This window comes from Microbacterium testaceum, from assembly GCF_006539145.1.
Classification (GTDB): domain Bacteria; phylum Actinomycetota; class Actinomycetes; order Actinomycetales; family Microbacteriaceae; genus Microbacterium; species Microbacterium testaceum.
The window spans coordinates 279,669-506,233 of the sequence record NZ_BJML01000001.1 but is presented as its reverse complement, the minus strand read 5'-3'; the positions used below and the strand labels follow the sequence as shown (position 1 = coordinate 506,233).

The 226,565-nt window shown below is 70.2% G+C and carries 212 protein-coding genes, 1 tRNA gene, 1 pseudogene and 1 riboswitch (2 of these 215 cut by a window edge); of the genes and pseudogenes, 77 read left to right on the top strand and 137 right to left on the bottom strand.

Annotated elements, in window-relative coordinates:
* Both cysK and epsC read left to right on the top strand, forming a co-directional pair.
* On the top strand, window positions 1-18 hold the final stretch of the coding sequence (gene cysK / locus MTE01_RS02480) for a cysteine synthase A (RefSeq protein WP_141375522.1). The gene continues 921 nt to the left of window position 1, outside the view; only the last 18 of its 939 coding nucleotides appear in the window; its start codon lies off the left edge, out of view; it ends in the stop codon at window positions 16-18.
* A gap of 1 nt (window position 19) precedes the next feature.
* Window positions 20-589, top strand: coding sequence for a serine O-acetyltransferase EpsC (gene epsC / locus MTE01_RS02475; protein ID WP_141375520.1), 570 nt, complete (start codon window positions 20-22; stop codon window positions 587-589).
* A gap of 52 nt (window positions 590-641) precedes the next feature.
* On the opposite strand, the gene MTE01_RS17485 is transcribed toward epsC, so the two are convergent.
* Together MTE01_RS17485 and MTE01_RS17480 are read right to left on the bottom strand one after the other, a co-directional pair.
* Complete coding sequence (locus MTE01_RS17485) at window positions 642-1,505, bottom strand: acyl-CoA dehydrogenase family protein (protein WP_371861595.1); 864 nt, start codon at window positions 1,503-1,505, stop codon at window positions 642-644.
* 30 nt (window positions 1,506-1,535) lie between these two features.
* A pseudogene (locus tag MTE01_RS17480) lies at window positions 1,536-1,862 on the bottom strand (acyl-CoA dehydrogenase family protein); the annotation flags it as partial.
* A 38-nt stretch (window positions 1,863-1,900) separates the two neighbouring features.
* Between MTE01_RS17480 and MTE01_RS02465 the strand changes: the two are divergent.
* The gene (locus tag MTE01_RS02465) at window positions 1,901-2,551 is read left to right on the top strand and encodes a helix-turn-helix domain-containing protein (RefSeq protein WP_141375516.1); all 651 of its coding nucleotides are present in this window, start codon (window positions 1,901-1,903) and stop codon (window positions 2,549-2,551) included.
* Between the two features lie 110 nt (window positions 2,552-2,661).
* Entirely contained in the window at window positions 2,662-4,065 is a 1,404-nt protein-coding gene (locus MTE01_RS02460) for an amidase (RefSeq protein ID WP_141375514.1), read from the top strand.
* A gap of 123 nt (window positions 4,066-4,188) precedes the next feature.
* Here the strand turns inward: MTE01_RS02460 and MTE01_RS02455 are convergent, their stop codons facing one another.
* The 13 genes from MTE01_RS02455 to MTE01_RS02395 form a co-directional block, all read right to left on the bottom strand.
* Entirely contained in the window at window positions 4,189-4,782 is a 594-nt protein-coding gene (locus MTE01_RS02455; RefSeq protein WP_141375512.1) for a GrpB family protein, read from the bottom strand.
* Between the two features lie 9 nt (window positions 4,783-4,791).
* The gene (gene prfA / locus MTE01_RS02450; protein ID WP_141375510.1) at window positions 4,792-5,868 is read right to left on the bottom strand and encodes a peptide chain release factor 1; all 1,077 of its coding nucleotides are present in this window, start codon (window positions 5,866-5,868) and stop codon (window positions 4,792-4,794) included.
* Window positions 5,869-5,900: 32 nt separating this feature from the next.
* Complete coding sequence (rho, locus tag MTE01_RS02445; protein WP_174799628.1) at window positions 5,901-8,057, bottom strand: transcription termination factor Rho; 2,157 nt, start codon at window positions 8,055-8,057, stop codon at window positions 5,901-5,903.
* A gap of 153 nt (window positions 8,058-8,210) precedes the next feature.
* Window positions 8,211-9,143, bottom strand: a complete 933-nt coding sequence (gene thrB, locus MTE01_RS02440) for a homoserine kinase (protein WP_141375508.1) — start codon at window positions 9,141-9,143, stop codon at window positions 8,211-8,213.
* Window positions 9,140-10,222 (bottom strand): threonine synthase, encoded by a 1,083-nt coding sequence (gene thrC / locus MTE01_RS02435; RefSeq protein WP_103210227.1) that lies wholly within the window; start codon window positions 10,220-10,222, stop codon window positions 9,140-9,142. Before thrC ends, thrB begins: the two co-directional genes overlap by 4 nt.
* A 1-nt stretch (window position 10,223) precedes the next feature.
* Complete coding sequence (locus MTE01_RS02430; protein WP_103210225.1) at window positions 10,224-11,579, bottom strand: homoserine dehydrogenase; 1,356 nt, start codon at window positions 11,577-11,579, stop codon at window positions 10,224-10,226.
* Window positions 11,576-13,024 carry a diaminopimelate decarboxylase gene (lysA, locus tag MTE01_RS02425; protein ID WP_174799627.1) on the bottom strand — a complete coding sequence of 483 codons (1,449 nt, stop codon included), beginning with the start codon at window positions 13,022-13,024 and terminating at the stop codon, window positions 11,576-11,578. The genes MTE01_RS02430 and lysA overlap by 4 nt, the downstream gene beginning before the upstream one ends.
* A gap of 234 nt (window positions 13,025-13,258) precedes the next feature.
* Entirely contained in the window at window positions 13,259-14,029 is a 771-nt protein-coding gene (locus MTE01_RS02420) for an LmeA family phospholipid-binding protein (protein ID WP_141375504.1), read from the bottom strand.
* Window positions 14,030-14,032: 3 nt separating this feature from the next.
* The gene (argS, locus tag MTE01_RS02415) at window positions 14,033-15,697 is read right to left on the bottom strand and encodes an arginine--tRNA ligase (protein ID WP_141375502.1); all 1,665 of its coding nucleotides are present in this window, start codon (window positions 15,695-15,697) and stop codon (window positions 14,033-14,035) included.
* A gap of 39 nt (window positions 15,698-15,736) precedes the next feature.
* Window positions 15,737-16,540, bottom strand: coding sequence for a transglutaminase-like domain-containing protein (locus MTE01_RS02410; protein ID WP_141375500.1), 804 nt, complete (start codon window positions 16,538-16,540; stop codon window positions 15,737-15,739).
* A gap of 54 nt (window positions 16,541-16,594) precedes the next feature.
* Window positions 16,595-17,062: a hypothetical protein gene (locus MTE01_RS02405; protein WP_141375498.1), complete on the bottom strand. Its 468-nt coding sequence runs from the start codon at window positions 17,060-17,062 to the stop codon at window positions 16,595-16,597.
* On the bottom strand, window positions 17,059-18,213 hold the full coding sequence (locus MTE01_RS02400) for a serine/threonine-protein kinase (protein WP_141375497.1): 1,155 nt from the start codon (window positions 18,211-18,213) through the stop codon (window positions 17,059-17,061). Before MTE01_RS02400 ends, MTE01_RS02405 begins: the two co-directional genes overlap by 4 nt.
* 31 nt (window positions 18,214-18,244) lie before the next feature.
* Entirely contained in the window at window positions 18,245-18,499 is a 255-nt protein-coding gene (locus tag MTE01_RS02395) for a DUF6458 family protein (RefSeq protein ID WP_103210212.1), read from the bottom strand.
* A 120-nt stretch (window positions 18,500-18,619) separates the two neighbouring features.
* On the opposite strand from MTE01_RS02395, the gene MTE01_RS02390 reads away from it, so the two are divergent.
* Window positions 18,620-18,817 carry a DUF2188 domain-containing protein gene (locus MTE01_RS02390; protein ID WP_103210844.1) on the top strand — a complete coding sequence of 66 codons (198 nt, stop codon included), beginning with the start codon at window positions 18,620-18,622 and terminating at the stop codon, window positions 18,815-18,817.
* Window positions 18,818-18,867: 50 nt separating this feature from the next.
* Here the strand turns inward: MTE01_RS02390 and MTE01_RS02385 are convergent.
* The 9 genes from MTE01_RS02385 to MTE01_RS02355 all read right to left on the bottom strand — a co-directional run bounded on the left by MTE01_RS02385 (window position 18,868) and on the right by MTE01_RS02355 (window position 24,166).
* A tRNA-Arg gene (locus tag MTE01_RS02385) sits at window positions 18,868-18,940 on the bottom strand.
* Between the two features lie 90 nt (window positions 18,941-19,030).
* Entirely contained in the window at window positions 19,031-19,204 is a 174-nt protein-coding gene (locus MTE01_RS16935) for a hypothetical protein (RefSeq protein WP_170210592.1), read from the bottom strand.
* Window positions 19,205-19,286: 82 nt separating this feature from the next.
* Window positions 19,287-19,736, bottom strand: a complete 450-nt coding sequence (locus tag MTE01_RS02380; RefSeq protein WP_103210210.1) for a hypothetical protein — start codon at window positions 19,734-19,736, stop codon at window positions 19,287-19,289.
* Window positions 19,736-20,959, bottom strand: coding sequence for an exonuclease domain-containing protein (locus tag MTE01_RS02375; RefSeq protein ID WP_170210591.1), 1,224 nt, complete (start codon window positions 20,957-20,959; stop codon window positions 19,736-19,738). Before MTE01_RS02375 ends, MTE01_RS02380 begins: the two co-directional genes overlap by 1 nt.
* Before the next feature lie 74 nt (window positions 20,960-21,033).
* Window positions 21,034-21,342, bottom strand: coding sequence for a hypothetical protein (locus MTE01_RS02370; protein ID WP_141375495.1), 309 nt, complete (start codon window positions 21,340-21,342; stop codon window positions 21,034-21,036).
* A 158-nt stretch (window positions 21,343-21,500) separates the two neighbouring features.
* A complete protein-coding gene (locus tag MTE01_RS02365) occupies window positions 21,501-22,670 on the bottom strand; it encodes an RtcB family protein (RefSeq protein WP_141375494.1) in 1,170 nt (389 codons plus the stop codon).
* 342 nt (window positions 22,671-23,012) lie between these two features.
* Window positions 23,013-23,366, bottom strand: a complete 354-nt coding sequence (locus tag MTE01_RS02360; protein WP_246077945.1) for a hypothetical protein — start codon at window positions 23,364-23,366, stop codon at window positions 23,013-23,015.
* A gap of 69 nt (window positions 23,367-23,435) precedes the next feature.
* Window positions 23,436-23,573 carry a hypothetical protein gene (locus MTE01_RS16930; RefSeq protein WP_170210590.1) on the bottom strand — a complete coding sequence of 46 codons (138 nt, stop codon included), beginning with the start codon at window positions 23,571-23,573 and terminating at the stop codon, window positions 23,436-23,438.
* Between the two features lie 38 nt (window positions 23,574-23,611).
* Window positions 23,612-24,166, bottom strand: a complete 555-nt coding sequence (locus MTE01_RS02355; protein ID WP_103210201.1) for a MarR family winged helix-turn-helix transcriptional regulator — start codon at window positions 24,164-24,166, stop codon at window positions 23,612-23,614.
* 114 nt (window positions 24,167-24,280) lie between these two features.
* On the opposite strand from MTE01_RS02355, the gene MTE01_RS02350 reads away from it, so the two are divergent.
* The 3 genes from MTE01_RS02350 (at window position 24,281) to MTE01_RS16925 (ending at window position 25,322) form a co-directional block, all read left to right on the top strand.
* On the top strand, window positions 24,281-24,658 hold the full coding sequence (locus MTE01_RS02350; RefSeq protein WP_116238451.1) for a DUF7882 family protein: 378 nt from the start codon (window positions 24,281-24,283) through the stop codon (window positions 24,656-24,658).
* 1 nt (window position 24,659) lies between these two features.
* Window positions 24,660-25,001 (top strand): hypothetical protein, encoded by a 342-nt coding sequence (locus MTE01_RS02345; RefSeq protein ID WP_141375493.1) that lies wholly within the window; start codon window positions 24,660-24,662, stop codon window positions 24,999-25,001.
* Window positions 25,002-25,172: 171 nt separating this feature from the next.
* Window positions 25,173-25,322, top strand: a complete 150-nt coding sequence (locus MTE01_RS16925) for a hypothetical protein (protein ID WP_170210589.1) — start codon at window positions 25,173-25,175, stop codon at window positions 25,320-25,322.
* Window positions 25,323-25,325: 3 nt separating this feature from the next.
* On the opposite strand, the gene MTE01_RS02340 is transcribed toward MTE01_RS16925, so the two are convergent.
* From MTE01_RS02340 to MTE01_RS02320, 5 genes are all read right to left on the bottom strand, one after another.
* Complete coding sequence (locus tag MTE01_RS02340) at window positions 25,326-26,396, bottom strand: spore photoproduct lyase family protein (RefSeq protein WP_116238452.1); 1,071 nt, start codon at window positions 26,394-26,396, stop codon at window positions 25,326-25,328.
* A gap of 9 nt (window positions 26,397-26,405) precedes the next feature.
* Window positions 26,406-27,230, bottom strand: coding sequence for a DNA-formamidopyrimidine glycosylase family protein (locus tag MTE01_RS02335; RefSeq protein WP_141375492.1), 825 nt, complete (start codon window positions 27,228-27,230; stop codon window positions 26,406-26,408).
* Window positions 27,231-27,232: 2 nt separating this feature from the next.
* Window positions 27,233-28,714: a phytoene desaturase family protein gene (locus tag MTE01_RS02330; RefSeq protein ID WP_141375491.1), complete on the bottom strand. Its 1,482-nt coding sequence runs from the start codon at window positions 28,712-28,714 to the stop codon at window positions 27,233-27,235.
* Complete coding sequence (locus MTE01_RS02325; RefSeq protein ID WP_116238878.1) at window positions 28,711-29,214, bottom strand: SRPBCC family protein; 504 nt, start codon at window positions 29,212-29,214, stop codon at window positions 28,711-28,713. Before MTE01_RS02325 ends, MTE01_RS02330 begins: the two co-directional genes overlap by 4 nt.
* Before the next feature lie 128 nt (window positions 29,215-29,342).
* The gene (locus MTE01_RS02320) at window positions 29,343-30,500 is read right to left on the bottom strand and encodes a sensor histidine kinase (protein WP_246077944.1); all 1,158 of its coding nucleotides are present in this window, start codon (window positions 30,498-30,500) and stop codon (window positions 29,343-29,345) included.
* A 132-nt stretch (window positions 30,501-30,632) separates the two neighbouring features.
* Between MTE01_RS02320 and MTE01_RS16920 the strand changes: the two genes are divergently transcribed.
* The gene (locus tag MTE01_RS16920) at window positions 30,633-30,917 is read left to right on the top strand and encodes a hypothetical protein (RefSeq protein WP_170210588.1); all 285 of its coding nucleotides are present in this window, start codon (window positions 30,633-30,635) and stop codon (window positions 30,915-30,917) included.
* Between the two features lie 63 nt (window positions 30,918-30,980).
* Here the strand turns inward: MTE01_RS16920 and MTE01_RS02310 are convergent, their stop codons facing one another.
* The 5 genes from MTE01_RS02310 to MTE01_RS02290 form a co-directional block, all read right to left on the bottom strand.
* Entirely contained in the window at window positions 30,981-32,294 is a 1,314-nt protein-coding gene (locus tag MTE01_RS02310; RefSeq protein ID WP_103210184.1) for a glycosyltransferase family protein, read from the bottom strand.
* Window positions 32,295-32,423: 129 nt separating this feature from the next.
* Window positions 32,424-32,747, bottom strand: a complete 324-nt coding sequence (locus tag MTE01_RS02305) for a DMT family transporter (protein ID WP_103210182.1) — start codon at window positions 32,745-32,747, stop codon at window positions 32,424-32,426.
* Window positions 32,748-32,757: 10 nt separating this feature from the next.
* Window positions 32,758-32,822, bottom strand: a riboswitch (guanidine-III (ykkC-III) riboswitch).
* A gap of 243 nt (window positions 32,823-33,065) precedes the next feature.
* On the bottom strand, window positions 33,066-33,926 hold the full coding sequence (locus MTE01_RS02300; protein WP_174799626.1) for a CPBP family intramembrane glutamic endopeptidase: 861 nt from the start codon (window positions 33,924-33,926) through the stop codon (window positions 33,066-33,068).
* Complete coding sequence (trmB, locus tag MTE01_RS02295; RefSeq protein ID WP_141375489.1) at window positions 33,923-34,645, bottom strand: tRNA (guanosine(46)-N7)-methyltransferase TrmB; 723 nt, start codon at window positions 34,643-34,645, stop codon at window positions 33,923-33,925. The genes MTE01_RS02300 and trmB overlap by 4 nt, the downstream gene beginning before the upstream one ends.
* Before the next feature lie 59 nt (window positions 34,646-34,704).
* Window positions 34,705-35,538, bottom strand: a complete 834-nt coding sequence (locus MTE01_RS02290; RefSeq protein ID WP_141375488.1) for a DUF3097 domain-containing protein — start codon at window positions 35,536-35,538, stop codon at window positions 34,705-34,707.
* A 124-nt stretch (window positions 35,539-35,662) separates the two neighbouring features.
* On the opposite strand from MTE01_RS02290, the gene MTE01_RS02285 reads away from it, so the two are divergent.
* From MTE01_RS02285 to MTE01_RS02270, 4 genes are all read left to right on the top strand, one after another.
* Window positions 35,663-37,684: a TPM domain-containing protein gene (locus tag MTE01_RS02285; protein WP_141375487.1), complete on the top strand. Its 2,022-nt coding sequence runs from the start codon at window positions 35,663-35,665 to the stop codon at window positions 37,682-37,684.
* Between the two features lie 93 nt (window positions 37,685-37,777).
* A complete protein-coding gene (locus tag MTE01_RS02280; RefSeq protein ID WP_074694165.1) occupies window positions 37,778-38,533 on the top strand; it encodes a PspA/IM30 family protein in 756 nt (251 codons plus the stop codon).
* Between the two features lie 70 nt (window positions 38,534-38,603).
* Window positions 38,604-39,416 (top strand): arginase family protein, encoded by an 813-nt coding sequence (locus tag MTE01_RS02275; RefSeq protein WP_141375486.1) that lies wholly within the window; start codon window positions 38,604-38,606, stop codon window positions 39,414-39,416.
* A complete protein-coding gene (locus MTE01_RS02270; protein ID WP_141375485.1) occupies window positions 39,413-39,868 on the top strand; it encodes a Fe-S oxidoreductase in 456 nt (151 codons plus the stop codon). The genes MTE01_RS02275 and MTE01_RS02270 overlap by 4 nt, the downstream gene beginning before the upstream one ends.
* A 146-nt stretch (window positions 39,869-40,014) precedes the next feature.
* Here the strand turns inward: MTE01_RS02270 and MTE01_RS02265 are convergent, their stop codons facing one another.
* From MTE01_RS02265 to MTE01_RS02255, 3 genes are read right to left on the bottom strand one after another with little or no spacing between them, the layout of a single operon-like run.
* Window positions 40,015-40,479: an SIP domain-containing protein gene (locus tag MTE01_RS02265; RefSeq protein ID WP_141375484.1), complete on the bottom strand. Its 465-nt coding sequence runs from the start codon at window positions 40,477-40,479 to the stop codon at window positions 40,015-40,017.
* A 33-nt stretch (window positions 40,480-40,512) separates the two neighbouring features.
* Window positions 40,513-41,280 carry a tyrosine-protein phosphatase gene (locus tag MTE01_RS02260; protein WP_141375483.1) on the bottom strand — a complete coding sequence of 256 codons (768 nt, stop codon included), beginning with the start codon at window positions 41,278-41,280 and terminating at the stop codon, window positions 40,513-40,515.
* The gene (locus MTE01_RS02255) at window positions 41,277-41,822 is read right to left on the bottom strand and encodes a carboxymuconolactone decarboxylase family protein (RefSeq protein WP_246077943.1); all 546 of its coding nucleotides are present in this window, start codon (window positions 41,820-41,822) and stop codon (window positions 41,277-41,279) included. Before MTE01_RS02255 ends, MTE01_RS02260 begins: the two co-directional genes overlap by 4 nt.
* Before the next feature lie 104 nt (window positions 41,823-41,926).
* On the opposite strand from MTE01_RS02255, the gene MTE01_RS02250 reads away from it, so the two are divergent.
* From MTE01_RS02250 to MTE01_RS02215, 8 genes are all read left to right on the top strand, one after another.
* Entirely contained in the window at window positions 41,927-42,844 is a 918-nt protein-coding gene (locus tag MTE01_RS02250) for an alpha/beta fold hydrolase (protein ID WP_141375482.1), read from the top strand.
* Between the two features lie 144 nt (window positions 42,845-42,988).
* On the top strand, window positions 42,989-44,500 hold the full coding sequence (locus tag MTE01_RS02245; RefSeq protein ID WP_141375481.1) for an ABC transporter substrate-binding protein: 1,512 nt from the start codon (window positions 42,989-42,991) through the stop codon (window positions 44,498-44,500).
* Window positions 44,497-45,447, top strand: coding sequence for an ABC transporter permease (locus MTE01_RS02240; RefSeq protein ID WP_103210162.1), 951 nt, complete (start codon window positions 44,497-44,499; stop codon window positions 45,445-45,447). The genes MTE01_RS02245 and MTE01_RS02240 overlap by 4 nt, the downstream gene beginning before the upstream one ends.
* A complete protein-coding gene (locus tag MTE01_RS02235) occupies window positions 45,444-46,313 on the top strand; it encodes an ABC transporter permease (RefSeq protein WP_141375480.1) in 870 nt (289 codons plus the stop codon). Before MTE01_RS02240 ends, MTE01_RS02235 begins: the two co-directional genes overlap by 4 nt.
* Window positions 46,310-47,134, top strand: coding sequence for an ATP-binding cassette domain-containing protein (locus MTE01_RS02230; protein ID WP_141375479.1), 825 nt, complete (start codon window positions 46,310-46,312; stop codon window positions 47,132-47,134). The genes MTE01_RS02235 and MTE01_RS02230 overlap by 4 nt, the downstream gene beginning before the upstream one ends.
* Window positions 47,131-47,922, top strand: coding sequence for an ABC transporter ATP-binding protein (locus MTE01_RS02225; RefSeq protein WP_174799625.1), 792 nt, complete (start codon window positions 47,131-47,133; stop codon window positions 47,920-47,922). Before MTE01_RS02230 ends, MTE01_RS02225 begins: the two co-directional genes overlap by 4 nt.
* Window positions 47,923-48,046: 124 nt before the next feature.
* A complete protein-coding gene (locus MTE01_RS02220) occupies window positions 48,047-49,105 on the top strand; it encodes a M4 family metallopeptidase (RefSeq protein WP_103210157.1) in 1,059 nt (352 codons plus the stop codon).
* Window positions 49,092-49,412 carry a protealysin inhibitor emfourin gene (locus tag MTE01_RS02215; protein ID WP_103210155.1) on the top strand — a complete coding sequence of 107 codons (321 nt, stop codon included), beginning with the start codon at window positions 49,092-49,094 and terminating at the stop codon, window positions 49,410-49,412. Before MTE01_RS02220 ends, MTE01_RS02215 begins: the two co-directional genes overlap by 14 nt.
* Before the next feature lie 102 nt (window positions 49,413-49,514).
* On the opposite strand, the gene MTE01_RS02210 is transcribed toward MTE01_RS02215, so the two are convergent.
* The 4 genes from MTE01_RS02210 to MTE01_RS02195 all read right to left on the bottom strand — a co-directional run bounded on the left by MTE01_RS02210 (window position 49,515) and on the right by MTE01_RS02195 (window position 51,980).
* Window positions 49,515-50,126 carry a GNAT family N-acetyltransferase gene (locus MTE01_RS02210; protein WP_103210152.1) on the bottom strand — a complete coding sequence of 204 codons (612 nt, stop codon included), beginning with the start codon at window positions 50,124-50,126 and terminating at the stop codon, window positions 49,515-49,517.
* A 93-nt stretch (window positions 50,127-50,219) separates the two neighbouring features.
* The gene (locus tag MTE01_RS02205) at window positions 50,220-50,897 is read right to left on the bottom strand and encodes a uracil-DNA glycosylase (protein ID WP_141375851.1); all 678 of its coding nucleotides are present in this window, start codon (window positions 50,895-50,897) and stop codon (window positions 50,220-50,222) included.
* Window positions 50,898-50,902: 5 nt separating this feature from the next.
* Window positions 50,903-51,388, bottom strand: a complete 486-nt coding sequence (locus tag MTE01_RS02200; RefSeq protein WP_103210150.1) for a phosphoribosyltransferase — start codon at window positions 51,386-51,388, stop codon at window positions 50,903-50,905.
* A 58-nt stretch (window positions 51,389-51,446) separates the two neighbouring features.
* Entirely contained in the window at window positions 51,447-51,980 is a 534-nt protein-coding gene (locus MTE01_RS02195) for a hypothetical protein (protein WP_103210148.1), read from the bottom strand.
* Window positions 51,981-52,253: 273 nt separating this feature from the next.
* On the opposite strand from MTE01_RS02195, the gene MTE01_RS02190 reads away from it, so the two are divergent.
* Window positions 52,254-53,339, top strand: coding sequence for an AAA family ATPase (locus MTE01_RS02190; RefSeq protein ID WP_103210146.1), 1,086 nt, complete (start codon window positions 52,254-52,256; stop codon window positions 53,337-53,339).
* Here MTE01_RS02190 and MTE01_RS02185 read toward each other — a convergent pair.
* The 33 genes from MTE01_RS02185 to MTE01_RS02025 form a co-directional block, all read right to left on the bottom strand.
* Window positions 53,321-53,647, bottom strand: coding sequence for an HU family DNA-binding protein (locus MTE01_RS02185; protein ID WP_218026311.1), 327 nt, complete (start codon window positions 53,645-53,647; stop codon window positions 53,321-53,323). The genes MTE01_RS02190 and MTE01_RS02185 overlap by 19 nt on opposite strands.
* 322 nt (window positions 53,648-53,969) lie before the next feature.
* Window positions 53,970-54,359: a flagellar assembly protein FliW gene (fliW, locus tag MTE01_RS02180; RefSeq protein WP_103210142.1), complete on the bottom strand. Its 390-nt coding sequence runs from the start codon at window positions 54,357-54,359 to the stop codon at window positions 53,970-53,972.
* Entirely contained in the window at window positions 54,356-55,243 is an 888-nt protein-coding gene (locus MTE01_RS02175; protein ID WP_141375478.1) for a flagellin N-terminal helical domain-containing protein, read from the bottom strand. Before MTE01_RS02175 ends, fliW begins: the two co-directional genes overlap by 4 nt.
* A 13-nt stretch (window positions 55,244-55,256) precedes the next feature.
* On the bottom strand, window positions 55,257-56,663 hold the full coding sequence (gene flgK, locus MTE01_RS02170) for a flagellar hook-associated protein FlgK (RefSeq protein ID WP_103210139.1): 1,407 nt from the start codon (window positions 56,661-56,663) through the stop codon (window positions 55,257-55,259).
* Window positions 56,664-56,666: 3 nt separating this feature from the next.
* Window positions 56,667-57,149: a flagellar export chaperone FlgN gene (flgN, locus tag MTE01_RS02165; protein WP_246077942.1), complete on the bottom strand. Its 483-nt coding sequence runs from the start codon at window positions 57,147-57,149 to the stop codon at window positions 56,667-56,669.
* A gap of 88 nt (window positions 57,150-57,237) precedes the next feature.
* Window positions 57,238-57,495 carry a carbon storage regulator CsrA gene (gene csrA / locus MTE01_RS02160; RefSeq protein ID WP_103210137.1) on the bottom strand — a complete coding sequence of 86 codons (258 nt, stop codon included), beginning with the start codon at window positions 57,493-57,495 and terminating at the stop codon, window positions 57,238-57,240.
* Between the two features lie 93 nt (window positions 57,496-57,588).
* Complete coding sequence (locus MTE01_RS02155) at window positions 57,589-59,652, bottom strand: flagellar biosynthesis protein FlhA (protein ID WP_141375477.1); 2,064 nt, start codon at window positions 59,650-59,652, stop codon at window positions 57,589-57,591.
* A 36-nt stretch (window positions 59,653-59,688) separates the two neighbouring features.
* Complete coding sequence (locus MTE01_RS02150) at window positions 59,689-60,792, bottom strand: EscU/YscU/HrcU family type III secretion system export apparatus switch protein (protein WP_141375476.1); 1,104 nt, start codon at window positions 60,790-60,792, stop codon at window positions 59,689-59,691.
* On the bottom strand, window positions 60,789-61,550 hold the full coding sequence (locus MTE01_RS02145; protein ID WP_141375474.1) for a flagellar biosynthetic protein FliR: 762 nt from the start codon (window positions 61,548-61,550) through the stop codon (window positions 60,789-60,791). Before MTE01_RS02145 ends, MTE01_RS02150 begins: the two co-directional genes overlap by 4 nt.
* Window positions 61,547-61,825 (bottom strand): flagellar biosynthesis protein FliQ, encoded by a 279-nt coding sequence (gene fliQ, locus MTE01_RS02140; protein ID WP_141375472.1) that lies wholly within the window; start codon window positions 61,823-61,825, stop codon window positions 61,547-61,549. Before fliQ ends, MTE01_RS02145 begins: the two co-directional genes overlap by 4 nt.
* Window positions 61,822-62,574, bottom strand: coding sequence for a flagellar type III secretion system pore protein FliP (fliP, locus tag MTE01_RS02135; protein WP_371861594.1), 753 nt, complete (start codon window positions 62,572-62,574; stop codon window positions 61,822-61,824). Before fliP ends, fliQ begins: the two co-directional genes overlap by 4 nt.
* A gap of 172 nt (window positions 62,575-62,746) precedes the next feature.
* Entirely contained in the window at window positions 62,747-63,184 is a 438-nt protein-coding gene (locus tag MTE01_RS02130) for a flagellar biosynthetic protein FliO (protein ID WP_170210587.1), read from the bottom strand.
* Between the two features lie 2 nt (window positions 63,185-63,186).
* On the bottom strand, window positions 63,187-63,846 hold the full coding sequence (locus MTE01_RS02125) for a FliM/FliN family flagellar motor switch protein (RefSeq protein WP_103210124.1): 660 nt from the start codon (window positions 63,844-63,846) through the stop codon (window positions 63,187-63,189).
* Window positions 63,843-64,736 (bottom strand): flagellar motor switch protein FliM, encoded by an 894-nt coding sequence (locus MTE01_RS02120; RefSeq protein WP_141375466.1) that lies wholly within the window; start codon window positions 64,734-64,736, stop codon window positions 63,843-63,845. Before MTE01_RS02120 ends, MTE01_RS02125 begins: the two co-directional genes overlap by 4 nt.
* Before the next feature lie 32 nt (window positions 64,737-64,768).
* The gene (locus MTE01_RS02115) at window positions 64,769-65,581 is read right to left on the bottom strand and encodes an OmpA/MotB family protein (RefSeq protein WP_116238469.1); all 813 of its coding nucleotides are present in this window, start codon (window positions 65,579-65,581) and stop codon (window positions 64,769-64,771) included.
* Window positions 65,578-66,381, bottom strand: coding sequence for a motility protein A (locus MTE01_RS02110; RefSeq protein WP_141375464.1), 804 nt, complete (start codon window positions 66,379-66,381; stop codon window positions 65,578-65,580). The genes MTE01_RS02115 and MTE01_RS02110 overlap by 4 nt, the downstream gene beginning before the upstream one ends.
* Window position 66,382: 1 nt before the next feature.
* Window positions 66,383-66,598, bottom strand: coding sequence for a flagellar FlbD family protein (locus tag MTE01_RS02105; protein ID WP_141375463.1), 216 nt, complete (start codon window positions 66,596-66,598; stop codon window positions 66,383-66,385).
* A 100-nt stretch (window positions 66,599-66,698) separates the two neighbouring features.
* On the bottom strand, window positions 66,699-67,862 hold the full coding sequence (locus tag MTE01_RS02100) for a flagellar hook protein FlgE (RefSeq protein WP_103210114.1): 1,164 nt from the start codon (window positions 67,860-67,862) through the stop codon (window positions 66,699-66,701).
* 23 nt (window positions 67,863-67,885) lie between these two features.
* Window positions 67,886-68,332, bottom strand: a complete 447-nt coding sequence (locus MTE01_RS02095) for a flagellar hook capping FlgD N-terminal domain-containing protein (RefSeq protein ID WP_141375461.1) — start codon at window positions 68,330-68,332, stop codon at window positions 67,886-67,888.
* A 10-nt stretch (window positions 68,333-68,342) separates the two neighbouring features.
* Complete coding sequence (locus tag MTE01_RS02090) at window positions 68,343-69,806, bottom strand: hypothetical protein (RefSeq protein ID WP_141375459.1); 1,464 nt, start codon at window positions 69,804-69,806, stop codon at window positions 68,343-68,345.
* Window positions 69,803-70,228, bottom strand: a complete 426-nt coding sequence (locus tag MTE01_RS02085; RefSeq protein WP_103210108.1) for a flagellar FliJ family protein — start codon at window positions 70,226-70,228, stop codon at window positions 69,803-69,805. Before MTE01_RS02085 ends, MTE01_RS02090 begins: the two co-directional genes overlap by 4 nt.
* Window positions 70,225-71,547 carry a FliI/YscN family ATPase gene (locus MTE01_RS02080; protein ID WP_141375457.1) on the bottom strand — a complete coding sequence of 441 codons (1,323 nt, stop codon included), beginning with the start codon at window positions 71,545-71,547 and terminating at the stop codon, window positions 70,225-70,227. The genes MTE01_RS02085 and MTE01_RS02080 overlap by 4 nt, the downstream gene beginning before the upstream one ends.
* On the bottom strand, window positions 71,544-72,176 hold the full coding sequence (locus MTE01_RS02075) for a FliH/SctL family protein (protein ID WP_170210586.1): 633 nt from the start codon (window positions 72,174-72,176) through the stop codon (window positions 71,544-71,546). The genes MTE01_RS02080 and MTE01_RS02075 overlap by 4 nt, the downstream gene beginning before the upstream one ends.
* Before the next feature lie 133 nt (window positions 72,177-72,309).
* Window positions 72,310-73,389: a flagellar motor switch protein FliG gene (gene fliG / locus MTE01_RS02070; protein ID WP_246077940.1), complete on the bottom strand. Its 1,080-nt coding sequence runs from the start codon at window positions 73,387-73,389 to the stop codon at window positions 72,310-72,312.
* Window positions 73,386-75,020: a flagellar basal-body MS-ring/collar protein FliF gene (fliF, locus tag MTE01_RS02065; RefSeq protein ID WP_141375453.1), complete on the bottom strand. Its 1,635-nt coding sequence runs from the start codon at window positions 75,018-75,020 to the stop codon at window positions 73,386-73,388. Before fliF ends, fliG begins: the two co-directional genes overlap by 4 nt.
* 2 nt (window positions 75,021-75,022) lie before the next feature.
* Window positions 75,023-75,349: a flagellar hook-basal body complex protein FliE gene (fliE, locus tag MTE01_RS02060; RefSeq protein WP_103210099.1), complete on the bottom strand. Its 327-nt coding sequence runs from the start codon at window positions 75,347-75,349 to the stop codon at window positions 75,023-75,025.
* Window positions 75,349-75,741, bottom strand: coding sequence for a flagellar basal body rod protein FlgC (gene flgC, locus MTE01_RS02055; RefSeq protein ID WP_103210097.1), 393 nt, complete (start codon window positions 75,739-75,741; stop codon window positions 75,349-75,351). The genes fliE and flgC overlap by 1 nt, the downstream gene beginning before the upstream one ends.
* A complete protein-coding gene (locus MTE01_RS02050) occupies window positions 75,738-76,085 on the bottom strand; it encodes a flagellar basal body rod protein FlgB (RefSeq protein ID WP_103210095.1) in 348 nt (115 codons plus the stop codon). Before MTE01_RS02050 ends, flgC begins: the two co-directional genes overlap by 4 nt.
* A 160-nt stretch (window positions 76,086-76,245) precedes the next feature.
* The gene (locus tag MTE01_RS02045) at window positions 76,246-76,518 is read right to left on the bottom strand and encodes a hypothetical protein (RefSeq protein WP_103210093.1); all 273 of its coding nucleotides are present in this window, start codon (window positions 76,516-76,518) and stop codon (window positions 76,246-76,248) included.
* A 7-nt stretch (window positions 76,519-76,525) separates the two neighbouring features.
* Complete coding sequence (fliS, locus tag MTE01_RS02040) at window positions 76,526-76,912, bottom strand: flagellar export chaperone FliS (RefSeq protein ID WP_103210091.1); 387 nt, start codon at window positions 76,910-76,912, stop codon at window positions 76,526-76,528.
* Window positions 76,913-76,933: 21 nt separating this feature from the next.
* Window positions 76,934-78,298: a flagellar filament capping protein FliD gene (gene fliD / locus MTE01_RS02035; RefSeq protein ID WP_141375451.1), complete on the bottom strand. Its 1,365-nt coding sequence runs from the start codon at window positions 78,296-78,298 to the stop codon at window positions 76,934-76,936.
* 100 nt (window positions 78,299-78,398) lie between these two features.
* Window positions 78,399-79,226 (bottom strand): flagellin N-terminal helical domain-containing protein, encoded by an 828-nt coding sequence (locus MTE01_RS02030; protein ID WP_103210087.1) that lies wholly within the window; start codon window positions 79,224-79,226, stop codon window positions 78,399-78,401.
* 112 nt (window positions 79,227-79,338) lie between these two features.
* Entirely contained in the window at window positions 79,339-80,172 is an 834-nt protein-coding gene (locus tag MTE01_RS02025) for a sigma-70 family RNA polymerase sigma factor (RefSeq protein WP_141375448.1), read from the bottom strand.
* Between the two features lie 591 nt (window positions 80,173-80,763).
* Here MTE01_RS02025 and MTE01_RS02020 point away from each other — a divergent pair.
* Window positions 80,764-82,257 carry an MFS transporter gene (locus MTE01_RS02020; protein WP_174799624.1) on the top strand — a complete coding sequence of 498 codons (1,494 nt, stop codon included), beginning with the start codon at window positions 80,764-80,766 and terminating at the stop codon, window positions 82,255-82,257.
* 33 nt (window positions 82,258-82,290) lie between these two features.
* Here the strand turns inward: MTE01_RS02020 and MTE01_RS02015 are convergent, their stop codons facing one another.
* Window positions 82,291-83,061, bottom strand: a complete 771-nt coding sequence (locus MTE01_RS02015; protein ID WP_174799623.1) for an SDR family oxidoreductase — start codon at window positions 83,059-83,061, stop codon at window positions 82,291-82,293.
* A 146-nt stretch (window positions 83,062-83,207) separates the two neighbouring features.
* Here MTE01_RS02015 and MTE01_RS02010 point away from each other — a divergent pair, with 146 nt between their 5' ends.
* Complete coding sequence (locus tag MTE01_RS02010; protein ID WP_116238473.1) at window positions 83,208-84,530, top strand: bifunctional o-acetylhomoserine/o-acetylserine sulfhydrylase; 1,323 nt, start codon at window positions 83,208-83,210, stop codon at window positions 84,528-84,530.
* A 261-nt stretch (window positions 84,531-84,791) separates the two neighbouring features.
* Here the strand turns inward: MTE01_RS02010 and MTE01_RS02005 are convergent, their stop codons facing one another.
* The gene (locus MTE01_RS02005) at window positions 84,792-85,490 is read right to left on the bottom strand and encodes an SDR family NAD(P)-dependent oxidoreductase (protein WP_141375446.1); all 699 of its coding nucleotides are present in this window, start codon (window positions 85,488-85,490) and stop codon (window positions 84,792-84,794) included.
* 145 nt (window positions 85,491-85,635) lie between these two features.
* Between MTE01_RS02005 and metX the strand changes: the two genes are divergently transcribed.
* Entirely contained in the window at window positions 85,636-86,841 is a 1,206-nt protein-coding gene (gene metX / locus MTE01_RS02000) for a homoserine O-acetyltransferase MetX (protein ID WP_116238474.1), read from the top strand.
* A 216-nt stretch (window positions 86,842-87,057) separates the two neighbouring features.
* Here the strand turns inward: metX and MTE01_RS01995 are convergent, their stop codons facing one another.
* The 4 genes from MTE01_RS01995 to MTE01_RS01980 form a co-directional block, all read right to left on the bottom strand.
* Window positions 87,058-88,305: an MFS transporter gene (locus MTE01_RS01995; protein ID WP_103210077.1), complete on the bottom strand. Its 1,248-nt coding sequence runs from the start codon at window positions 88,303-88,305 to the stop codon at window positions 87,058-87,060.
* A 124-nt stretch (window positions 88,306-88,429) separates the two neighbouring features.
* Window positions 88,430-88,756 carry a thiamine-binding protein gene (locus MTE01_RS01990; protein ID WP_103210075.1) on the bottom strand — a complete coding sequence of 109 codons (327 nt, stop codon included), beginning with the start codon at window positions 88,754-88,756 and terminating at the stop codon, window positions 88,430-88,432.
* Between the two features lie 48 nt (window positions 88,757-88,804).
* The gene (locus MTE01_RS01985) at window positions 88,805-90,112 is read right to left on the bottom strand and encodes a glycosyltransferase family protein (protein ID WP_141375444.1); all 1,308 of its coding nucleotides are present in this window, start codon (window positions 90,110-90,112) and stop codon (window positions 88,805-88,807) included.
* An 86-nt stretch (window positions 90,113-90,198) separates the two neighbouring features.
* Window positions 90,199-91,056, bottom strand: a complete 858-nt coding sequence (locus tag MTE01_RS01980) for an ADP-dependent NAD(P)H-hydrate dehydratase (protein ID WP_141375442.1) — start codon at window positions 91,054-91,056, stop codon at window positions 90,199-90,201.
* Window positions 91,057-91,084: 28 nt separating this feature from the next.
* On the opposite strand from MTE01_RS01980, the gene MTE01_RS01975 reads away from it, so the two are divergent.
* Entirely contained in the window at window positions 91,085-92,143 is a 1,059-nt protein-coding gene (locus tag MTE01_RS01975) for an NADH:flavin oxidoreductase/NADH oxidase (RefSeq protein ID WP_141375440.1), read from the top strand.
* Window positions 92,144-92,353: 210 nt separating this feature from the next.
* Here the strand turns inward: MTE01_RS01975 and MTE01_RS01970 are convergent, their stop codons facing one another.
* Window positions 92,354-93,409 (bottom strand): hemolysin family protein, encoded by a 1,056-nt coding sequence (locus MTE01_RS01970; protein ID WP_103210066.1) that lies wholly within the window; start codon window positions 93,407-93,409, stop codon window positions 92,354-92,356.
* Complete coding sequence (locus MTE01_RS01965; RefSeq protein ID WP_141375438.1) at window positions 93,406-94,749, bottom strand: hemolysin family protein; 1,344 nt, start codon at window positions 94,747-94,749, stop codon at window positions 93,406-93,408. The genes MTE01_RS01970 and MTE01_RS01965 overlap by 4 nt, the downstream gene beginning before the upstream one ends.
* A 157-nt stretch (window positions 94,750-94,906) precedes the next feature.
* Between MTE01_RS01965 and MTE01_RS01960 the strand changes: the two genes are divergently transcribed.
* On the top strand, window positions 94,907-95,944 hold the full coding sequence (locus MTE01_RS01960; protein ID WP_141375436.1) for a glycoside hydrolase family 76 protein: 1,038 nt from the start codon (window positions 94,907-94,909) through the stop codon (window positions 95,942-95,944).
* On the opposite strand, the gene guaB1 is transcribed toward MTE01_RS01960, so the two are convergent.
* Window positions 95,934-97,394 carry a GMP reductase gene (guaB1, locus tag MTE01_RS01955; RefSeq protein WP_141375434.1) on the bottom strand — a complete coding sequence of 487 codons (1,461 nt, stop codon included), beginning with the start codon at window positions 97,392-97,394 and terminating at the stop codon, window positions 95,934-95,936. The genes MTE01_RS01960 and guaB1 overlap by 11 nt on opposite strands.
* 137 nt (window positions 97,395-97,531) lie before the next feature.
* On the opposite strand from guaB1, the gene MTE01_RS01950 reads away from it, so the two are divergent.
* Window positions 97,532-101,221 carry a multifunctional oxoglutarate decarboxylase/oxoglutarate dehydrogenase thiamine pyrophosphate-binding subunit/dihydrolipoyllysine-residue succinyltransferase subunit gene (locus MTE01_RS01950; RefSeq protein WP_103210057.1) on the top strand — a complete coding sequence of 1,230 codons (3,690 nt, stop codon included), beginning with the start codon at window positions 97,532-97,534 and terminating at the stop codon, window positions 101,219-101,221.
* Between the two features lie 222 nt (window positions 101,222-101,443).
* Here MTE01_RS01950 and MTE01_RS01945 read toward each other — a convergent pair whose 3' ends face one another.
* Genes MTE01_RS01945 through MTE01_RS01925 form a run of 5 tightly spaced genes read right to left on the bottom strand, consistent with a single transcriptional unit; the run spans window position 101,444 to window position 107,508 of the window.
* Complete coding sequence (locus tag MTE01_RS01945) at window positions 101,444-102,745, bottom strand: alpha/beta hydrolase (RefSeq protein ID WP_141375432.1); 1,302 nt, start codon at window positions 102,743-102,745, stop codon at window positions 101,444-101,446.
* Complete coding sequence (locus tag MTE01_RS01940) at window positions 102,742-105,252, bottom strand: bifunctional lysylphosphatidylglycerol flippase/synthetase MprF (protein WP_141375430.1); 2,511 nt, start codon at window positions 105,250-105,252, stop codon at window positions 102,742-102,744. Before MTE01_RS01940 ends, MTE01_RS01945 begins: the two co-directional genes overlap by 4 nt.
* A 36-nt stretch (window positions 105,253-105,288) precedes the next feature.
* Window positions 105,289-106,590, bottom strand: coding sequence for a GNAT family N-acetyltransferase (locus MTE01_RS01935; RefSeq protein WP_141375428.1), 1,302 nt, complete (start codon window positions 106,588-106,590; stop codon window positions 105,289-105,291).
* 52 nt (window positions 106,591-106,642) lie between these two features.
* Window positions 106,643-106,885, bottom strand: coding sequence for a zf-HC2 domain-containing protein (locus tag MTE01_RS01930; protein ID WP_103210048.1), 243 nt, complete (start codon window positions 106,883-106,885; stop codon window positions 106,643-106,645).
* Complete coding sequence (locus MTE01_RS01925; RefSeq protein ID WP_103210834.1) at window positions 106,882-107,508, bottom strand: sigma-70 family RNA polymerase sigma factor; 627 nt, start codon at window positions 107,506-107,508, stop codon at window positions 106,882-106,884. The genes MTE01_RS01930 and MTE01_RS01925 overlap by 4 nt, the downstream gene beginning before the upstream one ends.
* A gap of 89 nt (window positions 107,509-107,597) precedes the next feature.
* Here MTE01_RS01925 and aroA point away from each other — a divergent pair, with 89 nt between their 5' ends.
* Genes aroA through bcp form a run of 3 tightly spaced genes read left to right on the top strand, consistent with a single transcriptional unit; the run spans window position 107,598 to window position 110,484 of the window.
* On the top strand, window positions 107,598-108,935 hold the full coding sequence (gene aroA / locus MTE01_RS01920; protein ID WP_141375426.1) for a 3-phosphoshikimate 1-carboxyvinyltransferase: 1,338 nt from the start codon (window positions 107,598-107,600) through the stop codon (window positions 108,933-108,935).
* A gap of 14 nt (window positions 108,936-108,949) precedes the next feature.
* Entirely contained in the window at window positions 108,950-110,014 is a 1,065-nt protein-coding gene (gene rsgA, locus MTE01_RS01915) for a ribosome small subunit-dependent GTPase A (RefSeq protein WP_116238483.1), read from the top strand.
* A complete protein-coding gene (gene bcp, locus MTE01_RS01910) occupies window positions 110,011-110,484 on the top strand; it encodes a thioredoxin-dependent thiol peroxidase (RefSeq protein ID WP_103210042.1) in 474 nt (157 codons plus the stop codon). Before rsgA ends, bcp begins: the two co-directional genes overlap by 4 nt.
* Window positions 110,485-110,549: 65 nt before the next feature.
* Here the strand turns inward: bcp and MTE01_RS01905 are convergent, their stop codons facing one another.
* On the bottom strand, window positions 110,550-110,930 hold the full coding sequence (locus tag MTE01_RS01905; RefSeq protein ID WP_116238484.1) for a histidine kinase: 381 nt from the start codon (window positions 110,928-110,930) through the stop codon (window positions 110,550-110,552).
* 213 nt (window positions 110,931-111,143) lie between these two features.
* Between MTE01_RS01905 and MTE01_RS01900 the strand changes: the two genes are divergently transcribed.
* Window positions 111,144-111,392: a WhiB family transcriptional regulator gene (locus MTE01_RS01900; protein ID WP_013583608.1), complete on the top strand. Its 249-nt coding sequence runs from the start codon at window positions 111,144-111,146 to the stop codon at window positions 111,390-111,392.
* 228 nt (window positions 111,393-111,620) lie between these two features.
* Here the strand turns inward: MTE01_RS01900 and MTE01_RS01895 are convergent, their stop codons facing one another.
* Window positions 111,621-113,117 (bottom strand): sensor histidine kinase, encoded by a 1,497-nt coding sequence (locus tag MTE01_RS01895; RefSeq protein ID WP_115915631.1) that lies wholly within the window; start codon window positions 113,115-113,117, stop codon window positions 111,621-111,623.
* 669 nt (window positions 113,118-113,786) lie between these two features.
* On the opposite strand from MTE01_RS01895, the gene MTE01_RS01885 reads away from it, so the two are divergent.
* A complete protein-coding gene (locus tag MTE01_RS01885; protein ID WP_220340830.1) occupies window positions 113,787-114,221 on the top strand; it encodes an Rv3235 family protein in 435 nt (144 codons plus the stop codon).
* A gap of 160 nt (window positions 114,222-114,381) precedes the next feature.
* Here MTE01_RS01885 and MTE01_RS01880 read toward each other — a convergent pair whose 3' ends face one another.
* Together MTE01_RS01880 and secA are read right to left on the bottom strand one after the other, a co-directional pair.
* Window positions 114,382-115,608: a pyridoxal phosphate-dependent aminotransferase gene (locus MTE01_RS01880; protein WP_116238485.1), complete on the bottom strand. Its 1,227-nt coding sequence runs from the start codon at window positions 115,606-115,608 to the stop codon at window positions 114,382-114,384.
* Between the two features lie 149 nt (window positions 115,609-115,757).
* Entirely contained in the window at window positions 115,758-118,553 is a 2,796-nt protein-coding gene (gene secA / locus MTE01_RS01875; protein WP_116238486.1) for a preprotein translocase subunit SecA, read from the bottom strand.
* Between the two features lie 184 nt (window positions 118,554-118,737).
* On the opposite strand from secA, the gene MTE01_RS01870 reads away from it, so the two are divergent.
* Entirely contained in the window at window positions 118,738-120,045 is a 1,308-nt protein-coding gene (locus tag MTE01_RS01870; protein ID WP_103211058.1) for a coiled-coil domain-containing protein, read from the top strand.
* 78 nt (window positions 120,046-120,123) lie between these two features.
* Here the strand turns inward: MTE01_RS01870 and hpf are convergent, their stop codons facing one another.
* The 5 genes from hpf to mtrA all read right to left on the bottom strand — a co-directional run bounded on the left by hpf (window position 120,124) and on the right by mtrA (window position 125,667).
* Entirely contained in the window at window positions 120,124-120,786 is a 663-nt protein-coding gene (hpf, locus tag MTE01_RS01865; RefSeq protein ID WP_103211060.1) for a ribosome hibernation-promoting factor, HPF/YfiA family, read from the bottom strand.
* 93 nt (window positions 120,787-120,879) lie between these two features.
* The gene (locus tag MTE01_RS01860; RefSeq protein ID WP_141375424.1) at window positions 120,880-121,548 is read right to left on the bottom strand and encodes a phosphoribosyltransferase family protein; all 669 of its coding nucleotides are present in this window, start codon (window positions 121,546-121,548) and stop codon (window positions 120,880-120,882) included.
* Window positions 121,549-121,638: 90 nt separating this feature from the next.
* Complete coding sequence (locus tag MTE01_RS01855; RefSeq protein WP_103211063.1) at window positions 121,639-123,297, bottom strand: LpqB family beta-propeller domain-containing protein; 1,659 nt, start codon at window positions 123,295-123,297, stop codon at window positions 121,639-121,641.
* Window positions 123,294-124,979: an MtrAB system histidine kinase MtrB gene (gene mtrB, locus MTE01_RS01850; protein ID WP_103211065.1), complete on the bottom strand. Its 1,686-nt coding sequence runs from the start codon at window positions 124,977-124,979 to the stop codon at window positions 123,294-123,296. The genes MTE01_RS01855 and mtrB overlap by 4 nt, the downstream gene beginning before the upstream one ends.
* Before the next feature lie 7 nt (window positions 124,980-124,986).
* Window positions 124,987-125,667, bottom strand: a complete 681-nt coding sequence (mtrA, locus tag MTE01_RS01845; RefSeq protein WP_103211067.1) for an MtrAB system response regulator MtrA — start codon at window positions 125,665-125,667, stop codon at window positions 124,987-124,989.
* 164 nt (window positions 125,668-125,831) lie between these two features.
* Here mtrA and MTE01_RS01840 point away from each other — a divergent pair, with 164 nt between their 5' ends.
* The 8 genes from MTE01_RS01840 (at window position 125,832) to MTE01_RS01805 (ending at window position 136,144) form a co-directional block, all read left to right on the top strand.
* A complete protein-coding gene (locus MTE01_RS01840) occupies window positions 125,832-127,223 on the top strand; it encodes a glycerophosphoryl diester phosphodiesterase membrane domain-containing protein (protein WP_141375421.1) in 1,392 nt (463 codons plus the stop codon).
* An 11-nt stretch (window positions 127,224-127,234) separates the two neighbouring features.
* The gene (locus MTE01_RS01835) at window positions 127,235-127,876 is read left to right on the top strand and encodes a DUF4129 domain-containing protein (protein ID WP_141375419.1); all 642 of its coding nucleotides are present in this window, start codon (window positions 127,235-127,237) and stop codon (window positions 127,874-127,876) included.
* Window positions 127,873-129,051 (top strand): DUF4350 domain-containing protein, encoded by a 1,179-nt coding sequence (locus tag MTE01_RS01830; protein WP_141375416.1) that lies wholly within the window; start codon window positions 127,873-127,875, stop codon window positions 129,049-129,051. The genes MTE01_RS01835 and MTE01_RS01830 overlap by 4 nt, the downstream gene beginning before the upstream one ends.
* Entirely contained in the window at window positions 129,048-130,055 is a 1,008-nt protein-coding gene (locus MTE01_RS01825) for an AAA family ATPase (RefSeq protein ID WP_116238492.1), read from the top strand. Before MTE01_RS01830 ends, MTE01_RS01825 begins: the two co-directional genes overlap by 4 nt.
* A complete protein-coding gene (locus MTE01_RS01820) occupies window positions 130,055-131,356 on the top strand; it encodes a DUF58 domain-containing protein (protein ID WP_141375414.1) in 1,302 nt (433 codons plus the stop codon). Before MTE01_RS01825 ends, MTE01_RS01820 begins: the two co-directional genes overlap by 1 nt.
* A gap of 125 nt (window positions 131,357-131,481) precedes the next feature.
* Complete coding sequence (locus tag MTE01_RS01815; RefSeq protein ID WP_141375412.1) at window positions 131,482-132,504, top strand: 3-oxoacyl-ACP synthase III; 1,023 nt, start codon at window positions 131,482-131,484, stop codon at window positions 132,502-132,504.
* A complete protein-coding gene (locus MTE01_RS01810) occupies window positions 132,501-135,188 on the top strand; it encodes an alpha/beta fold hydrolase (protein WP_141375410.1) in 2,688 nt (895 codons plus the stop codon). The genes MTE01_RS01815 and MTE01_RS01810 overlap by 4 nt, the downstream gene beginning before the upstream one ends.
* Window positions 135,185-136,144, top strand: a complete 960-nt coding sequence (locus MTE01_RS01805) for an NAD-dependent epimerase/dehydratase family protein (RefSeq protein WP_141375408.1) — start codon at window positions 135,185-135,187, stop codon at window positions 136,142-136,144. Before MTE01_RS01810 ends, MTE01_RS01805 begins: the two co-directional genes overlap by 4 nt.
* A 347-nt stretch (window positions 136,145-136,491) precedes the next feature.
* Here the strand turns inward: MTE01_RS01805 and katG are convergent, their stop codons facing one another.
* From katG to MTE01_RS01790, 3 genes are all read right to left on the bottom strand, one after another.
* The gene (gene katG, locus MTE01_RS01800; RefSeq protein ID WP_141375406.1) at window positions 136,492-138,744 is read right to left on the bottom strand and encodes a catalase/peroxidase HPI; all 2,253 of its coding nucleotides are present in this window, start codon (window positions 138,742-138,744) and stop codon (window positions 136,492-136,494) included.
* Complete coding sequence (locus MTE01_RS01795) at window positions 138,741-139,202, bottom strand: Fur family transcriptional regulator (RefSeq protein WP_116238498.1); 462 nt, start codon at window positions 139,200-139,202, stop codon at window positions 138,741-138,743. Before MTE01_RS01795 ends, katG begins: the two co-directional genes overlap by 4 nt.
* A 104-nt stretch (window positions 139,203-139,306) precedes the next feature.
* A complete protein-coding gene (locus MTE01_RS01790; protein WP_141375404.1) occupies window positions 139,307-140,302 on the bottom strand; it encodes a stage II sporulation protein M in 996 nt (331 codons plus the stop codon).
* A 16-nt stretch (window positions 140,303-140,318) separates the two neighbouring features.
* On the opposite strand from MTE01_RS01790, the gene MTE01_RS01785 reads away from it, so the two are divergent.
* Complete coding sequence (locus MTE01_RS01785) at window positions 140,319-141,149, top strand: RDD family protein (RefSeq protein ID WP_103206487.1); 831 nt, start codon at window positions 140,319-140,321, stop codon at window positions 141,147-141,149.
* A gap of 25 nt (window positions 141,150-141,174) precedes the next feature.
* On the opposite strand, the gene MTE01_RS01780 is transcribed toward MTE01_RS01785, so the two are convergent.
* Complete coding sequence (locus MTE01_RS01780; RefSeq protein ID WP_103206488.1) at window positions 141,175-141,381, bottom strand: DUF3499 family protein; 207 nt, start codon at window positions 141,379-141,381, stop codon at window positions 141,175-141,177.
* A 151-nt stretch (window positions 141,382-141,532) separates the two neighbouring features.
* Between MTE01_RS01780 and MTE01_RS01775 the strand changes: the two genes are divergently transcribed.
* Entirely contained in the window at window positions 141,533-141,964 is a 432-nt protein-coding gene (locus tag MTE01_RS01775) for a hypothetical protein (protein WP_371861593.1), read from the top strand.
* Between the two features lie 22 nt (window positions 141,965-141,986).
* Here MTE01_RS01775 and MTE01_RS01770 read toward each other — a convergent pair whose 3' ends face one another.
* The 4 genes from MTE01_RS01770 to manA form a co-directional block, all read right to left on the bottom strand.
* A complete protein-coding gene (locus MTE01_RS01770) occupies window positions 141,987-143,378 on the bottom strand; it encodes a DUF5719 family protein (protein ID WP_141375402.1) in 1,392 nt (463 codons plus the stop codon).
* On the bottom strand, window positions 143,375-146,218 hold the full coding sequence (locus MTE01_RS01765; protein ID WP_141375400.1) for a glycosyltransferase: 2,844 nt from the start codon (window positions 146,216-146,218) through the stop codon (window positions 143,375-143,377). The genes MTE01_RS01770 and MTE01_RS01765 overlap by 4 nt, the downstream gene beginning before the upstream one ends.
* A gap of 94 nt (window positions 146,219-146,312) precedes the next feature.
* The gene (locus tag MTE01_RS01760; protein ID WP_074694106.1) at window positions 146,313-146,636 is read right to left on the bottom strand and encodes a WhiB family transcriptional regulator; all 324 of its coding nucleotides are present in this window, start codon (window positions 146,634-146,636) and stop codon (window positions 146,313-146,315) included.
* A gap of 146 nt (window positions 146,637-146,782) precedes the next feature.
* Window positions 146,783-147,937, bottom strand: coding sequence for a mannose-6-phosphate isomerase, class I (gene manA / locus MTE01_RS01755; RefSeq protein WP_141375398.1), 1,155 nt, complete (start codon window positions 147,935-147,937; stop codon window positions 146,783-146,785).
* Between the two features lie 61 nt (window positions 147,938-147,998).
* On the opposite strand from manA, the gene MTE01_RS01750 reads away from it, so the two are divergent.
* From MTE01_RS01750 to MTE01_RS01740, 3 genes are all read left to right on the top strand, one after another.
* Window positions 147,999-149,393: an O-antigen ligase family protein gene (locus MTE01_RS01750; RefSeq protein WP_141375396.1), complete on the top strand. Its 1,395-nt coding sequence runs from the start codon at window positions 147,999-148,001 to the stop codon at window positions 149,391-149,393.
* Between the two features lie 103 nt (window positions 149,394-149,496).
* Window positions 149,497-151,410 (top strand): glycosyltransferase, encoded by a 1,914-nt coding sequence (locus tag MTE01_RS01745; protein WP_103206493.1) that lies wholly within the window; start codon window positions 149,497-149,499, stop codon window positions 151,408-151,410.
* Complete coding sequence (locus tag MTE01_RS01740; protein WP_141375394.1) at window positions 151,407-152,378, top strand: glycosyltransferase family 2 protein; 972 nt, start codon at window positions 151,407-151,409, stop codon at window positions 152,376-152,378. The genes MTE01_RS01745 and MTE01_RS01740 overlap by 4 nt, the downstream gene beginning before the upstream one ends.
* Before the next feature lie 44 nt (window positions 152,379-152,422).
* On the opposite strand, the gene MTE01_RS01735 is transcribed toward MTE01_RS01740, so the two are convergent.
* Window positions 152,423-154,465, bottom strand: a complete 2,043-nt coding sequence (locus MTE01_RS01735) for an acyltransferase family protein (protein ID WP_141375392.1) — start codon at window positions 154,463-154,465, stop codon at window positions 152,423-152,425.
* Between the two features lie 7 nt (window positions 154,466-154,472).
* Window positions 154,473-155,609 carry a UDP-galactopyranose mutase gene (gene glf, locus MTE01_RS01730; protein WP_103206496.1) on the bottom strand — a complete coding sequence of 379 codons (1,137 nt, stop codon included), beginning with the start codon at window positions 155,607-155,609 and terminating at the stop codon, window positions 154,473-154,475.
* Between the two features lie 167 nt (window positions 155,610-155,776).
* Between glf and MTE01_RS16915 the strand changes: the two genes are divergently transcribed.
* From MTE01_RS16915 to MTE01_RS01710, 5 genes are read left to right on the top strand one after another with little or no spacing between them, the layout of a single operon-like run.
* A complete protein-coding gene (locus MTE01_RS16915) occupies window positions 155,777-157,693 on the top strand; it encodes a DUF6541 family protein (RefSeq protein WP_170210585.1) in 1,917 nt (638 codons plus the stop codon).
* 1 nt (window position 157,694) lies between these two features.
* Window positions 157,695-158,891: a glycosyltransferase family 4 protein gene (locus MTE01_RS01725; RefSeq protein ID WP_170210584.1), complete on the top strand. Its 1,197-nt coding sequence runs from the start codon at window positions 157,695-157,697 to the stop codon at window positions 158,889-158,891.
* On the top strand, window positions 158,888-160,084 hold the full coding sequence (locus MTE01_RS01720; protein WP_141375388.1) for a glycosyltransferase family 2 protein: 1,197 nt from the start codon (window positions 158,888-158,890) through the stop codon (window positions 160,082-160,084). Before MTE01_RS01725 ends, MTE01_RS01720 begins: the two co-directional genes overlap by 4 nt.
* Window positions 160,084-161,211: a glycosyltransferase family 4 protein gene (locus tag MTE01_RS01715; RefSeq protein ID WP_141375386.1), complete on the top strand. Its 1,128-nt coding sequence runs from the start codon at window positions 160,084-160,086 to the stop codon at window positions 161,209-161,211. Before MTE01_RS01720 ends, MTE01_RS01715 begins: the two co-directional genes overlap by 1 nt.
* Window positions 161,208-162,440 carry a lipopolysaccharide biosynthesis protein gene (locus tag MTE01_RS01710; RefSeq protein ID WP_141375384.1) on the top strand — a complete coding sequence of 411 codons (1,233 nt, stop codon included), beginning with the start codon at window positions 161,208-161,210 and terminating at the stop codon, window positions 162,438-162,440. Before MTE01_RS01715 ends, MTE01_RS01710 begins: the two co-directional genes overlap by 4 nt.
* Window positions 162,441-162,477: 37 nt before the next feature.
* On the opposite strand, the gene MTE01_RS01705 is transcribed toward MTE01_RS01710, so the two are convergent.
* Window positions 162,478-163,476, bottom strand: a complete 999-nt coding sequence (locus MTE01_RS01705) for a glycosyltransferase (RefSeq protein ID WP_141375382.1) — start codon at window positions 163,474-163,476, stop codon at window positions 162,478-162,480.
* Between the two features lie 156 nt (window positions 163,477-163,632).
* Here MTE01_RS01705 and MTE01_RS01700 point away from each other — a divergent pair, with 156 nt between their 5' ends.
* Complete coding sequence (locus MTE01_RS01700; RefSeq protein WP_141375380.1) at window positions 163,633-164,595, top strand: glycosyltransferase family 2 protein; 963 nt, start codon at window positions 163,633-163,635, stop codon at window positions 164,593-164,595.
* Window positions 164,596-164,690: 95 nt separating this feature from the next.
* Here MTE01_RS01700 and MTE01_RS01695 read toward each other — a convergent pair whose 3' ends face one another.
* The 5 genes from MTE01_RS01695 to rfbA are packed head-to-tail and all read right to left on the bottom strand — an operon-like array spanning window position 164,691 to window position 171,610.
* A complete protein-coding gene (locus MTE01_RS01695; RefSeq protein ID WP_141375843.1) occupies window positions 164,691-165,899 on the bottom strand; it encodes an ABC transporter ATP-binding protein in 1,209 nt (402 codons plus the stop codon).
* Window positions 165,900-165,904: 5 nt separating this feature from the next.
* Window positions 165,905-166,825 (bottom strand): ABC transporter permease, encoded by a 921-nt coding sequence (locus MTE01_RS01690; protein WP_170210583.1) that lies wholly within the window; start codon window positions 166,823-166,825, stop codon window positions 165,905-165,907.
* Window positions 166,826-166,867: 42 nt separating this feature from the next.
* Complete coding sequence (locus MTE01_RS01685) at window positions 166,868-168,799, bottom strand: rhamnan synthesis F family protein (RefSeq protein WP_141375378.1); 1,932 nt, start codon at window positions 168,797-168,799, stop codon at window positions 166,868-166,870.
* Window positions 168,796-170,751, bottom strand: a complete 1,956-nt coding sequence (locus MTE01_RS01680; RefSeq protein WP_141375376.1) for a rhamnan synthesis F family protein — start codon at window positions 170,749-170,751, stop codon at window positions 168,796-168,798. Before MTE01_RS01680 ends, MTE01_RS01685 begins: the two co-directional genes overlap by 4 nt.
* Window positions 170,735-171,610 carry a glucose-1-phosphate thymidylyltransferase RfbA gene (gene rfbA, locus MTE01_RS01675; protein ID WP_141375373.1) on the bottom strand — a complete coding sequence of 292 codons (876 nt, stop codon included), beginning with the start codon at window positions 171,608-171,610 and terminating at the stop codon, window positions 170,735-170,737. Before rfbA ends, MTE01_RS01680 begins: the two co-directional genes overlap by 17 nt.
* An 84-nt stretch (window positions 171,611-171,694) precedes the next feature.
* On the opposite strand from rfbA, the gene rfbB reads away from it, so the two are divergent.
* The 3 genes from rfbB to MTE01_RS01660 are packed head-to-tail and all read left to right on the top strand — an operon-like array spanning window position 171,695 to window position 174,983.
* Window positions 171,695-172,693 (top strand): dTDP-glucose 4,6-dehydratase, encoded by a 999-nt coding sequence (gene rfbB, locus MTE01_RS01670; RefSeq protein WP_141375371.1) that lies wholly within the window; start codon window positions 171,695-171,697, stop codon window positions 172,691-172,693.
* 5 nt (window positions 172,694-172,698) lie between these two features.
* Window positions 172,699-174,108: a sugar nucleotide-binding protein gene (locus MTE01_RS01665; RefSeq protein WP_141375369.1), complete on the top strand. Its 1,410-nt coding sequence runs from the start codon at window positions 172,699-172,701 to the stop codon at window positions 174,106-174,108.
* Complete coding sequence (locus tag MTE01_RS01660; RefSeq protein WP_141375367.1) at window positions 174,105-174,983, top strand: glycosyltransferase family 2 protein; 879 nt, start codon at window positions 174,105-174,107, stop codon at window positions 174,981-174,983. Before MTE01_RS01665 ends, MTE01_RS01660 begins: the two co-directional genes overlap by 4 nt.
* A 23-nt stretch (window positions 174,984-175,006) precedes the next feature.
* Here the strand turns inward: MTE01_RS01660 and MTE01_RS01655 are convergent, their stop codons facing one another.
* A complete protein-coding gene (locus MTE01_RS01655; RefSeq protein ID WP_141375365.1) occupies window positions 175,007-176,248 on the bottom strand; it encodes a hypothetical protein in 1,242 nt (413 codons plus the stop codon).
* A gap of 72 nt (window positions 176,249-176,320) precedes the next feature.
* On the opposite strand from MTE01_RS01655, the gene MTE01_RS01650 reads away from it, so the two are divergent.
* Together MTE01_RS01650 and MTE01_RS01645 are read left to right on the top strand one after the other, a co-directional pair.
* Window positions 176,321-177,019 carry a glycosyltransferase family 2 protein gene (locus MTE01_RS01650; RefSeq protein ID WP_141375839.1) on the top strand — a complete coding sequence of 233 codons (699 nt, stop codon included), beginning with the start codon at window positions 176,321-176,323 and terminating at the stop codon, window positions 177,017-177,019.
* Window positions 177,016-177,423, top strand: a complete 408-nt coding sequence (locus MTE01_RS01645; RefSeq protein ID WP_141375363.1) for a DUF2304 domain-containing protein — start codon at window positions 177,016-177,018, stop codon at window positions 177,421-177,423. Before MTE01_RS01650 ends, MTE01_RS01645 begins: the two co-directional genes overlap by 4 nt.
* Before the next feature lie 111 nt (window positions 177,424-177,534).
* On the opposite strand, the gene MTE01_RS01640 is transcribed toward MTE01_RS01645, so the two are convergent.
* The 11 genes from MTE01_RS01640 to MTE01_RS01590 all read right to left on the bottom strand — a co-directional run bounded on the left by MTE01_RS01640 (window position 177,535) and on the right by MTE01_RS01590 (window position 190,785).
* Entirely contained in the window at window positions 177,535-179,082 is a 1,548-nt protein-coding gene (locus tag MTE01_RS01640; protein ID WP_141375361.1) for a DUF2142 domain-containing protein, read from the bottom strand.
* Complete coding sequence (locus MTE01_RS01635; protein WP_141375359.1) at window positions 179,079-180,995, bottom strand: hypothetical protein; 1,917 nt, start codon at window positions 180,993-180,995, stop codon at window positions 179,079-179,081. Before MTE01_RS01635 ends, MTE01_RS01640 begins: the two co-directional genes overlap by 4 nt.
* 191 nt (window positions 180,996-181,186) lie before the next feature.
* Entirely contained in the window at window positions 181,187-181,720 is a 534-nt protein-coding gene (locus MTE01_RS01630) for a hypothetical protein (RefSeq protein ID WP_141375357.1), read from the bottom strand.
* Between the two features lie 62 nt (window positions 181,721-181,782).
* Window positions 181,783-182,712: a glycosyltransferase family A protein gene (locus MTE01_RS01625; protein ID WP_141375355.1), complete on the bottom strand. Its 930-nt coding sequence runs from the start codon at window positions 182,710-182,712 to the stop codon at window positions 181,783-181,785.
* Between the two features lie 38 nt (window positions 182,713-182,750).
* Window positions 182,751-185,006: a glycosyltransferase family protein gene (locus tag MTE01_RS01620; protein WP_141375353.1), complete on the bottom strand. Its 2,256-nt coding sequence runs from the start codon at window positions 185,004-185,006 to the stop codon at window positions 182,751-182,753.
* Window positions 185,007-185,034: 28 nt separating this feature from the next.
* Entirely contained in the window at window positions 185,035-186,138 is a 1,104-nt protein-coding gene (locus tag MTE01_RS01615) for a glycosyltransferase family protein (RefSeq protein WP_141375351.1), read from the bottom strand.
* The gene (locus tag MTE01_RS01610) at window positions 186,135-187,598 is read right to left on the bottom strand and encodes an LCP family protein (protein WP_141375349.1); all 1,464 of its coding nucleotides are present in this window, start codon (window positions 187,596-187,598) and stop codon (window positions 186,135-186,137) included. The genes MTE01_RS01615 and MTE01_RS01610 overlap by 4 nt, the downstream gene beginning before the upstream one ends.
* Window positions 187,595-188,062 (bottom strand): 5-(carboxyamino)imidazole ribonucleotide mutase, encoded by a 468-nt coding sequence (purE, locus tag MTE01_RS01605; protein WP_141375837.1) that lies wholly within the window; start codon window positions 188,060-188,062, stop codon window positions 187,595-187,597. Before purE ends, MTE01_RS01610 begins: the two co-directional genes overlap by 4 nt.
* Before the next feature lie 107 nt (window positions 188,063-188,169).
* Complete coding sequence (locus MTE01_RS01600; protein ID WP_141375347.1) at window positions 188,170-189,303, bottom strand: 5-(carboxyamino)imidazole ribonucleotide synthase; 1,134 nt, start codon at window positions 189,301-189,303, stop codon at window positions 188,170-188,172.
* Between the two features lie 82 nt (window positions 189,304-189,385).
* Window positions 189,386-189,943 carry a PH domain-containing protein gene (locus MTE01_RS01595; protein WP_103206528.1) on the bottom strand — a complete coding sequence of 186 codons (558 nt, stop codon included), beginning with the start codon at window positions 189,941-189,943 and terminating at the stop codon, window positions 189,386-189,388.
* Window positions 189,944-190,002: 59 nt separating this feature from the next.
* Window positions 190,003-190,785: a biotin--[acetyl-CoA-carboxylase] ligase gene (locus tag MTE01_RS01590; RefSeq protein WP_116238888.1), complete on the bottom strand. Its 783-nt coding sequence runs from the start codon at window positions 190,783-190,785 to the stop codon at window positions 190,003-190,005.
* 158 nt (window positions 190,786-190,943) lie between these two features.
* Here MTE01_RS01590 and MTE01_RS01585 point away from each other — a divergent pair, with 158 nt between their 5' ends.
* Together MTE01_RS01585 and MTE01_RS01580 are read left to right on the top strand one after the other, a co-directional pair.
* Entirely contained in the window at window positions 190,944-192,533 is a 1,590-nt protein-coding gene (locus MTE01_RS01585) for an acyl-CoA carboxylase subunit beta (protein WP_371861583.1), read from the top strand.
* Complete coding sequence (locus MTE01_RS01580) at window positions 192,530-192,766, top strand: acyl-CoA carboxylase subunit epsilon (RefSeq protein WP_116238532.1); 237 nt, start codon at window positions 192,530-192,532, stop codon at window positions 192,764-192,766. Before MTE01_RS01585 ends, MTE01_RS01580 begins: the two co-directional genes overlap by 4 nt.
* Window positions 192,767-193,093: 327 nt before the next feature.
* Here the strand turns inward: MTE01_RS01580 and MTE01_RS01575 are convergent, their stop codons facing one another.
* The 4 genes from MTE01_RS01575 to MTE01_RS01560 are packed head-to-tail and all read right to left on the bottom strand — an operon-like array spanning window position 193,094 to window position 197,362.
* Entirely contained in the window at window positions 193,094-194,128 is a 1,035-nt protein-coding gene (locus tag MTE01_RS01575) for a hypothetical protein (protein WP_141375345.1), read from the bottom strand.
* Complete coding sequence (locus MTE01_RS01570) at window positions 194,125-195,381, bottom strand: ATP-binding protein (RefSeq protein ID WP_246077937.1); 1,257 nt, start codon at window positions 195,379-195,381, stop codon at window positions 194,125-194,127. The genes MTE01_RS01575 and MTE01_RS01570 overlap by 4 nt, the downstream gene beginning before the upstream one ends.
* Window positions 195,374-196,042 carry a response regulator transcription factor gene (locus MTE01_RS01565; RefSeq protein ID WP_103206532.1) on the bottom strand — a complete coding sequence of 223 codons (669 nt, stop codon included), beginning with the start codon at window positions 196,040-196,042 and terminating at the stop codon, window positions 195,374-195,376. The genes MTE01_RS01570 and MTE01_RS01565 overlap by 8 nt, the downstream gene beginning before the upstream one ends.
* A 60-nt stretch (window positions 196,043-196,102) precedes the next feature.
* Window positions 196,103-197,362: a class I SAM-dependent RNA methyltransferase gene (locus MTE01_RS01560; RefSeq protein WP_141375343.1), complete on the bottom strand. Its 1,260-nt coding sequence runs from the start codon at window positions 197,360-197,362 to the stop codon at window positions 196,103-196,105.
* Window positions 197,363-197,437: 75 nt separating this feature from the next.
* Here MTE01_RS01560 and MTE01_RS01555 point away from each other — a divergent pair, with 75 nt between their 5' ends.
* Complete coding sequence (locus MTE01_RS01555; RefSeq protein WP_141375341.1) at window positions 197,438-198,085, top strand: Maf family protein; 648 nt, start codon at window positions 197,438-197,440, stop codon at window positions 198,083-198,085.
* A gap of 77 nt (window positions 198,086-198,162) precedes the next feature.
* On the top strand, window positions 198,163-199,929 hold the full coding sequence (locus tag MTE01_RS01550; protein ID WP_103206535.1) for an ATP-binding protein: 1,767 nt from the start codon (window positions 198,163-198,165) through the stop codon (window positions 199,927-199,929).
* Between the two features lie 373 nt (window positions 199,930-200,302).
* On the opposite strand, the gene MTE01_RS01545 is transcribed toward MTE01_RS01550, so the two are convergent.
* On the bottom strand, window positions 200,303-201,763 hold the full coding sequence (locus tag MTE01_RS01545) for an NAD(P)H-quinone dehydrogenase (protein ID WP_174799621.1): 1,461 nt from the start codon (window positions 201,761-201,763) through the stop codon (window positions 200,303-200,305).
* A gap of 108 nt (window positions 201,764-201,871) precedes the next feature.
* Between MTE01_RS01545 and MTE01_RS01540 the strand changes: the two genes are divergently transcribed.
* Window positions 201,872-202,705, top strand: coding sequence for a purine-nucleoside phosphorylase (locus MTE01_RS01540; protein WP_141375339.1), 834 nt, complete (start codon window positions 201,872-201,874; stop codon window positions 202,703-202,705).
* Window positions 202,702-204,387 (top strand): phospho-sugar mutase, encoded by a 1,686-nt coding sequence (locus MTE01_RS01535; protein WP_141375337.1) that lies wholly within the window; start codon window positions 202,702-202,704, stop codon window positions 204,385-204,387. The genes MTE01_RS01540 and MTE01_RS01535 overlap by 4 nt, the downstream gene beginning before the upstream one ends.
* Window positions 204,388-204,428: 41 nt before the next feature.
* Here MTE01_RS01535 and MTE01_RS17270 read toward each other — a convergent pair whose 3' ends face one another.
* The gene (locus tag MTE01_RS17270; protein ID WP_170210582.1) at window positions 204,429-206,690 is read right to left on the bottom strand and encodes a helix-turn-helix transcriptional regulator; all 2,262 of its coding nucleotides are present in this window, start codon (window positions 206,688-206,690) and stop codon (window positions 204,429-204,431) included.
* A 446-nt stretch (window positions 206,691-207,136) separates the two neighbouring features.
* Between MTE01_RS17270 and MTE01_RS01525 the strand changes: the two genes are divergently transcribed.
* The 6 genes from MTE01_RS01525 (at window position 207,137) to MTE01_RS01500 (ending at window position 212,903) form a co-directional block, all read left to right on the top strand.
* Entirely contained in the window at window positions 207,137-208,420 is a 1,284-nt protein-coding gene (locus MTE01_RS01525; protein WP_170210581.1) for a PVV-CTERM domain-containing choice-of-anchor G protein, read from the top strand.
* 11 nt (window positions 208,421-208,431) lie between these two features.
* On the top strand, window positions 208,432-208,629 hold the full coding sequence (locus tag MTE01_RS01520) for a hypothetical protein (protein WP_103206541.1): 198 nt from the start codon (window positions 208,432-208,434) through the stop codon (window positions 208,627-208,629).
* On the top strand, window positions 208,626-209,993 hold the full coding sequence (locus MTE01_RS01515) for an XrtP-associated glycosyltransferase (protein ID WP_141375333.1): 1,368 nt from the start codon (window positions 208,626-208,628) through the stop codon (window positions 209,991-209,993). Before MTE01_RS01520 ends, MTE01_RS01515 begins: the two co-directional genes overlap by 4 nt.
* Window positions 209,990-210,604 carry an exosortase S gene (xrtS, locus tag MTE01_RS01510; RefSeq protein ID WP_141375331.1) on the top strand — a complete coding sequence of 205 codons (615 nt, stop codon included), beginning with the start codon at window positions 209,990-209,992 and terminating at the stop codon, window positions 210,602-210,604. The genes MTE01_RS01515 and xrtS overlap by 4 nt, the downstream gene beginning before the upstream one ends.
* Entirely contained in the window at window positions 210,601-211,767 is a 1,167-nt protein-coding gene (gene wecB, locus MTE01_RS01505) for a non-hydrolyzing UDP-N-acetylglucosamine 2-epimerase (RefSeq protein WP_103206544.1), read from the top strand. The genes xrtS and wecB overlap by 4 nt, the downstream gene beginning before the upstream one ends.
* A gap of 176 nt (window positions 211,768-211,943) precedes the next feature.
* Window positions 211,944-212,903, top strand: coding sequence for a hypothetical protein (locus MTE01_RS01500; RefSeq protein ID WP_141375329.1), 960 nt, complete (start codon window positions 211,944-211,946; stop codon window positions 212,901-212,903).
* A gap of 118 nt (window positions 212,904-213,021) precedes the next feature.
* On the opposite strand, the gene MTE01_RS01495 is transcribed toward MTE01_RS01500, so the two are convergent.
* On the bottom strand, window positions 213,022-214,950 hold the full coding sequence (locus MTE01_RS01495; RefSeq protein ID WP_174799620.1) for a BglG family transcription antiterminator: 1,929 nt from the start codon (window positions 214,948-214,950) through the stop codon (window positions 213,022-213,024).
* Between the two features lie 189 nt (window positions 214,951-215,139).
* Between MTE01_RS01495 and MTE01_RS01490 the strand changes: the two genes are divergently transcribed.
* The 7 genes from MTE01_RS01490 (at window position 215,140) to MTE01_RS01460 (ending at window position 221,768) form a co-directional block, all read left to right on the top strand.
* Complete coding sequence (locus MTE01_RS01490; protein WP_103206546.1) at window positions 215,140-215,466, top strand: PTS sugar transporter subunit IIB; 327 nt, start codon at window positions 215,140-215,142, stop codon at window positions 215,464-215,466.
* A gap of 19 nt (window positions 215,467-215,485) precedes the next feature.
* A complete protein-coding gene (locus MTE01_RS01485) occupies window positions 215,486-215,761 on the top strand; it encodes an HPr family phosphocarrier protein (protein ID WP_103206547.1) in 276 nt (91 codons plus the stop codon).
* 15 nt (window positions 215,762-215,776) lie between these two features.
* The gene (gene ptsP / locus MTE01_RS01480; protein ID WP_141375327.1) at window positions 215,777-217,459 is read left to right on the top strand and encodes a phosphoenolpyruvate--protein phosphotransferase; all 1,683 of its coding nucleotides are present in this window, start codon (window positions 215,777-215,779) and stop codon (window positions 217,457-217,459) included.
* Between the two features lie 52 nt (window positions 217,460-217,511).
* A complete protein-coding gene (locus MTE01_RS01475; protein ID WP_103206549.1) occupies window positions 217,512-219,179 on the top strand; it encodes a PTS mannitol transporter subunit IIBC in 1,668 nt (555 codons plus the stop codon).
* A gap of 103 nt (window positions 219,180-219,282) precedes the next feature.
* The gene (locus MTE01_RS01470) at window positions 219,283-219,720 is read left to right on the top strand and encodes a PTS mannitol transporter subunit IIA (RefSeq protein ID WP_103206550.1); all 438 of its coding nucleotides are present in this window, start codon (window positions 219,283-219,285) and stop codon (window positions 219,718-219,720) included.
* A complete protein-coding gene (locus MTE01_RS01465) occupies window positions 219,717-220,868 on the top strand; it encodes a mannitol-1-phosphate 5-dehydrogenase (RefSeq protein WP_141375325.1) in 1,152 nt (383 codons plus the stop codon). The genes MTE01_RS01470 and MTE01_RS01465 overlap by 4 nt, the downstream gene beginning before the upstream one ends.
* A 117-nt stretch (window positions 220,869-220,985) precedes the next feature.
* The gene (locus tag MTE01_RS01460; protein WP_141375323.1) at window positions 220,986-221,768 is read left to right on the top strand and encodes an alpha/beta hydrolase; all 783 of its coding nucleotides are present in this window, start codon (window positions 220,986-220,988) and stop codon (window positions 221,766-221,768) included.
* A 193-nt stretch (window positions 221,769-221,961) separates the two neighbouring features.
* Here the strand turns inward: MTE01_RS01460 and MTE01_RS01455 are convergent, their stop codons facing one another.
* The 5 genes in view from MTE01_RS01455 to MTE01_RS01435 are tightly spaced (at most 37 nt apart) and all read right to left on the bottom strand, a layout consistent with a single transcriptional unit that may run on beyond the window.
* A complete protein-coding gene (locus MTE01_RS01455) occupies window positions 221,962-223,092 on the bottom strand; it encodes an adenosine deaminase (RefSeq protein ID WP_246077966.1) in 1,131 nt (376 codons plus the stop codon).
* Window positions 223,092-224,381, bottom strand: a complete 1,290-nt coding sequence (locus MTE01_RS01450; protein ID WP_141375321.1) for a thymidine phosphorylase — start codon at window positions 224,379-224,381, stop codon at window positions 223,092-223,094. The genes MTE01_RS01455 and MTE01_RS01450 overlap by 1 nt, the downstream gene beginning before the upstream one ends.
* Window positions 224,378-224,779 carry a cytidine deaminase gene (locus MTE01_RS01445; protein WP_013583709.1) on the bottom strand — a complete coding sequence of 134 codons (402 nt, stop codon included), beginning with the start codon at window positions 224,777-224,779 and terminating at the stop codon, window positions 224,378-224,380. The genes MTE01_RS01450 and MTE01_RS01445 overlap by 4 nt, the downstream gene beginning before the upstream one ends.
* A 37-nt stretch (window positions 224,780-224,816) precedes the next feature.
* Window positions 224,817-226,094: an ABC transporter permease gene (locus MTE01_RS01440; RefSeq protein ID WP_141375319.1), complete on the bottom strand. Its 1,278-nt coding sequence runs from the start codon at window positions 226,092-226,094 to the stop codon at window positions 224,817-224,819.
* A protein-coding gene (locus tag MTE01_RS01435; RefSeq protein WP_103206554.1) for an ABC transporter permease crosses the window boundary here: on the bottom strand, window positions 226,091-226,565 show its end. It continues 854 nt past the right edge of the window; 475 of the gene's 1,329 nt are visible here — the last part of the coding sequence; its start codon lies off the right edge, out of view — the gene reads right to left on this strand; its stop codon occupies window positions 226,091-226,093. Before MTE01_RS01435 ends, MTE01_RS01440 begins: the two co-directional genes overlap by 4 nt.

Here is a 226,565-nt window from a genome sequence, read left to right as displayed (position 1 = left end):
CACCTGCGCGAAGACTGACGTGGGGGCCCTCTCCCACCTGCGCGACGACATCTCGGCCGCCAAACTCCGCGACCCCGCGGCGCGCGGCGGTCTTGAGATCGCCCTGCTCTATCCGGGCCTGCACGCCGTCTGGTCGTACCGGATCGCGAACCGCCTCTGGCGGCGCGGCCTGCGCTTCCCCGCGCGCGCCCTGTCGCAGGTGACGCGGTGGCTCACCGGGGTCGAGATCCACCCCGGTGCCACGATCGGACGCCGCTTCTTCATCGACCACGGCATGGGCGTCGTGATCGGCGAGACCGCCGAGGTCGGCGACGACGTCATGCTGTATCACGGCGTCACGCTCGGCGGTCGTCAGCGCGAGGGCGGGAAGCGCCACCCCACCCTGCACGACGGGGTCGCGGTCGGCGCGGGGGCGAAGATCCTCGGGCCGATCACTCTCGGGGCTCGCTCCGTCGTGGGGGCGAACGCCGTCGTCACGCGAGACGCACCGGCCGACAGCGTGCTCGTGGGCGTGCCCGCCACTGCGCGTCAGCGCCGCGCCGGCGAAGACACCCGTGCGGTGCTGACGACGCCCGAGTACTGGATCTGAACACTCCTGTGCGGACCCGCCATCGCCGCGGGCCCGCACAGAAGCGGCTCGATCAGACCGACAGGCGGTTCTCCGCCGCGGCCAGGGGGTCGTACCCGGGGGTACGCAGCATCTCGTGCAGATGCCGGCGACGCACGCCCATATTGCCCCCGTCATAGATGGGTAGGCAGAGCACATCCAGCATGATGTCGCCGAGTGGAGCGCGGTCGCCGTACGAGTCCACGCCCACGAGGCGCATCGCGTCGTAGACGGTCTGCACCGACAGCTCGGAGTTGTAGATCTTCGACATGTTCGACAGCTCGCGGTCGAGGCCCCCGGTCTTGTCGAAGTGGTCCGCGGCCTTCCAGGCGAAGTAGCGGCCCACCTCGATGCGGGTCTTGATGTCGGCGAGCATGTAGCCGGCGTTCTGGTGGTCGATGACCGGCACGCTGCCGGAGCGCTTCTCGGTCGAGACGAAGTCGTACGCGATCTCGAACGCGCGGCGCATCTTGCCGACCGCCGCCGCGGCGATGCTCGAGCACGTCCACGAGAACGACCCCTTCGTCAGCGCGAGCCCGTCGCCGGGGGCGCCGATCAGGTTCTCGACCGGCACGCGTACGTCGACGAAGTCCACGTACGGGGAGTTGGTGGCGAGGTGGCCGATCGTGTCGATGATGCCCGAGAACGTGACGCCCGGCGTGCCCTTCTCGACCACGATGATCGCGAGCGACTCGGCCGGCGGCTTCGTCTCGTCGATGCGGCAGACGACGCTGATGATGTCGGCTCCATCGTCGTCCCAGCCGGAGGCGTTGGTGGTGTATGCCTTGCGGCCGTTGATGACCCATTCGTCCCCGTCGCGGACGGCGAAGGTCTGCACCCCGTAACGGGGATCGGGGTGGTCGAAGTTGGCGCCCCCGGCGGCCTCGGTGAAAGCGATGGCCGCGAGAGCCGGGCTGCCGTCGACGAACGGCGCGAGGAAGCGCTCCTTCTGCTCGGGTGTGCCCGCCGTGATGATGGGGAACGTGCCGAGACCCGTACCGAGGACGATGGTCGGAGTGTTGATCTCGACGCGCGCGAGCTCCTCGCAGGCGAGCGCGAACTGCAGGTTGCTGAAGCGGTGCCCGCCGTTCTCGACGGGGATGAGGCCCTTGACGAAACCGGCATCCACCATCTGCTGATAGAAGGGCTTCAGGGCGCGGAACCGGTCGAGAGGGTCGGGGATCGGCGCGATGAGGTCGGGGACCTGGCTGAGGACGGTCTCGGCGAACTCGCGCGCCTGCAGGCGGAGACCGAGATGCTCTTCGGAGAGGGGGCCCCGGGACGTTCACGATCGTGGATGCCACCCGCTCGTTCACTCTGGACTACCTCGACCCGTGGCGCACCGTGTCGTTCCCCGTTCCCGTACGCGACGTACCCGAGAGCCTGCGGGCCGAGGCCACGGCCCGCACGTTCTCGACGGGCACAGGGCTCGGTGCCGTCCTCGCCGACACCCTGCGCTCGTCGTGGTCACAGGCGCCGCGAATGAGCGACAGCGAAGCGGATGCTGTGGGAGCAGCCGTGGCGTCCCTCAGTCGCGCGCTCTCCCCCTCGACGCGAACCGACGCCCTCCGCGAGGAGGCAGGCGGTGACGAGGTGCTGCGCCGGAGCATCGAGCACCATCTCGAACGGCACGTCCGGTTCGCCGACACCTCCCCCGCCGCGATGGCCCGCCACTTCGCCATCTCGGTGCGCAAGCTCCACCAACTGTACGAAAGCGCGCCCCTGACCTACGGACAGACGGTGATGCGCACGCGTGTCCTCGCGTGCGCCGAGGACCTGCGGGCCGAGCGCGGTCGGGCGACGATGACGCATCTGGCCGCGAAGTGGGGATTCAGCGATCTCTCGCACCTGCATCGTGCGTTCCGCCACCATCTCGGTCACTCTCCGCGCGAGGTGCTCGCGCAACTCGACGCGGACGTGGCCGCGTGGGAGCGCGCCGGCTGAGATCCGGTCGCGACATCGCCGAGCCCCGTCACCGGCGTGTTGCGACGGGGCTGCGGACGCGCAGACCGCCGGCCGGATGTCGCACGGTCCCGACACCGTAGGCTCGTGGCATGACGCGCCTGCACGATCTGACGTTGGTCGCGCAGCTCGCGGAGCTGACGAGCGGGACGGTGAGTCCGCGCGAGCTGACCGCACATTATCTCGACCGCATCGCCCGGTTCTCCGACCTGGGCGCCTTCGTCGAGACGACCCCGGACGCCGCCCTCCACCGCGCCGACGCAATCGGCGCCGGCACCCCGCACGGCGCCCTCTGGGGCGTCCCGCTGGCCGATAAGGATCTCGTGGCGCGCGCCGGCGTCGCCACCCGCTACGGGTCGAGGGCACGCGTGAGCCACGTGCCCGTGGCATCCGACCCTCTCGCCGACGCCCTCGACGCCGCCGGGGCCATCAACCTCGGCAAGACGAGCACATCGGAATTCGGTCTGACCGGCTTCACCGAGCCGCTCATCCACGCCCCGACCCGCGACCCCTGGCGCCCGTCCTCGGGAGCGGGCGGGTCGAGCGGGGGTGCCGCGGTCGCGGTTGCGGCAGGCCTTCTGCCCGCGGCCGTGGGGTCGGACGGTGGCGGGTCCATCCGCATCCCGTCCTCGACCGTCGGCGTCGTCGGGCTGAAGCCCTCGCGCGGGCGATTGCCCCTCGGTTCCGGCTTCGACTCCCCCGACGGCCTGTCCGTGACGGGGCCGATCGCGCGCTCGGCCGAGGACGCCGGGCTGCTGCTCGACGCGCTCGTCGGTCTCGCCCCGTTCCGCTACGCCACGGCCGCTCCGGGAACCGGGCCGTTCGTCGCAGCCGCGCGTCGCGAGCAGGTCGACCTCCGCATCGGTGCCACCACCGTCTCTCCGTGGGACGACGACGAAGACATCCGCCTCGACGTAGACGCCCGGCACGCCTTCGACACCGCCGCCGCCTGGCTCGCCGACGCGGGCCACGCGGTGACGGATGCCGACTGGTATCCGGTCGGATACGCGTCGCTGTTCCATGTGCTCTGGCGGGCGAGCGCGGCGCGGATTCCTCTCGGCGAAGCCGACATGGAACTCGTGGAACCGCTGACCGCGTGGCTCGTGCGGGAGGGACGCCGGCTCGACGCTCTCGACCTGCTCGACGGGCTCGCCGCCGCACGGGCGTTCGAGCGGCGGACGATCGCGGATTTCGCCGCCTTCGACGCCGTCCTCATGCCCGCTCTCGCGCAGGCTCCCCAACCGGTGGGCGCGTACGCGGGGCACAGCCCCGAGCGCACGTTCGCGATGCAGGTCGAATACGCGCCGTACTCGAGCTTCGTCAACGTCGCGGGGCTCCCCGCGATCACGCTCCCGGTCGTCGCCGACGGCACCGGCCACCCGGTCTCGGTCCAGCTGGTCGGGCGTCCCGGGGGCGAGGCGGTCCTGCTGTCGCTCGCCGCGCAGCTCGAAAGCCGTCGCGGTCCGCTCCCCCACCCGCCCGTATGGGGCTCCTGACCACTCAGCGATGGCGCGCGGGAGATCCGGCACGTCGCCGACCGCCGGGGCGTCCCGAACTGCGTCCGGGCCGGAGATCCCGCACCGTCATGGACGGACGGTCGCACGCCGGCACCGCGGACGTCAGGGCAAAAGCCCCGCGGCCACGAATGCTCGTGCGTAGATCTCACGGATCACGCCCTCTTTGCGGGCGTTGTACTCGCTCATCAAGCCGTCGGCCGCGACCTCGCGCTTGACCGCGGCGTACCGCTCCCGATCGGCCGCGTCTGTGCGAAGCCAGTCGCGGAAGATGCGGTGCCGCGCCGCCTCGGGGCTGTCGGGCGGCCACACGTGCAGGTTGGCGGCCGGCTCGGCCGAGACCAGGCAGCGGTGCCCGAGCCACCACGGCTCGCGCACGCGGAGCACGAACCCGAGCGACTCGAGGGCGGGCACGTAGGCGTCTTCGTCGTCGGTGTCGGCGACCATCAGGTCGATGTCGATGACGGGTTTGGCGGCCAGCCCCGGCACCGACGTCGAACCCACATGCTCGATCCGCAGCGCTCGCTCGCCGAGCGCCTCGACGATGCCCGCGCGGAGCGTGTCGAAGACCCCCGGCCAGTCGGCATCCGGTTCCACGATCTCGATGTGCCGCGCCTGCTCGGGCGAGCCGACCCACGGTGAGAGCCCGGGCGGGGGCGGAGTGTCGTCGAAGGTGACGATCTGGGCGGCGGTGAGCACCACCCGAGCTTAGGAGTCGGCGAGGGCCGCGAGACGCGCTTCCTCGTCGGCGGTGATGGCCGACTCGATGATCGGGCCGAGGGCGCCGTCCATGACCTGGTCGAGGTTGTACGCCTTGTAACCGGTGCGGTGGTCCGCGATGCGGTTCTCGGGGAAGTTGTACGTACGGATGCGCTCGGAGCGGTCCATGCCGCGGATCTGCGACTTGCGCGCGTCGGCGGCGACCGCGTCGCGCTCCTCCTGCTGCTTGGCGAGAAGGCGGGCGCGCAGCACGCGCATGCCCGCCTCGCGGTTCTGCAGCTGCGACTTCTCGTTCTGCATCGACACGACGATGCCCGTGGGCACGTGGGTGATGCGGACGGCCGAGTCGGTCGTGTTGACGGACTGTCCGCCGGGACCCGACGAGCGGAACACGTCGATCTTGAGATCGTTGGGGTCGATCGCGACCTCTTCGGGCTCGTCGACCTCCGGGAAGACCAGCACACCCGTGGTCGAAGTATGGATGCGCCCCTGCGACTCGGTCGCCGGTACGCGCTGCACGCGGTGCACACCACCCTCGTACTTCAGGTGGGCCCAGACGCCCTGCGCGGGGTCGCTCGACGATCCCTTGATCGCGACCTGCACGTCTTTGTAGCCGCCCAGGTCGGACTCGGTGCGCTCGAGGAGCTCGGTCTTCCAGCCCATGGACGCCGCGTACTGCAGGTACATCCGCAGCAGGTCGGCCGCGAAGAGAGCGCTCTCCGCTCCTCCTTCGCCGCCCTTGATCTCCATGATGACGTCGCGGGCGTCGTCGGGGTCGCGCGGGATGAGCAGACGCCGCAGACGCTCCTGCGTCTCGGCGACCCGCTCTTCGAGCCCTGGCACTTCGTCGGCGAACGCCTCGTCCTCTCGCGCGAGTTCGCGAGCGGCCTCGAGGTCGTCGGATGCCGCGACCCAGGCCTCGTGCGCCGTGACGATTCGCGACAGCTCGGCGTACCGCCGGTTGACGCGCTTGGCGCGCGCGGCGTCCGCGTGCACGGCCGGGTCGGAAAGCTCTTCCTGGACGGCCTTGTGCTCCTCGAGCAGTCCGCGGACCGACTCGAACATCGCGGGCTCCGACATCGCGCCTCCCGCCCCGATCAGCGGATGCTGTTGTCGTCACCGCCGCGCGCGGGCGCCGGGATCGACTTCTGCATCTGCACGAGGAACTCGACGTTGGACTGGGTCTCCTTGAGCTTGCCGAGCACGACCTCGAGGGCCTGCTGGGGCTCGAGACCGGCCAGCGCGCGACGGAGCTTCCAGGTGATCTTGACCTCGTCGCTCGACAGCAGCATCTCTTCGCGGCGGGTGCTCGACGCGTTGACGTCGACGGCCGGGAAGATGCGCTTGTCGGCGAGCTGACGGTTCAGGCGCAGTTCGCTGTTGCCGGTGCCCTTGAACTCCTCGAAGATCACGTCGTCCATCTTGGAGCCGGTCTCGACGAGAGCGGTGGCGAGGATCGTGAGCGATCCGCCGTTCTCGATGTTGCGCGCAGCGCCGAAGAAGCGCTTGGGCGGGTAGAGCGCCGAGGCATCGACGCCACCCGAGAGCACGCGGCCCGAGGTGGGGGCGGCGAGGTTGTACGCGCGGCCGAGGCGGGTGATCGAGTCGAGCAGCACGACGACGTCGCGGCCGAGCTCGACCAGGCGCTTGGCGCGCTCGATGGCCAGTTCGGCGACCGTGGTGTGGTCTTCGGCCGGGCGGTCGAACGTCGAGGCGATGACCTCGCCGCGCACCGTGCGCTGCATGTCGGTGACCTCTTCGGGGCGCTCGTCGACGAGCACGACCATGAGGTGGACCTCGGGGTTGTTCGTGGCGATCGCGTTGGCGATCTGCTGCAGAACGATGGTCTTACCGGCCTTGGGCGGGGCGACGATCAGGCCGCGCTGGCCCTTGCCGACCGGGGCGACCAGGTCGATGATGCGCTGCGTGAGCTTCTCGGGGCCGGTCTCCAGGCGCAGGCGCTCCTGGGGGTAGAGCGGCGTGAGGTTGTTGAACTCGACGCGAGCGGCGGCGTCGTCGACCGACAGGCCGTTGATCGAGTCGACCTGCACGAGGGCGTTGTACTTCTGACGGCCCTGCTGCTCGCCCTCGCGGGGCTGCTTGATGGCGCCGACGACGGCGTCGCCCTTGCGGAGGTTGTACTTCTTGACCTGACCGAGCGAGACGTAGACGTCGCTCGGGCCGGGCAGGTAACCGGTGGTGCGCACGAACGCGTAGTTGTCGAGCACGTCGAGGACGCCGGCGATGGGGACGAGCACGTCGTCCTCGCCGATCTCGGTCTCGAACTCGTCGCCCGTGGGGGTCTGGCCGCGGCGCTTGTTGCGCTGGCGGTTGCGGCTGTTGGTCGCCCCGCCCTGCTGCTGCTGGGCCTGCTGGCCGTTCTGGGCGTTGTCACGCTGGGCGTTGTCGCGCTGGCCGCCCTGCTGCTGCGGGGCCTCGGCCTCGTCGGCGGCGGGCTGGGCCGGAGCCTCGGCCTTGTCGGCATCGGCCTTGTTGCGGTTGCGGTTGCGCGAGCGGCTGCGGCCACGGCCGCGGGCCGGGGCCTCGTCGGCCTGCTCGGCGGCACCGTCGGCGGGCGCGGCGGCACCGTCGGCGGGCGCGGCGTCGGCCTGCTCGGCGTCGCCCTCGGCGGGCGCGGTGTCGGGGGCGGGCGCCTCGGCGGCGGACGCGTCAGCGGCGACCGCGGGGGTCTCTGTCTCGGCGTCGGCGGCCACGTCGGCGGCCGTGGTGACGGGGGTCGTCGCGGACTCGTCGGTCGCGGCCTCGGCGGCGGGCGCCTCGGCGGCGGCGGGCGCCTCGGCGGCGGCGGCGTCAGCGGCGGCCTTCTCTTCGGCGGCGGCGGCTTCGGCGGCGGCCGTCTCTTCGGCGGTCGCGCTCTTGGCGCGACGCGGGGCACGCTTGCGCGGGGCGCGTGCGGGCTTCTCGACCGGGGCCGCCTCTTCGGCGGCGGGCTCCGCGGCAGCAGCGGCGACAGGCGCCTCCGAGGCGGGAGCATCGGCCGCGGGTGCATCGGCGGCGGGCGCGTCCGCGACCGCCTCGGCCGGGGCCTGCGCGGCGAGGGCGTCGTCGGTGAACAGCGCCTCGGGCTGCGCGTCGGCGGCCGCCTCAGCGGGCTCCTCGGCCGCGGGGGCGTCGGCGCCCTCGGGGGTCTGTTCGGTGTCGGTGCCCTCCGCCGCAGCCGTGGGCTGCTCGTCGGCGGGGGTCTCGGCGCCCTCGGGCGCGTCGACGGGCTGGGTCTCGGAGATGGACTCCACGAGTGCTCCTCAGAAAATGAAACGTGATCAGATCGCGCTTCGCCGTGCAGAACGCAGACGAAGGACACCAGCGGTTCGGGAGACTGCAGCCGATACCGGGTTCGCGATGTGTTGCGGATTTCGCAGGTGGTGCAGAGGCTCAGATTCGCGAAGTTACGCGGAACCCTCTGCGTTTTTCACTGTACCACCCTTGACGTCGACGGCGAGCATGAGCGCCTGCCACGGGGTGTCGACCACGGATGCCATAAGATCCGCCGCCTCGAGTCGCTGCCCCGGCCCGTCGGCCAGCACCAGCACGCTGGGCCCGGCTCCCGACACGACCGCCGCGTACCCCTCCGCGCGGAGGGCCCGCACGAGCCGATCGGTCTCGGGCATGGCCTGCGCGCGATAGTTCTGGTGCAGCTTGTCTTCGGTCGCCGCCATCAACAGCTCGGGACTCTGCGTCATCGCCGCGATCAGCAGAGCCGAACGCGAGACGTTGAACACCGCATCCTCGCGCGGCACCTGCAGGGGCTGCAGGCTCCGCGCCACCGCGGTCGACATGGTGAAGCTCGGGACGAAGACCAGCGGAGAGACGCCGCGGTGGACGATGAGCTGCTTGTGCTGGGGGCCGGCGGCATCCATCCACGCGATGGTGAGTCCGCCGAACAGGCCGGGCGCGACGTTGTCGGGGTGGCCCTCCATCTCGGTGGCCAGGCGCAGCAGGTCGACGTCGCTGAAGGCGGCCTCTCCCTCGAGCAGGCCCTTGGCGGCCAGGATGCCGGCGACCACCGCGGCCCCCGACGACCCCATGCCGCGCCCGTGCGGGATCACGTTGTGCGCCGTCAGCCGGAGCCCCGGAAGGGAGCGACCGACCGAGGCGTAGGTGTGCGCCATCGCGCGCACCACGAGGTGCGAGGCGTCGCGGGGGACGTCGACCGTCCCCTCGCCCTCGACCTCGATCTCGAGGCGATCGCCGTCGAGCTGCTCGACGACGAGTTCGTCGTAGACGCTCAGGGCGAGGCCGAGGGTGTCGAAGCCGGGCCCGAGGTTCGCGCTGGTGGCGGGAACGCGGACGGCGACCCGACGACCGGGGCCTGAGCTCACGCGGTCACCGGCTGAAGGTCGAGCACGGAGGCGACCTCCGAGGTGGCGGCGTCGACGACAGTGGGCGAGACGTCGGTGCCGTCGGCGCGACGCAGGGCCCACTGGGGGTCCTTGAGCCCGTGGCCCGTGACGGTGAGGACGACCTTGGCGCCCGCGGGGACGACCCCGGCCTCGGCGCGTTCGAGCAGACCCGCGACGCTGATCGCGGAGGCGGGCTCGACGAAGATGCCCACCTCGCCGGCGAGGATCTTCTGCGCCTCGAGGATGCCGGCGTCGTCGATCGCGCCGAAGTAGCCGTCGGTGGCGTCGCGCGCCTCGAGAGCCAGCTCCCACGACGCGGGGTTGCCGATGCGGATCGCGCTCGCGATGGTCTCGGGCTGCTTGACGACCTCGCCGCGCACGAGGGGCGCGGAGCCGGCGGCCTGGAAGCCGAACATGCGCGGCACGCGGGTGGAGACACCGCGGGCGGCCTCTTCGCGGTAGCCGCGCGAGTAGGCGGTGTAGTTGCCGGCGTTGCCGACGGGGATGAAGTGGAAGTCGGGGGCGTCGCCCAGAACCTCGACGACCTCGTAGGCGGCGGTTTTCTGCCCCTCGATGCGGTCGGGGTTCACCGAGTTGACCAGGTGCACCGGGTAGTGGTCGGCGAGCTCGCGCGCGATCTCGAGGCAGTCGTCGAAGTTGCCGCGGATCTGGATGAGCCGGCCGTTGTGGGCCACGGCCTGGCTGAGCTTGCCCATGGCGATCTTGCCCTCGGGCACGAGCACCGCGGCGGTGATGCCGGCGTGCGCGGCGTACGCGGCGGCGGAGGCCGAGGTGTTGCCGGTCGAGGCGCAGATGACGGCCTTGGCGCCGTGCTCGACGGCACGCGAGAGAGCCACGGTCATGCCGCGATCCTTGAACGACCCGGTGGGATTCATCCCCTCGTACTTCACCCACACGTCGGCGCCGGTGCGGCGCGAGAGCGCCGGCGCCGGAAGCAGCGGCGTGCCGCCCTCGCCGAGGGTGACGACAGTGGAGGCGTCGGTGACACCCAGACGGTCGGCGTATTCGCGGAGGACTCCGCCCCAGAGGTGTGCCATGTCAATTCCCTTCCACGCGCAGCACGGAGACCACGCGCTCGACGACGCCGCTCGCGGCGAGACGCTCGACGGTCTCGCTCAAATCCTGCTCGCGTGCCTTGTGTGTTCCGATGACCAGGCGGGCGGATCCCGCTCCGGTCGCTGAGCCTGTCGCAGCGCCCGAGTCTCCGGCATCCGGAGTCGCCTCGATGACCGTCTGCTCGACCGTCGCGATCGAGACGCGCCCCTCACTGAGAATCCCGGCGACCGTCGCGAGGACGCCCGGCTGATCGTCGACCTCGAGGGTGATCTGGTAACGCGTGATGACGCGACCGATCGGCACGGCCGGGAGGTTCGCGCGCGTCGACTCGCCGACGCCCACACCACCCGCGATGTGGCGGCGCGCTGCCGAGACGACGTCGCCGAGGACCGCGGAGGCGGTCTGCACGCCACCGGCGCCGGCACCGTAGAACATCAGGTCGCCCGCGGCCTCGGCCTGCACGAAGACGGCGTTGTTCGCACCGTGCACACTCGCGAGAGGATGGGTGCGTTCGACGAGGGCCGGGTACACGCGCACGGAGATCGATTCGGTACCGCCGTCCTCGGCGGCCAGACGCTCGCACACCGCGAGCAGCTTGATCACGTACCCGGCGTGACGCGCCGACTCGATCATCGCGGCGTCGACCGAGGTGATGCCCTCGCGGTGGACGGCATCCAGCGGGACGGTCGTGTGGAACGCGAGGCTGGCGAGGATCGCGGCCTTCTGCGCGGCGTCGTAGCCCTCGACGTCGGCGGTGGGATCGGCCTCGGCGTACCCGAGGGCCTGCGCCTGGGCGAGGACGTCGGCGAAGTCGGCGCCCTCGGTGTCCATGCGATCGAGGATGTAGTTCGTCGTGCCGTTGACGATTCCCATGATGCGTACCACCCGGTCGCCGGCGAGCGAGTCGCGCAGCGGGCGGATGATCGGGATGGCACCGGCGGCGGCGGCCTCGTAGTACACCTCGGCACCCACCTGATCGGCGGCCTCGAAGACCTCGGAGCCGTGCGTGGCCAGCAGCGCCTTGTTGGCGGTGACGACGTCGGCGCCCGAGGCGATCGCGTGCAGCACCTGCGTGCGTGCGGGCTCGATGCCGCCCATCAGCTCGATGACGATGTCGCTTCCGACGATCAGGGTGTCTGCGTCGGTGGTGAACAACTCCTGAGGGAGATCGACGTCGCGCTTGGCGTCGAGATTGCGCACGGCGATGCCGGCGAGTTCGAGCTTCGCTCCGGCGCGGTCGGCGAGCTCGTCGCCGTGCTTGAGCAGCAGGTCGGCGACCTGCGAGCCGACGGCGCCGGCGCCGAGGAGCGCCACGCGAAGCGTGCGGTAGTCGGTCATTCGGTGTCTCCGTGGGGTGGTGAGGTCGTACCTCGGGGAAGGGGGGAATCGGATGCCGGGATCCCGGCGTCGCGCGCGAGCAGGTCGTCGATGCTCTCTCCGCGCACGATCACACGGGCCTGTCCGTCGCGCACCGCGACAACCGGCGGGCGCGGCGTGTAGTTGTAGTTGCTCGCGAGGGAGAAGCAGTACGCGCCGGTGGCGGGCACCGCGAGCAGATCGCCCGGTGCCACGTCGGCGGGAAGGTACTCGGCATCCACGACGATGTCGCCCGACTCGCAGTGACGTCCGACGACGCGCGAGAGGGCGGGAGTCTCGGAGCTCGCGCGAGAGACGAGGCGCGCCGAGAAATCGGCGCCGTACAGCGCGGGGCGGGCGTTGTCGCTCATGCCGCCGTCGACGCTGACGTAGGTGCGGTCGAGGTCCTCCCCCGCGGTCACGGTCTTGACCGTGCCCACCTCGTAGAGCGTGATGCCGGCCTGACCGACGATGACGCGCCCCGGTTCGGTGGCGACATCGGGCATCGGGATGCCGCGCACCGCGCACTCGTCGGCGATGGCATCGACGATGCCGTCGGCGATCTCTTCGATGGGCTTCGGGTCGTCGACCGAGGTGTAGGAGATGCCGAAGCCGCCGCCGACGTTGAGAAGGGGGATCTCTCCCCCGGCCAGCAGATCGGCGTGCAGGTCGACCAGGCGCGCGGCCGACTCGCGGAAACCGGAGGAGTCGAAGATCTGCGAGCCGATGTGCGCGTGCAGCCCCACGAACCGCAGGCTCGACAGCTCGCGGATGCGGGCGACGGCCTCGGCCGCGCCCTCGAGCGAGAAGCCGAACTTCTGGTCTTCGTGGGCCGTGGCCAGGAACGCGTGGGTCTCGGCGTGCACGCCCGTGCGCACCCGCACGAGCACCGGCTGCACGGCGCCGCGCCGCTCGGCGATCGCGGCGAGACGCTCGATCTCGATCGGGCTGTCGACCACGACCGAACCGATGCCGACCTCGACGGCGCGCTCGAGCTCGCTCACGCTCTTGTTGTTGCCGTGGAAGCCCAGGCGCGCGGGCTCGGCGCCCCCGGCGAGGGCGACCTCGAGCTCCCCGCGCGTGCAGACATCGACGGAGAGACCCTCGGCGACGACCCAGCGCACGACCTCGGCCGACAGGAAGGCCTTGCCGGCGTAGTACACGCGGGCCCGGATGCCGTGGCGTGCGGCCGCGGCATCGAAAGCGGAGCGCGCACGACGGGCATGGGCGCGCACCTCGTCCTCGTCGAGGACGTAGAGCGGCGTTCCGAAACGGTCACGGAGATCGAAGACCGAGACCCCGCCGACTTCGACCGACCCGTCGTCGACGCGGTGGGCCGAGGCGGGCCAGACGGAGGCGACGAGCTCGTTCGCTTCGGCCGGGGCGGTGAGCCAGGCGGGCACGAGCGCGGAGTGCGAGGCGGACACAGGGGGACCAATCGGGTTTTGCGGCGACGCGACGGCCGCGGATCACGGCTCCCACCCGCGCGGAGAGTCACGCGGCGGGCAGTCCTTGCAGTCTAGGGCACGACGCATGCCGCCCCTTTCCCACACGACCGCCCCTACTGTCTCGGTTCCGAAGGGGCGGGGGCTTCGCGGCACGCGACCGGGATGAACGCACACGCGGACGTCCGGGGCGATGCTCTTCGTCGGGCGGGACGGTCAGCCGCAGGTGCCGTCGCTCTGCAGGGAGGGATCGTTCAGGATGCCGCCGGCCACGTCGAAGGTCGCGACGAGGTCCTGCCCCTGGACGGTGGCCGACGTCAGGGTGAGCCCCTTCGGGAGACGGTCCGCGATGCAGAGGCTCGTCGTCTTCAGAACGGAATCGGCCACGCCGCCGAATTGGCCGCGCAGGGTGTCGGCGTCGATCGCGTTGCCGCCCACCTGGAACGACGACGGCGTGAGCGTCAGATCACCCGATGCGGCACCGGGGGTGACCCCGACGCCGACGGGGATCGCGATGCCGAAGAGCGAGAGAGAGGTCTCCAGCTTCACGTCGGGCGCGGCGACGGTGACGGTGCTGGCCGGAAGGTCGGGCACCTCGGCGAGCAGCGCCTTGAGCTGATCCTGGTCGAGACGCACCGAAGCCACTCCGCCGTCCGCCGCCGCGTCGCCCGAGACGGGGACGCCGCGCAGATCGACCCGGACGTCGCCGGTGATCGGCCCGAGGGTCACGTCGTTCGACGACACGGCGACCTCGTCGAGGCGTCCGCGCAGAAGCTGCGGCAGAACGAGGCCCGCCACCGACACGTCGACGTTCTGATCGTCGGGCAGACCGACGTTCTTCACCACGAGCGAGCGCACCGTGCTGGTGACGACCGAGCGAGCGATGAACTCCGCGGCCACGATCGCCCCGGCGAGCAGGACGACGACGACCACGAGGACGGCGATCCACCGACCGGTGCGGCGGCGGGGGGCCGTGGCATCCGTCATCGTCTACATCCGCTCCGGAGCGCTGACGCCGAGCAGGTCGAGGCCGTTTCGCAGCACCTGACCGGTCGCATCGTTCAGCCACAGACGCGTGCGGTGCACGGACTCGACCGGGGCGTCGCCGAGCGGGATGACGCGGCAGTTGTCGTACCACCGGTGATAGAGACCCGCGAGTTCTTCGAGGTAGCGCGCGACGCGATGCGGCTCGCGCACCTCGGCGGCGTACGCGACGATGCGCGGGTACTCCTGCAGCGCGCCGAGGAGGGCCGACTCGGTCTCGTGCCCGAGGAGTTCGGGGGCGAACTCGGAGCGGTCCACACCCGAATCGGCGGCATTGCGCGCGACGTTGTGCGTGCGCGCGTGGGCGTACTGCACGTAGAAGACGGGGTTGTCGTTGGTGCGCTTCTGCAGGATCTCGGGGTCGAGCGTCAGCGGCGAGTCGGCCGGGTAACGCGCGAGCGAGTAGCGCAGGGCGTCGGTTCCGAGCCACGCCTGCAGGTCGTCGAGCTCGACGATGTTGCCCGCCCGCTTGGACAGGCGCGCACCGTTGATCGAGACGAGCTGCCCGATGAGCACCTCGATGTCCTTCTCGGGGTCGTCGCCCGCGGCTCCGGCGAGCGCCTTGAGGCGGTGCACGTAGCCGTGGTGGTCGGCGCCGAGCAGGTAGATCTTGTGAGCGAACCCGCGGTCGCCCTTGTTGAGGTAGTAAGCGGCGTCGGCGGCGAAGTAGGTGTACTCGCCGTTCGAGCGACGGATGACGCGGTTCTTGTCGTCGCCGAAGTCGGTCGTGCGCACCCACACGGCGTCGTCCTCGTCGAAAACGTGGCCCTGCTCGCGCAGGCGGTCGACAGCCTCGTCGACGAGGCTCGGCTTGCCCTCGATGCGGGCGTGCAGGTCGCGCTCCGAGAACCAGACGTCGAAGTGCACGTTGAAGCGCGCGAGCGAGGCCTGGATCTCGCCGAGCTGGAAGCCGTAGGCGAGCTCGGTGGCGACCGAGACCTGCTCGGCGCGGTCGAGCTCGAGGATGTCGGTGCGGGCGGCCTGCACGCGCTCGGCGAGAGCGGCGATGTAGGCGCCGCCGTAGCCGTCTTCGGGTGTCGGCTCGCCGGCGATGGCGGCGACCACCGAGCGGCCGAATCGCTCCATCTGGGCACCGGCGTCGTTGATGTAGAACTCGCGCACCAGGGTTGCCCCGCTCGCGAGGAGCACGCGGGCGATCGCGTCGCCCAGGGCCGCCCAGCGGGTGTGGCCGATGTGCAAGGGACCGGTCGGATTGGCGCTGACGAACTCGAGATTGATCGTGTTGCCGCTCTGGCTGTCGTTCGAGCCGAACGCGGCGCCCTGCTCGACGATCGTGCGGGCCAGCGCACCGGCGGCCGCGGCGTCCAGCCGGATGTTGATGAATCCGGGGCCGGCGACCTCGACGCTCGCGATGCCGTCGACGGATTCGAGGCCGGCGGCGATCTCTGCCGCGAACTCACGGGGGTTGGCCCCGATGACCTTCGAGAGCTTCAGGGCGGCGTTGGACGCCCAGTCACCGTGATCGCGGTTCTTGGGCCGCTCGAGCGGCAGGTCGGCGGCCGTGATCCCGGCCGAGGAACCCTCTCGTCGCGCCTCGGCGAGCGGGGCGATGACAGCGAGCAGGGCGGCGGAGAGGGCTGCGGGATCCATAACCCGTCAAGTCTAGGGCGCGACGCCTGGGAGGCCGCGTCAGGCGATCCGCACCAGGGTCTCGTGGTCGTCGGGCTCCGCAGCGGGGGCGTCTTCGAGCACGGCATCCACGCGCATCCGCTCGAGCCCCACGTATCCGCCGTGGAAGCTGAGGAAGGCGCAGTCGGCCGCGTCGCGTCCCGTGGCGATCCGCACGAGCGAGCGGCGGTCGGCGAGGCGCGTGGCGTCGATGACGTACCAGGCCCCGTCGAGGTACGCCTCGGCGACGGCGTGGAAGTCCATCGGCTCCAGTCCCGGGGCGAAGCACGCCGCGTAGCGAGCCGGCACGTCCATCGCGCGCAGGAGGGCGATCACGACGTGGGCGTAGTCACGGCACACGCCCTGACCGGTCGACAGGGTCGTCACGGCGCTGTCGGTGCCCGTGCTGAGCCCGGGCGTGTAGGTGACGGTGGATGCCACGAAGCTCGACACCGCGGCCAGGAGCTCGCGTCCCGACAGCCCAAGGAACTGACGTCGCGCCTGGGCGAAGACCTCGTCGGACTGGCAGTACCGGCTCGGCCGGAGGTACCCGATGGTCTCGAGATCGCTCGTGCGCGGCCCGTGTGCGAGGCCCGTCACGAGCGCCTCGTACCGCACCGAGAGCGGCCCCTGATCGGCGGTGAGTCGGTGGAGCCGGCTCCCGGCCTGATCGACGAGCTCGGTCGGCGCGTAGTGACGATCGCCCTGCGAGAACGTCAGGTTCTCACTCGCGAGGGGTGCTCCCTGTGCGGCGGTGATCTGGAAGATGAGGTCGACGGAGGCCCCGAGATCGAGGTCGAGTTCAGCGGTCACGCGGCGCGGCACCGGGCAATCCTCGCACGCGTTCCGACCCCCTCGGCGCGACCCGGGCGAAGCGGCTCAGCCGTCTTTCTTGCCGGGGCCCTTGCCGTTGCCATTGCCGTTGCCCGGTCCCTTGTCGTCTTTTCCGCCGGGACTCTGGTCGTCCGGAGCCGGCTGGGCGGGCTCATCACCACCGTCGTCGACGACCGTGTCCGACGACTGTGTGGGCGCGGGATCCGTTGTGGGCGTCGGCGTCGGCGTCGGCACGAGAGAGGTCAGGTCGGCTCGGACGGTGGCGATCCGGCTCAGGATGCCGTCGGCTTCGTCCGCGGAGATTTCGCCGGCGTCACGGCGGGCGACCACGTCGGCCTCGAGAGCATCCAGGCTCGCGAGAGCCGAGGCGTAGTCGCCACCAGAGGCCTGATCGGCCACGGTCTGCACGTTCTGCTGCCAGGCCGTGGGGGTCGCAGCCGGCGGGGTGCACGCCGTGAGGACGATGGCCGCGGCGAGGAGGAGGCCCGCGGCGGGGGCGGCGCGGCGGATCACGGACCCACCTGCTTCCAGAGGTCGTCCATGTGCTGGTCGAGGGGCTGGGGAAGCGACGGCAGAGCGGGCTCGTCGGCCCCGCCCCCGGAACCGACAGCTGCGGCGATGCCGATGCCTCCGACGGCCAGGAGAACCGCAACGACGGCGCCGATGACGAGCGCGCGAGGCGAGGGCTTTGTCTCGGCCCGGCGCCGAGTCGGGTTCGCGGACGGCTCGAAGACGCGCGTGGGGCCGGTGCTGCCGGCAAGGGCGGCCGTCGGAAGAGGCGAGGCCGGCTTCGCCGGGGCCGATACGGGCACCGTCACCCCCGAGAGGGTGCCGAGCTCGGAGATGAGGCCCGTGGCATCCGGTCTCTCGTTCGGCTCGATCGCGGTCATCCGCTCGAGAACTTCACGCCACGCGGGCGGGATCTGCGCGGGGATCTCGGGAGCCGCGACGAGACGGGCGGCGAGGGCCTCGTGCGGGGTGCGGGATCCGAAGGGGCGGGAGCCGGTCAGCGCCTCGAGCAGGACGAGTCCGAGCGCGTAGACGTCGCTCGCGGGGCCGGCCGGCATCCCCCGGGCCTGCTCGGGACTGAGATACGCCGCGGTGCCGATCACCGTGTCGGCGCGCGTCACCCGCGTCGCTCCCACGAGCGAGGCGATGCCGAAGTCGGCGAGGGTCGCGCGCGGGCTCTCGCCGGCGTGGGCGGCGGGTCGGATGAGGATGTTCGAGGGCTTCACGTCGCGGTGGACGATGCCGCGACCGTGGATGACGGCGAACGCCTCGGCGATCTCGCGACCGATGCGGGCGACATCGGGCCCCGGAAGCGGTCCGCGCGCTATGCGGTCGGTCAGGGTCGGTCCGGCGATGAGTTCCATGGCCAGGTAGGCCGGCTGCGCGTCGAGCTTGGCGTCGTACAGCGTTACAAGCGAGGGGTGCGACAGGGACGCGAGCAGCCGGATCTCGGAGCGCACGCGGGCCACGTCGGAGGGGTCGGCGCCGTCGCCGTCGATCACCTTGAGGGCGAGGGTGCGTTCGAGAGCGGTGTCGACGGCTTCGTAGACACGCGCGTATCCGCCCTGGCCGAGGACGCGACCGAGGCGGTAGCGCCCGTCGAACAGATCGTCGACGGCCCGGTCGTAGGCGACGGTGGGGGTGGGTTCGGTCATTCTCGTTCTCCGGGGCGCGGCCCCGAGCTACTCAGACGAGGTCGTCGTTCGAGGAGCGCGTGGTCGAGCGCGTGACGTGGGCTGCCCCGGCTCCCTCGGTGCGGGTCACCGTATCGGTCTGGCGGCGACGCACGAGCAGCACGACACCGATGAGGAAGACGACGACGCCCGCGCCCATCATGATGTACCCGATCGTGGTCAGGTCGACGAACTCATTGGGGAGATTGACCGCGAAGGCGAGGATGGCGCCGATGACGAACAGCGCGATGCCGGCTCCGACACTCATGACAGACCCCTTTCGAAGGTACTGCCCAGCATGTCAGCCTTCGCCGGAAACGCGTGGTGGTCTTGACAACGCCTGTCAAGACGGGGGTGGAGGACACAGCCCGGGTGTGACATGGATGCCATGAGCCAGAACGACGTGACCACACGATCGAACCGAGGACAGTGGGAGAACGCGGTCGAGGGCCGCCCCGAGCTCTCGGCGAGCTTCTCCAGCCGCGAAGAGGCCGTGGACCAGGGACGGGCCGTCGCGGACGAGCTCGGTTCGCAGCACATCGTCGAAGACGCCGAGCCCACCGGGTCCGTCACCGACGAGGGCTGAACCCGGCAAGACCGAAGGCCGCGATCGTCATGATCGCGGCCTTCTCGATGTGCCCCCGACTGGAATCGAACCAGCGACCTTTGGTACCGGAAACCAACGCTCTATCCCCTGAGCTACGGAGGCGGACCGGTCAAGATTAGCACCGTGGAGCGGCGCGCCCCGACCCGCGGGGCGACCGCCGACGATCTCGACGCCCGCTCCGCGGCATCCGGATCACTCGTCGCCGATGACTCCGATTCCCGTCGCCCGGTGGTCGGCGCTCGGATCGTCCTTGGAGGGAGCCTTGGCTTCCTCGTCGACGTCGTTCTCCTGGCTCGGCTTGACCGTGGGGTCGTCGCCGAGGTCGGTGGCGTCGTCGGCGGGTGCGGAGTTCTGCGAGTCGCTCATGGGTTTCCCTTCGTCGCGTACCCCTCCAGCCTGGCAAGAGCGCGAGCGAGGAGCACCGGCTTGACCGGAGCGGCCGCCGGGCCTATCGGCCGAACAGACCGCGCACTCGGCGCCCGACGGACTGTGTCAACAGCACCTGCCGTCCGTTCACGTCGATCGCGAGCACCGAACCGCCGAGCCCACCGGCGCGCACCGGCACCGCCTCGCCGCGGACGTACGCCTCGGCCACGTCGACATGGACGGCGAGCAGTTGGGCGCTCTGATCCTTCGAGGTGTTGGCGTCGACGATCTGCAGGCGGTGGCCCGTGTCGGTCTCGACCGAGAACCACCGCGAGCCGGGCGTCGAGACGACGGCCCAGCGCTCTCCACGCGAGAAGCGCGCCCATGCGGCGCCGTCACGCAGCTCGGTCGTGACGGCGAGGTCGGCCTGGGCGACGACGAGCACCTCGAGCATCGCCAGTGCCTCCGCCGCGGTCACGTAGTCGCCGCGGTCGGCGCTGAGACCGCCCCATTCGAACCTGCGCTCGCCCATCAAACACTCGCCAGCAGGTCGCGCAGCCAGCCTTCTCCGACGACGGGGACGCCGTAGTCCCGCGCCTTGCGCGCTTTGCCCGACAGCGAGTCGGGGTCCGCGGCTACGAGAATCGCTGTTCGCTTGGTCACGGCGGGTTTCGGAACGAAGCCGGCTGAACGAAGATCCCGCTCCCACTCGGACCTCGAACGCGACATCTCGCCGGTGAGCACGATCTCGTCGCCGGGCGCGAGAAGGAACTCCTGGAGGACGACCGTCGGAGGTGACGTCAAACGCGTGGGCGGCGCGAGAAGAAGACGGGACACCATCTCGTCGTCGATGTCGAGCAGAGCGGCGACGAGCTCGACGTCCGCCCGTTCGACATCCGTGACGACACCGTCGGCCCAGACGACGTTGACCAACGCGGTGAAATAGTCGCGGTGCAACCGATGCGCGGTGTCCCGCCCGATCCCGGACCGATCAGCGAGAGCGACGAGGGCGTCCGTCTCGTGCTCGGAGAGGTAGCGATCGAGAAGGGCTCGCTCGACGAGTGCGAGATACTCCGCTTGCTCATGGGTCTCTGAGACATCCGGGATCCGCACCACTATGCGGTCGATGAAACCGGGGGTGACGGGGGGCACCTCGTCCCGGGCGAGCCACGCATCGCGCCCACCATCGAAGGGCGTCAGGTGCGGGGCTGACAGCAGAAGCGGATCCCACTGCTCGCTCCCCCCGCTTGCGATGAACGCTTCGAGGAGGCGGGCCGTGGCCAGCGCGTCAGCTGAAGCCCGATGCGCCCCCACGAGCGGGATACCGAAGGCATCGCAGCAATCCGCGAGGGCCAGGCCGCTGCCGAGATGTGTGCGGGCGAGGCGCATCGTGCATGCCGTGACGAAGTCGTCGGCTCGCCTGTAGTCGATCCGATCGAGCTCGGCGTTGAGGAATCGAAGGTCGAAAGACGCGTTGTGGGCGACGACCACGCGACCCGACAGCAGCTCCAGCAGCTCGGCGGCGACCCTCTCGAAAATAGGAGCCTTGATGATGTCGCGAGCGGAGATGTTGTGAATGCGTTGTGCACCCAGGTCTCTACGCGGATTTATCAGCGTCTCCCACTGCCCCGTGATCGTTCCGTCCGGGTCCGAGTGCACGACGGACACCTCTATCGCACGATCGTCACGTTCGGGGACGAGGCCCGTCGTCTCGAAGTCGATGGTCGCAAAGCCGCCCGCGGCGCCGGTCTTCATGCCCAGAGCGTAACCCCGCACAGAAGTCGAGTGGCCCCAGGGCGGGGACATCGACCGCGTCGAAACTACGCCCGTCAGGTGCGGGGCCGGAGCCGGTCGTCGGGATGCAGACTGCGCAGCGGCACCGAGCCGTCGACGATCGCCTGAATCGCACCGGTGCTCACCTCGAGCTCGGCGGAGATGCGGTCGAGGTCGGCTCCCGACGACACCGCGGAGCGCAGCGCGGTCACGGCCGCGTCCGAGGTCTCGTCGACGTCGTCTGCCGTGCTCTCCACGAAAGCCGCCAGGCGGGCCTGAGCGAGGCGAATGCACGTGCTCTGGCGTTCGCTCCGGCCGGAGGGGTCGGGATGATGGTCGAGGGTCTGGGCACGATCAGGGCTCATGAATCTTCACTCCGGGGGAAGTGTCCGCCCGCGCGGCTTCGCGAGCTCTTCCCCATCGTCGCGAAACGACGTCCGTCCGCGCATCCCCCGAGCGATGTATTTCACCCCGACCGAACGGCGGATGCCATGGCTGCGGCGTGGCAGCCATGGCATCCGTCTCAGTCGCCCTTCACATTGACGATCTGGCGCAGCGTGTGCCGCACCGTGACGAGGTCGGCGGCATCGGCCATGACCCGGTCGATCGGCTTGTAGGCCTGCGGGATCTCATCGATGAACGCGTCGGTGTCTCGGTACTCGATCCCCACCATCGCTTCGCGCAGCTGTTCGCGCGTGAAGGTCTTGCGGGCGGCCGATCGCGAGTACTCCCGACCCGCGCCGTGCGGAGAGGAGTTCAACGCGACGGGGTTGCCCCGGCCCTCGACGACGTACGAGGCCGTGCCCATCGACCCCGGGATGAGGCCCGGACGACCGGCGTCGGCCATGATCGCGCCCTTGCGCGACACCCACACCTGCTTGCCGAAGTGCCTTTCGGACTCGGTGAAGTTGTGATGGCAGTTGATCCGCTCGCGCTCTTCGACGGGGGCGTCGAGGAATCGCCCGAGCTGGTTCGCGACGCGGTCCATCATCTCTTCGCGGTTGAGCAGGGCGAAATGCTGCGCCCACCGGAGCTCGCTGATGTACCGAGTGAACTCCGGCGTGCCCTCGACGAGGTAGGCCAAATCGGGGTGCGGAAGCTCGATCCACCACTGCTTCGCGAGCCGCTGCGCCACCGTGATGTGGTGCTGCGCGATGCGGTTGCCGACGCCGCGCGAGCCGGAGTGCAGGAACATCCACACGTCGTCGTTCTCGTCGAGCGAGATCTCGATGAAGTGGTTGCCGCTGCCCAGCGACCCGAGCTGGTGCCGCCAGTGACCGGCGTACGACGCGGGGTCGAACCCGGCCTCGTCGGCGAGCGCCTCGAGCTCGGCCACCCGCGGCTCGGCGGTCGCGACGATCTTGCGGTTGTCACGACCGGCCGAGAGCGGGATGGCGCGCTCGATCTGCTGCCGCAGCTCTGCGAGATCGCGACCGGCGAGGTCGGCGGCACGGAACTGCGTCTTGACGGCGATCATTCCGCACCCGATGTCGACGCCGACGGCCGCCGGCATGATCGTCCCGAGCGTCGGGATGACCGACCCGACCGTTGCACCCAAGCCCAGGTGGGCATCGGGCATGAGGGCGAGGTGGGGGTAGATGAACGGCATGCGCGACGAGGTACGGGCCTGGTCGATGGTCTTGTCATCGATCAGGCTCGCCCACGACACGAGACGTTCGGTGAGCTTCTGCATGGGTCCTTTCCTTCGTGTGGTGCGCTGACGCGCGCGGAGTCGAGCCTCGGGACGAGGCACTCCCCCACCCGGTGGAAAGAGAAACGCCCCGACCTGACGGTGCGGGGCGTGGGAAGACGGATGTCTAGACGACCGGCGCCGGAGGGTACGACGAAAGCGGGAACAACAGGTACGTTCCCTGCTGCTCCGGACGCAGATCGCGGTTCGCGGTCATGGTCTCGTCTCTCCTCGGCTCACCGTGCCGATCGGCACGGATTTGAGAACCTAGCGGATGCCGAGCGTCGGCGGCAAGCCCTCCCGGGGCGTACACCCGCACGCGGGGACGATTTCACCCGTGTCGGCTCACGCCTGCGTCGGCTGATCGAAGTCGTAGTCGAAGGGTTCCTCGTCGGAGGTCGACGCGGGCTCGACCGCCCGAAGATTCGGACGCGGAAAGAGGCGGTGGTCCTTGAGCTCTGCGGCGGCGTGCGAGAAGTCCGGCTCTTCGTCGTGCCACTCCAGCGGGGCGGAAAGGACATCGTTGCCGACACCGATCACGAGCTCGGCCTGGGCGACCTTCTTGTCGTCGGTGACGATGGGGATGCTGACGGCTTCGGCCTGACCCTCTTTCGCCACCGCCGCGGTCAACTCGATCAACGACGCGGCAACGTCGTCGGTGGTGATCACGGTCTCGCCGGCATAGGTCACGCATCGCATAGGCCTACCTTCGCCGGTGCGGGGGAGGAACCGAGGCGGGTTGCCGGTCCGGCGTGAGTGAGATACGCCTCAGTCGCGCCGCTGCGGCGAGCGGAACATGGCCTCATCGAGTTCGAACCACACCGCACGGACGGTGTCGAACTCTCCGAAGGGTTCGGGCTGGGGATCACTGAGGGAGAGGCGGTAGCCGCGAGGCAGGTCATCCACGTGCTGTCCGTCGCGCGGCCCGCCGACGAGCACGTAGATCACGGGGAACCAACCGCCGGGTGCTCGACCGCCACGCCGTCCACGGCGTCGCTCATACGTCGGAGGAAAGCGACCACCGCGGCGGCTTCTTCGGGCGTCATGTCGATGACCGCCGCGAGCATGCGATCGTGCATGTTCCCGAGCGTCTGCCGCACTTCGGCGTGCGCGCGGGGGGTGGCCTGGATGAAGATGCTGCGCCGGTCGTCGGGGTTCGCTGCGCGCGTGACGTGCCCCGATCGTTCGAGACGGTCGAGGATCGCCGTCGTGGAGGCGGTGGACAGACCGAGATAGCGCGTGAGCTCCCCCGGTTTGACACGGCGGGCCGAGTCGCGCAGCAGGTACCGCAGAACGAGGAGCTCGTTCTCTCCCATCGACATCGAGTCGCGAGTACGGCGACGCATGGCGACCTCGGCCGCGCGGTAGATCCGCAGCGCTTCGAGGACGGCCTTGCTGCGCTGGCGGCGGTCCGACGGCTCGCCGCCGTACCAGTACGCCACCTCTTCGGTGGACTCGGCGGGCGCGGAGCGAAGAGACGTGGATCCGACATCGGTCATGGCACACTCCTCCCGCTCTTCCGAGAACTATACGTCGAAAATAATAGTTAGACAAACTAGTTACTAGTCGAGTATGTTCTAAGGACAGCTAATCGCTTTCGAAGGGAGTACCCCATGGGCCACCTGTTCTACGGCACCACGACCGAATCGATCCAGATTCCAGATCGTCTGCTCTCCCACATCAAGGTCGTCACGGCCACCAAGCTTCGACGGAGCGAGAGCTTCACGCTCAGCTGGACGCACGTAGACGGCACTCCGGGCCGCTCCACGCTGTGGCTGCAGCCCGCCATCCCTCTCCGCTTCGTCTTCGACTCCGCCGAGCCTGAGACCCTCAATTCCACCGTGCTGAAGACCATGGCCGATATGGCCAATTCTTCGGCCGGTCTCGTCGTCGACCTGAACGTCGAGATCCCTGCGATCGACAGTGCGCAGCGTCCGCAGACGGTCCGCACCACCGCCCCCGCCCGTCGCACCCTTTCCGCGGCGGCGTGACATGACGACCCCGACCTCCCTCTCCCCCGCTCCCCTGGCCGCGGCCCGCGTGCTGTGGGCGAAGGTCGACACCGGCTTCTGGGTCGCGCACCGCGGCGGCGAGTACTTCGGCTGCGTCGACCAGGTCGCGGGTGGGTTCGTCTCCCGTGATGCGCACGGCGTACCGGTCGGCCGATACGACACCCTCCACACGGCCAAGGCGTCGGTTCGTTCGACCACTCACCCGGCGAACGTCTCGCGCCGTAGCAGATTCGAGCGGGCGACCGTGCTCACCGCCACCGGCGTGGGTGGCACGACCCTCGCCCTCGCGTTGACCGCCGGCGCCTTGGCGCCGTACCTCTGATCGTCGTGGGCGACATCGAGCTTCGCGACGAAGCAGACGACTTCGAGGATGCCGCGAGCGCAGACTTCACCGAGCGCTTCGGCGTTCGTCCCCTGTGAGAGCGTCCACCCCCTGGACACGGACGGTGGTCCGTGACACCGTCGCTCCACAACGACGACGAAGAGGATGAACATGACGAATCGCGATGCACGCGCGGACGATGCCCCCGGTCACGACTCCCCGGGAGCGGGAAGCGAGTCTCCCGAAGAGGGCGCCGCGGCCCAGCAGGACGCCGACGAGGCGTCCACGACCGAGGGATCACCCACCGGCGAGATCAGCTGAGCCTCAGAACGCGTAACGCACCCGGCAGTACGGGAGCTTGAGCGCGATGAGGTCGCCCAGAGCGGCCACCGCCTGCGCCTTGAGCGGATGACGGTATCGCACGTTGACCGCCCCGTTCTGCGACCTCTTCTCCTCTTGGACGGCGGGAGTCCACAGCAGTTCTTCCCCCTTCGGATGCCACCCGAGGTTGACCTCGTGGAGACCCTCGTTGTGAGTGAGGAAGATCACCTCGCACGCCAATTGCGCCTTCGCCCGGGCGTGGAGGGCGGCGTCGAGCTGATCGAACAGTTCTGCCCAGTCGGCGAGCCACGTCGGGGTGAGGATGACCGGCGAGAAGTTGACGTGCACTTCATACCCGGCATCCACGAAATCGTTGATCGCCGCGATCCGATCGGCCATCGGCGAGGTGCGCAGATCGGTGACCCTCGCCGTCGTCGCCGGCATGAGCGAGAAGCGGATGCGCGTGCGCCCCGCCGGATCCCACTCGAGCAGGTCGCGGTTGACGAACTTCGTCGCGAACGATGCCTTGGCCGTGGGTGTCATGCGGAACAGATCGCAGACGTCGCGCACGTTCTCGCTGATCAACGCATCGACGGAGCAATCGCCGTTCTCGCCGATGTCGTACACCCATGCCTCGGGATCGCACTGGTTCGGCTCGGACTTGGGGCCGCGCGCCGCGACGTGCCGCGCGAGGTGCCTGGTGATCTGCTCGATGTTGGCGAAGACCGTGATCGGGTTGCTGTAGCCCTTGCGTCTCGGTACGTAGCAATAGCTGCAGGCCATCGCGCACCCATTGGAGAGCGAGGGCGCGATGAAGTCGGCGGAGCGCCCGTTGACCCGCGTCGCCACACTCTTCTTGAGGCCCAACACGAGCGCCTCGGTCTTGATGCGCACCCAGCGGGCGACGTTCGTCTCGTCGCCGTGCACCTCGGGGATCTGCCAGTGCGAGGCGATCCGGACGATGTCGGCCTCGGGCCAGCGCGCGATGATCTCGCGGCCGCGCTCGAGTTCGAGAGCGGCCTCCTCTGCGTAGATGCGGGTGACGCGCAAGAGGTTCTCGCGTTCGACGGCCATGGATCCGTTCTACCCGGGGGTCCCGACATCGGCGGTTCCGGGCAGGGGCTGGCACCGCGGACACCACCACGTCCGCCGCTGTTCGGGGTCGTTCTGCACCTCGTCGCGCACGCTCACGCGCGTTCCGCAGCGCAGGCACGGACGCCCCGCGCGTCCCGTCACCCAATGCGAGGAACCTTTCCGACGGTCACCGGTGGTGACCTGGTACATGCCGGGAACGGTCGCCGAGATCCGCAGACACCGTGCCGCGAGAGCCACGAGCGCCTCGAGGTCGGTCATCCCGATGGGCGCGAAAGGGTGGATGCCACGCAGGAAAGCGAGCTCGTTCACCCACAGGTTGCCGAGCCCGGCCACAGCGGTCTGGTCCAGCAGAGCCGCGACGAAGGGCCGGTCGGGCCGGATCGAGAGTCGACGCGCCGCCTCCGCGGCATCCCAGTCGTCGCGCAACGGGTCGGGGCCGAGATGTCCGATCGCCCGGCTCTCGAGCACGGTGGGGACGAGTTCCACGACGGGGAGATCGAGGCCCCACATCTCCCTCCCGTCATCGAGTCGCAGCCGCACGCGCGCCGTCTCGCGCACCGCGGAGGGGAGAGAACGCCCTGCTCGTGTGATCGTCCAACTCCCCTGCATGCGCAGATGAGTGTGCAGGGTGGACCCGTCGTCGAATCGGGTGAGAAGGTGCTTGCCATGGGTGTCGTAACCGTCGATGCGAACCCCCGCGAGCGAGCGTCCGGCCGCGTTGCCCGAGCGCAGCTCGCCGTCCCGCACCCGGGCACCGAGGGTCGCGGCCTCGAGGTGTCTCCGGAGTCGGTAGACGCTGTCGCCCTCGGGCACGGCTACCGGGTCGCCGTGGACAGCTGGTCGTCGCGGGGAGCGAGGTCGGGGCGCAGGCGCGTGCCGAACTCGTGCCGGAGCGCGCTGAGCGCAGCCTGCCACCCGGCGAGGCCGTGCACGCCCGGGCCGGGGCTGGTCGATGACGAGCACAGGTACACGCCCTTCATCGGCGTGCGCCACGGATCGGGACTGTAGACCGGGCGACCCAGGAGCTGAGTGAGGGTGGGGGCGCCCGCCGAGATGTCGCCGCCGGGGAAGTTGGGGTTCCATGCGGCGATGTCGACGGCCGTGCGCGACGACGACGCCAACACGGTGTCGCGGAACCCCGGGGCGAAACGCTCGATCTGACGCACGACGGCGTCTTCGCGGTCGGCGGGACTCCCCGACGGAACGTGCGTGTAGGCCCACAGCACGTGCTTGCCCTCGGGCGCACGCGTGGAGTCGAACAGCGTCGGTTGCGCCGCTAAGACGTAAGGGGCGTCGGGGAGGTCGCCCCGGGCCACCGCGTTCTCGGCCTCTGCGATCTCGGCGCGGGTGCCGCCGATGTGCACCGTGCCGGCGCGGGCGACGTCGGCATGGGCCCAGGGCACCGGGTCCGACAGGGCGAAATCGACCTTGGCGACGCCGCCCCCGTAGCGGAACCTCTCGAGAACGCGACGGTAGGAAGCCGGCATCCGATCTCCGGCGAGCCGAATGAGGGAGCGCGGGGTCGTGTCGAGGAGCACGGCGCGGGCCGGGGGCAGCTCGTCGAGGGAGGTCACCTCGACGCCGGCGTGCAGCACTCCCCCGTGGGCGTGGATATCGGCGATCATGGCGTCGGCGATCGACTGGCTGCCACCGATCGGGATCGGCCACCCGCGGCCGTGGCCGTAGGTGGCGAGCACCAGTCCCGCTCCCCCGGCGGCCAGGCTCGGCTGGTGCAGGATCGTGTGCGCCGAGACACCGGTGACGAGGCTGGGCGCGACCTCCTCACGAAAGCGCGTGTTCCACCAGGGCCCACCCTGTTCGAGAGCGCGGATGCCGAAGAAGAAGGCCGCGAGCGGGTCGCCGGGGACGCGCAGCAGGGCGTTGCCCGTGAAGTCGGCGACGCCCCGCAGATGGTCCACGAGGGGCCGCATGAGGCGCTCGTACGCCGGACCGTCGACGCCGAGTCCCTCGGCCGCACGCGTGAGATCACGAAATGCCAGTCCTGCGCGCCCGCCGTCGAGGGGGTGGGCGTAGGAGACCTCGGGGACGACGAGAGGGATACGGCGATCAAGGCCGAACTCTCGGAAGAACCACGACTCCAGCGCGAGCGGGTGCACCGCCGATCCGACATCGTGCCGGAACCCGGGGAGGGTGAGCTCGGCGGTCGAGGCGGCACCGCCGAAGGTGTCGGACTTCTCGTATACGGCGACCGCGAGCCCCGACCGGGCCAGGGTGACGGCCGCGGCGAGCCCGTTCGGACCGGAACCGACGATGATCGCGTCGTAGCTCTCGCTCATCGGTCGATCGGCTCCTTCTCGGCGGTGGATTCGTGGCCGAGCGCCGAAGACCCGCCCGTCGTTCCGGGCGCTCCCCCCTCGGCCAGGTAGGCCAGGCGGTGCAGGGTCTCGGCGTTGCGGTAGCGCGTGATCGCGTCGAACACCGTGTCGGGCAGGAGTCTCGTGGGGCCCGTGACGGGTTCTTCTTGGATGCGGACGACGCAGCGGTCACCGCGGGCTTTCACATCGATCGCGACGCGAGCGACGCCGATGGGGCCGCCGTGCGGCTCCAGCACGGCGCGCCGCGGCGGATCCCACTCGCGCATCACGGTGGTGTCGTCGATGACCGCAGGCCATGACCCGAAGGAGTGGTGCAGCGTCGCCCCCTCGGCGGGCCAGGATTCGTCGACGTCGCGCATGCGGGAGGTGCCGACCACCCACAGGGGGTACAGCCAGCCGTTCGCGAGCACCCGGAAGACATCGTCGGGCGTGCAGTGCATAAGGCGCACGTTGCGTGCCATGGCGCGTTCCTCCTCGCGGTCCGGGTGGGGGACGGAGACGAGACGAACCCCATCGACACCGCCCACGCTACGGCTCTTCCCGGATGCCCATCATGGAGGTTGCGTCCCGGTACGTCGCCCGGTAGCGATCAACCGGCTGTCGGGAGGACGAACCAGGCGCGCGTGCCCCCGGCCGGGGAGGCGTCCAGACCGATCGTGCCGCGGTGCGCCTCGACGATGCGTCGACACGTTGCGAGACCGATGCCGATTCCCGGAACCTCACCGCTGTGACCGCGCTGCATGGGTTCGAAAACGCGCTCGCGCAGGTCGGGATCGATCGCGTCCCCGTTGTCGTCGACGGTGACGCGCCACCCGTCCGGAAGAGTCTCGACGCTCACCGTGATACGGGGCACCTTCTCGGCGGCGACGGTGAACTTCACGGCGTTGGCGATGAGGTTCTGCAGGAGGACGCGCAGGAGGGTGTCGTCGGCGCGCACGAAGGTCGACGTCTCCACCGTCACCTCGGCCCCGGTGTCCACGAGCGCACCGTCGAGGTCTTCGAGCACGGCGTCGACGGTGTCGCCCACGTCGACCCGGGTCATGTACGGACGGGCTCCCCCCATACGGGCGAAGTCGAGCAGATCGGTGACCATCGACGTCATCCGCCCGGCCGCGGCCTCCGCCCGCGCGAGGGACCGCGCCGCGCGGGGGGCGTCGGCCATCTCGGGGCTGTCGGCCGCGAGCTCGAGGAAGCCGGTCAGGGCGGTGAGCGGGTTTCGCAGATCGTGGCTGACCTGCGCGGCGAAGCTTTCCAGCTGTGCGTTGGAGTCGAGCAGGTCGCGCTGGACACGACGCAGTTCGAGGACATCGATCACCTGGTGCGCGAGCAGGTCGAGGGCTCGGCTGCTGGCATCCGAGAGATCGCCGACCTCGGTGTCGAAGACGCAGAGCGTGCCGATCGCGATCCCCGAGGGGGTGATGAGGGGGCTGGAGGCGTAGAAGCGCGTGAGCGCGATCTCGCCGGTCACGAAGGCGTTCTCGGCGAAGCGGGGGTCGAGGCGGGCATCGGGTACCACGACGCGCGCCGGGGTACTGATGACGGCGGCGCACATGGAGTCCTCGCGGGCGCACGAAGCGGCCTGGATACCCACGGCGGCGACCTGGTGCTGCATGCGGTCGTCGATGATGTTGATGACGGCGGTGGGCACATTGCACACCGTCGCCGCGAGTTCGACGAGCCCCTGCAGGTCGGGTTCGGCGGGTCCGCCCAACAGCTGGTACTGCGCGATGGCGTCTCGCCGAGTCACGTCGTGTGCCGTGGACACATCGTCCCCTTGTCGTCGAAGCCCCGTCAAAAGCCTAACCCCGCTCAGGTACACCGAGGCGGCCGGTTGGGGAAGGGGCTCGCACAGGATGCGGGCGGCGCGGAGAGTCGAGGCATGAGCACGCCGACCTTCCCCCAGACCCCGTCCGACCCTTCGCGGCCCACGCCCTCGGAGCCGATGGCCCCGAACCCCGCCGAACCGACCGCACCGACGCCCGCGGAGCCCACCATCCCCCTCCCGCCCGAGACTGCGCCGGCGCCCGCCAGCGCCTCGGACTCCTCGACGGGCGCCCTCGACCGCACCGAGGAAGACGCCGCCGGATCGGCGGAGCTGGATGCCGACAACGCCGCCGAGCAGGATGTGGTCGACGCCGTCGAACCCGGCGGCGAGCCCGACTGACCCCGGAACGACGAGAGGGGCGGCGCCGTTCGGCGTCGCCCCTCTCGTCGTGTCACTCCCGGATCACGGGTTGCCGCGCGTCCACAGCAGCAGGATCGCGACGGCCTGGAGCACGAGGCATCCGATCAGGATCGCCGTGCGCCGACGCGGGGTCGACGACCACCGATCGTCACCGAGCAGGGGTGCCATCGGCATGAGCAGGCGGAACGTGCTCTGCTGCGGGAGGAACACCGCGAAGATGTAGACGCCGTAGCTGAATCCGTAGGCCACGACCATCAGGCCGAGCTTGCGGACGGGGCGCGACCACATCAGCGCCGCGAAGGCGACGATCAGCGCGAGGACGAGGATGATGCCGACGACGCCCAGGTGCGTACCCGCCTGGCGGAACCACGGGGTGAAGGGGGTGAACTCGTCGTTGCCGACGTAGTCGAGCCACCAGCCGAGTTCGGTGCGGATGTAGGCGTTGTGCGTACCCGTGACGTACTGCGCGATGTGGTTCCACGACAGACCCGCCACCGCGATGACGAGTCCGGATGCCATGAGAGAGAGCCACTCGCGCATCGGGAAGGGATCGACCTTGCGACGGAAGAAGCGCACGAGGAACACGATGCCGAGAGCCAGGCCCAGGGCCAGAACACCCGGACGGGTATAGGCCGTGATGAGGCCGATCGGCAGGATCCACAGGTACCGCCGTTTGATCGCGAGCAGCATGCCCGCGAACATCAACAGCATGAACAGTCCCTCGCTGTAGCCGATCACGAAGAGGAACGACATCGGGGCGAAGGAGAAGAAGACGACGGCCCACCACGCCGGCTGCGGCTTGGTGACCGTGCGCATCAGCACGAACAGCAGCCAGGTGGCGCCCAGGCTGGCCCCGAGGCTCAGCAGCACGGCGATCGGCTGCCAGCCGAGCCCGGTGGCGCCCGAGATCACGCGGACCAGGGTGGGGAACACCGGGAGGAAGGCCCAGTTGTTGGGAAGGATGTCGCCCGACACGTTCATCGGCAGCGACATCGGGTACCCCTGCGCGGCGATCTGACCGTAGCGGTCGGCATCCCACCCGGTGAGGTAGTCGAAGAACGTACCGAGTCGCTCGCTGTCGGGACCGAAGCCCCAGCGGGCGGCCTTGGCGATCGAATAGAAGCCCCACAGCATGCCGAAGTTGACCACGCGGGCGATGGCCCACAGGATCAGGACCTTGGTGAACGCGCCGCGCTCGATCGGGACGATGCCCTCGGGCTTGCGAAGGACGTCGTGACCGTACTGGCGCAAGGAGCGACCGAGGCGCGAATCGCGCAGACGGTCGAGACGACTCGGTCGTGCGATGACGCGCGACGGACGCGTCGGGGAGACAAGCTCGCTCGGCGGTGCGCTCACTCGGAACCTTTCACAGGGGAAGATGTGGGCGAGTGACGACGGTGTCTGGCCCGGACAAGTGCAGTTGGAGAGGATGGTACCGGATGAAACCGTGCGTTCCATCCGGTTGACTTTCGGAAAATGACCTGGTCAGTGACTGTCGCCCACGAGCTTCAGACCGACCACGCATCCCACCAGGCCCAGCACGAGCAGCACCTTGACCACCGAGACGGTCTCGGTCCCGCTGACCATCGCGACCACGATCGTCAGCGCTGCGCCGATCCCGACCCACACCGCGTAGGCGGTACCCGTGGGGATCTCGCGCATCGCGAAGGCGAGGCCGCCCATGGACGCCACGAGCGCGACGCCGAAGATCACGCTCGGCCAGAGCTTGGTGAAACCCTCGGTACGACCGAGGGCGGTGGCCCAGACGGCCTCGAGGATTCCGGACAGGATGAGGACGATCCACGACATGGCAGTGCTCCTTGGCCAGTCTTGTCGCAGTCCGGGTACTGATCCCTCGTCCGGGGACGCGGAGGGCGTCCGGTCCCCAGGATAGTGACCCGACCTGGGCAGGACCCGGGCACCGCGGCATCCCCTCGCTCGAGCCACGCATAAACGCTTTCCGCGCGCAGAAACACGCGCTGCTCGCGTTTATGCGCGCCGATCGCGTTTATGCGTGCGGGTCGGGTACCGGGGCGTGGGGCGGAGCGCCGGAGGGTTTGCGCGGGGTGGAGAGCCGGAGGGGTTTGCGTGGGGCGGAGCGGGGAGCCGGGGGGCCGGCGTCCGGGGTCAGATCAGGAAGATGGATGCCGACCCGGGATTGTGGGCGTGGACGAGGACGCCGAAGACCACGGCGTCGAAGAGCAGATGCACCGTCACGACGTACCAGAGCGAGCGCGTCTTCAGGAAGAGGAAGCCCTGCACGATCGCGAAGGGGATCGTCAGCAGCGGCCCCCACGCCTGATATCCGAGTTCCCAGAGGAACGACACGAACACGACCGCCTGCAACAGGTTGGCGGTGAGGTCGGGGAAATGCCGACGCAGCAGCACGAAGACCGTGCAGATGAAGAAGAGCTCGTCCCAGATGCCGACGGCGCCGACGCCCACGAACAGGCGTGCGATGAGCTCGGGGGTGACGACCTCAGGCCAGTTGCGATACACCCCCGAGGTGATGAAGTAGAACGGCAGGATGAGGTAGCCGAGCACGATGACTCCGCCGAGCCACGCCCACTGCCACCAGGTCCATCGCCCGCCGCCGCGCCAGGGGAAACGGATCGCGTTGTCGCGGTAGACGAAGCGCGAGATCACGTACGGCACCACGACCGCGCCGCCGAGAGCGAGCGTGAAGCGCACGAAGGCGGCGTTGTCGAGCTCGGCGTGCAGAGGAATCAGGCTGACGATGAACTGGCCGATCGCGACGAGCGAGACGTCGCGGGCGATGCTCGGTTCCCCGCCGCGCGAGACGGGAACGCCCAGGCGACGATCGACGAGAATCCCGGATGCCACGGCGAGGGCGAGCAGAACCCACCCGAGCCAGACGACCTGGACGACGAACAGCGCCGGCGCAGCGAGGCACACCAACAGCGCCGGGACGAGCTTGGGCGTCCAGGTGGAACGCTCGCGGACCGGCACCGCGGTGTGCGCGGTCACGGCGAGACCCGCGTGTAGCTCAGGTCGCGGATGTCGCGGCCGACGCGCAGCCCCTTGCGCTCGAAGGCGGTGAGCACGCGGCCGTCGAAGCGCTCTGCCCACTCCCCCGCGAACGCGCGCTCGAAGCCGGGCGCTGCGTCGAGAACGTCGCGCATCTGATCGGCGTAGTCCTGCCAGTCCGTCGCGAGGCGCAGGGTGCCCCCGGGACGCAGGGCCTGGGCGGCGATACGCGCGAAGTCGGGGGCGACGAGGCGACGCTTGGTGTGCTTGTTCTTGTGCCAGGGATCGGGGAAGAAGACCCAGAGCTCGTCGACGGATGCCGGCGGGAGCAGGTGCTCGAGAGCCTCGGGGGCGTTGGCCTCGACCAGGCGCAGGTTCTTCACGCCCTCGCGGTCGGCGTCGAGCATGGTGCGGGCGAGACCGGCGGTGAACACCTCGACGGCGAGGAAGTCGCTGTCGGAGTCGGCCGCTGCGGCAGAGACGATCTGGTGGCCCTGACCGGAGCCGATCTCGACCACGAGGCGGGCCGTGCGTCCGTAGACCTCGGCCGGGTCGATCGCGGTACCCGCCTTCACGCTGGTCGTGGCTGCGGCGCGCTCGACAGGGAGCAGATAGAACGGCGAGAGCTCGGCCCACGCGCGGTCCTGCGCCTCGGACATGCGGCCGCTGCGGCGGACGAAGGACACCGGCTTGTCACGGAAGACGGGGGTGGAGTCCATGGCATCCAGGTTATTCGGCTGCCCCTCGGGCGTGTGCCGCACGGGCACCTTGCGGCCGCTCACGGGACGGTCACGAAATCGATGAGTTCCTCGACGCGGCCGAGCAGGGCCGGCTCGAGGTCGCGGAACGTGGTGACCTTCGACAGGATGTGCTGCCAGGCGCGGGCGGTATCGGCCTGCTCATCGGCGGGCCAGCCGAGCGCCCGGCAGACGCCGACCTTCCATTCGATGCCGCGCGGCACCTCGGGCCACGCGGTGATCCCCAGAGCGCGGGGGGTGACGCACTGCCACACGTCGACGAAGGGGTGGCCGACGATGCGCACGTGCGCGCCATGACGGCCACGCGCGATCTTCTCGGCGATGCGCGACTCCTTGGAGTTCGGCACGAGATGGTCCACGAGCACCCCGTATCGGCGCTCGGCGGTGGGGGGCTCGGCATCCAGCGCCTGCTCGAGGAGGTCGACCCCCTCGAGGAACTCGACCACGACTCCCTCGGCGCGCAGGTCGGCGCCCCAGACCTTCTCGACGAGTTCGGCATCGTGCTTTCCCTCGACGAAGATGCGGCTGGCGCGGGCCGTGCGGGCGCGCTGGTCGGCGACGGCGAACGACCCGGATGCCGTGCGGGTGCGCCCCTTCGCTGCGGCGGCGGGGGCTTTCAGCACCACGGGCTTGCCGTCGACGAGGAATCCTCCGCCGAGCGGGAACAGGCGACGTCTGCCGAAGCGGTCCTCCAGCTCGACGTTCATGCCGTCGATGCGGGTCACCGCACCGACGAAGCCGTCGCCCGCGATCTCGACGACGAGATCAGCGGATGCCGCGACCTCGGCGGGCACGATGCGTCCGGCCTCGCGCCACCCGCGGGCGAGCACGTCCGTTCCGTAGCGGTCGTCCATGGTGTACCTCCGAGCGTCCGAGCCTAGGCGGCGCTCGCGTGCGCTCACAGCGGACGCGCCGCTCCTCCCCCGGTGTCGGCGGTCGTTTATAGGGTGGAGGCATCCGGCAACCGAAGGGGACTGCATGCGAAAGCCGACCGTGCTGCACACGATCGCGGTGCTGGTGCTCGCGTTCGTCGGAGTCCTGGTCGCCCCCCTCAGCGCTGCGGCGATCCCCCCGCCCACCCTCGGCTCGAGCTATGTCCTCGACCAGGCGAACGTGCTGACAGACGCGCAAGAGGCCGATGTCCAGAGGCGCCTGGTGACGCTGTCGGAGCAGACGGGACTGGATCTGTGGGTCGTCTACGTCGACGGCTTCGAAGAGCCCACCGGCGCCGACGACTGGGCGAACGAGACCGCCAACCGCAATCGGCTCGGGCCCAACCAATACCTGCTGGCGGTGGCCATCGAAGGCGACAGCTTCGAGTACTACCTCTCGGGCGACGTCGATGCGGGCGGCATCTCGGCGGCCCAGCTCAGCTCGATCGAGCAGGACCGGGTGCAACCGGCGCTCACGGCGGGCGACGACGCGGGCGCGGCGGTCGCCGCGGCCGACGGCCTGCGCACCGCGCATGCCAAGGCGGGCGGCAACATGCCGAACCCTCCCCCGACTCCCGCCACGCAGAGCGGTCCGCCCCTCGTGCCCATCGTGATCGTGGGCATCCTGCTGCTCGCGATCGCCGCCGCCCTCGTCTGGCTGGCCGTGCGTCGGCGTCGGCGCGCGGCGACGTCCGGAGCGGGCGATACCCCGTCGGAGAGCATCGACGACCTCTCCCGTCGCGCCGGTTCCTCTCTCGTGGCCACGGACGACGCCGTCAAGACGAGCGAGCAGGAGCTCGGTTTCGCCCGCGCGCAGTTCGGTGACGAGGCAGCGGCGCCCTTCGGCGAAGCGCTCGCCCAGGCCCAGGCCGACCTCGACCGCGCGTTCTCGATCCAGCAGCAACTCGACGACGGCACTCCCGAGACCCCCGAGCAGCAGCGCGCGGACTACATGGAGATCCTGCGGCTGTGCGCCGACGCCGACGAGGCTCTGGATGCCAAGGCCGCCGCCTTCGACGAGTTGCGCGCCCTCGAGGCCGATGCGCCGGGAGCCCTCGCCGCGACCCGCCGGCAGCACGCGACGATCGCCGAGGCCCTCAGCGCGGCGGAGGCCGGGCTCGCGCGCCTGACCGGGCGCTTCAGCGACGACGCACTCTCCACCGTCGCCGACAACCCGGCCCAGGCCCGAGCCCGCCTCGAGCTGGCGAGCACCCAAGAGGCGGCCGCCGAGGCGGCTCTCGCCGCGGGGCGCACCGGAGAAGCGGCGGTCGCGATCCGTGCCGCCCAGGCGGGCGTGGCCCAGGCCGACACCCTCGAGCGAGCGGTGAGTGCACTGGAATCGGCCCTGGCCGAGGCACAGCAGCGCGCCTCGGCTCTCGTCGCAGAGATCGAGGGCGACCTCGCCGCGGCTTCTCGATTGCCCGATCCCGAGGGACGCATCGCGGCCGCGGCGGCCTCCGCCCGGTCGCAGCTCGACGACGCGCGCGGCGCGCTCTCGACCCCGCGTCCCAACCCGATGCGGGCGGTCCAGACGCTGCAGCAGGCGAACGCCACGATCGACGCGGTGCTCGACGAGGCCCGCGACGCGGCCGAGCATCGTCGCCGCGCCGAAAGCCAGCTCGACACGACGCTGGTCCAGGCGCGCGCACAAGTGCGCGCGACCGAGGATTTCATCTCCGCACGCAGGGGAGCCGTCGGAGCGACGGCACGCACGCGTCTCGCCGAGGCGGGCGCGGCCCTCGTACAGGCCGAGCAGCTGCGTACCGCCGACCCCGCCGCAGCCCTCGCCGCCGCCCAGCGCGCGGCTCAGCTCGCGGCAGACGCCGACTCCGCCGCGCAGAGCGACGTCGGGGCCTTCGGCGGCGGAGCCGGCGGGGGCGGCGGCGACATGATGGGCGCGATCCTCGGCGGCATCGCCGTGAACGCCATCCTCGGCGGTGGGCGCTCGCGCGGCGGCGGGTTCGGCGGCGGGTTCTCCGGCGGCGGCCGCTCGCGCAGCGGGGGCGGCGGCGGCTTTTCGGGTGGCGGTCGCAGCCGCGCCGGCGGTGGACGGGGGTCGCGCCGCTAGTCCACCCCTCGCGGCCTCGCCGTGCCATCACAGACAATTCGTAGAATCCGCCACCAGACTCGACACCGTCGCCCTCAGGAAGGAACACCCCGCATGGCCAAGCAGTCCATCTTCGGTCGCATCCAGACCCTCGTCCGCGCGAACGTCAACGCGCTCCTCGACCAGGCCGAGGACCCGCAGAAGATGCTCGACCAGCTCGTCCGCGACTACTCGAACTCGATCGCCGATGCCGAGTCGGCCATCGCCGAGACGATCGGAAACCTCCGTCTGCTCGAGCGCGACCACCAGGAAGACGTCCAGGCGGCGGCCGAGTGGGGCAACAAGGCCCTCGCCGCCAGCCGCAAGGGCGACGAACTGCGCGCCGGCGGCAACCTGAGCGAAGCCGACAAGTTCGACAACCTCGCCAAGATCGCCCTCCAGCGTCAGATCACCGCCGAGGGAGAAGCCAAGGCCGCCGCTCCCACCATCGCCGCGCAGACCGAGGTCGTCGACAAGCTCAAAGACGGCCTGAACGGCATGAAGACCAAGCTGGAGCAGCTCAAGGCCAAGCGCAACGAGCTCACCGCTCGCGCCAAGGTCGCCGAGGCGCAGAACAAGGTGCACGACGCCGTCAAGTCGATCGACGTGCTCGACCCGACGAGCGAGCTCGGCCGCTTCGAAGACAAGATCCGCCGCCAGGAGGCCCTCGCCGCCGGCAAGCAGGAGCTCGCGGCCTCGAGCATCGATGCGCAGTTCAACGCCCTCGAAGACGTTGGAGAGCTCACCGAGGTCGAGGCCCGTCTCGCGGCCCTCAAGGTCGGCGGTCCGCAGCGCGCCGCGATCGACGCACCCAGCCCCGACCAGGTCTGACCCACGACCGCGAGTGCACCGCCCGATCGCTCGGGCGGTGCACTCGTATCTCTCGGTGAGGGGAACCGCCATGACCCGATTCATCGTCGCCCCGCAGTGGCAGGGCTCGTCCTCCGCTCGGGCGATGCAGCTCGTCGACGGCGCTGAAGCCATCGCCGGCGATCTGCCGCGTGCGTCGACGACCCTCCTCGACCCCCCGGCCGAAGCCGGCGACGCCCAGGGCACCCGCGTGCAGCGCCACAGCGCGCTCGTGCGCATGCGTGAACGCATCGAAGAAGCCGTGCGCGCGTCCGACGAGCCCGCCATCGTCGTGGGCGGCGACTGCGGAGTCGCGCTGGGAGCCGTCTCGGCGATCGCGGGAGACGACCTCGCCGTCGTGTGGATCGACGCGCACCCCGACCTGAACACCCCGGGGTCCTCCCCCAGCGGCGCCTTCGCGGGGATGGCGCTGAGGGCGATCGCCGGCGAGGGCGAGGCCCTCCTCCGTCTCGAACCCGGGATCGCGCCGTCGCGTCTCGTGCTCGTGGCGACGCGTGCCTGGGACCCCGAGGAAGAGGCGTTCGTCGTCGCTCACGGGATCACCGTGATCCGCGCCGACGAGCTCGCCTCCCCCGATACGCTCGCCGACGCCGTCGCCGCCACCGGAGCAACGCGCGCCCACGTGCACGTCGATCTCGATGCGCTCGACCCCGCCGACATCGGCGGCATCGCCCAGGCCGTGCCCTTCGGTGCGCGCACGACGGAGGTCGTGGCATCCATTCGCCGTCTGCGCGAGCGTCTCCCGCTCGCGGGAGCGACGCTGACCGAGTTCGCCCCCTCGAGCCCGGCCGCAGCCGTCGACGACCTCGGGACGATCCTGCGCGTGATCGGAGCCCTCGCATGAGCCCTCTTCCCCCGCCTCCGGCGGGCTGGCGTGAGCGTGCCGACAGGGCGGTGGCGCGGGGCCGACGCGTCGACCGATTCCTCCCCGCCGTGCTGCTCGACTCTCCGATCAGCCGCGTCGGTTACTGGTACGGCTGCACCGTGGGGTGGGTGTGGGGGGCACTGTGGAGCACGGGACGCATCGAGAAGCGTCAGGGCCTCTGGGTGTTCCGCGGGCTGCCATCGTGGGCGTTCCCCCGCGGAGGCGTGTGCGTGGGCGGTTGCTTCCTCACCGGTGACGACCGGCCGACCGACATCGTGCTCGGGCACGAGGCGATCCACCAACGGCAGTGGCGCCGGTACGGCTTCCTCATGCCGCTGCTCTACGCCCTGGCCGGACGCGATCCGCTGCGCAACCGGTTCGAAATCGAGGCGGGCCTGGTCGAGGGCAACTACCTGCGTCGAGGGGCCTGACTCTCCGCGGCAGCTCGCGGCACCGGTCGGAAAGCCAGCGGGCGGATCGAACCCTCGGCGATACGCGCGATCTCAGCAGAGCGGGCGGATCCCGACCGACAACGCGCCGCGCACAGCCTGCGTCCGCGCCGAGGAGCCGTGGCGCCTCAGCGCGCGGTGGCCAGCCCGAAGCGCTCGGGCGTGTGGATCGCCTGCGCGTCGACGCCGTGACGTGCGACGAGTTCGTCGACGATCTCGGCCGTGCCGAGGTAGCCGCCGAGCAGGATGACGCGCGTCGCGTCGTCGTCGCAGCACAGCATCTCACCGGCCCAGCCCGAGACGGCGCGGGCGAGCGCTTCACCGGCTGCGCAGCCGCGGCCGGTTCCGGGGGCTCCGCCGCGACGCGAGCGGTCGAGCCACGTGAGGGTCATACGGGCCGGAGCGGCGATCGACCCGATCCACGACGCGTCGGGAACCTCGACGAACACGCGGCCGGTCGAGCAGATCGGCAGCGTCGCGAGCAAGGCTTCGAGCTCGGCGAGCGAGGTCTCGTCAGCCGTCACGAGGTGCTGCACACGCGTGTGCCGCGACGCGCGGCACGCGGCGGCGTTGTGCTCCGTGGGGATCGACATGATGCCTCCACTATACCCTCGACATAGGTATGCCTAACCTGAGTTCCGGCTCCGTATCTCGACGTCGAAAGACGCCGCCGGGCGGCCCGGTCCGTCGATCAGCACCTGGCGCAACCGCTCGATCTCGGCCTCGGTCATCCCGTTCGCGAGAAGGTACCCCGCAGAAGAGCCGAAGTCCCGATCCACCCGATGCAGCAGCGCGCGCATGACCGGAGCGGGCGAGCGGGTCGCGAGGGCTTCGGCATGGACGTTATCGGGATGCACGGCGCGGATCGCCGCCAGCACCCGCGCGTTTCGCTCGGCGGGCAGGAACTCCTCGGTGCGGGCGTAGTCGGCGATCACCGCCTCGCGGTCGACCCCGGCCGCGGCGAGCGCGATCGCGACGGTGACCCCGGTGCGATCCTTTCCCACGGTGCAGTGCACGAGCACGGGCTGGGCCGCCAGGATGCCGCGGACCGCCGACACCACCCGGTCGGCGGAGTCCGTGATCAGGGCGGCGTACATGTCGTCGAGGCTCAAGTCGCGCGCGAAGAACGAGGCGACCGAACCGAGGAAGAGCGGTTCGTGCTGGATCTCGACGCCGTCGTCGAGACGGCTGGGCGCATGGGCGACCTCCGACTCGTCGCGCAGATCGATCACGCGCCGGATGCCGAGATCCCGGAGGTCCTGCACGCCCGCGTCGTCCACCGCGACGAGGTTGCCGGAGCGGTAGAGCACGCCCGAGCGTGTGCGATGCTCTCCCGCGGGGAGACCGCCGACGTCGCGGAAATTCACCGCCCCCGAGACGAGCGAGCCGGTCACGCGGTGCCGTCCGCGTGCACGTGGGGTCCCCCCGGAACGGCCGACGCCGCGGCATCCGGAATCGGGGTCTCGGGGGAGGAAGCGCGCGGCGGCACGGGGTATCGACCGGCGATCGCGACGCGATTGAAGGCGTTGATGGCCACGAGCACCCAGCTGAGCGCGACGTACTCGGCCTCGCTCAGGATGCCGCCCGCTTGGTCGTAGACCTCGTCGGGGATGCCGTCCTCGTGGATGAAGGTGAACGACTCCGTCAGCTCGAGGGCGGCTCTTTCGCGCTCATCGAAGACGCCCGACTCCCGCCACGTCGCGATCTGGGCGATCACATCGGCGTCGAGCCCGGCCTTCACCGCGCCATCCACGTGCACGCGCACGCAGTAGGCGCACCCGTTCAGCTGGGACGCATGGATCTGCACGATCTCGCGCAGCCGCGCATCGATGCCGGCCTCCACGGCGAGGCGCCCGACGGTGGTCGAGAACGCACGCAGCGCGGCGTACGCCTCGGGAGCCGACTTCGACAGGTGCACGCGCCGTTCTTCGCCCATGGCGACAGCCTACGGCGGCCCCGCCGGGGGTCGGCGGGGAGAATCGGCGACGCCCCGTGGCGCGGCGATGGCGACATCGGCGTCGACAGTGACAGGCTGATCGAATGCCCGAGCGCGACGAGTTCTCGTTCCTCCCCGCCCAGGCGGCCGATCTCGGCCGCGAACTCCCTCCCGTCGAACGGGTGCGGCTCACCCTGGCCGACGGCCGCACGCTCAGCGGTCTGCGCTGGGGGGCTGCTCCCCCGGCGGTCACTCTGCTGCACGGCGCCGGTCTGAACGCCCACACCTGGGACACGACGCTGCTGCACCTGGGGGTGCCCGCTCTGGCTCTCGACCTCCCCGGCCACGGCGATTCGTCGTGGCGCGACGACGCGGCATACGTGGCGCGCGTCCTCGCCCCCGACGTCATCACGGCCCTCGAGCAGTGGACGACGGGTCCGCAGGTGCTCGTGGGTCACTCGCTGGGCGGTCTCACGGCGGCCGCGGTCGCGGCATCCCGTCCCGATCTCGTCGCTCGCCTCGCGATCGTCGACATCACGCCGGGGGTCGACCCGAGCGCGGGTCCCGCGCAGATCCGCGCGTTCTTCGCCGGCCCCACGGACTGGTCGTCACGGGAAGAACTGGTGGAACGCGCCCTCTCGTTCGGCCTGGGCGGTTCGCCCGAGGCCGCGGCGCGCGGGGTCTTCCTCAACTCCCGGGTACGCCCCGACGGCCGGGTGGAGTGGAAGCATCACTTCGCGCACCTCGCCGCGGCCGCCGCGAACGCCGGGGCCGACCCCACGACCCCGGATGCCGTGAAGGCGGTGCTGTCGGCGACCGGATGGGACGACCTGGGCGAGGTCACCGCCCCCGTCACGCTCGTGCGCGGCGAGCGCGGTTTCGTCACGAAGACGGATGCCGAGGAGCTCGCGCGGCGTGTGCCCGGGGCCGACGTCCGGGTTCTGTCCACCGGGCACAACGCGCAGGAGGAAGATCCCGAGAGCCTCGCGCGTCTGATCCGCCCCCTCCTGACCACCCCCTGACCCGCCGACCCGAACCCGGTCATCCCGCGTCGCGCACCGTCACAGACGGCGTCGAGGGAATACGGGTGAAAGTAGGCTGTTGCCACCCCTGCTCGGCATCCACAGCACCCCGATGCCTCGGCCTGCGAAAGGACACACCCCGCAATGCTGCGCCGCACCGCTCTCGCCACGAGCATGCTCCTGATCGGAGCGCTCCTGCTCACCTCGTGCACCGGCTCGAACACGACGCCGAACCCCACCGGAGAAGCCGACCCGAACGCCACCCTCACGGTGCGTCTGTCGCTGGAGCCGTCGAACCTCGACATCCGCCGCACCAGCGGCGCCTCGCTCGAGCAGGCTCTCATCGACAACGTCTACCAGGGCCTGGTCACCCGCAACGGCGACGACTCCAACGCGATCGCCCCGGCACTCGCCACGGCGTGGACGGTGTCTCCCGACGGACTCACCTACACCTTCACCCTCCGCCAGGGCGTAACCTTCCACGACGGCAGCGCGCTCACGGCCGACGATGTCGTCACCTCGCTGCAGACGGCCAAGGACGACCCCACCATCCAGAACAGCTCCGACCTGGCGAACGTGTCCTCGATCGCCTCCCCCGACGCCTCGACGGTGGTCGTGACGCTCGCCAAGCCCAACATCGACTTCCTCTTCGCCATGACGGGCCGCGCGGGTCTCATCTTCAAGAGCGGCGACACGACGAACTTCCAGACCGCCGCGAACGGCACCGGCCCCTTCCGCGTCGAGAGCCGCAACGCCGGGCAGAGCCTGACCCTCTCGCGGTACGACGGGTACTGGGGCGACAAGGCCGGCGTCGCCGAGGTCGTGCTGGACTACATCCCCGACCAGAGCGCCGCGACCAACGCCGCCGTCGCCGGCGACGTCGACGTGGCGCTCGAGATCGACCCCGAGCTGCGCGGGCAGATCGAGGGCACGAACGCCTTCACCATCGAGTCCGGCCTGACCACCGACAAGGGCACGTTGGCCTTCAACAACCAGCGCGCTCCGCTGAACGACCAGCGCGTGCGCGAGGCGCTGCGCCTCGCGATCGATCACAAGGCCCTCATCGAGACGCTCGGCTCGGGCCAGGAGCTCTACGGCCCCATCGCCCCGCTCGATCCCGGATACGAAGACCTGTCGGGCAGCATCTCATACAACCCCGACCGCGCCCGTGAGCTGCTCGCCCAGGCCGGGGCCGAGAACCTCACCCTCACGCTGACGATCCCCAACGTCTATCCGACCACCATTCCGACCTTCCTGGTCTCGTCGTTCGCCGACGTCGGGGTCACGCTGAAGGTGAAGTCGGTCGACTTCAGCACCTGGCTGCAGGACGTCTACAAGAACCACGACTACGACCTCAGCTTCGTCCGCCACGTCGAAGCGCGCGACTTCGGCAACTGGGCGAACCCCTCGTACTACTTCGGCTACGACAACGCCGAGGTCCAGAGCCTCTACGGCCAGGCGCTGGCGACCACCGACCAGCAGCAGTCCTCCGACCTGCTCGCCGAGGCCGCCCGCATCGTGAGCGACGAGGATGCCGCCGACTGGCTGTTCCTGTCGACCCCGCTCACCGCGGTCGGCACGAACGTGGCGAACTTCCCGAAGAACTCCCTCAACGTGCGCCTGCCCCTGTCGGGCGTGACGGTCGCGGCGGAGTGATCCGCTACACGCTGACACGGCTGGGCCTGCTCGTGCTGGGCCTGGCCGTGGCCAGCGTGCTGATCTTCGTCTCGCTCCGGGTGCTCCCCGGCGACGTCGCGCAGCTCATCGCCGGCACGGAGGCGACCCCGCAGCAGGTCGCGGCGCTACGCGAGAGCCTCGGGCTCGATGCACCGCTGTGGACGCAGTACCTCGACTGGATCGGCGGGCTCGTTCGCGGTGATCTCGGCACCTCGCTCATCACCGGCTCCTCCGTGGCCTCGGAGCTGGCGGATAAGGCCCGCGTCACCGTGCCGCTCGCGGCGATGTCGCTCACGGTCGCTCTGATCGTCGGCATCCCGTTCGGTGTCCTCTCCGCTCTCGGGCGCCGACGAGCCGGCGGCACGGCGCTGAGCGTCGGGGCGCAGGCCCTGGCAGCGGTGCCCACGGTGTGGGCGGGCATGATGCTCGTCGTCGTGTTCGCGGTGTGGCTGGGGTGGCTTCCGCCCCAGGGCTTCCCCCGAGCCGGGTGGAACGATCCCGCGGCAGCGTTCCGAGCCCTCATCCTCCCCGCCCTCACCATCGGCGTGGTCGAGGGGGCGATGCTGCTGCGGTTCGTGCGCAGCGCGACCCTGCAGGCACTCGGCCAGGACTACGTGCGCACAGCAGCGGCCAAGGGCCTCACGCGCACCCGCGCCCTGCTGAGCCACGGCCTGCCCAACGTCGGACTGTCGGTCATCACGGTGCTGGGTCTGCAGATCGCCGGGATCATCGTGGGGGCCGTGGTCATCGAACAGCTCTTCACCCTCCCCGGGGTCGGCCGCATGCTCGTCACCGACGTCGCCGCGCGCGACCTGCCGAAGGTGCAGGGCGAACTGCTGGCTCTCACGGGATTCGTGCTGCTCGTCGGCTTCCTGGTCGACCTCGCCCACCGCCTCATCGACCCCCGCCAAAGGGAGGCCTCATGACCACCCTCCGGCGCCTCTGGAGTCTCGGCACCGGGCGATTCGGCATCCTGATCGTCGCCCTCGTGCTCGTCACGGCCGTCGTCTCTCTCTTCTGGACCCCCTTCGACCCGGCCGCGGTCGACGCTCGCGCGCGCTGGAGCGACCCCTCGTGGCCGCACGTGCTCGGCACCGACAACAGCGGTCGCGACATCGCGAGCCTGCTCATGGCCGGAGCGCGAACCACCGTCGTCGTCGCCGTCGGCGCGGGAGCGGTGGCCTCGCTGCTCGGCATCGTCCTCGCCGCCCTCGGTTCGCTCACCGCACGCTGGATCCGCGAGAGCGTCGCGGTCCTCGTGGACATCCTCATCGCGTTCCCGGTCCTCATCATCGCCATGATGATCTCGGCCGTGTGGGGCGGCTCCCTCGCGGTGGTGATCTGGTCGGTGGGAATCGGGTTCGGGGTGAACATCGCGCGCGTGACACGGCCCGAGCTGCGGCGCGTGCTGCGCAGCGACTTCGTGCTCGCGGGGCGGGCGAGCGGACTGTCGACCGGGCAGAACCTCACCCGGCACCTCCTCCCCAACGTCGCGCCGGTGTTCATCGTGCAGCTGTCGTGGGGTATGGCCGTGGCCGTGCTCGCCGAGGCGGGGCTGTCGTACCTGGGCTTCGGCGCTCCCGTGACCCAGCCCTCGTGGGGTGTTCTGCTGAGCGATCTGCAGGCGTACATCTCCGTGCATCCGCTCACGGTGGTGTGGCCGGGCCTGGCGATCACGCTGACGGTGCTGGGGTTGAATCTGCTGGGCGACGCGCTGCGCGAGGCAGCCGACCCCACCCTCGGCGAGCGCACCCCCGCGGCGCGCACGCACGTGCCGGGGGTGGTCGCGTGAGCCTGGTCGTGAAGAACCTGCGGATCGAGATCGGCGACCGCGCCGTCGTCGACGACGTCTCGTTCTCGGTGCCCGAGGGCGCCCGCGTGGGACTCATCGGCGAATCGGGGTCGGGCAAGTCGCTGACCGCCCTTGCCATCCTGGGGCTCTTGCCCGACGGAGCGCACGCCTCGGGCAGCATCCTCTGGGACGGCCGCGAGATCCTCGGGCTCCCCGACCGCGAGCTCGCCCGCCTGCGCGGCGACGACATCGGCATGGTCTTCCAGGAGCCGCGGACGGCCCTCAACCCCATCCGCGCGGTGGGGCGGCAGATCGGGGAGTCCGTGCGCATCCACGAGGGCGTCTCGCGCCGCGAAGCGCTGCGCCGCGCCGTGGCCGAGGCCGAGCGCGTCGCGCTCCCCGACCCCGAGCGCATCGTCTCGCGCTACCCGCACCAGCTCTCCGGCGGCCAGCGCCAGCGCGTCGCGATCGCGATGGCCCTCGCCTGCCGCCCGCGCCTGCTCATCGCCGACGAGCCGACCACGGCGCTCGACGTCACGATCCAGGCGGGGATCCTCTCGCTGCTGAGATCTCTCGTCCACGACGTCGGGATGTCCCTCGTCTTCATCACGCACGACCTCGCGGTGCTCGCGCAGGTCGCGACCCACGCCGTCGTGCTCGAACACGGCCGAGTGGTCGAAGAGGGCGCTGTCACCGACCTGCTGCGGGCGCCGTCCTCGCCCGTCACGCAGGCGCTGCTGCGGGATGCGACCGCCACGCTGTGGCATCCGGAGCTCCCCGCTCGCGGGGTCGCGACCGATGACGCCGAGGAGACCCCGTGACCGAGACGCTGTTGCGCGCGCGAGGTCTCTCGCGCACCTACCCGACGCCGCGGACGCGGGGCGTGGGCCGCGCCGAGCGGACCGTGGGTCTCGCCGACGTCGACCTCTCGGTGCTCGCGGGCAGCGCAGTGGGGATCATCGGCGAATCGGGGTCGGGCAAGTCCACCCTCGTGCGCCTGCTGCTGGGACTCGACGTGCCGAGCGCGGGGACAGTCGAGGTCGACGGACGCCCCGTCGATGCGCGGGGTTCGGCGCGGTCGCTGCACTGGCTGCGCCGGGCGACCGGCATCGTCTTCCAAGACCCGTACGCCTCGCTCGACCCGCGTATGAATGTCGACCGCATCGTGGGCGAACCGCTGTGGGCGCTCGGGATCGAGGGCGATCGCCGTGCGCGCGTGCGCGACGTGCTCGAACAGGTCGGTCTCGACGCCGATATGGCCACGCGGTTCCCGCACGAGTTCTCGGGCGGCCAGCGGCAGCGGATCGCCCTGGCGCGAGCGATCGTCCACCGCCCCCGCATCCTCGTCGGCGACGAACCGCTGTCGGCCCTCGACGTGACCGTGCGCGCGCAGATCCTGCACCTCCTCGCACGCCTGCGGGTCGAAGAAGACCTCACCCTCGTGCTCGTCTCGCACGACATCGGCGTGGTGCAGAACGTCTGCGACCAGGTCGTCGTGATGAAGGACGGCCGAATCGTCGAGCAGGGGCCCACCGAGAAGGTGCTGCTGCAGCCGCAGGCGGCGTACACGCGGCAGCTGCTGGCATCCATCCCGACTCTTCCCGCCTGAGGCGCGTGCGACCGCGCGTCCGGTGGTCGGGTGACGGATGCCGGCGCTCCGGCGTCGTGAGGACGTCGCGGCCGCGTCAAACAAGGGATGCCGCGATGTCGGTGGTCGGCGCTAGCCTCGGCGCATGAACCCCGGCATCGTTCCCCCGTTCCTGCTCGACCGACTGGCCGCCACCGACGACCCCCGCCTCGCCCGGGCCGCCGCCGCCGCGCGCAAGACCCTCGCCGCTCCCCGTCCGCCGCGCGCCACCCGCACGCGGCTGCGCCTGTCGATCGACGGCGACACGCTGGTCGCCGAGACCGCCCCGGCCCCCGACCGCATCATCTCCGATGCCGCGAACACCGAGAACCTGCCGGGCCGGCGTGTCCGCAGCGAGGACGACGCGCCGAGCGGCGACGCCGCCGTCGACGAGGCCTACGACGGACTCGGCGAGACCTACGACTTCTTCTGGGACGCCTTCGCGCGTGACGGCATCGACGGGGCGGGCGGGTCGCTTCTCGCGACCGTCCATTACGGCGACGATTACGACAACGCGTTCTGGAACGGCGAGCGCATGGTGTTCGGCGACGGCGACGGCGACGTCTTCGTCGGGTTCACCCGCTCGCTGAGCGTCATCGCGCACGAGCTGGGGCACGGAGTGACCGAGGCCGCCGGGGGCCTCGAGTACCAGGGGCAGTCCGGCGCGCTCAACGAGTCGCTGTCCGACGTGTTCGGGGCCCTCGCCGAGCAGCACCACCTCGGCCAGAGCGCCGACGACGCGTCCTGGCTCATCGGCGCCGGAATCTTCGCCGCAGACGTGCAGGGAGAAGCGCTGCGCTCGATGAAAGCGCCCGGCACGGCCTACGACGACGACGTGCTCGGCAAAGACCCGCAGCCCGGGCACATGCGCGACTACGTCGAGACCGACGACGATAACGGCGGCGTGCACATCAACTCCGGCATCCCCAACCGCGCGTTCTACCTGGCCGCGACCGCCCTCGGCGGCTTCGCCTGGGAGCGCGCCGGGCTCATCTGGTATCGCACGATCACCTCGGGCACCCTCTCGACCACGGCCGACTTCTCGACCTTCGCGACCGCGACCCTGCGCGCCGCGACCAGCGAGTACGGTGAGGAGTCGGAGGAGGTCGCCGCCGTCCGCGCCGCATGGGCCGGGGTCGGCGTCGAGGAGGATGCCCGAGCCTGACGACGAAGAACGCTGGAGCGTGCTGGTCGTGCGCTCGGGCGGCCTCGCGGGGCTCTCGAAGCAGTGGCGGGCCGAACCCGATCGCGACCGGCTCCCCCGGTGGCAGCAGCTCGTCGAGAGTTGTCCCTGGGATGCCGCTCCCCCCGCGGCCGCGGGTGCCGACCGCTACCAGTGGCGCATCGAGGTGCACCGGGGCGACACCGCCGTCCACCAGGTGCGTCTGGGCGATCAGCAGGTCGAGGGGCCGTGGCGCACGCTGGTCGACGAGGTGCGGCGCGCCGCTCCGGCGCCGTCGCGCGGGCGCTGACGGAGAGGAGCGGTGCGCCTCCGAGGACCGCGCCGCGTGCCCCGATGCACACCTCCAGCCTCCGGTTGCCGAGCCTGCGGGGATCCGCATCGCACGTGCGGCTCAGCCGAACAGCTTCCGCCGTTTCTTGGTGGACGGGATGCTCTTCTGCAGGTACACGACCCCGAGCCACCGTCCGAATTTGAACCCGACCCGGCCCATGCGGCCCACCTCGGTGAAGCCGAGCTTCTCGTGCAGGGCGATCGAGGCATCGGCGCCCTTGTCGCTGATGGCGGCGACCATCTCTCGGATGCCGAGTTCTTGGCAGGCCGCGATCAGCGCCTCGAGCAGCGCGCGCCCGAGGCCCTTCCCCGCCGCCGCCTGACCGAGGTAGATCGAATTCTCGACGGTGTACCGATAGGCCGACTTCGACTGCCAGGGCTGCACCAGCGCGTAACCGAGAATCTGTCCACTGGGTGACTCGGCCACGAGAAACGGCAGGCCGAGCTTGTGAAGGGTGGCGAACTTGTCACGCCACTTGGCGATCGACCAGGCCTTCTCGTCGAAGGTCACCACCGAGTTGCGGACGTAATAGTTGTAGATCTCGCGGATATCGGGGATGTCCGCCTCGGACGCCGGCCGGATCTCGAACGCGAAGGGCTGCTCCGGCTTCGGCGCCGGGCGCAGGTGGGCGGGCAGGCGCCGACGGCTCTTCTCGTACTCCTCTTCCAGCACCCCGCCACTCTACGGGCGTCACGGTTTCGCGCGTGTGACGACGCGGATGCCCATGGGCGGTCGCCGCACAGCGGCATCCGTCGTGCGAGGGTCTCAGTCGGGAATGCGCCAGTCCACGGGCGGGGCCCCCTGTTGCTCGAGCAGCGCGTTCACACGCGAGAACGGACGGGAACCGAAGAATCCGCGGCTGGCCGACAGGGGCGAGGGGTGCGGCGAGGCCACGACCGCCGTCTCGCCGAGCAGGGGGGCGAGGCCCTGAGCGTCCTTCCCCCAGAGCACGGCCACCAGCGGAGCCCGTCGGTCGACGAGACAGCGGATGGCGTGCTCCGTCACGCGCTCCCAGCCCCATCCGCGGTGGGATGCCGGGGCCCCCGGCGCCACGGTGAGCACCCTGTTGAGCAGCATGATGCCCTGAGCAGCCCACGCCGAGAGATCTCCGTGCGGCGAGGGCGCGATGTCGAGGTCTTCGGAGAGTTCGCGGTAGATGTTCGACAGGCTGCGGGGCAATGGACGCACGTGGGGGTCGACGGCGAACGACAAGCCGATCGGGTGGCCGGGGGTCGGGTACGGATCCTGTCCGACGATGAGCACGCGCACCTCGTCGAGCGGGGTGCGGAACGCCCGCAGCACGAGGTCGCCGGCGGGGAGGTACGGCGTGCCCTCGGCCCTCAGACGCTCCCCTACCGCGGCAATGTCGGCGGCCACCGGCCCGAGGGCCTCGACCCACGATCGGTCGATCAGACCCGCGTCCGCGAGCTCGGGGAGCGTCATCGCGCTCACGCGGCGTCTTCCTCCTGCACCGAGCCGAGGTGCGACCAGGGGAACTCGATCCACAGCGACGTGTCTCGCCACGAGTAGTCGGGAGCGATGATCGTCGTGGGCTTGGTGTAGATGACCGCGGAGCGCACGTCCGCGCCCTGTCGGTTCAGGAGTCTCACGGCGAGATCCAGGGTGCGGCCGCTGTCGGCGACGTCGTCGACGAGGAGCACCCGTCGTCCCGAGAGGTAGGAGAGGTCGAGCGCCGGAGGAAGCACCTCGGGGGCGTCGAGAACGGTGCCCACGCCCGTGTAGAACTCCACGTTCAGGGCCCCGCAGTTCTTCGCCCCGAGCCCGTACGCGATGGCCCCTCCCGGGAGCAGCCCGCCCCGGGCGATTGCCACGACCACCTCGGGGTGGAACCCATCGGCCACGATCGCCCGCGAGATGTCGCGTGTGGCGGCTCCGAAGTCGTCCCAACTCAGGCGTTCGCGTTCGTCCGTCACGGCGGATTCCTCTCCTCGATTGCTCTCACCCTAAGGGCGCGCGGCGGCGGCGGGCGTTCTAGGAGCGCGCGCCCACCGGGAGGATCATCGAGGTCGTCCCCGGGATGTCGACGAACCCGATCGCCGCCCAGTGCGCGCGGTCGGCCCAGAACCCGGTGGCGCCGTCGTTCCCCGTGCGTCGTGCGGTGAGCAACGCGATGGTGTCGCCGTCGAACACCCGCGCGATGCTGCGTACGAGCTCGTGGCTCAGCGACGGCCCCTGCCGGGCATCCTCGACGTGGATCGAGGCGATGACGCAGAGGTTGTCGGTGAACAACGAGGATTCGTCGAGCAAGGAGATGAGCTCGCGGTCGACGAATGCCGAGCTGATCGACGTGAGGTCCGCCTCGGCATCCTGGAGCTGTTCGGCCCAACGCGGATTCGCGTAGTGCACGCGGTACACGGTCGCCTCGGCCGCGCCGGTCTCGCCGCCGAAGCGGGTGACTCCACCGCTATGGATCGTCGCGCGCCAGACCTCGGGCTCGACGTCGTCGTCGACGGTGCGAAGCGTGAGCTGGAACGCGGTCGCACGCTGGTCGGAATCTTCGGACATGTGGCCCCCACGGCCTGTTGGAGTGTCGGGAGGCACTCGGCTTTTTCCCTGACCATAGCGAAATGCCGTCTCGCAGTTCTCATCTTCTTCGCTAGGAATGCGACGTGGTATGGGGTAGGCAACGACCGAAAAGGCCCGGAAATGCAGGGCTGTGTGACATTCTTGCGTCAAAATTCGGGCAATCCTCACACAAAGATGAGAAGACGCTAATGTAAATCTCAGACAGGGACAGGCCCCTCGACACGCCCTTTTCCCCCACAGGAGCCCGACACAGTGAGCAGTACCTACATCGAAACCGGCGGACAGGTTCGGGTCTACGACTCCGCCGTCCAGGCTCACGACTCGCTTCCCCTCGGCACGTATCGGGTGCGCTACAGCATCAAGGAGGGCTTCAGCCTCCAACGCACCGAGAACCTCGGCGTCGGGTCGGAAAAGGTCTACGGCCGCCGCGAGGCCAAGGTCGACAAGATCTTCCGCACGTACGCGCGCTTCGAACGCAACCTGGGCGTGATGCTCTCGGGCAACAAAGGGCAGGGAAAGTCCATGTTCCTGCGCATGCTGGCCGCGCGCGCGATCGAGAGCGGCATTCCGGTCGTGCTCGTCAGCGAGGACGCCGAGGGCATCGTCGACTTCCTCGACACCCTCGACGAATGTCTCGTCATCTTCGACGAGTTCGAGAAGACCTTCTCATCGGGCCGCGGTCCGCTCGACGGCCCCAACCGCCAGAACCAGTTCCTGACCCTGTTCGACGGGACGTCCTCGGTCAAACGGATCTACTGCCTCACGGTCAACGACGTGCAGGACGTCAGCCACTACATCGTCAACCGACCGGGTCGGTTCCACTACCACATGCGATTCGACTACCCGAGCCCCGACGATGTGCGAGAGTACCTCCTCGACCAGGCACCGCACGCCGCCGCGTCCGAGATCGAGAACGCCGCGCTGTTCTCACGTCGTGTCAACCTCACCTACGACCACCTGCGCGCGATCGCGTTCGAGATGAACCACCCCGACGCCACATTCGCCGACATCGTCGAGGACCTCAACATCAAGGCGGTCGAGCCGAGCACCTACCGGGTCGAAGCGACGTACCCCGACGGTTCCGTCCTCGCGGACGAATCGGTCCTGAACCTCCACGAGCGCAGCGACGCGAGCCGCACCATCGAGTTGCGCAGCACCCACCGTGTGCTGTTCTTCTCGTTCATTCCCCGGGACGTCGTCTTCGAAGACGATGGCACCCTCTCGGTCCCCGTGCAGAAGATCGAGGCGTTGGACGAAGACGAAGAGGTCCCGGAAGAACTCCCGGCCCGCATCAGCCTCACCCTCATCGGACAGGCCAGCTATTCGTTCGAGCGCTGACGCCGTGCCTCGCCCAGGTCGCGGGGCTGTGTCACCTTCTTGTTGACCTCACGAGTCGCCGAGAATTTCAGCACGCTGTAGTCGTCGACGCGACCCCGGCTCTCGGGATTGTCGCGAATGTTCAGCACGACATTGTGACCCTTGTGCGACTGCGCGTAGAACTTCCCGAACCCCGTCAACGTGACGCGGTTGCCGGCGTTCACGAGGTCGAGAATCTCCCCGAAGATCGCCTCGTATGCCACCTGCGTGACCTTCGGAGACAATCCGGCGCGCTGGGATACGCGCTGGATGAACTCTCTCTTGCTCACCTTGGGCTCATCGGTTCCTCTGACGGGCATTGCTCACCACCCCTTCTCTTGTGCTCGGTTACGAACGTATGCGTCGTCGTCGCCACAGGAAGAGGGGTTGCCTCGCCGGTCGCGATGCGCACGTCGTCGGCCGTGTCCTTCGGGTGGACCGAACCGGGATGGACGGACGGGTGCGGTGAAGCCTCGGCCGTCGGACGGGCGCCGCCACCGCGTTTCGGGTCGCGGGGGCGAATCGTCGTTTCTGCTCGTATTCGCGACGATCCTACTCGCTGTCTCGGCGCGCGATCGTCACGTGACGACGTACCCTCGCCGCCATGACGGATCACGCAGCCAGACGGGCGCGGATCGGATACGTCGTGTCGTCGAAGATGACCTGTGCAGCCGCCCCCGTCCGCGCGTTGATGAGGATCGGCGCTCGCAGATTGACGGAGACGCCGTCCTCTCCGGGGTTCGCGACGACGAACATCCGCGCCTCATCGGCCGCCGCCCCGATGTCGGCGAGAGCGGCCGCGGGAAGGCGCGGTCGGTAGTCCAGACCGCCGCTCACGGGGTCGAGGAGGAACAGGCGCAGGTCGTCGATCGTGGAGCGCAGGGCGTACAACCCCTCCGCTGCGTCGATCGACTCGAGACGGAAGGACGTTCGCGGCTCGAGACCGGGTAGCGACGCCGCGAAGTCGACGTCCAGGCTCACGAGGGGATGGGCGGTCGTCATCTCACGAACTCCAAGAGAGTGGTCTGCAGGGTCTTGGCGGTGACCTGCAGGGCGGACTGGTACACGAGCTCGGCGGACTGCAGCGCGATGTAGACCTCCAGGGTGTCGACGTTCTCGACCTCGGCACGACGCGCCTCGAGGTCGACACCCACGCTCGCGTTCGTGGCCTGCGCGCGCTCGATCTGCGCCTGCCGGGCACCCGTGACTCCCCGCGCTGTGACCAGCTGTTTCAGGTGAACGTCCACCTCGGCGAGGCGTGAGCCCACCTCGGTACCCGCCCGCAGATCTGCGGCGATCCCCTGCAGGGTCGCGAAGACGCTGGACCCCCCGACCCCGAATGCGTCCGCACCGTCGAGGTCGACCCGCACCGTCTCGTTCTCCGAGATACGACGATCGACCGTCGATCCCGGCACGCCGGTGAACGCGAAGGTGGCGGAATCGAAGGCTCGACCGCTGTCGTCGGTACCGGCGAACACCGTACGACCGAGCACGGTGGTGTTGGCGTGCGCGAGGAGCTCGCGGCTCACGCTCTCGAGTTCGGCGGCGATCGAGTCGCGTGCGGCGGGACTGAGTGCCCCGGAATTCGCGCCCTGGGCGGTGAGATCGCGCGCTCTGTTGAGAAGGTCGACGCTGGCGCCCAACGCGGTGTCGGCCGTCGTGACCCACGTCAGTGCGTCGCTGATGTTGCGAGCGTACTGCGACGCGCGCGCCTGCTCGCCGTGCACACCGAGGATCGCCGCTGCGACCGTCGGGTCTTCGCTGGGGGTACGGATCGCGAGTTGCGAGGTCGCCTTGTCCTGCAGGCGTGCGCGGTCGGCCAGGCCCGCCTGAAGAGTGCGCAGCGCTTGTTGGTTGACGGTGCTGCTGGTGATTCGTCCGATCACGATGGCTCCCGGATCAGCGGCCGACCAGGCCGACGCGGTTGATGAGGATGTCGAGCGCCTCGTCGACGGCGGTGAGCACCCGGGCCGCCGCCTGGTACGCCGTCTGATACGTGAGAAGGCTGATGGTCTCTTCGTCTCCGTCGACCGACGCGTGGGACTGCTGGCCCGAGACGGCGGCGATCGCGCTGCGGTCCGCCGTATCGGCGCGCTGCACATCGCCGGCGACGGAGACCCCGAAACCGGTCACGAAGCTCGCCCACCCCTTGCTGGGTCCCGTGGCCGCGGTGGCCAGGGTCGAGATGCGATCGGCCACCGAGGTGTCGAGGGCTCCCGCGCCGGGCGCAGCCAGAGCCAGCTGGTCGAGGGAGGTGGGGACCACGGACAGTCCGAGGGCTGCGGGCCCGTCCGCGGCGAGTGCGAAGAAGTCTCCCCCGGCGGCGCCCGTCCGGGTCTGCCCCGACCGATGGATCTCGTTGACCGCCTGCGCGAGCGCCGTGGCTGTCGCATTGTAGGCGTCGGCCACGCGCGCGAGAGTACCCCCGTCGGAAGCCGGCGCGAGCACGCCGATCGCCCCTCCCACGGACCCGCCCGTGACGGCGACGGGCACACCCGGACGATCCGACCATGCGAGGGTGATCCTCCCGGCATCCGCGAGAGCGCGCGGCCCCGCGATCGTCAAGGTGCGGCTCGAGTCCCCGCTGACGAGCGCGTTGCCGTCGATCCGCAGGGTGAGCGTGCCGTCGTCTTCGACCCGACCCGTCGCACCGATGGTCGTGGACAGCTGCTGGGCGAGGACGTTTCGCTGATCGATGAGCTCGTTCGCGGTGCGCCCGGACTGCAGGGCCGAGCGGATCTGCCCGTTCAGCGTGGCGACCTGGCTCGCGGTGACGTTCACGACCGCGAGGTCGCGATCCATCTGCGCACGCAGGTCGGACCACTGCCCGGCCGCGGCGTCATAGCCGGCGGCGATCTGCGCGGCGAGCACCCCGGCGTTGGTGAGGACCACCTGCGCGGCCGCCGGCTCGGGGGTGTTGGCGAGATCGGACCATCCGGACCAGAAGCGATTCAGGTGAGCGGCCAGACCGTCTTTCGTCGGCTCGGCCATCTGGGCTTCGGCCTTCTGGGCCGCAGAGGACCGGGCCGACCAGAATCCGGATGCCGAGAGGGCATCGCGGACGCGCGCGTCGAGAACCTCGTCGCCGAGGCGGGCGATGCCCTGCACGGAGACACCGCCGCCGACGGAGAACCCCGTGGCCCACAGTCCGGCCGCACCGGACGCGCTCACCGACGACTGCTCGAGGCGCTGGCGGGTGTAGCCCGGGGTGGTCTCATTGGCGATGTTCTGACCGGTGACGGTCATGCCTGCGCGCGCGGCGGCGAGACCGGTGGCGGCCACCTGGAGCCCTGCGAACGTCGACATCGTCTACACCTGCACGTCGAGCAGTCGGGACCCGGCGCCCGCGACGCGGGAACCGCTCGCTGCGTACTCGCCGGTGGGTTCGCCGAGGCCCGCGATCGTCTCCTGCGTGACCCGCAGGGCCGTACGCAGGTGCTGGTTGACCGACCCCTTCTTCTCCGCGATCTCCGCGGCGAGGCTCGACAGGGCTTCGTGATGCGATCCCAGGACCTCACGCCACGCGTCGGTGGGTGCCACATCGATGAGCTCGCGTAGGGAGGTCGCCTCGGGGACTCCCCATTCGGCGGCGACGTCGACGAAGAGGGTGTCGCGCTCGATGGTGCCCGCGGTGAGAGCCTTGGCCACGCGATCGACCTCGGCGGTGGCGTGCGCGATCCAGCGCGTGCGTCCCGTAGACAGGAGCATCTCGAGTTCTTCGAGCTTGAAGAGCATCAGCTCGAGCACCTCACGCTGACGCAGCAGCTGCATGCTCAGGTCGGTAGCGGACACGTGGGTCACCTCGTTCGGGTCGAGTCGTGGGGAGGGTACGCCCACCACGGGACCGACTATCGCGACGCGGCGACGCGCGAGTAACCCGTCAGTCCGATGCCTCGACGCGCGCTCCGCCGCGGAGGGCGTCGAGCACGGCCGTCTCGGCGTTCACGGATCGCGACGCGGAGATGGCATCCTGATTCTCATTCGACACCGCCACGACGATCTCGCTGCGGTGGATGCGCCTATCGCGGGGGGCGTCGATGCCGATGCGCACGCCGGTCGCCGTCACCCCGAGGACCGTCACCGTCACGTCGTCGCCGATCATGATGCTCTCGCCGGGGCGTCGAGTGAGTACGAGCATGTGCGTGTGGCCGCCTTCCGTGGCTGGTGCGCCCGCGGCGCCGTCCCCCGCCAGACTACCTTTTCTTCTCGGTTACGAGTGTTCTCGCTCCGCTTAGGACGACGGGAGGGCGGCCTGCACCGGGCGGACGACGCCGACCACGTCGGTCGCGAACCCGCCCGCGGCTGCTTCGTCGTACGACAGGATCGGCATGCCCGCCACCTGCCCGGCCAGAAGCGCCCGCACCCCCTGACGCAGTGACGGCGCGCACACGAGCACCGGTTCGCCACCCACGGGGTCGATGTCGGCGATCACGCGGCGGACACCCTCCATCAGCTGCATCGTCTGGTCGGCGTTCAACACGATCTGCGCGCGACCCTCCACGTGCCGCAGCCCCTCGAGCATCTGCTGCTCGAGGAGCGTGTCGAACATCACCACGCGCAGGCGCCCGTCCTGGGCGAAGCGCGCCGAGATCGCCGGTCCGAGAGCCGCGCGAGCGGCCTCGACGAGCGCGGGCACCTCTGTCGTCGACTTGGCGCGCAGAGCGAGCGACTCGTAGATGCGGCCGAGGTCGTTGATCGGAACGCGCTCGGCGAGCAGGCTGGCGAGGACGCGCTGGACGAGCGCGAGCGGGAGCAGCGCGGGCGTCAGCTCCTCCACGACGCTCGGCTGGGTCTGCTTCAGGTGGTCGGTGAGCTGACGGACGTCTTCGAGTGAGAGCAGGCGGTGCGCGTGCGCGTGGACGATATCGGACAGGTGCGTGATGATGACGCTGACCCGGTCGATGACGGTGGCTCCCGCCATGTCGGCGGCGTGCGACATCTCGGTCGGCACCCACTTGCCGTCCAGACCGAACACCGGATCGACGACGGCGGTGCCCGGGAGGTGCTGCAGCCCCGCGCCGATGGCGAGGACGTGTCCGCGAGGAACGACGCCGCGGCCCACCTCGATGCCGGCGACCAGAATCGCGTAGGTCTCGGCGGGAAGCCCCACGTTGTCACGCGTGCGCACGGGCGGCATGAGCGTTCCGAGCTCGAGGGCCACCTTCCGCCGCAGCGACTTCACCCGGGAGAGCAGGTCGCCGGCGCCGCCCGCCGCGAGGTCGACGATGTCCGGGGCGAGGGAGATCTCCAGGGCGTGCACGCGCATGGTGTCCATGAGGTCGTCGGGGCCCTCCGTCGCAGCCGCCTCCGCCCGTTCGCGCGCCTCGGCGTCGGCCACGTCGGCGGCCGCGCGGTCGGTGTTCGCCTTGACCCGTGAAGCGGCGAACAGCAAAGCCGCACCGATCGCCAGGAAGGCCAGGAACGGCATGCCGGGGATCAGACCCATCGCGATGGCCGCCATCGCCGTGATCAACAGGGCGGTGCGCGACTGAAGGAGCTGGCGGCCGGCCGCACGACCGAGCTCGGCCTCGGCGTTCTCGCGCGTGACGATCATGCCCGTGGACACCGCCATCAGCAGGGCGGGGATCTGGGTGACCAACCCGTCGCCGATCGTGAGAAGGCTGTAGGTCTCGAGGGCCTTGTCGATGGCCATGCCGTGCATGGTCATGCCGATGATGATGCCGCCCACGAAGTTGATGACGAGGATGACGATCCCGGCGATCGCGTCACCCTTGACGAACTTGCTCGCACCGTCCATCGCCCCGTAGAAATCGGCCTCCGCCGCCACCTCGGCGCGGCGCGCACGGGCCTGCTCATCGGTGATGAGCCCGGCGTTGAGGTCGGCGTCGATGGCCATCTGCTTGCCCGGCATGGCATCCAGGGTGAAGCGGGCGCCCACCTCGGCGACGCGTTCGGCGCCCTTGGTGACGACGACGAACTGGATGACGGCGAGGATCAGGAAGATGACGAAGCCGATCACCAGCGACCCGCTGATCGTGATCTGCCCGAACGCCTGGATCACCTGCCCCGCGTGCGCCTCGCTCAGGACCAGACGCGTCGAGGCGACGTTGAGGCCGAGACGGAACAGCGTCGCCACCAGCAGCAGGCTCGGGAAGACCGAGAAATCGAGCGGCTTCTTCACGAACATCGCGGTCAGCAGGATCAGCAGGGCGAAGGCGATGTTGGTCACGATGAGCAGATCGAGCAGTCCCACCGGGATGGGGACGATGAGCAGCAGGATGATTCCCACCACGCCGACCGGGACGGCGCCCTTCGACAACAACTGACCGATCATGCGGTGCGCTTCCTTCGTGTCATGGTTCTGGGGCGGCTACAGGCCGCGTCCGGTCAGGGCTGCCAGGGGCATCTCGAACGTCCCCGTACGCGAGCCCCTGTTCTTCAGGTGCTGGATGAAGGCGAGGACCTGCGCCACCGCCGTGTAGAGCTCTTCCGGGATCTCGCGGCCGACCTCCACGCTCGCGTGCAGAGCCCGCGCGAGCGGGACGTCGCGCACGAGAGGCACTCCGGCTTCCTGTGCGCGCTCGCGGATCTTCTGCGCGATGACGCCGGCGCCCTTGGCGACGACTCGGGGAGCCGACGTCCCCGGCACGTAGCGCAGAGCGACAGCGATATGCGTCGGGTTCACGAGCACCACGTCGCTGTCGGCCACCGCGGCGATCATGCGGTTGCGGCTCACCGCGAGCTGACGCGCTCGGCGCTGCGAGCGGATGAGCGGGTCGCCCTCGCTCTTCTTGTGCTCGTCGCGCGCCTCCTGCTTGGTCATGCGAGTGTGCTTGCGGTTGCGCGAGATCACGACGAAGACGTCGATCGCCGCCAGCAGCAGGCCCACGACCACCGCCACCTGGAGCAGCGTCGCCACCGCCTGGCCCGCCACCTCGAGCAGCCACGCGATGCGGTGGCGACCGCTGCCCATGAGGATCGGCACGAGACCGGCGACCACGCTCCACAGCGCGGCGCCGATCGCCGCGGTCTTCAGCAGCGCCTTGATCCCCTCCCAGAGGGCCGCGACGCCGACGGTGCGAGCGAGGCCCGCGATCAGGTCGAATTGCTCCACGCGCGCGGGGATGCCCCGCAGATGGATGCCGCCCTGGGCGATCGCCGTGAGGGTAGTGGCCCCGAGCACGACGACCAGGAGCGGCAGGAGCACCTGACCGACCGAGGCGATCGCCGCGCCCAGCGACTCGACGGCGGCATCCACCGTCGGGTGTTGCGCGACCGCTCCCACGCGCAGGGTCTGCTCCGTCAGCACCGCAGAGGCCGAGGACAACGTCGCGGGCATCATCACGGCGGCTGCACCGATCCCCACCCACGCGGTGAAGTCCTGACTGCGACCGATGCGTCCCTTCGCAATCGCCTTCTTCAGTCGCTCCGGAGTCGCCTTCTCGGTGCGCTCCCCGGCATCCGTCCCGCTCATTCGCTCACCCCGATCACGAGCCGGGCGGCCTCGTCGGCGATGGCGGACACCACCGAGGGCAAGGCTGCGAACACGAAGCCCACCAGCAGGAAGGTCAGCGCGATCTTGATGGGGAAGCCCAGGGCGAAGGCGTTGAGGGCGGGAGCCACGCGCGACACGAGACCGAGTCCGACGTCGGCGAGGAACAGCACGATCAGAAGCGGACCCGCGATCTGCACGGCGCTGAGCAGCATCTGCCCCACCGCGGAGGTCAGCACCTCGGCGGGCCGCGACAGATCGATCATGCCCGCGACGGAGACCGCATCGAAAGAGCGGAACAGGCCGCCGAGCACGAGCTGGTACGCATCCGACGTGAACAGCAACAGGATGGCCGTCATCTGGAACAGACGGGTGAACTGCGCGCCGTTGACGTTCATGCCCGGGTCGTAGGCCTGGGCGAGCTGGAACCCGCCGAAGGTGTCGACGAGGAATCCCGCGCCCTGGACCGCGCTGAAGAGCACCAGGACGAGGAAACCGAGCAGCGCCCCGACGAGCACCTGCCCCGCGGCCGCGAACAGGAAGCTCCCGGTGTCCAGGCGCTGATAGCCCGGAACGACGACGGGCGACACCGCCAGCCCGAGCCCCACCCCGAGCATCGCGCGCACTCGAGCGGGGATCGAGCCGTGGCTGAAAGGCGGCGCGATCACGAGGAACGCCGTGATGCGCACGATCGCGAGAGCCGTCGCCTCGAGCCACGTGAAGTCGATGGGGATGTTCATCCGCCGCCGTTCAGGAGCGAGGGGAGGCGCCCGAAGAGCTCGTGCGTGAAAGCGACGGTCTCGGCGATCATCCAATTCCCGCAGACCATGAGCGCGATCCCGACCGCCAGCAGCTTCGGCACGAACGACATCGTCATCTCCTGCACCTGCGTGATCGACTGCAGGAGCGAGATGGCGAATCCGACCACGAGGGCGGTGACGAGCAGCGGAGCGCTGAGCTTGGCCGCGAGCATGAGGGCGCTCGCACCGATGTCGATGACCGCCTCGGGGTTCACGTGCCACCTCGATACGACTGCACCAGCGAGGTGACCACCAGCCCCCACCCGTCGACGAGCAGGAACAGCAGGATCTTGAAGGGCAGCGAGATCATGACCGGCGGCAGCATCATCATGCCCATCGACATCAGCGCGCTCGAGACGACGAGATCGATCACGAGGAACGGGATGAACACGATGAACCCGATCACGAACGCGGCACGCAGTTCGCTCAGCATGAACGCCGGGATGAGCGTGTACAGGGGGATGACCTCGGGGGTGTCCGGGTTCGCCATCTGCGCGGCGCGGTGCATCAACGCGATGTCCTCTTCGCGCGTGAAGTGCAGCATCCACGTGCGCAGCGGAGCCTGCGCGGCGTCGAAGGCCTGCCCGAAGTCGAGCTGCCCCGCGGTGAACGGCGCGACGGCGAGCTGGTTGATCTCGGTCAGCACCGGCCACATGATGAACAGCGTCAAGAAGAGGCTGAGCCCCGCCAGCACCTGGTTCGGCGGGATCGACGGGAGCGAGAGCGCGTTCCGCGTCAGCGCGAGCACCACGAAGATCTTGGTGAAGCTCGTCATCATCAGCAGCAGGGCCGGCGCCACGCTGAGCACGGTGATCCCCAGCAGCGTCGTGACGCTGTCGGAGGGCGTCGCGTTGATGCCGTTGATGCTGACGCCGCCCGGCTCCCCCGTGGTCGCCGCGGCCGCGCCTGTCGTGACGACCTCACTGACGAACAGCACCGCCACGAGAGCGAGCAGACCCAGGATGCCGGCACCCCGATGCCCGTGGGAACGCCGAGGTCGGCGGGGCGCGGGGCGCGACGAGGGGACGGGCAAGACGGCACTCCGTGCGTGGGTGACGAGGCCGATCCGTAGCCAGGGGTCGAGCGATCCGTGCTCGCGACCGACTATCGCGACGTGGCCCGCGCGCGGTAACCGCTCAGGCCGCGTGAACCCCGGAGCTCTCGCCGTCCCGCGGGCTGCCGGCATCCGTCAGCGTCACGATGTTCTCTGCGTGAGCGTCGTGCTCGATCGGGACCTCCTGCGTGTCGACCACGTCGATGCCCTTCTCGCTCACGCCCAGCACGTACCGGATACCCCCGAACTCCGCCACGACGAGCTGGGCACGGCCGCCGAGACCGGTGCGGGCGACGACCGTGATCTTCTCCGCGCGCGGACGGGAGGGGGACGCCGTGTTCAGCCGGGAGGACAGACCCGGGAGGTTGCGCAGCCGGCCGAGTCGCCGGGGCACGAGCGCCGAGAACGGCCCGTCGCCCGCCGCCTGTCCCTTCTGCACGCGCTTGGCCAAGAAGAGCAGGAGCCCCACCACCGCGGCGAGCGAGACGACGGTGCGTGCCGCGAGGAGCAGCTCGTCCACGTTCAGTCGGTCCCGGCCTGGTCGATGATGCGCTCGACGCGCACCGCGAAGTCACCGTCGGCGACGACGACCGTACCGTGGCCGATGAGGCGCCCGTTGAGGGTGATGTCGGCGGGGGACCCCGCCGCGCGGTCCAACTCGACGACGTGACCCGGCTCGAGGCTCAGCACGTCTCGCACGGGGAGTCGGGTGCGTCCGATCTCGACCACCAGTTCCATCTCGACCCCGGCGATGCGGCTGAGCCGGACGGGGCCCGCCGTGGATGCCGCCGCGCGGGCATCGTCGATGCGGATGGCCGCGCGCGCGACGGTGCTGCCGTCTTCACGCACGAGATCGAACACCTGGACGCCGGCGTCGGAGAAGACGCTCGCGGCATCCGTCTCCTCCCCCTCGCCGAGCGTGCCGGCTCCGAGGACGGCCACGGCCGCTTCGAAAGCGGGGTGCAGACGGTCGGACAGCTGTCGGTCGCTCGAGCCGTCGTCGAGGGCCGCGGTGTCGGCGACCTGGATCGCGATGCTCGCGCCCGGGGCACCGCTGAACGCGACGACGACCGCGGTGCCGGTCGCCCCCGGGTCGGTGGAGGGCGTGGGCAGCACGGGGAAGCCGAAGGGGAGCTTCGCCGCGATCGCGGCGGCCATGGCGGCGGCGTGGAAGGTGCTCATCGGGTGGTCTCCTCGAGGATGGTGGTGATCGTGCACGCGAGCCGCGACCCCTGGGAACCGGGAACGGCGCGCGCGATCGGGGTGTCGCCGACGACGAGCTCGAAGGGCTTGGTCTCGGGGTGCGAGAAACGCAGCAGGTCGCCCGGGGCGAGGTTCAGGACCTCGCCGGCCCCGATGACCCGCGGCGCGACGCGCAGCGACACCTCCAGTGGGGCACCGAGGACCTGGTCCACTGTCGCACCCGCCCGGTGGGCCGAGGCGGCGTCGCGTTCGCTCTCGGCGAGTCGGTCGACGACGACGGTGGGCAGCATGACGGTCGCGGTCGAGTGCGACTCCCCCATCCGCATGTCGAACCGCGCGACGATGACGGCCTCGCCAGGCGAGATGACCTGCAGGTACTGCGGGTTGTCGTGCAGGCCGGCGTACGTGAGCGGATTCGAGAGCAGCATGCCCAGGCTCGTCGTCAGCAGCTCGAAGGTGCGGTCCATGAGCTGACGGATCAACGCCGACTCGATGGGGGTGAGGGAGCGCGGCTCGATCGGCGCGTTGCTCCTCCCGCCGAGCATCTGCACGACCCACGCCAGCGCCACGCCCAGATCGAACTGCACGACCCCGGGCTCGTCGCGCCCTGCGGTCGCACCGGTGACCATCGCGGTCGTCGTCGGGAGGGTGTCGGCGTACTCCTGGTACGACATCGACTCCACCCCCTCGAGCGTGAGATGGGTGCGCATGCGGACCTTGCCGGTCAACTGCGAGGCCCACTGGCGCGCGAACGCCTCGAAGGCCGCCTCGAGCCGACGCCGGTGCTCTCGCCCCAGCTGAGCGGGGCGACCGAAGTCGTAGGCGGGATAGCGGCGCAACGGGTCGTTTCGAACGGCGGTCGTCGACATGGCGGTCTCCTGGGGGCTGGTCGTCACGAGGGTCACCCCCGCGGAGCTGTCTGGACGAGTCCGGGGATGAGGGCACGCACCTGCTCCTCCTCGGTGGATTGCACGACGATGTCGACGCGGCGGTTCGCCGCCAGATCTTCCGCGGTGTCGCCCTCGACGAGCGGACGCTGATCGGAGTAGCCGACCGCCTGCACCCGGGAACCGGCGATGCCCTCGTGCTCGACGAGATAACGCGCGACCTTGGTGGCGCGTCCGCTGCTGAGCTCCCAGTTGCTCTCGTAGGGCGCGACCGCCGCGCGATGGTCGGCGTGACCCTCGATGCTGAGGGGGTTTCCCGCGGCGGCCAGCACGTCGCCGATCGCGTCGAGGACGGCATCCGCCTTGGCCGACAGGTCGGTGCGGTTGTCGGTGAAGAACGTCTCGGCGCCGACGAGGCCCACTTTCAGTCCGCGCTCGTCGATGACGAAGTCGACCGTCCCCGCCAGTCCCTGAGCGGCCAGCGCCGACGTGATCTGCTGCTTCATCTGCTCGAGGTCGTCGCGTTCGCGAGCAGCACGCGCCGCGACGTCTTCGACGCCCTCCTCGACCAGCAGCTCGGGCGGGATCACGAGACCCTCGGTGAAGTCGCCGCCGCCCGGCGTCTGGGATTGGCCGAACGCCTCGGCGAGACCGTTCTTGAGCTGCTCGTACTTGGTGTCGTCGACGATCGACACCGCGTACAACACGATGAACAGGCACATCAGCACCGTCACCATGTCGGAGTACGACACGGCCCAGCGCTCGTCGGGCTCGTCGTGCTCGCCCTCGTCGTGGCCGCGGCCGCGCGCGCGTCGGCTGCTGCTCACTCGGCATCCCCCGTCGCGGTGACCTTGTCGGGTCGGGGCTCCTTCTTCTTCTTCGGCTTGTAGGTGGTCAGCGCCAGCAGACGCTCCTCGACCAGGCGCGGCGCGCTCCCGGCCTGGATGGCCAGGATCCCTTCGCTCACGAGCGTCATGCGCTCCTGCTCGACGGCGGCCATGCGGTTCAGCCGCCCCGCGATGGGGTTCCAGATGAAGTTGGCCGACAACAGACCCCAGAGGGTCGCGACGAAGGCGGCGGCGATCATGTGTCCGAGCTCATCGGGCTTGTTGAGGTTCTCGAGCACGTGCGTGAGAGAGACGACCGTTCCGACGATGCCGATCGTGGGCGCGTACCCGCCGAGCGCGGAGAAGAAGCGCGCGGCCACGCGGTTGCGCGCCGCCTCGGTGACGATCTCGTCGTCCATCAGCGTGCGCAGCTCCTCGGCGTCGACGCCGTCGGCCACCGCCTGCACGGCGCGGCGGGTGTAGTCGTCGGGGGCGGCGTCGAGCTCGTCCTCGAGACGCAGCAGCCCCTCGGTCCGCGCCTTCTCGGCGTAGGCGACGAGGATCGGGATCACGGTGGCCGGGGTGGAGCGCGGTCCACGCGCCATCCGCCCCAGCGAGCCGAAAGCCGCGATCGCGTCGCGCAACGTGTGGCTGGCGATGCCGACGCCGATGGTCGAGCCGAGAACGAGGATCATCGGGGCCGGCAGCAGGAGCGCGCTCAGGTGAGCGCCCTCCATCGTGATCATGGCGTACAGGGCGCCGAAGGCGACGACGACACCGACGACGAAAGCGATGTCCATGTCAGCGCTCCGACGGGACCGAGAGGGCGGATGCCGCGGCGAGCACGCGCGCGCGGTAGGCGACGATGCGGTCGATGAGTTCGTCGAGGCTCTCTTCGACGTTGTAGACGCGACCGTCGACCATGTGCAGCGTGGTGTCGGGCGACTCGTGCACCCGCTCGATCAGATCGGGGTTCACCGCGAATCGCGTGTGGTCGAGACGGGTGAGCGTGATCATCGGGAGATCTCCGGTCGAGGGGTGAGGGGACGGCCCCGACTATCGCGACGCGGCCCACCGGGGGTAACTCGGGTGGGCCGCGCCGTCGAGGGGCGGAGGGTCAGCGCTTGAGGTTGGTGAGCTCCTGCAGCACCTCGTCGCTCGTGGTGATGATGCGTGCGCTCGCCTGGAACCCGCGCTGGGCGACGATGAGGTTGGTGAACTCCTGCGAGAGATCGACGTTGCTCATCTCGAGCGAGCCCGAGACGAGCTTGCCGAAGCCGGCTTGCCCGGCCTCGCCGATCTGCGCACCGCCGCTGTTGACGGTCGCGCGATACGCCGTCCCGCCGACCTTCTCGAGTCCTTCGGCATTGGCGAAGGTCACCATCGCGACCTTCGCCAGGGTCTCGGTGCGGCCGTTCGAGAAGGTGCCGACGATCGAGCCGTCCCCCGTGATCGAGTACGACTGCAGGGTGCCGGCCGCGGCACCGTCCTGCGAGGTGATCGCGACCGTGCTCATGTCGGCGAAGCCGGTGACCGCGGTGAGGTCGACGGCGACGCCGCCGGCGTTCAGAGTGAGTCCTGCGGTCTGGCGCCCGTCGGTGAACGACAGGGTGCCGGTCGCACCGCTCGCGGGTTCGGTGACGTCCCAGCCCGTCGCGGTCCGGGTGAAGGTGAGGCTGAGGGTCCTGGCGGCACCCTGGGCGTCGTGGACGTCGATATCGCGCACGAGCTGGTCGCCGACGGCCGCGGACGAGGGCAGGTTGCCCGTGACGGTCGCCGCCGTCGTCGCCCGCGCCGGCGAGACCGCCCCCTGCGGCAGAGAGATGGTGCCCGCGGCCTGGCCGGTGGCCACGACGCCGTTCTGGGCGGTCCATCCCTGCACGAACGCGCCGTCGGCGGTGACCATGTTGCCGGCGCCGTCGAAGCCGAAGCCACCGGCGCGCGTGTAGAGGGTCTCTCCGCCCGAGCGCACCGCGAAGAACCCGTCGCCCTGGATCATCAGGTCGCCGCCGCGGCCGGTGGTCTGCGCGGCGCCCTGGCTGAAGTTCGTGCGGATTCCGGCGACCTGCACGCCGAGTCCGACCTGAGCGGGGTTGCGGCCTCCGGCGTCGGCGCCCGGGATCGCGGCCCCACCGACCGCCTGGGACAGCGTGTCCTGGAAGAGCACCGAGGCCCCCTTGAAGCCCGCGGTGTTGACGTTGGCGATGTTATTGCCCGTGGTGTCGAGCATGGTCTGGTGCGCACGGAGTCCGGAGATGCCGGACGAGAGGGAACGGAGCATGGAGGTCTCTTTCGTGTGGGTGGTCAGGCGGACGTGCCGGTCCGGGCGGTGGCGAGGGAGGTGATCTCATCGAGCGCGACGGTCGCGTCGCCGATCGTGACCTGCGGGATGGGGCCGTCGAAGCTCACCTTCGTCACGATCCCGGTGACGGCGGCGCCCTTCGCGTCGAGGTAGCCGGCCTGCTGGCCGATGAGCGTCGAGGCGGCCTGGCGCATGTCGAGGGCGAAAGCCTCGGTGGAGGTGCGGCTCATCGCCGTCAGTTGCTCCATCATCGCCAGCTGCGTGGTCTGCGAGATCATCTGGTTGGTGTCCATCGGGGTGGACGGGTCCTGGTTCGTCAGCTGGGTGACGAGCAGCTTCATGAACACCTCGCTGTCGAGCCCCTTCTTCGCCGGGGCGGCGGTCGTCGTCGCGGTGGTCGTGTTCGCGGGGATCGGGGCGGGTGAGCCGGTGACGGCGGTGACGGGCATAGCGGTCCTCTCAGACGAGAATGTCGAGCCCGCCGCCGGGGACGACGTGCGAGAGCGCGGGCAGGAGACGGGCGGCAGGGCGGGTGGATGCCGACGGGGCGGTGTCGCCGGGTCGGGAGCCGCGCCCGGGGTCGGACGGGTCGGACCCGTTCTCGGAGGGGGCGCCGCGGTCGCCGGTTCCGGCGTCGGCGGAGAGGGGGGACCCCACGCTGAGATGAGCGTGGGGGTTGACGGCGGCCAGGTCGCGGCGGAGGTCGGCGACCATGGCGCGCAGGGCGTCGCGGCCCGCCTCGGTCGCACCCGCCAGGTCGATGCGCACCTCGCCCCCGGGCCCGATGTGGGCGCGCACGGTCACCGGTCCCGTCGCTTCGGGGGTGATGGTCAGCGTGATCCGGTGGGTGCCCGCCGGGCGCTGCGCGATGTGCACGATCGCGGGTGCGACCTGAGCGGCGATCGACCGCTGGGCCGAGGTCGGCGCGGCGGTCTCGGCCGGGGCGGGTGCGAGCGGAACGGATGTCGAGAGGGGCGGGGTCGCCGCGACGCCGGTCGGCCCGGCGGTCGCCGCCACCGACGGCGCCGCCTCATGTCGAGCCGGTGCGTCCTCCGGCGCGGCGGCGAGGGCGAGCCCGGTGACGACGACCCCGCCGGAGGGCGCCGCCTCGGGCATGACCGCCGGTCCCGCGGCGGCGGCCGGGAGAAGGGCACGGACCGGCGGGGCGGTGGATGCCGACGCGGCCCGCGGAGCCTCGAGCCCGGGAGGTGCCTCGAGGACGCTCGCGGTCGACGGCGGTACCGCCGTCGCGGTCTCGCGGGGGGAAGCGACGGCGGCACCGGGCCGCGCCGATGTCGGCAGGGCGGCGTTCGCGCGGGTGTCGGCCGTGACCGCTGCACACGTCGTCGGATCGGACGATCTCTCGGCGCCGTTCCCCGCGGCGAGCGCGACGAGCGCCGCGTCTTCGCGACCGTCGGCCGCGGGTCTCGCGCCGTCGGAGGCGATCCCGGCGAGGGGCACTCCGACGAGGGGTCGGGTCTCCGGCGCTCCGGCTGCCGCAGGAGGGGTCTGCGCGAACGGCTCCCCCGCAACGGCTGCCGCGATCGGCTCCGTCGCGGCGGTGTGCGACGCGGAGCTCCCGACCGCCGGAACGACGTCCGTCCGGACCGCCATGGAAGCGGGTATCGCCATACCGGTCACGGCTTCGGCCCCGAACGCCGTGGCCTCCGACCCCGACGACGGCGCCGGTTCGGCAGGACGATCATCGGAGCCGTCCGCGGAGGCGTCGAGGGTGTCTGCCGCGGCGGTCACCGGCTCGGCCGGGAGAACCGGACCGGCCGCATCATCCCGGCTCACCGCGGCGTGGGCCAGTGCGTCCGCGAAGATCGTGCGCGTGGCCGTGGTCGCCGCTCCTTCGCCCGTCGAGCGCGCACCCCGGGGCGAGGCGGGCATCGATCCCGCGGTCGCCAGCAGCATGCTCACGCGGCGCTCCCCGCGTCGCGCGCCGCACGTCCCACGGCGATCTCGTCGAGCACGCTCTGTTCGGCGCGCCGTTCCTGCGCGAGCTCGCTCGCGCGATGGGCGCTCTCGAGCCGCTCGAGTCCCTTGAGCTCGCGGCGGGCCTCGACGTGGGCGGCAGACGCGGCCTCCGCGGCATCCTGTCGCAACTGCGCGAGAGCACGCAGGTCGGCCAGCGCCGCCTGCCCCGAGGATCGGGCCGCGGCCATCGCCCGCAGCGTCGCGGGGTCGTGGATCTCGGTGGCGATGTCGCTCAGGCTCGATACCGCGTGCTCGACCGCCGTTTCGGCGGCGACGGCCTCGGCGCGAGCGTGTGACAGCGACTCGGCCGCGGCGCGCTCCTGCACGCCGCGCACACGCAGCAGTCCGGAGAGGGGGAACGTCATGAGAGTCCTCCGAAGGTGGTCGTCAGGGCGGTCAACCGCCGCCAGGAGTCGTCGGTCGGGGTCAGATCGTCCATGCGCTGGGTGAGGAACCCGTCGATGGCGCCCTGATGGGCGAGGGCGGCATCCACGAGCGGGTTCGCCCCCGCCTTGTACGCGCCGATGTCGATGAGGTCGTTCGCCTGCCGACGCGCGGCGAGCACGCGGCGCAGGGTCACCGCAGTCTCGCGTTGGTCGGGCGTGGTCACCTTCGACACGACGCGCGAGACCGACCCGAGAACGTCGATCGCCGGGAAGTGGCCGCGCACGGCGAGACCGCGGTCGAGCACCACGTGCCCGTCGAGGATCCCGCGCGCGGCGTCGGCGACCGGCTCGTTGTGATCGTCGCCGTCGACGAGCACGGTGTACAACCCCGTGATCGACCCGGTGGGCCCGGTGCCCGCGCGCTCGAGCAGACCCGCCAGCACCGAGAAGGTGGAAGGCGGGTAGCCGCGGGTCGCGGGCGGTTCTCCCGCAGACAGCCCGATCTCGCGCTGAGCCATCGCCACACGCGTGAGCGAGTCCATCATCAGCACCACGTCGAGGCCGTCGTCGCGGAACTGCTCGGCGATGCGCGTCGCGACGAACGCCGACCGCAGGCGCGCCATCGCCGGTTGGTCCGAGGTGGCCACCACGACCACCGCGCGCGCGAGGCCCTCGGGACCGAGGTCGTCCTCGAGGAACTCCCGTACCTCGCGACCGCGCTCGCCCACCAGCGCGATCACGGTGACGTCGGCGGTCGAGCCGCGCGCGATCATCGACATCAGCGACGACTTGCCGACCCCCGAGCCCGCGAACAGTCCGAGCCGCTGGCCCACGCCGACGGGGGTCATCGTGTCGAGCGCGCGCACCCCCAGCCCCAGTTGGCGGTCGATCCGCTGGCGTCCGATGACGCTGGGCGCGGTGTTGTCCAGGGCGACGACGGGGGCGCCGGCGAGCGGACCGAGACCATCGATCGGGCGACCGAGACCATCGAGAACGCGCCCCAGCAGGCCGCGACCGGTCGGCACCGTCAGCGCCGCAGCGGAGTGGTGCACCGCCGCGCCGACGCGCACACCGGTCATCGGGCCCATCGGCATGCAGCGCACGGCTTCGCCGTCGACCGCGACGACCTCGGCCTCGATCTCGACGGCGCCGGCGGCTTCGATGCGCACGCGGTCGCCGACGGCGGCGGGGATGCCGAGAGCCTCCACGCCGAGACCCACCACGGCCTTCACGACCCCCGAGCGGCGCGGACCGGTCGCCCTCAGTGCGCGCTCCCAGCGACGGGTGGCGACGCTCACGAGCCGGCCTCGCCGTCGTCGTCCAGAGCGAGTTCCGCGCGCGCCCGCTCGAGCGCCGCACCGATCCGCGTGTCCACGCTGCCGTGCACGATCCGGACGATCGCGCCGCCGGGATCCACGTCGGCGTCCGCCACGACCTCCACGCCCTCCGCGAGTTCCGCGGCGGCCGCATCGTGGAGCGTGCGCAGGTCGCGTTCGTTCAGGTGCACCCGCACCCATGCCGCGCGGGGCGTCTGAGCGGCGGCCCGCCGCATCGCGTGAGCGGCCGAGCGGGCGGCATCCGACATCTCCGTCCGCAAGATCTCGGCGGCCATCTCGATCGCGAGCTCCTCGAGACGTCGCACGTCGGATGCCACGAGAGCGGCGATCTCGGCGTCGAGCCGGGCCCTCGCTTCGCCGAGAGCCGAGAGGGCCGCTCGATGGGCCGCGTCGGCTGCGGCGTCGCGGGCGGCGACGCGCCGCTCGGCCGCGAGACGCTCGCTCTCGAGCTCGACCCGGGCGTCGCGGCGCCCCTCGGCGAACCCGTCGGCGTATCCCCGCGCCCGCGCTCTGTCGGCGACAGCCCGAACGTCCGGTTGCGCCTCGCCCACGCGCGGCAGAACCAGCGGAGTGAAGACGGAATCGGACACGGTGGTCACCCTGCGGTTGTGGCGAAGCCGATCCGTGGCCAAGTCGACGAGCGATCCGTGCTCTTCCCCGACTATCGCGACGGGCGCTGCCCGCCGTAACCGACCGCATCCGGGAGGGCGGTCGGCATCGCGATCACTCGATCAGTTCGTCGTCGTCCTCGCGTGCGAGCGTGATCTCCTCGGCGGCTTCGAGCTCGCGGATGACACGCACGACCTCGGCACGAGCCTCGTCGACCTGCCGCATGCGCACGGGTCCGAGCGCCCGCGTCTCCTCGTCGAGGTTCTCTCGGTTGCGCTCGGTCATGTTGCGGCGGATCACGTCGCCGATCTGCTCGTCGGCGCCCTTGAGCGCGAGGGCGAGCACGCGCAGGTCGATCCCCCGCAGCACGCGCTGGGCGTCGCGGTCCTCGAGCCGCGAGATGTCGGCGAAGGTCAGCATCCGGCTGCGGACCTCTTCGGCGAGCACCCGGTCGCGGTCGTCCAAACCGGCCAACAGCGCTTTCTCGAGGGCGGTGTCGGACCGGTTGATGATGTCGACCAGCGGCTGCACACCACCGATGGCCTCGTGCGCCTCACGCGTGCCGAACACCCCCGTCCGCGCGCGCAGCGACTCCGCGACCACGGTGATCGCCTCCTGCGAGGCGACCCCGAGCTCGGCGATCGCCTGCGCGACGTCGGTGCGCAGCGGATCCTGAAGCGCGGCGAGGACCGCGGCGGCGCGGTCCGCGCGGAGGTTCGCGAGCACGACGGCGACGGTGGTCGGCATCTCGCCGTCGAGGATCGTGGCCAGCTGGGTCGGGTCCGCCGCGTTGAGGAAGTCGAACGAGACCACGCCCTGCGACATCACACGCCCCACCATGCCCACGGCCTTCTCGCGCCCGAACGCCGTCTCGAGCAGTCCGGTCGCGAACTGCTCTCCGCCGCGGCTCAGGAGCGAACGGCCCGAGGCGATACGACGGAAGTCGGCGAGCGCTGCCGCGGTGGCGGCGGTGTCGATGCTGCCGAGCTGAGCGAGTTCTCCGGCCAGGAGCTCGGCGCGTTCCTCGCCGAGATGACGCAGCACCTCGGCGCTGGTCTCGCGGTCCATGTTGAGCATGACGATCGCGGCCTTGCGCAGACCCGACATCGTGACCGCCGGCGCGGCGAGCACCTCGGTCACAGCGGTGGCGGGGGCGTGCTCGGCATCCGTCGTCGGGGTGTTCACCAGGCTCATGCCATTGCCTCGTCCATGAGGTGGGCGAGAGCCTTCGCCGCGTTCTGCGGGTCGCTCTTGGCGAGCTGCTCCACCTCGCGCCGACGTTGCTCGACGAGAACCTGCGGCGACTCCGGCTCCTCCTCGATATCGAGCAGGGTGGGAATGACCTTGGTCGGCGGCACCGCGGGCAACGCGATGGGCTCGGCCAGCCCCTTGAGGGTCTTGAGCTTCTGCTCCTCGGTCTCGGTCATCGTCGCGAAGTACTCGATCGGTCCGTCCTCGGTGTAGAGCGTGCGTCGCTTCATGCGGCGACGGACCAGCAGCGCGATCACGAGGATGAGGGCCGCGAGCACGATCGAACCGCCGATGATGGCCGCGCGCGCGAGCTCGGACTGCGCCTGAGCTGCCTTCTCGGCCTCGGCCGCCTCGAGCGCCGCGGCGGCCGTGGCAGCCGCGCTCTGGCTGAAGTCGACGAACTCGACCGTGACCGTGTCGCCGCGGGCCGTGTCGATGCCCGCCGCGTTGGTGACCAGCGCCTGCACCTGTTCGGCCGTGACCCCCTGCACCGACCCGCGGTCGAGGGCGATGCTGACGGTCTGCCGGGTGACGTCGCCGGCCGGGGTCGTCGTCTTCTCGGTCGTTTTGTTGACGGCGTTGTTGCGCGTCGACTCCTCGGATTCGAACGACCCCGCTCCCCCGGTGTTCGGCACGGCGATGTTGTCGGGTCCCAGCACGCCCGTTCCCCCCGCCTGACCGCCGCTGGAGGTCTGGGTGCGGGTCTGCTCGTTGGTCATCACGCCGCCCTCGGGGGCGGTGTACGTCTCGTCCATGCGTTCGGAGGTCGAGGTGGCCACGTCGGCACTGACGCTGACGGTGGAGTTGCCCGGGCCGACGATGGTCTCGAGCATCTTCGTCACCGCCCCGGCGACCTTCGCCTCGTGCTCCGAGGCTTGCGTACTCGCGGAACCGGTGAGCCCCTGCCCCACCGCCGCGAGCACCCGCCCCGATTGGTCGGTCACCGCGACGTCTTCGGGGGTCATTCCGGGGATCGAGGCGCTGGTCAGATGCACGATCGCGGCGATCTGATCGTCGCTGAGGCTCGCACCGCCCTGGGTCTTGACGAAGACGGATGCCGTGGGGTGCTGCTTATCGGCCACGAAGACGCTTTGCTCGGGGATGGCCAACTGCACGGATGCCGCGGTGACCCCCGACATCGCCCCGATGGTCGCCGCCAGCTCGCCCTCGATGGCGCGTTTGTATGTCACCGACTGCTGGAACTCGCTCGCGGTCACGCCCATCTTGTCGAGGAGCGTGTACCCCCCGGTGTCGTTGGTGGGCAGGCCCGCTGCCGCGGCAGCCAGACGCTGCGGGTAGACCTGCGCATCGGGCACGAGGACCGTCGCTCCACCCTCGGTGAGCTCATAGCCCACCCCCGCCGACTTGAGCTGCTCCACGACGGCTGAGGCGTCGCTCGGGCTCAGACCCGTGAACAGCGGGCTCATCTGCGGTTTCGCCAGCCAGCTGCCGAGCGCGATGATGCCCATCACGACAAGGGCGGCGCCGATCACGGCGATCGTTCGCTGGGCGACGCTGAAGCCGGCGACGATCCGTTTGAGACGCTCGAGCGAAGACGCGAAAACGCGGGGCACGGCTAGGCCTGCATCCGCATGACGTCGTTGAATGCGGCGACACCGCGATCGCGCACGGCGACCATCAGGTCGAGCGTGACCCCGGCGCGCGTCGAGGCGAGCGTGGCCTTGTGGATGTCGTCGAGGTCTCCGGTGACGGCCTGCACGGCGAGGCCGTTCGAGGTCGACTGCAGCTGCTGCAGGTTCTCGACGGCGGCGGCGAGCGAACCGGCGAACGACTGTCCGCTCGCGGCACCCCCGATCCGGGGTGCCGCGGTGGTCTGCTCGAAGCTCAGGGGATTCAGGGGCGTCACGCCCGCGGCCGCGACGGGGTCGATGGGGATGCTCATCAGCTTCGTCCGATCTGCAGGGCCGCTTCGTAGCTCGTCTTGGCGCGGTCGATGACGGCGGCGTTGGCCTGATAGCCGCGCTGAGCGAGGATCAGCATGCTCATCTGATCGCCGAGGTCGACGTTGGGGTACTGCACGTAGCCGTTCTCGTCGGCGTACGGGTGCTCCGGCTCGTAGACCAGACGTCCCTCCGCCGTCGACTCGCGCACACCCGTGACGTAGACGCCGGGGGTCTCGGCCCCCTCGGCCACCGTGACGTACTTCTCGCGGAACATGTCCTGGCCCGCGGGGGTGGCGGTGTTGACGTTGGCGATGTTGTCGCTGATGGCGTCCAACCACTTGCGGTGAGCCGACAACCCGGTTCCCGCGATGCCGATCGCGTCGAAACTCATGCGGAGGCCTGCCCGATCGCCTTGGTGATGGAGGAGGCCTGCCCGCTGAGGGCCTGGGCGGCGAACTGATAGCGCAGCACCGTGTCGATGTTCGACATCGTCTCGGTGTCGAGGTTGACGTTGTTGCCGTTGAGCCGCGTGGGCTCGAGCGAGCGCTGGACGACCGCTTCGACGCTCCCGGACCCCCGTTCGACGGCGGTCGTGAGCTCCTTCTCGAACGACACGCGTTTGGCGTGATAGCCGGGCGTGTTGACGTTCGAGATGTTCTCGGCGATCGCGCGCTGTCGGATCGACAACGCGTCGAGGGCGCTGGACAGGGCTGTTGAGGTGACGGATTCGAGCACGCGGCACTCCGGTCGTGGGGCGAGCCGATCCGTGGCCAGTCGTTGAGCGATCCGTGCTCGGTACCGACTATCGCGACAGGGGCGCTCGGACGTAACCGCGCAGGGGGTGCGCAGACGGATGCCGGCCCGGAGCGATCACGGCACGCGCGGGGGGTTCCGGTTATCCGCGCACATCGAGGTAGACGGGTGCGCTCACCCGGGTAGGCGGGATCCGCCGTAGGGCCGCGATCTCGCGCGCGAGCTCGGCACGGGCGACGCCGAGCTCCTCGATCGCGCGGAGCTGCCTCTCGAGCACGTCCCGCGCGCGGGTGACGAGGTGCTGCGGCGGCGGTCCGGCAGGTCGCTCGAACGCCCCGGGATCGACCTCGTCCCCCGCGTCGAGGGCGCGCTCGAAGGCGTCCAGGAGGGCGGCCCACGCCGTGTCGTCGGTCATCGTTGCGTCACGAGACGGTGAGCGCGGCCGCGGCGGCGTGCCAGGCCTCGCGGAGCGGCGCGATGAGGGTTCCGCACTCCTCCGTAGCCGCCACGTCGCGACCGACGTTGGCGACGATGAGGCGGCCCGTGATGTAGGTGTAGAGCCCCCGCAACCCGTCCGAGCCCTCCCAGCCGCTGTCGAGCGAACCGCTCAGCTCCGCGATGATCGCCTGCGCGTGCGTGAGGTAGGTGCCCGCCGACGGCCAGTCGCCGTTCTGCTGCGCGACGCGTGCGCGCTCGACGTCGACGAGCAGCCGGTCGTAGAGCATCGTGACGAGCCGCTCGGGGGTGGCGGACGACACCTGCTGCTCGAGGTATTCCTGCTGGGCGCGGGCGAGGGTGGTGACGGGCATCGATCTGTCTCCTGTTCGCGGTTACTGCGACGGCGGGGTGAGGGCGGCCAGCTGAGAAGTGAGCCACGACGACTGCGACTGCAGCCCCGACAGCCGCACTTCCATCGCGGAGTAGGTGCGTTCGAGCGTGGCTCGACGCATGTCGAGGCGCAGGTCCATGCGTTCCACCTGCTGCTGCAGCGACGTGACCTCTTTCTGCTGGCCCGCGATGCGCTGGGTTAGCAGGCCGTCGTACTTGTCGGAGTAGCGCGCGGTGGTCGCGTGGACGCGTTCCGCGACGGCCGAGAACGTCGCTTGCGTGGCGACCGGATCGGCCTGCATCGCGGCGGCGAACTTCTCCTGGTCGAACGACAGCGCGCCGTACTTGTCGACGCTGATGCCGATCGTCGACGGCGAGACACCCTCGATCGGATCCTGGACGGCACCGGAGAGCGCGCCGCGGAGAGAACGCACCGTGCTGTCGCCGGTGAACACTCCGAGAGTGGTCGCCGAGCCCGGTGCGGCGACCGTGGCCTTCGAGCCGTTGTCGATACGCGTCATCAGGGCGGCGATCTCCTTCACGAAGGCCGCCGCGGTGTCGGATTGCGCCTTGCCGTCGGCAGCGACGGTGATCGTGATCGGCTGCGTCGACGTGGCGCGCACCGTGACGTCGATGCCCTCGCCGATTCCGACGAAGGTGTTGGAGGAGCTGGTGACCGTCTGCTCGGCGGTCGTTCCCGCGAACAGGCGGATCACGGCATCCGTTCCCCGTCCGACGATCGCCGCACCCGCCTGGCTCGCCACGTCGGTACCGGTTCCCGCGGCGACGTCGGCGGCGCTGCCGCGGTGCAGGACGAAGGAGGCGTCCGCGCCCGTCTGCGTCGCGGAGATCTGCACGCGCGAGAGGGGCTGACCGTCGGCGCCCCGCCCGCCCGGCACGACCGTGGCGATGACGCCCGCACCGGCGGCGTTGAGCGCGGCGACGAGGTCGCTCGGCGCGGCACCGGCCGGGGCGATCTCGGTGACCGTGCCGTCTCGGGCGACCAGGGTGAACGGACCCGCGAATGCATCCGCCCCTCCGGGTGCGGTCACGATGGTGTGCGCGACGGCGAGGGTGTCGACCACGACGGCGGTCGAGAACGCCCGCGCCTTCTCCCCCGCGGTGACGGTCACGGTCTCCGAGGAGCTCGCCGCCGAGAAGCGCGCGAGCGAGGTGGCGGTCGCCGCGGTCTTCGCCTTGTCGTCGAGGCTCTGCAGCGAGGTGTTGAGCGACTGGAGGTTGGTGATGATCGTCGTGTGATCGGTGATCTTGTTCTTGACCAGAGTCTTGGGGATCGCCGCGACGTTCATGAGCGCGTCGATGACATCTTTTGTCTTGATACCGGATGCCAGGCCGTCGATGTTCATCGTGTCTCCGCCTTCCGTCGGTGAAGCGAACCCGGGGCGAACGACGCCCGAGCGGGAGCAATCCCCCGCCCGGGCGTCGTCGGCGCGTCAGTGCTGCGGATCAGCGCAGGAGCTGCAGGACGCCCTGGCCCGACTGGTTGGCCTGGGCGAGCATCGCGGTTCCCGCCTGAGCGAGGATGTTCGAGGCCGTGTACTTGACCATCTGGGCCGCCATGTCGGTGTCGACGATGCGGCTCTTGGCGGCGGAGAGGTTCTCGGCCGAGACCTGCAGCGAGTTGATGGTCGACTCGAAGCGGTTCTGCGCGGCACCGATACCGGCACGCGCGGTCGACACGTTCGAGATCTGGGTGTCGATGGCCGCGATGGACGTCGCCGCGTTGGTCGCCGAGTCGACGGTCAGCGCACCGATGGTCGCGCCCAGCGTGCTGAAGTCCGTGAGCGTGACCGAGATCTGGTCCTCGGCGGCGACGGCACCGGCGCCGACCTGGAAGGTCAGCGAGGCGTTCTCGCCGTTCAGCAGCTTGATGCCGTTGAAGTTGGTGCTCGCGGCGACGCGTGTCAGCTCCTCGCCGAGAGTGTCGATCTCCGTCTTGATCGCGTCGCGCGACGCGGGGTTGTTGGAGTCGTTACCCGCCTGCACCGCGAGGTCGCGCACGCGCTGCAGGATCGAGTGGACCTGGGTCAGGGCGCCTTCCGCGGTCTGGATGACCGAGATGCCGTCCTGGGCGTTGCGCGCGGCCACGTTCAGGCCGTTGACCTGCGAGCGCAGACCCTCGGAGATGGCGAGGCCGGCGGCGTCGTCGGCCGCGCGGTTGATGCGCTGACCGCTCGAGAGCTTCTCGAGCGACTTCGACACGTCGTTCTGGTTCGCCGACAGGTTGCGGTACGCGTTGAGGGCACCGACGTTGGTTGCGATCTGAAGACCCATGTTGTTCCTCCGTGGATGGGGTTTGATGCGGCGCCGTCCGTGGCCCCGCATCCCCCACCATCGCGACGGATCCGCCGAGGTGTAACCGACCCGCCCGAGGAAACTTCTGCGCTCAGGCGGGGAGGGCCAGTCCCGTCAGGTCGACGCTCGAAGACACCGCATCTCTCGCTCCGCGGCCCGACGGCACGGCGACGGGGCCGAAGACGCCGTCGAAGAAGGCGGCCTTCGTGGCGGTCGATCGGTCGGGGACCGTGCCGTTCTCCCACGCGTCGAGGGCCTCGCGCATGAGCGTCAGGCCGACACGGCGGAGCTTGGACACATAGGCGTGGCTCACCTCGAGATCGGCCGCGACGTCTTTCACCATGCGTTCGTCGAGGTACACGCCGCGGATGACGCGACGCATCTGATCGGGCAGCGCTCCGATGATGCGATCGAGCATGCGCTGCTTCTCGGCCTGCTCGACGGCGTGCTCGGGGAGGATCACGCTGTCGGTGAGGTCGACCGGCTGACGGGAGTCATCGCCCTCGAACTGCACTTCGAAGCTCGTTCCGGTGCGGACCATCTCGTCGAGCACCTGCATCTTCACCACGACGTCCGCGTCGAGTCCCGATTCCGCCGCCAGCTCGGGGACGCTCGCCGCGCGGCCGGTGCGCGCGCGCACGATCTCGTCGGCGACGCGGACGCGCTCGATCTTCTCGCGACTGCGCTCACCCGCGGGATCGGCGGAGCGCATCTCGTTCAGGATGGCCCAGGTGATCTTGGTGCGCGCGTAGGCGCCGAAGGGGATGCCGCGTTCGGGCTCGTACTCCATCGACGCGGTCGCCAGGCCCAGATAGGCCGCCGACAGCAGGTCGTCGAGGTCGACGTGCTGGGCACTGCGCGCCTTCTCGACCGCGAGGTATTTCGCCAGGGGCAGGTTCTCGCGCGCGAGTCGCTCCGGCGACATCGGGGACGCGGGCTCTGAGGGTGCAGTGACGCTGCTCGACACGGTTGCTCCTGCTTTTTGCTTGTTTACAAGCAGAAACTAACACAATTGCCAGCCGATTCAGAGGCCCGCCCCAGGCGCCTCCCCCTACGGAACCCGCGTGCGCGGTCTTCGGCCAGGCCCGAGTGCGCGCGAAACCCGTGCCGGTGCGACACTGGCGAGAACCGCTCACGCTCGATCCGGCGCCGGTCGCCCGCGGGATGCAGATGCGCCCCGGCCTGCACTCGGGGAGGTCGCGGGGGCGAGAGCACGTAAAGTCGGAGTCGGCGAGAGAGCATCGTCGAGCTGCTCGGCAGGGCGGGCGACCGTCGGATCGTCGAGCCGCGCGAACCGGGTCACCCTCTCGGACGGCGTCATGTACCCTCGCAGTCCGACCCCCTCACTTGCCGCGGACCGCACGTCGCACCCCTCCAGACTGCCCCCTTTTTTTGCACGTTTACGAGTGAACGTAGCACGCCGAATCCGTGCGACGACATCCCGGCTCCGCGGGTCGGGCTCTGCCGCGTCCGGGGGTGCCATCGGCACGCGCGGCGACGGTGTTACTCTCGCGCCATGTCGCGCGTCTCCGGCGCGGTCGCACGGGTGCGCGCCTCCGCGCTCGGGGTGACCGCGGGCCTCATCGGTTGGTTCGTCCTGGTGGAATTCGCCAGCGGCATCCTGCAGGGGTTCTACGTGCCCCTCCTCCCCGACATCGTCACGCACCTCGGGATCCGCGACGCCGACGTCAACTGGTTCGAGGCCGCGCAGCTCCTGCTCTCGGCCCTCGTGCTCCCCGTGCTCGCCAAGCTCGGCGACATGTTCGGCCACAAGCGCGTCCTGCTGTTCTCGGCCCTGGCGTCCGCTGCGGCGAGTTGGTGGCTCGTGTTCGCGGACTCGTTCGGCGCCTTCCTCGCCGCCTGGGCGCTGCAGGGCTTCTATGTCGTCTGGCTCCCCCTCGAGATCGCCCTCATCTTCGACCGCGGCCGTCGAGAGCAGCACGGCGTGTCACGGACGCGGCGGGCGGCCGGCCTCCTGGTGGTCGGATTACAGATCGGCGCCATCGTCGGCGCTCTCGCAGCCGGACGCCTCTTCACCGCCACCGGAGGCGACCTGCGCCTCTCGCTCGCCGTCCCGGCGATCGTGGTCACCGTCGTCTGCCCCGTCATCTGGCTCGGGATCCCGGAGTCCGAGCGGCCGGACGGGCGGCGCCGTCTCGACGTGGGCGGCTTCGCGATCCTGGCCGGTGCACTGCTGTGCGTCACCGGCGCGCTGTCCTTCGTGCGGTTGCCCGACGGACCGGGACCCGTCGTCGTCGTCGGACTCCTCCTCGCGGGCGTCGTGCTGGGAGCGATGTTCGTCCGCTACGAGCTCGCCCAGCGAGACCCGGCGATCGACATCCGCGTCCTCCGACGCCCCGAGATGTGGCCGGTGCAGACCACGGCCTTCCTGGTGGGCATCAGCCTGCTGGGCGCGCAGGGTCCCCTCGCCACCTATGCCGGAACGGACCCCGCGCTCGGGTACGGACTCGGATTGGATGCCACCGACCGCTCGAACGTGATCGGGGTGTACCTCGTATCGGTCATCGTGGGCGCCGTCCTCTTCGCCGTCACCTCGCGGCGCGCGAGTCCGCGCCTCGTGCTGATCGGCGCTGCCGGGCTCGTCGGTGTCGGTTACGCGCTGTTCCTTCCGCTGCACACCACGCTCTGGCAGGTGCTGCTGTGCCTCGGCGTCGCCGGACTCGGATCGGGGGCGCTGGTCGCGGCGATGCCGGCGGCGGCCGCAGCGGCTGCTCCCCGCGGACAGACGGGAGTGGCGACCGCCCTCACCAACACGACCAAAACCGTGGGCGGCACGATGTCGTCCGCCGTCTTCGGCGTCGTCCTCGCGGGCGGTGCGGGGGCGGTGGTCGGCACGGCCGCCCCCTTCGCCGGGTACCTGACGGTCTGGATCATCTGCAGCGCCGGCGGGTTCCTCGCCGTGATCCTGCTCCTGTTCGTGCCGAAGGTCGCGTTCGCTGACACGGAGGCGAGCGCACGTCCGGCCGCCGCGAACGGAGAGATCGCCTGAGCCGCGCCCCCGGTCAGGGGGCGCGCCCTCGCGTCAGCGTGTCGTCAGAGGCCCCCGCGCCAGGAGGTGCTGCGCCGACTGCGCGACGGGGCGCAGGGTCACCAGGTCGAGGTTGACGTGGCCGGGCGCATCGAGCGCATAGACGATGACGTCGGCGACGTCGCCGGCGACGAGCGGCGACTCGACCCCCTCGTAGAGCTTGTCGGCGGCATCCTGATCACCGCCCAGGCGGTTGAGGGTGAACTCCTCCGTGCGCACCATGCCCGGGGCGATCTCGATGACGCGCAGCGGCTCGCCGTTGAGCTCCTGGCGCAGCGCGCGCACGAGCATGGCCTCGCCCGCCTTGGCCGCGTTGTACCCACCGCCGCCCGGATAGGCCACCTGCGCGGCGGTCGAGGTGACGAAGAGCAGGTCGGCGTGGCCGCTCGCGTCCGCGGCCCGGCGCAGGAGCGGCAGAAGGGATGCCACGAGCCGCTGCCCCGAGAGCACGTTCGCCTCGAACATCCAGCGCCAATCCTCGGCATCGCCGTCTTCGATCCGGTCGCTGCCGCGGGCCCCGCCCGCGATGTGCACGAGGGCGTCGACGCCCCCGGTCTCGCCCAGCCAGGTCTCAAGACCCGCGATGTCGTCGGCGTCGGTGAGGTCGGCCGCGTGCGCGACGACACCCGTCTCGGCCTCGAGGGCTTCGAGACGGTCGGCGCGGCGGGCGACGCCCACCACGTCCCACCCGCGCGAGCGCAAGAGCCTCGCCGTCGCCTCTCCGATACCCGAACTCGCCCCGGTCACCACTGCGCGTCGCGTCATGGCATCCACGCTATCGGTCCCTTCCGGCACCGGGACGGCCGAGGTGTTACGGCCCGTGTCCGGGGCGCTTGTCGCTGCCCGGGGCGATCCCTACGCTCGCAGCAGGCCAGGGCGTTCGCCCGGCCTCCCGAAGCTGAGGAGCAGTCATGTCGGCACCCGAGAACTGGCGTTTCGAGACCAAGCAGATCCACACGGGTGCCCAGCCCGACCCGGTGACCAAGGCGCGTGCCACCCCGATCTACCAGACCACCTCGTACGTGTTCGACAACGCCGACCACGCCGCGAACCTGTTCGCCCTGGCCGAGTTCGGCAACATCTACACGCGCATCCAGAACCCCACGCAGGACGTCGTCGAGCAGCGCGTCGCGGGCCTCGAGGGCGGCACGGGCGCCCTCCTCGTCGCCAGCGGCCAGGCGGCCGAAACCTTCGCCGTGCTCAACATCGCGCAGGCCGGCGACCACATCGTCTCGTCCAGCTCGATCTACGGCGGCACGTACAACCTGTTCAAGTACACGCTCGCCAAGCTCGGCATCGAGACCACGTTCGTGGAGAACCAGGACGACCCCGCCGAGTGGCGCGCCGCCGTCCGCCCGAACACCAAGCTGTTCTTCGCCGAGACCATCGGCAACCCCAAGATCAACGTGCTCGACATCCGCTCGGTCGCCGACGTGGCGCACGACGCGGGCGTGCCGCTCATCGTCGACAACACGATCGCGACCCCGTACCTGATCCGCCCCTTCGAGCACGGCGCCGACATCATCGTGCACTCGGCGACGAAGTTCCTCGGCGGACACGGCACCACGATCGGCGGCGTCATCGTCGACGGCGGAACGTTCAGCTGGTCCGAGCACTCCGACCGCTTCCCGGGCCTGACCACGCCCGACCCCTCGTACCACGGCGCCGTCTACACGCAGGCGGTCGGCGACGGTCTCGCGTACATCATCAAGGCGCGCGTGCAGCTGCTGCGCGACCTCGGCGCCTCGATCGCCCCCCAGAGCGCGTGGCAGCTCATCCAGGGCATCGAGACCCTGTCCCTGCGCATCGAGCGCCACGTCCAGAACGCACAGGAGATCGCGGAGTGGCTCGAGTCGCACCCCGACGTCGCCACGGTGAACTACTCCGGCCTCCCCACGTCGCCCTGGTACGCCGCCGCGAACAACTACGCCCCCAAGGGCGTGGGTGCGGTCCTGTCGTTCGAGCTCAAGGGCGGAGTCGAGGCGGGCCGCGAGTTCGTCAACTCGCTCGGCCTCTTCAGCCACCTGGCCAACATCGGCGACGTGCGCTCGCTCGTCATCCACCCGGCCTCGACCACGCACTCGCAGCTCACCCCCGAGCAGCAGCTGACCGCGGGGGTCACGCCGGGCCTCGTGCGACTGTCGGTGGGCCTCGAGAACATCGACGACCTCAAGGCCGACCTCGACCAGGCCCTCGCGTCGGCGCGTCGCCTGTCCGAGGCCGCGCGCGCCTGACGCGGTGTCGCGAACGCCCCGTCCCGGCTCTCCGGGCGGGGCGTTCGTGCGTCTCCGAATCTCGAGCATCTGGGGGGAAGCGATCGGTCCGACCACACCGCGCCTACCGCCTCGGATCGAGCCCGCGGGAGGAGATTCGGGGAGCGGAGGACCGACGTCGCCGCATTCCCCCTCCGCCGCCCGGATCCCCTCCGCCAAAGGGACCTCCCCCACCGGAACCGGGCCGCCCGGGCCGTGCCGGCGCACGAGCGGAACCCCGCGCTATACCTTCTGACGCGGCCGCAGACTCCCCAGCCCGCCGTCGACGCCGAGCACCTGTCCCGTCATCCAGGCGTTCTCAGGCGCGAGCAGGAACTCCACGGCGCGCGCCACGTCGTCGGGCTCGCCGAGCCGCCCGAGCGGGTGCATCGCCTCCGACACCGTGCGCGACATGTCGCTGGAGGTGAGCTTCTCGGTCAGCCGGGTCTGGACGAGACCCGGCGCGACGGCGTTCACGCGCAGTCCGTGCGCGGCGTAGCTCGCCGCCGCCGACAGGGTCAGTCCGACCACTCCGGCCTTCGCCGCGGCGATCCCGTCGTGGTTCGGAAGACCCGCGAGGGCGGCCGCCGACGACACGAGCACGACCGCACCGCCGTCGCGCATGTGCGAGCCCGCGGCGCGCACCGCAGCGAACGCCGTGGTGAGCGAGGCGGCGATGAGGTCGTCGTACTGCGCGCGCGAGGTCAGGTGCGCGGGCTTGAGCAACATGGAACCCGCGAACACCGCGATGCCGTCGAGCTCCCCCGCCTCGCCGACGACGCGGTCGACGGCGTCGAAATCGGTCGCATCCAGGAAGAAATCGGGCTCGATCCGCGAGGAGTCCCGCGCGGTGGTCACGACGCGGTGACCCGCGCCCTGCAGTCGTGTCGCCGTCGCCTGACCGATGTCGCTCGAGGCCGCGATGAGGAGGAAGTTCGCCATGCCGCGATCATGACGAGCCGACCCGTGCGTCGGCGGGGGCTGGACAACGGGGTCCACCGGTGGTCGGGGCACCGCGCAGACCCTTGTCGTCGCACCGGTCGTAACAGTTCGTGGCGATCCTCCCCACCTAGGGAGAATGGATGCCATGGACTGGCAGATCTCCGAAGACACGGTGCCCTCGGCCCCGGTGACGGAGGCGGACGCCCGCTCCCTCCTCGGCAGACCCCCCGCGACCGGCGCGTGGCGCGACGGCGACCCCGTCGGCGACCGACGCTTCGCCGCCTTCGGCGTCTTCGAGACCGAGAGCGGCGAGTCCCTCCCCGCGTTCCGCCTCGCGTTCGAGACCTGGGGGGAGCTCTCCCCCGCGCGCGACAACGCCGTGCTCATCCTGCACGCCCTCACCGGCGACAGCCACGTCCGCGGCTCCGCCGGTCCCGGGCACCCCACGGCCGGTTGGTGGAGCGACCTCGTGGGGCCGGGGGCCGCGATCGACACCGACCGGTACTTCGTCGTCGCCCCGAACATGCTGGGCGGCTGCCAGGGCTCCACGGGTCCCGCGAGCGTCGCCCCCGACGGCTACGAGTGGGCCTCGCGCTTCCCGTACCTCACGATCCGCGACCAGGTGCGAGCCCAGGCCCTCCTCGCCGACCAGCTCGGCATCGAGCGCTGGAACGCCGTCGTCGGCGGGTCGATGGGCGGAATGCACGCGCTCGAGTGGGCCGTCGGCTTCCCCGACCGCGTCGAGCGCGCGGCGATCCTCTCCGCACCCCCCGTCACCACGGCCGACCAGATCGCGTTGAACTCCGTGCAGCTCGACACCGTGCGCGTCGACCCGCGCTTCGCGGGTGGCGAGTACTACGACTCCGGCGACGGAGACGGCCCGCACCGCGGTCTCGCCCTCGCCCGGCGCATGGCGCTGCTCAACTACCGAAGCCCCACCGAACTGAACCAGCGTTTCCAGCGATCGTGGCAGTCGGGGGTGAGCCCACTCGGCCGCGGTGGTCGCTTCGCCGTCGAGTCGTACCTCGACTTCCACGGCAACAAGTTCACGCGGCGCTTCGACGCCAACAGCTACCTCGTCCTCGTCGAGGCGATGAACTCGCACGACGTCGGCCGCGACCGCGACGGCGTCGAAGACGCGCTGCGCCGCGTCACCGCCACGACCCTCGTCCTGGGCGTCGACAGCGACCGCCTGTTCCCCATCGACGGGCAGCACCGCATCGCCCGCGGCATCCCGAACACCCTCGACGCAGACAGCGCGATCGTCCTCTCGAGCGACTTCGGCCACGACGGCTTCCTCATCGAGACCGCCGCGGTCGCCGCGCACCTGCGCCGACTCCTCGCGACCTGACGATCGGCGGATGCCGCGAGCCCACGGCATCCGCCGATCCGCCCGACGGGGTTCCCGTCACCGCGCGAGCCCGCCCGAGCGCCGAGTGCGGGTCGCGGCGGGAGCGGCGGTGATGGCGACGACCGCTGCGCCTGGTCGAGTGTCCACGACACCCGGACAGTGCAGCGGAACGTCCGGGTGTTCTGGACACTCGCGGGAGGCGGCCGGCCGACCGCGTCAGCCCTGCGTCGGGATCGATCCGGTGATCGCGGTCTGCGCGGCCTCGGCCGCCGGCATCCGGTGATCGGGGTGGCGTCCGGTGCGGTCCTCGACCCGGTACGCCACGATCGCCACAACGAGCCCACCCGCGGCGAGCACCGCACCGACCCACGCCGGCGCCACGAGACCGAGCCCGGCGGCGATCGCGAGACCGCCCAAGAAGGCACCGAGGCTGTTGCCGATGTTCAGCGCCGAGTGGTTGAGGGCCGCGGCGATCGACTGGTTGTCTTCGGCCACGTCCATGAGGCGCGTCTGGATCGCGGGGCTCAGCGCCGAGCCGCAGAACGCCACGAGGAACGCGAACAGCACCAGGCTCACGATCCACCCCGCCGTCAGGGCCAGACCGACGGATGCCGCCCCCAGGGCGACGAGGCCCGTGAAGAGCCAGAACCGCAGGTCTTTGTCGGCGAGGGCGCCGCCGACGATGTTGCCGATCGTCATGCCGATGCCCACGAGCACCAGCACGAGCGAGACGGCCCACTCGGGCTGACCCGCGATCTCGGTGATCATGGGGGCGATGTAGCTGTACATCGCGAAAAACCCGCCGAAACCGATCGCCCCGATGCCGAGGGCGAGCCAGACCTGACCGATGCGGAACACTCGCAGCTCGTCGCGCAGCCGCCGCCCCGGTGAGCCGGGGTGCTTCGGCACGAACAGGGCGATGCAGATCGTCGCGAGCAGGAAGATGGCGGTGACCACGGCGAAGGCGGCGCGCCAGCCGACCTGTTGACCGAGGAGGGTACCGAGGGGAACGCCGACGACGTTGGCGATCGTCAGGCCCGTGAGGACGAACGCCACGCCCTTGGCGCGGTTGCCCGGGCCGAGAGCGTCGGCGGCGACGAGAGCACCGATGCCGAAGTACGCGCCGTGAGGGAGCCCGGCGAGGAAGCGGGATGCCGCGACGAGCTCGAACGTGGGGGCGATCACGGTCAGCAGGGTGAAGAACGCCAGGGCCGCGGCCAGCACGATCATCACGCGGTGCCGCGGGAAGCGGGCCACGGAGCCGGCGATCGTGGGAGCTCCGACGACGACGCCCAGGGCGTAGAGCGAGATGAGCCAGCCCGCCTGGGCGATCGCGTCGTCCGGGGACGCGGCCCACGCACCGGGGACGAGTTCGCGGGCGATGTTGGGCAGCAGACCCATCACCACGAACTCGGTCATGCCGATGCCGAAACTGCCGATGGCGAGAGAAAGGAGCGCCCGCATCGCCGCACCTCTCGAGATCGTCGAAGAGGTCACCAGGCGATGCTAGTCGGCGCGCGGGCTCGGGTCGAATCGTTTCGAGAGTCGGGAGTGGCGTGGTCGCCGAACGCTCCCCCCGCCCCGGGGGTCAGTCCGCGCGGCGCTCCAAAGCGTTCTCGAGGCGTTCGATCTTGCCGTCGAGCTCGCCGGTGCGCCCGGGGCGGATATCCGCCTTCAGCACCAGCGAGACACGCGATCCGTAGGGCATCACGGCATCCGTCGCCGCCTTCACCACGGCGAACACCTCGTCCCACTCCCCCTCGACCTCGGTGAACATCGAGGTCGTGCGGTGCGGTAAGCCCGAGGCGCGCACGACGGCGACAGCCGCGGCGACCGCGTCGTGAACGGATCCGTCGGGGTTCTCCGTGGCGGCGGTGCCGACACCGGACGGGGCGACCGAGAAAGCGATGAGCATGGATCGAGACTACGTCTCCGGCCCGCAGCACGGGACGGCTCGCCCCGATCAGCGCCCGGTCGGAACCCGGGCCGGGATCGGACGGCGCCCCGTCACGATCTCGCGAAGCCCCGCCGGCGGACGCACACGCCCCGTGGGAACGCGCACGACGCGCACGATCGCCCACACCAGCAGCACGAGGGCGAGCAGGTTGCGCGCCTCGAGCACCACCACGGGGAAGGGGTTCGGGTGCGTCGCCATGAGTCCGTCGTACAGCAGCGGGTACATCCACTGCGTGAGCGCGGCGATCACGAGCGTCATCCCGGCGAAGGCGTACCAGCGACGGCGGTCGATCATGAGTCCGAGCACGACAGGGGCGAACAGCCACACGTAGTACTGGGGGGAGCCGACCTTGTTCAGCGCGATGAACGCCGTCACCAGTGCCAGGGTCAGCGGTGGGAAGAGCAAGAGGAAGGTCGCCCCGCGGCGCATCTTCGCCACGCCGACGATCGCGACGGCGACCATCGTGAGCAGCATGATCGGTGTCATCGCGGCGATGAGGGGCTCGGCCCCGGGCCCGGTCACCTGGAAGGTGAGCACGCCGCCGTCGTAGTAGACCTCGCTCCCCGGCACGTAGAACGCGGCGAGGAACATGTACAGACCGCCGACGGGGGCCTCCATCTGGATGCCGCGCGAGGTCTGGTCGCCGACGAAGCCGAAGACGTAGGGCGCTCCGCCCAGGGCCACGACGGGGATGATCGTCGCGAGCGACACCGCGACGGCTCCCCACACGAGAGCGAGCCGGCGGCGAACGACGATGAGCCCGGCGGCGAGGATCGCGGCGGGCCACACCTTCATCCACACCGAGATCGAGAGCAGAAGGGAGGCCACGAACGGGCGCCGGAGCATCCAGATGCTGCCGAGGATCGCGAAGGGCACCGTGATGCCGTCGATGCGGTACAGCCCCACGGGGCCGATCAGCAGGATGGCGGCGAGCCAGAACCAGGCGGCGAGCACACGACCGGTCGAACGCCCCTTGCCGACCAGCACGACGAAGGCGACGAGGTTGAAGAGCGCGACGGTGATCGCCCACGCCGGGGTGTAGCCGACGGCCCAGGCGAAGACCCACGCGAACGTCATCGGCAGGAACGCGAGCTGCGGGTAGATCCACTTCTCGGTGATGCCCGGCCAGGCCCACGCGTCGCTCCGCGTGCACGAGGTCACATCGACGCCGCCGAAGAGGGCGCACCGCGACCAGGGTTCGTACACCAGGTACACATCGCCCATGGGTTCGTTGGGCTGCTGGTAGCCCAGGACCCCCACCACGACGTGCACGGCGACGAATGCGACCAACAGGGGAACGACACGCCTCAACACCGCCTCATCCTAAGCGGGCGACGCGCGGCGCCCCGGACCAGGGCGGGCCGGACCCCCGCCGTCGAGCGGCTCGGCGCGGAGAACCGTTACGCGATCGAGTCCCTCAGCACCGCGGCCACGACGCCCGGCAGGGCTTCGGCGACGTCGAGCGCCGCGATGGGGCCCCCGCCGTCGCCGCGGGCGAGGGATGCCACCCGCCCGGCCCTCCCGTGCAACCATGCGGCCGCGGCGGCTGCGGCGGCCAGATCCTCCACGCCGTCCCGCCCGGCGGCCACCGATCCCGCCAGCACGGCCCCGAGCACTCCGCCGAGCACGTCGCCGGTGCCCGCGGTCGCGAGCCACGGCGTCCCGGCCGAGACGCGTCGCGTCCAGCCCCCGGCCGCCGCGACGATCGTGACCGCGCCCTTCGAGAGCACGACTCCCCCGAAGGCCTCGGCCGTCTCTCGCGCCGCCGCCTCTCGCGCGTCGTCGTCGCGCGCATCGACCCTCGGCAACCCGAGACCGTCGCGCAACCGGTCGAGCTCCCGCGCGTGGGGCGTGACGATCACGGGGGCCGTCGCTCCCGCGACGAGATTCAGCGCCCCGGCATCGACGACCACGGGGATCTCACCCGACAGGATGCCGCGCAGCGCTGCGGTCTCGGCCGCGTCGCGCTCGGCGGCATCCGTACCCGATCCCATCACCCACGCCTGCACGCGCCCGTCGGCCGTCACGGTCTCGGGGCGACGCTGCAGCACGAAGTCCTGGGCACGTGCGGGGCCGAGGTAGCGGACCATCCCCGTCCCGGTGCGCCACGCGGCCTCGACGCCGAGCACCGCAGCGCCCGGGTACCGGGCCGAGCCGGTTCGCAGCCCGACCACCCCGCGGGAATACTTGTCGTCGTCCGCCGTTGGCTTCCGCAGTGCGCGGGCGACATCGTGCCCGCTGAAGTCCTTCGCCGTCATGGCGTCACCCTAGAACGCAAAGGTCCTCATGAGTGCCCTCTTCACACCCCTGTCCATCCGCGGTACCGAGGTGCGCAACCGCCTCTGGGTCTCCCCCATGTGTCAGTACAGCGCGATCGAGGGGGTCCCGAACGACTGGCACCACGTGCACCTCGCGCAGTTCGCCGCGGGCGGTGCCGGCATGGTGATCGCCGAGGCGACGGCCGTCTCGCCCGAGGGCCGCATCTCGCCCGAGGACGCCGGTATCTGGACCGACGAGCAGGCGGAGGCGTGGACCCCCATCGTCGCCGCGATCCGCTCGCGCGGTGCCGTCGCCGGGGTGCAGCTCGGCCACGCCGGCCGGAAGGCCTCGACCACCTCGCCCCTCACCGGGGGCCGCGGCACGATCGCTGCCGCCGAGGGGGGTTGGACCACCGTCGCTCCCTCGGCCCTGGCCTACGACAGCTTCGCCGCCCCCGTCGCTCTCGATGCCGGGGGGATCGAGAAGGTCGTCACCGACTTCGCGGATGCCACCCGCCGGGCCGTTCGCGCCGGTTTCGAGGTCGTCGAGGTGCACGCCGCCCACGGCTACCTGCTGCACCAGTTCCTCTCTCCCCTCACCAACCACCGCGACGACGCGTACGGCGGGTCGTTCGAGAACCGCGTGCGCCTGCTGGTCCGCGTGACCGAGGCGGTTCGCGCCGCCGCGGGGGACGCCGCCGTGTTCGTGCGCTTCTCGGCGACCGACGCGGCCGACGGCGGCTGGGACGTCGCCGACACCGTGGCCGCCGCCCGTCTCGTCGCCGACGCGGGCGCCGACCTCATCGATGTGTCCAGCGGAGGCCTCGTGCCCGAGCAGCGCATCGTCCCCGGCCCCGGCTACCAGGTCGACTATGCCGACACCGTGCGCCGCGAGACGGGGCTCCTGGTCAGCGCGGTCGGCATGATCGACGACCCCACGTTCGGCGAGCAGATCCTCGCCGACGGGCGCGCCGATGCGATCATGTCGGGTCGGGAGTGGCTCCGCGACCCGCACTACGCGCTGCGCGCCGCGGCCGCTCTCGGTGCGGACTCCCCCGCCCCCGCGCAGTACCTTCGCGCCTACTGACCACCGCCCCGATCCAGGTCACGTGATCTCGCGCCGTACCGCCCTCTTCAGGGGCCGGATCACGTGATCTCGCCCACAGCACGCGCCACGACGGGTGCTGTGGGCACGGTCACGTGATCTCGCGCCGCGCCGGCCGCTCGTACCCGCGCGACCTCACACGAAGACACCGGATGCCACGGAGCCCCGGCTCCGCGGCATCCGGTGTCGTGTTCAGACGAAGCGACGACGCTCGGTGGCGTCCTGCACTTCGCCGACCAGCTCTTCGATGACGTCCTCGAGGAAGAGGACCGACTGCACGTCGCCGCGCTCGTCGCGCACCTGTGCGAGGTGGCGACCGGACCGACGCATGAGAGCCAGAGCGTCCTCGAGGTCGGTGGTCTCGAGCATCGACACCATGTGGTGCACGCGCTTGCTCGGGATGGGCCGCGCCATGTCGGCATCCGATCCCTCCGCCGCGCGCAGCACGTCTTTGAGGTGCACGTACCCGGTGGGGTGCCCCGTCTCGTCGACGATCACGTAGCGCGAGTAGCCGTGCTGGGCGACGGCCCGCTCGATCTCTGCGGGGGTGGTCGTCTCGGGCAGGGTCACCAGCGCACTGACGGGCACCGCGATGTCGGCCGCCTTCTTCTCGGTGAACTCCACCACGGCGGTGACCGTCCCAGCCGAGTCGTCGAGGACGCCCTCGCGGCGCGACTGCGTGACGATCGTGGCGACCTCGTCGAGCGTGTAGGTCGAGGCGGCCTCGTCCTTCGGCTCGACACGAAACAGCCGCAGCACGTGGTTCGCGGTCCAGTTGAGCGCCACGATGATCGGGTGGAACGCCTTCGAGACGGCCACGAGCGGCGGGGCGAGCATCAGGACGGCGCGGTCCGGCAACGAGAACGCCAGGTTCTTCGGGACCATCTCGCCGAACACCACGTGCAGGTACGACACCACCAGCAGAGCGACGACGAAGCCGACGACGTCCACCGCCGCCTCGGGAATGCCGGTGAGCCCCAGCGGTCCCGCGAGCAGGTGATGGATCGCGGGCTCCGAGACGTTCAGGATCAGCAGCGAGCAGATCGTGATACCCAGCTGGCAGGTCGCCAGCATGAGGGTCGCGTGCTCCATCGCGTACAGCGCCGTCTTGGCGGCGCGCGATCCCCGGTCGGCGTGCGGCTCGATCTGCGAGCGTCGTGCCGAGATGACGGCGAACTCGGCGCCGACGAAGAAGGCGTTGGCGGCCAGGAGGACCACCAGCCAGGCGATTCCGGCCCAGTCGCTCATCGCTGGTCACCGCCCTTCGCCTCGCGGACGAGGTCGCCGACGTTCTGCTCGACCGGGGTCGGCGTGAACTGCACGCGATCGACGCGACGGCCGTCCATGCGCTGCACGGCGAGTCGTCCGTCCTCGAGATCGACGGTGTCGCCGACGGCGGGGATGCGCTCGAGCGCGGCCATGATGTATCCGCCCACCGTGTCGTAGACCTCGCCCTCGGGCACGCGCACCCCGGCACGGTCGAGGGCCTCGTCGGGGCGCAGATCGCCGGGGAAGGCGACGAAGGCGTTCGTGCGCACCACGCCGGCGCGTGAGCGGTCGTGCTCGTCGAGCACCTCGCCCACGATCTCCTCCACGAGGTCTTCGAGGGTGACGACTCCGGCCGTTCCGCCGTACTCGTCGATGACGATCGCCATCTGGTAGCCGCGCGAGCGCAGCTCCGAGACGAGGGCGTCGAGGTGCACGGTCTCGGGGACGCGCAGCGGCTCGGTCGACAGGGCGGCCACGGGCACCTCACTGCGCTTCTCGCGCGGCACGCCGATCGCGGCCTTGAGGTGCACGACGCCGACGATGTCGTCCATCGACTCGCCGTACACGGGGAAGCGACTGTGGCCGGTGCGCCGGGCGAGCTGCACCACGTCGTCGGCGGGGTCGCCCGCGGCGAGCGCGTGCACGCTCGGCCGCGGGGTCATCACATCGGCCGCGCTGAGGCGCGCGAAGGTGAGACTGCGGTCGAGGAGGGACGCCGTGTCTTTCTCGAGCATGCCCGCGCTGGCCGAGCGCTTGACAAGGCTCGACAGCTCTTCGGCGGAACGCGCTCCCGACAGCTCCTCCTTGGGCTCGACGCCCATGGCGCGCAAGACGCCGTTGGCGCTGCCGTTGAGCACGACGATCGCGGGCTTGAACACCGCCGTGAACGCGACCTGGAAGGGCATGACGAGCTTGCCCGTCTGCCGCGGAATCGCCAGCGCGAAGTTCTTGGGGACGAGCTCGCCGAGGATCATCGAGAGCACCGTGGCGAAGCCGACACCGATGATCGCGGCGAGCGACACCGTGATCGCCTCGGGCAGTCCCCAGGTCTGGAACACCGGCCGCAGCAGGTTCGAGATCGCCGGTTCCATCGTGTAACCGGTGAGCAGCGTGGTGAGGGTGATCCCGAGTTGCGCGCTCGACAGGTGCGTCGACGTGATGCGAAGAGCATCGATCGTCAACGACAGCCGGGTCTCCCCGGCGGCACGACGCGATTCGAGGTCGGCACGGTCGAGGTTGACGAGGGCGAACTCGCTCGCGACGAAGAGTCCGGTTCCCACGGTGAGCACGAGCCCCACAACCAGCATGACGTAATCCATCAGGCATCACCCCCGCTCGATCGCTCGGCGGAAGAGGGTCGTTGGGGCCTGGGTCTACAACTGGGAGGGTCGTCCATCGTGCGGACGATTCTATTGCAGCCCCGACCCCTCGGCATCCGTCTCGTGCAACTCCGCACCCGCTGGGGAGGATGGACGAATGGATGCCGACGCCACGGCGCAGCAGCGCGCCGCCACCGCGGAACGCGCGGTGCTCGATCGCTACCTCCGCCGTTACGGTCCGGTCGCCTGGGCGCACGCTGCGGTGCCCGGTCGCGAGAACCCCCGGACGTGGCATTACTGGTGGCACGCGCACCTGCTCCACGTTCTCGCCGACGCCGAGACGCATCGCCCCGATGCGCGTCGGCGGCGCCTCATCCGGCGCGTGGCGCGCGGGGTGACCCTGCGTACGCTCGGCCGGTGGACGACGCCCTTCTACGACGACATCGCGTGGATGGGGCTGGCCCTCGCGGAGAGCGGGCGGCATCCCCGCGCCCTGCGTAAGATCGCACGGACACTGGCCGATGCCGTGGACCCGACCGTCGGCGCCCTTCCCTGGCGCGTGGACAGCGCGCTGTACAACGCTCCGGCCAACGCCCCGGGCGGCATGGTGCTGGCCCTGACCGGACGACGCACCGAGGCCGCCGGCTTAGCCGGGTGGATGGCGTCCGTCCTCGACGATCCGTCCTCGCATCTCGTGCGCGACGGCATCGAGCACGGGGTGACCCGCCCCGAGCTCTGGACCTACAACCAGGGCGCCGTCATCGGCCTCGAACTGATGATCGGCGGGCCCGCTCTCGCGGATCCCGCGCACGATGAGTGGTCGCACATCGAACGCACTCGCGCCCTGGTACGGGCCGTCGAGCGGTGGTGCGCCGACGACGACGGTCTCTTCCCGGCGGCCGGAGGGGGCGACGGCGGCCTGTTCGCCGGCATCCTGGCCCGCTATCTGGCCCAGGCGGCCAGGGATCTCGCGAAGGGGCCGGATGCCGAGGGCGACGTCCTCGCGCGGACGGCTCGGCGCCTCGTGGAACGAAACGCCGACGCCCTCTGGGTCGGGGGCCGGGAGGGACTCTTCTCGGCGGACCCCCGTCGACCCGCGCGAGCGGAAGGGGACGACCTCGACCTCTCGGTGCAGCTGGGGGCATGGATCACGCTCGAGGCCGCGGTCGGCCTCGAGCGCGCGGTCACCAGCTGACCGGCAGCGCCTTTCCCTCGTCGTAGCCCGCGGCCGACTGCAGGCCCACACGAGCGCGCTCGTGGAACTCGGCGACGGTGGCCGCACCGGCGTAGGTGAACGACGAGCGCACACCCGAGGTGATCATGTCGAGCAGGTCTTCCAGGCCCGGACGCTGGGGATCGAGGTAGATGCGCGACGACGAGATGCCCTCGGCGAACAGCTCCTTGCGGGCGCGCTCGAACGGGTCGAGGCCGCCGAAGCGCCCCTGCACGGCCTTCGTCGAAGCCATGCCCCACGACTCTTTGTAGAGGCGGCCGCCGGCGTCGGTGAGCAGTTCGCCCGGAGCCTCGATCGTTCCCGCGAACCACGAGCCGACCATGACGGACGCGGCGCCCGCGGCGAGCGCCAGGGCGACATCGCGCGGGTAGCGCACCCCGCCGTCGGCCCAGACGTGGGCTCCGACGCTGCGCGCGGCCTCGGCGGTCTCGAGCACCGCCGAGAACTGGGGCCGGCCGACGGCCGTCATCATTCGGGTCGTGCACATCGCCCCCGGGCCCACGCCCACCTTGAGGATCGTCGCGCCCGCGTCGGTGAGATCGGCCACGCCGTCGGCGGTCACCACGTTGCCGGCTGCGATCGGGATGCCGAGGTCGAGTGCGGCCACCGCGCGCAGCGCGCGGAGCATCTGTCCCTGGTGACCGTGCGCGGTGTCGACGACGAGGACGTCGACACCGGCGTCGACGAGGGCGCGTGCCTTGGTGGCGACGTCGCCGTTCACCCCGACCGCGGCGGCGACGATGAGGCGGCCACGTGCGTCGACGCCCGGTCGGTAGACGGAGGCGCGCAGGGCGCTGCGCGCCGACAGCGTGCCGACGAGGCGGTCACCGTCGACGACCGGGACGATGTCGACGCCCGCGGCCTCGATCCGCGCGAAGACCTCGCGAGGGTCGTGCACGTCGGCCGCGTCGATGGGCTCGGCGTCACGACGGGCGATGTCGCCGAGCGTCGCATCGGGAAGAGCCGTGGCCAGGCGCCCCGCCGGCACGATGCCGCGAACCTCGGACAGGGCGACGACGCCGTCCTCGCGAGGAGTCGCCACGACGATGCCCCGGCCGGGCACAGCGGGAAGGATGCGCCGCGCGTCGGCGACGGTGGCCTCGGGCGGGAGGATCAGCGGGGTGTCCCACGCCGCGGGCTGTGACTTGACCCACGACACGGCCTCGACCAGATCGTGCAGCGCCATGTCCTGCGGCAGGACGCCGAGTCCGCCGCGACGCGCCAGGGTCGCCGCGAGTCGGGTTCCCGTGACCGAATTCATGTTCGCCGACACCAACGGGATGGTCGCCCCGCTGCCGTCGGCGGGGGCGAGATCCACGTCGAGGCGGCTGCGCACCTCGGAATGGCGGGGGACGAGAAAAACGTCCGAGTACGTCAGGTCGACATCGGGCTGCGCGCCGGAGAACTCCATGGCATCCACCTCACCACATCAGGGGAATGTAAAGACCCGAAGGGCGTCCAGATTCCTCGGCTAGGCTGGAAAGCACGCAGCGCGGCGACGTGCGCGTATCCACAGGAATCTTCATCGAGGAAAGCAGGCGATCGACTGTGTCGAGCCAGGTGACGGGCGTCGGTACTTCGAGCGAGGGCGAGTTCGGCGCGAACGAGTGGCTCGTAGACGAACTCTACGAACAGTTCAAAGTCGACAAGCACTCCGTAGACAAGGCCTGGTGGCCGATTCTGGAGGCGTACCACCCGGTCGTCGACGGATCCTCCGCCGCTCCCCCGCCCTCCGCGCCCCCGGCGTCGGCGGGGTCCGAGCCCAAGCCGGTGACGGCCCCGATCCCCGTGGTCGGACAGGCGCCCGTCGCCCGCACCACGGCGAAGCCGGCCAAGCCGCAGCCCATCCCGGCTCAGGCGCCGAACGCGGTTCCCTCCGCGGCTGCCGAGAGCACCGAGGAAGACCGCGTGACGGTGCTCAAGGGGATGCCGAAGGCCCTGGCATCCAACATGGACGACTCGCTCACGGTCCCCACCGCGACGAGCGTGCGCACGATCCCGGCGAAGCTGATGATCGACAACCGCATCGTCATCAACAACCACATGTCGCGCACGCGCGGTGGCAAGGTGAGCTTCACCCACCTGATCGGCTGGGCGCTGATCCAGGCGCTCAAGGAGTTCCCGAGCCAGAACGTCTACTACGCCGAAGTCGACGGCAAGCCCTCGGTCGTGGCCCCCGCGCACGTCAACCTGGGCATCGCGATCGACATGCCCAAGCCCGACGGCTCGCGCGCGCTGCTCGTTCCGAGCATCAAGCGCGCCGACACGCTCACGTTCGGCGAGTTCCTCGCCTCGTACGAAGACCTCGTCCGCCGCGCCCGCAACAACAAGCTGACGCCGGCCGACTTCCAGGGCACCACGGTCTCGCTGACCAACCCCGGCGGCATCGGTACGGTCCATTCGGTGCCGCGACTCATGCGCGGCCAGGGCGCCATCATCGGCGCCGGCGCCCTCGATTACCCCGCCGAATTCATGGGCGCGAGCGAGAAGACGCTCAACGAGCTCGCGATCGGCAAGACGATCACGCTCACCAGCACCTACGACCACCGCGTCATCCAGGGTGCCGGCTCCGGCGAGTTCCTCAAGAAGGTGCACGAGCTGCTCATCGGGCAGCGCGGCTTCTACGACGACATCTTCGCCGCGTTGCGCATCCCCTACGCCCCCATCCACTGGGCGGCCGACATCAGCGTCGACATCTCGGAGCGCATCGATAAGAGCGCCCGCGTCCAGGAGCTCATCAACTCCTTCCGCGTGCGCGGCCACCTCATGGCCGACATCGACCCGCTCGAGTACGTCCAGCGCACGCACCCCGACCTCGAGATCGAATCGCACGGGCTCACGTTCTGGGATCTCGACCGCGAATTCGTCACCGGCGGCCTCGGCAACAAGCGCGTCGCCAAGCTCCGCGACATCCTGGGCGTGCTGCGCGACTCGTACTGCCGCACCATGGGCGTCGAGTACATGCACATCCAGGACCCGGCGCAGCGTCAGTGGTTCCAGCGCAACGTCGAGGTCAAGTACACCAAGCCCGGCCACGACGAGCAGCTGCGCATCCTGTCGAAGCTGAACCAGGCCGAGGCGTTCGAGACCTTCCTGCAGACCAAGTACGTCGGCCAGAAGCGCTTCAGCCTCGAGGGCGGCGAGTCTCTCATCCCCCTGCTCGACCAGATCCTGCAGGGCGCGGCCTCCGCGGGCCTGGACGGCGCCGCGATCGGCATGGCCCACCGCGGTCGACTGAACGTGCTCACCAACATCGCCGGCAAGACCTACGGTCACGTGTTCCGCGAATTCGAGGGCGCCGTGGCGATCGGCAGCAAGCGCGGCTCGGGCGACGTGAAGTACCACCTCGGCACCGAGGGCACCTTCGTCGGCGACGCCGGCGACGAGCTCCCCGTGTACTTGGCCGCCAACCCCTCGCACCTCGAGACCGTCGACGGCGTGCTCGAGGGCATCGTCCGCGCCAAGCAGGACCGCAAGCCCATCGGCACGTTCTCGTGGCTGCCGATCCTCGTGCACGGCGATGCCGCGTTCGCGGGTCAGGGTGTCGTGGTCGAGACGCTGCAGATGTCGCAGCTGCGCGGCTACCGTACGGGCGGCACGATCCACGTCGTGGTCAACAACCAGGTCGGCTTCACCACCACCCCGACCGACGCCCGCACCTCGGTGTACGCCACCGATGTCGCGAAGACGATCCAGGCGCCGATCCTGCACGTGAACGGCGACGACCCCGAGGCCGTCGTCCGGGCGGCGGAGCTGGCGTTCATGTATCGCGAGGAGTTCCACCGCGACATCGTGATCGACCTGGTCTGCTACCGCCGCCGCGGTCACAACGAGGGCGACGACCCGTCGATGACCCAGCCCCTGATGACGAACCTCATCGAGGCGAAGCGATCGGTGCGCCGTCTGTACACCGAGTCGCTCGTCGGCCGCGGCGACATCACCGAAGACGAGTACGAGCAGGCGAAGCAGGACTTCCAGAACCGCCTCGAGGTCGCCTTCGCCGACACGCACGAGGCCGAGACCGGCACGAACCCCGTCGTCACCATGGACGCTGCCGAAGAACCGGCGGTCGGCGCTCCCGAGACCACCGGCGTCTCGCGCGAGGTCGTTCATCACATCGGCGACGCCTTCGTCAACAAGCCCGACGGCTTCACGGTGCACACGAAGCTCCAGCAGCTCCTCGAGAAGCGCCACGACATGAGCCGCAACGGCAACATCGACTGGGCCTTCGGCGAGCTGCTCGCCTTCGGCTCGGTGCTGATGGAGGGCACCCCGGTCCGACTCGCCGGCCAGGACTCCCGCCGCGGGACCTTCGTGCAGCGCCACTCCGTGCTCCACGATCGCGACAACGGTCAGGAATGGCTGCCCCTCGCGAACCTCAGCGAGAACCAGGGCCGATTCTGGGTCTACGACTCCCTGCTGAGCGAGTACGCCGCGATGGCGTTCGAGTACGGCTACTCGGTCGAGCGCTCCGACGCGCTCGTGCTGTGGGAGGCGCAATTCGGCGACTTCGCCAACGGCGCCCAGTCGGTGATCGACGAGTTCATCTCGTCGGCCGACCAGAAGTGGGCGCAGCAGTCGAGCGTCGTGCTTCTGCTTCCCCACGGCTACGAGGGCCAGGGTCCGGACCACTCATCGGCCCGCATCGAGCGCTACCTGCAGATGTGCGCGCAGGACAACATGATCGTCGCGCGCCCCTCGACCCCCGCGTCGTACTTCCACCTGCTGCGTCGCCAGGCCTACCAGCGTCCCCGTCGCCCCCTCGTGGTCTTCACCCCGAAGGCGATGCTGCGTTTGCGCGGAGCGACGAGCCCCGTCGAGGACTTCCTCGAGGGTCGCTTCGAGCCGGTGCTCGACGACGACCGCGGTGTCGACAAGAACGCCGTGACGCGCGTCCTGCTGCACGCGGGAAAGATCCACTGGGACCTGCGAGCCGAGCTCGACAAGAACCCGAACCCCGCGATCGCCCTCGTACGTCTCGAGCAGTACTACCCGGCGCCGATCGAGGAGCTGACCGCCGTGTTGGCGCAGTACCCGAACGCCGAGCTGGTGTGGGTTCAGGACGAGCCCGAGAACCAGGGCGCGTGGCCGTTCATCGCCCTCGAAGTCGCCGACCAGCTCGGTGGCCGAGCGATCCGTCGTATCTCGCGCGCGGCCGCGGCCTCGACCGCGACCGGTTCGCCGAAGGTGCACGCGAATGAACACGCCACGATCATGAAAGAAGCGCTCGCGCGCTGATCTTCCACGAAGGGCCCGGTCGACATTCCTGTCGGTCGGGCCCTTCGTGTACTCCGCCACACGGACCGGCACGCGTGCGGTCGCAGGACCGTCCGCGGTCGCGCAGACCCGAGACGGCGCGGGAACCGGTAATCCTGGAAGGTCGGGCGGCGCCGGGACCGGTGACCCTCGACGGTCGAGCGGCGCCGGGACCGGTGACCCTTGACGGTCGAGCGCCGGAGCTCAGGATGCCGGCGCGGCCAACCCCAGCGTGGGAGCCAGGGCCGGAATGGCATACGCCAGGCTGCCGTCGAGCGCTTCGCCGGTGTGACCGGCTCCCTCGACGATGTGCGTCAGAACGGTGAATCCCGCCGCTTCCGCCGCCTTCGAATTCGCGAGCTGCCCCGGGCCATACGTCTTGTCTTCGCTCCCCCACGTGAAGATGGCGGTGTGGCCGCTGTAGGTGCCGGGGGCCGCCGCCGCCATGACGACCGCGGGCTTGTTGGCTTGGAAGGCGCCCGCGTTTCCGTTGTAGACGTCCTTCACGGTCTGATCGACGTGCTCCGATCCCGGGAACTCATTGCCCATGACATCGAGCATCTGGCCCCACGTGTCGGGGTACTTCGCCCCGTAGAGAGCCGCGCACGACCCGCCGTTTGAGAAGCCGCCGATGGTCCAGTACTTGTGGTCGGTGACGATGTTCAGGTTCTTCTCGGCCCACTGCGGCACGAGCTGGTTGATGTAGGTCGCGACGGCGCCGTACTTCGCGGAATCCACGCAGGTGGGGTCGCGGTCCGGGGCGGTCAGCTGATCGACGACGATCGCGATGGGTGCGAGGCCCTTGTTCTTCGCGGCGAAGGCGTCGAGTGCCTTGGCCAGCGCCGTCGGGTCGGGCGACCCGGGCTGGCCCATCATGAACACCAGGAGCGGCAGAGCCGGAGGGTCGGCGACCTGGGCTGCCGGCGGCAGGTAGAGCGAGGCGTCGCGCGCCGCGTACTGACCGGTGGGGATCTTCGTGCTGCCGGTGAGAGCGCTGACCGATCCCTTCGACGGCATGTCCGCGGGAGGCTCCCACGTCTGGTAGAGCGTCGCCGGGTCTCCGGCGACGGCATCTTGCGGGGGCAGGGAGGCGGGGTCGAGCGCCTGTACGCCGAGGATCGCAGCCAGGTTGTGCGTGACGCCATACGAGGTGTTCACGCCCAGGATGCCGGCGAGGAGCGAGGCGATGACGGCGACGGCGCCGATCGCTCGACGCGGCCAGGGGCGGCGGAAGATCCCGACGATGCCGATGGCGACGGCCGCCACCGCTCCCGACGCCCACCAGATCGCAGCCCCCGGCAGCGGGCCTTGGAACGTGTTCATCGACTCGAGGATCTTCGCCACGATGAACATGACCACCCCGGCCGCGACACCGATCACGAGGGTGATGACGAGCCGACGAGGACGCCATACGGCGACAGCGACCACGCACAGCGCAGCGACGATGGCGCTGATGAGCAACATGGGGCTGTCGATCAGCTCGAACGACAGGATGAACTTGTTCACCGACGGCCCTCCCAGGCGGTCCGGGCCAAAGCGACCATCTCTCGACGTGAGGCGTCGGGCAGGTAGGCGCGACCCACCGCGGCGCCGATCACGGGCAGCTCGAGGGGATCGCGGTACGCCAACGCCAAGGGGCGGTACCGGGGCCGGAACTTGCCCTTGAAGCGGAAGAGCGACGCGAACCCGTACGCGGGTTCGAGCACCTCGGCGAGCCAGCGCAGCAACGCGCGAAGAGGGGCCGGATCATCATCGGCTGCCTCGTCGGGGTCGTCAGCGAGAGGTGCCCCCGACAGGCTGAGCACGGTCGCGCCCTCCTCCTGCAGCTCGAGAGCGGCCTTCGCGATCAGGAACTCCATCATGCCGTTGGGTCCGTCGGTGCGACGACGCATGAAATCGAGGGTCCATCCCGTGATCTCGCCCGCCGTCCAGGACGGCATCCAGCTCGTGACCGCCTCGATGCGTTCATCGGGACCCACGGCGAGCAGCAGGCGGACGTCACGGTCGCGCAGCTCGTCGAGAGAACCCAGCGTGAAGCCCATCTCGGGGAGCGCGCGGTCGGCGACCCACTCCTCGTCGATCGCGACCACCTGCGACGCCTGACCGACGCTCAGTTCGTGCCACCGCGACCAGACGGCGGTGTACCCCTCGCGCTCGGCGCGGGTGAGGGGTTGCCGCACCTTCTGCCAGGCCTTGCCGGCGAATGTCAGGCCGGGCAGGTCCATCACCGTTTCGACCCCGACGGGAACATACCGCCAGCCGAGGGCGATCAGATCGTCGAGAGTCTCACCGTGGATGCTGTAGAACGCCGGTGTCCACCCGTGCTCGACGCAATAGTCCGTGAAGCCGCGCAACGCCTCCGCGCGTCGCCCCTCGGGGGCGAGGGGGTCGCCGACGGCCAGGGCGACATCGCCGCTCAGCCGGTAGGCGACGGCGCACTCACGGTCCTCGGAATACCAGTGGCTGGTGCCCGCCCAGGTGCCGAGGAAACCGAGGGTGTCGCTTCCCCGCCGCAGAAGGTCGCGATAGTGACCGTCGTCGACGGTGTCCGGGCGACGCGAGCGGCGGTAGAGCCACAGGATCGCGGCGACCACGATCGCCCAGAACAGCACACCGATCCATTGGTACGCGAACAGCGCCGGTCCGCTGTGCGGGAACGCCGTCGATCCGCCCGGGTGGGTGAAGGCGGGGGGAAGGAAACGGCGCAGGGTCAGAGCGAGCAGATCGAAGATCGACACGTCTCGGTCGAAGGCGCGATGACCGATGGCCTCGACGACGAAGAGCGTCGTCGCGCAGGCGAGGAAGGCGAGCGAGACCACGGCCGCGACGACGCGCGCCGCGCGCCGGGTCGCACGGACCGAGAACCGGGCACGTGCGACGGCGAGCGCCGCAGCGAGCGCGAGGGGGATCATGATCGTCGCGATCGCCCACAGGACGTACTCCGCCCCGCTGCCATCGACCCAGGGGTCGATCCGCAGGCGCCCGTCGAGAAGAGAGACGACGGGCAGGACCGCGGACGCCACGAGCACGAACTCCGCGACGATCCACGCCGAGCGTCGTCCCTGCCGGAGGCCCCACGCGGCCACCAGCAGCAGGACCAGGGGCACGATCGCCAGGAGGGCGGGGCCTGCTCCACGGGTCATCAGGAGGGCGATCTGCTCATCGCACACCGACGAGGCGACCCTGCCGCACTGCGAGAGGAGTTCGTCGTCGTACTGCGTGTAGGCGTCCACCACGAGCGAGAGCGGCCCGCGGCCGCCGCCGCTGACGAGGGCGACGATCGGCCCGCTGCCCACGACCGCGACCAGAAGAGCGAGAAGGGTGCGCGTCTCACGCGTCGAGCTGCGGTGCCACGACCGCCGCTCCCGACCCCGCGCGAGCAGTGCGCCGACGACGAGACCGATGATCGCCGCCGAGAGCCGGTACCAGGAGTCGGCGTCACCGGCGTAGAGAGCGAAAAGAGCCAGAAGGGCGAAGCCCACCAGACGCAGACGGCGACGCCACAGCGTCGGCGCGAAGGCCGACCCCGCCATGACCGCTCCGGCGATCGCGGTGGTCGGGTCGAGCACCGGGACTTCGGCGGCGACGACCGGGCGGAGATCGGTGATCGTCCACGCCGCCGCGTGGAGGCCGATGCCCACGACCAGGCCGCTCAGCCCGATGACCACCAGGAAGACGCTCGTACGCCGCGATCCGACCAGCCGCTCGATCGCGGCCAGGGCGGTCAGGGCGAGCAGCACCGATGAGAGGGCGTCGATCGCCGAGTCCGGAATGACGAGTGCGGTCGCCAGCGTCCACCACCGACCGCTCCCGAAGGTGGCCAGCGGCCCCGCGCCCCAGATGAGCGCATCCTCTCCCCAGAGCGACCCCGTCGCCGCCGCGGACGCGACGACCAGCACGGCGACGATGATCGCCACGGGGTTGCGCGACACGTATCGGCGAAGCGCAGCGCCCACGGCCGTCAGACGCGACGGAGAGCGTTCGGCGGCCGGAGGAGCGGCGGATTCGGACATCGGCGACAGCGTATTGCCATTTCCTATGAGAAGCCGTCAGTACCAGATGTCGAGAAGCGGGGTGGCCTCCGGAACGAACGCACGGTCGAGGGATGCGAGCGTGCGGGCCTCGCCGCGCACGAGACCCGAGAGCGCGAGTTCGGCCGAGCGCACCCCACCGAGAAGGAGCGAGCTCAGGGCCCCGACGGTCAGGTCGATGTCGACGGGCCGGTCGATCGAGGGCGAGACCTGAGCCTCACCGTCCGCCCCGATCCGCAGACTCCACGTGCCCTCGGCGAACCCGAGCGGATCGGCGACACGCAAAATCACATCGAGCCCGGCCGCGTATCGACGAGAGCCCAGCGCCCCGGGCACGTCGAGGATGCGCAGCCAGTGGTGATCGGTGAGCGTCGCGGTCACGGCACGTCGGTCGGAGACCATCCACTGCACGGGCGGTGTGGAGGGCTGCAGCCACGCCTTCACCCGGCCGACGAGGTCGTGTTCGAGCGCGAAGCGCCAGAGGGCGGCCGAGGCCTCGCCGTCGACGGCGAAGATCGCGCGCACCTCGAGATCGTGAGCCGAGAAGTCGTCGCGCTCGTCGATCACGTAGACGAGGATCCCCGTCTCGTCGCCTTCGGCGGTGCGGTAGGCGACGGCGCGCACCTTCTCGCCCGATTTGTCACCGGGCGTGAGACCGGCCACGCCGCGCCACCGGCCGTCCCACCCGGGCACCGAGCCCGGACGCTGCACGCGCACGCGCTCGTGCACGGCCCGCAGACGGTCGACCACGGCCTCACGAGGGACGAAGTCGAGTCGCCCGGGTGCCGTCGGGCCGGTCCAGCGGGCTCGGCCGGTGTCGACCTCGACGTCGGAGGCCCACGCGGCGGGAGAGAACCCCCACCGGCCGTAGATGGTGGCCTCGGTGACCGTGAGGCCGGCGATGGCGAATCCCGCCGCCGCGGCCGTGCGGAGCTCCCCGCCGATCATGGCGCGGGCGATGCCCCGGCGGCGATGCGTCGCCGCCACCGTCACGGCGCTGATCGACCACAGCGGCGTGGTGCGCCCGGGCGAGGTCGTGAGCTCGGACGCCCACGAGTCGATCGTGCCGACGGGCACCTCGGGTTCGACGCCCTGACGGTCGTAGACCGCGGTGAGACGCCGGGTGCGCAGCGTCGTTCGCGCGTTCTCGGCCTCGTCGTCGGTCGATTCCGCACCCAGGAAGCCCCGGGCCACCGCTCGCTGGAAAGGACGGAACCCCTCTCCGTCGGCATCCACTCGCGCGTACTCGAGCCCTGAGGCGGCGAGGTCTGCGGCGGAGGTCTGGTCGAGGGGCAGCGTCAGAGTGTCGATGGATGCCATGACCCCAGCCTAGGGATCACCTCCGACACGCGCCGGGCCGGCGCGGGTGCCGTCAGTGCGTCGCCTGGATGGCGCGAAGGCGCGAGAGCACCTGATCGCGGAGTTCGTCGGGGGCCGTCTCTTTGCACGCACGGGCGACCACCTCGGTCAGCGTGCGCGCTACGAGAGCCTCGTCCTGGCATCCGGGGCAATTCTCGAGGTGCTCGCGGATGTCGTTCTGCTGGGTCTTGCACACCTCGTTGCGGAGGTATTCCTCAAGGTCGCGTCGCGCCTTGTCGCAGCCGCAGTCACTCATTTCGTCTCTCCCGTCGCGGCCTGGATGCCGCGCTCCTTGGCGTAATCCGACAGCAGGTCGCGCAGCAGCCGCCGGCCGCGGTGCAGACGGCTCATGACCGTGCCGATCGGGGTTTTCATGATGTCGGCGATCTCCTGGTAGGCGAATCCCTCGACGTCGGCGAGGTACACCGCCATCCGGAAATCCTCGGGGATCGACTGCAGCGCGTCCTTCACGACGGATGCGGGCATGTGGTCGATCGCTTCGGCCTCGGCCGAACGGGCGCTGCTCGCGGTGGTCGACTCGGCCCCGCCGAGCTGCCAGTCCTCGAGGTCGTCGATCGCACTCTGATACGGCTCGCGCTGCTTCTTGCGATACGTGTTGATGTACGTATTCGTGAGGATGCGGTAAAGCCACGCCTTGAGGTTGGTCCCCTGCGTGAACGTCGCCCACGAGCCGAAGGCCTTCACGAAGGTCTCCTGCACCAGGTCGGCCGCGTCGGCCGGATTGCGCGTCATGCGCATGGCTGCTGCGTACAGCTGGTCCATGAAGGGCAGGGCCTGCTCTTCGAACTGTGCGCGGGGCTCCGCCTGCGGGCCGGCGTCTGCGGTGTCGTTCATCGCGCGCCAGTCTACGTCGAGCATGTCGACGGCCCCCGGGGCAGCCCCCGGCAGACGGTCGCGTTCGAGAAGTGCGGTCACGTGTCGTTCCCCTTTCAGTAGGGTAGGAACCGATGTCTCCCCTCGGGTATTCCCCTTCCGCCGCCACCCCCCGCGGTGAGTGGAACGCGCCTGTCTTCGACGCTCCCCTGGATGCCACGGTCACCGTCCCGGGATCGAAGTCGCTGACCAATCGCGAGCTGATCCTCGCCGCCATCGCCGACGGCCCCGGCACGGTGCACGGCCCCCTGCACTCCGACGACTCCGCGCGCATGGTCGACGCGTTGCGCGTGCTCGGCGTCGGGATCGACGAGATCGACACCGGCTCCCCCTTCGGCCCCGACCTGCTGGTCACTCCCCCGGCCTCCTTTGCGGGCGACGGCACGATCGACTGCGGCCAGGCGGGAACCGTCATGCGATTCATCGCCCCGGTGGCCGGCTTCGCCCGGGGCGACGTGCACGTCACCGCCCACGAGAGCGCGCTGCACCGCCCGATGGGGGCGATGATCCGCGCCCTGCGCGACGTCGGCGTCGACATCGACGACGGGGGCCACTGGGCGCTCCCGTTCTCCGTCCGCGGGCACGGCCACGTGCGGGGCGGCGAGGTCGAGATCGACGCGAGCCAGTCGAGTCAGTTCGTCTCGGGCCTGTTGCTCGCGGCGGCGCGTTTCGACGTCGGACTCCACCTCCGCCACGTCGGGTCGCGCCTGCCGAGCATCCCGCACATCGATATGACGGTCGAGGCCCTCGCCCACCGTGCCGTGCACGTGGAGCGTCCTGCTCCGGGCGAGTGGGTCGTTCCGGCAGGACCCGTCCGCGCGAAAGACGTGGCGATCGAGCCCGATCTCTCCAACGCCTCCCCGTTCCTCGCGGCAGCAATGGTCACGGGCGGCTCCGTCACCGTCACGGGCTGGCCCCTGCACAGCACGCAGCCGGGAGCCCTCCTCGTCGACATCCTCGCCGAGATGGGGGCGCGCGTCAGCCGTCGCGCCGGCGCCCTCACCGTGGCCGCCGGTGACGACGGCATCCTGGGCGTCGACCTCGACCTGTCCGCGGCGGGCGAGCTGGCCCCCACTCTCTTCGGTCTCGCCGCCTTCGCGGACGGACCGACCACGCTGCACGGCATCGGTCACATCCGCGGGCACGAGACCGACCGCATCGCGGCCCTCGTCGGCAACCTGCGTTCGCTCGGCGGCGAGGCGCACGAGCTCGACGACGGCATCCGCATCGTCCCGCGGCCGCTCAGCGGCGGCGAGTGGAAGGCGCACCACGACCACCGCCTGGCCACCACCGGCGCCCTCATCGGTCTGCGCGTGCCCGGCGTGCGCATCGACGACATCGGCACGACCGCCAAGACCCTCCCCCAGTTCGCGGGCCTGTGGCAGACGATGCTCGACGACTCGCGCCCGTGAACGAGGACTGACGCGTGAGCTGGCTCGACAGTCCCGACGACGACGAAGACGACCTCCGGTACGACGAGTCGTCCATCCGGGTGCGTCCCAACCCGAAGGCCAACAGGCCCCGCACCAAGCGACGCCCCGCCCACGCCGACGCGCAGATCGCCCGGGTGCTCGGCGTCGATCGCGGCCGGTACACGGTCCTCGTCGACGAAGACGGACCCGAGGAGCGCCGGGTCCTGGCCACTCGCGCCCGCGAGCTCCGGAAGCAGCCCATCGTCAACGGCGACCGCGCCCGTGTGGTCGGCGACCTCTCGGGCGACGAAGGAACGCTCGGACGCATCATCGGCCTCGAGGAGCGCACCTCCCTGCTGCGCCGCAGCGCCGACGACACCGACCAGGTCGAACGCGTCATCGTCGCCAATGCCGACCAGATGCTCGTCGTGGTCGCTGCAGCCGACCCCGAACCCCGCGCCCGTCTCGTCGACCGCTATCTGGTCGCGGCGCTGGATGCCGGCATCCGTCCCCTGCTCGTCGTCACGAAGACCGACCTGGCCGACCCGACCGCGTTCCTCGCGCACTTCGTGGGGCTCGACCTGCGGGTGTTCACGAGCGCCCAGGGCGAGATGCCCCTCGACGAGATCGGCGAGGCGCTCATCGGCCACTCGACCGTGTTCGTCGGGCACTCCGGCGTCGGCAAGTCGACGCTGGTCAACGCGCTCACGGGCTCGGAGCGGGCGATCGGGCACGTCAACACCGTCACCGGTCGGGGCCGTCACACCTCGTCGTCGGCGGTCTCGCTGCGCTACCGTGGCCGCGGCGGCTCGGGCTGGGTCATCGACACCCCGGGCGTGAGATCGTTCGGACTGGGACACGTCGACCCCGCGCACGTGCTCGGCGCCTTCACCGATCTCGCCGAGGTCGCCGAAGAGTGCCCGCGGGGGTGCACGCACCTGCCCGATGCACCCGACTGCGCGATCATCGAGGCGGTGGAGGCCGGACGCCTGGGACCCGGAGCCGCCGCCCGGCTCGACTCGCTGCAGCGCCTGCTGACGACGTTCCAGGGCATCGAGCGTTCTAGGCTGGAGGGGTGACGAACCTCGAAAAGGGCGATAACGCCCCCGACTTCACCCTCCTCGACCAGGACGAACACCCCGTCTCTCTGGGCGACTTCCGCGGCCGCCGCGTGATCCTGTATTTCTACCCCGCGGCCCAGACGCCGGGATGCACCACCCAGGCCTGCGACTTCCGCGACAGCCTGGCCTCGCTGCAGGGCGCCGGCTACACGGTGCTCGGTATCTCGCGCGACCTGCCCGAGAAGCTGCGCGCTTTCCGCGACAGCGACGGACTGACCTTCCCGCTCCTCAGCGACGCCGACCACGCCGTCCACGAGGCCTACGGGGCGTGGGGCGAGAAGCAGAACTACGGCAAGACGGTCACCGGCGTGCTGCGCTCGACGTTCGTCGTCGACGAGGACGGCAAGATCGTCGAGGCGATGTACAACGTCAAGGCCACCGGCCACGTGGCGCGTCTGCGCAAGACCCTGGGTCTCGCCGCCGCCTGATCTCCGGATGCCACGACCCCGCCCCGCGACAGCGTCGGCGGGGTCTTCGCGATGGGGCGACGGGGTCAGTCGCCGTCGCGACGGCGCGGAGCCGACGCGCGTACCGCCAGCACGAGCAGGACGAGGCCGATGACCGCGGGGACCGCGATGAGCACGGCGATCCCGGGAGACGCCCACTCCCCCGTCACCGCTCCGATGGCCACCGACAGGATGAGCAGCTGCGTCACGATCCCGCCCGATCGTCCGGCCGAGACGTCCCGCGCGGTCGCGACACCGAACGCGCCGACGATGGCCGCGCCGATCACGGTGAGCACGATGAGGGCGATCGAGCTGACGGCGGAGTCGGTGTCTCCACCGATGAGGGCGACCGTCTGCCAGCCCGCCAGGGCCAGGATGCCGACGCTTTCGAGCCCCAGGAGTGCGGCGGCCGCAAGGCGAATCGGCATCCGGAAACCCTCCCCGACAGGCGCACCTGCGCCGTTACGATCTGGAAACCTGCCGGTTACCTCTTGATCAGGCGGAATCGCTATGGGAGCATGGAACAAGCCGTGTGCTCCCACAGCGAAGTGGGGCGAGCAATCGCTCGCGTTCCCACCAGGGTACCGGACCCGAATGCCGGTGCCGAATCGACCACTTTTTCTGTTACAAGGAGCACCCCCATGGATTGGCGCGACAAAGCAGCCTGCCTGACCGTCGACCCCGAACTGTTCTTCCCGGTCGGCAACACCGGCCCCGCGGTCGACCAGATCGAGAAGGCCAAGTCGGTCTGCGCTCGCTGCACCGTCACCGAGGTCTGCCTGCAGTACGCCCTCGAGTCCGGCCAGGACTCGGGCGTCTGGGGCGGTCTGAGCGAAGACGAGCGCCGCGCGCTCAAGCGTCGCGCCGCCCGCGCCCGCCGCGCCTCCTGACGACCGCCTTCGCGCGAGGAGCCCGCTCCCCTCGGGGGCGGGCTTCTTCCGTTCGCGGGGACTCCGCCGCCTCGTCGCGCAGTCGCTCGTGGATGTGCGCCGGCCCCGCCGAACGGCATCCGGTAGCTGCGAGGACCGCGTCGTTCCGCGGGGGTCGCGACCGCTGAGGCTCTCGCGCACGCGGCAGCGGAGATTCCGAACCGGCGGGTGCCGGACGGCGACCGCGTGTCAGGCCGCGGAGCCGCCGATGTAGCGCAGGGGGATCTCGATCGTGACCTCGGTGCCGCTGCCCATCAGCGTGTGCCAGTCGATCGTGCCACCGAGCTCGCCCTGGATGAGCGTGCGGACGATCTGCGTGCCCAGGCCCCGGCCCACCTGCCCCTCCGGCAGGCCCACGCCCGTGTCGCGGACGCTGACCTCGAGCATCTCGCCGCTGCGCTCGGCCGCGATCTCGACGTCTCCCTCTTGGCCGGCCAAACCGTGCTCGACGGCATTGGTCACGAGCTCGGTGAGGGCCAGGGCCAAAGGCGTGGCGAACTGGCTGGGCAGCGTTCCGAACTTGCCCGTGGTGCGTGTGCGCGCACGGGTGTTGGGGGCGGCGGCGACTTCCGCCACGAGCTTGAGCACGCGCGCGAAGACATCGTCGAAGTCGACGTTCTGCGCGAGCCCTTCGGAGAGGGTGTCGTGCACCACGGCGATCGCCGAGACACGGCGCATGGCTTGGGTGAGCGCGTCGCGCGCCTCGTCGGAGTGCGTGCGGCGGGCCTGGATGCGCAGCAGCGAGGCGACCGTCTGCAGGTTGTTCTTGACGCGGTGGTGGATCTCGCGGATCGTCGCGTCCTTCGTGATGAGTTCCTGCTCCTGGTGGCGGATCTCGGTCACGTCGCGACTCAGCACGATCGCGCCGATGCGCGTGCCGCGGTCGCGCAGCGGGATCGTGCGCAACGAGACCTGCACGCCGCGCGCCTCCATGTCGGCACGCCAGGGAGCGCGTCCGCTCACGACGACGGGAAGGGACTCGTCGACGTCCTGGCGCTTGGCCGGGAGGATGCGCGCGGTCACCTCGGCGAGCGACTCACCCTCGAGCTCGTCGTCGAAGCCCATGCGGTTGAACGCCGAGAGCGCGTTCGGGCTCGCGAAGGTGGTGATGCCGTCCACGTCGAGACGGATGAGTCCGTCAGAGGCGCGGGGAGCCCCGCGCCGGGGGGCGGTCGGGGCCGAGAGGTCGGGGAACTCGGCCGAGGCGATCATGCCGAAGACGTCGTCGGCGCAGTCGTTGAAGGTGATCTGTTGCCGCGAGGGGGTCCGCGTCTCGCCGAGATTGGTGTGGCGGGTCAGCACGCCCACGGTCGTCACCGCGTGGCCCTCGCGCGAGAGCTCGCGCACGATCGGCACCGCGCGCACGCGCGTGGGCGTCTCTTCGAACCAATCGGGGGATGCCGAGTCGACGATGCGGCCGCTCTGGAAGGCCTCTCGCACCTGGGTACGCCACTGCGGACGGACGCGGTCGCCGACGATGTCGCGGTAGAAGAGCGTCGCCGCTCCCCCGGGCCGCGTGTGGGCGACGGCGACGAACGAGTCGTCGGGAGTGGGGACCCAGATGACGATGTCGGCGAACGCAAGGTCGGCGAGCAGCTGCCCGTCGCCCGCGAGCCGGTGCAGCCACTCGACGTCCGCCTCGCTGGAGCGGCCCTGGGCGTAGACGAGTTCGCTGAGTGTCGACACCCCTCCACCCTAGGGGAGCCCCCGCGGTGAACCTCCGCGGGGGGTGCCGCCGTGGGCCGCCGCCGTGGGCGCGGTCAGGACGAAACGGGTGAGAGCACGGGTGAAATCCGACGCGGCTCAGAGGGTTAAGGGGATCCTCGGCGGTCCATTCGCGCCCAGACGCTGGGCACGTTCTCTGCCCCTCGGCCCCGCGACAGCGGTGGGGAGGTGAGTCGTCCCTGTCCCCAGGACGGTGGACATCGTGATCTCGTGGCGGAGAAGGACTCACCCAGAGGGCGATTCGCGAGTCCGGACGCCGTCGGACGGATGCTCGAGATCACACGACCGGACGTTCGCGCCCTGGTCCCGGGCGGGCGACTCCGGGGCGTTCCGATCGGCTCACCCCCGCGGTGGCGGATCGACCACGGCAGCGTCGACCGGTATCTCGACGAGCAGACCGAGCTCGTGCGCCGGGCGGCTCTGCGGCAGCAATCCCCCGAGGCCACCTTCCGGAGGGGTGGGGGCGCGGCGCGATCCGCCGCGACGCCTGATCACCCGCTCCTCCCGAGCCTCACCCCGCAGGCAAACAATCCACGGACACAGCGGATACCTCGGCGCGTGTGCGTGTGCCCGCCTACTGTCGGCGTCATCCCCGCCCCGCTGGACGAACGACCGACAGATTGAGGATCCATGCCCGACGCAGCCCGGCGACGCGAGATCGCACGACATGAGCAGCACACCGAGCGCTTTCCGAGCGCCTTCGAGAAGAATCCGTCCTCAGAGAGCCCCTCGCCCATCGAGGTGTTCGTCGGCAACATGGTGCGCGGCGTCCTCGAGGTGGTCGCCGGTGTTCGAGACCCGGAGCAGCTGGCCCGGTGGATGTCGGAAGAGGTGTACCGCACCCTTCTCACGCGCACGAGCCTCGCGGCGCGAGCGCGCAGCGCCCGACGCGTCCAGGTCTACCGGGTCATGCACGAGATCCGAAGCGTTCGCCTCTCCTCTCCGCGCGACGGCGCCATCGAAGCGACCGTCGTCGTATCGGGCCGCATGCGCACGCGAGCGGTGGCCCTGCGCCTCGAATCGATCGAACGACGCTGGCGCATCACGGCGCTCAGCCTGCTGTGACGGACATCAGCGTGAACGGCGTCCGCCGACGCGAGGTTCTCCGCCTCTCCCCCGACGGACGGGCGCACGTTGTCCACCCCGGTCGCGCGGCCGGGCGACCTCCTGATCGACGGCTTCTCCCGTCGCCGGAGGGAACCGTCGAGGCGGTCGGGCACGCGCCTCAGGGCCTCCAGGACACGAGGAAGTTACCCAGGCGCTCGATCGCATCGCTGATCACGCGGGCCTCGGGCAGCGTCACGATGCGCACGTGGTCGGTCGCGGGCCAGTTGAAACCCGACCCCTGTACGAGCAGCACGTGCTCGGCGAGCAGGAAGTCGCGCACGAACTTGCCGTCGTCGGGAATCTCGTACACCTCGGGGTCGAAGCGCGGGAACGCGTAGAGCGCACCCCTCGGCATGACGCACGAGACCCCGGGGATGGCTTCGAGGCCCTGCCAGGCGGCATCCCTCTGCTCGTGAAGACGACCCGTCGGGGCGATGAGCGCGTCGATCGACTGCACCCCCGAGAGCGCCGCCTGAACCGCGAACTGCGCCGGCACGTTCGGGCACAAGCGCGTGGATGCCAAGAGATTGATGCCGTGCAGGAAGCCCTGCGCGTGCTCTTTCGGACCGGTGATCGCCAACCAGCCGGAGCGGTAGCCGGCGACGCGATAGGTCTTCGAGAGGCCGTTGAAGGTCAGGCAGAGCAGGTCGGGGGCGACGGTGGCCATCGGGATGTGTACCGCGTCGTCGAAGAGGATGCGGTCGTAGATCTCGTCGGCCAGCAGCAGTAGCGAGTGCTCGCGGGCGATGTCGGCGATGCCCTCGAGGATCTCACGCGAGTACACCGCGCCCGTGGGGTTGTTCGGGTTGATGACGACGATCGCCTTGGTGCGGGGCGTGACCTTGGAGCGGATGTCTTCGAGGTCGGGCTGCCACTCGCGCTGCTCGTCGCAGAGGTAGTGAACGGGCGTGCCGCCGCCCAGGCTCGTCATCGCCGTCCACAGCGGGTAATCGGGAGCCGGGATGAGCACCTCGTCGCCCTCGTCGAGCAGGGCCTGCATCGTCATCGTGATCAGCTCGGACACACCGTTGCCCAGGAACACATGATCGGGGTCGAGGTGCGGGAAATCGGGCTCCTGCTCGTAGCGCGACACGACCGCGCGCCGAGCCGACAGGATGCCGCGGCTGTCGCTGTAGCCGTGGGCGCTCGGGACGGAGGCGATCATGTCGCGCACGATCTGGTGCGGCGCCTCGAAACCGAAGATCGCCGGGTTACCGGTGTTGAGCTTGAGGATCGCGTGTCCCTCGGCCTCGAGTCGATCGGCCTCGACGAGGGCCTCCCCGCGGATCTCGTACAGGACGTCCTTCAGCTTGGAAGACTGGTCGAGGGGGCGCAGCGGGCTCATCGGTTCAGGATATCCCCGCACGCGTCCGGCCAATCGACACCGCGTGGCCCCCTCGACGCCGCGTCTCGCGCCCCTCGGAACGCCGCGGAGCACCCCCGAAAGACCGGATGCCGCGCCCCCGACCTCGGGGCGCGGCATCCGGTCTGCGCTTACTTCTTCTTGGCGGCGCGACGGTCGGCGCGGTTGCTCGCGGCCGGCTCGTCGGCCGGGGCCACACGCTGACCGAAGGCTCCGCGGGCGGCGGGAGCCTGCTCTGCGGCGGGCTCGGCCTGCTGCTCGGCCTGACGGAGACGGTTGGTCGCCGCCTGCTGGACCTGGCCGCGGTCGTTGCGGACCTCGACCTCCCCCGCGTCGTTCGCGGCGGAGTACTCCAGGCGCTGGGTCTCGACGGGCGTCGGGGCCAACCCCTTGGCCTCGACCTGCGCCTCGTCGCCCTCGACCTTGCGCACCTCGACTTCGAGGTTGTACAGGAAGCCGACGGACTCCTCCTTGATCTGCCCCATCATCGACTGGAACATCTGGTAGCCCTCGCGCTGGTACTCGATGAGCGGGTCGCGCTGGGCCATGGCGCGCAGGCCGATGCCGTCCTTGAGGTAGTCCATCTCGTAGAGGTGCTCGCGCCAGCGGCGGTCGAGCACCTGCAGGACGACGCGACGCTCGAGTTCGCGCAGTGCCTGCTCACCGAGGGCCTTCTCGCGGTTCTCGTACGCGATGCGGGCGTCGGAGATGATCTCGCGCTTCAGTCCCTCGGGCGTGATGCGCCCCTTGTTGCCACCCGCCTCTGCCACGACCTCGTCGATCGTGACGCTGACGGGGTACATGGTCTTCAGCTCGGTCCACAGGGCGTCGAAGTCCCACGATTCGGTGTGACCCGAGCCGGTGTGGTCGTCGATGACGGCGGTGATCGCGTCTTCGATGAAGTGCTGGACGCGGTCGGCGATGTCGTCGCCCTGGAGCATGTGACGACGGTCGGCGTAGATCGCCTCGCGCTGACGGTTGAGGACGTCGTCGTACTTCAGGACGTTCTTGCGCATCTCGGCGTTGCGCGACTCGACCTGCGACTGCGCGCTCTTGATCGCGCGCGAGACCAGACCCGACTCGATCGCGACGTCGTCGGGGAAGTTCGTGCGGGCGAGGATCGCCTCGGCGGCGCCGGACTGGAACAGACGCATGAGGTCGTCGGTCAGCGACAGATAGAAGCGGCTCTCGCCGGGGTCGCCCTGACGGCCCGAACGACCGCGCAGCTGATTGTCGATGCGGCGCGACTCGTGGCGCTCGGTACCGAGCACGTACAGGCCACCCGCCTCGACGACCTTGGCGGCCTCTTCGGCCACGGTGTCGCGCATGCTCTGGTACACGCTGTCCCACTCGGACTCATAGGCCTCGGGGGTCTCGACCGGGTCGAGGTTCTTCGCCTTCATCTCCTGCACGGCGAGGAACTCGGCATTTCCGCCGAGCATGATGTCGGTGCCGCGACCGGCCATGTTGGTGGCGACGGTGACGGCGCCCAGGCGACCGGCGCGCGCGACGATCTCGGCCTCGCGAGCGTGGTTCTTGGCGTTGAGCACCTCGTGGCGGATGCCCTTCTTGGCCAGCAGACGCGAGAGGTACTCGCTCTTCTCGACGCTCGTGGTGCCGACGAGAACGGGCTGACCCTTCTCGTGCCGCTCGACGATGTCTTCGACGACCTGCGCGAACTTCGCCGTCTCGTTCTTGTAGACGAGGTCGGACTGGTCTTTGCGGATCATCGGCTTGTTCGTCGGGATGGGCACCACGCCGAGCTTGTACGTCGACATGAACTCGGCGGCCTCGGTCTCGGCGGTACCGGTCATGCCCGAGAGCTTGTCGTACAGGCGGAAGTAGTTCTGCAGCGTGACCGTGGCGAGCGTCTGGTTCTCGGCCTTGACCGGTACGCCCTCCTTGGCCTCGATCGCCTGGTGGATGCCCTCGTTGTAGCGGCGACCCACCAGGATGCGACCGGTGTGCTCGTCGACGATCATGACCTCGTCGTTCATGACGACGTAGTCGGTGTCGCGCTTGAACAGCGCGATCGCCTTGATCGAGTTGTTGAGGAACGAGATGAGCGGGGTGTTCGCCGACTCGTAGAGGTTGTCGATGCCGAGGTAGTCCTCGACCTTCTCGATACCGGGCTCGAGGACACCGATCGTGCGCTTCTTCTCGTCGACCTCGTAGTCGACGCCGGCCTCGAGGGTGCGGGCGAGCTTCGCGAACTCCGCGAACCAGCGGTTGGCTTCACCGGATGCCGGGCCCGAGATGATCAGCGGGGTGCGAGCCTCGTCGATGAGGATCGAGTCGACCTCGTCGACGATGGCGTAGAAGTGGCCGCGCTGCACGAGGTCTTCTTTGCGCCAGGCCATGTTGTCACGCAGGTAGTCGAAGCCGAACTCGTTGTTCGTTCCGTAGCTGATGTCGGCCTCGTACTGCTCGCGGCGCACCTCGGGGGTTTGACCTGCGACGACCGTTCCCGTCGTCATGCCGAGGGCGCGGTAGACGCGACCCATGAGCTCCGACTGGTAGCTCGCGAGGAAGTCGTTGACCGTGATGACGTGCACGCCCTGACCGGCGATCGCGTTGAGGTAGGCCGGAAGCGCCGCGGTGAGCGTCTTTCCCTCACCGGTCTTCATCTCGGCGATGTTGCCGAGGTGAAGTGCCGCGCCGCCCATGATCTGCACGTCGTAGGGGCGCTGACCGAGCGTACGCTTGGCGGCCTCGCGGACGGCCGCGAACGCCTCGGGCATGAGCTGGTCGAGCGTCTCGCCGGCTTCGTAGCGGGCACGCAGTTCGACGGTCTCGTTGCGCAGCTCGTCGTCGGTGAGCTGCTCGTAGTCCTCTTCGAGCGCTCCGGTCGCCTTCACGACGCCCTGCAGTCGGCGCAGGATGCGGCCCTCTCCGGCGCGCAGCAGTTTCTCGAGCGGATTGGCCACGAAGCATCTCCATCTGTCGGGTGCGGCGCCCGCATGGACGCCGGCCTGCGAACAGGCATACATCGCCCATGTTATCCGTGTTACCCGTTCGTGACCTGCGAGGAGGCCACAATCCGAAAGCGGCGGAGCGCGCCCCCAGCGAACACGCGGCGACGGGAGGGAAAGCGACGCCTAGGATCGAGCCATGGCCGGTTTCTGGGGCAAGAGGAAGCGCGAAGAACAGGACGCGGCGGATGCCGATCTGGCACGCCGGGCGGAGCTTGCGATCGTCGCCGCCGACGAGCGCGTCCGCTTGACCTCCGACGAGCTCGACTTCGCCCGCGCCGAGCTCGGCGACAAGGCTACGGAAGACCTCGCGGCGGCCCTCGAGTCCGTGCGCACCCACCTCGCAGAGGCGTTCCAGCTGCACCAGCTGAATCACGACGAGATCCCCGACACGAAAGAAGAGCTGCGCACGCGTAATGCGCGCATCATCCAGCTCTCGGAGTGGGCCGAAGACCTCCTCGAGGAGCGCACCCAGGTGCTGCAGCCCAAGATCGACGCCGTGCGCCGCGCCCCCGAGACACTGGCGCGCGTGCGGGCCGACCGCGACCGGCTCGCCCAGCGCATCCCCAACGCCCGTGAGGTCGTCGATCGACTCTCGCGCCGCTACAGCGATTCGGCCCTCTCGCAGATCGGCGGCAATCCCGAAGAGATCGAGCAGCTCCTCGACTTCGCGGTGCACACCGCGTCCGTCTCCGAGCGCCGCCGTGAGGCGGGCCAGCGCGAGCAGGCCTCCGTCGCCCTCGAGGCCGCCACCGAGGCGGTGCGCCGGGCGGAATCGCTTCTGGATGCCGTGGACACCTTCGAGATCGAAGCGCTTCGCGCCGAGTCGACTCTCGCCGCCGTCGTCGACGACTCGCGCAACGACCTCATCGAGGCGCGGATGGGTGCGCAGACACCGGCCGTGGTCCAGGCGATGGCCACACTGCAGCAGGCGTTGACCGCCCTCCCCGCTTCGGGATCCCGCAGCGATCCGTTCCAGGCGCTGTCGTCGCTGCGCCAGGCGAACGCGGATCTCGACCTCGCGCGCGAGCGAGCGGCCCGCCCCGTTCCCTCCCAGGATCAGGTGGAGCACGCGATCGACGACGCCGACCGTCAGCTCGCCGTCGCGCGCGGGCTCATCACCGGGCATCGCGGGTGGATCGGAGCCGATGCGCGCACGCGCTTCGTCGAAGCCGAGCGCCTGCGCGCGGGCCTGCCGCTGGGACCCGTACCCGAGGACCAGCGCGAGACGGCACTGGCCACCGCCCGACGCGCCGGTGCCCTGGCCTCCGAGGCCCTCCAGATCGCCCAGCGCGACATCGAGCAGTCCCGCCCGAACGACTGGGGCAACGATGGCCGGGGCGGCGGTTACGGCCGCGGAGGCGGTATGGGTGGCGGCAACATGGTCGGCGGCATGCTCGGGGGTCTGGTCATCGGTTCGCTGCTCGGCGACATCTTCGACGGCTGACCCGGCGCGTTCTCCCCCGCCCCACCCGCGTGACGAAGCCCTCGGCCATTCGGCCGAGGGCTTCGTGATGTTCTCAGGTCAGGATGCGATCTCCACGACCGGCGACGCCTGGGTCGCGAGAGCGATCACACCGTAGTCCCACCCCTTGCGGCGATAGACGACGCTCGGGTGATCGGTGCGGGCGTCGATGAAGAGGAAGAAGTCGTGACCGACGAGCTCCATGCGGTCGACGGCGTCTTCGACCGTCATCCATTCGGCGCCGAACTCCTTCTGTCGGATGACGACGGGGGTGTAGTCCTCTTCTTCGGCGGAAGTCTCTTGCACGGGGACCGACCCGGTGGCGACGGCGCGAAGCACCTCGACGGACGCGGGCTCCACGTCGATGCCCGAGAGTTCTCCGGTGCCCTTCTCGAACTTCGCCCCGCGAGGGTGGTTGCGCGCATCGATGCGCTTGTCCTTCGCGCGACGCACCTGCTCGGAGATCTTGTCGACCGCGAGGTCGAGGGCCGCGAACTTGTCGGTGTCGGTGGCCTCCGCGCGGACGACCGGACCCTTGCCGTCGAGCGTGAGCTCGACCGTGTCGTCCTCCAGACGACCGTTGCGGTAGGAGCGATGAGTCACCTTGACCTCGAGCGCTTGAGCGCGAGGCGCGAGGTGCTCGATGCGGCTGACCTTCTCTTCGACGACCGAGCGGAAACGATCGGTGATACCGACTCCCACTCCGACGATGTTGGTGTCCATCAGTGACCTCCTTGTTCCGGGTTCCGCCCGGTCTAAGGGCGGAACATCCGTCGCCTTCAGTCATCCCCACGCTAGTAGTCCGACACCGCCATGTCACGTCTCAATCACCCGGGATTCACCAGGGAAGTCCCTTAGTCGCGGCGTGTGCGCGAGCGCCACGGCGAGGACCTCGGCCGCTCCCGCCGCGCGCAGAGCGCGTGCCGCCTCGGCCAGGGTCGCCCCCGTCGTGACGACGTCGTCGACGACGACGACCGTGCCTCCCGCGACCGGTCGACTGACGAACGCTTCTCGCACGTTCTCGCGTCGCGCGCGCCGACCGAGCCCCCTCTGGTCGTGCGTCGCACGGACGACGCGCAGCAGCCGCCGGTGCCTCCACCCGGCACGCTGCATCAGCACGTCGAGCGGTCGGAACCCGCGGCGACGAAAGGCCGCGCGCGTGCCCGGGATCGTGGTGACGAGAGCGCCGGCGGGCACCGAGAGCCGCAGCACCTCGTCCAGCGCGGGAGCGAGGCCGCGCGCGAGGGAAGTGCGACCCTCCTCTTTGAGCGCGCGGACGACGCGGGCCGCGACACCGTCGAAGACGAGGGCGCTCGTCACCGCCAGCCCCGGCTCGATCGCACGACGGATCGGCTGCGGGGCCAGGGCGTCACGGCATCCGGAGCAGAGATCGGAGTCGACCACGCCGCATCCCGCGCACGAGACGGGCAGCCAGAACGTCACGGCATCGCGGAAGGAGGAGGAGAGAACGGCGCGGAACGACATGGACCCAGCGTGCCGGGGCCGACGAAGGCATGCCGGTTCGGCGGCCCCCTCCGGGGAGAGAAGACCGCCTCTCCCCGGTGGGGAGGAGTCTCAGGAGGTGGTGCCCTGCTGGGCGGCGAGCACGCGGATACCGGTGGCCACCAGAGTCCACGAGCTTCCACGACGGCTGTAGAGACGACCGGCGTCGTCGAGTACGCGCACGCTCGTGCTTCCGGCGGCGAGGGTGGTCGCGCCATCGGGGGCCGCGGCCTCGGTCCCTCGTCCGCCCACGTTGAGCTCGCGCAGACGGCTGGCGCCGTCGACGTCGGCCAGGACGCCCACCGTCGTGTCGTCGAGCCAAGCCAGGTCGAAGGCCCCCTGTTGCGAGAACGACAGCACGTGCGGAACGCCGAGATCGACCTCGCCGCCCTCGCGCTGGATGCCGGCGACCCACACCTCGCGTGTGCCCGAGACCGTGACGATCGCCGCCACCCGCGTCCCGTCGCGCGAGATCTGCATCGCGGTGATCTCGGAGGCGTCGGGCCAGGCATTGCCGACGTTGCGCGGCACGCCCTCGGCGGAGATCGTGCGCAGCTGCGTCGGCGCGGAAGCGGGCACGCTCCAGATCGCCCCCTCGGCGTCGATCGTGGGGGCGATCAATCCGGGACGATCGTCGAGCAGGAAGGTACGCCCATCCGCCAGCGCACTCGCCACGGCGCCCTGCTGCGTGCGGACCGCCGCGAGGCTCCGGTCGGCCTCGAGCTCGACCGCGGCCGGGGCGAGAGACTCGATCGCCTCGGACAGTCCGCCGAGCGATTCCACCGTGTCTCCGGCGAGCGCGCCGAACGCGCCGGCGGTGGTCAGCACGGCAGGAGAGGGATCGACCCGGGTGACACGCACCGACACCTCGGACGCGGGTACCGGGGTGCCCTCCACCGTCATCTGCACTTCGCTGATGCCGGCCGTGACCAGGCTCTTGGACAGTTGCGTCTGCATGCGGTCGAGCGTCGTGCGGTCCAGGCTCAGGGCGGTGCGCGGCAGCTGCACCTGGGCGACGCCGCTGGAGGACAGCGTCACCGAACGCCCCACGAGCGACAGCTCGTCGGGGAACGCCGTCTTGACCGCGCCGGCGAGCCACGCGCTGGGCTGCCCGTCCACCAGGGCGGTCGCCACGCGGCTCGCCACCAGCGCCCGCGGGAACCACCGCACATCGGGGACGATGAAGCTCCACGTGGGATCGAAGTACGCGATGGATGCCGACTGGTAGACGGTCGGGAACACCTCCTCGTACAGCACGACCCCGTCGGGTGCCGACGTGATGCGCCACTGATCGTCGACGCGCGCGAGGGTGAACGAGAGGGATTCCGCGGTGCCCGAGGCCGTCGGGGCATAGGCACCGTTGGCATCCACCCCCGCGACCGTGGTGAGCGCGACGGTCACTCCGGTGCCGTCGGCGTTCGCGGCGGCGCGGCGATCGGCGAGGCGGTCGATGGTGACGCGGGCGCGGGGATCCCACTGGGTCCCGGACGCCAGGAAGAGCTTCGCCGTGGCCCAGTCGTCGGCGGGGCCGGAACCGGCACGCAGGAACCCCTCCACGATCTCGGCGGGAGAGGCGTCGTCCTGCGGTCCGTCGGGGACGAAGGCGAAGGCCTGCGTGTCGTCGACCTGGGGGCCCCGCCCGGGATTGACGTAACCGGAGGTCGGAAGGCCCGTGCACGCGGTCAACGCGAGCACCAGGGCGAGACCGACGAGGGCGAGAGCGCGTCTCATGTCGTCTTCCTCACTCCGGGTCGGGTCGAGATGGGCTGTGTGAGGCCCAGGGCTTCGAGGGCCCCGCCCTGCTCGTCGTCGGGGACGAGGGGCAGGGGCGAGCTGCTGACCGGCTGACCGGCGCGCGGCAGGGTGAGCACGAAGTTCGAGCCGCGTCCGGGCTCGGACCAGACCGACAGGGTACCGCCGTGCAGCTTGGCGTCGCCGAGGGCGATGGACAAGCCGAGGCCCGTGCCGCCGATGGTGCGCACGCGCGAGGGGTCGGCGCGCCAGAAGCGGTCGAAGACGCGCTCCACGTCGTCGGGCTGCATGCCCAGGCCGAAGTCGCGGACGCCGAGGGCCACGGCATCCCGGTCGCTGTCGACCGACACCACGATCGGGCGTCCCTCACCGTGCTCGATCGCATTGCCGAGGAGGTTGCGGACGATCCGGCGGACGCGCCGGGCGTCCATGTCGACCGGGGTGTAGCCGCCCGGGGCGACGAGGCGCACGTCGGAGCCGTGGCCCTCGGCGAGCTGCTCCATGGAGAGGATGACGTCTTCGGCCAGATGGGCCAGGCTCGTCGCCTCGAGCTCGAGCTGGACCGAGCCCGCGTCGTAGCGGCTGATCTCGAGCAGGTCGGTGAGGAGCACCTCGAAGCGCTGCACCTGCGCGTGCAGCAGCTCCGCGGCGCGGCCGGTGGCGGGATCGAACTCCTCGCGCTGGTCGTTGATCATGTCGGCGGCGAGCTTGATCGTCGTCAACGGCGTGCGCAGCTCGTGCGAGACGTCCGAGACGAAGCGCTGCTGCACGAGCGAGAGGTCGGCGAGCTCCTTGATCTGCGACTCGATGCTGTCGGCCATCGCGTTGAAGGAGCGGTTCAGGGTCGCGAGCTCGTCCTCGCCGCGCACCGGGAGCCTGACGCCCAGATCCCCTGCCGCGAGCTTGGCGCTGGTCTCGGCGGCATCCGCGATCGGAGTCGTGACGGATCTGAGGACGAACCAGGCGATGGCGCCGATGAGCAGCACGAGGACCAGGCCCACGACCCACAGCAGCACCTGCACGAAGGCCAGGGTCTGCGAGGCACTGGTGAGGTCGTACCCCATGTACAGCTCGTACGAGTCGACCCCGTCCTCCGCGGGGAAGCGCAGTTGATGACCGACCAGGATGCCGGGAACCTCACGGCCGTCGTCGGCGGGAAGCGCCACGGACTGCCACCACTGCAGGTCGGGGCTCGACTGCACCTGCGTGCGCAGGGCGTCGGTGACCATACGGGACTCGAAAGCCGGGGAGATGAAGGGTTGCGGAGCCAGCGGGGAGGGCGGGCCGATGCGGTACAGGGCGATGAGATCGCTCGAGGACTGCTGCGACAGGCGCGTCGCGATACCGTTCATGAGCGTTTGCGCCGCGGCCGGGTCGGTCGAGTCGACGGCGGCGTCGAGGGTGGCCTGAGCCGCGGCGGTGGCGCGCTGCGCCTCGAGCAGCACCTGGTCCTTGCGGGCCGTGAACAGTTCGTTCTGGATGACGAGCGCCATGGCGATGCACGTGACGAGGATCGTCGCGGCCGTCAGCGTCACCGTGAGCACGATCGTGCGGAAGCGCAGCGAGCGGCGCCACAGCGTCGCGAGGCGATCGCGCACGACGCGCCAATCGCGCCATCCTCGAGCCCGCGGCCGCGGGAAGGTGCGCACCGCGCCCGTCATGAGGAGATCAGGCCACCGCGCCGGCGCGGTAGCCCACGCCGCGCACGGTGGTCACGATGCGCGGGTTGTCGGGGTCGGCCTCGATCTTCGCGCGCAGTCGCTGCACGTGCACGTTGACCAGGCGGGTGTCGGCCTTGTAGTGGTAGCCCCACACCTGCTCGAGCAGCATCTCGCGCGAGAACACCTGCTGCGGTTTCTCGGCCAGCGCGACGAGGAGCTCGAATTCCAGAGGGGTCAGGGCGATCGGGGCGTCGCCGCGACGGACCTCGTGCGCGGCGACATCGACGACGAGGTCGCCGATGCGCAGGGTCTCGTCGACCGGTACCTGCACCGGACGCAGGCGCGTTCGGATGCGCGCGACGAGTTCTTTCGGGTTGAACGGCTTCATGATGTAGTCGTCGGCGCCCGACTCGAGACCCTTGACCACGTCGGCCGTGTCGGTGCGCGCCGTGAGCATGATGATCGGCACGCCGGACTCCGCTCGCACGCGCGTGCAGATCTCGATGCCGTCCACGCCCGGGAGCATGAGATCGAGCAGGATCAGGTCGGGGCGCTCGGTGCGCCAGGCGTCCACCGCCTGCGCGCCGTCTGCGCAGAACACCGTTTCGAATCCCTCGGTGCGCAGCACGATGCCGATCATCTCGGCCAGCGCGGTGTCGTCATCGACAACCAGGATCCGTGAAGTCATTCGGGTGTACGTCTTCCGTCTCGAAACCCGCTCGGGGACGGGCACTACGCCCCGGGTGGGGGCACGTCCCATCGAGAGTAGTCGACCTGCCTGCACGACAGGCGTACGTGTCGGGGGTGTGTGACACGATGAGGGCACCGCCATGTGACGAGGAGGGGCCCCACATGACCGCGTACCCGTCTTGGACCCCGGCATCGCGCCCGGGGATCGTTCCGCTGCACCCGTACGGGTTCGGCACCATCTTGGGCCGTTCGTTCGTCGCCCTGCGTCACAACCCCAAGGTGCTGCTGGGTTTCGCCCTCGTCGTCCAGGCCGTGGCCTACATCGTCGTGACGGCGGCGATCGCCGGGGTGGCGATCGCGAGCTTCTCCCGGCTCGACACCGTCCCGTACGGCAGCGACGACTACGACGCGATCATCGCGGGCTCGATCGCCCTCACCGCCATCGCCGCCCTGGTGCTCGGCATCCTGTCCGGGGTTCTGGGCGTCGTCGTGCAGGGCATCGTGGTGGCCGAGGTGGCGCACGCGGTGGTCGCGGAGAAGCCCTCCCTCAGGGCCGTCTGGGCGCGGGTGCGTCCGGTGTTCTGGCGCCTGGTCGGCTACAGCGCGCTCACGGTCGGTGCGGTGGTGCTGCTCGTCGGGGTCCTCGCGGGGATCGTCGCGCTGCTGGTCATCGCCGCGACCTGGGTCGGCGCGCTCGTCGGCGTGCTGTTCTTCCTGGCGCTCATCCCGCTGTACCTCTGGTTGACGCCCAAGCTGTTCCTCGTCCCCTCCGTGATCATCCTCGAGCGCGCCCCCGTCTTCCGGGCGATCGCTCGATCGTGGCAGCTGACCCGCGGACGCTTCTGGTCGACGCTCGGGGTCGTCGTGATCATCTCGGTGGTCTTCGGGGTCGTAGCGCAGATCATCTCGCTGCCCCTGAGCCTGTTCGGGGGCTTCGTCCCGTCGATCATCGCGCCGACCGGCGAGAGCGGAGCCGGCGCGGTCGTCGGCCTCATCGTCGTGCAGGTCGTGGGGCAGTTCGGGATCCTGCTGGTTCAGTGCATCGCTCTCGTGGTGCAGTCCACCTCCGCCGTCCTCGTGTACGTCGACGCCCGCATGCGCGTCGAAGGTCTCGACCACGACCTGCAGTCCTACGTGGAGGCACGCGATTCCGGCGCAGCCGAGCTGAGCGACCCCTACCTCGTGGGTGTGGGCCGGGTCGTCGAGCGCCCCGCCCCGGTGCCCTACGGCGCTCCGCCGGCGTTCGCGGGCTACGGTCCCCCGGCGGGGAACGCGGGGTACGGCGCTCCCGCGACGGGAGGGTACGCCGCTGCACCGCGAGGGTATGCGGCCCCCCAGGGACGACCTGTTCCGGGCTACGCACCATCGGCTCCCGCAGCCGCCCCGACGCCTCCCCCGTACGCGGCGCCGGTCACTGCCCCCGCGCCGCAGGCCTACCCCGCTCCCCCCGTGCCCCCCGTCGCGCAGGACTCCCCCGCGGCCCCGCCCGCGCCGAGCGCCCCCGACCGCGCGCAGACGACATGGGCCGCCCCCGGCTCGAACGGCGACGCGTGATCCTCACGGCCATGGCAGCCGCCTTCCCGCTGCTTCCCGACCCCGACCAGGCCCGGGACTGGGCCGAGCAGGAGCTCGGCGACCCCGTGTACCAAGCGGCCGAGCCGAACGTCGTCGACCGTATCTCCCAGGCCATCGGGAAGTTCCTCGAAGATCTGCTGCGTGTCCCCGACAACGACGGGTGGGGTCCGTCCGCTCTCGTCGTGCTGGGCATCATCGTCGTCGCGCTGATCGTCGTCGCTCTTCTCATCTGGGGCCGACCGCGCCTGTCGACGCGCGCCTCGGAGCCGGCTCGCGCGCTCTTCGACGACGACGACGACGGCCGCTCCGCCGACGACCTCCGCGCCGACGCGACGGTCGCGGCCGACCGGGGCGAGTGGGACGACGCGATCGTGCTGCGATTCCGCGCATTCGCGCGCGGCCTCACCGAACGCGGGCTCGTCGATCCGCCTCCCGGCGCCACGGTCCGCGCCTTCGCGCGCGAGACGGCGACGGCGCTGCCCGCCCTCGTCCCGCTGCTCGATCCGGCCGCCACGACGTTCGACGACATCCGTTACCTGCGCCGCCCCGGCACCCGTGAGCGCTACCGACAGGTCGCCGACCTCGACGATGCCGCCGTCCGCGCGCGCGTCGTACCGGTGGCATCCCGGTGAGCGCGCCGACGGCCTCGGCCGCCCCGATCCGTTCGCGCCGGAGATCCGCCCTCGGCTGGGCAGCCCTGTGCGCGGGTCTCCTGCTCGCCGCTCTGATCGGCGGCACCCTCGTCTACGGCGGGTACACCCAGCGCGCGATCTTCGACCCCGACTCGGCCGGCCCGGATGGAACCCGCGCGGTCGTGCGAGTCCTCGAGAGGCAGGGTGTCACCGTCACGATCGCTCGCGACCGTGCCGCCGCCGAACGCGCCCTCGCCGACGGCGACGCCACCCTCGTCCTGCGCGATGCCCCGATGCTGTCGGACGACGCGCTGCGGGAGCTCACCGACCGCGCGCAGCACGTCGTCCTCGTCGAACCCCGGTCTCGCGCGCTGGAGGTGCTCCTCGACGGCTCCGCGCTCGGCGGCTTCTCCCCCGACGCGTCCGCGACCCCCGAGTGCACCGTCGCCGCGGCCTCGAACGCCGGAACGGCCCGCGTGGGCGAGCTCCTGCGCCCCGGAGACGGTGTCCAGGGCTGCTACCCGGTCGACGGCGAGTTCGGGCTTCTGCAGTCCGAAGGAACGGACGGCCGGACGGTGACCGCCCTCGACGGGCTCTCGGTTCTCACGAACACGGCCCTCCCCGTCGACGGGAATGCCGCTCTCGCCCTCGGCGTGCTCGGACAGACCGACAGGCTCGTCTGGTACGTGCCCGCCCTCTCCGACGCCGACCAGAATACGGCCGCCCCGACCCTCGGCGACCTCACTCCCGCGTGGGTGACTCCCGCCATGCTGCTGCTTCTGACCGCCGCTCTCGCCGCCGCGATCTGGCGAGGGCGCCGCTTCGGGCCGCTCGTGGCCGAGCGCCTTCCCGTCACCGTCCGCGCCACCGAGACCACCGAGGGCCGCGCGCGCCTCTACGCCTCGTCGAAGGACGCTGCGCACGCGCTCGACGAGCTCCGCCGTGCCGCCCGGGCGCGTCTGGGTCGCCTTCTCGGCCTCACCGCCCGGACCTCCCCGCACGAGGTCGCCGATGCCGTCGCCCAGAGACTCGGCGCGGACCGCGCGCGCGTGCGCGGCATCCTCGTCGACGACCTCCCCCGTACCGACCGCGAACTCGTCGCGGCGGCCGACCGCCTCCGCGATCTCGAAGAGAGCGTGCGCGCCGCCGTCCGAACCGAAGGGACCACACGATGACCGACAGCCCCGAGACCCCCGCAGCCGCGGCCTCCGTCGCGCCGAGCGACGACCACGCGCAGCTGCGCGACGCGATGCACCGCGTGCGTCTCGAGGTCGGCAAGGCCGTCGTCGGCCAGGACGGCACGATCACCGGCCTCCTCATCGCGCTCCTCTCCCGCGGGCACGTCCTGCTCGAGGGTGTCCCCGGCGTCGCCAAGACGCTGCTCGTGCGGTCCTTCAGCCGTGCGCTCGGACTCGACACCCGCCGCGTGCAGTTCACCCCCGACCTCATGCCGGGAGACGTCACCGGCTCCCTCGTCTACGACGCCCGCGCCGGCACCTTCGAGTTCCGGGCCGGCCCCGTCTTCACCCACGTGCTGCTGGCCGACGAGATCAACCGCACGCCCCCGAAGACGCAGGCGGCGCTGCTCGAAGCCATGGAAGAACGACAGGTGTCATCCGACGGAGAGAGCCGGGCACTCCCCGATCCGTTCCTCGTCGCCGCGACGCAGAACCCCATCGAACACGAGGGCACGTACACGCTGCCCGAGGCACAGCTCGACCGCTTCCTCCTCAAGCTCGTCGTGGATCTCCCCGGTCGCGATGCCGAGGTCGACGTTCTGCGTCGCCACGCCGCGGGATTCGACCCCCGCCGTCTCGACGACGCCGGTGTCGCGCCGGTCGTCACGGCGCCCCAGATCCTCGCGGCGCAACGCGCGGCGGCATCCGTCGCCGTCGACGACGACCTGCTCGGCTACGTCGTCGACCTCGCCCGCGCGACTCGGCAGAGCCCCTCCGTGCTCGTCGGGGTCAGTCCCCGCGCGTCCACCGGCCTGCTCGCCGCCGCCAAGGCGTGGGCGTGGCTGAGTGGGTATCCCGCGATCACGCCCGACCACGTGCAGACCATGCTCGTGCCGGTGTGGCGCCACCGCATCCGGCTGCGTCCCGAGGCGGAGATCGAGGGCGTATCGGTGGATGCCATCCTCACCTCCGTCCTGCAGCAGACCCGCGTTCCCATCTGATGTTCGTCACCGGCCGTCTCGCCCTGCTCGTCGCCCTCGGCGTCGTGCCCCTCGTGCTGTTGAGCACGGCGGGGCTCTCCGCGTGGGCGGTCGCCGGCGGGTGGGTGCTGCTGTGCCTGGTGCTGGCGGCCGTCGACACCCTGCTCGCCGCCGACCCGCGCCGGGTCGAGATCACCCGCACGCACCCCGAGCGGGCGCTGCGCGACGAAACCGTGGCCGGAGAGCTGCGCGTGCGCAATCTCGGCACCCGTCTGCTGCGCGCCCGCGTGCGCGACGCGTGGCAGCCGACCGCCGGGGCGCCGGCCGAGCGGCAGCGCTTCACCGTGCCGCCCGGAGAGAGACGCTCCGCGCCCCTGCCGTTGCGCCCTCGCCGTCGCGGCGAACTGCGCAGCGCCTTCGTCGCCGTTCGCGCGGCGGGACCCCTGGGGCTGGCCGGTCGCCAGGGCGTCATCGACGCCCCCGGCCGGATCCGCGTGCTCCCGCCGTTCACGTCGCGGCGGCACCTTCCGTCACGTCTGGCCCGGCTCCGCGAGCTCGACGGCAACACGAGCCTGCAGGTGCGCGGTCAGGGCACCGAGTTCGACAGCCTCCGCGAATACGTGCGCGGCGACGACGTGCGCTCGATCGACTGGCGCGCGACCGCCCGCGCCGGCACGACGATGCTCCGCACCTGGCGCCCCGAGCGCGACCGGCACGTCGTGATCGTCATCGACACCGGGCGCACGGCCGCGGCTCGCGTGGGCGACGGGGTGCGCCTCGACGCCGCGATGGAGGCGGCGCTGCTGCTGTCGGTGCTGGCCACCCGCGCGGGCGACCACGTGCACCTGCTGATGTTCGACAGACTGCCGCGGGCGCGCGTGACGCGGGTCGACGGAGGCCCCCTGCTCCCCGCCCTGGTCGACGCCATGGCGCCCGTCGATCCGCAGCTGATCGACACCGACTGGGATGCCGCGCTCGCGCACGTCCGCGGGTTCGCCGTCCGCCCGGCCCTCGTGGTGCTGCTCACGGCGGCCGACGATCCCGAGGCGGCCCGCGCCTTCCTCGCCTCGCTTCCCGCGATCGCCTCCCGCTCGCGCCTGCTGGTCGCCACGGCCACCGACGGGCCCGGGGAGACCCCCGCCCACCGGGATGCTTCCGACGTCTACGCCGCCGCCGCCGCCGAGCGCGCCCGGCACGACGCCGAGCGCGTCGCGGCGGCGATCGTGCGCGCCGGCGGCGATGCGGTGTCGGCGTCGGCAGACGACCTTCCCCCGCTCGTCGCCGACCGCTATCTCGCGTTGAAAGCGGCCGGTCGGCTGTAGCACACCCGCTCCCCATGCAGCCCGCGACATATCTCGCGGCTTATCCTGGGGGGTACCCTTCCAGCCGTCAACGCGTCCCCTCCGCGCCCGGCTGCGCCGTCTACGCACAGGATGCGGGAGATCTCTTGCCAGGTAACGCCACCACGCACTTCGACGATGTGGCTCTCGTTTCGGTGGCGAGCGTCTTGCCCAGCCGCGTCACGACGTCCGACGACATCGAGGAGCGCCTCGCCCCGGCGCTGCAGCGACTGAAGCTCAAGCCGGGTCTCCTGCGCCGCGTCGCGGGCGTCAACGAGCGTCGCAACTGGGCGGAGGGCGAGTCCTCCGACGAAGCCACCATCGCCGCGGGAAAGCAGGCGCTCGCCGAGGCAGGCGTCGACCCCAGCGAGATCGGGCTCATCATCAACACGTCGGTGACGCGAAAGCATCTCGAACCCTCGGTCGCCGTGCGGCTGCACCACGGTCTGGGCCTGCCGAGCTCCGCGATCAACTTCGACGTCGCCAACGCCTGCCTCGGCTTCATCAACGGCATGAGCCTGGCCGCCGGCATGATCCAGTCGGGCCAGGTCAAGTACGCCCTGATCGTCAACGGCGAGGATGCCGACGAGATCCAGGTCAACACCATCAACCGCCTCGTGCGCGAGGACCTCGACCGCGATGCCTTCATGCAGGAGTTCGCCTCCCTCACCCTGGGCTCGGGAGCCGCCGCCGCCGTCCTCGGCCGGGCGAGCGACCACCCCGAGGGTCACCGCATCGTGGGCGGCGTCACGCGCGCCGCGACCCAGTTCTACGACCTCTGCGTCGGCAGCGTCGACGGCATGTTCACCGACGCCAAGGCTCTGCTCAAGGGCGGCCTCGACCTCGTCGTCTCGGCGTGGAAAGAGGCGAAGGGCGAGTTCGCGTGGACCGGCATGGACCGCTACATCACGCACCAGGTCTCGTCGGTCCACACCTCGGCGATCGTCCGCGCCGCCAAGCTCGACCGCGACCGCGTGCCGGTGACCTACCCGAGCCTGGGCAATGTCGGTCCTGCCTCCATCCCGATCACCCTCGCCGCCGAGCAGAAGACGCTGCGCCGAGGTGATCGCGTCCTGCTGATGGGAGTGGGCTCCGGACTGAACACCGGGATGCTGGAGCTGGCCTGGTGAGCTTCCCGCGCGTCACGGGACCGCAGGCCGTTCTTCCCCCGGCGGGCCTGCCCGGGCTCGATCCGGCCCTGTCGCGCCTCGTGAGCGTCGACGGCGTGCTCGCCGACGCGGGAGCCACGCGCCGGTGGCACGTGCTCGACACCGGCGACGCCCTGGCCGAGCGCGGCTTCGAGCCGATCGGCACGATCGTCGCCGTGCACGGCAACCCCACGTGGTCGTACCTCTGGCGCGCTCTCGTGAACGCCTCGCTCGCGCGCGCCGAGGGGGGAGCGGCCGTCTGGCGCGTGGTGGCCGTCGACCAGCTCGAGATGGGCTTCTCGGAGCGCTCCTCGCTGCGACGCACCCTGGCTCAGCGCATCGCCGACCTCGACGCCCTCGTCGAGCAGCTCGGCATCCGGGGTCCTGTCGTCACCATCGGTCACGACTGGGGCGGACCCGTCTCGCTCGGCTGGGCCGTCGAGCACCGCGATCGCCTCGCCGCCGTCGTCGCGCTCAACACCGCCGTCCATCACCCCGATGGTGCGGCGCTCCCCTTCGCCCTGCGCGTCGCCACGGCCCGCGGCATGCTCGCTGCCGGGACGACGGGCACCACGGCGTTCCTCGACACCACCCTGGCCCTGGCCGAGCTCGATCCCGGGGTGAAGGCCGCCTTCCGCGCCCCGTACGCGACCGTCGCCCGGCGACGCGGCATCGGCGGTTTCGTCGCCGACATCCCCGCGACCCCCGACCACGAGAGCACCCCGGCCCTGCACCGCATGTCGTCGGGCCTGCGCGAACTCACCGTGCCCGCCCTGCTTCTGCGCGGCCCTAAAGACCCGGTGTTCGGCGAGGACCACCTCGACGATCTCACCGACCGACTGCCGCACGCCGACGTGCATCGTTTCGAGGGCGCCGGACACCTGATCGCCGAGGAGCGCCCCTACGCCGACGTCGTGCTCGACTGGCTCGATGAGAAGGTCGTGGATGCCGTGACGCCCGCGACCCGTTCGCGTCGCTCGGCCGCCGCGAGGCGTGCAGCCGCCGCGCCCGCGCCCGAGACTCCCCCCGCGCCCGGGGATGCGTCGGGTCACCTGTGGGACGCCCTCGACGCGCGCCGCGACGACGACGACACCGCCGTCATCGACATGACCACCGACGACGACGGAAACCCGTTGCGGGTGAGCTGGCGCCAGCTGTCCGCTCGCGTCGACGAGCTCGCCGCGGGCCTCGACGCCTTCGGCGTGCGCGCGGGCGACCGCGTCTCGCTGCTCGTGCAGCCCGGCCCCACCCTGACCGCCGCCCTCTACGCGTGCCTGCGCATCGGCGCCGTGGTGGTCGTGGCCGACCGGGGTCTCGGCATCGGCGGCCTCTCCCGGGCCGTACGCGGTGCGGTCCCCGACGTCGTGATCGGCGAGGTCGCGGGGCTCGCGGCCGCGCGCGCCCTGGGGTGGCAGGGGCGCCGCATTTCGTCTGCGGCTCTTCCGGCGGTCACCTCCCGCGCCCTGGGTGTCGAGGCGAGCCTGTCCGACCTCGCCCGCGCCGGACGCGGTCGTGCCGTGCCCGCTCCCCCCGCCCCGGAGGCCGAGGCCGCGGTGCTCTTCACCTCCGGCTCGACGGGACCGGCCAAGGGCGTCGTCTACACGCACGCCCAGCTCACGGCGCTCCGAGACACCCTCGCGGCGCATTTCGACGTCATCGCCGAGACGGGTCTCGTCACCGGTTTCGCCCCCTTCGCCCTCCTGGGGCCGGCCCTGGGCACGCGGTCGGCGACGCCCGACATGGACGTCTCCGCCCCGCGCACCCTGACGGCGGTCGCCGTGGCCGCGGCCGTGCGCGCCTCGGACGCGCGGATCGTCTTCCTCTCGCCCGCCGCCGTGTCGAACGTCGTCGCGACGGCGTCGGCCCTCACCGCCGACGATCGCGTCGCTCTTGAGGGCGTCGAGACGTTCCTGTCGACCGGGGCTCCCGTGAGCGTCGACCTGCTCCGCCGCGCGCAGGCGCTCATGCCGAACGCGACGGCCCACACCCCGTACGGCATGACCGAGTGCCTGCTCGTCGCCGACGTGACGCTGCCCGAGATCGAACAGGCGCAGGGCGACCGGGGCGTGTGCGTCGGTCGGCCGCTCGGCAGTGGTCAGGTGCGCATCTCGGCGATCGACGCCGATGGTCGCGCCTCGGGCGAACCCTCGACGGCGCCGCGAGTCACCGGCGAGGTCGTCGTCTCGGCGCCCCACCTCAAGCGCGGATATTTCCGCCTGTACCTCACCGATCGCGAGGCCCAGCGCGGCCTGCCCGACCGCTGGCACCGGACCGGAGACGTCGGCCACCTCGACGCCGAGGGTCGCCTGTGGATCGAGGGGCGCCTCCCGCACGTCATCACCACCGCCGAGGGCCCCGTCACTCCCGTGGGCATCGAGCAGGACGTCGAGACGGTCCCCGCGGTCGAGCGTGCCGCGGCCGTCGGCGTGGGCCCCCGGGGCAGGCAGGTCGTCGTCGCCGTGGTCGAGGCGGGCGTGCGGCGCCCGGGGCTGGCGTCGCCCGACCTGACCGATCAGGTGCGCGCGGCGACGGCGCAGCGCCTCGCGGCCGTGCTGGTCGTCCCGACCTTGCCGACCGACATCCGCCACAACTCCAAGATCGACCGCTCGCGTCTCTCGGCCTGGGCCGGGCGTGTGCTCGCCGGCGAGAAGCCGACGGCGCCGTGAGAGTCCTCGCCACCGGGTCGTCCGGGTTCCTCGGCCGCGCGGTCGTGCGCGCCCTGCAGGACGCCGGCCACGAGGTGCGCACCCTGCAGCGCCGACCCTCCGGCGTCGACGGTGCCGACGACAGGCGGGGGTCCGTCACGGATCCGGATGCCGTGGCCTCAGCGCTCGAGGGAATCGACGGAGTCGTGCATCTCGCGGCGAAGGTCTCCCTCGCGGGCGACCCCGCCCAGTTCCGCGCGGTCAACGTGGAGGGCACCCGCATCCTGCTCGATGCCGCCGCCGCCGCGGGCGTCTCACGCGTCGTGCACGTCTCCTCCCCCTCCGTCGCGCACGCCGGCCACGCCCTCGCGGGTGTGGGTGCCGAGCCCGCGGATCCGGATGCCGCGCGCGGCGAATACGCCCGTACGAAGGCCGAGGCCGAAGTTCTCGCTCTCTCGCGCGCCGGCGGAGACACCGCCCTCGTGGCGGTCCGCCCGCACATCGTGTGGGGCCCGGGCGACACGCAGCTCATCGAGCGCGTCGTCGCGCGTGCCCGGCGGGGCACCCTGCCCCTGCTCGACGGCGGCACGGCGCTCATCGACTCCACGTTCGTCGACAATGCGGCATCCGGCATCGTGGCCGCCCTTCATCGCGTCGATGAGGTCAGCGGCCGCGCGTACGTGCTCACGAACGGCGAACCCCGGCCGGTCGGCGACCTGCTCGCCGGGATCTGCCGCGCCTCGGGCGTCACCCCGCCGCGCTTCAGCGTGCCCGCGGGCGTGGCCAAGGCGGCGGGGTCGCTGATCGAGCGGGTGTGGGCCGTGCGCCCGGGACAGGACGAGCCGCCGATGACCCGATTCCTCGCCGAGCAACTCTCGACCGCGCACTGGTTCGATCAGACCGAGATCCGCCGCGACCTGCACTGGGCGCCCTCGGTGTCGATCGATGAGGGTCTTCGCCGCCTGTCGCGCGCCTGAGCCGCGGCATCCGGGGTCTCCCGTCGACCCCCGTGTCCCCTTTTTCGCAAAGCATGTCCCGAAAAGGGCCGCCTGAGGAGCACCCAGGCAGCCGTAAATGGGACATGGCCGGTGCGTCCCACTTCGCGCAGAGCATGTCCCGAAAAGGGCCGCCTGAGGAGCACTCAGGCAGCCGTAAATGGGACAAGGTCGGTGCGTCCCACTTCGCGCAGAGCATGTCCCGAAAAGGGCCGCCTGGCACGCACTCGCGCAGCCGGACACGTCACGCGCACCGACGACGGAAGGCCCGCCCCGCGAGGGGACGGGCCTTCCGCGTGCCGCGACGACCGAGCCGCAGCGAACCGTTCTCAGACCAGGTCGAACCGGTCGAGCTCGGTGACCTTGCGCCAGGCGGCGACGAAGTCGCGGACGAACTTCTCCTTGGCGTCGTCGGAGGCGTAGACCTCCGCGAGCGCGCGCAGCTCGGAGTTCGACGAGAACACCAGGTCGACGCGCGTGCCGATCCCGACCTTCTCGCCCGATCCGTCTTTCGTGCCCTCGAAGGCGTGCTTGCCGCTGTCCAGCGGCTTCCACGTCGTTCCGAGGTCGAGGAGGTTCGCGAACACGTCGTTCGTCAGGGCGCCGGGGGTGTCGGTGAAGACGCCCCAGTCGCTGCCGTCCCAGTTCGCGCCGATCGCGCGTAGGCCGCCGACGAGCACGGTCATCTCGGGCGCGGTGAGGGTGAGCAGGTTCGCCTTGTCGAGCAGCAGGAACTCCGCGGGCAGGCGCGCCTCGCGCGACGCGTAGTTGCGGAAGCCGTCGGCGATCGGCTCGAGCCAGCGGAACGACTCGATCTCGGTCTGCTCCTGCGAGGCGTCGGTACGCCCCGGGGTGAAGGGCACCTCGACCTCGACGCCACCGGCGCGGGCGGCCTGCTCGACACCGGCGTTGCCCGCCAGCACGAGCAGGTCGGCGATCGAGACCTTCTTGTCGCCCTGCGCGTCGAAGGCGGCCTTCACGTCCTCGAGGACGGAGAGCACGGATGCAAGCTGCTCGGGGTTGTTGACCGTCCAGCTCTTCTGCGGCTCGAGGCGGATGCGCGCCCCGTTCACGCCACCGCGCTTGTCGCTGCCGCGGAAGGTCGAAGCGGCGGCCCAGGTCGTGGTGACCAGCTGCTGCACCGATAGTCCGCTGTCGAGGATCTGCTGCTTGAGGGCAGCGGCATCCGCCTGATCGATCAGCTCGTGGTCGACGGCGGGCACAGGGTCCTGCCACACGAGCACCTCGGCGGGCACCTCGGAGCCGAGGTAGCGCTCACGCGGGCCCATGTCGCGGTGGGTCAGCTTGAACCAGGCGCGGGCGAAGGCATCCTGGAACGCGGCCGGGTCCTCGGCGAAACGGCGCGAGATCTTCTCATACGCCGGGTCGACGCGAAGCGCCAGGTCGCTGGTGAGCATGCGGGGCTCGCGACGGCCGTCGGAGTGCGCCTCGGGCACGAGACCTTCGCCCCCGCCGTTGACCGGACGCCACTGGTGCGCGCCCGCGGGGCTCTGGAAGAGTTCCCACTCGTAGGCGAAGAGGATGTGGAAGAACTCGTTGTCCCAGCGGGTGGGGTGGTAGGTCCAGGTGACCTCGAGGCCGCTGGTGATGGTGTCATCGCCCTTGCCGGTGCCGTGGCTGTTCTTCCAGCCCAGGCCCTGGTCGTTGATGTCGGCGGCTTCGGGGTTGGGGCCGACGTGCGAGTCGCTGGCCGCACCGTGGGTCTTGCCGAACGTGTGACCCCCGGCGATGAGCGCCACGGTCTCTTCGTCGTTCATGGCCATGCGCCCGAAGGTCTCGCGGATGTCGTTCGCCGAGAGCTGCGGGTCGGGGTTGCCGTTGGGTCCCTCGGGGTTGACGTAGATCAGACCCATCTGGACCGCGGCGAGCGGCTTCTCGAGCTCGCGGTTGCCCGTGTAGCGCTCGTCGCCGAGCCACGTGGTCTCGGGACCCCAGTACACGTCGTCGTCGGGCTCCCACACGTCGGTGCGGCCACCGGCGAAGCCGAAGGTCGGGAACCCCATGTCCTCGAGCGCGACGTTGCCGGCGAGGATCATCAGGTCGGCCCACGAGATGGACTGGCCGTACTTCTTCTTGACAGGCCAGAGCAGACGGCGCGCCTTGTCGAGGTTGACGTTGTCGGGCCAGCTGTTCAGCGGAGCGAAGCGCTGCATGCCCGCGCCCGAGCCGCCGCGACCGTCGGTCACGCGGTAGGTGCCGGCGCTGTGCCAGGCCATGCGGATCATGAGCGGCCCGTAGTGGCCGAAGTCGGCGGGCCACCAGTCCTGCGAAGTCGTCATGACCGCTTTGAGGTCCTGCTTGACGGCGTCGAGGTCGAGCGCCTCGAACGCGGCGCGGTAGTCGAAGCCCTCGTCGAGCGGGTCGCGCAGCGCGTTGTTCTTCGCGAGGATCTTGACGTTCAGCGCCTCGGGCCACCACACGCGGTTGGCGGACCCCTGGGTCGGGTGCGGCAGGGCGCCGGCGGGCTCGCTGTCGGCGGGGGCTTCGCCCACGGGCAGTCGGTTGTCGTCGGGGGCGGCTCCATCGTGGAAGACGGGGCACCCGTTCAGAGCGTCGCTCATCGGGATCCTCTCGGTTTTTCGGCTTCGGACGTCGCTCGACAATCGGAGCACACGCCCCAGAACGTCACTTCAGCGGTCTCTATGAGAAAGCCGCTGCCCTCCGGCATGTGCAGGCACGGCGCCGCACCGACGACGCAGTCCACGTCTTCGATGCGGCCGCACCCGGTGCAGACCACGTGGTGGTGGTTGTCCCCCACGCGCAGCTCGAACGTGCCGGCGTGACCGGCCGGCTCGATACGGCGCGCGAGTCCCGCGTCGGCGAAATCGCCGAGCGCGTTGTACACCGACTGCTTGCTGGTGCCGGGAAGGGCACCGCGGATCCCGTCGAAGACGTCGTCCGCGGTGGCGTGCGGCCGGGCACGCAGGGCCTCGAGGACGGCGACACGGGTCGCCGTCACCCGTAGACCCGCGTCGCGGATGAGGGCATCCGCGGGAGCGTCCGGTCGACTGTCGAGCATGCGATCAGCGTAGCGTCTTTTGACTTAATCAAAAATGACACGCCGGAGAACGATCGGAAACGTCGTCCGCAGCCGTCCGAGACGGTCTCGGGATCCGGATGCCGTCATCCCGCCGTCAGCGTAGGAGTCCCGGCCTCGTATTCGGTGAGGTCACCGGTCTCACCCGCGCGCGCCGCGCGGCGACCGACCCAGAGCATGTAGAAGAGGAAGACGCCGAGAGCGAGCGCTCCGATGGCGATCTTGATCGGCCACGGCCACTCGCGCGGGGTCACGAACCCCTCGACGAGTCCCGAGAGCGCGAGGGCGAAGACCAGCCCCACGGCCACCGTCGCAAGCGATCGCCCCGCCGCGGCGAGCGCCGCCGCCCGGGAGCGCCGCCCGGGAGCGACCCAGGCCCAGAAGATCTGCAGTCCCGCCGCGCCCGCGACGAAGATCGCGGTGAGCTCGAGCAGACCGTGCGGGAGGATGAACTGGAAGAACAGGTCGCCGCGGTCGAACGAGAACATGATCGCCGCGGAGGTTCCCACCCCGATGGCGTTCTGCATCATGACGGCGAGCGGCCACAGGCCCGTCACGCCGAACAGCACGCACTGCGCCGCGATCCAGGCGTTGTTCGTCCAGACGGACCCGGCGAAGATCGCATTCGGGTTCTCGCGGTAGTAGTTCACGAACTGCTCGTCGGCGTAGTTCTGCAGCTGACTCTTCTCGCCCAGGGCTGCGACGGCCGCGGGATCGCCCGAGATCCACAGGGCGACGAGGCTCGAGACCACGAGGAAACCGATCGTGACGGCGAGCGTGCTCCAGCGCACGCGGTAGAGGGCGGCCGGCAGCTGCAGCACGAAGAAGCGCGGCAGCTGTTTCAGGACGTTGTCGCGGACGCCCGTCAGGCGCAGGCGCGTGCGCGCGAGCAGGATCGAGACGTGGTCGCCCTCGGGAGTGCGTCCGGCGGAGGTCTTGATGTCGGCGAGATCGGCCGAGGCGGCGCGATAACGGGTGACCAGCTCGTCGACGTCGGGACCGCTGAGACGTTTGCGTCGGCCCAGTTCGTCGAGCCGCGCCCACTCGTCGCGGCGGGCGGCCGTGAGGGCATCGAGGTCCATGTGGTCAACTGTACGCATGGCTTCGTCGACGACCCCCTCCCCCGCGGTCGCCCTCGTGCACACGGACGCGGACGAGACGCTCACCGGAGAGGCCGTCGCCCTCGACGTCCAACCCGTCGGATTCTTCCTGCGCGCCCTCGGAGCGTTCATCGACTTCCTGATCGGCGCCGTGCTCCTGATCGGCGGAGCGCTCCTACTGACGACGATGGTCGCGGCCGGCACCCTGCCCGAGGCCGCGATCCGCATCGGCGTGATCTCGCTGCTCGTGCTCGTGACCGTCGTGATCCCCACCACCGTCGAAACCCTCTCGCGCGGGCGGAGCCTCGGGCGCCTCGCCGTGGGCGCGCGGATCGTGCGCACCGACGGCGGGGCCGCAGGGTTCCGCCAGGCCCTCATCCGATCCCTCACCGGGGTGCTCGAGGTGTGGTTCACCCTCGGCGCGATCGCGGCGGTCGTCGGCATGTTCACCCCGCGCGCTCAGCGGCTGGGCGACCTGCTCGCCGGCACCGCCAGCGAGCGCACCCGCACCCGCCGCCTTCCGCCCCCGGCACCGGGCCTGCCGCCCGGCTGGGAGTCGTGGGCAGAGATCGCCGACGTCTCGCGACTGCCCGACCGCCTCGCCGCTCGCGTCGCGCAGTTCGTGCGCGGGGCCGACGCCCTCGAGCCCGCCGCGCGCGCCCGGGTCGCGGCATCCCTCGCCGAGGCGGTCCGCCCCTTCGTGTCGCCGATCCCGCCGTCCGACGACGAAGGACTCGTCCGCGCTGTCTCGTCGGTGCGCCGGGATCGCGAGTACCGCGCGCTGCTGCTCGAGAACGAGCGCGCCGCTGCCCTGACCGAGCGCGCCTGAGCGCCCCGAGCGGGAGCGCCGCGCGTCAGGTGCGAAGCGTCTCGTGTCGCACGACGACCCAGCCCTTGGGCACCGACAGGCGGTCGGCGTGGATCGCGCAGAGGTCGTGCGCGTGCGGGTCGCCCGCGGGACCGAGGGGGCCGAGGGCCGCCATCTGGTCGCCGTAGTCGTAAGTGAGGGTGCTCATCGCCTCGCGGGCGCATCCCACCTTCGAGCAGAGTCTGTCGCGCATCGCGGGCCAGCCTAGCCAGCCCCTCCGACACCGCTTCGACGCCGCGCCGCCGGATCCGGGATGCCGCGCCCCCGCCGCCGCAGGGGACCCACGGTCCGCCTCGATGCACGGCACGACCGAGCCGGCCCCTCGAACGTAGGATGGGCGCATGATGCGTCGCCGATCCCGGGAAGCGCGGCCGGTGGCCCGCCCCTCGCGACACGGTCGCCACGGCCGCGAGAACCGCAGCCCCGTCGTGCGCCCCCCGCTGCCCCCGATCGACACGCGTGTCGAGCGCTTCGACATCGCCGTCGGGGCCGCAGCCGAGTTCCTGCGTTCAGCGTGGACCGACCTGCGCGAGGTGTCGTTCGAGATCGGGATCATGCCGCCCGCGGCTGCCGACGGCATCCCGCGGTGGACGGTCCTGCGCGAAGAGAAGCGCATCATCCTGTACCGGGTGCCCATCGAACGCCTGGGCCACCCTCACCACGACGACGACCTGCACCGCCGCATGATCATCGAGGGCGCGGTCTTCCGCGCCGCGGCCGAATACCTCGATCGCGACCCGTGGGACCTCGGTCCCGAACGGTTCCGCTTCTTCTGACCCGCGCCGGGCGAGCGGTTCGCTAGGGCAGGATCGTGAGCGCCGACGCGGCGGCATCCGCCGGCCACAGAGGGTAGGAGGCCAGGGCCCCCGTCCCCGCATACGAGACCGCCGCCCGGACCGGGGAACCCGATTCGAGGCGGTAGACGCCCGCGGCGACCGGCACGGCCACGCTGGCGCCGGCGGCCACGGCCGTGGTGACGGGCGCGCCTCCGTCGGACGGGGTGAGCGTGACGGTCGTGTCGCTCTCGGCGCCGGCGATCACGAGGTTCGCTCCCACCCCCGCGGCGACGGCGATCGTGCTCGGGGCCGAGATCTCGGGCGCCGGGACATACCAGGCGAAGTCCGACCCCTCCCCGAAACCGGTCGTCGACCACGTCGCCCCCACGATGGGCGCCGTGGCGGTGACATCGACCGTGTAGGCGCCGACGGCGAGACCCGACAGGTTGAGAGAGGTCGGAAGGCCCGTGGTCAGGGGGATGTCAGTGGGGGCGGGAGCGGCGACGGCGGGGTCGTTCGGAACCAGCGTCACCGTCGCGGTGGCGTCGGAGCCCGGCGAGAGCAGCCGGAGAACCGTGCCCGCCTGACCGGCGCCGGTGGCGAGCACCTGCACGCCCGGCATGACCAGCCGAGTGTCGGCCTGGGCGAGCGGTGCGACCTGATCGGCGCCACCGGGAAGCAGCAGACGCGTCAGCGTGGCCTGGAGCGAGGCGTGGACCGGGGCACCCGATGAGACGACGCGCACGACCGGGCTCTCTTCTCCCAGCAGCAATCCCGCGAGGGGGACGACGCGACGACCACCCGCGGGAACCACGAGGTTCTGACCGCTCGCCGGGGTCGAGACGCCCTGCGCCCCGTAGACCGACAGTTGGACGGTCGCCGGAACGTCGCCGGGGTTGGCCAGCACGACGAGGTCGTTCGATCCCGTCGTGGAGGCACCCCCGACCAGCCACGACTCCGCGAGCGGGGGGCGACAGGCGGATGCCGCGAATCCGATGAGATCGCTCGCGGCAGCCGTGGCCGACCCGGCGGCCGCGAGAGGAGTCTGAGCGCGGTCGCGGGGAGACGCGCGCAGAGCCTCGGCGTCGCCGGAGGAATCGGCCGTTGCCCCGGTCAGGGCGGTTGTCGTCGCGTTCGAGCCTGCGGGGCCGCTGACGACCTGCTGCGCCGCCGCCGCGCTCAGGGAGCTCGCGGAATCGGCACTGCGCCCGAGGGCCAGCAGGGGCCCGTCGCACGCGAGGAGGGTGTCGCCGGGGGCCGGGGTGGCCTGCACGCGCACGGGGGTCGCGGAGTACTGCGGCCAGGGGGCCGCGATCCCGACGACCGTGCCGACGACGGCGGCCGTGGCCACGGCCGCACCCGCGATGACGCGGGCGCTCGTGGCGGCGACCCGGACGAAGCGACGCTCGCTCATCGGGTTCCTCCCGGGTTCGGGCCGACGATGCGCGGCGTGCGGCGGGCGACCCGCCGCGATGCGGCGGTCGGTACGGCGAGCAGGAGGGCGATCAGCACGACTGCGAGGGATCCGGCGGCGACCAGGCGCTGCAGTCCGAGCCGGTGGTCGTCGAGGGGCGGGCGCGGGGTGACCGCGGTGTTCACGCGCCAGAGGTCGCCGCGCGAGGTGGCTCCCACGGGGTCGAGCAGGTCGCGCTGGTCCAGCGACGTGGCGGCTCCCAGCCGCGTTCCGCGGATCACGTCGTCCTCGCCGGCCGGGGCCGATTCGAGCAGCACGAACGAGATGCCGCGTTCGGCGAGTCGCGAGACCACGTCGTCGGCCGACGGGGTCACGAGATCCGCCGCGAGGGCCGCGAGCTCGACGTCGTCCTCGTCGGCCGAGGTGCGCGTGGCCTCGACGGTGCTCTGACCCGAGAGGGTGGCGCTGCCGCCCCAGACGACCTGAACCCGCAGACCGTCGGCGCGGGGGTCGAGGACGATCGTGCCGATGCCGAGCGATCCTCGCCCCTCGGCGGCGACGAACGCCGGGAGGGTCGAGACGGGACCGTTCGTCAGCACCGAGCGACCGCTGTCGGTCCCGGTCGTCTGGGCGGTGAGAGCGGGGGCGACCGAGACCGCGAGGGCCGCGAGAGCGATTAGCGCACCGACCGGTCGGAGGACGTGGACGCGCGCGGGGATCCCGGCGTCGAGGGCGATGACGGCCGCGCCGACGAGGCCGATCCACGCGAGACTCAGGCCCGCTCCCGGCCAGAGCGGCACGGGGATCGAGTGGTCGAACGACACGGCGATGCCCACCGCGGCGAAGGCGGTGGCCAGTCCCACCACCGTGAGGACGATGAGGGCGGATGCCGTGATCCACCGCGGGGTGAGGACCGCCAGCACGGCCAGGACGGCGAGGGGCGCGACGAGCAGCCCGACCCACCAGACCGGTCCCCCGGTCAGGCTCGCCCAGCCGCCCGGGTCGGACGTGGGGAATCCCGCGGCGAGCAGCGCGCGCCCGAGCGGCGTCGCGGAGGCCTCGGCGCCCGCGTAGGCGACGCCGGGGTCGGCGAGAAGGCCCCAGGGGTTGCCCGCGCGCACCTGCGTCCACACGAGCGGGGCGAACACGACGATGGAGGGGACGAGGAGCCAGACGACCCGGGCGACTCCGCGACCGGCCACCAGGGCGACGACCACCAGCGCTGCCGACCACAGCACCACGACGGCGGGAGCCAGAGAGGGAGCCGACGCGAGGACGGCGGCGAGGAGGAGGGATGCCGCTCCCGCCGGCGCCCACGACCGGTGGGCGACGCTCGCGGCGTAGAACAGCCACGGCAGGAGCAGGTGCACCAGCACACCCGCGGGTCGACCCTCGACGAGAGCCGCGAGGAAGGTCGGGGCGAGAGCCCAGGCGAAGCCGGCGACGATGCGCAGCATCGACGACTCCGTCACGCGGGTCGCCGCGAACCACCCGCCGAGGACGGCGAGCGGCAGGGCGAGCACCCAGAGCACCACGAACGCGCGCGAGGGCTCCCCCGGCGACAGGGAGCCGATCACCGCGACGAGCGCCGAGAACGGATCCGCCGGCCCGACGACATCCAGCCCGAGGGGGCGTGCACCCCAGGCGGCGTCCTGCCAGAGCTGGGCCACGTTCTGTCGTAGCGGCGCCAGGGCGCCTCCGCCGAGGACGGGCCACGCCAGCAGCGGGGCGAAGAGCGCGGCCGAGACAGCGAGGGCCCCGAGCACCGCCCAGGCTCCGCCGCCGACGAAGAAGCGCAGCTCCGAGCGCACCGGGGCATCGGGGTCGGCGACGTCGCTCTCCCACCGCAGGCGCATCTCGGCACGCGACACCCGCAGGGGCGACAGGCGCGACCACCCCACCCTCCGGGAAGAGCGGATGCGGCCGCGAGCACGGGCGACGGCGGCCGGCCGAGCCATCACCAGCAGCGTCGCTCCCCATTCGGGCAGCACCCGGTAGGGAACTTTCGCGACCAGGTGCAGGACCGTGCGCCACAGGGCCAGCGGCAGCAGCGAGAGCCAGTGCAGGGCGACCGCGGGGGCGGGCGCGTAGACGAGTCGGCGGTGCAGCTGCGCCGTGCGTGTCGCGAAGGCGCGGCGGCGCGCACGGCGACGACCGCGAGCCATGGCGGCCACGCCGTCTCCGGCGACGGCGACACGGGCGGCGGGCACGAGCGAGACGAGGTGACCCGCCAGGCGCGCGCGCACGCCGAGGTCGAGTCCCTCGTCGGCGCCGCCGAGGGCGGGATCGAGGCCTCCGAGGGCGGTCCACGCGTCGCGGCGCACGAGCAGGCCCCGCACGTCGGCGCCGAGCACGTCGGCATCCCCGTCGCGTTGTCCCTGGTCGAGTTCGCCGGCCGCGAGCTCGACGGTGCCGCCGTAGCGGTTCATGCTCACGCCCAGCGAGAGGATCGCGTCGCGGTCGTCCCACGCCACGAGCTTGGGGGCCGCGACGACGAGGGGCGGAGAGAGCTCGAGGGCGCCCGCGAGACGCACGAGGGCGTCGGGGTCGGGGGCGGTGTCCTGCGCGAGCAACCACACGGCGTCGCCGGTCAGACGGGGCGTGGCGAGCGCCGTGGCCGCGGCGAACGAGGTGCTGGCCGGTGCCGTGATGACGCCCTCGGCACCCGAGGACGCGGCGAGATTCCTCAGCCCGGCGTCGGCGCCGCACAGCACGATGGTGAGCGCATCCACGGGGCGCGTCTGCGCGGCGAGAGCCGCCAGCGTGCGCTCCAGATGGTTCGCTGCAGGAGTGCGTCCTTCGGGACGCACGACGAGGATGGCGTGAACACGGTCGGGCATGACGCGGATCAGCCTAAGTGCGCTCTCTCGCGATCACGGACGCCGCGCCGTCGGCGAACGGATCGCTCAGACGGACGGACCGCGGATGACGAGGTCAGGCGCGACGCTTGAGCTTGCGACGCTCGCGCTCGCTCAGGCCGCCCCAGATGCCGAAGCGCTCGTCGTTCTGGAGCGCGTACTCGAGGCACTCGGACTTCACATCGCACGAGGTGCAGATGCGCTTGGCATCCCGCGTCGATCCGCCCTTCTCGGGGAAAAAGGCCTCGGGATCGGTCTGCGAGCACAGAGCGTCGGTCTGCCAGGCGAGGGTGTTCTCTTCGGTGGAGTCGATGTCGCGACGGACTCCGGGAACACCGAGATCCACCGGATCGACGAACCAATTCTCCGGGACACCGGACCGGTACTGCGATGTCGCCATATCGTCCTCCGCCTCGCTCGAGCCCCCATGACGCGGTTCCGCGCCGTCATAATTACACCCGTGTCATTCCGCTGAGTCAAGTCGCGGATCGTAAACCCTCAAGGGCGAGGTGAACCTTTACCCGCCGCCCCGGCGTGTCGCGGACCTCAGGCGCCGGGCATGGCGACGAAGACCTCGCCCCCACCGTCGCTCGCCAGCGGCGACTCGTCGGGGGTGACGAGGGCCGCCTGGCCCGGTCGCACGGCGATGCGCGCGCCCGACGACCCGGTGAGCACGGTCTCGCCCGCCACCCCGAGCGCGATCGCGACGCCGCGCAGGTCCACTCGCCCCGGCGCGCCCGCCTCGAGGTGGCCGAGGGCGAAGTCGATGATCCCCGGCGCGAAGATCTCGGCGTTCTCTCCCGCGGCGACCGGGCGCAGGAACGGCGGCTCAGCCGGACGGAAATCGACGAGACCCAGCAGTTCCTCGACGTCGATGTGCTTGGGCGTCAGGCCGCCGCGCAGGACGTTGTCGCTCGCGGCCATGATCTCGACCCCGAGGCCGGCGACATAGGCGTGCAGCACGCCCGCGGGCACGAAGATCGCCTCCCCGCGCCGCAACTCGACGAGGTTCATCAGCAGCGCGACCACGATTCCCGGATCGGCCGGATAGGCGGAGTGCAGCGACCGCGTCAGGGCCAGCTCGGCGGCGAACTGCGGCGCCTCGGCCGAGGCCGCGGCATCCACGATCTCTTCGATCTCGGCGCGCTCCGCCCCGCCGAGCAGCCAACCGATCGCCGAGCGCAGAGCGTCGTCGCCCGAGAGGCGGTCACGCAGCGCCTGCACGGCGGGGGCGTCGCCGAGGGCGTCGACGAGGGTGCGCGTGCGTTCCAGGTCGCGCAGTCCCGCGAGCGCGGTGAACGTGTCGCTGAGGGCGACGATCACCTCGGGCTTGTGATTGTCGTCCTTGTAATTGCGCTCGCCCGCGTCGCGCGGGACGCCCGCCTTCTCTTCGCGCGCGAAGCCCTCGACCGCCTGCTCCTTCGAGGGGTGCACCTGGATAGACAGCGGCGCTCCGGCCGCGAGCAGCTTCAGAAGATAGGGCAGCTTCTCGGGAACGCCCTGCTCTGCCGCGGCGGCGGGCAACCACTCGTCGAGCGTGCGGTCGGATCCGTCGTGCACCTCGGCCGGCGAACCCGGGTGGTCGCCGAACCACACCTCGGCCTCGGGGGCTCCCGTGGGCTCGCGGCCCTCGAGATCGGCGATGAGGGTGGGGCTGCCCCAGGCGTAGTCGCGGGGGGTGTTCGAGATGGCGATCAGCACGGCGTCAGCCTAATGCGCGCACCCGACGACGACGGATGCCGACCGCTACCCTGAACACACCATGGCGATGCACACGAATCACCCCGTGTCGGCGCTGCCGACGGCGCCCGCGCGCGAGACCACCGGGCATCTGCTGCTGCGGGCCTGGTGCGTGCTGCTCCTCATCCTGGGCCTCGGCGGGGTGGGTCTGCTGAATGCGGTCGGTCCGACCGTCACCGCGGTCGTCGTCGCGGCCTCCACCGTCGTGTCCGCCGTCGTATGGCTCGTCGTGCGCCCGCCCGTCCCCGTCCGGCGCCTGCCGTGGATCGCCGCGGGATACCTCGTCTGGGCGACGGCGTCGGTGCTGTGGAGCGCCTGGCCCGCGGCATCCGTCCTGACTCTGCTTCTCCTGTGGATCACGACGTTCCAGGCGCTGTTCGTCGGGGCGGTGCTCACTTGGAGAGACGTCGTGCGCGCTATCGCGTCGGCGGCCAAATGGGTCGTCGGATTGTCGCTGGTCTTCGAGCTCGCGGTGTCCGTCATCGTGCGAGGACCGCTGCTGCCGGGATTCGTCGTCGCGACCGAACCGGGGCAGGTTCCCTGGTCTCGCGGCGCCCTGCTCACGGGCGGCCGGATCCAGGGCATCTTCGGCGACGCCGACCTGTTGGCCGCGGTGATGCTCGTCGCGGTCATCGTCTTCGGCGTGCGACTGGCCGTCGGTGCGCCGCGCCGCGCACTGCTGGTGGTGTGGATCGTCGTCGCCGGCTTCCTCTTTGTACGCGCGGAGTCGATCACGGGGGTCATCGCCGCGGCCTTCGTCGCGCTCGTGCTCGGCACGGTGCTGGTCATGCGCACCGCGCGCCGCCCCGGCGAGCGCACGCGCTGGTACCTCCTTTACGCGGCGATCGGCCTCGGCGGCGGCGCGACGCTGTGGTTCGGGCGCGACACGATCTTCGGCGTGCTGGGCCGCGGTGCCGACCTCATCGGCCGCGAGGGGATCTGGGCCGACGTGCTGGCCCGGGCGGATCAGCATCCGATCATCGGGTGGGGGTTCTCGACGCCGTGGATCACCTCGGAACCGCTCATCGGCGGCTGGATCGCCGACCACGGGCAGCCGGTGACGCAAGCGCACGGCATGTGGCTCGACGCCTACCTTCAGCTCGGCGGTGTGGGGGTGGCGCTGCTGGCGCTCGTGTACCTCGCATACCTGTGGCGCTCGTGGTTCTTCGCGATCGACCGCCCGCGCTGGGATCTGCGCGACGATCGACCGCACTCCCCGCTCACCCTGCTGCCGACCCTCGTCGGCGCGCTGCTCGTGGTGCAGGGTCTGACAGACTCGGGCCCCCTGCTGCTGTGGGGATGGATGTTCGTGATCCTTTTCGGCGCGAAGATCAAGCAGACCCCGCTGGTGGGCGTCGGCCCGAGCGAACAGAGCATCTCGATCGAGCGCGGCGAGCTGCAGCGCCCCGCGCTCTGAGCCGCGCACCGGGGCGTCGAACGCTCAGGGTCGCGGCACGTGCGCCCGGTAGACTGCCCGCTGGCCGTCCGCGGCCGCGGCTCCTCGACCGAAAGATCTCTTCGTGACGTACACCCTGCAGAACGCCGTGCTGCCGCTCGACCGCGACCCCGACCTCCTTCCGTTGTACGTCGACCCCGAGACGTGGTCGACCATCGACGAGGAGCCGGTGCGGGTCACCAACGTCGCCCAGCTCGGCAACATCCTCGATCGCCACCGCGCCCGCATCGTCGCCGGCCGACGCGTCTCTTTCGGCACCTACTTCAACGCCTTCCCCGCCTCGTACTGGCAGCACTGGACGGCCGTGCGCCACGTGCGCCTGACCGTGCACACCTCGGGGGATGCCACGGTGCTCGTGTACCGCTCGAACGGCGGCGGCACGAAGCAGCGCATCGAGACGCGCGAGGTGCGCGGCGACGCCGTCGCGACCTCGTTCGACCTCGTGCTCGATCAGTACAGCGACGGCGGGTGGATCTGGTTCGACGTGGCCGCCGACCAGGCGGACGCGATGTTCGAGGGCGCCGAGTGGACAACGGAGCAGGAGCCCGTCCGCGGCGGCAAGGCCAGCATCGGCGTCACGACCTACAACAAGCCCGACTACTGCGTCTCGACGCTCGAGGCCCTCGCCGACGCCCCTGACGTGCTCGACGTCGTCGACCGGGTGTTCATCATCGACCAGGGCACCGATCTGGTCGAGGCGCAAGAGGCCTACCCGGCGGTCGCCGAGCGTCTCGGCGACACCCTCCAGGTGCTGCGCCAGCCCAATCTGGGCGGTTCGGGCGGCTTCGCCCGCGCCATGGTCGAGACCCTCGCCCGGGAGGGCAGCGACTTCGTGCAGCTGCTCGACGACGACGTGCGGATCGAGCCGGAGTCGATCCGCCGCTCGGTGGTGTTCGGCCGGTACGCCTCGGTGCCGACGATCGTCGGCGCCCATATGTTCGACCTCCTCGACCGCCCGAAGCTCCACGCCTGGGCCGAGGTCGTCGACGATGCCCCCTTCATGTGGCGGGCTCTGTTCCAGGAGCGCCTCCCCCACGACTTCAGCGTCGCCAATCTGCGCCAGAGTCCGCTGCTGCACATGCGCCTCGACGCCGACTACAACGGCTGGTGGATGTGCCTCATCCCCACCAGCATCCTGCGCGAGATCGGCCTCTCCCTCCCCGCCTTCATCAAGTGGGACGACGCCGAGTTCTGCGTTCGGGCTCGGGATGCCGGCTACCCCACGGTCTCCATGCCCGGTGTCGCGCTCTGGCACGTCTCGTGGCTGGGCAAGGACGACTCGATCGACTGGCAGGCGTACTTCCACGCCCGCAATCGCATCGTCGCCGCGCTTCTGCACTCGCGTTCGCCGCAGGGCGGGACGCTCATCCGGCACAGCCGACGCGTCGACCTCAAGCACCTCATGATGATGCAGTACTACCCGGTCGAGCTGCGCCACCGCGCCTTGCGCGACGTGCTCTCCGGGCCGGACCACATGCGCGCGAATCTCGCCACGGCCATGCCCGACGCTCGCACGGTCGCGAAGAAACACGCCGAGACCGTCGTGCACAAAGATTCGGGCGTGCCGCTGCGCTCGCGTCACGGGCGCCAGGTGTTCAAGCGCCTGAAGAAGCACGAGTTCGACAGTCCCACGGGTCTGGCCCTGCGCACCTTCACCGCGCGCACCCTCGTGTCGCACTGGTTCCACACGCCCAGGCCCGAGAACATCAGCCAGCCCGAGGTCGAATTCGGCAAGGGCGACGCGCACTGGTGGCGCGTCCCGCTCTACGACAGCGCCCTCGTGAGCGCCGCCGACGGCTCCGGCAAGAACATCTACACGCGCGATCGCGCGATGTTCCGTCGCATGCTCGTTGATAGCTGGAAGCTGCACCGACGGCTCCAGCGCGAATGGCCCCGCCTGTCCCGTCAGTACCGCAGCGCCCTGCCCGAGCTCGTCTCCGAGGCCAACTGGCGCGCGACCTTCGAGGAGCGTCCGTGACCACGGCCCCGTTCGACCCGAAGACCGCGACCATCGTCGTCGTCACCTACAACCGCACGCACCTGCTGACGCGGCTCCTCGAGAGCATCGAACGCATGGACCCGGCACCCGGTCACCTCGTCGTGATCGACAACGCCTCGACCGACGACACCACCGCGGTGGTCGAATCGTTCCGCGATCGCCTGCCCACCGAGCTGGTCTATCGCCGTCTCGAGACGAACACCGGCGGCTCGGGCGGGTTCAGCGAGGGGGTGCGCACGGCCTACGAGCTCGGATCCGAATGGATCTGGCTGATGGACGACGACGTCGAAGTCGTGACGGACGGGCTCGCTCGCATGGGGCACTGGACGCCGCGCTTCCGCAGCATCCAGGGGCGGCGCTACGACTACGACGGCAGCGAGTTCTACTGGCAGTACCGCGTGGCCGAGTCGATGGCGATCCCGATCCCCTTCGCCCCCGCCGCCTTCGACGAGTCCGGCTTCAAGCCGATGAACTCGGGCTGCTTCGAGGGCATGTTCATCCACCGCGACATCGTGGCGAAGATCGGCCTGCCCGATCCCCGCTTCTTCATCTACTGGGACGACCAGTTGTACGGTTGGCTCGCTTCTCGCCAGACGCCCTCGGTGATCGTCAACGAGTTCGTGCTGCGCCGTACGCGCGAGATCAAGCAGTGGGACATGGGCATCCGGCACATGAACGCCTCGAGCGACGCGTACCGGTACTACATCATGCGCAACCGCGCCTACCTGCAGAAGTACTACCGCGCGCTCGGCGTCTACCGCACCCTGCCCTTCACGCTCGGGACGACGCTCACCTTCGTGAAGGAACTCATCCGCCTCGTCGTGGTCGAACGCAAGATCACCGGCACGAGCCACCTGTTCCGTGGGCTCCGCGACGGCCGACGCATCCTGCGCGACTCCTCGTGGAAGCCGATGCCGCCGCTGGAGCAGTCGCAGCCGGTCGGCTGAGTCGTCCGCGCTGACGCGACGCGGGACGCCTGTGCGTCCGCGGCTCAGCCGATCGTGGCCGGCAGCTGCTCGGCCAGGGACGGACTGAGCGTACGCGCATAGAGGCGGCTGAGGTGGTTGTCGTCGCGGTAGACCGCGACGTTCCCGATCTCGCCGACGCAGAGGTCGTCGGGGCAGATCCACGGCGTGAGGTCGACGAGGTGCAGACCCGGGCGGTCGAGGTCGTCGGCGGGGTTCCGATCGGCGAGCGATGCCGACCGCGGAACCGCGCAGTCGAGCGGATCGTCGGACCCGACCACGCAGTCGTACATGTTGAAGGCGAAACGCGGGTTGTCGCGGACGCCCAGCACCGGCACCCCCGCGCCGTCCATCCGGTCGAGGAAGCGTTCGATTCCCGGGCGCAGACGCTCGTCGTCCTCCCCGGCATCCGAGCGCGTCACGACCGTCAGCGCCGCATCGGGTCGCACTCGTTCGACGAGCTCGATGGCCGCCTCGCGCCACCCGTCGCAGCGCTCGTCCATACCCGGCTCGTCGAGACCCATCGAGCAGCCCCCCTTGATGAGGAAGACCACTCCCCACCCGTTGGCCTCGGCGACCGGGAGCAGGGCGCTCGTGATCTGCTGCGCGTGCGAGTCGCCGATCACGGCGATGGTGTGGCGGGCCCGCGGGGTGCCGGTGGTCTCGGAGCAGGTCCCGCGCAGCATCTCGACGTCGTTCGCCCACTCCCCCGAGCACTCGCGGTCCAGGTGGACCCACTCGTCGTCGATCAGGGTCGGAAGCGGCAGCAGCGGGGCGTCTGCCGGAGGTTTCGACAACGAAGGATCGCGCAGCACAGCGGCCCCGGGATTGGCCTGTAGCGCCCGCTCCTCGATCGCGCGCTCCTGCAGCCACGTCGACGCCTGCCAGGCTCCGACGGGAACGGCCACGACGGCGGCGGCGACCGCGAGAACCGTCACCGGCACCAGGGAGGAGGTGTCGGTCCTCCGCCAGGCACGCACGGGACGGTCGACGGCCCAGGTCAACAGTCGCGCGAGCAAGAGCGACAGCACGATGATCCCCGCCCCTCCCACCAGCCCCACCTCGGTCCGGCCGTTCACGACGAGGAAGGTCACGAGGATCGGCCAGTGCACGAGGTACAACGCATACGCATCCCGCCCCACGGCCTGCAGCGGGCGCGCAGAGAGCACCCTCGCCAGCGAGAACCGCCCGGTCTCACCCGATCCCGCCACCACGATGGCCGCCGCGCACAGCACCGGCCACAGCGCGAGGAACCCCGGGAACCCGCCCTGGACGTCGAGTACGGCACCCAGCACGAGGAGTCCGACCAGGCCCGCCCACCCGACGACGACGCGGGCGACCGCGCCGAGCCGGACACGGGGCAGCGCCACGACCAGCAAAGACCCGGCGGCGAACTCCCACAGCCGCGCCCCGGTATCGAAGTACGCCAGCTGTTGCGCCGACGCCGTGCGGACGACCGAATATACGAACGAGATCGCGAAGACCGCGCCGAAGACCACGCCCACCACGCGATCGGGGGACCACCCGCGACGGCGGACCGCGATCTGGCAGACCCACAAGAGGATCACCCACAGCACGAAGGCCTGACCCTGCACCGACATCGACCAGAAGTGCTGCAGCGGACTCGGCACGTCGGTGCGCGCGTAGTAGTCCACCGCGTCGGCGGCCAGGAGCCAATTCTGCACGTAGCCGAGAGACGCCCACGCCTGCTCGGCGATCGAGCGGTACATCGTCTCGGGATAGACCGACCACACCACGGCCAGGATGCCGACCAGGGTCACGGCAGCGGCCGGCAGCAAGCGACGGAACACACCGAGCAGGTGACGGACCGGGCGCACCGGGGCGGGGCCCGCCATGCGACGGACGAACCCACGGGTGAGGAAGAACGCCGAGAGCATGAGGAAGACGTCGACGCCGCCCGAGACCCGGCCGAACCAGACGTGGTACGACACGACCAGCAAGATGGCGACGGCGCGCAGCCCGTCGACGTCGCGACGATACGCCCAGCGCCCCTCCGTCCCCCGGTGCTCGGGCACAGAGCGGGTGGGCGACCCGAGGGTCAGATGCACGGGGACATCACGCGAGCTGGTTGTTCCACATCGACAGAGCGGAACCGATGGCCATGTGCATGTCGAGGTACTGGTAAGTGCCGAGGCGGCCGCCGAAGTGCACGTCGCGCTCTCCCTTGGTCAGCTCGCGGTAGGCGAGCAGACCGGCGCGGTCGTCGGCGGTGTTGACCGGGTAGTAGGGCTCGTCGGCGCGCGTGGCGAAGCGCGAGTACTCGCGCACGACGACCGTCTTGTCAGTCGGGTACCGGTCGGCGCGCTCGGGGTGGAAGTGCTTGAACTCGTGGATGCGCGTGTACGGCACGTCGGCGTCGGCGTAGTTCATCACGCTGGTGCCCTGGAAGTCGCCGATCGGCAGAACCTCCTGCTCGAAGTCGAGCGTGCGCCACGACAGCTCGCCCTCGGCGTAGTCGAAGTAGCGGTCGACCGGTCCGGTGTAGACCACCGGCACCTGGCCGACGGTCGCCTTCTTGTTCAGCGGCTGCGACTCGTCGAAGTAGTCGGTCGAGAGCTTGACGTCGATGTTCGGGTGATCAGCCATCCGCTCCAGCCACGCGGTGTAGCCGTCGACGGGCAGACCCTCCCACGTGTCGTTGAAATAGCGGTTGTCGTAGGTGTAGCGAACGGGCAGCCGCGAGATGACCTCCGCGGGCAGATCCTTCGGATCGGTCTGCCACTGCTTCGCGGTGTAGTCGCGGATGAACGCCTCGTACAGGGGACGACCGATCAGCGCGATCCCGCGTTCCTCGAGGTTTGCGGCATCCTTCGCATCGAACTCCCCGGCGAGCTCGTGCACGAGCGCGCGCGCCTGATCGGGCGTGTACGCCGCCTGGAAGAACTGATTGATCGTGCCGAGGTTGATCGGCAGGGGGAAGACCACGTTCTTGTGCGTCGTGTAGACGCGATGCACGTAATTCGTGAACCGCGTAAAGCGGTTGACGTACTCCCACACCGTCGGGTTGGAGGTGTGGAAGAGATGCGCGCCGTACTGATGCACCTCGATGCCCGTCTCGGGCTCGTCCGCCGAATAGGCGTTGCCGCCGATGTGATGACGACGATCGATGACCGTGACCTTGCGGCCCGCGGCGGCGGCGCGCTCGGCGATGGTGAGGCCGAAGAAGCCGGAGCCGACGATGAGAAGGTCCATGAAATGCTGCGTCTTTCGTGTCGAGAGTGGGGGCACGACCCCGCGGGAGACGTCCGGTCGATACTACCCGGGACGCATCCGTGCCCCCGCGGCCGCGCTCAGCGGCCCCGCAGAGACCGTCCGATACGATGGCGTGTCGTAACGGCCGCGGACGGAGACGGAATTGCATGGGTGACTGGGTCAGCGCGATTCCGGCGTACCTTGCCGTCGCTGCCGTTCTGATCATCCCCGGCGTCGCCGTGGTCGCCGTCGGCTGGGGCTGGCGAAGCCCCCAACGGCTGCTGCTCGCTCCCGCGATCTCGGTCACGATCGCCGCCGCCGCGGCGTCCGTCGCTCCCCTCGTGGGTCTGCGGTGGAACCTGATCCCCCTCGCCCTGGTCACGCTCCTGGTCATGGGCATCGCACTCGTCCTGCGCCGCGTCGCCGGGGTCGACACCGCGCCCGCCGGGCGCCGAACGGGACTGGTCGCGCTCCTGTCGCTGGTGGCGACGGCCCTCGTCAGCGCCGTCATGTTCGCCCGCGCCTTCGGTGCTCCCGGCAACATCGCGCAGCGCTTCGACAACATCGTCCACCTGAACGCGATCGCCCTGGGCCTGCAGAACGGCAGCGCTTCGCCGTTCCAGATCGGGTCCACCTCCGACATCGGCTTCTATCCGAACGCCTGGCACGCCCTCACCACCCTCGGCGCCGAGTTGACGGGCGCGAGCGTCCCCGTCGCGGTGAACGGGTCGAACCTGGCGATCGTGTCGATCCTCTGGCCCGCGTCGGTGATGGCTCTCGCCGGGGCCTTCTTCGCCCAGCGCCGCACCGCCTACGTCGTGTCCGCTGCGCTGTCGACGGGGTTCGGGGCCTTCCCCGCCCTGTTCTTCAACTGGGGCGTGCTGTACCCGAACCTCGTCGGGTACGCCATGCTCCCCGCGGCCCTCGCGGTCATCGTGACGATGCTGCCCGAGCGCCGTGCCCCCGCCCTGGTGCGCTCGGCTCTGCTGGTCGCCCTGCTGGCCGGGGGAACCTTTCTCGGCCACCCCAACGCGTTCCTCAGCCTGCTGTTCTTCGCCGCCGCCGTCGTCATCACCGCGTTCGCCGTGCGCGCGGTCACCGAACGCACGCGCGGATCCGTCCTCGGGCTCGGGATCGCCGTGGTCGCCTTCGCCGTGGCGTTGGCGGGTACCGTCGCGGTCTTCCGCACCGGGGCCGAGCACTCGGGCTGGGCACCGTGGCAGCAACTGTCGCAGTCCCTCGGCGAAGGGCTGTTCGCCGCACCGCGCGGGTTCACTCCAACCGTGGTCGCCTCTCTGCTGCTGATCGCGGGCTTCGCCGCCGTCGCGCGCCGCCCCCGCCTGCTCACGGTCCTCGCGCCCTTCGCCGTCGCGGTGGCGCTGTTCGCCGTGGCCTCGGGCCTGCGCATCGACAGCCCCCTGCGTCAGCTGCTCACCAACCCCTGGTACAACGACTCGAACCGGCTCGCCGCGCTGCTGCCGCTGGTGGCCATCCCCGTCGCCACCCTCGGCGCGCTGGCCATCGTCGATCTCGTCCGAGCGACTGTTGGCGAACGACGTGTTCCCGGGTGGCTCCGCGTCGGCGCGGTGGTGGTCGGTATCGCCGCCGTGTTCTCGGTGGCGATCGGTCCCAACGTCCGAATCGCGCTCGCCCAGGTGCACGAGGCCTACGCCTATACCGACAGCTCCCTCATCCTGTCGTCCGACGAAGAGGCGCTGCTCGAGCGTCTCGACGAGGAGACACCCCCCGACGCGCTCATCGCCGGGAGCCCCCGGACGGGTACCTCCCTCGCGCTCGCCTTCGCAGACCGCCAGGTGACCCAGAAGCACGTCTTCGGAAACCCCTCCCCCGAGGTGCTCTTCCTCAACGCGCATCTTCGCGACATCGACTCCGACCCGGCCGTGTGCCGCACCGTCGATCAGCTCGGCGTCGACTACGTGCTCGACTTCGGCACGCAGGACGTCATCGATCCCGCGGGCGCCGCGGCCTACAGCGGCATCCAGGACCTCACTCCCGGCACGCACCTCGTGCTCGTGGATTCGCAGGGCCCGGCCGCCAAGTTGTTCCGCATCGAGGGGTGCTGAGGTGTCGCGCGCTTCGACCGTGGCGGTCGCGTACGACTGCCTGTTCCCCTACTCCACCGGCGGTGGTGAGCGGCAGTACCGCGCTTTCGCCGACGAACTGGGACGCTCGGGTCTCGACGTCGACTATCTGACCGCCGTGCAGTGGGATGCCGCGACCCCGCCGGAAGACCATTTCCGTATCGTGCCGGTGACCGGGCGCCTGTCGCTGTATTCCGACGACGGTGTGCGCCGTATCCCTGCGGCCCTGCGCTACGCGGCGGGACTGTTCGGCGCGCTGGTGCGCCGGCGCCGTCGGTACGCGGCCGTCGTCGTCAGCGGTCTGCCGATCTTCAACGTCTTCGCCGCCCGCCTGGCACTGCTCGGATCGGGCACGCGCCTGGCGGTCGACTACCTCGAGGTGTGGCACCGCCGACAGTGGGTCGAGTACTCGGGCGTCGTCACCGGAACGATCGCCTGGGTCCTGCAGCGCGCGGCCATCGCGGTCACCCCGCTGGCCACGTGCCACTCGCAGCTCTCGGCCGCCCGTCTGCGCCGTGAGGGTCTGCGTGGCGCGCCCCTCGTGAGCCCCGGGCTCATCGACGGTGCCGTCGAGGTGGCTCCCCCCTCGGCGGCCGCGGCTCCGCCGTACGTGCTCTACGTCGGCCGGCACATCCCCGACAAGCGCGTCGAGGTTCTCCCGGCCGCCGTCGCGGCGGCGCGCAAGAGCCTGCCCGACCTCCGCCTGGTCGTGCTCGGCACCGGGCCCAGCTCCGAAGCCGTGCGCGCCGAGGTGCGACGCGTCGGCGGCGAGGAGTGGACAGACTTCCCGGGCTTCGTCTCGGATGCCGAACTCGACACACTGCTGCACGGAGCCCTCGCCCTGGCCAACCCGTCACGCCGCGAGGGGTACGGCCTCGTCGTCGTCGAGGCGAATGCCCACGGCACTCCGGTGGTGCTCGTCGCCGACGAGGGCAACGCCGCGACCGAACTCATCGACGACGGCGTCAACGGCGTCGTCTCCCCCACCACCCGCCCCGCCGATCTCGCCCGGGCCATCCGGGACATCGCCGAGGGCGGTGACGACCTGCGACGCACAGCGCGCGCCTGGTACGACACCGCCGTCGGCACTCGCACCATCCGCCGCACCGTGGACGGCATCATCTCGGCGCTGTCGCTGCCGAGCCCCGCCGCGGTGAAGACGAAAGAAGACACCCCGTGACCACTCCCGCACCGTCCGACGTCGAGCTGACGATCCTCATGCCGTGCCTCAACGAGGTCGAGACGCTCGAAGTCTGCATCCGCAAGGCGCAGGGCTTCCTCGAGCGCAGCGGCATCCGGGGCGAGATCCTCATCTCCGACAACGGCAGCACCGATGGCTCGCAGGCCCTCGCCGAGGGGCTCGGCGCCCGCGTCTCGCACGCCCCGCGTCGCGGCTACGGCGCTGCGCTCATCAACGGCATCGAGACGGCCCGCGGTCGGTACATCATCATGGCCGACGCCGACGACAGCTACGACTTCGAGAACCTCGAGCCCTTCGTCGAGCGCCTGCGGGCCGGAGCAGATCTGGTCATGGGCAACCGCTTCCGCGGCGGCATCGAGCCGGGCGCCATGCCCCCGCTGCACAAGTACCTCGGAAACCCGGTGCTGTCGTTCATCGGCGAGCTGTTCTTCAAGCCCGGCATCCGCGACTTCCACTGTGGCCTGCGCGGCTTCAACCGCGCCCGCATCCGCCAGCTCGACCTGCAGACCACCGGCATGGAGTTCGCCTCCGAGATGGTCGTGCGGGCATCTCTCGCCCGCTTCCGCATCGAAGAGGTCCCCACGACCCTCAAGAAAGACGGTCGCTCGCGCCCGCCGCACCTGCGCAGCTGGCATGACGGGTGGCGTCACCTGCGCTTCCTCCTGCTGTTCGCTCCGCGCTGGCTCTTCGTCTACCCGGGCCTCGTGGCCTTCTTCTTCGGCGCCATCGCGGTCGGCGTGCTGTCGTTCGGCGGTGTCCGCATCGGCGACGTGGGCTTCGACGTGACGACCATGGTCTACGCGAGCGCGCTGTGCGTGATCGGGTTCCAGTCCCTGCTGTTCTTCTGGTTGACCAAGCTCTACGCCACGCAGGAGGGGTTCCTCCCCACGAGCGAGAGATACCGGCGCATCGTGGCGAAGTGGTCGGCCGAGCGCGGTCTGCTCATCGGTGTGGGCCTGTTCTTCCTCGGCATCGTCATCGGCATCGTGCAGGTGGCGCTGTGGGGAAACCTCGACTTCGGGGCGCAGAACGCCGCCCAGGCCGTGCGCATCGCCGTCCCCAGCGCGCTGTTGATCATCCTTGGCTTCCAGACCGCGATGATGAGCTTCTTCTCGGGCGTGCTGACCACGCCCCGGCGCGAGCAGCGCCCCGAAGCCGTCATCGAGAGCTGATGGCCGAGCGCCGCATCCTCGTCGACCTCCTCGGGTTCACCGGCTCACGCGGGGGCACCGAGACCTACGTCCGCGAACTGCTGCCGCGTATCGCCGGTCTTCTGCCGGAGACGCGCTTCGCCGCGGTGACCGGTCGTGCCGGCACCGACCGCGTGTCGGCCTTCTTCCCCGGCCACGTGCAGACGGTGCCGTGGGTGGGCTCCGGCCCGGCGACGTGGGCCCTCGGCGCGGTCACGTCGACCGACCTGCTCGCGCGGCGGGGCCGGGCCGACCTGGTGTGGGCACCGGCCAACTTCGGGCCTGTCTTCCGCGGCGTCAAGCGCATGGTCACCGTGCACGACGCGATCTACGACGAGGTGCCCGGCGGCCTCGCCCAGCGCGCGCAGCGCGCGGTGACGTCGACCCTCATGCGTCGTTCGGCGCAGACCGCCGACCGCGTGATCACGGTGTCGCACGCGGCGGCTCACAGCATCGAGCGCTTTCTCGGCGTTCCCGCCGGTCTCATCTCGGTGGTGCACAACGGCAGCTCCGAACCGCGACCCGTCGCCGAGCCCCACGGCATCCTGTCGCCCTTCGCGCTGCCGGCGGGCCGACCCCTCGTGCTGAGCGTCGGCAACCGCATGCCGCACAAGAACTTCCCGGGGCTGCTCGCCGCTCTCGCGACCATCTCCCCCACCGATCGACCCGTGACGGTCATCGCGGGCAGCCGCTTGCCCGATCCGCTCGCCGGTGACGTGGCGCGACTGGGCCTCGAGCGCGACGTGATCCTGCCCGGCTGGGTCAGCGACGAGCAGCTCGAGGCTCTCTACCAGGCCGCCGCCCTCTACGTCTGCCCCTCCCTCGCCGAGGGCTTCGGCCTCCCCGTCGTCGACGCACTGCGCCGGCGGGTTCCCGTCCTCGCCCACGATGTCCCCGTCCTGCGGGAGGTCGGCGGCGACGCGGCTCACTACGCCGATGCGACGGATGCCAACGCCTTCGGCGCCGCGATCACAGCGGCGTTGCGGACTCCCGCCGACGACGCCGCGCGGTCCGAGGCCCAGCGGTGGGCGTCGCGCTTCACCTGGGACGCCGCGGCCGAGGCGACGGCGCGAGTGCTCGACAAGGTGCTATCGGAGCGCGGCCGGTGAAGGTCCTTCTCGCTCGTCTGATCGGCTTCGGCACCGCGCCGATGATCGTCGCCGTCGTGCCGCTGCTGGTGCTGCCCATTGCGGCGCGTATCCAGGGAGCCGACGGGTGGGCGGCGATCGGCACCGGCCAGGCGCTGGGAAGCCTCCTCGCGATGATCTCGAGCTACGGCTGGAACGTCGCCGGTGGAGCCCGTATCGCGATGGCGGAGCACGACGAGGCCCGGAGGGACGTCTACGCCCACAGCTTCTGGTCCCGCCTGACGGTGTTCGTCGTCGCGGGCGGGGTGGCCGCGTGGGCCGCGGCGGCACTCGTCGGCGGCGCGTTCGGAGGGGTCGCTGCGCTCGTCGTCCTCGCGACGGGTCTCACGGGACTGACGATGTCGTGGTACGCGGTCGGCACGGGACGCGCGCAGATGGTGCTCTGGTACGAGGCGATCCCCATGGCGGTGTTCACGGCCGGCAGCGCTCTGGTGATGCAGCTGTCGGGACAGTTGGTCGCCTACCCGCTGATGATGATCGCCGGAACACTCGTGGGACTCGCGGCCCTCCACCTCCATCTCTTCGGGCGGGTCGTCCCGCCGCTGCATCCCGCGGGCATCGCGGGGAGCTTCCGTCAGAACCTTCCCCTCGCGAGCGCCGACGGCCTCGGGGGCAGCTACACGACCGCGCCCGTCCCCATCACCCAGGGGGTGGTCGGCACCCAGGCCGCCGCCGAGCTCACCTCGGCCGACAAGCTGTATCGGGTGGGGCTCACGGCGATCCTGATCGTCGGCAACACCCTGCAGAAGTGGGTCCTCGAGGCCACCTGGGAACAGGGTCGGACGCGGCGCCACCTGGTCGCCCTCGCTCTGCATCTCGTCGTGGGAATCGTCGGTCTGCTGGTCCTGGTCCTGCTCGGACCCTGGCTGACCGCGGCGTTTTTGGGCTCCGCCGTCGCGCCTCCCCCCTCGATGTTCCCGGCCTACGGGGTGACGTATCTCATCATCTCGTTGACGACGCCGCTGATCCGCAACGTGCTGGTGCCCGCGAACCGCAATCGCATCGTGCTTCTGGCGATCATCTCGTCGGCGTGCGTCGGTCTTCCCGCGATGTTCCTGCTGGGGTCGACGCTCGGGGCGACCGCTGTCGTCTGGGGTCTCGCGGCATCGGAGGTGGTGGTGCTCACCATCGTCGGTATCGCCGCTACCCGGGAGATCCTGCGACAGCGTGCGATCGTCGCCAACGCCTGAGCGTGAGGCCCGTCGCGAGCCGTCGGCGAAACCGTTGCTACCCGCGGCGGTCACCACCGGTGAGCGTCCACAGAGCGCTACCGACGAGATACACGGCCGCGGAGCGCGCAGAGATCTCGCGACGGCGTGCGGCCCCGATCACCGTCTGGACAGTGCGCCCGCTACGCCGGTGTGAACCGAAGGCCGCGGCGAGCTGCTGAACGGGCGCGCGGACGACGCGTGTGCCGAGGGCATCGATCATGACCTCCGCCCACCCCGCATTGACGAGGTAGATCGAGCGCGCGACGGCCCGGGGTCCCGCTCCCTGCGTGTCGGTCCGGACGGCATCCCGACGACGGCGAAGCGTCTGGCGCCATCCCAGGCGCGCGGTGTCCGCTTCGCCGAGCACGTTCGCGGAGTGCTGCACGTAGTCCTGCACCACCGTGTCGACGACGGCGATTCCCCCCGTAGCGGCGGCGCAGACGGCGAGCCAGTGGTCGTGCACCTGCGCGGGTCCGGTGTAGCGAGGGAAAGGCAGCGCGGTGCGCAGCAGCGAGCCGCGGAAGACGCACAGAGCCCCGGAGAACTGGTTCTCGAGCACGAGGGCCGGTGCGGTCACCGCTCGTCGTTGGGTGGATGCCGAGACGACGACGCCCTCGGGGTAGGTCACGACGCGCGCTTGACCGCTGACCAACGCCGCCCGCTCGAGAGCGGGAACGAGAATCGCGAGCTTGTCGTGCCTCCACTCGTCGTCTTGATCGCTCAGCGCGACCCAGGGTGCGTCGGAGGGCACTTCCTCGAGACCACGTTCGAAGTTGGAGTAGAAGCCCACCCGCTCTTCGAAACCGACGACGCGGAACCTCTCGTCAGTTCCGACCGCGTCGACGACCTGTCCGCGAACCTCATCGACGCCGCCGTCAGCCACGATCACGCACTGGAACGCTGTCAGCGTCTGCGCCTGGATCGATCGGAGCTGGCGGGAGAAGAGTTCGGCGGGCGGCCGGTACGCCGCGAGAACGATGAAACCGGGGACGGAGGCGGGGTCTGTGGAGGTCATGGCGTCGGTGTCGAGGGGACCCGACCATGCTACCGACCGGGTTCCCCGACCGCGCGACGATAAACTGAACCCTCCGCCTCCGTCGGCTTCGCAATCGCCCACTGCACGATCTCGCTGACGGCCGGGCTCTCGCCCCCACTGGAAGGCAGGTCGCGAATGAACGCTGATCCCGAGGTCGATCTCGTCATCCCCGTCCACGGGGGTTGGGACTTCGTCCGTTCCTGCATCCGAGCGGCCCGTGCGCAAAGCGTCCCGGCCCGCGTCATCGTGGTCGACGATCTGTCCCCCGACGACACCGCCGATCGGATCGGCGACGAGTTCCCCGACGTCACGCTCATCCGCAACGAGGTCAACCTCGGGTTCGCCCGCACGTGCAACGTCGGGATGGCCGCGGGTCACGGCCGCCTCGTCATGCTGGTGAACAGCGATGTCGTCCTCGAACCCGATGCCGTCGCTGCAGCTCTCCGCGCCCTGCCCGACGACCCGGCATCCCGTGTCGGGAGCGCCGCGACCCTGCTTCTCGCTCCCGACGGCACCGTCGACTCCTACGGCATCGTGGCCGATGTGACGGGGGCGGGTTTCGTCCGTTTCCACGGCGCCGAGCTCTCGAGAGCCGATGCCGAGCGCCCACCCGTCCTCGGACCCTACGGTGCCGTAGCCGTCTATCGCCGCGCAGCCCTCGCGGAGGTGGGCCTATTCGACACGAACATCTTCATGTACGGCGAAGAACTCGATCTTGCCTTCCGTCTGCGGGCGGCCGGATGGTCGTGTGTCGCGATCCCCGAGCCCTCGGGAATGCATCTGGGCGGCGCGAGCGCAGGCAAGGAGTCCGTGCGGCAGCGCCGCCTTTCCGGGTTCGCGCGCGGCTACCTGCTGCGCAAGTACGGGGTGCTGCGCTCGCGGTGGGGCCTGCGTGCGCTCGTCGTCGAGGGGATCGTCACCGGCGCCCGCCTCGTGCTGCGTCGCGACGCCGTGTCGCTCGCCGGCCGGTGGGAGGGATGGCGCCGAGGCGCGCTGGCACCGCGGGTTGCCCTTCCCCTCGATGCTGTCGACCCCTCGATCGATCTCCGTCTGTCTTTGCGTATGCGCGGTGACGGGTACTGGGCCACTCGGGACTGAGGTGTTCGCGACGTGCGACCTGCGGACGGCTTCCTCGCGCACCGACCGCAGTCAGCCAGGGACCGGCGAAGCGAGACAGGTTCGGTGCGTCCAGCTCAGCGGAAGCGCACCTCTGCGGGAACTGAGCCGAGAGAGTCGGAGCGTCCGTGCACGGTGAACTCGGCCCCCTGCATGAGCGCGTGCGACGTCGACTCGCTGATGCCGTGGAGGTTGGCGTTGACCCAGTAGCTGCCCGGGTTGAAGTGCGCACTGTCGACGTCGATCTCGATCGTGACCGTCTCTCCCTCGCGCAGCGGGGGCACGGTCGCGCCCAGCATGCTCGTGTTCGAGGCGAGCGCCAACACACCCGAGGCAGTGTCGATGCTGAAGCCCAGAGCCCACTCGTCGAGCCGGCGCAGTCCGCGGACGGTCACTGCGACGCGGAACGACTCCCCCGTCTCGAGGTCGCCGACGCGTTTGCCATCGGCTCCGCGCACGTCGACGGAGACGATCTCGGCGGCACGCAGAACCTGCTCGGGACGTGCGGCGACCTTGCCCGAACCTTCCTCGAGGAGCTCCCGGAAGCGCTCGACCGCAGCGTCCGCGATTCCGTCGAACGCGACGCGTCCCTTGTCCATGAGGATGACCCGGTCGCAGAGTTCCTCAATCTGATCGAGCGCGTGCGACACGATGATGATCGTGCGGCCCTGACTTTGGAACTCCTTGATCTTGTTCAGACACTTCCGCTGGAACTGCTCGTCGCCGACGGCCAGGACCTCGTCGACGAGCAGGATGTCGGGGTCAGTGTGCACGGCGATCGCGAACGCGAGTCGTACGAACATCCCGGAGCTGTAGAACTTGACCTGTGTGTCGATGAAGTCGCCGACGCCCGAGAAATCGAGGATGTCGTCGAAGCTCGCCCGGGTCTCCTCGCGGCTGAGACCGAGTACCGAGGCGTTGAGGTAGACGTTCTCCCTGCCGGTGAGATCGGGATGGAATCCCGCACCGAGCTCGATGAGGGCTGCGACACGTCCCCTCTGCAGCACCTGACCCGAAGTGGGCTGGATGATGCCGCCGATGACCTTGAGGAGCGTGCTCTTTCCCGAGCCGTTATGCCCGATGAGCCCGATGGTGTTTCCCGCACGGATGTCGAGGCTGACGTCGCTCAGCGCCCAGAAATTCTGGCGGTGGCGGCGGCCCGCCCGACCGAGAGTGACGATGCGCTCCTTGATGGAGGTGTCTTTCCGCACGACGAAGCGCTTCGAGACGTCCGTCAGTCTGATGACTTCGGGGCGCGCGGGCGCGGGAGCGAGGTCGAAGGCCATAAGGGTCACAGTTCCTGGGCGAAGTTGCCCTGCAGGCGGACGAAGACGCGGTGACTCAACACCAGCAGCATCAGACCGATGAGAAGGGCGACGCCCATCCGCAGCACGAGGTGCGCAGGCTGGGCGAGCGTGTCACCCGCGACCCAGAAGGCGCGCTGGAAACCGAGCACCGCGAGCGTCAGAGGATTGTTCGTGTAGACCTCCAGCAGGACGGGGTTGCTGATGATCTGGCTCGCCATCTGCCAGGCATAGAGCACGGGTGACAGCCACATCAAGAGCATCGTCACCACTTCGACGAGGTACTGCACATCGCGAAGATAGACATTGACCGCAGAGAAGAACAGCGAGAATGCGACACCGTAGACGAGGATGATCGCCAGCGCTGGGATCGCGTACACGATCTCCCAGTGCAACGGTGGCTTCGCGGCGATTATTGTCGCGACGAGCAGGACGCCCAGTTGGATCGCGAAGTTGAAGATGGCCGATCCTGTCGCGGCAAGCGGGAAGATCTCTCGCGGCATGTAGACCTTCTTCACCACCCCGCCATTGGCGATGATCGAGCCCGTACCGCCGACAGCGATCTCCTGGAAGAGACTCATCGCGGTGAGGCCGGTGAAGATGAAGATGGCGAAATCGGGGATGCCCTTCGCCGCCCCGAGAAACTGTCCGAGCACGACGAAATAGATGCCGAGAAGGATGAGCGGTCGTACCAGCGCCCACACGAACCCCAGGGCGGAATCCTTGTAGCGCGCCTTGATGTCACGCTTGATGAGAAGGTCGAGCATCTCGCGGCGGGCGAAGATGTCGCGAAGAGTGGTCCATAGGGAGGCGAGCCCCAGGCCTGGAGTGACGCCGACGGAGCGCATCGGCATCTCTGCGAGACGTGCGAAGCGCGCGTTTTCCGCGGCGGGTGAAGGACTGGCCATGAGGTCCGATTCTACTGGTGCGTTCCTGCGCGACGTCTGGATTCAGCCACGCCGGATGCGACGGCGCGCGCGCCACAGCAGGCCGCGTGCGCGCTCGGTCCTCGCGAACACTCGCTCGACCTGGTCCGCCGCACTCGGGCGGTGCAAACGCACCCATATGTCGACGAAGTCGCGGAACCGTCCCCAGCCGACGTAGCCCGCGCTGCGGAGGAAGGTGATCTGATGCTGGGTGTCCTCCGGCATCGTTACTGACATCTGGTCGAGGTTGTAGTCGAACGCCGTGTAACTCTTCGCCAGGTAGTCGGTGGTCGCGATGGTCATCGAGTGGTACCCGAGCTCCCCCGCCGCGTACACCGGCATACGCTCGAGCACGTGCGCCAGGCTCCCGTCGATGTACGCCTCCGGACCGCCGAACTGGTCGTAAGTCCACTCCTGTGCCAAGAGAAGACGAAGGGCCTCCGGACGGGCGAAGAACATCGACCCGAACGGGGCGAGGGGCGATACCTCGTCCAGGGGGACGCGGATGCCCAGCTGCGCGCAGAGCTCTTCGACGCCGGGGCGGTTGGCCCACCATCCGTGACCCATCGTCGGGTGTCCGAGGTGCACCGTGGGCGGAAATGCGAGACCAAGCCCGGGCTGCTGTTGGAACAGCGCGACAACGTTCGCAGCTTCGTGGGGCCCGGCCAAGAGGTTCTCGAATTGATGCCGGCGGAAGTGGCGCCCTACATTGGCACCGTCCTGCGGTGTCTTCTTCGAGTGGATCTTGACGATCAGTTCATACCGCTCCGAGAGCAGAATGTCGCGACAGCCGATGAGGAACGCTGCTTGGTCGCGGCCGTTGTTCGAGGCGACGACGCGTACCTCCGTCAATCCCGGCAGCTCCCGGCGGGCGATGATCTCCTCGATGGCCCGGGCGCGCTCGGCATCCGGGGTTGTCACGATGAGATCGACGGGGCCGGGGAGGAACAGCGCACGATCGATGATCTCGTCCGTCATCTCGACGTAGAAGATGTGCGCCATGACCGCTGTCCGCAGCGGTCGCGACGGGTCGTAGCCGTCATCAGTCGCCGAGAGGACACGCAGCAGGGCGGCATCGGCATTCAGCACGCGTGGTTCGACGTTGCGCGCGAGATCGTCGAAGATCATCTTCACCGGATAGCCGTTTCGCTCGGCTGCCTCGAGGGTCCATTTCCCGATGACAGCGAGGCGGTCGAGGTACACAGGCCACTGGAAGAAGGGGCGACGCTTCAGCGTGGGACAGCCCGCATCGATGAGCTGCTCCGCATAGAGCACCGCGTGATTCTCGATCTTGTCCGTCAGCGTCGGGAAGGCGACCTCGCCCGAGAATCCGAGCTGGGTGAAGTGCTCGGTGAACACGCCCTCGTGCTTCGTGACGGCGTCGGAGTAGGTGGTCATGGCCGGCAGGTGACGCCAGTACGACTCCCACTCGGGCGACTCGAACATTCGACGGCGCACGGCCACCCAGTACGACTGCAGATGGTATGGAAGGTACTCCGCCTCCGAGGTGAAGGGGTGCGGCTCGACGCGGAGGTGATCCGTCATTCCCCAGAAGTGCAGGGGGTGGGCGTTCATGCGGTCGAAGATCGGGCCGAACGGCCGGATCGGACCGAACCACGTGTCGTTGACGAGCAGCAGCTCGTCGAACTGGGAGACGCGCTCCCCGACGGCATCCAGACCGTGCTTGTAGCCCCAGATGTCATAGCCCTCGTTGGGACGTTCCAGGACGAGATCTCCCACAGCCTCGAGGCGCTCGCGCCCCTGCGCGGTAAGCGGGCCGTTGGAGACGACGACGATCTCGTCGCAGAACGCTCGGAAGTGTTCCAGCGCGTAGACGACGAAATCGCCTACCTCGCCCCGACGGTCGAAGACGACGTAGATGAGCAGTCGCTTCCCGTTCTCGGGGAACATGTCGGCGGGACGCGTCCAATCGCCGATCAGTTCGGCTGTCTTCACGTGGCCACCTCCCTCTCTTCGTCGCGGCCCTCGGCACGAAGCCGTGAGGCCACGCGTCGCCCTGCAGACAGCATGCGGTGAGCGCGCAGAGCGACCCGGTACGCCGGCCGAAAGGCTTCGGCGACGCGCGGGTGGTTGGTGCGCACGTACATCCGCACGAGCGCCACCGTGCCGCCGTAGCCGGTGTAACCGGCTCGGTGCAGAAAGCCGATCTGCTCGACGGGCCACCCGCGTGTCGTAGAAAACATCTGGTCGACTTTGTATTCCAAGGCGGTGTAGCCGATTTCCGCGTGAGCGAAGTTCAGTACGGTCCGGCAGTAGTACCCGGCCTGCCCGATCGCAGCGCTCACCATCCGCTCCTGGAGGTGCGCGAGGTGGCCGTACCGGCGTTCCATTCGTCGGCCGTAATCGGAGAAGCTCCACCGGCGCTGCGTCAGCACGCGGAATGCGGCCGGGCGTCCGATCCACATCCCGCCATACGGCGCGAGAGGAGAAACCCTGTCCAGGGGAACCCGGATGCCGAGGGACTCGCTCAATCGAGCTGCCTGCCGTTCCAGCAACGCCCAGCCCCGACCCATCGTCGAGTAACCGACGTGGATCATCGGGGGGAAAACGACTCCGAGACGATCCTCCTTCTCGAAGAGGGCGAGGACGTTGCGAACGTACCCCGGACTGCTGAGAAGGTTATCGAACTGGTACCGACGGAAGTAGCGGAGCCGGTTCATCGTCTTCCAATGCGCCCGCCGCATGTGCAGCTTGATGACGACATCGAACCGGTCCGACTGGATCACGTCACGGCATCCGACGAAGAAATCGGCCATGTCGCGTCCGAGGCTGTGCGGGGTTACTCGAAGTTCGTAAGTGAAGGAGTTCGCGGACGCCCATGTCTCGAGCATGCGCTCGAGACGTGCCGCGGTGACCCCCTCAGTGGTCGTCACGAAGACGGAGGCATTCGGCGGAAGGAACTGCAACCGGCGTAGAAGTTCGTCGACCCCGTCCATGTCGCTGATGTGGACGACGGCAGCCACCGACAACGAGGAGCCCGCCCCCTCGTCGACAGCCACGTCCGAGAGCACCGAGAGCAACCCGAGGTTGGTGTTGAGAGCCTTTGGGGGAACACAGGACGACAGGCTCGAGTAAAGGACGTCGAGCGGGTATCCCCGGAGGCTCATCAGCCGCGCGATCTCCTGGCCGAGGATGGCGAATCGATCGAGGAAGGGCGGATAGCTGGTGAGCACAGCCCGGTCCACGAATGGGACCCCCATCTCGAGGAGATCCTCTGGAGCGAAGAGACCCGGATCGTGGGTATGGAGACGCTCCGTGTCATAGGCACGCTCGTGGACGAGGCCTGCTTCCGTGAGAAACGGCATGAGGTGTCGCTCGCGATCGCCCGCGTCGACAGGGAGTTTCCACCATTTGTTCCAGGTGTCGCTCTCGAAAACACGTCGGCGCAGGGCCGTGAAGAACCATGGGCGATCGACGACCGAGGGAAAGCCTTCGTTCGGGAACGCCTCGCGGGGAGGCGCAGGCGGGAGAAGATCCCACGCGTCGAGCGCGACGCCATCCATATGCGCCAGAAGGGGCGCCGGGTCGCCCACGGGCCCGAACCACGAGTCGCCGGTGAGGAGGATTTCGTCGACGTCGTGTCTACGGAGCACACGATCGACGCCTTCGCGGTACGACTCGGAGGAGAACTGCTCACCGTCGCTCTCGACGATCTCATCGACCAGGGGCTCGAGCGCGCCCCGCACCTCTTCGTCGAGGGGGCCTGGATGAACGAGGACGACAGTCGACGCCGCGGCACGAAGGAATCGCAGAGCGATCAGCGAGGTCTCTTCCACCCTTCCAGCCGCGCGCACAGCGAAGACGACCGCGCGATCCACCCGACGCTGGTCGCCGGAGACCACCTCGCCCGATCGGTCGGCCGCCGCGGGGTCAGCGGTCGCCGGCATTTTCGAGGGCGCTCAAGAGGTAGCGGCCGTACCCACTCTTCACCAGCGGCGCCGCGCGTTCGCGAAGCTCCTCGTCGGAGAGGAAACCCATCCGCCAGGCCACCTCCTCCGGGCAGCCGATCGAAAGACCCTGGCGCTTCTCGACGGTACGGATGAACTCCGTCGCCTCGCTGAGGGAGTCGAAGGTCCCGGTGTCGAGCCATGCGGTGCCTCTGGGCAGCAGCTCCACCCGAAGGCGCCCCTGCTCGAGATAGGTGCGGTTGACGTCCGTGATCTCCAGCTCGCCGCGCGGGGAGGGTTTGAGGTTGCGAGCGATCTCGATCACGTCGTTGTCGTAGAAGTAGAGCCCCGGAACGGCGTAGCTGCTCTTCGGGTGCTCGGGCTTCTCCTCGAGCGAGACGACCCGACCATCGGTGTCGAACTCGACCACACCGTAGGCCGTCGGGTCGGCCACGCGATATCCGAACACCACACCGCCGTCGAGCTCGGTGTACTGGCGCAAGCGCGTACCCATGCCCTGGCCGTAGAAGATGTTGTCGCCGAGGACGAGTGCCACCGACTCCGATCCGATGTGCTCCTCGCCCAGGATGAAAGCCTGCGCGAGACCGTCGGGCGATGGCTGCACTCGGTAGGTGAGGGAGATGCCGAAGCGAGAGCCGTCTCCGAGAAGCCGCTGGAACTGCTCCGAGTCCTGGGGGGTGGTGATGATGAGGATGTCTCGAATACCCGCGAGGATCAGGGTCGACAGCGGATAGTAGATCATCGGCTTGTCGTAGACGGGCACGAGCTGCTTGGAGATGCCCAAGGTGATGGGATGAAGTCGCGAGCCCGTGCCGCCCGCCAGAATGATTCCGCGCATGGGGTCAAGTTTCGCCTATGTTGCGCGACCGCCGCCAATCCGACCTCTCAGGGACACGGCGCCCACCCCGCTAACCTTGACCTCATGAGTCGTCTTCTCGTGACCGGTGGCGCCGGTTTCATCGGTTCCAACTTCGTGCACCACGTCATCGCGCACACCGACCACACGGTGACCGTGCTCGACAAGCTGACTTATGCCGGCAATCGCGCCTCGCTCGAGGGGCTGCCCTCCGATCGGGTCCACCTCGTCGTCGCCGACATCGCCGATGCGGCAGTCGTCGACCCGCTCGTGGCAGAAGCGGACGCCGTCGTGCACTACGCCGCCGAGTCGCACAACGACAACTCCCTGCACGACCCCCGCCCGTTCCTCGACACGAACATCATCGGCACCTATACGCTTCTCGAGGCCGCTCGCAAACACGACGTGCGCTTCCACCACATCTCCACCGACGAGGTCTATGGCGACCTCGAGCTCGATGACCCCGCACGCTTCACCGAGCAGACGCCGTACAACCCTTCATCGCCCTACTCGTCGACGAAGGCCGGATCCGATCTGCTCGTGCGGGCCTGGGTGCGCTCGTTCGGCGTGCGCGCCACCATCAGCAACTGCTCGAACAACTACGGGCCGTACCAGCATGTCGAGAAGTTCATCCCCCGGCAGATCACCAATGTGCTGCGCGGAATTCGCCCCAAGCTCTACGGAACCGGAGAGAACGTCCGCGACTGGATCCACGCCGACGATCACTCGTCCGCGGTCCTCACGATCCTCGACAAGGGTGAGATCGGCGAGACCTACCTCATCGGCGCGGACGGCGAGAAGGACAACAAGAGCGTCGTCGAGCTGATCCTGCAGATCACCGGTCAGCCGACGGACGCCTACGACCTCGTCACCGACCGCCCGGGACACGACATGCGGTACGCGATCGACTCGACGAAGCTCCGCACCGAACTCGGATGGACGCCGACCTACGGCGACTTCGAATCAGGGCTCGCCGCCACCATCGACTGGTACCGCGACAACGAGGCCTGGTGGGCACCCGCCAAGGACGGCGTGGAAGCGTTCTACGCAAGCAAGGGGCAGTGACCTCGATGTCGATCACCTTCGGCAAGGCTCTCGCCGTCCGCGAGACGCCCATCCCCGGTCTCATCGTCCTCGATCTGCCGGTACACGGAGATGCACGCGGGTGGTTCAAAGAGAACTGGCAGCGCGAGAAGATGACCGCAGCCGGCATTCACCTGCCCGACTTCGGCCCCGTGCAGAACAACATCTCGTTCAACGATGCAGTGGGCACCACTCGCGGCATCCACGCCGAGCCCTGGGACAAGTACGTCTCCGTGGCCACCGGTCGGATCTTCGGGGCATGGGTCGACCTCCGCGAGGGCGACACGTTCGGTGCCGTCTTCACGATTGAACTCGATCCGGCTACGGCGATCTTCGTTCCGCGCGGGGTCGGCAACTCCTACCAGACCCTCGAAGCCGACACCGCGTACACCTACCTCGTGAACGACCACTGGTCGCCTGACGCGACGTACACCTTCCTCAATCTCGCCGACGAGACGGCCGCCATCGAGTGGCCCATCCCACTCGCCGAGGTCGAGATCAGCGCGAAGGACAAGGCGCATCCCCGTCTCGCCGACGTGGTACCCATGCCGCGCAAGAAGATCCTCGTCACCGGAGCGAACGGGCAGCTGGGTCGCGCCCTGCGCGCGGAATTCGGCGAGCACCCCTGGATCGAGTACGCCACCCGCGGCGACCTCGACCTCACCTCATCCGATCTGGATGCCGCACGCCGCTGGCGCGACTATGACGTCGTCATCAACGCGGCCGCGTACACCAAGGTCGATGTCGCAGAGACCCCTGAAGGACGGGCGGACGCCTGGGCCGCCAACGTAACCGCGGTCGCGGGACTGGCCCGGGTCGCCCGTGAGAACGGGATCACCCTGGTGCACGTCTCCAGCGACTACGTCTTCGACGGCACGAAGGACGGCGCCTACTCGATCGACGACCCCGTGTCACCACTGGGCGTCTACGGTCAGACGAAGGCCGCGGGCGACGCGATCGTCGCGACCGTGCCCCGCCACTACATCCTTCGCACGAGCTGGGTGATCGGCGACGGGAACAATTTCGTGCGCACCATGGCCTCTCTTGCGGAGCGCGGCATCGAGCCGCGGGTCGTGGACGACCAGTTCGGACGCCTGTCCTTCACCAGTGACATCGCTGCGACCATCCGCCGTCTCCTCGAGGCGGAATCGCCCTCCGGGGTGTACAACGTGACGGGGCGAGGTGCACCGGTGAGCTGGTTCGACATCGCACGCGAGGTCTTCCGCCTTTCGGGGCACGACCCGGAGAGCGTATCCGGGGTCAGCACCGAGGCCTATTTCGCCGGCAGCAGTGCGCCGGTCGCACCGCGCCCGCGGAACAGTGTTCTCGAGGTGAGCGATGTCGCTGTCTCGGCGATGTCTCTGGAGAAGTACCTCGAGAGCTCCGCGACCTCGTGACCGTCGAGTTCATGATGCCGTTTTACGGCTCGTTCGCTCTTCTGCAGACCGCGGTCCGGTCCGTCCTCGCCCAAGACGACGACGACTGGATCCTGACGGTCCTCGACGACGCCTACCCGGACCCCGCGCCAGGGGAATGGGTTCAGTCGCTGGGTGACGATCGCATCCGCTACGAGCGCAACCCCGACAACCTGGGTGTCAGCGGAAACTTCCGGAAGTGCGCCGATCTTGCCCGTGAGCCGTTGGTCTGCATGATTGGCTGTGATGACGTCGCCCTCCCTGGCTACGTGCGGCGAATGAAGGCCCTTGCGGTTGCCCACCCTGAGGCGTCGTACCTGCAACCCGGGGTTGTGGTGATCTCCGACAACGGTCACGAGGTGCTTCCTCTCGCGGATCGCGTGAAGCGCTTCTACGCTCCCTCGCGGCGTCCGGCGGTGCTCACCGGGCCCGCCCTCGCGCGCTCGCTGTCCCGCGCGTGCTGGACGTACTTCCCGTCAATCTGCTGGCGCATCGAGACTCTTCGCTCTTTTCCCTTCGATGCGAGCCTGGACGTCGCCCTCGACCTGGACGTTCAACTACGCATCGCCGACGCGGGCGGTTCGCTGGTCGCGGACGACCTGGTCACGTTCCAGTACCGTCGCCACCGCGCGAGCGTGTCGTCGTGGAAAGCCGACGACGGCTCACGGTTCGCGGAAGAGCGCTCGGTCTTGGAGAGCGCCGCCGCCCGCGCGGAGGCACGGGGGTGGACGGGGGCAAGGAAAGCGGCGACGTTCCGGGTCTCGAGCAGGCTGAGCGCGATCACCCGTCTTCCCGCAGCGGTGCGAGCCCGGCACGGCCGCGGGATCGCCGCGCTCCTGCGGCACGCTCTGCGCTGATCGCCGCCTAGTCTCGAGGTCGATCAGACCCGTGATGACGAGCGGGCCCGCCAGATGGCTGTGACGTGGACGAGCAAACCGAGTGCGGGACCGAACGACAACGCGACCACCGAACGTGTGATCGTGTCTCCAGGACTGACAAACAGCAGGACCACCGCCGCGAGGGCCGCGAATACCCAGCCCCCCAGGTAAGCGGTGTGACGACGCAGCGCGATCGTCGCCGCCCCCGTCACGGAGAGGCCCGCGGTGAGTCCCGAGCTCGCCACCAGGAAGGCCAACGGAAGACCGGAGAGTCGATAACCGTCTCCGAAGAGCCCCCCGATCACCGTCGGACCCAGGATCCCGCAGACGATCGCCACCAACAGGGCGACGGCCACGGCGCCACCGGTCATGAGCAAGGTCGAACGCGCGACATGTGTCAGACGGTCGCGGAAGAAAACCACCAGCAGGGACTGGAAGGCCAGCGCTGGAATCACGATCGGCGCGCGTGTCAGCGTCAGGTTGAAGAGCAGGGCCCCCGTTTGCGTAGCGGAGATGTCCCGCGCTGCGGCACCGATGAACAGCGGCAGGGCGCTCACGAGCACAGCGGTGGCCGCCGCCCCGACGATGGCGCGGGAAATGTTGCCCACCAGATGCCTCGTCGTCGCGACATCGACGGTGACCCCCTGTCGGAGGCGCGGAATGACGAGGAGGAGGGCGCTGACGAACGTCACCGGAATCGGCGCGACGATCGCCGTCGGCAGCCATTCGGCATGTCCCGCAACAAGGCTCCCTCCGACCATGAGAAACCGTAAGGCGGGATCGAGAGAGATCACCAGCGCCACACGACGCCAATCGTGGAGCCCGTAGAGCACCCCTGCGATTCCGGCGACCGCCCCGGAGAAGAGGACGGCGACCGAGAGGAGCGCGAGGGACGCGCCGCCGTCGTCCGCGAACACCACTCCAGCCCACAACGCTCCGCTCGCGACGACGAGTGCGGCCGCCGTCACGGCGACCGCCAGGACGCCGATGAGAAGTCGACGCCCCGCTTCGCCTCCCTGCGCCCCGGGGCGGGCGGCCCTGGTCACCTCCTGCTGCACGCCACTCATCGATCCGACCGCGAGGAACACAGCGGCCCAGAACACGCTGAAGTGCGCGTAAGCGCTCGCCTCCAGGCCGGCGCCAGCGACGGTCTGGATCGCATAGCCGAACAGTCCCGCCACGCCCGTCGACGCAACGACCAGGGTCGAACCACTGAGACGTGTCGGCAGGCGAGGAGTTTTCACCGACACAACTCTAATTGGTGGGATTGGTAGGGTTGTGGGGTGACGGATCGTTCGAATCGGGCTCTTATCGTGATGCCCGCCTTCAACGAAGCCGAAAGCGTGGCTGCTGTCGTCGCGGAGGTTCTCGCCGAGACGAGCGACTTCGCCGATTGTCTTGTCATCGATGACGGTTCGCGCGACGAGACAAGTGAGAAGGCCCGCCTCGCAGGTGCGATGGTCGCGCGTCTCCCCCACAATCTCGGAGTCGGCGGTGCACTGCGCACGGGATTTGTCTACGCCCGGGACCAGGGCTACGGAGCCGTCGTTCAAGTGGACGCCGACGGACAACACGATCCCCGTTACGTTCCGCAGTTGCTGGCTGCGCTCGCCGACAGCGATCTGGTCATCGGGGCTCGCTTCGCCGGGGACGGCGAATATGAGGTTGCCGGGCCCCGCAAATGGGCCATGCAGTTTCTCGCCACGACCATCCGCGCTATGACGGGTGTCCGCCTCACGGATACGACGTCGGGATTCAAGGCCGCGGGCCCACGTGCGATCCGGCTGTTCGCGGACAACATGCCGGCTGAGTATCTCGGTGACACCGTCGAAGCGCTGGTCATCGCCGCGAGAGCTGGATGCCGCATCTCGCAGCTTCCCGTCGCGATGAGGACCCGACTCGGAGGACAGCCGTCCTCGGGACCGCTGCGCTCGACCAAATACCTCGCTCGCGCCGTGATGGCCATTACGATCGCCGCCATTCGCCCCGTCGAGAAACAGGGGGCGACCCCATGAGCATCGCGTCTTACATCCTGGGCATCGCGGTGGCGTCCGGCACGCTTCTGGCCGTCATCGACATGCTTCGTCGAGGGCGTCTGCGCGAACGGCACGCAGTGTGGTGGCTCGTCGGCGCGACGCTCGGACTGGTCGTCGGCATCTTCCCCGCGTTGCTCGAGGGGGCGGCTCATCTACTCGGCATAGACGTCCCGACCAACCTCGTTTTCTTCGTCTCGATCGCCGTTCTCTTCCTCGTCAGCATCCAGCACAGCACCGAGCTCACTCGGGCGGAGGAGCGCAACCGCCGGCTCGCCGAGACGGTCGCGATCATGGACATGCGCCTCACCACCCTGGAGCGACGCGACCCCCCGGGCTCGGCACAGCCGGGCTCGCATGTATCGCCACTCGGCCCCGAGGCCTAGCCGGTTCCCCGAGAGGCTGAAGAGCGTGGGGACCGTCGAGACGCATAGCGCGAGATGTTCCGATGGCATGCCGGATGAGATGTTCGGCAGTATCAGCGCGTGCGGATCCGCTCAGGTGCGGTAGGTCGACACCCCGTGAGACGCGTCCTCCGCGGCGGCGAGAGTTCTGGCATCGTTCGCCCCGCCGACCTCGGCGCGGCGATTACGGAGTGCGAGGAGAGCAAGCAATCCCGCAAGCGCGAGGGATCCGACCACCCAGACGGCGAACGGCGACGGCGCTCCGACCCACCACCATTCCGCGTCTCGACCCGGGTCGAGCGCAGCGTCGTCGACGCCCGTCGTGTATCGGCGGAGGTTGACGTGGAGCGACACGCACATGACGAAGACGACGACGATGGAGAGAATCCACTGACGCGGCCCCCGCCATTCTCCGGCTGCTGAGCTCGTCGCCGCGGTCAGGCCGAAGAAGATGATGAGCAAGGGGAGGAGGTAGCGCGGCTGGACCTGCGTTCCGACCAGAGCATGGGTCTGGGCGAGCAGATAGAGCGGCATCACGCACAGCGCGACAGCCACGAGGATCAGTGCGGTCGCCCGCCGCCAATGCACGCGCCTCAGCCCGATGGTCGTCACCGCTCCCATGACGGCGATGACCGCGACCCAAACGCTGGCGGGCAGGTTGGTGTCGAGCCACCCAAGGCCCCAGCCGGGGTTGACGCCGCTGAAGAGCGAGGGCAGCTGAAGGACGTTCTCGACGAGCTGCCGTGTCGTCAGCGGCGGGGTCGCGGACACGAGACCGTCGGACAGGGCGTCCCCCTGCTGAGCTGTCCGATACAGAAGGAGCGCGATGATCGCTGAGAGCCCCATCGCTGCCAGAGGTATGACCGAGGGCCGCAGGGCTCGGAAGCCCATGACGATCCCCACCCCCATTCCGGCGACGGCGAAAAGAGCCGCGTCGGCTCGGGCACCGGCACCTATCGCGGTGGCCACGATGATCAGAACGCTCAAGCCGATACGCCGCGCACCCTCGGACCGGAGGGCAGCCCACGCAGCGAACCAGATCACCGGCGCCACGGCTATCGCCCAAGAGGACGGGTTCGTGGACGCGATCAGGAACGTGCCCAGCGGCACGCACGTCGCGACTACGGACACGATGAGCGCGGGACGGTCCGAGCGCCGGACGAGGAAGAAAGCGACGCTCCACAGGACGCACGCCAGGGCGGCGTTGAACAGACGCATGACGAGCACGGAGGTCTGGACGTCCGTCGTTGCGAACGTCCCCATCACCGCGTAGAAGACAGGCGGGTACGCGCCCTTCACGTCCACGCGGTCGGTCGAGGTGAGGCCGGATTCGGATGCATCGAAGCACGCAGCGCTCTCATCGGGACGGAACGTATAGCAACGCGCATCGGTGAACTGTCGCGGTACCGCCCGCTCGGCATCCGACGCACCGGGTTCGCACAGCCCCGGGCGCTCCCCGAGTCCGCACCAGATGGATGCCAGATGGTAGTCGTCATCGGGGCTGGAACCGATGGGCGAGGAGAAGCCCCACGCCGCCAGGGCCAGGAAGGTGAGGGCGATCGAAAGCGCGCCGATCCAGCTGCGGGAGAACAGATCCCGCGCCCGGTGCTTCGCTCCTCCGAGTTCGAGGTCGGAGCTCATGGAGTAACGGTGACCTCTCGGCAGCTGAGCAGAGTGTTGTCTCCCACCCCGTCGTTGATCGCGTAGACACACACCTGGTTCTGTCCCACCGGCGCGGGAAGAGTCGCGTCAAACCCGTGCGAGGCACCCTTCCCGAAGGCGGCTGCCACGTCCGGACGCGTGAGGTCGGCCGTCTGAGCAACGCCGTTCCGCCCGATGTACACGTGTACGCGAATGGGTTGGTCGGTGTCGGGATCGAGCGCCCACCCACCCACGTGGACCGAACCGCTCCGGCCCTCGATCACCTCGACGTTGCCGAAGGGCGGTGCGCTCCGAGGCGGCGGTGTGACCGTGACGGACTTGCATCCGAGAAGGAGGTTTGCGCCGGGCTTCGTGTTGAGAGCGTAAGCGCAAACATTTGAGGTGCCGTACGGCAGATCGACATTCTCCGAGAAACCGTGGTTTGGTCCGTAACTGGGCCACGCTCGTCCGACATCTGCTCGAGCGAGATCCGCGGTGTAGGCCTTGCCGACGGAGCCGACATAGATGTGGACCGGGATCGGCAGGTGGGTGTCCGGATCGAGCGCCCATCCCGCGACGTTAGCCGTCGTGCCGGTGACGGCGACCTGTTCCAGAACGCCGATCGGCGTGCGTCCACGCTCAGGCAACGGTGCGACGGTGACACTCTTGCATCCCATCGCCACGTTCGCGCCGGCTCCGACGTTCAGGGCATAGGTGCAGGCTTGATAAGTGCCGGGGGTCGCACCGAAGGTCCGATCGAAGCCGTGGGCCGTACCCAGGCTCTGCAACGGTCCAGCCAGATCCGGACGGTTCGCATCCGCGGTCAGCGCGTTTCCCAGGTCACCGATGTAGGCGTGAACCGTGATGGGCGACGCGGTGTCGGGATCAGCGGCCCACCCGGTGAAACGCACCCCACCTTCGACCGCGGTCGCGGTATCGAACGAGCCGACCGGCGTACCCGAGACTGGCGCGAGCTGCTGACAGCCGAGAAGGGTATTACTTCCGTTCCCCACCCCAGCCGCGTTGATCGCATACGCGCACACGTTGACGCTCTGCCCCGGAGGGGACGGAACGGTCAAATCGAACCCGTGATTCGGGCCGGCGTCCGGGTACACGCCCGCGACATCGGGGCGCGAGATATTGGCGGTCGTGGGCGTTCCGCTCGCACCGGCATATACGTGAACGTCGATCGGGTTGGACGTGTCCGGGTCGATAGCCCAGCCCGCGACACGGAAACCGCCGACCACGGGCTGAATGGCCTCGATGTTGCCGAACGGGTTGCCCTGCACACGCGTGGACCCGAACCAATCCGTGAACGTCCGCCAGAAGTTGCGGTTCCCATACGCGGAGCAACCGTCACCCGTGCCGTAGAGGTTGTTGAGCGCCGCCTGGTTCGGCACGTACGGGGTGTAGATGTAGAGCCCGGCCGTGGCCTGGTTCTCGATGTAGACGCGCTGGGTCCCGCAACCGCCGTTGGGGTTGTAAAGGATGTTGTTCCAGCGCCCCGCCTGATAGCCCCACCACGTGGGGTTCAGCCGGTAGACCTCGAACTGTCGAGCCCCATAGTAAACCTGGTAGAAGAAGCCCTGCGTCGAGGCGTCGCACGGCGCCGTGTCCGGGCAGCCCTGCCCCGTCGCCGCGGAGTAGTTCCATGCCGAGGGAGCGGTCGAGGTGACCAGGCCCTGTTCCTTCTGGAGGAGCACCAACAGCGACTTCTGGCTGATGCCGCAGGAGCGGGCGACCTTGTCGATGATCGTCGCGGCGCTTTCGTTGGCCGCGCCGGAGTAGCCGTTGCAGTACTTGTCCGCCGGCCTGTTGTCGGTATTCTGCCGGTAGTCCTTGAGACAGGTGTAGCCCGACTGGCAGTTGCGCACCTTGTCGTTCAGGAACCCCTGGATCTCGCCGCCGCTCATCGCGTTACCGTCGTAGAAGACGGCGTCGTCGATGATGTTGCCCGCGTTCCAATCGGAGGCGTTCGCCGCAGAGGCTGCGGGAGCAGGAGCGACGGTCGCCGGGAGGGCGATCGGCGCCGCGACCAGCAGCGCGAGACCGCATGCCCACGCCGCGACGACCGCGGCGATGCCTCGTCGTCGGGTGCGACCGATCACGAGGTCGGCTCGACCGTCGTCACCGCGGACTTCGCCGACGTGGTGCTCGACGCGTACGAGACCTGGAACGCGGGTTCGCCAGACCCGCCCGCAACCGCGATGGACATCAGACCGCAGTACGTGACGTCTTTGCCTTCGTTCGCCGCGGTCTGCACGCTCGCGCCCGTGGACGTGAGGGTCAGGGTGCAGGTGCCACCCGACTCCGACACCCCCGGCACCATGGCCGACACCTGTAGAGATCCGTCACGGACCTCGGACGTGATGATGAGGATCTCGCCGTTATAGGGCGTCGCGGTCGCTTGCGCATTGCTCGACGCGGAGGGGGAAGGTGTCTCGCTCGGCTGCGGCGACGAAGAGGGGGTGGTCGTCGGGGATGCCGTAGCATCCGACGCGGTGGGCGACGGGGTCGTGGACTCGGGGGTCGTCGCGCAGGCGGAGAACGCGAGGACCCCGGCGACGAGGAGGACGGGCAGCAGGCCGCGCATGCGCCGGAGGGGAGACGGGACGGTTGCGTCGGTGGCGTGCTTCACGCAAACATTATGCGTGGGATACCCTTCCTGCGCACCCACCCACGCCGCGCGACATCAGGTCGTCATCGCCGGCGGAGTCCTCGGCGCAGTCGCCGCAATCGTGACCAGAACGGCTGATGTGCGTCGAGTTCGCTCCGCAGATCGTCGCGAAGTCGGGCCGCAGTCTCTTCGAGACGCGCGTCGATGTGCGAGGTCAACTTCTCGTGCAGGGCGGCCATGTACAGCGGAAGGCCCTCTCCTTCGCGGCCCACCCACTCCGCGAGCGCGCGGTCGCGAACGCGTGCGTCATCGACGGCGTGTTCCTCGGTGAGCGCGAACATGCTGTTGGCGTCGAGGCCCGTGGCATCCGGTCTCTGCGTCCAGAAGGCCAGCGCCTCGCCGGGGAGGAAACCGATCTCGCCGGCGCGGAGGATGCGGAGGTACAGGTCCCAGTCCTCGACCGCGTCGAGGGATTCGTCGTACCAGCCGACCTCGTCGTGGATCGAGCGGCGGTACAGCACCGAGATCGGGACCGCCCGGTTGACGCTCATCATCTCGCCGAGCGAGATGCGCTGCATCCCCGCCCAGAAGGGGGCCCGGCCGACCTCGGTCCAGGTGCCGCCGCGCCGCTCCTCGTAGACGATCTCGGTCGGAACGGCGACGGCGGGGGCTCCGGGATGACCTTCGAGCCACGCCGAGGTGCGCGAAAGGAATTCCGGATGCCAGCGGTCGTCGTCGTCGTGGAGCACGACGAGATCCGTCCCGGCGTCGCGCACGCCGGCGTTCGCGGCGATGCACCGGCCGCCCTCACCCTCCGCGATGTGGCGGACCTGCACGGCGTCTCGTACGTCGGAGGCAGCGACTATTGCTTCGACCTCGTCGGGGACTCCCCCGTCGTTCACGACCACGACGCGGTAGTCGCGGAACGTCTGCGCCGAGATGTCCGCAAGGGCCCGCCGAAGAAAGTCGGGGCGCCTGCGAGTGCGGACGACGATTCCCACGCGAGAAGGCATGGGTCCGAGCATAGGGGTGCGGCCGAGTCCCGCCCGTGTCAGCGGCCGCGAGCGGCGATCTCGCGCGCCGCTCGGTCGAGAACGACGGCTCGTGCATCGAAGGAATGCTCTTCACGCACGCGCGCGGCGATCCTCCGAAGCCGATCGGCGTCGGGGAAGAGATCGTCGGCCGGGCCCGAGAGCATCTCGACGAGGTGCGCGGTGTCGCGATACGTGACGACCGCTCCCTCGAAGAGGTCCTCGAGACCCTCGACGGGCTCGGACACGAGGCGCCCCTCCACCGCGACGACGTCGAACGGACGCAGGGTCATGAACCCCTCCCGCTGCATGTCGGGCCACTGGTCGTTCAGGACGATGGATGCCGTTTCGTAGCGCTCCGCGAGACGCTCGTGAGGAATGGACTTGGCAGCGATCGACGAAGCGGGCACGAAATGCGCCCAGTCGGGCCCGTAGACGCGCACGGGGATCCCTGCCTTCACGGGCTCGACCACGCTCGGGCGGGCCGCCCCGCGAGTCTTGCCGACGAAAACGATGTCCTCGTCGCGCGGCAGCCCGCGGGGGTGGAAGACGTCGGTGTCGGTGCACGGCAGCAGCGTCTCGATCTCGAGGCCCCATCGACGCCCCGCCCGCTCAGCCCAGCCGTGCGACGCGGCGAAGACGCGGTCGAATCCCGCCACTTCATCGCGGGTGAGGGAGTCGGGGTGGCTGATGATCCATTCGAGGTTCACGCCCGTCGACGTCGCCTCGAACGCGTACGGGCCGCGGATCGCGACCGAGACGTCGTCGACCACGGTCGTCGAACGCGCCCGCGCGTCGTAGGCGTCGACGACGACGGTGTGGCCGAGTCGGCGCAGCGCGTTGGCAAGACCCCGTGCGAAGTGGGCATCGCCCCAGACCGCGCCCTGCTTGCCGGCCGGAGCACACATCTTGACCGCCCAACGACGCGCGTCGGGGTGGGGCCTGATCCAGCTGAGGACCGGCTCGACGCGGCCTTGCCCCGCCTCGACCCAGCGCTCGACGCGGAACCCTGCTTCCTCGAGCACGGCCTCCGCTCGCGAGCGATCGCGCTCGTCGGCTCCGCGCGCGGGGCGATGCGCGGCCCGCTTCGGGGCGAAGGCGAACGCGGGTTCGTCCAGCACCGGAGACACCCGCGGCAGCGCGCGAAGGGGTAGTTCGTCCCGCACCGTCCGCGACATCGCCGAGAGGGCGTCGGGTTCTGCGTCATCGACGTCGTCGAGAGCGCGCCGCAGCACCGCAGAGGGCATCGCGAATGTGCGGCCGGAGAGAAGAGGGACGTCGACCGATTCGGGCAGTCCCGTCAGATCGTCGCCCGGCAGGCCGGACAACAGGGCGTACGGTCTCGCACCGCCGACGTCGGCGGCCCCGACCGCGTCGATCGTGCCATCGGCCGCGCGGTGGGCCGCGCACACGGCCGCTCCCGCGGACGCCTGCGAGATCAGCGCGTCGAGCTGCGAGTCGTCGAACTCCGCGCGGGGATCGAGAACGACAACGGTGGATGCCGATAGGCCCCGAACCGCCGCCGCGAGGACCGACCGCCAGCTCGTTCCCCGACGGTGACCGCTCACGCGCACCCCGGGCACGAGATCGGCGAGCAGAGCCGTCGACACCCACTGACTGGCATCCACGTCGACGAGAGGGACGAGGACGTCGCACTCGTCGGCGCGACGCGCGACCTGGACGAGCTTGCGCACGTAGCGACGATCGTGCGCCTGGACGATGCGGACGAGAGCGGTGTCGCGGGGCGGGGCGGTCTGACGTGTTCGCGCTACTCGACGCCACTGGCGCGCGGCCGAAATCGCACGGCGACGCACCTCGGCGACGGTCAGAGTCCACTCGTGACCGGCAGCACTCACCTGCAGCTGCTCCTTCGGCTTCGCCCACGCCGCCTCGAGCCCCGGCCCACCGCGCTCTGCCCCGTAGGTGACGGCATCCCACCACGGGTGGATCGAGATGGTCTCGCGCTCGTTCACCAGGTACGCGTACAGGGCGGGAACGCGCGTGACTTCGGGCAGCTCCCACCCGGCGACGACGTCGTCGAACAGCGGGTTCAGGCTCATGCCGCGGCGGAATCCCCGCGAGACGTAGTGGGCGATGGCGAGGGATGCCGGCACCCGGCCCAGCCCCAGCTGCGCGGCGTAGTACTCGGTGTCGACGAGAGACGAGGCCGAGATGACGCGGTACCACCACAGGCGGTCGGCGGCGCGCACGATCGCACCTGCCCCTCGGGCTTCGCGGAGGCGCCGGATCAGACCTCGAAGGCGCGAACGCTGCATGGCTCCATAGTAGAAGCCGCCGTCCGCGTCACAGCTCTGCGTGCAGCGCCCACACCCGCTCGGCCGAGGCCCGCCACGCGAATCCCTTCGCCCGGTCGCCGGCCAGCACGCGCAGGCGCTCGGCGTCCTCACCCACGGCGCGGGAGAGAGCGGCACCGAGCCCGTCGGAGGGAGCGAGAGCGGCGGCATCGGCCAGCACCTCGCGCAGCACGGGGGTGTCGACGGCGGCGATGGGGACACCCACCGTGAGGGCGTCGACCGCCCGCCACGGCCAATCGGCCCGGGTGCACGCCGTCACGAATGCCGTCGCGTGCGAGAGCACCGCCGCACGGTCCCAGCGGTCGAGGGAGCCGCGGGCGTGGACGCGTCCCTCGGCGAGGCCGGCGGCGGAGGCGAGGTCGGCGATGGCCCGTTCGTCCCCCTCGGGAACGTCGAGGACGACGACGTCGCCCTCCCAGCCCGAGTCGACCACGGCGGAGAAGGCGACGTCGAGGGCGTCGGAGGCCGCGCTCCCTCCGGCGGCGACGACGAAGGTCTGCGGCAGATCGAGGGCGCGCAGGCGCCCCACCGCGTCCGACGGCACGCGCAGCCCCGCGGCGGGGGCACCGCCGATCACGCGAACCTTCTTCACGAGCTTGGATTTCGCGACCTCCGCGAGGCGCTCCGCCATCGCATGAGTGGGGACGATGACCGCGTCGGCGTGCTTACCCACCCGCGACAGCAGCGCGCGAGCGGCGAGGACCTCGGCCTTGGGCAGCTCCTCGGGGCTCTCCCACGCCCGGAGATCCCACAGGGTCACCACGATCTGGTGCGTCTCGTTCACGCGATCGTGTCGGACGAGAGGCGCCAGCGGGGTCGGCGAGTGGATGAGTCCCTTGCCGATGCCGGGAGCCACCCCGAGCTGCCAGGATGCCGCGAGCTCGCGGCGGCGCATCGACAGACGCGTCTCGGAGCTGAGACCCGCGATGGCCTCATCGTCGGCGATACCCGGCGAGGGCACGATGGCACCCACGTCGCAGCCCCGGGGGGCGGTGGCGATGAGGGCCTCGGTCAGCGAGGCCGAGGCCTCGGCGAGGTCGCGGGAGGTCGGGGCGACGAGCTGGTCCAGCACGACGCGCAGGGTCACGGTCACGAGGAGGGCGCCTCCGTCTCGGTCGGCGGGTGCAGCTTGTCGTGCACCATCTTCTGCACCTGGGCATAGTCCGGGTCGAACTCGTCGACGCCGCCCGCCGGCGTCAGCTCGAGCGTTCCGACCGGCTGGTCCTTGGCCTTGAGAGCCAGGTTCACCAGGGTCGGGGCGATGAGCCCCTGGGGCAGGTCGGTCTGGACGATGTTGGTGCCCGCGGCAGCGACATCCTGGAAGTGCGTGAGCACGTTCTGCGGGGTGGTCTGCGCGAGGATGGCCTCCTGCAGCTCGCGCTGGCGGCGCATGCGGTCGAAGTCGCTCGTCGTGTAGCGCGAGCGGGCGTACCACTGCGCGGTGTCGCCGTTCATGTGCTGCTGGCCGGGCTCGACCCAGCCGAAGGCCCAGTCGTCGACCGGCTGGCCGTCGTAGGCGGGACCGCCCTTGGGGAGACGCTCCTTGACGTCGATGTCGACGCCGCCCAGCGCGTCGACGAGGTCGGCGAAGCCCTTCATGTCGATCAGCACGTAGTACGGGATCTGGATGCCCATGATCCCCTCGGCGGCATCCTTCGTCGCCTCGATGCCAGGCTCGGACCCCTGGGACACCGCGTTCGGGTAGAGCGTGTTGCCGTCCTGGCACACCTCGACCTCGGTGCGGAGCTGATTGATTCCGCTCCCCCAGCCGCAGGTCGCGTTCGCATGGCCGGTGTGACCGTCCGGGTACTTGTCCTGCATGGGTCCCGGCGCGAACGGGAAGTGCGGCATGTCGCGCGGAATGCCGGTGATGGTGGTCGCGCCGGTGTCGGCGTTGATCGAGACGACCGAGATGCTGTCGAAGCGCATCGAGTCCCGTCCCTCACCGGAGTCGGCGCCGAGCAAGAGGATGTTGTAATAACCGTCGGATGGCGGCACGACGGGTGCCGATTCCGCGAAGAGCTCCGAGAAGGCGTCGCGCGTCGTCCCGGCCGCCTGGGCCGCCCACGCCGCCCCCGATCCGGAGAGCACGAGGAGGGCCACGGAGAGGATCGCCATGGCCACGCGAGACAGGGGCCCGACCTTCACGAGTCGAACGAGTCGCAGCGTGTCGATGGTCAGCACGACCCACAGCACGACATAGCCGACGAGGGCGATCTGCACGAGGGTCAGCGGCAGGGGGCGGAACCACGACAGGAAATCGGGGATGAACGACCCGGTGGCCAGCGCGAACAGGCCGCTGGGCATGAGAAGCGCCCCGAGGCCCGTGAGCACGAGGATCGTCCACATCGCCAGGGTCGCTCCGAGACCGAACCGGCCCAGCCGCCTGTTGCCGGCCAGCACCTGGGCGGATCCGGGAAGCAGGAAGTTCAGTGCCACGAGCCACCACCCGCGGCGCGTCATCACGGGCAACGACGTGGCATCGGGGTGGCGCATCGGACGCTGCTCGACGACGTGCGCCCTCGAGCGGGGGCGGGCGGCCGCGAGCGTCATAGGGAATCCTTCAGACGTCGGTTCTTCTCCTCGACCTGCGCCTCGAGGTCACGTGCATACGCCTCGACGCGCTCAGCGAGGTCGGCGTCGGCGCTGCCCAGGATCCGGGCCGCCAAGAGGCCCGCGTTCTTGGCCCCGTTGATCGAGACGGTCGCGACGGGGATCCCCGCGGGCATTTGCACGATCGAGAGCAGCGAGTCGAGGCCGTCGAGCGTCGCCAGCTGCACGGGGACGCCGATGACGGGGAGGGCGGTGACGGAGGCCAACATGCCCGGGAGGTGCGCGGCACCGCCGGCCCCGGCGATGATGGCGCGCACACCGCGCGCACGCGCTTCACGGCCGTAGCGGACGAGCTTGTCGGGAGTGCGATGGGCCGAGACCACCTCGACCTCGTGCGGGATGCCGAACTCGGTCAGCACCTCGCTGGCGGCGTTCATCACGCGCCAGTCGGAGTCGGAGCCCATGACGACGCCGACCACGGGCGTCTCGGAAGAATGCAGCGGCCGGGTCACCGGTCCAGGGTAGGTCGACTCGCTGGAAGATCTCGGAACGGCGCGCTCACTGGCCGCGCTCAGTCGAAGAACGCGGCGGCGGCGCGACCCTCGTAGACGACGTCGTCGAGGTCGCTGCCTGCGACGTTGACGTGCCCGACCTTGCGGCCCGGGCGCGGGGCCTTGCCGTAGGTGTGGATCTTCGCGGAGGGGTGCGCGGCCATGGCCGCGGCGAAGCGCTCGTCGAGCGTTCCCTCGGTCGGACCGCCCAAGACGTTGATCATGACCGACCACGGGGCCACGGCATCCGTCGATCCGAGGGGCAGATCCAGCACCGCGCGCAGGTGCTGCTCGAACTGGCTGGTGACGGCGCCGTCCTGTGTCCAGTGGCCGCTGTTGTGCGGGCGCATGGCGAGCTCGTTGATGAGGATGCGCTCATCGCTCGTCTCGAAGAGCTCGACGGCGAGCATGCCCGTGACACCGAGCCCCTCGGCGACGGCGACGCCGATCTCGGCGGCCACGCGCTGTACGCGCGCGTCCGCGCGAGGAGCGGGGGCGACGACCTCGGCGCACACGCCGTCGCGCTGCACGGTCTCGACCACGGGGTAGGCGCGGACCTCGCCCGAGGGACGCCGGGCCACCTGCTGGGCGAGTTCACGCGTGAAGTCGACGAGCTCCTCGACCAGCAGCGAACCCCCGTTGCCGTCCTCGGAGAGAGCGGCGAACCAGTCATCGGCTTCGGTCGCCGCCGAGACCACGCGCACGCCCTTGCCGTCGTATCCGCCCCGCGGCGTCTTCACGACGGCACGACCGCCATGAGCGTCGAGGAAGTCCTGCAGCTCGGATGCCGTCGAGACCGCCGCCCAGTCGGGCTGCGGGAGTCCGAGTTCGGCCATCTTCGCGCGCATGACCAGCTTGTCCTGCGCGACGCCGAGGGGTGCGGGACCGGGGTGCACCGCAACGCCGGCATCGACGAGGGCGGCCAGCACGTCCTGCGGAACGTGCTCGTGGTCGAAGGTGATGACGTCCACGTCGCGGGCGAAGGCCAGCACCGTCTCGGCGTCGCGGTAGTCGCCGACGGCCGTGGCGGCGAGCGCCGCCGACATGCCCTCGTCCTCCGCGAGGACACGGATCTCGATCCCGAGCTCCACGGCGGGCGCGATCATCATCCGCGCCAGCTGTCCGCCACCGACCACTCCGACTCGCAGCGCCATGCCGCTCCTTCCGTCGGCATCCATTCTGTCTGGACACCCGCGGGGACGCGAGCCGGGTACCGGGGTGACGCGAGGTCGGTGCTCAGACCCCGCCGACGGCCCCCGAGCCGAAGGTCTGCGCGTCGCGGTGCGCGAGGATCTGGTTCACCTCGACCTGATCGACGAGCGTCTCGTGCACGAGGACCGCGTGCGGGATGTTCTTCATACGCAGCGCCGGCTCCACGCCGTTCGACAGCGAGAGGGTCCCTGCCCCCCACAGCCGCTGCAGGATGCCGCGGCGCATCTGGATCGCGTACCCGCGCACGTGCGAGATCTCGCGGCGGTTCGCCCCGAAGGGTCCCGAGCGCTCGATCACGCGGCGCGTGGTGATGGTCCACGTGTGCGACAGCCACACCGCATACGGGATCACCACCAGCAGCAGCACGAGCACGCCCGCGGCCGTCAGCAGCATCCAGTTCTCGTACGGCGCCGGCAGGTTGTCGTAGAAGTACGCGGTCGCCCCCGCGACGCCGATGAGCACGAGGGCCGACCAGAAGAGTCGCCGCGCGTGCGAGCGCAGGCGCGCGATGCGCAGTTCGGGCGCGGCCGTGCCCGGCGCCGGCGTGCGCGGGCGCCCGATCGAGTTCGACGGCTGGGTCACGCTCTCATTGTGCGACGCGCGGGCCCGGTCGCCCCGGTGCCACGCGGAGCGCGGCACCGTCAGCGCACGTGGACCACGTCACCGGCCGAGACGACGGTCTCGATGGTTCCGGACTCGACGACGAGCCGACCGTCGCGGTCGAGACGCGCGGCGGTGCCGTGGAGCGCCGAACCGTCGGGCATGGCCACGGTCACCTCTTTGCCGACCGTGGCGCACAGCTTCTCGATCTCGTGGTGCACGCGCTCGACGTCGTCGTGCACGAGGCGCGCGAGGGTCTTGCCGAAATCGTCCAGATAGTCGGCGAGCAGCCGGTCATCGTCGCAGTCCGCGCCGATCGCCGCGAACGAGGTCGCGGTCGTCACCGGGAGATCGGCTCGGCTCATGCGGGTGTTCACCCCGGCCCCCACGACGACGGTGTCGGGGGCACCGGGGACGACCTCGGCCAGGATGCCGCAGATCTTGCCGCCGTCGACGAGCACGTCGTTCGGCCACTTCAGCTCGGCCGTCCCACCGTGGCCCGTGAGCTGGGCGCCCACGGCGCGGGTCATCGCCGCTCCCGCAGCGAGCGGGATCCAGCCGCGCTGCTCCGCGGGGATCATCGTGGCGTCGACGACCACCGAGACCGCGAGGGCCGTCCCGGCCGGGGCGGTCCAGGTGCGGTCGAGGCGCCCGCGCCCGGCGCGCTGATCGTCGGTCACCAGCAGCGAGAGGTGCGGCCAGCCGGCCGGGTCGGCCGTGACCGCGGCGATCACGTCGGCGTTGGTGGAGTCGGTCGTCTCGACGACCTGCACGCGGGGGCTGTGGGCGGCGGCTCGGGGGTATCCGGCGGCGGGGATGGGCATGAGCACACCCTAGGGAACGGGTCCGCTCCACGGCATCCACTTGCGTCCATCGCTGCCGGGATGCACGCGGAGGGATAGGCGGATGCCACAGCGCCCCGCGCATTCGCTTGTGCGCACCCTCCAACGCGGGCGGCGATGCGATCGCTAGGGTGGAAAGCGTGACCGACCAGCCCGATCTCTTCACCACCGCCGGCAAGATCGCAGACCTCCGCAGCAGGTTCCAGGAGGCGGTCGTCGATGCCGAAGCCGCCGCACGCGACAAGCAGCACGCGAAGGGCAAGCTCACCGCCCGCGAGCGCCTCGAGATGCTGGTCGACCCCGGCTCCTTCGTCGAGCTCGACGAGTACGTGCGCCACCGCACCACTGCCTTCGGCATGGACAAGTCCCGTCCCTACGGCGACTCCGTCGTGACCGGAACCGGTACGATCCACGGCCGCACCGTCGCGGTCTACGCGCAGGACTTCTCCACGTTCGGCGGTTCTCTCGGCGAGGTGGCCGGCGACAAGATCATCAAGGTGATGGAGCTGGCTCTGCGCAGCGGCATCCCGATCATCGGCATCCTGGACTCGGGCGGCGCCCGCATCCAGGAGGGCGTCGTGGCGCTCGGCAAGTACGGCGAGATCTTCCGGCTGAACACCGCCGCCTCGGGAGTCATCCCGCAGATCTCGATCATCATGGGCCCGGCCGCCGGAGGAGCGGTGTACTCCCCCGCCCTCACCGACTTCGTCATCATGGTCGACAAGACCAGCCAGATGTTCGTCACCGGCCCCGACGTGATCAAGACCGTCACCGGCGAAGACGTCGGCATGGAAGAACTCGGCGGAGCCCACACCCACAACACCCGATCGGGCGTCGCGCACTATCTGGCCGACGACGAGGACGACGCGATCGACTACGCGCGGGGCCTCATCAGCTACCTCCCCGACAACAATCTCGCCGAGATCCCCGTCTACGACACTCCCTTCGAGTTCGAGACGACGGATGCCGACCGCTCGCTGAACACGGTCATCCCCGACTCCCCCAACCAGCCGTACGACATCCACACCGTGATCGACGGGATCGTGGATGCCGCGGAGTTCCTCGAGGTGCAGCCGCTGTTCGCGCCGAACATCGTGATCGGCTTCGGCCGCATCGAGGGGCGTACCGTCGGCGTCATCGCCAACCAGCCCTCGCAGATGGCCGGCACGCTCAACATCGACGCGGGCGAGAAGGCGAGCCGGTTCGTGCGGTTCTGCGACGCGTTCTCGGTGCCGATCGTCACGCTCGTCGACGTGCCCGGGTACCTCCCCGGCACCGACCAGGAGTGGACCGGCGTCATCCGCCGCGGCGCCAAGCTGCTCTACGCGTATGCCGAGGCCACCGTGCCGCTGGTCACCGTGATTTTGCGCAAGGCCTACGGCGGCGCGTACATCGTGATGGGCTCCAAGCAGCTCGGGGCCGACATCAACCTCGCGTGGCCCACCGCCGAGATCGCCGTCATGGGCGGTCAGGGTGCGGTGAACATCCTCTACCGCGGCGAGATCAAGCGCGCCGAGGAGGCCGGCGAAGACGTCGCCGCCGTCCGCACGCGCCTCGCGAACGAGTACACGTACAACGTGGCATCCCCGTTCCTGGCCGCCGAGCGCGGCGAGCTCGACGGGATCATCGAGCCGGCGCAGACCCGCGTCTCGATCGCCAAGGCACTGCGGGCCCTGCGCAACAAACGCGCCAGCCTGCCCGCGAAGAAGCACGGGAACATCCCGCTGTGAGCGACGCCCTCGACGCCGACGCCCCCCGCCCATTCGTGGCGGAGGTCGTCCGCGGCACGCCCACCGAGGAGGAGTTGGCTGCAGCGATCGTCGTGGTCGGTGAAGCGTACGTGCGCGAGGTGGCCGACGCCACCGTTCCGGACGACGTTCCGCGCTCACGCTGGGAGCTGTCGGCGCGGGGTCTGCGGACCCCGCTGAACCGCACCGCGGGGTGGCACGGTTTCACCGGCTGACATCCGTACGGAATGTCCCCCGAAATACCTACAGACGACTCGGGGACACTGCCGAATACTGGAGGAGCTGGAACGCATCACGCGTTCGGCCGGACCGCTCCTTAGAGCCGGATTCGGCCGCGCGGACGGTTTTCGGGTAACCGTTCGCACGGGTGAGGGGCAGGCGCATTCGCCGCCCCTCACCCTCATCTCTTCCCCCGCGGAGGGCATGGCAGCGTCGACGGACCCCCCTCACGTCGTCGCCGCCGGCCGCGCGCACGGTGCCGCATCGACCGCCGGGTCGGCGAGTCGTCCGTTGTCGGCGAAGGGGCGCGCCTCGGATGGCGGTCAGCGAGGGCGACGGATCTCGCGCCAGAGATCGACCTGGTCGTCGTCTCCCCCGGCGCTGCCGGCGGCGGAGCGACCCACGATCGTGACGGCGATCTCGTGGTGCGGCGAGGTGCGGATGATCACGCGTTCCGACAACGCCTCGCGCAGGATCTCGGCCAGCTCGGCGCGGATGCCGTTCAAGTCGGCGGCGCCGAGCCCCTCGAGGCCGCCCTCGTCGAAGAGGCTCACCGCGGAGCCGCGGCGGCGTGCGGCGTCGATCTCGGCGCGGACGCCGTCGTCGAGGAGCCGGTTCCCGCGCAGTTCGTCGCGCAGGCTCGCCTCGGCGCGCCGGGCGGCCTGCTTGTCCGCGGGGCGCAGGTTGCCGCCGTTCTCGATCGTGCGGGCCAGGATCGGCCCCGCCGCCTGGAGCGCCCGCTGGACGTGGAGTCGACGCTCGCGCTGACGGCCGCTCTGCGAGGCCTGCCACGCGGATGCCGCCTGCTGGAGCTCGGCGAGGCGCTCGGCGTCACGGGCCGCACGGTCGAGGGCGATGGTCACCAGCTGCGCCGCCGTGACCCAGACGATCGAGCCCACAAGACCGAGGCTGAGCGCCTGGAGCGGCCCGAGCCAGAACGAGGTGGAGACCGCCAGGATGAGCATTCCGATCCACGCGACGATGGGGCGTCGCCGCACCATGACGATGGTCATGAGTGCACCGATCCCGCCGATCACCCAGGTGACGAACGGCTGCGTACGACCGGCTTCGGTCACGGCGAGGAACGACGCGTTCGAGACGACCACCGCGACGATGAGGGCGAGGGCGACGCCCCACGCGGGAAGCCGTGCCCGCGTCCCGGACGAGGACTGTCCGCGCCGGTCGCGCGCGCCGATCGCGAAGATCCACAACCACGTCACGGGCAGATAGATCACCAGGGCCGCGACGATCAGCCATCCGCGCACGACGGTCTCCGGCGAGGTCCAGATGAGGCCGCGCGCGGCGAGATAGGCGGTGAAGGCGAGACCGATGACCGACAGGATGGAGCGAACGGTCACCAGCGGTCACCGCTCTCCCACTCGAGGGTCACGGTGGTTCCGCCAGCGTGCGAGTCGATCTCGCTGCGACCGCCGACGGCTGCGAGACGGGCGTTGATCGAACCGCGGATGCCGAGACGGTCGGCCGGTATCGAGGCGATGTCGAAGCCGGGTCCGGTATCGCGCACGCGCACCGAGACGCTTCCCGGAGAGGCGTAGCCGGTCAACTGCACGGTGAGCCCCTGAGCGTCGGCGTGCTGGACCGCGTTGGCGACCGCCTGCATCGCCGCGAGCACGAGAGCACGCGCGATGCGGCCCGGCACGTGCGGGGTGCCCTCGTCGACGTGGCGGATCACGGTCAGATCGACACCGAGGTCCTCGGCGGCCGCTTCGATGTCGTCGGCCAGTCGCAGGGCGGACACGGGTTCGTCGCTGCCCTCGAGCGAATCCTTCTCGGCGTTGGCCAGTCGCGTGAGCGCCTCGCGCGCCATGCTGACCGCGAGGGTGCGCTCGCGAGGGGTGGTCGCGCGGTCCGCCGCGAGCAGAGCCCCCAGCACGCTGTCGTGCATGAGGGCCGCCACGGCGACGCGCTCGTGCTCCGTCGCGGCGGTCGCGGCAGCCGCCGCGTAGCTCGACACCGCCGAAGCGCGGGCCTGGTCCACGTTCGCGGCGATGGAGCGGTACATCCAGCCGAGGGTCACCAGGACGCTGCCCAGGATGAGGGCGAACGAGACGTCGAGGGCGATCGGAACGAAGAACTCGCTGCGGCCACCGGCCTGCAGCAGGCGGACCACGCCGAACAGGAGTGGGGCCGCGACCGTCCACGCGATCTGCAAAGAGAGGGGAAAAGCGACCACGGTCGCCACGGTGGCGACGTTGATGAGGTAGAAGATCCAGGGATTCTCGGTGGGCACCGGTGTCGGGCCGCCGGATGTCGCGATCGGCCAGAGCGCCAGGGCGAGCAGGAAGACCACCGCGAAAACGCCCGAGAACACCCGCGCGAACCGGCCCACGGTACAGGCCACGATCATGGCCATCAGGGGGACGAAGACCGCGAGGACGAGGGGCGTGTGCCATCCCGCGGCCTCGTCGCCGAGGCCGAACGCGGCGACGAACGCCTGAAGGCCCAGCACGAGCGAACCCGGCCCCACGATGAGCGTGATGACGCGCTCGATGCGCGTCTGAGTGAACGCCCCCTGCTCCGCCTGCCCCTCACGCGTGTGCGGGATGCGTCCCCACGCCTCGTCGAGCACGGACCGGCGGGTGTCAGCCATGGCCGGGAGCGCCATCGGGTGCGTCCTGCAGGATGCCGTCTTCCATGGCACGGCGCAGCAGATCGACCTTGGTCGGTGCCGGGCGCCCCACCTCGACGTACTTCACGCGGACGCGGGTGATGTTCTCTTTGGCGGTGGAGTAGGCGACACCCAGTCTGTCGGCCACCGCCTTCAACGGGAGGCCGGCGGCGTACAGGCGAAGAACCTCTCGTTCGCGGGTCGAGAGCTGCGCGTCGGCGAACTCGCGATCGCCCTCGACGGCGCTGGCCCACTCCACGTTGTCGAGCACCTCGCCGCGGGCGACGGTACTGATGGCACCGAGCACCTCGTGCGTCGGCGACGACTTGCTGACGATCCCCGCGGCACCGGCGGCGAGCGCCTCGCGCACCGCGGCGGCGCGGTCGGCGACGCTGTGGATGATCACGCTCGAACCGTCGCGGACGACGCGGTCGACGTTCTCCGAGACCGTCGTCCCGTCGCCGAGCGTCAGATCGAGCACGACGACGTCGGCGGGAGTCGCCGCCGCAGCCCGGCGCCACGACAGGTACGAGGCCACGTTCGCACCCGAGAAGACGACCTCGGTGGCTTCGGTGCGCGCGAGCGCGGCCTCCAACCCGAGTCGGACCGACTCGTGGTCATCGATCAGGGCGACGCGCGTCATTGTCACATCGTATCGGCGCGGGGGCGTGCGGAGCCGGAAGCGATGTCGCGGTCCGGCGCGTCAGCGGCGCAGGACCGTGACGGCCTCGACATGATGCGAGTTCGGGAAGAGATCCACGCCCCGGATGCCGCGCTCCGCCCGATAGCCGAGTTCGGCGAACAGCGCGAGATCACGGGCGAGGGCGACGGGATCGCACGCGACATAGACGACCGCCGAAGGAGACAGGGCCGCGATACCCTCCACGGCCGCGCGCCCTGCACCCGCACGCGGCGGATCCAGCAGCACGACACCGCGCGTGAGGCGTTCGCGTTCGCGCTCGGAGGCACCGGCGGCGAGGTTCTGCACATACCGATCGACCCGGGACGTCTCGGCGCGCGCGCCGACCCACTCGGCGAGGTTCTCTCCGGCGTGCTCCGTCGCGCGGGGATCCGACTCCACGCTGACGACGCGCGTGGACGCCCCGCCCAGCTCGCCGAGGGACGCGGCGAAGAGGCCGACTCCGCCATAGAGGTCGAGGTGCGTCGCCTCGGGGTCGAGTTCGCCCAGGGACGCGGTGAGTTCCGCCTTCACGAAAGTGGTCAGGGTCTGGGCGGCGAGGCGGTGCACCTGCCAGAAGCCCCCGGCGTCGACGCGGAAGACGCGCTCGCCCACGATTTCGTCGACGACCTCGGGCGCGGCGCTCGAGCGCTCGCCGTCGGGCCGCGCGAGGACCCGGACGCGTCCGTCGGCGGGCTGGACGAGGTCGATGCGCCCGGGTCGTGCCGCCGCGCGCACCTCGGCGGCCGCACGGGCGACCGCCTCGGTCGCGAGCGGCAGGTCGGGCGTCTCCACGACGTGGTGCGAGCGTGCGGCATACGCACCGACACGGCCCTGACCGTCGACGTGCAGGCTCACACGGGTGCGCCATCCCGTTCCGTCGGCGGTCTCGGGGTGATCCGCATCCCCGGCGGGACGCACATCGATGGGCAGCTCGAGGCGCCCCACGCGCTCCATCGCCTCGCGCACGACGCGCTCCTTCAACGAGCGCTGGTGCGACAGCTCGATGTGGCCGAACTCGGCACCGCCCACGCGCTCCGCGGGATCCACGTCGATGTCGGCCGAACGCCACACGTGCGGGCGTCGCTCGGGCGCGGCATCCACGACCTCGACGGCCTCGGCGCGCCAGAAGGCCTTCTTGCGCGTATCGGTCAGCCGCGCGCGGACGCGTTCGCCCGGCAGGGTGTCGGAGACGAAGACAACGCGCCCCTCGTGCCGGCCGACGAACACACCGCCGTGGGCGATACCGGTGATGTCGAGTTCGATGAGGTCGCCGTCGTGCATGCTCCGAGCCTGTCACATGCGACCGGGAGCGAGCCGGGCGCCATGACCGGGCCCGCGCGTCGGTAGCGTTGTCGCATGCGCGTGTGTCTGGCATCCACCTCTCCGGCCCGTCTGATGCTGCTGCGGCAGGCGGGGATCGAGCCCGAAGCGCGCGCGCCTCAGGTTGACGAAGAGGCCGCGGTCGCCGCGGTCGAGGCCGCCGAGGGGCGGCGGCTTCCCGCGGCGGAGCACGTGCTGCTGCTCGCTCGCCGCAAGGCCGAAGACGTCGCGCGCCGACTGCACGCGGAGGAGCCGGACTTCGACGGATTCGTCATCGGGGGCGACTCGATGTTCGCGCTCGGCGACGAGATCCTCGGCAAGCCCTACACGCCGGAAGCCGCCACCGCCCGCTGGCTCGACATGCGCGGGCGCACGGGCGTGCTGCACTCCGGTCACAGCGTGTTCCGCCTGTCCCCCGGCAGCGCACCGCGCGAGGCGCACGCCGTGGCGGAGGCCTCGGTGACCTTCGCCGGCGACGTCGACGAGCACGAGATCGCCGCCTACGTCGCCAGCGGCGAACCGCTGCTCGTGGCGGGGGCCTTCACCGTCGACAGCCTCGGGGGCGCCTTTATCGAGCGTGTCGAGGGCGACCCCTCCACGGTGGTCGGGATGTCGCTGTCGACCGTCCGGGGCCTCGTCCGCGAGCTCGGCGGTTCGTGGACCGCACTGTGGAACCGTTCGTAGACTCCCCCACACGTTTTTCGGCGTTTCTTGTCGAGGAGGGTCAAAAGCCGGGGGTGCCCCCTCGATAGGCTGGGAGGATGCCGAAGATCGCCAAGGTCCTTGTCGCCAACCGCGGCGAGATCGCCGTCCGAGTCATCCGCGCCGCCCGTGATTCGGGGAAGGCTTCCGTCGCCGTCTACGCCGATCAGGACCGTGACGCCCTGCACACCCGTCTCGCTGACGAGGCGTACGCCCTCGACGGGTCGACGAGTGCCGACACCTACCTGTCGATCGAGAAGATCCTCTCGGTCGCCCGCCGCTCCGGCGCCGACGCCGTCCACCCCGGCTACGGCTTCCTCGCCGAGAACGCCGACTTCGCCCGCGCCGTGATCGGTGCCGGTCTCGTGTGGATCGGCCCCTCGCCCGATGCCATCGAGGCCCTCGGCGACAAGGTGACCGCTCGCCACGTCGCCGAGAAGGTCGGTGCACCGCTGGCCCCCGGAACCCCCGGGCCCGTGTCGGGAGCCGACGAGGTCATCGCGTTCGCCGAGCAGGTGGGCCTGCCCATCGCCATCAAGGCCGCCTACGGCGGTGGCGGACGCGGCCTCAAGGTCGCCCGCGAGCTCGACGAGGTCGCCGAGATGTTCGAGTCGGCCACGCGCGAGGCCGTGGCCGCCTTCGGGCGCGGCGAGTGCTTCGTCGAGAAGTACCTCGACAAACCGCGCCACGTCGAGACCCAGTGCCTCGCCGATGCCGCGGGAAACGTCGTCGTCGTCTCGACCCGCGACTGCTCGCTGCAGCGCCGCCACCAGAAGCTCGTCGAGGAAGCCCCCGCCCCGTTCCTCACCGACGACCAGAACGCCGTGCTCTATGCGGCATCCAAGGCCATCCTCACAGAGGTCGGCTACGTCGGTGCGGGCACCTGCGAGTTCCTCATCGGCGCCGATGGAACCATCTCCTTCCTCGAGGTCAACACGCGTCTGCAGGTCGAGCACCCGGTGTCCGAAGAGGTCACGGGCATCGACCTCGTGCGCGAGCAGTTCCGCATCGCCGAGGGCGAGGAGCTCGGCTACGACGACCCCGCCCCCGTCGGTCACTCGATCGAGTTCCGCATCAACGGCGAGGACCCGGGCCGCAACTTCCTCCCCCAGCCCGGCCCCATCCACGTCTTCAAGACGTTCGGCGGCCCCGGCATCCGCCTCGACTCCGGCGTGACCGCCGGTGACAGCGTCTCGGGCGCCTTCGACTCGCTGTTGGCGAAGATCATCGTCACCGGTCGTGATCGCGCAGAGGCCCTCGAGCGTGCGCGCCGCGCCCTCGACGAGTTCGAGGTGGCCGGCATGCCGACCGTGCTGCCCTTCCACCGCAAGGTCGTTCGCGACCCCGCCTTCACCGCCGAGACCGGCGAGTTCGGCGTCTTCACCCGCTGGATCGAGACCGAGTTCGTTAACGACATCCCCGCGTGGGACGGCGAGCTCGAGGCTCCCGCCGCTGCCGCCGGCCGCCACACCGTGGTCGTCGAGGTGGCCGGCAAGCGTCTCGAGGTGAGCCTGCCCGACCGGATCACGGCCGCGGCTCCCCAGGTCGGTCGCCCGGCCGCCGCTCCCCCGACGCGCCGTTCGCACGGGGCCTCGCCCGCCGCCGGCGCCACCGGCGACGCGGTCAAGTCCCCCATGCAGGCCACGATCGTCAAGGTGGCCGTCGAAGAGGGTCAGCAGGTCGTCAAGGGCGACCTGGTGGTCGTGCTCGAGGCCATGAAGATGGAGCAGCCGATCCAGGCCCACAAGGACGGCACCGTCGCGAGCATCGATGCGTCGGCCGGCACCACCGTCGCCGCCGGTCATCAGTTGCTGCTGATCAGCTGACGTCGCGTTCCGATCGACCGGCGCCGCGCTCCCTCGGGGGCGCGGCGCCGTCGTTCGTCTCCGCCGTCCTCCCCGCGCGCCCCACCCACGCATAAACGCGATCCACACGCGTAAACGCGAGTAGCACGCGTTTCCACGCGCAGAAAGCGTTTATGCGTCGACCACACCCCGCGGGACGAAACCCGGGCGACGGATGCCGCGAGCCCACGGCATCCGGAACGCCGAGTCCTCCCCGCGCGCCCCACCCACGCATAAACGCGATCCACACGCGTAAACGCGAGTAGCACGCGTTTCCACGCGCAGAAAGCGTTTATGCGTCACCGAAACCCGCGCGACAGCGACCGGGCGACGGATGCCGCGGCATCCGGAACGCTCAGTCCTCGCCGGGGTCGTCGCGGTCGACGATGTGCATGGCGCGGGCGGCGTCGGTGATGCTCGAGGTGAGCGAGGGGTACACCGCGAACACGCGCGCGACCTGGTCGACCGTGAGACGACGCTCGACGGCGATCGCGATCGGGTAGATGAGCTCCGACGCCTTGGGCCCGACGATCACGCCGCCCATCACGGTGCCGCTGCCCTCGCGCGCGATGAGCTTGACGAAGCCATCGGTGATGCCCTGCATCTTCGCGCGCGGGTTCGCCGACAGCGGGAGCTTGCGCACCACGCCGGCGATACGGCCCTCGGTGACGTCTTGCTCGCTGAAGCCCACCGTGGCGATCTCGGGCGCCGTGAAGATGTTGGCCGTGATGCGGCGGGTCTCGAGCGGGATGACGATGTCGCCCAGCGCGTGGAAGATCGCCTGGCGCCCCTGCATCGACGCGACGGATGCCAGGGGGTAGAAGTTCGTGCAGTCGCCCGCGGCGTAGATGTTGGGCACCGAGGTGCGCGCGACGCGGTTGACGCGGATGTGACCCGACGGGGTCATCTGCACGCCCGCCTGCTCCAGACCGAGGCCGGCGGTGTTGGGGATCGAGCCGACCGCCATGAGGCAGTGGCTGCCCTCGATCGTGCGTCCGTCGGCGAGGGTGACGACCACCCCGTCGCCGGTGTTCACGACCGAATCGGCCCGCGCCTTCGACAGCAGCGTCATGCCGCCGCGCTGGAAGACGCGTTCGAGGACGGCCGCGGCATCCTGATCCTCACCGGGGAGCACCTGGTCGCGGCTCGACACGAGCGTGACCTTGGCGCCCAGGTTCATGTAAGCGGAGGCGAACTCCGCCCCCGTGACACCCGAGCCGACCACGATGAGGTGCGACGGAACCGACTTCATGTTGTAGAGCTGCGTCCACGTGAGGACGCGCTCGCCGTCGGGCTGGGCCGAGGGAAGCTCCCGGGGCGAGGCACCGACCGAGACGACGAGGGTCTCGGCCTCGATGCGATCGAAATCCGTGCCGCCGGCCTCGGTCGAGACGACGACGGCGCCGTTGCCATCGAGTCGGCCGTGGCCCGAGATGATGCGGACGCCCGCTTCGAGGAGCGAGGCGCGCATGTCGTCGGACTGCTGCCGGGCGAGGGACAGCAGACGCTGATTGACGGCGGCGAGGTTGATCGCGACCTCGGGGGTCAGGGGCTTGCCCCGGTCGTCCTTGGCGAACAGCTGCACGCCGAGGCTGCTGGCGTTGCGGATGGCGACGGCCGCGTCGGCCGTGGCGATGAGGGTCTTCGACGGCACGACGTCGGTGATGACGGCCGAGCCGCCCACACCGGCGCGCTCGACGAGTGTCACGTCGGCGCCGAGCTGAGCCGCCGACAGAGCGGCCTCGTACCCGCCGGGGCCTCCGCCGACGATAGCGACGGACTGCTTGCGCTCGAAGCTCTGCACCATGGCATCCATTCTGTCAGCGCTGGGCGGATGCCGATGCGCCGCTCAGGCTCACCCGACACGCTGAACACGGGCGTGTGCCGTCTGGCCCGCGGGCTCCGCAGTTTCTAGAGTGGGGGAATGTCCAACAGCACTTCTCACCCGCTCGACGACCCGGCGGTCGACCCGTTCGAGGTCGCCACGGCCGCAGCGGCCGACATCGCCCGCCTCTCGGGCGTCGAGCACCACGACATCGCCGTGACCCTCGGGTCGGGCTGGGGCCGCGCCGCCGAACTCATCGGCGACGAGACGGCGTCGTTCCCGGCCACCGAGGTCACCGGCTTCAGCAAGCCCGCTCTCGAGGGGCACGTCGGCACGCTCCGCAGCGTCCGCACCCCGGGCGGGAAGAACGTCCTCGTCATCGGCGCTCGCACGCACTACTACGAGGGCCACGGCGTCCGACGGGTCGTGCACAGCGTGCGCACCGCGGCAGCGACGGGCGCGACCACGATGATCCTGACGAACGGCGCCGGCGGCATCCGCGAGACGTGGAAGCCGGGCCAGCCCGTGCTCATCAGCGACCACATCAACCTCACCGCCGACTCGCCGCTCGAGGGCGCGACCTTCATCGATCTGACCGACCTGTACTCGAAGCGCCTGCGGGATGTCGCTCGCTCGATCGACCCGACCCTCGATGAGGGCGTGTATACCCAGTTCCGCGGGCCCCACTACGAGACCCCCGCCGAGGTGCAGATGGCCAAGACCATCGGCGGACACATCGTGGGGATGTCGACCGCCCTCGAGGCCATCGCCGCGCGCCAGGCAGGCATGGAGATCCTCGGCTTCTCGCTCATCACGAACCTCGCCGCCGGCATCCAGCAGACGCCGCTCAGCCACGAAGAGGTGCTCGAAGCCGGCCGCGAGGCCGAACCCGTCATCTCGGCGCTCCTCGCCCGCGTGATCGGCGCCTTGTGAGCTCCGTTCTCGACGCGGCCCGCGCCTGGCTCGCCCAGGACCCGGATGCCGAGACCCGCGGTGAGCTCACCGACCTCATCTCGCGGGTCGAGACGGGGGATGCCGAGGCCTCGGCCGACCTGGACGACCGCTTCTCCACGCGCCTGGCGTTCGGCACGGCGGGGCTCCGGGGAACGCTCGGCGCCGGCTCCAACCGGATGAACCGCGTGCTCGTGGCACAGGCCGCCGCGGGCTTCGCGGCGTACCTGATCGAACGCTCCTCCGGCGCGACGCCGACCGTCGTGGTGGGTTACGACGGACGCCGCAATTCCGACGTCTTCGCGCGCGACTCGGTCGAGATCTTCGCCGGAGCGGGACTGAATGCGATCCTGCTCCCCCGCCTGCTGCCGACGCCGGTGCTGGCCTTCGCGGTGCGCCACCTGGGCGCCGACGCCGGTGTCATGGTCACCGCGAGCCACAACCCGCCCGACGACAACGGCTACAAGGTCTACCTCGGCGGCGACGACCAGGGGGCGCAGATCGTCGCGCCGGCGGATGCCGAGATCGCGGCGCACATTCAGCGGATCGCCGACGAGGGGAACATCACGACCCTCCCCCGATCGGTGGGGTACGCCAACGCCCCGGAGTCCGTCGTCGAGGCCTACGTCGCCGCGACGGCGGCGGTGGCTCCCGCCCCGGCCGGAGCCGAAGGCCTGAACTGGGTGTACACCGCCATGCACGGCGTGGGATGGGAGACCCTCTCTCGGGTGCTGACCGAGGCCGGTTACCCCGCACCCACCGTCGTCGAGGCGCAGATCCACCCCGACGGGCGGTTCCCGACGGTGGCGTTCCCCAACCCCGAAGAGCCCGGCGCCATGGACCTCTCGTTCGAGACGGCGCGCGCCGTCGACGCCGAGCTGATCATCGCGAACGACCCGGATGCCGATCGCCTCGCCGTCGCGATTCCCGACGCCGACGCCGAGGGCGGATGGCGCCGGTTGACCGGCAACGAGATCGGTCTGCTGCTGGGGTGGCGCGCAGCCGGTGCTGCGGCGGCGGCGCCCGACGCCTCGGCCGGGGTGCCGGCATCCCTCGCCTGCTCTCTGGTGTCGTCACCGGGGCTCCAGGCGGTCGCCGAGCACTACGGTCTCGACTTCCACTCGACCCTCACGGGGTTCAAGTGGATCTCGCGGGCTCCGGGAATGGTGTTCGGCTTCGAGGAGGCTCTGGGGTACCTCGTGAACCCGGGTACGGTGCGCGACAAGGACGGCATCTCGGCCGCCGTCGCGCTGCTCGAGATGGCGGCGGACGCACGCGGCCAGGGGCGCACGATCGCCGACCTGCTGCAGGAGTTTCGTGAGACGTTCGGCGCGTTCGCCAGCGACCAGATCTCGGTGCGCGTGACCGATGTGAGCGAGATCGCCGGGATCATGGCGTCCCTTCGCGCCCAGCCGCCCGCCGTCGTCGGCGAGATCGCGGTGTCGCACGTCGACGACCTGCTCCGCGGGGTCGACGGGTTCCCCCCCGGCGACGTACTGCGCCTGTGGCTCGACGACGGGTCGCGGCTCATCGTGCGCCCGAGCGGCACCGAGCCGAAGCTCAAGCTGTACCTCGACGTTCGCGGGTCGTCGGCGAAGAAGGCGCGCCGTCGGCTCGAGGCGCTGCGCGCCGGTGCCGACGAGCTGCTCGCGTCACGACGGTGACCCTCTCTGATCCCGCGCCCGTCGAGGAACGGTGCGCGGGATCAGACCGCGAAGACTCGCCGCGGAGCCACTCTGGTCACGACCTCGAACCGCTCGGAGCGACTCATGCCCAGCCTCGTCCGCGCGTGATGCAGGTGCGACTCGACCGTGCGGATCGACAGGTGCAGGCGTTCGGCGATCACCGCGTTCGTGTGACCCGACGCCGCCAGGAGCACGACCTCGCGCTCGCGCGCCGTGAGCCTGTCGAGTGACCGGACCGAGGGTTCGCCGAGCGTCTCGCGAACCTGTTCGATCAGGGCCGTGAGCGCGGGAAGATCGAATCGCCGCGCGTACCCGGTGGCGCGCGAGAGCAGGTCCGACGGCCGCATTCCCGCGCGAAGAGCGAGCTCGAGCATCGTGGGGAGGAACACCGGCGCATGGCGCTCGGCGAGAGGAAGCTCCAGGCCGATCCGGTGCAACGCCAGGTGGGAGCGGCCGGCGATGACATCGATCAGGACGTGGGTGACCGTGCGCGCCAGCCCGTACGCCCGCCCGGCCCACGTGCTCGGCACGGCTTCGGCGCGCGCGAGGGCAGCGCTGGCGTTGATGACATCACCGACCATCGCGTACCCCACGGCGAGCAACAGATCGGTCCACACGCGGGTGTTCGCCGAGGGGGCGAGCCTCAGGCAGCTCAGGCTCCCGAAGATGCCGTCGGCATCGCCGAGGCGGGCGTGGAGCGCCGCGTCGAGGATGGCCAGCACCGTCAGGTCGTCCTGGCGGTCCACGCAGCGAGCAGTGAGCATGCGACGACGAAGCGACGCCCGCACCGCCGGCAGATCGTGCTGCAGCATGATCGACGTGAGGACGTGGCGCTGGTAGATGTCGAGGCGCGGTTCCGCGTCGAGCCCATGGCGTTGTCGCCGAGGCTCCATCAGAGCGATGGCCGCGCCCCCGTTTCCCCGCAGGGCCGACAGGACCGCGACATTGGCATCCCGATACGCGACGGCGTCCGCGTCCGCACCGGGCCGGGCGGCCGGGATCTGCATCTCGAGCGGTTCGACGGTCGGATCGCTCAAGATGCGGAACATCGTCATCGCGCTCTCGGCGATGGTTCCCCAGGAGGGATCGTCGCCGAGCCACTCGGAGATGACGCTCAGACGCTCACGAGCCTGTGCTCCTCCGTCCTCGATCGCGACGAGCCTGTTCACCAGTGCGCGGACGAGGAGGGTCGCCTCCTCCGGGTCGGCGGGCGGGGGAACATCGGCGAGGAGGACATCGGCATCCGCACCGCGTCCCACGGCGTCGTATGCCAGGGCGAGCGCCACGCGCGAACGCACCGGGACCGGCCCGGGACGGTCGAGCACCAACCCGGCCATACGGATCGCATCGGCGGGTCGCGATGATCGGGCCACCGCCAGCGCCGCCGAGTCACGCAGCTGCTGAAGCGTCGCGATTCCACACTCGTCACCGGGTTCGGGCGCATATCGGGCGCAGAAGGTGACGGCTCGGATACCGAGACGAGTTCCCGACGTGGCCAGCCCGAGCAGGCCCGCCGCCACCCGCCCCCGGCATCCCTCGATCTCCGCCCGTCCCAGGCGGTCAGCCGCCACGCGGGCCGCGATCTCGCACGCGGCGATGTTGAACGTGTCGGTGGACGCGGAGAGCAGACCACAATCCCGCAGGGTCGCCAACGTGCCCGCCGTCACGGCCACGCGAAGATACCGCAACGGCGTCGGTCCGAGTTCGCGGATCACGCTCAGCACGCACAACTCGTCGCTCGTGAGGGAAGCGATCATGTCCTGTGCGATGTCCACGATCCGGCCCGTGAGCGGATCGCACGCCGGGTCCAGCGGCATCAGGGCGTCCAGTCGATGCGCGGCGGCAGCGAACTCCACAGTTTTCTCGATCAACGCGGGGTTGCCGCCGGTGAGCCGGTGCAGAGCGGAGTTCCACACGTCATCGCCGGGCTCGCTCCCGAAATGTCGCGTGCGCAGCGAGTCGCTCAGACGCGTCGAATCCGCCAGGCTGAGCGGCTCGATCATCACGCTCACCGTGCGCGGGTGTTCGCACAGCGTCTTCAGCGCGGCAGCCAGCCGCCGATCGACGGCGGAGGCGACGACCGCGGGGCACGTGATGGCGACGAATGTCGCTCCGTGATGCAGAACCGCACCGATGAGCGTCTCGATGAGGCCGGCGGGAAAGCGATCCAGGTCATCGACGAGGATCGTCGTCTCGTCGGCGACCAGGTCCGCCACCATCGCGGGAACACGGGCCTCCTCTACCACGGCGGCGGCGCCCGCGCTGTCGAAGACGGAGATCATCCCGCCCGGACGCTGGCGTACACGCACCGACGGTGTGGACATGGTCGTCGTCAGCGCACTCAGAATCCGCGTTCTGCCCGCACCGCGTCCTCCGGTGATGAGGACGTTCCGCCGGTGATCCAGCGCCCACATCGCGCGACACAGGGGCTCATCCCGCCCCCAGATCAACTCCTTGTTCATGACTGCTCCCCCTCACAATCCGCCGGTCCTCCATTGGTTCCCCGGTGTTTCCTAGGTCTCATTCTTCTCACACTGATTGCGTTAGTTGTCCACGCTTACGTACTCGTATCCGTACATTTCTCGTGGATTCCGCGTCCCATCTGCACCGAATTCCGTGTCGGGTACGGATGCCGCGTACCGCCCCCACTCATAGGTTGCTCTGCGTCCGCACGCCGTCACCGACGCCCTCTTCGCGGACCCGACCCGAGAGAGAAACAGGTACGCAATTGCACAGCACACATCCGCACACCCGCACCGCGCGCGTGGCGCGCTTCGCGGCCGTGGGCGCCCTGGCCACTGCCCTCGTCATCCCCGCCACGGCGGCCCACGCCGCCGACGTCGTCTCGCAGGCCAACGGACGTCTCGTCGACGTGAGCATCGCGGGAACGAACGTCACCGACGCCGTCCTCGCCCTGCGCGGGGCGACGGCCGTGAATCCCGACGGCAGCGGCGACGTCACGACCGATCAGCCCCTGGACGCCGAAGCCCTCGCCGGGCTGTTGCAGCTCAGCAGCGGGTCGAACACCCTCTTCGGCGACAACGGCATCCTGCGCCTCGGTGCGGTGGGCCAGTATGCGCAAGCACGCGACGACGGGAGCTCCTCCGCCTTCTCGGGCGCGGTGTCCGCGGCACCGAGCCTCATCGGCGTCGGCACCGTCACCCCGTCGAACGTCGGGTCGCCGAGTGCGAACGACACGGCTACCCTCACCGTCGGCGGGGCCAACCAGCTCGTGGGTCTGACCGCCCACTTCGGGACACTCGCCGCCTCTGCGCAGCAGGCCGCCGACGGGACGCAGACGGGCCAGTACGTGCTGGCCGACACGACCTTCGAGGTCGACGGCACGCTCGTGAACACCGCTGTGGGCGTCATCAGCCCGGCGATCGACACGCTGCTCGCCGTGGCGGGCGGTTTCGGCGTGAGCCTGTCGAACCCGTTCGCCGGGGGCACGGTCGAAGTCACGCTCGACGACGTGCTGGCCGCGGCCGGCGTCGCCGACGTCAACGATCTGCCGCCGGGGACCGACCTCGTGTCGTACATCCCGACCGCCGTCGCGAAGAAGATCACCGATCAGGTGGCGAGCATTCTCGACGCCGTCCGGACCAGAGCCGGTCAGCTCGGGTTCGTCGGAGCTCCCCTCAGCGCCGCCCTCAGCGTCGCCGAGGGGGTCATCAACCCGGTGCTGAACGGTCTCACGAACAACGTGGTCGCCCCCTTGGCAACCGCGCTCACCGCGCTGATTCAGCTGCCGGTCAACGTTCAGGAGCACAACGCGGACGGGTCGTTCACTCAGACGGCGCTGCGCATCGGCTATCTCCCCGGTGGATCGCTCGCGCGCATCGATCTCGCCAGCGCCACCGTCGGCCCCAACGCCGGCAGACTCGCCGTTCCCGTCGCCGGCGCCGAGTCGCTGTCGATCGCGGGGGGCATGCTGGGTGTCGCAGCCTTGCTGGTGGCCGCGGTCGTCATCCGGCGCCGCACCCTGCGCGCCGTCGCCACGGCACGCAGCTGAAGAGCGTCCCGATGTACGTGAATCGTGGAGTCGGCGGCGGCGCCGCCGGGGTTCTCGCCGTCACCGGTCTCACCGTGCCCCTGGCAGCGCTCGTGATCGTCGCGGCGATCATGATCGCCGTCGGAGTGCTCGTGCTGTGGCGCGCTTACCGTCTGCGCGTCCAGACGCCGTCACCTCACCGTTTCGGGGAAGCCCGTGGCCGGCGATGACACCCCTCGACATCCTCTACGCCCTCTCCTTCGTGTTCCTGGTGATGTTCCTCACCTACACGACGCTGATCGTGGTCCCGTTCCTGCGACGACCGCGCGCGGCGGAGGGAGACACCGCCCCTTTCGAATGGCACGCCTTCCTCCCCTGCCGGGACGAAGCGGCCGTCGTCGAGGCGACGATGACGAGGACGCGCGAGCGGTTTCCGCAGATCCATCTGTGGATGATCGACGACGCCAGCACCGACGGCACGGGTGAGCTCATCGCCCGTGCCGCCGGGGCGGACTCGTTCATCCATCCCGTCCTCCGCACGCTCCCCGATGCCCGGTCCGGCAAAGGGGCGGCGTTGAACGCCGCCTTCGTGCAGCTCGACGCCTGGCGCTCCCGGGAGCGGGCACGGGCCGCCGACGACGACGACCGGACGATCGTGGTCGTCGTCGATGCCGACGGAGACCTCGCCCCTGATGCCCTGCGTCAAGCGGCCGGCCCTGCCGCTTTCGGAGACCCCCTCGTCGGGGCTCTGCAGGTCGCGGTGCGGATGAACAACAGGGACGACCCCTCCCCCTCGCCCGGGCGGGGTCGTCTCGCCTCGGCGTGGGCGCGCTCCCTCATCCGCATGCAGGACATCGAGTTCCGCACGACGATCGCAGCGATGCAGATCCTCCGGATGCGTACCGTGTCGGTCGGGCTCGGGGGCAACGGCCAATTCACCCGGTTGAGCGCGCTGCGCGCGGCGTCCCTCGACACCGGCGAACCGTGGGGAGACGCCCTGCTCGAGGATTACGAGGTGGGCTTGCGCATCATGCTCGCCGGCTACCGCACCGTCTACGTCCACGACACGTACGTGTCGCAAGAGGCCCTTCCCTCCGCACGCCGCCTGCTCACGCAGCGCACGCGCTGGTGTCAGGGCGGGATGCAATGCGGACGCTACATTCCGCACATCTTCGGTTCGCGTTCCTTCACGAACGCGGGCGCCTTCGAAGCCGCCTATTTCCTCGCCATCCCCTACATCCAGCTCCTGGGGCTGATCGTGTGGCCGTCGGTCGCCATCGCGATGATCGTGACGGGGGCACTGGCTCCCGGCGGCTTCCTGTCATGGGCGTGGCAATCCGCGTGGATCCTGCCGCTCTGGGTGGCCACCGGCATCCTGCCCTTCGCCCTGTGGCCGATCGTGTACACCCGACGAGAAGAGCGACACCCGCTGTGGAAGGGACTGCTCTGGGGCCTCGGGTATTGGCTGTACATGTACCAGAGCTATGTCTGCGTCGCGCGGGCGCTGGGGCGCCTGCTCACCCGGCGAAACGGCTGGACGAAGACCCGGCGCAACGCAGACGCAGATCGACTGCTGCGGGCGGTGGAGGTATGAGCACCACCTCGCTCGGGCGCTTCGGCGCCTCGTTCATGACCACCCGGGCGGCTCTCGCGCTGCCACTCTTGCTCGCCGCGGTCCTCCTTGTCGCGAACGAGACCCGCGTACGAACGACGGAGGCGGCCCTGACCCGCTGGGCGCTCGACCCGATCACACCCGGTCGGGCGGCGGCCGCGGGCCCCGTCGTCTACTTCGGCATCGGGACGCCCGAGCTCGTCGGCCTCGACATCACCACCCTCTGTTCGACGATGGTGCTCATCGTTCCGCTGCTCGTCCTGGCCGCCGCGGCGGTCGTGATCACCCGCGCGCGCATCGGTCGCGTCCTCGTCGGCCTCACCGCCGCCGCGTCGCTCGCCTCGACGTGCAACATCGTCCGCTTCGTCTCCGCCGCGTGGGCCTACACGCAGTACGGGCGCGAGGGCTTCGACCTCGTGCACCGCTACATCGGTTCGGTGTTCGTGCTCCTCGGGTTCGGGGCAGCGATCTCTCTGCTGTTGATCATCGCGCTGCGGCAGCCCCGCGCGTACACCGCGACGCCGATCACCCCCTCTCCCGCTGTCCTGCGCAGGGATCTGCGCACGCGCCGCTCCCGGAAGGTCCGCCGATGACACCGCCCCACGTCGAGATCGTCTATGGAACCCGCCCGGAGGCGGTCAAATGCGCCCCACTCGTGGCGGAACTGCGCGCACGCGACTCGCTGCGGACCACCGTCGCGGTGACGGGGCAGCACCGGGAGATGACCGATCAGATCAACGCCTCCTTCGGCATCCGTCCCGACGCCGACCTCGATGTCTTCCGCCGCGGCAGCACGCTCGCGCAGACCTCTTCGGCGATCTTCTCCGCACTCGCGGCGCGGTGGGAGCAACACGCTCCGGATGCCGTCATCGTGCAGGGAGACACCGCCAGTGCCGCGCTCGCAGCGGTCGCCGCGTATTACGCCGGAGCACGCGTCATCCACCTCGAGGCGGGGCTGCGCTCGGGTGACCTGCGCTCCCCGTTCCCGGAGGAGGGCAATCGTCGCCTCATCGCGCCGCTGGCCTCCCTCCACCTCGCGCCCACGGAGAGCGCCGCAGCCCATCTCCGCGCCGAGGGGATCGCGAACGACGCCATCGTCGTCACCGGGAACACCGGTATCGACGCGCTGCACCGGCAGAAGACCCACCCGCAACGCTTCGACGACCCCGCGATGGAGGGCCTCGTCGACGGGGGGAACCGCATCGTGCTCGTCACCGTGCACCGACGCGAGTCGTGGGGCGGGCCGCTCGCCCGCGTCGTGGCTGCCGTCGCCGAGACCGTGGCGGCGCGGTCAGACGTGGTCGCCGTGCTGCCGCTCCACCCCAACCCGCGTGTGCGGGACGAGGTGCGCGCGGCCGCCGGCGACACCGATCGCGTCGTGCTGTGCGAGCCCCTGCCGTACGCCCAGTTCGGTCGGTTGCTGGCGCGCGCGCACTGCGTCGTCACCGACTCGGGCGGCGTGCAGGAGGAGGCGCCCGCGCTCGGCATCCCCGCTCTCGTCGTGCGCGACACGACCGAACGCGCCGAGGGCGTGGATGCCGGAGCCGCCCGTCTCATCGGCACTCGACGCGAGAGGGTCGTGGTGGAGCTGTCGGCCCTGCTCGACGACCCCGCTCGGCATCGTGAGATGTCCCGCGCTCAGCTTCTCTACGGCGACGGCCGGGCCGCCCCTCGAGCCGCCGATGCGATCGAGCGCCTGCTCGGCGTGGCCGCCCCCACGATCACCGCCCCCGAGTTCGCCGCGATCGGCATGTGAACCGGGGTCCCGGGGCGCAGAATGTGCATCGGGGCGACTTTCGACCGCCCCGGTGCACATCTCCCGCCCCGGTAGCGGTGTCGGGGCGATCCTCCCGTACGGCGATCGAGCTCAATCTGTCCACAACGGGGGCTCGAGCGGCGGCGGTGTGACGTGCGATCCATCATCGTGGGCGGATGACAACGGAGCTCACGGTGCCGCTCGTCCGTCGCACGCAGCTCGACGAGCTGGGGTGGGGTTCCCGGCGAGTGCGGCGCGAACTCGAATCGGGCTCCCTCGCCGCCGTCCGCCGCGGCGTGTATGCCCGGGCGGCCGACATCGCTCACCTCACCCGCCCGGAACAGAGAATCGTGCTTCGGGCGAGGGCGCTCGCGCTCGTGTCTCGCTCGCGGCCGACGTTCTGCGGCGTGACCGCCGCCGCCATCCAGGGGCTTCCCTGCCTGCGAGACGACGGCAAGATCCACCTCCTGACCGCCGACGATCGACCCGGCGCGTCCGCGGACGTCGTCCGGCACCGTGACCTCCACGAGGCGAGCTCCGTCGACGTGAACGGCTTGCGGTGCACGCCGCTCGCGCGCACCGTCGCCGATGTCGCGCGGAGCGAGACGCGTGACGTCGCGCTGAGTGTCGCCGACGCGGCGCTGCGACGACGCGCCTTCCACCCGCCGGGCTCGTACGACGAGACCGCGGCGACGCTCTTTCGGGAGGACGCCCTCGGGTGGGCCGCCCGTGTCACACGCAACCGGCGTACGGCCGAGCGTCTTCTTCGCCTCGCGGACGGCCGTGCCCAGCTCCCGGGCGAAAGCGTCAGTCGACTGCGACTGCTCGATCTCGGCTTCGCGCCCCCGGCGCTCCAGGTCCCCGTGCCCGGGCCGCACGGGGGCACCTTCTGGGTCGATTTCGGTCTCGACGACGTCGACGCCTGGGGCGAGTTCGACGGGAAGACGAAATATCGAGAACTCGCCGCGGCGGAGGGACGGTCGCCGTTCGAGGTCGTCGACCGTGAGAAGCAGAGGGAGGACTGGATCCGAGGCAGCACGAACAGACGCTTCGCCCGGTGGGGGTGGGATGACATCCGAGACGCCGCGACACTGGGCCGACGCCTCCGCGCCTTCGGGATCACGCCCCCACGCTGAGCGCCCGCATCGGGGCGCGACATGTGCACTGGGGCGGCCGAGAATCGCCCCGGTGCACATTTCCCGCCCCGGTAAGGGCGGCCGCACCGCTTCGACCCCAGCCGCGCCGCGCGCGCGGTCAGCCGTCGATCACCGCGACCAGTTCGTCCAGGAACGCAGCGAAGTCCGTGCCGCGGCGAACGATGCGCTGCACGCTGTCGCGCTCGCTGAAGACCTCGACGAACTGCTCGAACACCGTCTGGAACGCCTCGCGATCGGTCTCGCTGAAGGCCACGAGCGCCACCACCTGCACGCGGCCCTCGCCCCACGCGATCGAGGGGTCGGCGATGCCGATCGCGATGCGGGTCCGGGTCGCGGTCATGCCCATCGCGTGCGGCACGGCGAGGGCGTCGGTGAACGCCGTCGACGAGATCGCCTCGCGTTCCACCGCCCGGGCGACGTAGGCGTCGTCGATGACGCCCTGCTCCACCAGCATCCGACCGAGGCGTCGGATGACGCCGGCCTCGCCCTCGGCGGCATCCAGCCCCCGCACGAAGGCCTCGGGCGCGAAGTACCCCTCGAGCTCGGCCCGCAGTCGGGCGAGACGACGACCGCGACGGATGCGCCCGGCCGCGGCCTGGACCCGCTCCACGTCGGCGCCGGTGAGGAACGGCTGGATGCGCACGAACCGATCCCCCGGCCGCGGCGGATCGATGGTCGTGAGCACGAGATCGGTGTCGATCGCGTCCCAGGCCGGGTCGATGCGCGTCTCGACGCCCACGACTTCGATGGCCTGACCGAGCGAGCGGTCGACGCTCGAGCGCAGCAGCTCGTGCAGCTCGTAGTACCCGGGGCAGACGATCGTCGCCGTCAGCAGCTGGTCGGCCCGGCGACTGCGCTCGAGCCGGCCGCCGACGTGCATGGCGATGTAGGCGATCTCGTCGTCGAGGATCGGGATGCCGAGACCGTCCTGCAGCCCCTTCGCGATGTACACCGCGACCTCGAAGATCATCGGGTACGTCGACTTCAGCGACCGCGTCAGCGGATTGCGCGACCAGGCTTGCTCACGCGCGCGATGCAGCAGATTCTGCACGTGCAGGGCCAGGCGCAGGATGAAGTCGTCGTGAGCGATGTCGACGAGGAATTCGGATGCCGCGTTCTCGACGACCCGCCGCACGGCCGCCTCGACCGACGGGTCGAGGCGGGAGCGCACGTCGTCGCCGCCCGGCGATCCCGGGGCGACGATGCGCGTCAGCACGAGCGTCGCGAGGTGCCGCAGATCGCCCGAGCCGAGCTGGACGCCGATGTGCTTTCGAGTGAGCCGGTCGAGCACGTCGACCACCGCGGCCGCCGCGTCCGAGGAGTCGCCGCCCGGCGAGCCGAGGGCGCGGTCGCGGGTCGTGCGGTCGGCGGCGATCGCGATGTGCATCACGACGTCGCCGATGCCGATCTCGTTGACGTAGTAGCCGAGCGCCCCGAGCTCGGCGACGAGCTCGGCCTTGAACGGACCGAAGGCGCGCGCTCCGACCGACTGCTCGCCGAGCGTGCGGCGCAGGGCGTCGAGGTCGAACAGCCCGGCGTCCATCTCGTCGTGGGCGAGCTTCGACAACAGGCGACGCTGAGCGACCTCGGTTCCCCGGAGACGAGCGGTGGATGCCGAGCGCTCGAGGGTCAGCTCGGTGCCCCCCAGCAGCCCGCGGACACGGGACAGGTCGGCCTCGAGGGTCGCCGCGCTGACGTGGAGGGCATCGGCGGTGTCGAAGACCTCGATGCCGTCGGCGGAGTCCAGCAAACGGCGCACGAGAGTGTGCAAGCGGTCGCGCGGGGTACCGGTATCCGTTCCGGTGAGGGCGCGCAGTGCTGCGGCCGCCTCGGCCCCGGCGCGATAGCCGAGGGGGCCGGACTCGACCGCCGCACCGCCGGCGACACGAGCGTTGATGGCCGTGACGTAGGAGCGGATGCTGCGCGGAGTCACCCCGAGGGCGTCGGCGAGCGAGGCCGCGGTCGACCATTCCCCGTCCCGCAGCAACAGGGCCAGCAGGCGGTCTTGGCGAGCTTTCGTCGTCACGATCCGTCCTCCGCGCCGCACCGGTGAGCGGCGATTCCCCCATCCTTTCACGCCCTCCCCCGCCGGGCGCGGGGATGTGCACGCGCACGGTGGCGGGGTCACGGCATCCGCGTTCCGGGGGGTGGGAAACGAACCTGGTTGTCCGCTGTGAGCGGGGTGCGGAAAATCGAGAGGAAGAAAGGCCGGTCGATGAAGATCCTCGTGGTGTGTGGAGCGGGTGCGTCGAGCACGTTCGTGGCGCAACGCGTCCGTCGCGCTGCCCACGAGAAGGGCCTGGACTACTCCGCATCGGCGGGAACCTCGCAATCCCTCCCGATCGACCTGGACGCGGCCGACATCGTGCTGGTGGGTCCGCACCTGGCCCTCGAACTCGAGGACATCCGCCTCCAGGCCACGCCCCGCGGCGTGAGCGTGGTGCTGCTTCCCGACGATGTCTTCACCGACCACAGCGGCGCCCGAACCCTCGCCCTGGTCGAGGACGCCCTGCGTTCCCGCCAGCCCGCGGACACGATCTGAAAACGACGGAGAGGACACCATGCCCCACTTGACCCGCACCGTCCGTATCGGATCGTCGCACGGCCTGCACGCGCGCCCCGCGAAGCTCTTCGCGCAGGCGGCGAGAGACTCCGGTATCCCCGTGACCCTCGCCAAAGACGCCGGCACCCCCGTCAACGCCGCGAGCATCCTCGGAATCATCGCGCTCGGTCTCGAGCAGGGCGACTACGTGACCCTCACCGCCGACGGCGACACCGCCGAAGCGACGCTGGAGCGCCTCGCGGAGCTTCTGACCACCGACCACGACGCCGAGTAAAGGAAACACAGCACCATGACGGAACTCCGTGGAGTCGGAATCGGCCTGGGCGTCGCCCAGGGACCCATCGCGCGCATGGCCGAGCCTCTGCCCGCACCCAAGGACGCGAAGAGCGATCTGAGCCTCCAAGACGAGACGGCGCGCTTGCGCGAGGCCATCGGCGCCGTCGCCCGCGAGCTCGAGGCCCGCGGCGCCCAGGCCGGAGGAGCTGCGCGCGACGTGCTCGAGGCACAGGCGATGATCGCCGAAGACCCCACGCTCGAGGCCGAGGTCGACAGTCGCCTGGCCGCTGGCAAGACCGGTGAGTTCGCCGTGCACGACGCCTTCGCCTCCTTCCGCGAGCAGCTCGTGGCCCTCGGCGGCTATCTGGGTGAGCGCGCAGCGGACCTCGACGACGTCGCCCAGCGGGTCATCGCGCGCCTGCGGGGCGTCGCGGCTCCCGGCATCCCGGATCCCGGCCACCCCTTCGTGCTCGTCGCCAAGGACCTCGCTCCCGCCGATACCGCTCTGCTCGATCTCGACAAGGTGCTCGCCCTGGTCACCACCGAGGGCGGCCCCACCTCGCACACCGCCATCCTCGCCCGCGAGAAGTCGATCGTCGCGGTCGTCGGCGCGGCCGGCGCGAAAGACCTCGTCGACGGACAGACCGTCATCGTCGACGCTGCGGCCGGCGTCGTCACCGTCGATCCCACCGACGACGACCTCGCCCGCGCGCAGAACCGCGCCGACGCCCGCAGGACCGCGGCATCCGCTCCGATCACCGACGGCGCCCTCTCGGACGGCACGAAGGTCCCCCTGCTGGCGAACCTCGGCAAGCCCGGCGGTGCGGCCGAGGCCGTCGAGCTCGGCGCCGAGGGCGTGGGTCTGTTCCGCACCGAGTTCCTCTTCCTCAGCTCGAGCTCCGCGCCCACCGTCGAAGAGCAGCGCGCCGCCTACATCGAACTGCTGAGCGCTTTCCCCGGCAAGAAGGTCGTCGTACGCGTGCTCGACGCCGGCGCCGACAAGCCGCTTCCCTTCCTCAACGACGCGCACGAAGAGAACCCGGCGCTGGGCCTGCGGGGGCTGCGCGCCCTCCGCGCGAGCGAGGACATCCTGCGCGAGCAGCTCACCGCCCTGGCGGAGGCGGATGCCGCGACCCGGGCGTCCGAGGCGGGTCCGGCCGACCTCTGGGTCATGGCGCCGATGGTCTCGACCGTCGAGGAGACGCGCTACTTCACCGCCCTGGCCAAGGACTACGGCCTGAAGACCGCCGGCGTGATGGTCGAGGTGCCTTCCTCCGCACTGCTCGCCGACCGCATCCTGCAGATCGCGGACTTCGCCTCGATCGGCACCAACGATCTGACGCAGTACACGCTCGCCGCAGACCGCCTGCTCGGTTCGGTCGCCTCGTTCCAGGACCCGTGGCATCCGGCCGTCCTCCGCCTCATCCGCGAGGTCGGGGCCGCAGGCCGCACGAACGGCAAGCCCGTCGGCATCTGCGGCGAGGCGGCGGCCGACCCGCTGCTCGCCGTCGTGCTGGTCGGTCTCGGCGCCACCACGCTGTCGATGGCCCCCACCGCCCTCGCCGACGTGCGCGCCACCCTGCTCACCCACTCTCTCGACGATGCCCGCCGCATCGCCGAGGCAGCCCTGGCCGCCGACGACGCGGCCTCCGCCCGAGAGGCCGCCCAGGCAGCCTCCACCCACTCGGCGGCGTAAGCCGCACCCCCATCGCGGCTCCGGCCGTGCAGCCAGTCAAGGAGACACAGCAATGACGACGACGTCACCCACCAAGAAGCCGGGAGGGGCTCGCATCGCGGTACAGCGATTCGGCACGTTCCTCTCCGGCATGATCATGCCGAACATCGCGGCATTCATCGCATGGGGTTTCATCACCATGCTCTTCATCCCCGCCGGGTTCTTCGGTGCCAACAGCCCCTTCGGCTGGCACTGGGCGCCGGTCGCCGAGATCCTCGGCGGCGGCGGTGACGCTGCGGCCATCAACTGGCCCGGCGCCATGACCGCGCTGACCGCGAACACCGACGGCGGCACGTACCAGGGCTACGTCGGCCTGGTCAGCGTCATGATCACGTACCTGCTCCCGCTGCTCATCGCCAACACCGGTGGACGCATCGTCTACGGTGCGCGCGGTGGCGTGGTCGCCACGATCGCCGTGATGGGTGTCATCGTCGGCACCAACATCCCGATGTTCCTCGGCGCGATGATCATGGGCCCCCTCGCGGCCTGGATCACCAAGCAGATGGACAAGCTCTGGGACGGCAAGATCCGCCCCGGCTTCGAGATGCTCGTGAACAACTTCTCGGCCGGCATCCTCGGCATGATCCTCGCGATCGTCGGCTTCTTCGCCTTCGGCCCGGTCTTCCTCGGCATCAGCGCGGTCCTCGGCAGCATCGTGGCGTTCCTCGTGCAGTTCAACCTGCTCCCGGTGCTCTCGATCATCGTCGAACCGGCCAAGGTGCTGTTCCTCAACAACGCGATCAACCACGGCGTGTTCACCCCGCTCGGCATCGAGCAGGCGGCGAACTCCGGCAAGTCGATCCTGTTCCTCATCGAGGCCAACCCCGGCCCCGGCCTGGGCCTCCTTCTCGCCTTCACCTTCTTCGGTGTCGGAGCGGCCAAGGCTTCGGCTCCGGGCGCGATCATCATCCAGTTCCTCGGCGGCATCCACGAGATCTACTTCCCGTACGCGCTCGCCAAGCCCATGACGATCCTCGCCCTGATCGCCGGTGGCGCGTCGGGTGTCGCGACGAACATGATCTTCCAGGGTGGCCTGGCCTTCCCGGCCGCTCCCGGCAGCATCATCGCCGTCACCGTCGCCGCCATCGGCGCCGGTCCCGCCAACCTCCTGGTGGTCTACCTCTCGGTCGTCGTGGCCGCCGCCGTGACCTTCCTCGTGGCCGGCGTCATCCTCCGCGCCTCGCGCAAGCGCGACCAGGAGGCCGAGGGCGACAGCTTCGCTGCGGCCATCGACCAGACCGCGGCGAACAAGGGCAAGGAGTCGTCGGCCCTCGGCGCCCTCCGCACCCGTGCCGCCGGCACCACCGGCTCGGGCACCACCGAGACGGCCGATCGCGACGTCGATGCGGCGCTCGGCGGGCTCGAAGGCGGCGCCGTCGCCACGAAGCAGCTGAACAACATCGTGTTCGCGTGCGACGCCGGCATGGGCTCGTCCGCCATGGGCGCGAGCGTCCTGCGCAACAAGATCAAGAAGGCCGGCATCGACGGCGTCACGGTCACCAACCAGGCGATCGCGAACCTCGACGGCTCGGCCGACCTGGTCATCACGCAGAACCAGCTCACCGACCGTGCGAAGGCGCAGTCGCCCGATTCGGTGCACGTCTCGGTCGACAACTTCATGAACTCGCCGCGCTACGACGAGGTCGTGGAGATGGTGCGCGCGCAGCACGAAGCGAAGTAACCCCTAGCACGCCAGGGGCCGGTGCGTCAGCCCGGCCCCTGGCGTCTTCCCGTCCGGCCCGCGTTTTGCGAGGCTGGACAGCACGACGAGAAAGGCGAGAACCATGTCAGACGTCCTCCGCAGCGAATCCGTCCGCATCCACCCCGGCAGCGCCACCCGCGAGGAGGCGATGAAGGAAGCCGCCGACCTGCTGCAGGCCACCGGCGCCGTCACCGCCGAGTACTTCGCCGCCATGCAGCAGCGTGAAGAGACCGTGTCGACGTACATGGGCAACGAGCTCGCGATCCCCCACGGCACGAACGAGACCAAGCAGGCCATCCTCACCTCCGGCCTGTCGGTCGTCCGCTACGACGGCGGTGTCGACTGGGGCGGAGAGCCCGTCACCTTCGTAATCGGCATCGCCGGCAAGGGCGACGAGCACCTCGAGATCCTCTCGCAGATCGCCATCCTCTTCTCCGAGGAAGACGACGTCGCGCGTCTGAAGGCCGCCTCCTCGCCCGAGGAGCTGTTCGAGGCCCTCTCGGGTTCCGTCAACGCATGAAGGCCGTCCATTTCGGCGCCGGGAACATCGGCCGCGGCTTCGTCGGCCTGCTCCTGCACGAGGGCGGCTACGAGCTCGTCTTCTCCGACGTCTCGGCATCCCTGGTCGAGGCCATCAATTCGGCGTCGTCCTACACCGTCCACGAGGTGGGCGAGGGGGGCGTCGACAAGGAGGTGACCGGCTTCCGCGCGATCGACAGTTCGGTGGATGCCGAGGCGCTCGTCGACGAGATCGCGACCGCCGACGTGGTGACCACCGCCGTCGGCCCCACGATCCTGAAGTTCGTGGCCCCGCACATCGTGGCGGGTCTCGCCCTCCGCGACCCCTCCCTCCCCCCGCTGCAGATCATGGCGTGCGAGAACGCGATCGGCGCGACCGATCAGCTGCGCGAGCACGTGGTCGAGCTCTCGGGCGAGTCGTGGGATGCACTGGCATCCCGTGCGGTCTTCGCCAACACCGCGGTCGACCGGATCGTCCCGGCCCAGTCCGGCGGCGGCGTCGACGTCACGGTCGAACCCTTCTACGAGTGGGCGATCGAGCGACCGCCGTTCGGAGACACCCCGCCGAACATCCCCGGTGCGCACTTCGTCGACGACCTCGAGCCCTACATCGAGCGCAAGCTCTTCACGGTCAACACCGGGCACGCCACCACGGCGTACTTCGGCGCGCAGGCCGGGATCGACCGCATCTCGGACGCTCTGTCGAACCACGAGATCGCGGCCAAGGTCGAGGCGGCCCTCGAGGAGACCAGCGCTCTGCTCGTCGAGAAGCACGAGCTCGACGCCGACGTGCAGGGCGAGTACCGCGCGACGATCCTGCGCCGGTTCCGCAACGCCGCCCTCCCCGACACCGTGTGGCGAGTGGGTCGGCAGCCCCTGCGCAAGCTCTCGCGACACGAGCGCTTCGTGGGCCCGGCGGCCGAAGCCGTCGACCGGGGTCTTCCCGTCGATGCGCTGGTGTCCGCGATGGCCGCGGCTCTGGAGTTCTCGGATGCCGAGGACGCCCAGGCCGTCGACCTGCAGCGGATGCTGCGCGAGCTCGACGCCGAGACGTTCACCGCCGAGGTCACCGGCCTCGACGTCGAGCACCCGTTGTACGCGCGCATCGTCGAGATCGTGTCGGCCCGCAAGGCGGCCCTTCCCGCCTGACACCCGCTGCGCTCCGAACCTCCGCCGATGTGCCGCCCCGCGCGCCACATCGGCGGAGGCGTTTCGGTGGTGGGTACCGCGCGCCTCGACGCCGACCGGCGAGGATACGCTCGAGAAGTGACCCCCAGCGAGACCCCCGCCGATCCCCCTCCTGCGCGCGCTCCTCGCCGTCCCCGGCGGTGGCTGCGGTGGACTCTCGGCGGGTTGGGCGCTCTCGTCGTGCTGCTGGTCGTCGGCATCCTGATCTACACCCAGGTGGGAGTGATGGGCGCCGAGCCCGGCCCGCTCGCCGAGGCCCGGGCGAACCCGGCTCTGACGATCACCGATGACGGTGCGGGCATCGTCCTCTCCCCCGCGACGGGGGCGACCGGGCAGGGACTGGTCTTCATCCCGGGCGCGAAGGTCGAGGCGGAGGGGTACATCGCCACCTTCGCGGACACGGTCGTCGACGACGGTGTGACCGTGGTGATCACGCGCCCCTGGCTCAACCTGGCCTTCTTCGATCCCCGTCCCCTGTCGACGTTCACCGACCTCGCGCCGGACGTGTCGACCTGGGCTGTCGGCGGTCATTCCCTCGGCGGCGTCCGCGCCTGCCAACTCGCCGGCGACGCCGACGCCCTGGTGCTCTTCGCCTCGTACTGCGCGAACGACCTGTCGGCATCCGGCCTTCCCGTCCTCAGCCTCTCGGGATCCGAAGACGGCCTGTCCACCCCGCAGAAGATCGCGGATGCCAAGGGCGAACTCCCCGCGACCGCGACCTTCGTCGAGATCCCCGGCGCCTCGCACGCCTCGTTCGGCTCCTACGGTCCGCAACCCGGCGATGGCACCCCCACGATCGACCCCGCCGAGGTCGACCGGGTGATCGCCGAGCAGCTCGCGGGCTTCCTGTCGCGGCCCTGACTCCGCCCGCGGTCTCGCGGACGGTCATGTGGCGAAACTTCTGAGAACCTCGCACCTCAGACACCATCGCCGCCGACGCACGGCGCGTGCAGCGCGGAAGGTCAGGAGTTCGGCACGGGCGAGCTCGATGCCGCCCGTTCCTAGGAAACGACGACGGCGCCCACCGAAACCGGTGAGCGCCGCCCGCACCGCGTCAGCGGTGGAACCCCTCCGAGATGATCTCGATCAGCTCCTCGCGCTCCTCGACCGGGAGGAAGGCGCCGGCGGCCGCGTTCAGCTGGAACGCCTCGAGGTCGTCGAGGTCGTACTCGAACGCCTGCGCCAGCAAGCCCAACTCGCGAGTGAGCGTGGTCGCACTCATCAGCCGGTTGTCGACGTTCACCGTCACCGAGAAGTCGAGCTGGTACAGCAGGTCGAACGGGTGGGCGTCCATCGTGTCGCCCCACGCCGTGACGGCTCCCGACTGGAGGTTCGACGTCGGCGACAGCTCGAGCGTGATCTCGCGGTCGCGCACCCAGCGGGCGAGGTCGCCGAAGGTGACCTGCACCTCCTCGCCCTCGCGCGAGACGACGTCGAGGTCGTTGGCGATGCGCACGCCGTGGCCGAGGCGGAGCGCCCGACCGTCGAGGAGGGCGGAGCGAATGGATGCCAATCCCGCCCCCTCCCCCGCGTGCACGGTCGTGGGGAAGAACTGCTCGGCCAGGTAGTCGAACGCCTCGCGATGCCGCTGCGGCAGGAACCCGTCCTCCGGCCCCGCCAGGTCGAAGCCGACCACGCCGCGTCCGCGCCACGAGACGGCGAGCTCGGCGATGTCGCGCGCGTTGTCGTTGTGGCGCAGGGCCGTCAGCAGCTGTCCGACACGGATGTCCCGCCCGCGTGCGTCGGCGGCATCCTCGCCCTGCTCGATCCCCTCCTGCACGGCGTCCACGACGTCGTCGAGGCTGAGGCCGCGGGTGAGGTGCTGCTCGGGAGCCCATCGGACTTCGCCGTAGACCACGCCGTCGGCCGCGAGGTCTTCGACGAACTCCTTGGCCGCGCGTACGAGGCCCTCGCGGGTCTGCATGACGCCGACGGTGACCGAGAACTTCTCGAGGTAGTCCTCGAGCGAGCCGCCGTCGATGTGGTCGGAGAACCACGCCTCGAGGCCCTTCGCGTCGTCGGCGGGCAGGTCGAGACCGATCTCGTCGGCGAGCTCGAGCACCGTCTGCGGGCGGAGGCCCCCGTCGAGGTGATCATGCAGCGAGACCTTCGGCAGCTCGGCGATCTTCGTCCGGCCGATGCGGAAGTCTTCGGATGCCACGGTGTCCTTCTTTCCGGATGCCATCACGCGGTGATGCGCTCGCGCACGATGGGCGTTGCCGCGGGGGCGGTGTCGCCGATCTCGAGTGCGCCCTCGACGGCGCCGAGCGCGCGCTCGAAACGCGACTCGTCGTCCGCCGACAGGGTGAACAGCGGCTGACCGGCGGTCACCGACTGGCCGATGGTGACGTGCAGGTCGATGCCCGCCGCGTGCACGACGGCGTCCTCCGCCCGGGCGCGACCCGCGCCCAGACGCCACGCACCGATCCCGAACGGGAGGGCCTCGACGCGCGAGACGACGCCCGAACGCTCGGCGAGGACCGTGTGGGTCTCGCGGGGCGCGGGGAGGTCGGCATCCGGATCTCCGTCTTGCGCACGGATCATGCGGTTCCAGACGTCCATCGCGCGGCCGTCCTTCAGTGCTTCCTCGACGTCGGCGTCGGGCTGGCCCGCCAGCGTGAGCATTTCGCGGGCCAGGGCCACCGTCAGCTCGACGACGTCGGCCGGACCGCCGCCGGCGAGGACCTCGACCGACTCGCGCACCTCGTTGGCGTTGCCGATCGCGAGACCCAGCGGGGTGTTCATGTCGGTCAGCAGGGCCGTGGTGTTCACACCCGAATCCGTGCCCAGCGCGACCATCGTCTCGGCGAGCTCGCGCGCGCGGTCGATGTCCTGCATGAAGGCGCCCGAGCCGAACTTCACGTCGAGCACGAGGGAGTCGGTGCCCTCGGCGATCTTCTTCGACATGATGCTCGAGGCGATCAGCGGAATCGCCTCGACGGTGCCGGTGACGTCGCGGAGGGCGTAGAGCTTCTTGTCGGCGGGAGCGAGGCCCGTGCCGGCGGCGCAGATGACCGCGCCCACGTCGCGCAGCTGCGCCATGATCTCGTCGTTCGACAGCGCCGCGCGCCAACCGGGGATCGACTCGAGCTTGTCGAGGGTGCCCCCGGTGTGGCCGAGTCCCCGACCCGAGAGCTGCGGCACCGCGACGCCGAAAGCGGCGACCAGCGGGGCGAGCGGCAGGGTGATCTTGTCGCCCACGCCACCGGTCGAGTGCTTGTCGACGGTCACCTTGCCGAGGGAACCGAAGTCCATGCGCTCACCCGAGGCGATCATGGCGTCGGTGAGCACGCGGATCTGGTCACGACCGAGGCCGTTCAGCAGCACCGCCATGGTGAACGCCGACATCTGCGCGTCCATGACGTAGCCGCGCGTGTACGCGTCGACCAGCCAGCGGATCTCGCCCTCGGTGATGGCGCGTCCGTCGCGCTGCGCGCGGATGATGTCGACCGCGTCGTACTGCTCGGCGCTCATCGTGCGGCCTCCTCGAGGTCGCGCGGGCCGAAGGCGTCGGGCAGCACCTCGTCGATGGTCCGGATGCCGCTGACGGTCTCGAGCAGCATGCCCGGGATCGCGTGCTCGAACAGCAGCTGACGGCAGCGGCCGCACGGCATGAGCGTGCGCCCCTCCCCGTCGACGCAGACGAAGGCCACGAGCTGGCCGCCCCCGCTCATGTGCAGGTCGGACACGAGACCGCACTCGGCGCACAGCGTCACACCGTAGGAGGCGTTCTCGACGTTGCACCCCGAGACGATGCGCCCATCGGCGACGAGCGCCGCGGCGCCCACCTTGAAGCGTGAGTAGGGCGCGTACGCGCGGTGCATGGCATCCGTGGCGGCCGAACGAAGTTCGTCCCAGTCGATGTCGGTCATCGTGGAGTGGGGGGTCCTCTCGTGAAGGGAAGGGGGGTCAGCCCTTGATGTAGGGCTTTCCGGCGGCTGCGGGGCCCCGGATCTGGCCGGCGAAACCCGCCACCGCGATGATGGTCACGATGTAGGGCAGCATGAGCATGAACTCGCTGGGAATGGGGGTGCGCAGCACCGTCAGCAGGTTCTGCAGGTTGGTCGCGAAACCGAACAGCAGCGCGGCGAGCGTCGCGCGGATCGGGTCCCAGCGCCCGAAGATGACGGCGGCGAGGGCGATGAAGCCCAGGCCCGCGGTCATCTCCTTGGTGAACTGCCCCACCGAGACGAGCGTGAAATACGCACCGCCGATACCGGCGATCGCACCGGCGAGCGAGACGTTCCAGAAGCGGCTCGAGTTGACCTTGATTCCGACGGTGTCGGCGGCCTGGGGGTGCTCGCCCACGGCGCGCAGGCGCAGGCCCCACCGCGTGCGGTACAGGCCCCACGCGACCACCGCGACGACGGCGTACATGAGGTAGACGATGAACGTCTGGTTGAACAGCACCGGTCCGATGATCGGGATGTCGCCCAGCAGGGGGATCTCGATGCGGGGGAAGCGCTCCGGGCGGTTCAGCACGTCCTCGTTCGGGACCAGCAGCGCGCCGTAGAGGAAGCCGGTGAGGCCGGTGACGAGCACGTTCAGCACGACACCGACGATCACCTGGTCGACGAGGTACTTGATCGAGAAGGCCGCGAGCACGAAGGCCACGAGGACGCCGCCGACCATGGCCGCGACGAGACCCAGGAAGGGGTTGCGGGTGAGGGATGCCACGAGCGCGGCGCTGAACGCCCCGAACAGGAACTGCCCCTCGATGGCGACGTTCACGACACCGACCCGCTCGCCGATCACGCCGCCCAGCGCGCCGAAGATCAGCGGGACCGAGAGCGAGAGCGCTCCGAACAGCAGCCCGGTGACGGGAACGAGGCCGTCGGCCGCCGCCCACACGAGGAAGGCGAACACGGCCAGCGCGCCGAAGGCGATCGGCAGCCACAGCGGGGTGCGGCGGTAGCTCACGGCGTCCCAGACCGACCAGGCGGCCAGGAGCACGAGCAGCACGAGCACGCCCCAGCTGGTGATCGCGGTGGGCACCGCGACGCTACCGAGGTCGATGTTCGAGGCCGGATCGCCGAGGCGGAAGGTGCTCTGCCCGTCACGCGGGACGAGGGCGAACAGCAGGGCGAGCAGCACGGTCACGACCGCCAGGCTCACGGCCAGCTTGATGTGGCGCACGCGCACCGTGGTCAGCTGGATCGCGTCATCCGCGAGATGCGTCGCGGTCATGCCGCCACCGCCTTCTTGGCCGCCTTGGCCCGGTCTTTGGCCGCGCGCTCGGCCTCGCTCTTGGGGAGGAAGAAGATCGTGCGCACGAGCGGCGGGGCCGCGATGAAGAGCACGATGAGGGCCTGCACGACGAGCACGATGTCGACGGGAATGCCCTGCGACGCCTGCATCGTGAACGAACCCGACTTGAGAGCCCCGAACAGGATGCCGGCGGCGAACACGCCCCACGGACGACTGCGGCCGAGGAGGGCCACGGTGATGGCGTCGAAGCCGATGCCGGAGTCGATGAGACCGTCGAAGCCCGTGGTCACCGCGCCCTGGATCTGATTCATACCGGCGAGACCCGCGAGACCTCCCGCGAAGAGCATCGCGTAGACGTACATGCGGGGCACCGAGATGCCGGCGGCGCGAGCCGCGTGCGGGTTCTCGCCCACGGCGCGCAGGCGGAAACCGAGGCTCGAGCGCTCCATG

What these genes read in the sequence shown, in the direction of transcription:
- MTE01_RS02460 (WP_141375514.1), top strand. Translation starts at nt 2,662, where the DNA reads ATGACGCGCCTGCACGATCTGACGTTGGTCGCGCAGCTCGCGGAGCTG.
- prfA (WP_141375510.1), bottom strand. Translation starts at nt 5,868, where the DNA reads ATGTTCGAGTCGGTCCGCGGACTGCTCGAGGAGCACAAGGCCGTCCAG.
- thrC (WP_103210227.1), bottom strand. Translation starts at nt 10,222, where the DNA reads ATGGCACACCTCTGGGGCGGAGTCCTCCGCGAATACGCCGACCGTCTG.
- MTE01_RS02430 (WP_103210225.1), bottom strand. Translation starts at nt 11,579, where the DNA reads ATGACCGACTACCGCACGCTTCGCGTGGCGCTCCTCGGCGCCGGCGCC.
- MTE01_RS02420 (WP_141375504.1), bottom strand. Translation starts at nt 14,029, where the DNA reads ATGACGGATGCCACGGCCCCCCGCCGCCGCACCGGTCGGTGGATCGCC.
- argS (WP_141375502.1), bottom strand. Translation starts at nt 15,697, where the DNA reads ATGGATCCCGCAGCCCTCTCCGCCGCCCTGCTCGCTGTCATCGCCCCG.
- MTE01_RS02400 (WP_141375497.1), bottom strand. Translation starts at nt 18,213, where the DNA reads ATGACCGAACCCACCCCCACCGTCGCCTACGACCGGGCCGTCGACGAT.
- MTE01_RS02395 (WP_103210212.1), bottom strand. Translation starts at nt 18,499, where the DNA reads ATGAGTGTCGGAGCCGGCATCGCGCTGTTCGTCATCGGCGCCATCCTC.
- MTE01_RS02390 (WP_103210844.1), top strand. Translation starts at nt 18,620, where the DNA reads ATGAGCCAGAACGACGTGACCACACGATCGAACCGAGGACAGTGGGAG.
- MTE01_RS16935 (WP_170210592.1), bottom strand. Translation starts at nt 19,204, where the DNA reads ATGAGCGACTCGCAGAACTCCGCACCCGCCGACGACGCCACCGACCTC.
- MTE01_RS02380 (WP_103210210.1), bottom strand. Translation starts at nt 19,736, where the DNA reads ATGGGCGAGCGCAGGTTCGAATGGGGCGGTCTCAGCGCCGACCGCGGC.
- MTE01_RS02375 (WP_170210591.1), bottom strand. Translation starts at nt 20,959, where the DNA reads ATGAAGACCGGCGCCGCGGGCGGCTTTGCGACCATCGACTTCGAGACG.
- MTE01_RS02370 (WP_141375495.1), bottom strand. Translation starts at nt 21,342, where the DNA reads ATGAGCCCTGATCGTGCCCAGACCCTCGACCATCATCCCGACCCCTCC.
- MTE01_RS02365 (WP_141375494.1), bottom strand. Translation starts at nt 22,670, where the DNA reads ATGCAGAAGCTCACCGAACGTCTCGTGTCGTGGGCGAGCCTGATCGAT.
- MTE01_RS02360 (WP_246077945.1), bottom strand. Translation starts at nt 23,366, where the DNA reads ATGCGATGCGTGACCTATGCCGGCGAGACCGTGATCACCACCGACGAC.
- MTE01_RS02355 (WP_103210201.1), bottom strand. Translation starts at nt 24,166, where the DNA reads ATGACCGATGTCGGATCCACGTCTCTTCGCTCCGCGCCCGCCGAGTCC.
- MTE01_RS02350 (WP_116238451.1), top strand. Translation starts at nt 24,281, where the DNA reads ATGGGCCACCTGTTCTACGGCACCACGACCGAATCGATCCAGATTCCA.
- MTE01_RS02345 (WP_141375493.1), top strand. Translation starts at nt 24,660, where the DNA reads ATGACGACCCCGACCTCCCTCTCCCCCGCTCCCCTGGCCGCGGCCCGC.
- MTE01_RS16925 (WP_170210589.1), top strand. Translation starts at nt 25,173, where the DNA reads ATGACGAATCGCGATGCACGCGCGGACGATGCCCCCGGTCACGACTCC.
- MTE01_RS02340 (WP_116238452.1), bottom strand. Translation starts at nt 26,396, where the DNA reads ATGGCCGTCGAACGCGAGAACCTCTTGCGCGTCACCCGCATCTACGCA.
- MTE01_RS02330 (WP_141375491.1), bottom strand. Translation starts at nt 28,714, where the DNA reads ATGAGCGAGAGCTACGACGCGATCATCGTCGGTTCCGGTCCGAACGGG.
- MTE01_RS02325 (WP_116238878.1), bottom strand. Translation starts at nt 29,214, where the DNA reads ATGGCACGCAACGTGCGCCTTATGCACTGCACGCCCGACGATGTCTTC.
- MTE01_RS16920 (WP_170210588.1), top strand. Translation starts at nt 30,633, where the DNA reads ATGAGCACGCCGACCTTCCCCCAGACCCCGTCCGACCCTTCGCGGCCC.
- MTE01_RS02305 (WP_103210182.1), bottom strand. Translation starts at nt 32,747, where the DNA reads ATGTCGTGGATCGTCCTCATCCTGTCCGGAATCCTCGAGGCCGTCTGG.
- trmB (WP_141375489.1), bottom strand. Translation starts at nt 34,645, where the DNA reads ATGGACTCCACCCCCGTCTTCCGTGACAAGCCGGTGTCCTTCGTCCGC.
- MTE01_RS02290 (WP_141375488.1), bottom strand. Translation starts at nt 35,538, where the DNA reads ATGGACGACCGCTACGGAACGGACGTGCTCGCCCGCGGGTGGCGCGAG.
- MTE01_RS02285 (WP_141375487.1), top strand. Translation starts at nt 35,663, where the DNA reads ATGCGAAAGCCGACCGTGCTGCACACGATCGCGGTGCTGGTGCTCGCG.
- MTE01_RS02280 (WP_074694165.1), top strand. Translation starts at nt 37,778, where the DNA reads ATGGCCAAGCAGTCCATCTTCGGTCGCATCCAGACCCTCGTCCGCGCG.
- MTE01_RS02275 (WP_141375486.1), top strand. Translation starts at nt 38,604, where the DNA reads ATGACCCGATTCATCGTCGCCCCGCAGTGGCAGGGCTCGTCCTCCGCT.
- MTE01_RS02270 (WP_141375485.1), top strand. Translation starts at nt 39,413, where the DNA reads ATGAGCCCTCTTCCCCCGCCTCCGGCGGGCTGGCGTGAGCGTGCCGAC.
- MTE01_RS02265 (WP_141375484.1), bottom strand. Translation starts at nt 40,479, where the DNA reads ATGTCGATCCCCACGGAGCACAACGCCGCCGCGTGCCGCGCGTCGCGG.
- MTE01_RS02255 (WP_246077943.1), bottom strand. Translation starts at nt 41,822, where the DNA reads ATGGGCGAAGAACGGCGCGTGCACCTGTCGAAGTCGGCTCCCGAGGCG.
- MTE01_RS02250 (WP_141375482.1), top strand. Translation starts at nt 41,927, where the DNA reads ATGCCCGAGCGCGACGAGTTCTCGTTCCTCCCCGCCCAGGCGGCCGAT.
- MTE01_RS02245 (WP_141375481.1), top strand. Translation starts at nt 42,989, where the DNA reads ATGCTGCGCCGCACCGCTCTCGCCACGAGCATGCTCCTGATCGGAGCG.
- MTE01_RS02235 (WP_141375480.1), top strand. Translation starts at nt 45,444, where the DNA reads ATGACCACCCTCCGGCGCCTCTGGAGTCTCGGCACCGGGCGATTCGGC.
- MTE01_RS02220 (WP_103210157.1), top strand. Translation starts at nt 48,047, where the DNA reads ATGAACCCCGGCATCGTTCCCCCGTTCCTGCTCGACCGACTGGCCGCC.
- MTE01_RS02215 (WP_103210155.1), top strand. Translation starts at nt 49,092, where the DNA reads ATGCCCGAGCCTGACGACGAAGAACGCTGGAGCGTGCTGGTCGTGCGC.
- MTE01_RS02205 (WP_141375851.1), bottom strand. Translation starts at nt 50,897, where the DNA reads ATGACGCTCCCCGAGCTCGCGGACGCGGGTCTGATCGACCGATCGTGG.
- MTE01_RS02195 (WP_103210148.1), bottom strand. Translation starts at nt 51,980, where the DNA reads ATGTCCGAAGATTCCGACCAGCGTGCGACCGCGTTCCAGCTCACGCTT.
- fliW (WP_103210142.1), bottom strand. Translation starts at nt 54,359, where the DNA reads ATGACGACCGCCCATCCCCTCGTGAGCCTGGACGTCGACTTCGCGGCG.
- flgK (WP_103210139.1), bottom strand. Translation starts at nt 56,663, where the DNA reads ATGTCGACGTTCGCAGGGCTCCAGGTGGCCGCCACCGGTCTCGCCGCC.
- csrA (WP_103210137.1), bottom strand. Translation starts at nt 57,495, where the DNA reads ATGCTCGTACTCACTCGACGCCCCGGCGAGAGCATCATGATCGGCGAC.
- MTE01_RS02155 (WP_141375477.1), bottom strand. Translation starts at nt 59,652, where the DNA reads ATGATCGGTCAGTTGTTGTCGAAGGGCGCCGTCCCGGTCGGCGTGGTG.
- MTE01_RS02150 (WP_141375476.1), bottom strand. Translation starts at nt 60,792, where the DNA reads ATGAGCGGGACGGATGCCGGGGAGCGCACCGAGAAGGCGACTCCGGAG.
- MTE01_RS02145 (WP_141375474.1), bottom strand. Translation starts at nt 61,550, where the DNA reads ATGAACATCCCCATCGACTTCACGTGGCTCGAGGCGACGGCTCTCGCG.
- MTE01_RS02125 (WP_103210124.1), bottom strand. Translation starts at nt 63,846, where the DNA reads ATGAGCACCTTCCACGCCGCCGCCATGGCCGCCGCGATCGCGGCGAAG.
- MTE01_RS02120 (WP_141375466.1), bottom strand. Translation starts at nt 64,736, where the DNA reads ATGTCGACGACCGCCGTTCGAAACGACCCGTTGCGCCGCTATCCCGCC.
- MTE01_RS02110 (WP_141375464.1), bottom strand. Translation starts at nt 66,381, where the DNA reads ATGGACATCGCTTTCGTCGTCGGTGTCGTCGTCGCCTTCGGCGCCCTG.
- MTE01_RS02105 (WP_141375463.1), bottom strand. Translation starts at nt 66,598, where the DNA reads ATGATCACGCTCACCCGTCTCGACCACACGCGATTCGCGGTGAACCCC.
- MTE01_RS02100 (WP_103210114.1), bottom strand. Translation starts at nt 67,862, where the DNA reads ATGCTCCGTTCCCTCTCGTCCGGCATCTCCGGACTCCGTGCGCACCAG.
- MTE01_RS02095 (WP_141375461.1), bottom strand. Translation starts at nt 68,332, where the DNA reads ATGCCCGTCACCGCCGTCACCGGCTCACCCGCCCCGATCCCCGCGAAC.
- MTE01_RS02085 (WP_103210108.1), bottom strand. Translation starts at nt 70,228, where the DNA reads ATGACGTTCCCCCTCTCCGGACTGCTGCGTGTGCGCGGCGTGCAGGAG.
- fliG (WP_246077940.1), bottom strand. Translation starts at nt 73,389, where the DNA reads ATGAGCCTGGTGAACACCCCGACGACGGATGCCGAGCACGCCCCCGCC.
- fliE (WP_103210099.1), bottom strand. Translation starts at nt 75,349, where the DNA reads ATGAGCATCCCCATCGACCCCGTCGCGGCCGCGGGCGTGACGCCCCTG.
- flgC (WP_103210097.1), bottom strand. Translation starts at nt 75,741, where the DNA reads ATGAGTTTCGACGCGATCGGCATCGCGGGAACCGGGTTGTCGGCTCAC.
- MTE01_RS02045 (WP_103210093.1), bottom strand. Translation starts at nt 76,518, where the DNA reads ATGACCGACGACACGGCGTGGGCCGCCCTCCTGGACGCCTTCGAGCGC.
- fliS (WP_103210091.1), bottom strand. Translation starts at nt 76,912, where the DNA reads ATGCCCGTCACCACCCTCGCCCGCGCCCAGCAGGAATACCTCGAGCAG.
- fliD (WP_141375451.1), bottom strand. Translation starts at nt 78,298, where the DNA reads ATGAACATCGACGGCCTGGCATCCGGTATCAAGACAAAAGATGTCATC.
- MTE01_RS02030 (WP_103210087.1), bottom strand. Translation starts at nt 79,226, where the DNA reads ATGGGTCTTCAGATCGCAACCAACGTCGGTGCCCTCAACGCGTACCGC.
- MTE01_RS02025 (WP_141375448.1), bottom strand. Translation starts at nt 80,172, where the DNA reads ATGTCGCCGGAGCGACTCGCGCGCGAGAACCTGCCCCTGGCGAAATAC.
- MTE01_RS02020 (WP_174799624.1), top strand. Translation starts at nt 80,764, where the DNA reads ATGTCGCGCGTCTCCGGCGCGGTCGCACGGGTGCGCGCCTCCGCGCTC.
- MTE01_RS02015 (WP_174799623.1), bottom strand. Translation starts at nt 83,061, where the DNA reads ATGACGCGACGCGCAGTGGTGACCGGGGCGAGTTCGGGTATCGGAGAG.
- MTE01_RS02010 (WP_116238473.1), top strand. Translation starts at nt 83,208, where the DNA reads ATGTCGGCACCCGAGAACTGGCGTTTCGAGACCAAGCAGATCCACACG.
- MTE01_RS02005 (WP_141375446.1), bottom strand. Translation starts at nt 85,490, where the DNA reads ATGGCGAACTTCCTCCTCATCGCGGCCTCGAGCGACATCGGTCAGGCG.
- metX (WP_116238474.1), top strand. Translation starts at nt 85,636, where the DNA reads ATGGACTGGCAGATCTCCGAAGACACGGTGCCCTCGGCCCCGGTGACG.
- MTE01_RS01995 (WP_103210077.1), bottom strand. Translation starts at nt 88,305, where the DNA reads ATGCGGGCGCTCCTTTCTCTCGCCATCGGCAGTTTCGGCATCGGCATG.
- MTE01_RS01990 (WP_103210075.1), bottom strand. Translation starts at nt 88,756, where the DNA reads ATGCTCATCGCTTTCTCGGTCGCCCCGTCCGGTGTCGGCACCGCCGCC.
- MTE01_RS01980 (WP_141375442.1), bottom strand. Translation starts at nt 91,056, where the DNA reads ATGACGGCGAAGGACTTCAGCGGGCACGATGTCGCCCGCGCACTGCGG.
- MTE01_RS01975 (WP_141375440.1), top strand. Translation starts at nt 91,085, where the DNA reads ATGAGTGCCCTCTTCACACCCCTGTCCATCCGCGGTACCGAGGTGCGC.
- MTE01_RS01970 (WP_103210066.1), bottom strand. Translation starts at nt 93,409, where the DNA reads ATGAGCGACTGGGCCGGAATCGCCTGGCTGGTGGTCCTCCTGGCCGCC.
- MTE01_RS01965 (WP_141375438.1), bottom strand. Translation starts at nt 94,749, where the DNA reads ATGGATTACGTCATGCTGGTTGTGGGGCTCGTGCTCACCGTGGGAACC.
- MTE01_RS01960 (WP_141375436.1), top strand. Translation starts at nt 94,907, where the DNA reads ATGGATGCCGACGCCACGGCGCAGCAGCGCGCCGCCACCGCGGAACGC.
- guaB1 (WP_141375434.1), bottom strand. Translation starts at nt 97,394, where the DNA reads ATGGAGTTCTCCGGCGCGCAGCCCGATGTCGACCTGACGTACTCGGAC.
- MTE01_RS01940 (WP_141375430.1), bottom strand. Translation starts at nt 105,252, where the DNA reads ATGTCCGAATCCGCCGCTCCTCCGGCCGCCGAACGCTCTCCGTCGCGT.
- MTE01_RS01935 (WP_141375428.1), bottom strand. Translation starts at nt 106,590, where the DNA reads ATGGCATCCATCGACACTCTGACGCTGCCCCTCGACCAGACCTCCGCC.
- MTE01_RS01930 (WP_103210048.1), bottom strand. Translation starts at nt 106,885, where the DNA reads ATGAGTGACTGCGGCTGCGACAAGGCGCGACGCGACCTTGAGGAATAC.
- MTE01_RS01925 (WP_103210834.1), bottom strand. Translation starts at nt 107,508, where the DNA reads ATGCTCGACGTAGACTGGCGCGCGATGAACGACACCGCAGACGCCGGC.
- aroA (WP_141375426.1), top strand. Translation starts at nt 107,598, where the DNA reads ATGTCTCCCCTCGGGTATTCCCCTTCCGCCGCCACCCCCCGCGGTGAG.
- MTE01_RS01905 (WP_116238484.1), bottom strand. Translation starts at nt 110,930, where the DNA reads ATGCCGATTCGCCTTGCGGCCGCCGCACTCCTGGGGCTCGAAAGCGTC.
- MTE01_RS01900 (WP_013583608.1), top strand. Translation starts at nt 111,144, where the DNA reads ATGGATTGGCGCGACAAAGCAGCCTGCCTGACCGTCGACCCCGAACTG.
- MTE01_RS01885 (WP_220340830.1), top strand. Translation starts at nt 113,787, where the DNA reads ATGCCCGACGCAGCCCGGCGACGCGAGATCGCACGACATGAGCAGCAC.
- MTE01_RS01880 (WP_116238485.1), bottom strand. Translation starts at nt 115,608, where the DNA reads ATGAGCCCGCTGCGCCCCCTCGACCAGTCTTCCAAGCTGAAGGACGTC.
- MTE01_RS01870 (WP_103211058.1), top strand. Translation starts at nt 118,738, where the DNA reads ATGGCCGGTTTCTGGGGCAAGAGGAAGCGCGAAGAACAGGACGCGGCG.
- hpf (WP_103211060.1), bottom strand. Translation starts at nt 120,786, where the DNA reads ATGGACACCAACATCGTCGGAGTGGGAGTCGGTATCACCGATCGTTTC.
- MTE01_RS01860 (WP_141375424.1), bottom strand. Translation starts at nt 121,548, where the DNA reads ATGTCGTTCCGCGCCGTTCTCTCCTCCTCCTTCCGCGATGCCGTGACG.
- MTE01_RS01855 (WP_103211063.1), bottom strand. Translation starts at nt 123,297, where the DNA reads ATGAGACGCGCTCTCGCCCTCGTCGGTCTCGCCCTGGTGCTCGCGTTG.
- mtrB (WP_103211065.1), bottom strand. Translation starts at nt 124,979, where the DNA reads ATGACGGGCGCGGTGCGCACCTTCCCGCGGCCGCGGGCTCGAGGATGG.
- mtrA (WP_103211067.1), bottom strand. Translation starts at nt 125,667, where the DNA reads ATGACTTCACGGATCCTGGTTGTCGATGACGACACCGCGCTGGCCGAG.
- MTE01_RS01840 (WP_141375421.1), top strand. Translation starts at nt 125,832, where the DNA reads ATGACCGCGTACCCGTCTTGGACCCCGGCATCGCGCCCGGGGATCGTT.
- MTE01_RS01835 (WP_141375419.1), top strand. Translation starts at nt 127,235, where the DNA reads ATGGCAGCCGCCTTCCCGCTGCTTCCCGACCCCGACCAGGCCCGGGAC.
- MTE01_RS01825 (WP_116238492.1), top strand. Translation starts at nt 129,048, where the DNA reads ATGACCGACAGCCCCGAGACCCCCGCAGCCGCGGCCTCCGTCGCGCCG.
- MTE01_RS01820 (WP_141375414.1), top strand. Translation starts at nt 130,055, where the DNA reads ATGTTCGTCACCGGCCGTCTCGCCCTGCTCGTCGCCCTCGGCGTCGTG.
- katG (WP_141375406.1), bottom strand. Translation starts at nt 138,744, where the DNA reads ATGAGCGACGCTCTGAACGGGTGCCCCGTCTTCCACGATGGAGCCGCC.
- MTE01_RS01795 (WP_116238498.1), bottom strand. Translation starts at nt 139,202, where the DNA reads ATGCTCGACAGTCGACCGGACGCTCCCGCGGATGCCCTCATCCGCGAC.
- MTE01_RS01790 (WP_141375404.1), bottom strand. Translation starts at nt 140,302, where the DNA reads ATGGACCTCGATGCCCTCACGGCCGCCCGCCGCGACGAGTGGGCGCGG.
- MTE01_RS01785 (WP_103206487.1), top strand. Translation starts at nt 140,319, where the DNA reads ATGGCTTCGTCGACGACCCCCTCCCCCGCGGTCGCCCTCGTGCACACG.
- MTE01_RS01780 (WP_103206488.1), bottom strand. Translation starts at nt 141,381, where the DNA reads ATGCGCGACAGACTCTGCTCGAAGGTGGGATGCGCCCGCGAGGCGATG.
- MTE01_RS01775 (WP_371861593.1), top strand. Translation starts at nt 141,533, where the DNA reads ATGCGTCGCCGATCCCGGGAAGCGCGGCCGGTGGCCCGCCCCTCGCGA.
- MTE01_RS01770 (WP_141375402.1), bottom strand. Translation starts at nt 143,378, where the DNA reads ATGAGCGAGCGTCGCTTCGTCCGGGTCGCCGCCACGAGCGCCCGCGTC.
- MTE01_RS01765 (WP_141375400.1), bottom strand. Translation starts at nt 146,218, where the DNA reads ATGCCCGACCGTGTTCACGCCATCCTCGTCGTGCGTCCCGAAGGACGC.
- MTE01_RS01760 (WP_074694106.1), bottom strand. Translation starts at nt 146,636, where the DNA reads ATGGCGACATCGCAGTACCGGTCCGGTGTCCCGGAGAATTGGTTCGTC.
- MTE01_RS01750 (WP_141375396.1), top strand. Translation starts at nt 147,999, where the DNA reads ATGGCGATGCACACGAATCACCCCGTGTCGGCGCTGCCGACGGCGCCC.
- glf (WP_103206496.1), bottom strand. Translation starts at nt 155,609, where the DNA reads ATGGACCTTCTCATCGTCGGCTCCGGCTTCTTCGGCCTCACCATCGCC.
- MTE01_RS16915 (WP_170210585.1), top strand. Translation starts at nt 155,777, where the DNA reads ATGGGTGACTGGGTCAGCGCGATTCCGGCGTACCTTGCCGTCGCTGCC.
- MTE01_RS01715 (WP_141375386.1), top strand. Translation starts at nt 160,084, where the DNA reads ATGGCCGAGCGCCGCATCCTCGTCGACCTCCTCGGGTTCACCGGCTCA.
- MTE01_RS01705 (WP_141375382.1), bottom strand. Translation starts at nt 163,476, where the DNA reads ATGACCTCCACAGACCCCGCCTCCGTCCCCGGTTTCATCGTTCTCGCG.
- MTE01_RS01700 (WP_141375380.1), top strand. Translation starts at nt 163,633, where the DNA reads ATGAACGCTGATCCCGAGGTCGATCTCGTCATCCCCGTCCACGGGGGT.
- MTE01_RS01695 (WP_141375843.1), bottom strand. Translation starts at nt 165,899, where the DNA reads ATGGCCTTCGACCTCGCTCCCGCGCCCGCGCGCCCCGAAGTCATCAGA.
- MTE01_RS01690 (WP_170210583.1), bottom strand. Translation starts at nt 166,825, where the DNA reads ATGGCCAGTCCTTCACCCGCCGCGGAAAACGCGCGCTTCGCACGTCTC.
- MTE01_RS01680 (WP_141375376.1), bottom strand. Translation starts at nt 170,751, where the DNA reads ATGCCGGCGACCGCTGACCCCGCGGCGGCCGACCGATCGGGCGAGGTG.
- rfbA (WP_141375373.1), bottom strand. Translation starts at nt 171,610, where the DNA reads ATGCGCGGAATCATTCTGGCGGGCGGCACGGGCTCGCGACTTCATCCC.
- rfbB (WP_141375371.1), top strand. Translation starts at nt 171,695, where the DNA reads ATGAGTCGTCTTCTCGTGACCGGTGGCGCCGGTTTCATCGGTTCCAAC.
- MTE01_RS01665 (WP_141375369.1), top strand. Translation starts at nt 172,699, where the DNA reads ATGTCGATCACCTTCGGCAAGGCTCTCGCCGTCCGCGAGACGCCCATC.
- MTE01_RS01650 (WP_141375839.1), top strand. Translation starts at nt 176,321, where the DNA reads ATGCCCGCCTTCAACGAAGCCGAAAGCGTGGCTGCTGTCGTCGCGGAG.
- MTE01_RS01645 (WP_141375363.1), top strand. Translation starts at nt 177,016, where the DNA reads ATGAGCATCGCGTCTTACATCCTGGGCATCGCGGTGGCGTCCGGCACG.
- MTE01_RS01640 (WP_141375361.1), bottom strand. Translation starts at nt 179,082, where the DNA reads ATGAGCTCCGACCTCGAACTCGGAGGAGCGAAGCACCGGGCGCGGGAT.
- MTE01_RS01635 (WP_141375359.1), bottom strand. Translation starts at nt 180,995, where the DNA reads ATGAGCGGCGGCGAGATCCAGGGGTTCCTGAACGACAAGGTGCGCAAC.
- MTE01_RS01625 (WP_141375355.1), bottom strand. Translation starts at nt 182,712, where the DNA reads ATGCCTTCTCGCGTGGGAATCGTCGTCCGCACTCGCAGGCGCCCCGAC.
- MTE01_RS01620 (WP_141375353.1), bottom strand. Translation starts at nt 185,006, where the DNA reads ATGCAGCGTTCGCGCCTTCGAGGTCTGATCCGGCGCCTCCGCGAAGCC.
- MTE01_RS01610 (WP_141375349.1), bottom strand. Translation starts at nt 187,598, where the DNA reads ATGACGCTCGCGGCCGCCCGCCCCCGCTCGAGGGCGCACGTCGTCGAG.
- purE (WP_141375837.1), bottom strand. Translation starts at nt 188,062, where the DNA reads ATGGGCTCCGACTCCGACTGGCGCGTGATGAACGCCGCCAGCGAGGTG.
- MTE01_RS01600 (WP_141375347.1), bottom strand. Translation starts at nt 189,303, where the DNA reads ATGGCGCTGCGAGTCGGAGTGGTCGGTGGCGGACAGCTGGCGCGGATG.
- MTE01_RS01590 (WP_116238888.1), bottom strand. Translation starts at nt 190,785, where the DNA reads ATGCCCATCCCCGCCGCCGGATACCCCCGAGCCGCCGCCCACAGCCCC.
- MTE01_RS01570 (WP_246077937.1), bottom strand. Translation starts at nt 195,381, where the DNA reads ATGGCTGACACCCGCCGGTCCGTGCTCGACGAGGCGTGGGGACGCATC.
- MTE01_RS01565 (WP_103206532.1), bottom strand. Translation starts at nt 196,042, where the DNA reads ATGACGCGCGTCGCCCTGATCGATGACCACGAGTCGGTCCGACTCGGG.
- MTE01_RS01560 (WP_141375343.1), bottom strand. Translation starts at nt 197,362, where the DNA reads ATGCACGACGGCGACCTCATCGAACTCGACATCACCGGTATCGCCCAC.
- MTE01_RS01555 (WP_141375341.1), top strand. Translation starts at nt 197,438, where the DNA reads ATGCGCGTGTGTCTGGCATCCACCTCTCCGGCCCGTCTGATGCTGCTG.
- MTE01_RS01550 (WP_103206535.1), top strand. Translation starts at nt 198,163, where the DNA reads ATGCCGAAGATCGCCAAGGTCCTTGTCGCCAACCGCGGCGAGATCGCC.
- MTE01_RS01545 (WP_174799621.1), bottom strand. Translation starts at nt 201,763, where the DNA reads ATGGATGCCATGGTGCAGAGCTTCGAGCGCAAGCAGTCCGTCGCTATC.
- MTE01_RS01540 (WP_141375339.1), top strand. Translation starts at nt 201,872, where the DNA reads ATGTCCAACAGCACTTCTCACCCGCTCGACGACCCGGCGGTCGACCCG.
- MTE01_RS17270 (WP_170210582.1), bottom strand. Translation starts at nt 206,690, where the DNA reads ATGATCTCCGTCTTCGACAGCGCGGGCGCCGCCGCCGTGGTAGAGGAG.
- MTE01_RS01520 (WP_103206541.1), top strand. Translation starts at nt 208,432, where the DNA reads ATGTACGTGAATCGTGGAGTCGGCGGCGGCGCCGCCGGGGTTCTCGCC.
- MTE01_RS01515 (WP_141375333.1), top strand. Translation starts at nt 208,626, where the DNA reads ATGACACCCCTCGACATCCTCTACGCCCTCTCCTTCGTGTTCCTGGTG.
- xrtS (WP_141375331.1), top strand. Translation starts at nt 209,990, where the DNA reads ATGAGCACCACCTCGCTCGGGCGCTTCGGCGCCTCGTTCATGACCACC.
- wecB (WP_103206544.1), top strand. Translation starts at nt 210,601, where the DNA reads ATGACACCGCCCCACGTCGAGATCGTCTATGGAACCCGCCCGGAGGCG.
- MTE01_RS01500 (WP_141375329.1), top strand. Translation starts at nt 211,944, where the DNA reads ATGACAACGGAGCTCACGGTGCCGCTCGTCCGTCGCACGCAGCTCGAC.
- MTE01_RS01490 (WP_103206546.1), top strand. Translation starts at nt 215,140, where the DNA reads ATGAAGATCCTCGTGGTGTGTGGAGCGGGTGCGTCGAGCACGTTCGTG.
- MTE01_RS01485 (WP_103206547.1), top strand. Translation starts at nt 215,486, where the DNA reads ATGCCCCACTTGACCCGCACCGTCCGTATCGGATCGTCGCACGGCCTG.
- ptsP (WP_141375327.1), top strand. Translation starts at nt 215,777, where the DNA reads ATGACGGAACTCCGTGGAGTCGGAATCGGCCTGGGCGTCGCCCAGGGA.
- MTE01_RS01475 (WP_103206549.1), top strand. Translation starts at nt 217,512, where the DNA reads ATGACGACGACGTCACCCACCAAGAAGCCGGGAGGGGCTCGCATCGCG.
- MTE01_RS01470 (WP_103206550.1), top strand. Translation starts at nt 219,283, where the DNA reads ATGTCAGACGTCCTCCGCAGCGAATCCGTCCGCATCCACCCCGGCAGC.
- MTE01_RS01465 (WP_141375325.1), top strand. Translation starts at nt 219,717, where the DNA reads ATGAAGGCCGTCCATTTCGGCGCCGGGAACATCGGCCGCGGCTTCGTC.
- MTE01_RS01455 (WP_246077966.1), bottom strand. Translation starts at nt 223,092, where the DNA reads ATGGCATCCGGAAAGAAGGACACCGTGGCATCCGAAGACTTCCGCATC.
- MTE01_RS01450 (WP_141375321.1), bottom strand. Translation starts at nt 224,381, where the DNA reads ATGAGCGCCGAGCAGTACGACGCGGTCGACATCATCCGCGCGCAGCGC.
- MTE01_RS01445 (WP_013583709.1), bottom strand. Translation starts at nt 224,779, where the DNA reads ATGACCGACATCGACTGGGACGAACTTCGTTCGGCCGCCACGGATGCC.
- MTE01_RS01440 (WP_141375319.1), bottom strand. Translation starts at nt 226,094, where the DNA reads ATGACCGCGACGCATCTCGCGGATGACGCGATCCAGCTGACCACGGTG.